Source organism: Robertmurraya sp. FSL R5-0851 (assembly GCF_038002965.1).
GTDB classification, from domain to species: Bacteria; Bacillota; Bacilli; order Bacillales; family Cytobacillaceae; genus Robertmurraya_A; species Robertmurraya_A beringensis.
This window is the reverse complement of the sequence record NZ_JBBOOE010000001.1, coordinates 1,668,416-1,899,101: the sequence shown is the minus strand read 5'-3', so window position 1 is coordinate 1,899,101 and position 230,686 is coordinate 1,668,416. Positions and strand designations below refer to the sequence as shown.

At 37.9% G+C, this 230,686-nt stretch carries 204 protein-coding genes, 1 tRNA gene, 3 pseudogenes and 1 riboswitch (2 of these 209 cut by a window edge); of the genes and pseudogenes, 40 read left to right on the top strand and 168 right to left on the bottom strand.

Annotation, left to right across the window (positions count from 1 at the left end; genetic code table 11):
- The 6 genes and pseudogenes from MKX65_RS09670 to MKX65_RS09645 all read right to left on the bottom strand — a co-directional run.
- A pseudogene (locus tag MKX65_RS09670) lies at positions 1–954 on the bottom strand (IS3 family transposase); it reaches 212 nt to the left of the window's first position.
- 125 nt (positions 955–1,079) lie between these two features.
- Positions 1,080–1,724, bottom strand: a complete 645-nt coding sequence (locus MKX65_RS09665; RefSeq protein ID WP_340903408.1) for a GntR family transcriptional regulator — start codon at positions 1,722–1,724, stop codon at positions 1,080–1,082.
- 117 nt (positions 1,725–1,841) lie between these two features.
- Positions 1,842–3,179, bottom strand: coding sequence for a (Fe-S)-binding protein (locus tag MKX65_RS09660; protein ID WP_340903407.1), 1,338 nt, complete (start codon positions 3,177–3,179; stop codon positions 1,842–1,844).
- 18 nt (positions 3,180–3,197) lie between these two features.
- A complete protein-coding gene (locus tag MKX65_RS09655) occupies positions 3,198–4,607 on the bottom strand; it encodes an FAD-binding oxidoreductase (RefSeq protein WP_340903405.1) in 1,410 nt (469 codons plus the stop codon).
- Positions 4,604–6,520: a sigma 54-interacting transcriptional regulator gene (locus MKX65_RS09650; protein WP_340903404.1), complete on the bottom strand. Its 1,917-nt coding sequence runs from the start codon at positions 6,518–6,520 to the stop codon at positions 4,604–4,606. Before MKX65_RS09650 ends, MKX65_RS09655 begins: the two co-directional genes overlap by 4 nt.
- 120 nt (positions 6,521–6,640) lie before the next feature.
- On the bottom strand, positions 6,641–7,810 hold the full coding sequence (locus MKX65_RS09645) for a pyridoxal-phosphate-dependent aminotransferase family protein (protein ID WP_340903403.1): 1,170 nt from the start codon (positions 7,808–7,810) through the stop codon (positions 6,641–6,643).
- Positions 7,811–8,077: 267 nt separating this feature from the next.
- On the opposite strand from MKX65_RS09645, the gene MKX65_RS09640 reads away from it, so the two are divergent.
- The 3 genes from MKX65_RS09640 (at position 8,078) to MKX65_RS09630 (ending at position 12,070) form a co-directional block, all read left to right on the top strand.
- Positions 8,078–9,196, top strand: a complete 1,119-nt coding sequence (locus MKX65_RS09640) for a CdaR family transcriptional regulator (protein WP_340903402.1) — start codon at positions 8,078–8,080, stop codon at positions 9,194–9,196.
- Between the two features lie 109 nt (positions 9,197–9,305).
- Positions 9,306–10,727, top strand: a complete 1,422-nt coding sequence (glcD, locus tag MKX65_RS09635) for a glycolate oxidase subunit GlcD (protein WP_445677911.1) — start codon at positions 9,306–9,308, stop codon at positions 10,725–10,727.
- Complete coding sequence (locus MKX65_RS09630) at positions 10,724–12,070, top strand: (Fe-S)-binding protein (RefSeq protein WP_340903400.1); 1,347 nt, start codon at positions 10,724–10,726, stop codon at positions 12,068–12,070. Before glcD ends, MKX65_RS09630 begins: the two co-directional genes overlap by 4 nt.
- A 95-nt stretch (positions 12,071–12,165) precedes the next feature.
- Here MKX65_RS09630 and MKX65_RS09625 read toward each other — a convergent pair whose 3' ends face one another.
- Positions 12,166–12,945: a fumarylacetoacetate hydrolase family protein gene (locus MKX65_RS09625; RefSeq protein WP_340903399.1), complete on the bottom strand. Its 780-nt coding sequence runs from the start codon at positions 12,943–12,945 to the stop codon at positions 12,166–12,168.
- A gap of 201 nt (positions 12,946–13,146) precedes the next feature.
- Between MKX65_RS09625 and yidA the strand changes: the two genes are divergently transcribed.
- Positions 13,147–13,953 carry a sugar-phosphatase gene (gene yidA / locus MKX65_RS09620; RefSeq protein WP_340906206.1) on the top strand — a complete coding sequence of 269 codons (807 nt, stop codon included), beginning with the start codon at positions 13,147–13,149 and terminating at the stop codon, positions 13,951–13,953.
- Positions 13,954–14,040: 87 nt separating this feature from the next.
- Here the strand turns inward: yidA and gerQ are convergent, their stop codons facing one another.
- The 6 genes from gerQ to MKX65_RS09590 form a co-directional block, all read right to left on the bottom strand.
- Positions 14,041–14,526, bottom strand: a complete 486-nt coding sequence (gene gerQ / locus MKX65_RS09615; RefSeq protein ID WP_340903398.1) for a spore coat protein GerQ — start codon at positions 14,524–14,526, stop codon at positions 14,041–14,043.
- Between the two features lie 21 nt (positions 14,527–14,547).
- Positions 14,548–15,024, bottom strand: a complete 477-nt coding sequence (locus tag MKX65_RS09610) for a cell wall hydrolase (protein WP_340903397.1) — start codon at positions 15,022–15,024, stop codon at positions 14,548–14,550.
- 215 nt (positions 15,025–15,239) lie between these two features.
- Positions 15,240–16,490 (bottom strand): ATP-binding protein, encoded by a 1,251-nt coding sequence (locus MKX65_RS09605; protein WP_340903396.1) that lies wholly within the window; start codon positions 16,488–16,490, stop codon positions 15,240–15,242.
- A gap of 186 nt (positions 16,491–16,676) precedes the next feature.
- Positions 16,677–17,594 (bottom strand): HPr(Ser) kinase/phosphatase, encoded by a 918-nt coding sequence (gene hprK, locus MKX65_RS09600; RefSeq protein ID WP_340903395.1) that lies wholly within the window; start codon positions 17,592–17,594, stop codon positions 16,677–16,679.
- A gap of 218 nt (positions 17,595–17,812) precedes the next feature.
- Positions 17,813–18,373: an HPP family protein gene (locus MKX65_RS09595; RefSeq protein ID WP_340903394.1), complete on the bottom strand. Its 561-nt coding sequence runs from the start codon at positions 18,371–18,373 to the stop codon at positions 17,813–17,815.
- 252 nt (positions 18,374–18,625) lie between these two features.
- The gene (locus tag MKX65_RS09590) at positions 18,626–19,504 is read right to left on the bottom strand and encodes an aldose 1-epimerase family protein (protein ID WP_340903393.1); all 879 of its coding nucleotides are present in this window, start codon (positions 19,502–19,504) and stop codon (positions 18,626–18,628) included.
- Positions 19,505–19,693: 189 nt separating this feature from the next.
- On the opposite strand from MKX65_RS09590, the gene MKX65_RS09585 reads away from it, so the two are divergent.
- Positions 19,694–20,320 (top strand): metal-dependent hydrolase, encoded by a 627-nt coding sequence (locus tag MKX65_RS09585; protein ID WP_160547937.1) that lies wholly within the window; start codon positions 19,694–19,696, stop codon positions 20,318–20,320.
- A 105-nt stretch (positions 20,321–20,425) separates the two neighbouring features.
- On the opposite strand, the gene MKX65_RS09580 is transcribed toward MKX65_RS09585, so the two are convergent.
- The 10 genes and pseudogenes from MKX65_RS09580 to MKX65_RS09535 all read right to left on the bottom strand — a co-directional run bounded on the left by MKX65_RS09580 (position 20,426) and on the right by MKX65_RS09535 (position 30,360).
- A complete protein-coding gene (locus tag MKX65_RS09580) occupies positions 20,426–21,343 on the bottom strand; it encodes an AraC family transcriptional regulator N-terminal domain-containing protein (protein WP_160547936.1) in 918 nt (305 codons plus the stop codon).
- 187 nt (positions 21,344–21,530) lie between these two features.
- Complete coding sequence (locus tag MKX65_RS09575) at positions 21,531–22,037, bottom strand: M15 family metallopeptidase (protein ID WP_340906204.1); 507 nt, start codon at positions 22,035–22,037, stop codon at positions 21,531–21,533.
- Positions 22,038–22,181: 144 nt separating this feature from the next.
- The gene (locus MKX65_RS09570; RefSeq protein ID WP_340906203.1) at positions 22,182–22,910 is read right to left on the bottom strand and encodes a carbohydrate-binding domain-containing protein; all 729 of its coding nucleotides are present in this window, start codon (positions 22,908–22,910) and stop codon (positions 22,182–22,184) included.
- Positions 22,896–23,963: pseudogene (locus MKX65_RS09565) on the bottom strand (carbohydrate-binding domain-containing protein); the annotation flags it as partial. The gene MKX65_RS09570 and the pseudogene MKX65_RS09565, both read right to left, overlap by 15 nt.
- Positions 23,964–24,128: 165 nt before the next feature.
- Positions 24,129–26,060: a fructose-1,6-bisphosphatase gene (gene fbp / locus MKX65_RS09560; protein WP_160547933.1), complete on the bottom strand. Its 1,932-nt coding sequence runs from the start codon at positions 26,058–26,060 to the stop codon at positions 24,129–24,131.
- Positions 26,061–26,203: 143 nt separating this feature from the next.
- A complete protein-coding gene (locus MKX65_RS09555) occupies positions 26,204–26,689 on the bottom strand; it encodes a nitroreductase family protein (RefSeq protein ID WP_160547932.1) in 486 nt (161 codons plus the stop codon).
- Between the two features lie 227 nt (positions 26,690–26,916).
- Positions 26,917–27,372, bottom strand: coding sequence for a MarR family transcriptional regulator (locus tag MKX65_RS09550; RefSeq protein WP_160547931.1), 456 nt, complete (start codon positions 27,370–27,372; stop codon positions 26,917–26,919).
- Positions 27,373–27,435: 63 nt separating this feature from the next.
- Positions 27,436–28,128, bottom strand: coding sequence for a serine/threonine protein kinase (locus MKX65_RS09545; protein ID WP_340903392.1), 693 nt, complete (start codon positions 28,126–28,128; stop codon positions 27,436–27,438).
- A 534-nt stretch (positions 28,129–28,662) separates the two neighbouring features.
- Positions 28,663–29,619 carry an ABC transporter substrate-binding protein gene (locus MKX65_RS09540; protein ID WP_160547929.1) on the bottom strand — a complete coding sequence of 319 codons (957 nt, stop codon included), beginning with the start codon at positions 29,617–29,619 and terminating at the stop codon, positions 28,663–28,665.
- A gap of 177 nt (positions 29,620–29,796) precedes the next feature.
- Entirely contained in the window at positions 29,797–30,360 is a 564-nt protein-coding gene (locus MKX65_RS09535) for a GNAT family N-acetyltransferase (protein ID WP_160547928.1), read from the bottom strand.
- Positions 30,361–30,641: 281 nt separating this feature from the next.
- Between MKX65_RS09535 and MKX65_RS09530 the strand changes: the two genes are divergently transcribed.
- On the top strand, positions 30,642–31,082 hold the full coding sequence (locus MKX65_RS09530; RefSeq protein WP_160547927.1) for a DUF5392 family protein: 441 nt from the start codon (positions 30,642–30,644) through the stop codon (positions 31,080–31,082).
- Between the two features lie 49 nt (positions 31,083–31,131).
- Here MKX65_RS09530 and MKX65_RS09525 read toward each other — a convergent pair whose 3' ends face one another.
- From MKX65_RS09525 to MKX65_RS09515, 3 genes are all read right to left on the bottom strand, one after another.
- Positions 31,132–32,916: an ABC transporter transmembrane domain-containing protein gene (locus MKX65_RS09525; protein ID WP_160547943.1), complete on the bottom strand. Its 1,785-nt coding sequence runs from the start codon at positions 32,914–32,916 to the stop codon at positions 31,132–31,134.
- A 22-nt stretch (positions 32,917–32,938) separates the two neighbouring features.
- Positions 32,939–34,702, bottom strand: a complete 1,764-nt coding sequence (locus MKX65_RS09520; RefSeq protein ID WP_340903390.1) for an ABC transporter ATP-binding protein — start codon at positions 34,700–34,702, stop codon at positions 32,939–32,941.
- Positions 34,703–34,799: 97 nt separating this feature from the next.
- The gene (locus MKX65_RS09515; protein WP_160547925.1) at positions 34,800–35,225 is read right to left on the bottom strand and encodes a MarR family winged helix-turn-helix transcriptional regulator; all 426 of its coding nucleotides are present in this window, start codon (positions 35,223–35,225) and stop codon (positions 34,800–34,802) included.
- Between the two features lie 518 nt (positions 35,226–35,743).
- On the opposite strand from MKX65_RS09515, the gene pdxR reads away from it, so the two are divergent.
- The gene (gene pdxR, locus MKX65_RS09510; RefSeq protein WP_340903389.1) at positions 35,744–37,183 is read left to right on the top strand and encodes a MocR-like pyridoxine biosynthesis transcription factor PdxR; all 1,440 of its coding nucleotides are present in this window, start codon (positions 35,744–35,746) and stop codon (positions 37,181–37,183) included.
- Positions 37,184–37,235: 52 nt separating this feature from the next.
- On the opposite strand, the gene MKX65_RS09505 is transcribed toward pdxR, so the two are convergent.
- From MKX65_RS09505 to MKX65_RS09350, 32 genes are all read right to left on the bottom strand, one after another.
- Positions 37,236–37,682: a YfmQ family protein gene (locus tag MKX65_RS09505; RefSeq protein WP_160547923.1), complete on the bottom strand. Its 447-nt coding sequence runs from the start codon at positions 37,680–37,682 to the stop codon at positions 37,236–37,238.
- Between the two features lie 285 nt (positions 37,683–37,967).
- Positions 37,968–39,056 (bottom strand): tartrate dehydrogenase, encoded by a 1,089-nt coding sequence (locus tag MKX65_RS09500; RefSeq protein ID WP_160547922.1) that lies wholly within the window; start codon positions 39,054–39,056, stop codon positions 37,968–37,970.
- 40 nt (positions 39,057–39,096) lie between these two features.
- A complete protein-coding gene (locus tag MKX65_RS09495; RefSeq protein WP_340903388.1) occupies positions 39,097–40,524 on the bottom strand; it encodes an aldehyde dehydrogenase family protein in 1,428 nt (475 codons plus the stop codon).
- 24 nt (positions 40,525–40,548) lie between these two features.
- The gene (locus MKX65_RS09490) at positions 40,549–41,508 is read right to left on the bottom strand and encodes a transketolase C-terminal domain-containing protein (RefSeq protein ID WP_160547920.1); all 960 of its coding nucleotides are present in this window, start codon (positions 41,506–41,508) and stop codon (positions 40,549–40,551) included.
- Complete coding sequence (locus MKX65_RS09485) at positions 41,508–42,362, bottom strand: 1-deoxy-D-xylulose-5-phosphate synthase N-terminal domain-containing protein (protein WP_160547919.1); 855 nt, start codon at positions 42,360–42,362, stop codon at positions 41,508–41,510. Before MKX65_RS09485 ends, MKX65_RS09490 begins: the two co-directional genes overlap by 1 nt.
- A gap of 115 nt (positions 42,363–42,477) precedes the next feature.
- Positions 42,478–43,752: a TRAP transporter large permease subunit gene (locus tag MKX65_RS09480; RefSeq protein WP_160547918.1), complete on the bottom strand. Its 1,275-nt coding sequence runs from the start codon at positions 43,750–43,752 to the stop codon at positions 42,478–42,480.
- 4 nt (positions 43,753–43,756) lie between these two features.
- Positions 43,757–44,248: a TRAP transporter small permease subunit gene (locus tag MKX65_RS09475; protein WP_160547917.1), complete on the bottom strand. Its 492-nt coding sequence runs from the start codon at positions 44,246–44,248 to the stop codon at positions 43,757–43,759.
- Between the two features lie 62 nt (positions 44,249–44,310).
- On the bottom strand, positions 44,311–45,330 hold the full coding sequence (dctP, locus tag MKX65_RS09470; protein ID WP_160547916.1) for a TRAP transporter substrate-binding protein DctP: 1,020 nt from the start codon (positions 45,328–45,330) through the stop codon (positions 44,311–44,313).
- A gap of 85 nt (positions 45,331–45,415) precedes the next feature.
- Positions 45,416–46,507 (bottom strand): NAD(P)-dependent alcohol dehydrogenase, encoded by a 1,092-nt coding sequence (locus MKX65_RS09465; protein ID WP_160547915.1) that lies wholly within the window; start codon positions 46,505–46,507, stop codon positions 45,416–45,418.
- Positions 46,508–46,556: 49 nt separating this feature from the next.
- Positions 46,557–47,588 (bottom strand): alcohol dehydrogenase catalytic domain-containing protein, encoded by a 1,032-nt coding sequence (locus MKX65_RS09460; protein ID WP_160547914.1) that lies wholly within the window; start codon positions 47,586–47,588, stop codon positions 46,557–46,559.
- Positions 47,589–47,884: 296 nt separating this feature from the next.
- Complete coding sequence (locus MKX65_RS09455; protein WP_160547913.1) at positions 47,885–48,883, bottom strand: substrate-binding domain-containing protein; 999 nt, start codon at positions 48,881–48,883, stop codon at positions 47,885–47,887.
- A 168-nt stretch (positions 48,884–49,051) separates the two neighbouring features.
- Positions 49,052–49,993, bottom strand: a complete 942-nt coding sequence (speB, locus tag MKX65_RS09450; RefSeq protein WP_160547912.1) for an agmatinase — start codon at positions 49,991–49,993, stop codon at positions 49,052–49,054.
- Between the two features lie 323 nt (positions 49,994–50,316).
- Positions 50,317–51,693, bottom strand: a complete 1,377-nt coding sequence (locus MKX65_RS09445; RefSeq protein WP_160547911.1) for an amino acid permease — start codon at positions 51,691–51,693, stop codon at positions 50,317–50,319.
- Between the two features lie 370 nt (positions 51,694–52,063).
- Positions 52,064–52,648 (bottom strand): TetR family transcriptional regulator, encoded by a 585-nt coding sequence (locus MKX65_RS09440; protein WP_160547910.1) that lies wholly within the window; start codon positions 52,646–52,648, stop codon positions 52,064–52,066.
- 65 nt (positions 52,649–52,713) lie between these two features.
- Complete coding sequence (gene ribD, locus MKX65_RS09435; RefSeq protein WP_160547909.1) at positions 52,714–53,805, bottom strand: bifunctional diaminohydroxyphosphoribosylaminopyrimidine deaminase/5-amino-6-(5-phosphoribosylamino)uracil reductase RibD; 1,092 nt, start codon at positions 53,803–53,805, stop codon at positions 52,714–52,716.
- Entirely contained in the window at positions 53,798–54,553 is a 756-nt protein-coding gene (locus MKX65_RS09430; RefSeq protein WP_160547908.1) for a GTP cyclohydrolase II RibA, read from the bottom strand. Before MKX65_RS09430 ends, ribD begins: the two co-directional genes overlap by 8 nt.
- Positions 54,554–54,586: 33 nt before the next feature.
- The gene (locus MKX65_RS09425; RefSeq protein ID WP_160547907.1) at positions 54,587–55,645 is read right to left on the bottom strand and encodes an LLM class flavin-dependent oxidoreductase; all 1,059 of its coding nucleotides are present in this window, start codon (positions 55,643–55,645) and stop codon (positions 54,587–54,589) included.
- Positions 55,646–55,862: 217 nt separating this feature from the next.
- Positions 55,863–57,041 (bottom strand): sulfite reductase subunit alpha, encoded by a 1,179-nt coding sequence (locus MKX65_RS09420; RefSeq protein WP_160547906.1) that lies wholly within the window; start codon positions 57,039–57,041, stop codon positions 55,863–55,865.
- 204 nt (positions 57,042–57,245) lie between these two features.
- Positions 57,246–58,871: a ribosomal protection-like ABC-F family protein gene (gene abc-f / locus MKX65_RS09415; RefSeq protein ID WP_160547905.1), complete on the bottom strand. Its 1,626-nt coding sequence runs from the start codon at positions 58,869–58,871 to the stop codon at positions 57,246–57,248.
- Positions 58,872–59,149: 278 nt separating this feature from the next.
- Positions 59,150–60,910, bottom strand: a complete 1,761-nt coding sequence (locus tag MKX65_RS09410; protein ID WP_160547904.1) for an alpha/beta hydrolase-fold protein — start codon at positions 60,908–60,910, stop codon at positions 59,150–59,152.
- Between the two features lie 69 nt (positions 60,911–60,979).
- A complete protein-coding gene (locus MKX65_RS09405) occupies positions 60,980–61,141 on the bottom strand; it encodes a hypothetical protein (protein WP_160547903.1) in 162 nt (53 codons plus the stop codon).
- A 103-nt stretch (positions 61,142–61,244) separates the two neighbouring features.
- Entirely contained in the window at positions 61,245–62,678 is a 1,434-nt protein-coding gene (locus tag MKX65_RS09400; RefSeq protein ID WP_340903385.1) for an aldehyde dehydrogenase family protein, read from the bottom strand.
- An 81-nt stretch (positions 62,679–62,759) separates the two neighbouring features.
- Entirely contained in the window at positions 62,760–64,526 is a 1,767-nt protein-coding gene (locus MKX65_RS09395; RefSeq protein WP_160547901.1) for a thiamine pyrophosphate-dependent enzyme, read from the bottom strand.
- Complete coding sequence (locus tag MKX65_RS09390) at positions 64,523–65,518, bottom strand: alcohol dehydrogenase catalytic domain-containing protein (RefSeq protein WP_160547900.1); 996 nt, start codon at positions 65,516–65,518, stop codon at positions 64,523–64,525. The genes MKX65_RS09395 and MKX65_RS09390 overlap by 4 nt, the downstream gene beginning before the upstream one ends.
- Positions 65,519–65,652: 134 nt before the next feature.
- Positions 65,653–66,504: a TIM barrel protein gene (locus tag MKX65_RS09385; RefSeq protein WP_160547899.1), complete on the bottom strand. Its 852-nt coding sequence runs from the start codon at positions 66,502–66,504 to the stop codon at positions 65,653–65,655.
- Positions 66,505–66,546: 42 nt separating this feature from the next.
- Positions 66,547–67,509 (bottom strand): hydroxymethylglutaryl-CoA lyase, encoded by a 963-nt coding sequence (locus tag MKX65_RS09380; protein ID WP_160547898.1) that lies wholly within the window; start codon positions 67,507–67,509, stop codon positions 66,547–66,549.
- Positions 67,510–67,860: 351 nt separating this feature from the next.
- On the bottom strand, positions 67,861–68,868 hold the full coding sequence (locus MKX65_RS09375; RefSeq protein ID WP_160547897.1) for a substrate-binding domain-containing protein: 1,008 nt from the start codon (positions 68,866–68,868) through the stop codon (positions 67,861–67,863).
- Positions 68,869–68,982: 114 nt separating this feature from the next.
- A complete protein-coding gene (locus tag MKX65_RS09370) occupies positions 68,983–70,260 on the bottom strand; it encodes a TRAP transporter large permease subunit (protein ID WP_160547896.1) in 1,278 nt (425 codons plus the stop codon).
- Between the two features lie 47 nt (positions 70,261–70,307).
- Positions 70,308–70,805 carry a TRAP transporter small permease gene (locus MKX65_RS09365; protein ID WP_340903382.1) on the bottom strand — a complete coding sequence of 166 codons (498 nt, stop codon included), beginning with the start codon at positions 70,803–70,805 and terminating at the stop codon, positions 70,308–70,310.
- Between the two features lie 112 nt (positions 70,806–70,917).
- Complete coding sequence (locus MKX65_RS09360) at positions 70,918–71,964, bottom strand: DctP family TRAP transporter solute-binding subunit (protein WP_160547895.1); 1,047 nt, start codon at positions 71,962–71,964, stop codon at positions 70,918–70,920.
- A 564-nt stretch (positions 71,965–72,528) separates the two neighbouring features.
- The gene (rhaD, locus tag MKX65_RS09355) at positions 72,529–73,365 is read right to left on the bottom strand and encodes a rhamnulose-1-phosphate aldolase (protein WP_160547894.1); all 837 of its coding nucleotides are present in this window, start codon (positions 73,363–73,365) and stop codon (positions 72,529–72,531) included.
- Between the two features lie 229 nt (positions 73,366–73,594).
- Positions 73,595–73,723 carry a hypothetical protein gene (locus MKX65_RS09350; protein WP_340903379.1) on the bottom strand — a complete coding sequence of 43 codons (129 nt, stop codon included), beginning with the start codon at positions 73,721–73,723 and terminating at the stop codon, positions 73,595–73,597.
- Positions 73,724–73,945: 222 nt separating this feature from the next.
- Here MKX65_RS09350 and MKX65_RS09345 point away from each other — a divergent pair, with 222 nt between their 5' ends.
- The gene (locus MKX65_RS09345; RefSeq protein WP_160547893.1) at positions 73,946–74,191 is read left to right on the top strand and encodes a YkuS family protein; all 246 of its coding nucleotides are present in this window, start codon (positions 73,946–73,948) and stop codon (positions 74,189–74,191) included.
- Between the two features lie 41 nt (positions 74,192–74,232).
- On the opposite strand, the gene MKX65_RS09340 is transcribed toward MKX65_RS09345, so the two are convergent.
- Positions 74,233–75,492: an erythromycin esterase family protein gene (locus MKX65_RS09340; RefSeq protein WP_340903378.1), complete on the bottom strand. Its 1,260-nt coding sequence runs from the start codon at positions 75,490–75,492 to the stop codon at positions 74,233–74,235.
- A gap of 127 nt (positions 75,493–75,619) precedes the next feature.
- Between MKX65_RS09340 and MKX65_RS09335 the strand changes: the two genes are divergently transcribed.
- The gene (locus MKX65_RS09335) at positions 75,620–75,805 is read left to right on the top strand and encodes a hypothetical protein (RefSeq protein WP_160547891.1); all 186 of its coding nucleotides are present in this window, start codon (positions 75,620–75,622) and stop codon (positions 75,803–75,805) included.
- Positions 75,806–75,839: 34 nt separating this feature from the next.
- Here the strand turns inward: MKX65_RS09335 and MKX65_RS09330 are convergent, their stop codons facing one another.
- Positions 75,840–76,025 carry a hypothetical protein gene (locus MKX65_RS09330; RefSeq protein WP_160547890.1) on the bottom strand — a complete coding sequence of 62 codons (186 nt, stop codon included), beginning with the start codon at positions 76,023–76,025 and terminating at the stop codon, positions 75,840–75,842.
- 87 nt (positions 76,026–76,112) lie between these two features.
- On the opposite strand from MKX65_RS09330, the gene MKX65_RS09325 reads away from it, so the two are divergent.
- Positions 76,113–76,283 (top strand): SE1832 family protein, encoded by a 171-nt coding sequence (locus tag MKX65_RS09325; RefSeq protein WP_340903376.1) that lies wholly within the window; start codon positions 76,113–76,115, stop codon positions 76,281–76,283.
- A 101-nt stretch (positions 76,284–76,384) separates the two neighbouring features.
- Here the strand turns inward: MKX65_RS09325 and MKX65_RS09320 are convergent, their stop codons facing one another.
- Positions 76,385–76,558: an asparagine synthase gene (locus MKX65_RS09320; RefSeq protein ID WP_160547889.1), complete on the bottom strand. Its 174-nt coding sequence runs from the start codon at positions 76,556–76,558 to the stop codon at positions 76,385–76,387.
- Positions 76,559–76,645: 87 nt separating this feature from the next.
- Positions 76,646–77,644, bottom strand: a complete 999-nt coding sequence (locus MKX65_RS09315) for a glycosyltransferase (protein ID WP_160547888.1) — start codon at positions 77,642–77,644, stop codon at positions 76,646–76,648.
- A 133-nt stretch (positions 77,645–77,777) separates the two neighbouring features.
- Between MKX65_RS09315 and MKX65_RS09310 the strand changes: the two genes are divergently transcribed.
- Positions 77,778–78,776, top strand: coding sequence for an LLM class flavin-dependent oxidoreductase (locus MKX65_RS09310; protein WP_340903375.1), 999 nt, complete (start codon positions 77,778–77,780; stop codon positions 78,774–78,776).
- A 51-nt stretch (positions 78,777–78,827) separates the two neighbouring features.
- Here the strand turns inward: MKX65_RS09310 and MKX65_RS09305 are convergent, their stop codons facing one another.
- The 6 genes from MKX65_RS09305 to MKX65_RS09280 form a co-directional block, all read right to left on the bottom strand.
- The gene (locus MKX65_RS09305; protein WP_340903374.1) at positions 78,828–78,938 is read right to left on the bottom strand and encodes an arginase family protein; all 111 of its coding nucleotides are present in this window, start codon (positions 78,936–78,938) and stop codon (positions 78,828–78,830) included.
- 24 nt (positions 78,939–78,962) lie between these two features.
- Complete coding sequence (gene hutU / locus MKX65_RS09300; RefSeq protein ID WP_340903373.1) at positions 78,963–80,633, bottom strand: urocanate hydratase; 1,671 nt, start codon at positions 80,631–80,633, stop codon at positions 78,963–78,965.
- A 55-nt stretch (positions 80,634–80,688) separates the two neighbouring features.
- Positions 80,689–82,179 (bottom strand): histidine ammonia-lyase, encoded by a 1,491-nt coding sequence (gene hutH, locus MKX65_RS09295; RefSeq protein WP_340903372.1) that lies wholly within the window; start codon positions 82,177–82,179, stop codon positions 80,689–80,691.
- A 225-nt stretch (positions 82,180–82,404) separates the two neighbouring features.
- Entirely contained in the window at positions 82,405–82,974 is a 570-nt protein-coding gene (cotJC, locus tag MKX65_RS09290) for a spore coat protein CotJC (protein WP_160547089.1), read from the bottom strand.
- A 15-nt stretch (positions 82,975–82,989) separates the two neighbouring features.
- Complete coding sequence (locus tag MKX65_RS09285) at positions 82,990–83,250, bottom strand: spore coat protein CotJB (protein WP_340903371.1); 261 nt, start codon at positions 83,248–83,250, stop codon at positions 82,990–82,992.
- On the bottom strand, positions 83,247–83,495 hold the full coding sequence (locus tag MKX65_RS09280; RefSeq protein WP_340903369.1) for a spore coat associated protein CotJA: 249 nt from the start codon (positions 83,493–83,495) through the stop codon (positions 83,247–83,249). The genes MKX65_RS09285 and MKX65_RS09280 overlap by 4 nt, the downstream gene beginning before the upstream one ends.
- A gap of 165 nt (positions 83,496–83,660) precedes the next feature.
- Between MKX65_RS09280 and MKX65_RS09275 the strand changes: the two genes are divergently transcribed.
- From MKX65_RS09275 to MKX65_RS09260, 4 genes are all read left to right on the top strand, one after another.
- Positions 83,661–84,149, top strand: a complete 489-nt coding sequence (locus MKX65_RS09275) for a hypothetical protein (protein ID WP_340903368.1) — start codon at positions 83,661–83,663, stop codon at positions 84,147–84,149.
- Positions 84,150–84,262: 113 nt separating this feature from the next.
- A complete protein-coding gene (locus MKX65_RS09270) occupies positions 84,263–85,702 on the top strand; it encodes a DDE-type integrase/transposase/recombinase (RefSeq protein WP_340903366.1) in 1,440 nt (479 codons plus the stop codon).
- A 406-nt stretch (positions 85,703–86,108) separates the two neighbouring features.
- Positions 86,109–87,548: a DDE-type integrase/transposase/recombinase gene (locus tag MKX65_RS09265; RefSeq protein ID WP_160549950.1), complete on the top strand. Its 1,440-nt coding sequence runs from the start codon at positions 86,109–86,111 to the stop codon at positions 87,546–87,548.
- Between the two features lie 53 nt (positions 87,549–87,601).
- Complete coding sequence (locus MKX65_RS09260) at positions 87,602–87,766, top strand: hypothetical protein (protein ID WP_340903365.1); 165 nt, start codon at positions 87,602–87,604, stop codon at positions 87,764–87,766.
- A gap of 133 nt (positions 87,767–87,899) precedes the next feature.
- On the opposite strand, the gene MKX65_RS09255 is transcribed toward MKX65_RS09260, so the two are convergent.
- Positions 87,900–89,423, bottom strand: coding sequence for an insertion element protein (locus MKX65_RS09255; protein ID WP_377057662.1), 1,524 nt, complete (start codon positions 89,421–89,423; stop codon positions 87,900–87,902).
- Positions 89,401–89,619 (bottom strand): hypothetical protein, encoded by a 219-nt coding sequence (locus MKX65_RS09250; protein ID WP_340906382.1) that lies wholly within the window; start codon positions 89,617–89,619, stop codon positions 89,401–89,403. The genes MKX65_RS09255 and MKX65_RS09250 overlap by 23 nt, the downstream gene beginning before the upstream one ends.
- A gap of 206 nt (positions 89,620–89,825) precedes the next feature.
- On the opposite strand from MKX65_RS09250, the gene MKX65_RS09245 reads away from it, so the two are divergent.
- The 3 genes from MKX65_RS09245 (at position 89,826) to MKX65_RS09235 (ending at position 91,711) form a co-directional block, all read left to right on the top strand.
- Complete coding sequence (locus MKX65_RS09245; protein WP_340903362.1) at positions 89,826–90,182, top strand: hypothetical protein; 357 nt, start codon at positions 89,826–89,828, stop codon at positions 90,180–90,182.
- A gap of 62 nt (positions 90,183–90,244) precedes the next feature.
- Entirely contained in the window at positions 90,245–90,385 is a 141-nt protein-coding gene (locus tag MKX65_RS09240) for a hypothetical protein (RefSeq protein WP_340903360.1), read from the top strand.
- Between the two features lie 348 nt (positions 90,386–90,733).
- The gene (locus tag MKX65_RS09235; protein WP_340903359.1) at positions 90,734–91,711 is read left to right on the top strand and encodes a DMT family transporter; all 978 of its coding nucleotides are present in this window, start codon (positions 90,734–90,736) and stop codon (positions 91,709–91,711) included.
- Between the two features lie 40 nt (positions 91,712–91,751).
- Here the strand turns inward: MKX65_RS09235 and MKX65_RS09230 are convergent, their stop codons facing one another.
- The 5 genes from MKX65_RS09230 to MKX65_RS09210 form a co-directional block, all read right to left on the bottom strand.
- Complete coding sequence (locus MKX65_RS09230) at positions 91,752–92,228, bottom strand: GNAT family N-acetyltransferase (protein WP_340903358.1); 477 nt, start codon at positions 92,226–92,228, stop codon at positions 91,752–91,754.
- Positions 92,228–92,872 carry a Type 1 glutamine amidotransferase-like domain-containing protein gene (locus MKX65_RS09225; protein WP_340903356.1) on the bottom strand — a complete coding sequence of 215 codons (645 nt, stop codon included), beginning with the start codon at positions 92,870–92,872 and terminating at the stop codon, positions 92,228–92,230. Before MKX65_RS09225 ends, MKX65_RS09230 begins: the two co-directional genes overlap by 1 nt.
- Positions 92,850–93,398, bottom strand: coding sequence for a DNA topology modulation protein FlaR (locus MKX65_RS09220; RefSeq protein ID WP_340903355.1), 549 nt, complete (start codon positions 93,396–93,398; stop codon positions 92,850–92,852). The genes MKX65_RS09225 and MKX65_RS09220 overlap by 23 nt, the downstream gene beginning before the upstream one ends.
- 164 nt (positions 93,399–93,562) lie before the next feature.
- Positions 93,563–94,087, bottom strand: coding sequence for a hypothetical protein (locus MKX65_RS09215; RefSeq protein ID WP_340903354.1), 525 nt, complete (start codon positions 94,085–94,087; stop codon positions 93,563–93,565).
- Positions 94,088–94,209: 122 nt separating this feature from the next.
- Positions 94,210–94,713, bottom strand: a complete 504-nt coding sequence (locus MKX65_RS09210; protein WP_340903353.1) for a GNAT family N-acetyltransferase — start codon at positions 94,711–94,713, stop codon at positions 94,210–94,212.
- 278 nt (positions 94,714–94,991) lie between these two features.
- Between MKX65_RS09210 and MKX65_RS09205 the strand changes: the two genes are divergently transcribed.
- On the top strand, positions 94,992–95,606 hold the full coding sequence (locus MKX65_RS09205; RefSeq protein ID WP_340903352.1) for an acetate uptake transporter: 615 nt from the start codon (positions 94,992–94,994) through the stop codon (positions 95,604–95,606).
- A 584-nt stretch (positions 95,607–96,190) separates the two neighbouring features.
- Complete coding sequence (locus MKX65_RS09200) at positions 96,191–97,858, top strand: ribonuclease J (RefSeq protein ID WP_340903351.1); 1,668 nt, start codon at positions 96,191–96,193, stop codon at positions 97,856–97,858.
- 54 nt (positions 97,859–97,912) lie between these two features.
- On the opposite strand, the gene MKX65_RS09195 is transcribed toward MKX65_RS09200, so the two are convergent.
- Positions 97,913–98,260: a DUF805 domain-containing protein gene (locus MKX65_RS09195; protein WP_160545442.1), complete on the bottom strand. Its 348-nt coding sequence runs from the start codon at positions 98,258–98,260 to the stop codon at positions 97,913–97,915.
- Between the two features lie 162 nt (positions 98,261–98,422).
- Between MKX65_RS09195 and MKX65_RS09190 the strand changes: the two genes are divergently transcribed.
- Complete coding sequence (locus tag MKX65_RS09190; RefSeq protein WP_340903350.1) at positions 98,423–98,740, top strand: hypothetical protein; 318 nt, start codon at positions 98,423–98,425, stop codon at positions 98,738–98,740.
- A gap of 76 nt (positions 98,741–98,816) precedes the next feature.
- On the opposite strand, the gene MKX65_RS09185 is transcribed toward MKX65_RS09190, so the two are convergent.
- Positions 98,817–100,247, bottom strand: coding sequence for a 6-phospho-beta-glucosidase (locus tag MKX65_RS09185; protein ID WP_160545444.1), 1,431 nt, complete (start codon positions 100,245–100,247; stop codon positions 98,817–98,819).
- A 229-nt stretch (positions 100,248–100,476) separates the two neighbouring features.
- On the opposite strand from MKX65_RS09185, the gene MKX65_RS09180 reads away from it, so the two are divergent.
- Entirely contained in the window at positions 100,477–101,355 is an 879-nt protein-coding gene (locus tag MKX65_RS09180) for an SIS domain-containing protein (RefSeq protein WP_160545445.1), read from the top strand.
- 53 nt (positions 101,356–101,408) lie between these two features.
- Here the strand turns inward: MKX65_RS09180 and ilvA are convergent, their stop codons facing one another.
- The 3 genes from ilvA to MKX65_RS09165 all read right to left on the bottom strand — a co-directional run bounded on the left by ilvA (position 101,409) and on the right by MKX65_RS09165 (position 105,644).
- Positions 101,409–102,578, bottom strand: a complete 1,170-nt coding sequence (gene ilvA / locus MKX65_RS09175) for a threonine ammonia-lyase (RefSeq protein WP_340906199.1) — start codon at positions 102,576–102,578, stop codon at positions 101,409–101,411.
- 638 nt (positions 102,579–103,216) lie between these two features.
- Positions 103,217–104,719, bottom strand: coding sequence for a malate:quinone oxidoreductase (locus tag MKX65_RS09170; RefSeq protein WP_340903347.1), 1,503 nt, complete (start codon positions 104,717–104,719; stop codon positions 103,217–103,219).
- A 364-nt stretch (positions 104,720–105,083) separates the two neighbouring features.
- Positions 105,084–105,644 (bottom strand): GNAT family N-acetyltransferase, encoded by a 561-nt coding sequence (locus MKX65_RS09165; protein ID WP_340903346.1) that lies wholly within the window; start codon positions 105,642–105,644, stop codon positions 105,084–105,086.
- A gap of 295 nt (positions 105,645–105,939) precedes the next feature.
- On the opposite strand from MKX65_RS09165, the gene MKX65_RS09160 reads away from it, so the two are divergent.
- Positions 105,940–106,314 carry a CBO0543 family protein gene (locus MKX65_RS09160; protein ID WP_340903345.1) on the top strand — a complete coding sequence of 125 codons (375 nt, stop codon included), beginning with the start codon at positions 105,940–105,942 and terminating at the stop codon, positions 106,312–106,314.
- 44 nt (positions 106,315–106,358) lie between these two features.
- Complete coding sequence (locus MKX65_RS09155; protein WP_160545448.1) at positions 106,359–106,694, top strand: DUF3889 domain-containing protein; 336 nt, start codon at positions 106,359–106,361, stop codon at positions 106,692–106,694.
- A 658-nt stretch (positions 106,695–107,352) separates the two neighbouring features.
- Here MKX65_RS09155 and MKX65_RS09150 read toward each other — a convergent pair.
- The 18 genes and pseudogenes from MKX65_RS09150 to MKX65_RS09065 all read right to left on the bottom strand — a co-directional run bounded on the left by MKX65_RS09150 (position 107,353) and on the right by MKX65_RS09065 (position 126,694).
- Positions 107,353–108,425: pseudogene (locus tag MKX65_RS09150) on the bottom strand (DUF3231 family protein).
- Positions 108,426–108,527: 102 nt separating this feature from the next.
- Complete coding sequence (locus MKX65_RS09145) at positions 108,528–109,325, bottom strand: ABC transporter ATP-binding protein (protein ID WP_340903344.1); 798 nt, start codon at positions 109,323–109,325, stop codon at positions 108,528–108,530.
- 118 nt (positions 109,326–109,443) lie between these two features.
- Positions 109,444–112,251, bottom strand: coding sequence for a M14 family metallopeptidase (locus tag MKX65_RS09140; protein WP_340903343.1), 2,808 nt, complete (start codon positions 112,249–112,251; stop codon positions 109,444–109,446).
- Between the two features lie 209 nt (positions 112,252–112,460).
- Positions 112,461–113,168 (bottom strand): response regulator, encoded by a 708-nt coding sequence (locus tag MKX65_RS09135; RefSeq protein ID WP_340903342.1) that lies wholly within the window; start codon positions 113,166–113,168, stop codon positions 112,461–112,463.
- Entirely contained in the window at positions 113,165–114,757 is a 1,593-nt protein-coding gene (locus tag MKX65_RS09130) for a sensor histidine kinase (protein ID WP_340903341.1), read from the bottom strand. Before MKX65_RS09130 ends, MKX65_RS09135 begins: the two co-directional genes overlap by 4 nt.
- Before the next feature lie 72 nt (positions 114,758–114,829).
- On the bottom strand, positions 114,830–116,356 hold the full coding sequence (locus MKX65_RS09125; protein WP_340903340.1) for a tripartite tricarboxylate transporter permease: 1,527 nt from the start codon (positions 116,354–116,356) through the stop codon (positions 114,830–114,832).
- A gap of 32 nt (positions 116,357–116,388) precedes the next feature.
- The gene (locus MKX65_RS09120; protein WP_340903339.1) at positions 116,389–116,841 is read right to left on the bottom strand and encodes a tripartite tricarboxylate transporter TctB family protein; all 453 of its coding nucleotides are present in this window, start codon (positions 116,839–116,841) and stop codon (positions 116,389–116,391) included.
- Between the two features lie 59 nt (positions 116,842–116,900).
- Positions 116,901–117,932, bottom strand: coding sequence for a tripartite tricarboxylate transporter substrate-binding protein (locus tag MKX65_RS09115; RefSeq protein WP_160545455.1), 1,032 nt, complete (start codon positions 117,930–117,932; stop codon positions 116,901–116,903).
- Between the two features lie 168 nt (positions 117,933–118,100).
- Positions 118,101–118,355, bottom strand: coding sequence for a hypothetical protein (locus tag MKX65_RS09110; RefSeq protein WP_160545456.1), 255 nt, complete (start codon positions 118,353–118,355; stop codon positions 118,101–118,103).
- 27 nt (positions 118,356–118,382) lie between these two features.
- Complete coding sequence (locus MKX65_RS09105; RefSeq protein WP_340903338.1) at positions 118,383–119,273, bottom strand: acyl-ACP desaturase; 891 nt, start codon at positions 119,271–119,273, stop codon at positions 118,383–118,385.
- Between the two features lie 209 nt (positions 119,274–119,482).
- A complete protein-coding gene (locus MKX65_RS09100) occupies positions 119,483–120,043 on the bottom strand; it encodes an SIS domain-containing protein (RefSeq protein ID WP_340903337.1) in 561 nt (186 codons plus the stop codon).
- A 12-nt stretch (positions 120,044–120,055) separates the two neighbouring features.
- On the bottom strand, positions 120,056–120,391 hold the full coding sequence (locus MKX65_RS27070; protein WP_445677910.1) for a hypothetical protein: 336 nt from the start codon (positions 120,389–120,391) through the stop codon (positions 120,056–120,058).
- Positions 120,392–120,593: 202 nt separating this feature from the next.
- Positions 120,594–121,349 (bottom strand): PfkB family carbohydrate kinase, encoded by a 756-nt coding sequence (locus MKX65_RS09090; protein WP_340903335.1) that lies wholly within the window; start codon positions 121,347–121,349, stop codon positions 120,594–120,596.
- 60 nt (positions 121,350–121,409) lie between these two features.
- Positions 121,410–122,138, bottom strand: coding sequence for a GntR family transcriptional regulator (locus MKX65_RS09085; RefSeq protein ID WP_160545460.1), 729 nt, complete (start codon positions 122,136–122,138; stop codon positions 121,410–121,412).
- A gap of 447 nt (positions 122,139–122,585) precedes the next feature.
- Positions 122,586–123,803, bottom strand: a complete 1,218-nt coding sequence (gene pobA / locus MKX65_RS09080; RefSeq protein WP_340903332.1) for a 4-hydroxybenzoate 3-monooxygenase — start codon at positions 123,801–123,803, stop codon at positions 122,586–122,588.
- A gap of 54 nt (positions 123,804–123,857) precedes the next feature.
- Entirely contained in the window at positions 123,858–124,709 is an 852-nt protein-coding gene (locus tag MKX65_RS09075; protein ID WP_340903330.1) for a DODA-type extradiol aromatic ring-opening family dioxygenase, read from the bottom strand.
- Positions 124,710–125,096: 387 nt separating this feature from the next.
- The gene (locus MKX65_RS09070; protein ID WP_340903327.1) at positions 125,097–126,374 is read right to left on the bottom strand and encodes an IS110 family transposase; all 1,278 of its coding nucleotides are present in this window, start codon (positions 126,372–126,374) and stop codon (positions 125,097–125,099) included.
- A 134-nt stretch (positions 126,375–126,508) separates the two neighbouring features.
- A complete protein-coding gene (locus MKX65_RS09065; protein WP_340903325.1) occupies positions 126,509–126,694 on the bottom strand; it encodes a 4-oxalocrotonate tautomerase in 186 nt (61 codons plus the stop codon).
- Between the two features lie 255 nt (positions 126,695–126,949).
- On the opposite strand from MKX65_RS09065, the gene MKX65_RS09060 reads away from it, so the two are divergent.
- Complete coding sequence (locus tag MKX65_RS09060; protein ID WP_340902990.1) at positions 126,950–128,449, top strand: transposase; 1,500 nt, start codon at positions 126,950–126,952, stop codon at positions 128,447–128,449.
- Positions 128,450–128,612: 163 nt separating this feature from the next.
- Here the strand turns inward: MKX65_RS09060 and MKX65_RS09055 are convergent, their stop codons facing one another.
- The 10 genes from MKX65_RS09055 to MKX65_RS09010 form a co-directional block, all read right to left on the bottom strand.
- Positions 128,613–129,401 (bottom strand): 2-keto-4-pentenoate hydratase, encoded by a 789-nt coding sequence (locus MKX65_RS09055; RefSeq protein WP_340903323.1) that lies wholly within the window; start codon positions 129,399–129,401, stop codon positions 128,613–128,615.
- Between the two features lie 12 nt (positions 129,402–129,413).
- A complete protein-coding gene (gene dmpG / locus MKX65_RS09050) occupies positions 129,414–130,439 on the bottom strand; it encodes a 4-hydroxy-2-oxovalerate aldolase (protein ID WP_340903322.1) in 1,026 nt (341 codons plus the stop codon).
- Between the two features lie 18 nt (positions 130,440–130,457).
- Positions 130,458–131,342: an acetaldehyde dehydrogenase (acetylating) gene (locus MKX65_RS09045; RefSeq protein ID WP_340903320.1), complete on the bottom strand. Its 885-nt coding sequence runs from the start codon at positions 131,340–131,342 to the stop codon at positions 130,458–130,460.
- Between the two features lie 18 nt (positions 131,343–131,360).
- Positions 131,361–132,146, bottom strand: a complete 786-nt coding sequence (locus MKX65_RS09040) for a 2-keto-4-pentenoate hydratase (RefSeq protein ID WP_340903319.1) — start codon at positions 132,144–132,146, stop codon at positions 131,361–131,363.
- Between the two features lie 18 nt (positions 132,147–132,164).
- On the bottom strand, positions 132,165–133,628 hold the full coding sequence (locus MKX65_RS09035) for an aldehyde dehydrogenase (protein WP_160545468.1): 1,464 nt from the start codon (positions 133,626–133,628) through the stop codon (positions 132,165–132,167).
- A 170-nt stretch (positions 133,629–133,798) separates the two neighbouring features.
- Complete coding sequence (locus MKX65_RS09030; RefSeq protein ID WP_340903317.1) at positions 133,799–134,323, bottom strand: 3-phenylpropionate/cinnamic acid dioxygenase subunit beta; 525 nt, start codon at positions 134,321–134,323, stop codon at positions 133,799–133,801.
- Entirely contained in the window at positions 134,320–135,669 is a 1,350-nt protein-coding gene (locus MKX65_RS09025) for an aromatic ring-hydroxylating oxygenase subunit alpha (RefSeq protein WP_340903315.1), read from the bottom strand. Before MKX65_RS09025 ends, MKX65_RS09030 begins: the two co-directional genes overlap by 4 nt.
- Positions 135,670–135,695: 26 nt before the next feature.
- On the bottom strand, positions 135,696–137,000 hold the full coding sequence (locus MKX65_RS09020) for a TRAP transporter large permease (protein WP_340903314.1): 1,305 nt from the start codon (positions 136,998–137,000) through the stop codon (positions 135,696–135,698).
- Positions 136,997–137,560 carry a TRAP transporter small permease gene (locus tag MKX65_RS09015; protein ID WP_340903311.1) on the bottom strand — a complete coding sequence of 188 codons (564 nt, stop codon included), beginning with the start codon at positions 137,558–137,560 and terminating at the stop codon, positions 136,997–136,999. The genes MKX65_RS09020 and MKX65_RS09015 overlap by 4 nt, the downstream gene beginning before the upstream one ends.
- A gap of 27 nt (positions 137,561–137,587) precedes the next feature.
- Positions 137,588–138,646, bottom strand: a complete 1,059-nt coding sequence (locus MKX65_RS09010) for a TRAP transporter substrate-binding protein (RefSeq protein ID WP_340903310.1) — start codon at positions 138,644–138,646, stop codon at positions 137,588–137,590.
- A gap of 298 nt (positions 138,647–138,944) precedes the next feature.
- Here MKX65_RS09010 and MKX65_RS09005 point away from each other — a divergent pair, with 298 nt between their 5' ends.
- A complete protein-coding gene (locus tag MKX65_RS09005) occupies positions 138,945–139,718 on the top strand; it encodes an IclR family transcriptional regulator (protein WP_340903308.1) in 774 nt (257 codons plus the stop codon).
- Positions 139,719–139,751: 33 nt separating this feature from the next.
- Positions 139,752–140,690, top strand: coding sequence for an amidohydrolase family protein (locus MKX65_RS09000; RefSeq protein WP_340903306.1), 939 nt, complete (start codon positions 139,752–139,754; stop codon positions 140,688–140,690).
- Between the two features lie 774 nt (positions 140,691–141,464).
- Here MKX65_RS09000 and MKX65_RS08995 read toward each other — a convergent pair.
- Positions 141,465–141,893 carry an RrF2 family transcriptional regulator gene (locus tag MKX65_RS08995; protein WP_340903304.1) on the bottom strand — a complete coding sequence of 143 codons (429 nt, stop codon included), beginning with the start codon at positions 141,891–141,893 and terminating at the stop codon, positions 141,465–141,467.
- A gap of 194 nt (positions 141,894–142,087) precedes the next feature.
- On the opposite strand from MKX65_RS08995, the gene hmpA reads away from it, so the two are divergent.
- The gene (gene hmpA, locus MKX65_RS08990; protein ID WP_340903302.1) at positions 142,088–143,326 is read left to right on the top strand and encodes an NO-inducible flavohemoprotein; all 1,239 of its coding nucleotides are present in this window, start codon (positions 142,088–142,090) and stop codon (positions 143,324–143,326) included.
- Between the two features lie 55 nt (positions 143,327–143,381).
- Here the strand turns inward: hmpA and MKX65_RS08985 are convergent, their stop codons facing one another.
- Positions 143,382–144,449, bottom strand: a complete 1,068-nt coding sequence (locus tag MKX65_RS08985) for an NAD(P)H-dependent flavin oxidoreductase (RefSeq protein ID WP_340906198.1) — start codon at positions 144,447–144,449, stop codon at positions 143,382–143,384.
- Positions 144,450–144,660: 211 nt separating this feature from the next.
- Here MKX65_RS08985 and brnQ point away from each other — a divergent pair, with 211 nt between their 5' ends.
- Positions 144,661–145,998, top strand: a complete 1,338-nt coding sequence (brnQ, locus tag MKX65_RS08980) for a branched-chain amino acid transport system II carrier protein (protein WP_340903301.1) — start codon at positions 144,661–144,663, stop codon at positions 145,996–145,998.
- 97 nt (positions 145,999–146,095) lie between these two features.
- On the opposite strand, the gene MKX65_RS08975 is transcribed toward brnQ, so the two are convergent.
- The 12 genes from MKX65_RS08975 to MKX65_RS08920 form a co-directional block, all read right to left on the bottom strand.
- Complete coding sequence (locus tag MKX65_RS08975) at positions 146,096–151,498, bottom strand: GH32 C-terminal domain-containing protein (protein WP_340903300.1); 5,403 nt, start codon at positions 151,496–151,498, stop codon at positions 146,096–146,098.
- A gap of 114 nt (positions 151,499–151,612) precedes the next feature.
- A complete protein-coding gene (locus tag MKX65_RS08970; protein ID WP_160545480.1) occupies positions 151,613–153,106 on the bottom strand; it encodes a GH32 C-terminal domain-containing protein in 1,494 nt (497 codons plus the stop codon).
- Between the two features lie 92 nt (positions 153,107–153,198).
- On the bottom strand, positions 153,199–154,806 hold the full coding sequence (locus MKX65_RS08965; RefSeq protein ID WP_160545712.1) for an extracellular solute-binding protein: 1,608 nt from the start codon (positions 154,804–154,806) through the stop codon (positions 153,199–153,201).
- Positions 154,807–154,865: 59 nt separating this feature from the next.
- On the bottom strand, positions 154,866–155,780 hold the full coding sequence (locus MKX65_RS08960) for a carbohydrate ABC transporter permease (RefSeq protein ID WP_160545481.1): 915 nt from the start codon (positions 155,778–155,780) through the stop codon (positions 154,866–154,868).
- Between the two features lie 12 nt (positions 155,781–155,792).
- Positions 155,793–156,749, bottom strand: coding sequence for an ABC transporter permease subunit (locus MKX65_RS08955; protein ID WP_160545482.1), 957 nt, complete (start codon positions 156,747–156,749; stop codon positions 155,793–155,795).
- A 202-nt stretch (positions 156,750–156,951) separates the two neighbouring features.
- Positions 156,952–157,926, bottom strand: a complete 975-nt coding sequence (locus MKX65_RS08950) for a LacI family DNA-binding transcriptional regulator (protein ID WP_340903298.1) — start codon at positions 157,924–157,926, stop codon at positions 156,952–156,954.
- 274 nt (positions 157,927–158,200) lie between these two features.
- The gene (locus MKX65_RS08945) at positions 158,201–159,376 is read right to left on the bottom strand and encodes an acetyl-CoA C-acetyltransferase (protein WP_340903297.1); all 1,176 of its coding nucleotides are present in this window, start codon (positions 159,374–159,376) and stop codon (positions 158,201–158,203) included.
- 44 nt (positions 159,377–159,420) lie between these two features.
- A complete protein-coding gene (locus MKX65_RS08940) occupies positions 159,421–161,124 on the bottom strand; it encodes an acyl-CoA dehydrogenase family protein (protein ID WP_160545485.1) in 1,704 nt (567 codons plus the stop codon).
- 4 nt (positions 161,125–161,128) lie between these two features.
- Entirely contained in the window at positions 161,129–161,548 is a 420-nt protein-coding gene (locus MKX65_RS08935; RefSeq protein ID WP_160545486.1) for a thioesterase family protein, read from the bottom strand.
- A gap of 14 nt (positions 161,549–161,562) precedes the next feature.
- Positions 161,563–163,131 (bottom strand): class I adenylate-forming enzyme family protein, encoded by a 1,569-nt coding sequence (locus MKX65_RS08930; protein ID WP_340903294.1) that lies wholly within the window; start codon positions 163,129–163,131, stop codon positions 161,563–161,565.
- 77 nt (positions 163,132–163,208) lie between these two features.
- Positions 163,209–163,988 carry an enoyl-CoA hydratase-related protein gene (locus MKX65_RS08925; RefSeq protein ID WP_160545488.1) on the bottom strand — a complete coding sequence of 260 codons (780 nt, stop codon included), beginning with the start codon at positions 163,986–163,988 and terminating at the stop codon, positions 163,209–163,211.
- 18 nt (positions 163,989–164,006) lie between these two features.
- Positions 164,007–164,861, bottom strand: a complete 855-nt coding sequence (locus tag MKX65_RS08920; RefSeq protein WP_160545489.1) for a 3-hydroxyacyl-CoA dehydrogenase NAD-binding domain-containing protein — start codon at positions 164,859–164,861, stop codon at positions 164,007–164,009.
- 387 nt (positions 164,862–165,248) lie between these two features.
- Here MKX65_RS08920 and MKX65_RS08915 point away from each other — a divergent pair, with 387 nt between their 5' ends.
- Positions 165,249–166,235: an alpha/beta hydrolase fold domain-containing protein gene (locus tag MKX65_RS08915; protein WP_160545490.1), complete on the top strand. Its 987-nt coding sequence runs from the start codon at positions 165,249–165,251 to the stop codon at positions 166,233–166,235.
- 61 nt (positions 166,236–166,296) lie between these two features.
- On the opposite strand, the gene MKX65_RS08910 is transcribed toward MKX65_RS08915, so the two are convergent.
- The 7 genes from MKX65_RS08910 to MKX65_RS08880 all read right to left on the bottom strand — a co-directional run bounded on the left by MKX65_RS08910 (position 166,297) and on the right by MKX65_RS08880 (position 174,322).
- Positions 166,297–168,528 (bottom strand): helix-turn-helix domain-containing protein, encoded by a 2,232-nt coding sequence (locus tag MKX65_RS08910; RefSeq protein WP_160545491.1) that lies wholly within the window; start codon positions 168,526–168,528, stop codon positions 166,297–166,299.
- A 173-nt stretch (positions 168,529–168,701) separates the two neighbouring features.
- Positions 168,702–169,430, bottom strand: coding sequence for an ATP-binding cassette domain-containing protein (locus MKX65_RS08905; RefSeq protein WP_160545492.1), 729 nt, complete (start codon positions 169,428–169,430; stop codon positions 168,702–168,704).
- Positions 169,430–170,197: an ATP-binding cassette domain-containing protein gene (locus MKX65_RS08900; RefSeq protein WP_160545493.1), complete on the bottom strand. Its 768-nt coding sequence runs from the start codon at positions 170,195–170,197 to the stop codon at positions 169,430–169,432. The genes MKX65_RS08905 and MKX65_RS08900 overlap by 1 nt, the downstream gene beginning before the upstream one ends.
- Before the next feature lie 6 nt (positions 170,198–170,203).
- The gene (locus tag MKX65_RS08895; RefSeq protein ID WP_340903287.1) at positions 170,204–171,241 is read right to left on the bottom strand and encodes a branched-chain amino acid ABC transporter permease; all 1,038 of its coding nucleotides are present in this window, start codon (positions 171,239–171,241) and stop codon (positions 170,204–170,206) included.
- 17 nt (positions 171,242–171,258) lie between these two features.
- Entirely contained in the window at positions 171,259–172,131 is an 873-nt protein-coding gene (locus MKX65_RS08890) for an ABC transporter permease subunit (protein ID WP_160545495.1), read from the bottom strand.
- A gap of 107 nt (positions 172,132–172,238) precedes the next feature.
- A complete protein-coding gene (locus MKX65_RS08885) occupies positions 172,239–173,411 on the bottom strand; it encodes an ABC transporter substrate-binding protein (RefSeq protein ID WP_340903286.1) in 1,173 nt (390 codons plus the stop codon).
- A gap of 557 nt (positions 173,412–173,968) precedes the next feature.
- Positions 173,969–174,322, bottom strand: a complete 354-nt coding sequence (locus MKX65_RS08880; RefSeq protein ID WP_160545497.1) for a hypothetical protein — start codon at positions 174,320–174,322, stop codon at positions 173,969–173,971.
- Positions 174,323–174,615: 293 nt separating this feature from the next.
- Here MKX65_RS08880 and sstT point away from each other — a divergent pair, with 293 nt between their 5' ends.
- Positions 174,616–175,866 carry a serine/threonine transporter SstT gene (sstT, locus tag MKX65_RS08875; RefSeq protein WP_340903285.1) on the top strand — a complete coding sequence of 417 codons (1,251 nt, stop codon included), beginning with the start codon at positions 174,616–174,618 and terminating at the stop codon, positions 175,864–175,866.
- Between the two features lie 183 nt (positions 175,867–176,049).
- On the opposite strand, the gene MKX65_RS08870 is transcribed toward sstT, so the two are convergent.
- Positions 176,050–177,354, bottom strand: coding sequence for an IS91 family transposase (locus tag MKX65_RS08870; RefSeq protein WP_083967595.1), 1,305 nt, complete (start codon positions 177,352–177,354; stop codon positions 176,050–176,052).
- Positions 177,355–178,009: 655 nt separating this feature from the next.
- On the opposite strand from MKX65_RS08870, the gene MKX65_RS08865 reads away from it, so the two are divergent.
- The gene (locus MKX65_RS08865) at positions 178,010–179,467 is read left to right on the top strand and encodes an aldehyde dehydrogenase family protein (RefSeq protein ID WP_340903282.1); all 1,458 of its coding nucleotides are present in this window, start codon (positions 178,010–178,012) and stop codon (positions 179,465–179,467) included.
- A 72-nt stretch (positions 179,468–179,539) separates the two neighbouring features.
- On the opposite strand, the gene MKX65_RS08860 is transcribed toward MKX65_RS08865, so the two are convergent.
- The 3 genes from MKX65_RS08860 to MKX65_RS08850 all read right to left on the bottom strand — a co-directional run bounded on the left by MKX65_RS08860 (position 179,540) and on the right by MKX65_RS08850 (position 183,129).
- On the bottom strand, positions 179,540–180,517 hold the full coding sequence (locus tag MKX65_RS08860) for an ABC transporter permease subunit (RefSeq protein ID WP_160545713.1): 978 nt from the start codon (positions 180,515–180,517) through the stop codon (positions 179,540–179,542).
- The gene (locus tag MKX65_RS08855; protein WP_340903281.1) at positions 180,517–182,070 is read right to left on the bottom strand and encodes a sugar ABC transporter ATP-binding protein; all 1,554 of its coding nucleotides are present in this window, start codon (positions 182,068–182,070) and stop codon (positions 180,517–180,519) included. Before MKX65_RS08855 ends, MKX65_RS08860 begins: the two co-directional genes overlap by 1 nt.
- An 87-nt stretch (positions 182,071–182,157) precedes the next feature.
- Positions 182,158–183,129: an ABC transporter substrate-binding protein gene (locus tag MKX65_RS08850; RefSeq protein WP_340903280.1), complete on the bottom strand. Its 972-nt coding sequence runs from the start codon at positions 183,127–183,129 to the stop codon at positions 182,158–182,160.
- A gap of 515 nt (positions 183,130–183,644) precedes the next feature.
- A riboswitch (glycine riboswitch) is annotated at positions 183,645–183,722 on the top strand.
- Between the two features lie 91 nt (positions 183,723–183,813).
- Between MKX65_RS08850 and MKX65_RS08845 the strand changes: the two genes are divergently transcribed.
- Both MKX65_RS08845 and MKX65_RS08840 read left to right on the top strand, forming a co-directional pair.
- Positions 183,814–184,089, top strand: a complete 276-nt coding sequence (locus tag MKX65_RS08845) for an ACT domain-containing protein (RefSeq protein WP_160545501.1) — start codon at positions 183,814–183,816, stop codon at positions 184,087–184,089.
- Positions 184,090–184,106: 17 nt separating this feature from the next.
- Complete coding sequence (locus tag MKX65_RS08840; protein WP_340903279.1) at positions 184,107–185,468, top strand: PFL family protein; 1,362 nt, start codon at positions 184,107–184,109, stop codon at positions 185,466–185,468.
- 109 nt (positions 185,469–185,577) lie between these two features.
- Here MKX65_RS08840 and MKX65_RS08835 read toward each other — a convergent pair whose 3' ends face one another.
- From MKX65_RS08835 to MKX65_RS08820, 4 genes are read right to left on the bottom strand one after another with little or no spacing between them, the layout of a single operon-like run.
- The gene (locus tag MKX65_RS08835) at positions 185,578–190,041 is read right to left on the bottom strand and encodes a hypothetical protein (protein WP_340903278.1); all 4,464 of its coding nucleotides are present in this window, start codon (positions 190,039–190,041) and stop codon (positions 185,578–185,580) included.
- A complete protein-coding gene (locus tag MKX65_RS08830; RefSeq protein ID WP_340903276.1) occupies positions 190,019–190,765 on the bottom strand; it encodes a DUF6063 family protein in 747 nt (248 codons plus the stop codon). Before MKX65_RS08830 ends, MKX65_RS08835 begins: the two co-directional genes overlap by 23 nt.
- Positions 190,762–192,276, bottom strand: a complete 1,515-nt coding sequence (locus tag MKX65_RS08825; protein ID WP_340903274.1) for a hypothetical protein — start codon at positions 192,274–192,276, stop codon at positions 190,762–190,764. The genes MKX65_RS08830 and MKX65_RS08825 overlap by 4 nt, the downstream gene beginning before the upstream one ends.
- Positions 192,267–193,340, bottom strand: coding sequence for a Wadjet anti-phage system protein JetD domain-containing protein (locus MKX65_RS08820; protein WP_340903273.1), 1,074 nt, complete (start codon positions 193,338–193,340; stop codon positions 192,267–192,269). Before MKX65_RS08820 ends, MKX65_RS08825 begins: the two co-directional genes overlap by 10 nt.
- Before the next feature lie 546 nt (positions 193,341–193,886).
- Here MKX65_RS08820 and MKX65_RS08815 point away from each other — a divergent pair.
- Positions 193,887–194,591: a toxin regulator gene (locus MKX65_RS08815; RefSeq protein WP_340903272.1), complete on the top strand. Its 705-nt coding sequence runs from the start codon at positions 193,887–193,889 to the stop codon at positions 194,589–194,591.
- Positions 194,592–195,335: 744 nt separating this feature from the next.
- Here the strand turns inward: MKX65_RS08815 and MKX65_RS08810 are convergent.
- Positions 195,336–195,432, bottom strand: a tRNA-Sec gene (locus tag MKX65_RS08810).
- Between the two features lie 118 nt (positions 195,433–195,550).
- A complete protein-coding gene (locus MKX65_RS08805; protein WP_160545507.1) occupies positions 195,551–196,357 on the bottom strand; it encodes a hypothetical protein in 807 nt (268 codons plus the stop codon).
- Between the two features lie 107 nt (positions 196,358–196,464).
- On the opposite strand from MKX65_RS08805, the gene MKX65_RS08800 reads away from it, so the two are divergent.
- Positions 196,465–196,890 (top strand): DUF2621 family protein, encoded by a 426-nt coding sequence (locus MKX65_RS08800; RefSeq protein ID WP_160545508.1) that lies wholly within the window; start codon positions 196,465–196,467, stop codon positions 196,888–196,890.
- Between the two features lie 74 nt (positions 196,891–196,964).
- On the opposite strand, the gene MKX65_RS08795 is transcribed toward MKX65_RS08800, so the two are convergent.
- From MKX65_RS08795 to MKX65_RS08785, 3 genes are all read right to left on the bottom strand, one after another.
- Positions 196,965–197,432 (bottom strand): CcdC family protein, encoded by a 468-nt coding sequence (locus MKX65_RS08795; RefSeq protein ID WP_340906197.1) that lies wholly within the window; start codon positions 197,430–197,432, stop codon positions 196,965–196,967.
- A 133-nt stretch (positions 197,433–197,565) separates the two neighbouring features.
- Positions 197,566–197,925 (bottom strand): response regulator, encoded by a 360-nt coding sequence (locus MKX65_RS08790; RefSeq protein ID WP_160545509.1) that lies wholly within the window; start codon positions 197,923–197,925, stop codon positions 197,566–197,568.
- Between the two features lie 166 nt (positions 197,926–198,091).
- On the bottom strand, positions 198,092–198,799 hold the full coding sequence (locus tag MKX65_RS08785) for a cytochrome c biogenesis protein CcdA (protein WP_160545510.1): 708 nt from the start codon (positions 198,797–198,799) through the stop codon (positions 198,092–198,094).
- Positions 198,800–199,076: 277 nt separating this feature from the next.
- On the opposite strand from MKX65_RS08785, the gene MKX65_RS08780 reads away from it, so the two are divergent.
- Positions 199,077–199,247 carry an aspartyl-phosphate phosphatase Spo0E family protein gene (locus tag MKX65_RS08780; RefSeq protein WP_119707638.1) on the top strand — a complete coding sequence of 57 codons (171 nt, stop codon included), beginning with the start codon at positions 199,077–199,079 and terminating at the stop codon, positions 199,245–199,247.
- A gap of 39 nt (positions 199,248–199,286) precedes the next feature.
- Here MKX65_RS08780 and MKX65_RS08775 read toward each other — a convergent pair whose 3' ends face one another.
- From MKX65_RS08775 to MKX65_RS08765, 3 genes are all read right to left on the bottom strand, one after another.
- Positions 199,287–201,077, bottom strand: coding sequence for an ABC transporter transmembrane domain-containing protein (locus tag MKX65_RS08775; RefSeq protein ID WP_160545511.1), 1,791 nt, complete (start codon positions 201,075–201,077; stop codon positions 199,287–199,289).
- Between the two features lie 3 nt (positions 201,078–201,080).
- The gene (locus MKX65_RS08770; protein ID WP_160545512.1) at positions 201,081–202,829 is read right to left on the bottom strand and encodes an ABC transporter transmembrane domain-containing protein; all 1,749 of its coding nucleotides are present in this window, start codon (positions 202,827–202,829) and stop codon (positions 201,081–201,083) included.
- 536 nt (positions 202,830–203,365) lie between these two features.
- Positions 203,366–203,530, bottom strand: a complete 165-nt coding sequence (locus tag MKX65_RS08765; protein ID WP_340903271.1) for a hypothetical protein — start codon at positions 203,528–203,530, stop codon at positions 203,366–203,368.
- A gap of 352 nt (positions 203,531–203,882) precedes the next feature.
- On the opposite strand from MKX65_RS08765, the gene MKX65_RS08760 reads away from it, so the two are divergent.
- Positions 203,883–205,238, top strand: coding sequence for a transposase (locus MKX65_RS08760; RefSeq protein ID WP_340903269.1), 1,356 nt, complete (start codon positions 203,883–203,885; stop codon positions 205,236–205,238).
- 410 nt (positions 205,239–205,648) lie between these two features.
- Here MKX65_RS08760 and MKX65_RS08755 read toward each other — a convergent pair whose 3' ends face one another.
- The 6 genes from MKX65_RS08755 to yneA all read right to left on the bottom strand — a co-directional run bounded on the left by MKX65_RS08755 (position 205,649) and on the right by yneA (position 210,072).
- Positions 205,649–205,864, bottom strand: coding sequence for a YneF family protein (locus MKX65_RS08755; protein WP_119707634.1), 216 nt, complete (start codon positions 205,862–205,864; stop codon positions 205,649–205,651).
- A gap of 87 nt (positions 205,865–205,951) precedes the next feature.
- Complete coding sequence (sirA, locus tag MKX65_RS08750; RefSeq protein ID WP_340903268.1) at positions 205,952–206,389, bottom strand: sporulation inhibitor of replication protein SirA; 438 nt, start codon at positions 206,387–206,389, stop codon at positions 205,952–205,954.
- Positions 206,390–206,560: 171 nt separating this feature from the next.
- Positions 206,561–208,561: a transketolase gene (gene tkt / locus MKX65_RS08745; protein WP_340903267.1), complete on the bottom strand. Its 2,001-nt coding sequence runs from the start codon at positions 208,559–208,561 to the stop codon at positions 206,561–206,563.
- A 159-nt stretch (positions 208,562–208,720) separates the two neighbouring features.
- A complete protein-coding gene (locus tag MKX65_RS08740) occupies positions 208,721–208,954 on the bottom strand; it encodes a DUF896 domain-containing protein (protein WP_160545516.1) in 234 nt (77 codons plus the stop codon).
- 114 nt (positions 208,955–209,068) lie between these two features.
- A complete protein-coding gene (locus tag MKX65_RS08735) occupies positions 209,069–209,749 on the bottom strand; it encodes a YneB family resolvase-like protein (protein WP_160545517.1) in 681 nt (226 codons plus the stop codon).
- An 8-nt stretch (positions 209,750–209,757) separates the two neighbouring features.
- Complete coding sequence (gene yneA / locus MKX65_RS08730) at positions 209,758–210,072, bottom strand: cell division suppressor protein YneA (RefSeq protein WP_160545518.1); 315 nt, start codon at positions 210,070–210,072, stop codon at positions 209,758–209,760.
- A 154-nt stretch (positions 210,073–210,226) separates the two neighbouring features.
- Here yneA and lexA point away from each other — a divergent pair, with 154 nt between their 5' ends.
- Positions 210,227–210,853 carry a transcriptional repressor LexA gene (lexA, locus tag MKX65_RS08725; protein WP_160545519.1) on the top strand — a complete coding sequence of 209 codons (627 nt, stop codon included), beginning with the start codon at positions 210,227–210,229 and terminating at the stop codon, positions 210,851–210,853.
- A 175-nt stretch (positions 210,854–211,028) separates the two neighbouring features.
- Here lexA and glnA read toward each other — a convergent pair whose 3' ends face one another.
- From glnA to miaA, 7 genes are all read right to left on the bottom strand, one after another.
- A complete protein-coding gene (gene glnA, locus MKX65_RS08720) occupies positions 211,029–212,363 on the bottom strand; it encodes a type I glutamate--ammonia ligase (RefSeq protein WP_340903266.1) in 1,335 nt (444 codons plus the stop codon).
- 35 nt (positions 212,364–212,398) lie between these two features.
- Entirely contained in the window at positions 212,399–212,806 is a 408-nt protein-coding gene (locus MKX65_RS08715; protein WP_066058366.1) for a MerR family transcriptional regulator, read from the bottom strand.
- 135 nt (positions 212,807–212,941) lie between these two features.
- Positions 212,942–214,213, bottom strand: a complete 1,272-nt coding sequence (locus MKX65_RS08710) for a methionine gamma-lyase family protein (RefSeq protein WP_340903265.1) — start codon at positions 214,211–214,213, stop codon at positions 212,942–212,944.
- Between the two features lie 13 nt (positions 214,214–214,226).
- Entirely contained in the window at positions 214,227–215,483 is a 1,257-nt protein-coding gene (hflX, locus tag MKX65_RS08705) for a GTPase HflX (protein WP_160545522.1), read from the bottom strand.
- Between the two features lie 103 nt (positions 215,484–215,586).
- Positions 215,587–216,528: a stage V sporulation protein K gene (spoVK, locus tag MKX65_RS08700; RefSeq protein ID WP_160545523.1), complete on the bottom strand. Its 942-nt coding sequence runs from the start codon at positions 216,526–216,528 to the stop codon at positions 215,587–215,589.
- Between the two features lie 203 nt (positions 216,529–216,731).
- A complete protein-coding gene (gene hfq, locus MKX65_RS08695) occupies positions 216,732–216,968 on the bottom strand; it encodes an RNA chaperone Hfq (RefSeq protein ID WP_160545524.1) in 237 nt (78 codons plus the stop codon).
- Positions 216,965–217,963 (bottom strand): tRNA (adenosine(37)-N6)-dimethylallyltransferase MiaA, encoded by a 999-nt coding sequence (gene miaA, locus MKX65_RS08690; RefSeq protein WP_340903264.1) that lies wholly within the window; start codon positions 217,961–217,963, stop codon positions 216,965–216,967. The genes hfq and miaA overlap by 4 nt, the downstream gene beginning before the upstream one ends.
- Before the next feature lie 259 nt (positions 217,964–218,222).
- On the opposite strand from miaA, the gene mreBH reads away from it, so the two are divergent.
- A complete protein-coding gene (gene mreBH, locus MKX65_RS08685; protein ID WP_340903263.1) occupies positions 218,223–219,230 on the top strand; it encodes a rod-share determining protein MreBH in 1,008 nt (335 codons plus the stop codon).
- Positions 219,231–219,285: 55 nt separating this feature from the next.
- On the opposite strand, the gene MKX65_RS08680 is transcribed toward mreBH, so the two are convergent.
- The 10 genes from MKX65_RS08680 to MKX65_RS08635 all read right to left on the bottom strand — a co-directional run.
- The gene (locus tag MKX65_RS08680) at positions 219,286–219,693 is read right to left on the bottom strand and encodes a hypothetical protein (RefSeq protein ID WP_160545527.1); all 408 of its coding nucleotides are present in this window, start codon (positions 219,691–219,693) and stop codon (positions 219,286–219,288) included.
- A gap of 116 nt (positions 219,694–219,809) precedes the next feature.
- On the bottom strand, positions 219,810–220,256 hold the full coding sequence (locus MKX65_RS08675; protein ID WP_340903261.1) for a hypothetical protein: 447 nt from the start codon (positions 220,254–220,256) through the stop codon (positions 219,810–219,812).
- A 149-nt stretch (positions 220,257–220,405) separates the two neighbouring features.
- A complete protein-coding gene (mutL, locus tag MKX65_RS08670) occupies positions 220,406–222,259 on the bottom strand; it encodes a DNA mismatch repair endonuclease MutL (protein WP_340903260.1) in 1,854 nt (617 codons plus the stop codon).
- A 21-nt stretch (positions 222,260–222,280) separates the two neighbouring features.
- Positions 222,281–224,875 (bottom strand): DNA mismatch repair protein MutS, encoded by a 2,595-nt coding sequence (gene mutS, locus MKX65_RS08665; protein ID WP_340903259.1) that lies wholly within the window; start codon positions 224,873–224,875, stop codon positions 222,281–222,283.
- 137 nt (positions 224,876–225,012) lie between these two features.
- Positions 225,013–225,552, bottom strand: coding sequence for an outer spore coat protein CotE (locus MKX65_RS08660; protein ID WP_340903258.1), 540 nt, complete (start codon positions 225,550–225,552; stop codon positions 225,013–225,015).
- Between the two features lie 223 nt (positions 225,553–225,775).
- Positions 225,776–226,210: a RicAFT regulatory complex protein RicA family protein gene (locus tag MKX65_RS08655; protein ID WP_160545532.1), complete on the bottom strand. Its 435-nt coding sequence runs from the start codon at positions 226,208–226,210 to the stop codon at positions 225,776–225,778.
- Positions 226,211–227,758 (bottom strand): tRNA (N6-isopentenyl adenosine(37)-C2)-methylthiotransferase MiaB, encoded by a 1,548-nt coding sequence (miaB, locus tag MKX65_RS08650; protein WP_340903257.1) that lies wholly within the window; start codon positions 227,756–227,758, stop codon positions 226,211–226,213.
- Between the two features lie 200 nt (positions 227,759–227,958).
- On the bottom strand, positions 227,959–229,074 hold the full coding sequence (locus MKX65_RS08645) for an IS4 family transposase (protein ID WP_101730630.1): 1,116 nt from the start codon (positions 229,072–229,074) through the stop codon (positions 227,959–227,961).
- Positions 229,075–229,468: 394 nt separating this feature from the next.
- Positions 229,469–230,335, bottom strand: coding sequence for a 2-oxoacid:ferredoxin oxidoreductase subunit beta (locus MKX65_RS08640; protein ID WP_340903256.1), 867 nt, complete (start codon positions 230,333–230,335; stop codon positions 229,469–229,471).
- Positions 230,336–230,338: 3 nt separating this feature from the next.
- Positions 230,339–230,686, bottom strand: the 3' end of a protein-coding gene (locus MKX65_RS08635; RefSeq protein ID WP_340903255.1) for a 2-oxoacid:acceptor oxidoreductase subunit alpha. Its footprint extends 1,383 nt past the window's final position; 348 of the gene's 1,731 nt are visible here — the last part of the coding sequence; its start codon lies off the right edge, out of view — the gene reads right to left on this strand; the stop codon is at positions 230,339–230,341.

Below are 230,686 nucleotides of genomic sequence, written 5' to 3'. Positions count from 1 at the left end.
ACATACTACCTACTAAATGATGTTCCTTCAAATAATTTTGAAAAGTATACGAAGTATACACACTCCCCTGATCGGAGTGTATAATAACTCCTTCTGGCTGATTGCGTTTATCCAAAGCATCCTGCAGTGTATCAATTACTAATGTCGTTTGTTGATGATTATAAATCTTATAAGCTACAATTTCATTATTATACAAATCCATAATCGTAGACAGATATAATGTTTCGCTGCCATACTGGATATACGTAATGTCCGTTACCCACTTCTCATTTGGTTTACTTGCACTAAAATCACGATTAAGAATATTAGGTACAATGACTTCACTTTCTCCCTGCGATTTCCACTTGCGTTTTGGTTTCACCTTACACTGCAAATGATGCTTCTGCATAATGTTTTGAACTGTGTTCCTATTAAGATGAATATGATGTTCTCGCTTTAGAATAGCTCTAATTTTCCTATGACCATTTCTATATTTAGTAGCCTTACAGATTTCAATAATTAAATCTTCATGTTCATTCCGATATTCACCAAACCCTTTAGTCCAACGATAATAGCTAGCACGTGGAATCCCTAAAACTTTTAAAATGGAAGTAACGGTATATTTTTCACGAAATTATTCAACCAATTGTACTACTAGCCCTTTATCGACTCCTTTCTCATCGCCATATACTTTTTTAGAATTTCATTCTCCATTTTTAGGTGAGTTAGTTGATTACTTATTCGCTCGTCCTTACTTAAAGAATCGGGCCCATGCCCAAATGTATATTGTTTACCAATTGGCTGATCAAACCGATACATTTCTCCATTCTTGTACCATCTCATCCAAGTTTCAATTTGAGTTTTATTTTTGATTTTGTATTTGTTCATAATTTCCCGTGTTGTTAATTTTCCTTCAAGCTTATCTCTTACTACCGCCCATTTAATCTCTTTTGTATATACAGTTTTTTTGCCCACGCAAAAACACCTCCGAATAATGTCACAATACTTATCTCAAGTATTGCCATTTTGGAGGTGTTTTATATTGTCTCACTATTTTAGGTTAGTCCAAACACTGGTGTGTTAAACGGTGCTTTTTTTATTTATTCAAAAACGGATTGTCCTCTAATCTGATCATTTTTAAGATGTTCCTCAATAACTTCCACAGCTCTTTCAACATCCCTAGATTTAATTGCATTATAAATTTCTAAATGTTCATGATAAATTTCTTTAGAGTATTGTGGTTTCTGGTTGATATTCGCTCTATAAATTAATAATAAAGATCTAACATGGTTTAATAGATGTGCCAGCTGGTAATTCGAACAGCTCATGATTAACAATTCATGAAATTGTGTATTCAACTCAAGGATTTTGAAGCTATCCCCTACTTCTATCGCATCGTTAGACTCCATTAACACTTCATAAACTTTCTCTAACTTTGCTTCAGTGATTTCCTCTACAATCATTCGAATCACTTCTTTCTCTAAAAGCAACCTACAATGAAAAAGTTCTAAAAAATCAGTTTTATTTAATTCGACAACTTTCATACTTGTATGATCTTGGACAATTAACCCTTCCGTTTGCAATTGTCGTAATGCTTCTCGCAATGGAGTTCGGCTAATGTTATATTGCTCAGCAAGCTTTGACATGACAATTTTCTCACCAGGCGAGATTTGACCCGTTAATATTAATTTTTTAAATTCTCTATATGCCTGTTGGTACAAGGGTTGAACAATGTTGATTTCCAATTTCTTTCCTCATTTCCCATGTATGATATTGCTCTATCTATTTTATAGAATATATAGATTTTTTAATATATGCAACTTAAAAGAAAATCCCCCTTTACATTAGGGGGAAAGATTGCTTTAATTATTAGTTTTCTCTGCACATTCAATGGATTCTAGTAAATAATCTACGATATGAAGAGGCCTGATGGTATCTTCTTTTTTGTCCTTGTAAATTCCCGATTTCATTTGTAAGTAACACCCTGGATTAGTCGTAATCAATACCGCAGGATTCGTTTGATTGACTTTCTCCATTTTTCTTACTAATATATCGCCTGCTAATTGAGGCTGCAGCAGGTTATAGATACCTGCAGATCCGCAACAATGCTTCGAACCAGGTAAATCAACATACTCTGATTCTGAAACGGATTTTAATAGTTTAGTAGGAGCATCCTTTACCTTCATAACATATTGCAGATGGCAGGAAGGCTGATAGGTTACTCGTTCACCTCTACCAACAGCCTTTGGCAGAGATCCTTTTTCTAAAATGACTTCGCTAATATCCCGAACCTTTCTTGAGAATTCTCGTGCACGTGGTAGCCATTCTGGATCATCTCGAAAGAGCTCCTCATATTCACGTAATGCTGCCCCACAGCCACCGGCATTTGACACAATATTTTCTGCACTTGATTTTTCAAATACTTCAATATTTTGTTTTGCTAGTTCAATGGCTTTCTTTCGATTTCCATTATGAATATGCAGAGCGCCACAGCAGGTTTGTTCAGAAGGAGTATGAATTTTAAAACCCGATTTTGAGAGGAGCTGAATCGAGTGTTCATTTGTTTCTCTAAACATCACATCCATAATACATCCACGGAACATTGCTACTTCCTTTGGGTTTTCAATTGTGACATTCACATTATCAGTCCAAACAGGCAATGGCTTTCTTTTACTAGGAGATAAAATTTCCGGCATAATCCTTTCCATATCTGAAAGCTGTGATGGAAAAAGATTAATTATTCCTAGCTTTCTTACGAGCGACTGAACTCCACTTTTTTGGTAGATCCATAACAAATGACCAATTTTATGAAGATGAGACTGATTGGGTAGTATTTTTTCATAGAAAAAAGATTTTACTTTTTTTACAATCGAAGATTCTTTATGTAAATCTTCCACTTTTACTTCGACTTTTTCTCTTGCTTCCTGTATTCTCTCTTTTGCAAGCATGACAATGTCAGGGACAGGTACATCGATTGGACATGCATCGACACAGGCTGAGCAAAGGAGACAGCGGTCTAGCTGATCTTTAATTTCATTATTTACGGGTATTTCTCCTAAAAGTAAGCTTCTTGCCATCAAGACGCGGCCCCTAGGACCATCGGCTTCTCTTCCAGTAATGTCAAGAGTTGGACAAACTTCACGGCATGCTCCGCATCTTACACAAGTCAGCATGGCTTCTTCTGTTGTCAACGCTTTCATAAAACCCTCCTAAAATTATTAGTTTGGCAAAGCCATCTTTCCTGGATTTAAAATATTATTAGGATCCATCGTTCTTTTTATTGCTCTCATCAATTCGAGTGCAGGTCCATGCTCCTTTTCCATATATTCTGCTCTAACAATTCCAACTCCGTGCTCAGCTGTTGTTGTTCCCTCCATCTCAATAGCCAAATGATGGATCTCATCTATCATTTTTTGAACATTTTCAACTTCAACCTTATTATTGAGTTTAATCACTGGACCTGTATGGAGATTTCCATCGCCCACATGGCCATAAATACCGCATATGATTCCGTATTTATCCGCAAGGTTATGAATACTCCTAAGCACTTCAGGCAGCTTCGAAATTGGAACACAAATATCTTCTCCTCCATACACTCTAAACCCACCTGGATTTAGTAGTCCAACCGCTGCACCTACAATTTGTCGTGCTTCCCAAAGCGCCTGACATTCATCAGGTTCATTGCTAAATTTCACATAGTGTGAGTATTCACTGACTACTTGACTCAGCCTCATTACCTGTGATGTCACTTCATCTTGACCTCCATCGACCTCAAAGATGAGTAATGCTTCATTATCATCTGGTAGTTGCAAGACGGGCTTCATCATATTCGCAGCTTTAATGCAATTGACATCCATTATTTCAATGGCAGATGGCTGTAAGCCTGAGCGAAACGTTGCATTTACAGCCATGCCCGCATCCTCTAGCTTCAAAAACGAGGCTAATACAATTCCTCTGGTTTCAGGCAAGGGAAGTATTTTCAAACGTAACTTTGTTACAATTCCTAGGGTACCTTCAGAGCCAATCATAAGGTGTGATAGATCAAATCCCGAAACCGATTTTAATGCTTTTGATTTTTCCCCGCCTGTAACAATCACATCTCCAGTAGGCAATACAACCTCTAACCCTAGTACGTATGTCCGGGTGACACCATATTTAACAGCCCTAAGCCCACTTGAATTATTTGAAACCATCCCACCAATTGTGCACATTTTCGCACTACCTGGATCTGGTGGAAAGCGTAAATTATATTTCTTGAGAGCGTTATTTAAATCCGCTTGTACAACACCAGGTTCAATAATTACTTGCATGTTTTGATGGTCAATTTCCAAGATTCGATTCATTTTGGAAAGGTCCATCACGATACCTCCCTTTACTGGAACAGCTCCTCCTGTTTGGCCGGTTCCCGCTCCTCTTGGATAAAGAGGGACTCTGAATTCGTTTGCCAATTTCACACATTCGCTAACTTCGTCTGTCGTTTGAGGAATCACGACTACTTCTGGTTCACTAGGATTTAACTGAGTAGCAAATGAGGCATCATATGAATAGGTCATTCTATCCGTTCTGCTAGTTAAAACACGGTTTGAATCAAAAATCTGTTTTAATCGCAAGATGATTATTTCATTCATTTTGTACCTCCTTCATTTGTGTTCGATAATTTTCTCCATAGTGTTGATCTTCCGATACCTAGAATTTTCGCTGCTTCCGTTTTGTTCCCATTTACCTGTTTTAAAACACCTAAGATGTATGCCTTTTCATTTTCAATTAATCCTTCTTGATCCTTAATAGTTTTTTCTGGACAGGGCATGTTCTCTTGTAACGAGTATTCAAAAGAGGCTCCTCCCGCCTCTAACACAGTTGCAGAGGATATAATATCTTCACTTGAAAGAATCATAGACCGTTCTACTATATTTCGTAATTCTCGAATATTGCCAGGCCAAGGGTAACTTTGTAGTAATTGAATGGCCTTCTCATCAAAGCCAATTGTATTCTTTTGAATAGTTATGTTTAATTCCTTAATAAAACTCTCACATAATAGAGGAATGTCTTTTTTTCTTTCTCGCAAAGGAGGAATCGAAATATTCAGAATGTTTATCCTGTAGTAAAGATCAGTTCTGAAGTTTCCCGATTTAACAAGTTCTTCTAAATTACGATTTGTCGCTGTGATTACTCGAACGTTTATTCGGATCACGCGGTCATCTCCAAGTCTTCTTACTTCTCCTTCTTGTAGAACTCTCAACAGTCTTGCTTGAAGCTGTTCTTCCATTTCTCCAATTTCATCAAGAAAAATCGTTCCATTATGGGCCATTTCAAAAAGCCCAGATTTCCCTCCCTTTTTCGCACCACTAAAGGCCCCTTCAACATAGCCAAATAACTCACTTTCTAATAGAGTCAATGGAATTGCAGCACAATTCACGGCAACAAACGGGCCGTCAGAACGAGTACTCTGGCTATGAATGATATGGGCAAACACTTCTTTTCCTACACCTGTTTCTCCCGAAAGCAGAATGGTAGAATCAGCCTTTGCATACTTGATAGCTTTTTCGACAGCTCCCTTATATTTTTCACTTTCACCTACCATTTGCTCGATTGAATATTTTGTGATATGTCCGTTATAGGAAAGCTTCTTTCTGATTTCGTGCTCTTTTTGCTGTAGCTTATTGATCTCCTGAAATGTACTTACAATCCCTAACACCTTCTCTCCCTGGTGAATTGGAATGTGATTGGCGATCACTTTCATACCATTAATCTCTTGGATACGATTAATTTCCTCTTTTCCAGACTCTAGAATCCTCGAAATAATAGAGTTCGATAAAAGGTCATCCATTTTTTTACCGATAATATTTTTATAAGGAGTATTCAGCATCTTTTCGAACGCTGGATTACAAACATTTATAACCCCATTATGATCTACTGATATGACTCCATCTGTAATAAAGTCAAGGATTGCCTGCAATTGCTTCGTACGGTTTATTTCTTTTTGTCTAACCTTCAATACGGACTCAGCCTCAGAAATAGCTTGGATTATTGACTCTACTCCTGACCTTATGATTATAGATTTGATTCCTCTTTTTTTGGTTAGTTGTACATAAGAATATCTACCAATTAAAACATCGATACCTTTTTCGATTAATTCATTGATCGCAAGCTCTGCTTCATTTAACGAGTGAACTGCAATTTTTTCTATTTTAGTTTTTAAAATAAGTTCTAAACTTTCCACATTTGTAAGTGTCTCTCTCGAATCAACAATACCTATCCGTTCCCCTATCTCTGATGCTTTCGTAAAAGCTCTTAGCATATCATAACCACTTATAGGAATAGAAACGACGGGAATTCGTACGTCTGACTGCGAGATATTCCATGCGGCTATCCCACGCGAAATGATAACCTCCGCGCCGCTATTTTCCGCCTGCTTCGCAGCATCTACTACTTGATTCATAGGTATATTTATAACAGGTATTTGAGCTCCTATCTTGAGGCAAGCTTCTTTTGAAATATCTGCCAAATCCTTAAAAGGAACAATAATCACAATTGAAGACATTTTTTTCCTCCCAGAATAGAAAAATGAGTATTTTACTCCCATTATACTATTAAAATATTAAATTATATATTTTCTCTAGGAGGTCCAACAGGTTAACAGATTTAGAGCCAAGATATCCAATTAACACCAAGGATTTTCCAGCCAGTATTTTTGTGCAGCGGAAACCCCTGCACCTAGCTGTACATTTACACCATGTCTTACTAAATTTAATTCTAATGAGGCAAACATTTTTAATATATCCGAAGCATCTGTATATCCCATGTGTCCAAGACGTAGTAATTTTCCTTTTAATTGCCCAAGTCCACCACCAATGGCAACATGAAGGTCTTCACGCATCTTTTTTCTAAATTGATCTGCATCCATGAAGTCAAAGACAACAGAGGTTAATGTAGGGCTTGCAATAGAATCTTCAACAAATAGTTTTAATCCTAATGCTCTAACTCCAGCACGGGTCATCTCTTTTAGGCAGGCATGGCGCTTGTATTCTGCTTCCATACCGCCTGATCTTTCAATCATTCGGCATGCCTCTAGTAGACCATTAACCAGTGCGATATTTGGTGTGTATGGAGTATGGCCAATAGGAAGCCATTTCTTATATTTCTTTAAATCAAAATAGTAAGAAGGACATTTATGTTTTTCTACAGCTGTCCATGCTTTCTCACTCAATGTTATTAATGCAATTCCTGGTGGAAGCATTAATGCTTTTTGGCCACCTGTTGCTACGATGTCAATTCCCCACTCATCCATATACAATGGTGTTCCTACAATGGAGCTTACGGCATCCACAACAAAAACTGCTTCTGTTTCTTTTACAACATTAGCAATCTCTTTAATTGGATTAATCGCTCCGGTTGACGTTTCACAATGAGTGGCAAAGACAGCCTTTACTTCTGAATTATTTTTCAACGCCTTTCTCACATCTTCTGGATTTACAATCTTTCCCCATTCAGTTTCAATCTTTATAACCTTAACCCCAATATGCTCAGCGATCTCCGTCAAATACTCCCCGAAATATCCAACCGAACAAATGATAATCGTATCAGATGGGCCGACTAGGTTTACCATCGACGTTTCAAGGGCAGATGCGCCGCTTGAAGTTAAGACATATACAGGGTTTTGCGTTTGAAAAATCATCTTTGCTGCATCGGTTGTTTCTTTAAGGATTTCCTGAAACTCTTCATTACGATAGTCCATCATTGGATGATCAAAGCTCCGTAACATAGCCCGTTGAATTTCTCTAGGTACCTGAACGGGACCTGGTAGTCTTAAATCCATTTTTTCAGAAAACATCTTTATTTCCCCCTATTAATCAAAATGGTATGCACTCTTTTCTTGTATGCAATTTTTGTGCCAATTCATTTTCTGTTTATATTTTCTATAAATCTTTCATTCTCACTTCATTAACATTTCAAAATGACACAATCGAACGTCACAAAACGTTTCATTATGAAACGAATTTGGATTTACAAATAATTCAGGTAAAAAATACTTTTCTTACACAAAGAAAACGTATTAGTATATGAATAGACAAGTAATATACATTTTGGAGAAGTGAATATGATACGACCTTCATTAGCAAAGAACATTATCTCTGAGGTAAAAAAGTTTCTAGAGGAAGATTTAATTGTAGTAGATATATATGGAACAATTATCGCAAGTACCGATGAATATCGCGTGGGTTCCTTTCATGAAGGGGCATTGATTTGCTATCGTGAACGAAAAAAAGTTATTATCACCGAACAAGATCAACTTCTATTAAAAGGTGTGAAAGCAGGTATTAACTTACCCGTCTTCTTTCAGAATCAAATCGTTGGGATTATCGGGATTACAGGCAACCCAAATCAAGTATCACAGTACGGAGAAATAATAAGAAAAATGACAGAATTACTCATCACAGAAAGCTACTATTCGGAGCAAATGGAATGGCAAGCCCGAGTTCTTGAGGCTTTTGTATTTGACTGGGTTCAAAAAAAAGAATGGTCTGGCACATTTCTTAACCAAGCTGAGTTACTAGGAATTGATTTACATATTAATCGACAAGTGATTATTGGTCATTATTTATCGGAGGGTCGAGAAATCATCCAAACAAATATTTGGAAGGATATTATGCCATCTTTTATGATGAATAGCGATGATGTATTTGTTAGATGGGGGAATGAACGTCTTGTTATATTACACGGAGTACATGGAATTGAAAAAAAACAACAAACATTGCAATTCACTGAGAAGTTAAAAAATTTTTTAAATGAACGGATAAACCTCAATATTTCTTTTGGAATTGGGGAAGTTGTTCCTCCTCAAGTTCTCTATCAATCATTCAAACATGCCGAAAGAGCTTTGACAGTAGCTAGACGAACGAGTTCTATTGTTTTCGACGATGATTTAAGACTAGAAATGTGTTTAGAGGATATTAAGAAAGAAACGAGAGTCGAATTCGTTAATCGGACGATTGCACCCATCTTGAATGAAACTGAATTGATTGATACATTAAAAACATTTCTAGGACAGAATCAATCATTTAAAGGAACTTCCGATGCACTGCATATCCATATTAACACTCTACACTACCGGTTGAAACGAATTGAACAACTGACAAATTTAAATCCACGAGATATTCACGATATGACTACTCTGTATCTCGCTCTGACATTTTTGGATGATTATCTAAAAAATTAAATAAAAATTACGTAAACTCTGTATGATTATCCATAGAAAATCATACAGAGTTTTTTTATGATTGGAGTATGCTTACAGAACTTATTATTCGCTACTAATACTAGGAAGGATGTTCGCATTGATAACAAATCAAATAAAGTCAAAACTTTTAAAGATAGTAGGTCCGGAAAATATTGATGATTCAAAGGTGGGGAGGCTTGTTTATTCCTATGATGCAACACCACAATTTCAGTCTCTTCCTGATCTAGTGATTGCTCCTAGAAACACAAGAGAGATATCTGAAATCGTTAAAATTTGTAATGAGCATAGCATCCCGATTGTCCCTAGAGGTTCTGGAACAAATCTCTGTGCAGGAACGTGTCCAACAGAAGGCGGCATTGTCCTTTTATTTAAGCATATGAATTCTATCATAGAAATCGATGAAGAAAACCTTACAGTAACGGTTCAACCAGGGGTAATTACTTTAGATATGATTCAAGCAGTTGAAGAAAAAGGGTTATTCTACCCCCCTGACCCAAGCTCTATGAAAATCTCAACCATTGGCGGAAATATTAATGAAAATTCCGGAGGCTTACGAGGGCTTAAGTACGGGGTCACACGCGATTATGTAATCGCTTTAGAAATCGTATTAGCTAACGGAGACATTATTCGCACGGGGGGCAAGCTTGCAAAGGATGTTGCTGGCTATGATTTTACTCGGCTACTTGTTGGTTCCGAAGGTACACTAGGTATTGTTACTGAGGCGACACTTAAACTCATCCCAATGCCTGAGGCTAAGATGACAATGCTTGCACTATATCAAGACCTTGACGCTGCAGCGAAAACGGTCTCCAAAATCATTGCCAATAAAATCATCCCTACCACCCTTGAATTTCTTGATCAACCAACACTAAAGGTTGTTGAAGCCCATGCGCAAATTGGCTTACCAACAGATGTAAAAGCTGTCCTTCTCATTGAACAAGATGGACCTATCGAAGTCGTAAAGCGCGATATGGATAGAATGGCAAATATATGTGAGCATGAGCAGGCAGTATCCGTAAAAATAGCACATTCCCAAGAAGAAGCCGAGAGTCTTAGAACGGCACGGCGTTCAGCGCTTTCTGCATTGGCCCAGTTAAAGCCAACAACCTACTTAGAGGACGCTACGGTTCCGCGTTCTGAAATAGCTAAAATGGTAAAATCTATTAACGATATAGCCAAAAAGTATAACCTAAATATATGTACATTTGGACATGCCGGTGATGGAAATTTACACCCAACCTGCTTAACCGATGTACGAAATCATGAAGAAATTGAACGTGTTGAAAAAGCCTTTGAAGAAATCTTCGAAAAAGCGATTGAACTTGGCGGGACAATTACAGGTGAACATGGTGTAGGAATGATGAAAGCGCCATATCTCGAATTGAAGCTCGGTGAAGCGGGGATTGCAGCTATGAAGGCAATCAAAGATTCTTTAGATCCAAATAATATAATGAATCCTGGAAAGGTCTTTGCAAAAGATACAAGGAAACGGGTGGTGGTTACGAAATGACAACGCTAAAGGAACGAGAGAATATCCAACAGCAATTTAAGGAACGTATGAATGAAGACGACCTTCTGAACTGTATGCGTTGCGGATTTTGTTTACCTACTTGTCCAACTTATATCGATTCAGGGTTTCAAGAATCCCATTCTCCAAGGGGCCGCTTAGCCGTCATGAAAGCAGTAGTGGATGGGATTATCGAGCCAGACGAGGATGTTGAACGTTCACTTAATATGTGCTTAGGTTGCAGAGCTTGTGAGCCAGTGTGTCCATCGGGAGTAAATTATGGTCATTTACTTGAGGAAGCTCGTGACATTATTAATCAAAACAAGAAACATTCTTTACCTGTAAGAACGGTTCGAAAGGCTGTATTTGAAGGTCTATTTCCCCATCAAAACCGCATTCGTACTTTAACAGGATTAATAGGTTTTTACCAACGCTCAGGTCTACAACGCATGGTTCGGACTAGTGGTATGATGAAACTTTTACCGGAAAGCTTGTCATCAATGGAAAGAGTTCTTCCAGAAATACCAACAATGAAGGAATTGAAAAATCGTCCTACCTCTCTTCAATCAGAAACGACTGTAAAAAAACGTGTTGCATTCTTCTCTGGGTGCCTAATGGATACGATGTTTATGAAAACAAATGATTCTACTATGAAGCTTTTACAGAGAGCAGGCTGCGATATTGTCATACCAACTGAACAGGCTTGCTGTGGTGCCTTACATGGCCATAGCGGAGAAAAGAACGCAGCAAAAGAGCTCGCAAAACGAAATATTAAGGCCTTTGAAGATCTTCAGGTGGATTACATCATTACAAATGCAGGTGGCTGTGGTGCGTTTTTAATAGATTATCATCACCTTCTAAAAGATGAGCCAGAATGGGCAGATCGCGCCATGCAGTTTTCAGAAAAATTAAAAGACATCTCTAGTATTTTAATTGATTTGCAGTTCCATAAAAGAAATTTACAACTACCAGCCCAAGTTATTACATACCAGGATTCATGTCACTTAAGGAATGTAATGAAAACGTCTTCCGAGCCTCGTACCCTATTAAAATCAATTAATAATGCAGAGTATCGTGAAATGAAGAACGCAGATCGATGCTGTGGTTCAGCTGGGATTTATAATATAGTAGAAACGGAAATGTCTATGAAAATACTAGACACAAAAATGAAATCAACAAAAGCAACGAATGCAACAACTATTGTCACCGCTAACCCAGGCTGCTTTCTGCAAATGAAGCTTGGCATTGAGCGAGAGGGTCTAACTAATCATGTACGTGTGGTACATATTGCAGACCTGCTGCTTGAAGCCGATCAATATTCTGACAAAAACCTAGTGGATTTATAAAGAAAAGAGAAAAACTAAACTGTGTTCGTCTGCTTGATCAAGGTAAACGAACACAGTTTTAGTTTTTTTAATTCATTCCGTTGTTAAATCCTACACTAGCGGAGATTTGATTTCACCTTCGAGGTTACAAATGTATTGCGGAGTATCCCAATCCCCTCGATACGGCATTCAATGAATTCTCCCTCGCCTATCAATTCTGCTCCAACAGGACTTCCTGTCAAGATTACGTCACCCGGTTTAAGAGTCATCACCTTTGAAAGATAGGAAACCATTTTTTGAATGGATATAATCATTAAACTGGTTGGGCTGTTTTGTTTTTCGATCCCGTTAACGCTTGCTTGAACATTAATATGAAATGGATTAAGCTCCGTTTCAATAACCGGTCCTAATGGAGTAAATGTATCAAAAGATTTACCTATGGTCCAGTGACCATCCTGATGGAAATACTGAGGGGCTGTAACGTCATTTCCAATGGTATAGCCGAATATGTAATCAAGAACCTCTGATTCCGAAACGTTTCTAGCCTCTCTTCCCATCACAACAGCTAATTCGGACTCAAATTTTACTTGGTCAATTCCTTCAGGTATAATAATTTTTTCTTCAGGTCCTATTACAGATGAGTTAGGCTTAAAGAAAAAAACAGGTATTTCAGGTAGTTCCTCTGGTAAGTCTTCCGCTTTAGCAACATAATTTGCACCAATCCCAATCACTTGATTTGGTTCTAACGGTGCCAGTAAATGAACTTCCTGCAGCGGAAATGTTAGACCTGTAAACTCCCAGTTTTCAAATATATTTCCCTTTATTTCATTGATAGAATCATCACTAATTACTCCTTTATAAATTTTAGAATCCACTGCAAATCGGGCAAATTTCATCATAATTCCTCCTTTGTTTATTAATATCAATATTCCATGTTGTTTGTTATTGCGAAACGATGTTTTATTTTATGTATAAAAAGAATACCATGTAACCATCGATTTCTGCAATAATATTCGCAAAATTAAAACAATTAGCTTCTCTCAAAAAAAATGTGCTACGATATGGTAAATACCTAATATTGGAGTGAATCAATGAACATGTATAAATTGCTTGCTATTGATATTGATGGAACCTTAATTAATGATCGTAAAGAGGTAACAAGAGAAGTAAATGAGGCAATCCAAGAAGCTAAACGAAGAGGAGTTAAAGTGGTCATTTGTACAGGAAGACCGATCGGAGGGGTTCATGAGTTCATTGAAGAGTTAGACCTACATGACCAATATGTGGTTACGTTTAATGGAGCATTAGTCCAACATTCAGAAACAAAAGAAGTCGCGTCAGAAATTTCTTTAACACATGAAGACTTAATGACTCTCTATGGAGTCAGCCAACAACTCCAGACATCCATGCATTTCTTTGATTCACAAAGAATTTATACTCCCAATAAGGACATTAGTCCATATACCGTTGTCGAATCATTTGTAAATGGTGTGCCTTTGCATTATAGAGAAATTGATGAAATACCCTCAGAGATCTTAATACCGAAAGTAATGTTTGTTGGAGAACCTGAACGCTTAGAGAAAACGATAGCTGCAATTCCAGCAACTCTTAAGGAACAATATACGATGGTGCGCAGTGCTCCCTTTTTTTATGAAATTTTACACCCAAGTGTCAGTAAAGGAAATGCTGTAAAACTTCTTGCTGAAAAATTAGGCATAGCTCGTGAAGAAGTCATCTGTATTGGTGATGGCGAGAATGATTTAACCATGATTGAGTATGCAGGTTGTGGCGTAGCTATGGGGAATGCCGAGGAAAGTGTCAAAGAAATCGCTCAATTTCATACACGTTCCAATAATGAACATGGAGTCGCATATGCGATTGAACAATTAATATTAAATACATAGCTAATAAAGGCACTATCCTTCTTTTGAAATAAAGCTCACAATGAAAACCCGCTTCACGAATAAGCGGGTTTTCATTGTTTTATAAACTCAGTCCGTAGACGTAAGACTCGCCTGGACATCTGGAGAGATTGTCGGATAAGGATAGTTAATCTCTTCATCAAATTCTACCCAGTCAAGATTTGCCATCATCAGGAGGTAGCGTTTGCCACTTGTAGGATCACTAATGATGATATGATCACGACCAGCTGTTTCTACTCGCCCGTGATAAACCATCGCGTTCCATTTGCTGTTACCTTGGTAAGTAAAGTAAAAAGTTCCGATTTTACCTTTGTTAAAGCGCAGGATATTTTCAATAAATGATTCTTCCACCGCTCCTGCTAAAAGTTGCTGTCCAGTCCCCATCGGAACTACCGGGACAGAATACGTAGGTCCAGAATGCATGCCTGGTGGGAAACCAGAAGGCATAGCCGCTGGAGCGCCAGCAGGTTGGGTGCCACTTTCCCTAGACATAGAAGATGGATAAAAACTAGAATAGTAGTTCATGGGATAATAATTAAAGTCTTGACAAGACATAAAAATCAACTCCTAAAAATTTTATCTATAAAATTCTGTGCAGTAGCCCGGTACAGCGACATAGAAGCAATGATTTTTGAACGCAAAATCGAACTTCGTCATAGGTGACCTAGGCATAGTAGCGCCACAAGGTGCTCGAAACTTTTTCCCTGGACTTGGGTTATAAAACCACAGATTCATTTTGGCACGAGGTTCCCTATGACCATGTAACAAATTCCTAGCTCTTTGGAGGTCTTCTTCGCTGGGACGTTGTGTATACAATGACCCATTTAAGACGGGTTCGAAATGAGGGACCCCAGTTCCAGGTATCGTTTGGTAAATGGCATGCCTAATATTGCGTAGGTTTTTGAAATCAGGAGCACAGTTAGCCTCTACACGATTGGCTACAACCGTTCCCACTTTGTTCATCCCTTGAACTCCTTCTCCTATCGCTTCAGCCAGCATGAGCCTTGCTAACTCCTCCACGTCACGTGCATTATGTTTTATTCGTCTGCCCATTTTCTCACCCCTTCGGCTTATACAGATAATTTATTAACCGAAGCTGAGTTTGGTAGCTTGCCTATATGCCTATATTTTAAAAATTAAACTTATCGATATAATCACTAACAAAATGGCCAAAAAAAAACCTTGAAATTAAGGTTTCTTTACGTACTTTGTCACTAGTTTTAAAGACTAACACAAAATGGAAGTTGTATGTCTGATTCATTCATATCCTAGTTAATCTGAGGTAAAAGAATAATAACTTCAGTACCCTTATCTTTTTCACTATTCACTTTTATTTTCCCTTTGAAAGAATGGATAATTTGAAAACTTACCATCATTCCTAATCCTGTTCCTTTTTCCTTTAAAGAATAAAACGGAGAGCCAAGTCTGTCTATTTGTTTTTTTGTCATGCCAATTCCTTGGTCCTTAATGATAATTTTTATGAATCCATCATCTGTTGCAGTACAACTAACCCAAACCCTTCCTCCAGTGGGCATAGACTCTACAGCATTTTTCAAAATATTAATTAACGACTGGTTCAATTTTTGGGGGTTAGCAAATATCCAACAGTTATCCTGAATATCCGTTCTAATCTCAACATTATGATTGAGGCTGTAACTTCGTATGATATTTACTACACGTTCTATCTGATAACCTACTTCGATTTTTGCGATGTTATTAATGGACGGTTTTCCAACGGATAAAAAATCTTCAATAATTTCATTTGCACGATCCAGTTCATCAATTGATATTTTTATATATTCTTTTTTTACTTTTGGCAAATCGGGTTCATTTAGAAGTTGTAAAAAACCACGTGTAACTTGCATTGGATTTCTGATTTCATGAGCGAAAACACTTGTTAACTCACTTATCACTCGTAATTTCTCCGTATTTTGAACCTCTAAACGAAGCTGGTGAATCTCCCTGATTTTTTCAATCAGAATGGTAAATAACCAAGTAACAACTACTGCTAAGAAAAGATGAACCATCTGTATTTTGAAAAAATCATAGGAAAAACCTCTCAAAATACAGAAAATAGTAAGGCCACTTAGACAGTAAAACAAGGAAAGACCCACCGCAATTTTTACCCTTTTATCTTTTTTCGAAAGTGAAAACGATCTTTGAAAAAACAATATAAAAGGTAGTGATGTTAATAAGACAAGAACCGTATTATAAAATCCTATACTAATTCCAAAGGATAGGCGAAAAAGGATGATTATTACAGACAAGAAGATCCCCGGCCAAAATCCACCATATAACGTGCCTAATAATAGAGGAATAATTCTTAACTCCAAACGAGAATTATCACCAAAATTCACTGGAAAGGACATGCAAAATATGATTGATATTCCCCATAAAATGGTCATAATGATGTTTTTATTTTTCTGGCTTTTTACCTTTTCTGTAATAAATGTATAGTAAATAAATATAGGGATAACCACTAGCGTCAGTTGAAACAAAAAATCTTTAATTATACTCATCTGTGTACCTTTCGTATGTATAAGCATTTTGAATTTGAGATATTTATATTATCTTTATCGACCTAATTTCACTAAAATATAGTACTTCTGTAAAATTATTTATTAAGTGAAGCAGTTACGTAAAATTCTTATACAAAAACTAAAAAGGACATTAATCTAATGATTAATGCCATTGATTGCTCAAGATTATATATCAGACTCTAACCGTTGCATAAACTCCTCCGCTGCACTGTAACCTTGCTGCTTCAGAAGCCAGTTATTTGCCGCTGCTTCAATTAAACCCGCCACATCGCGACCCGGTTGAAGCTGAATTTCTATATGGGGGATTTGTACTCCCATATATTCGGTATATTTGGCTTCGTGATCCAACTCATTATTGAGTGAATTTTTCTGCCATTTTGTCAATTCAATATCTAGCGCAATCCTCGTCTCATCCTGAAAAGCTTTTCGCCCATATAAGCGGACTACATTTAATAGGCCGATACTCCGAAGCGCTAGAAACTCCTTCGTTTTTCCATCATGGGTCCCGAGAATCGTTCGTGGACTAAGTTTTTTTAACACTACAATATCATCAGCCACAAGCCTGTGACCCCTACCTATCATCGTATGTGCCGTTTCGCTTTTACCGACACCTGAATTTCCCCGAAGTAAAATGCCCATCCCATATACATTGATACAAACCCCGTGTACAGCGATAGCAGGAGCTAATGTTTTTAGCATATAATCATCAAGGTTTGTAATAAATTCAGATGTAGGATGAGGCTCGTTTGTACACAACAATGGAATTCCCTCTTCTAGGCAATACTGAGTTAAATAAGTTAGCCCCTCCTGTCCAGCAGTAACGATAAAGCAAGGTGGATGGTATTTTACAATATTTCCTATACGCATCTGGCGTTCCTCTATACTCAATTTGTGTAAATATGTAATTTCTTTTCTACCAAGAATTTGAACACGTTCCGTTGGAAAAAAATCAAAGTGACCCACAAATTCCAAGCCTGGACGGTGAGATCTTGATTGTTTTATTTGTTGCTTTAACTTATTTTCCCCAGTAAGTACTTTTAATGAAAATTTCCGAACCAAATCTTCAACCGTTAAAATTTTCATATCTATCTCCCTCTCATTCCGTTCTATTTATACTATTGAGAAATGTATGTATGAAACACTAAAGTTATTTATATTGTGACAGAATATATAATATTATATCAATGTATAAATCCAAAGACTATCTTAAACACAAATGACACCTAATATTTGTCAAATAAAAAACCGTAGAAATAAATCTACGGATATACTTACTTTTTCAAGATAAATATGTTCTCTATTTACAGCCAATGTTTCGGGTATTGTCTCTTAGGAAATAGATTATTATATAGCATGGAAACAAACACTAGTAAAAAGATGCCTATGAATACGGGAATAAGATAGCCCCATCCGGTTTCAAAGTTAATCGCAACTAGAGCACTAGCTGCAGCGGGTGGGTGGATGGTTTTTGTAAGAGCCATTAAAATTAACACAATCACTAAGGTAATTATTATAATATACAGACTCTTCCCAAAAATACTCCAAATGAGAAGACCTGTTGCAGTGGAAAGGATGTAGCCCCCAATTACTTGCCTCGGTTGAGATAAAGGACCGTTATGCGCCGCAAATACTAAAATACTGCTCGCTCCTAAAGGACCTATTACCATAGAATAATTTGAGGAAAAAGCTAAAATACAAATGATACTAACAGCTAGAAAGACCCCTACAACACTTATGATAGAATCTATATAATCAAACTTAGCATCGTTTCTAGATTCACCTTTCATTTTATTAAAGTATACCAATAAACGATCAAACGATGGATTTTTTATATTGTCATTCGATTTTTCTAAAGTATTCATTGAATTCCCCTATACTATACTAATTATCTAATATTTTCTAATATAATTATGTTATATATCTTATAGGAATACTATGAATTTTTAAATAGTTTTTTTAAAAATTTAGATTTTATAATAAGGTGATTAAATTAAGCAAGTTCTCGGAACCCTTTTATGTTATATTCACACTAACACATCCATTAGAAAATGCTACATAATAAAACAGCAAAAGCACACGGTTTCTCCGTGTGCTTCTCATTTTTACTTATACTTTTATTTAAACTTGATATTGTACTCTGTCTGGAATGTTTCCCTAGGTTTAAGTGTATTCACGCCAAATTTCTCTTTAAAATCTCCTACCGTATCATAAGTATCAGCCACCCCGTACCATGGCTCAATGCAAACAAATGGAGCAATACTCCCATCTTCCTCTATATATTTCGACCATATTCCAACAAACGGGAAATTTTTAAACATAACTTCTACTCCATAACTGGATTTATTTGAAACCAATGTAATCTTATCGATATTGCTGTAAACGAGAGCATCATTCGCAAAAAGTGAATGTGTTAGTGGAAGCATTCCAATATCATCAACTTTCCCTTTCTCGTGAAGCAAAGAGTTCTGAAGCTCGTACTCCATTACACTCATATCTTCTGCAGGAGTAAAGTGTATATGGTAATCCTCAATGGTTTCACTTTCTAAAAGTGGAATCTTAAAAGCAGGATGAGCACCAATAGAAAAATGCATTTCCTTCTCATTTTCATTCACAATTTCCCAATGTACAATCAGTGAGTCTTCTTGAAGCATATACCGGATAATCGCTTTAAATTCATAAGGATACACATCACTAAAACGTCCAGCAGATTCAAAAACAAAAGCAGCATTAGTTGCTGTTTGCTCTAGTAATTTGAATTCAACATCACGCAAAAAACCATGTTGTGACATCTGATACGTTTGACCATCGATTTGATATTGATCATCTTTTAATCGCCCTACTATCGGAAACAATACTGGAGACACTCTTCCCCAATATTTGTTGTCCCCTGTCCACATATAATCTAGTCCATTTTTCTTGTGCTTAACTCTGCGTAATTCTGCTCCATGACTTTCTATATCTACCTGCAACCATTCATTTTCGACTGTAATCATATTTTCATTCCCTCTTCTTTCTGATCTGATATGTATAAATTCTATACTAAAAGACTCACTCACAAAAAGAAAGGCTTAGTATTTTGATACCAATAATCATTTTTCTTCTAAACAGAACAGATGTTTTGTAGTAGAATAAACAAAGTGTTTTGATTTACTACATAATAGATTCATAGAGGTGGAAAATAATTGAATGGTACATCACATGCAGCAGTAGGTGCAGCAACAGGATTTGTCGTTGCAAATTCATTACAAACATCACCAACAACAACACTTTTGTTAGTCGGTTTGGGAGGAATCTCAGGTTTAATCCCAGACCTAGATATTGACGGAAAGCTTCGTGGAAAAATAACCCTTTCACATAAAGTAATTCGGCTATCTGCTCTAATCATTGGAATAATGATGGTGATCTATAGTTTCTTTGAAAAATCAGAGATGGAAAGATGGCTAGGAGTAGGAATCGGTTTAATGATTATGTTAATCGCATCATTAATAAAGCAAAAGCATATGTTAACTATTACGGGAGTAGCTGTTTTAGTAGGTGGATTATCTGTAGAGGAGCTTTGGATCATTCTACTGGGGATTTATATTATGATAGCTTCTGTATCCTCGCATCGGAGCTATACCCATTCATTAGTAGGAATAGCGTTCTTTGGCTATATTGCTTTCCTTTTTGAATCCTCTCTTGGAATGGATGGTGTGTTCTATGCTTGTCTAGGCGGATATATTAGTCATTTGATTGGAGACCTAAAAATACTTCCATTCAATAAACGAGGAGTGAAGATATTTTTACCCCTATCATCTAAAGAAATTTAGTTTTTTGATCCAAACAAATAACACACCCTGGATCCTTATAACAGGGTGTGTTAACACATTAAAGGATTCTTATAACTGAGCTGTTCTTCTATTAAAATCAAGAACTTATGCGTGGATTCTCTGGTTATAGGTTTCTCTTAGACGCTTAATATCTTCCTTGGGTGGGAAGCCAAACATACGTGAATATTCACGACTGAATTGTGAAGGACTTTCGTATCCCACACGAAAAGCAACATCCGCGGCATCATTTGACTCTGATAACAACAATCGTCGAGCTTCCTGTAATCTTAGTTGCTTTTGGAATTGAATCGGACTCAAACCGGTTACTTCTTTAAAGAGTCTATGAAGGGAAGATACACTCATATTCGCTAATTCTGCAAGTTCCTCCACTCGAAGGGATCTTTCAAAGTTATTAAAGATTTCTTGAATAACATCCCTAATTTGATAAGTGGTGCTTCCCTCTATTGCCATTTGTTCTAGCATTCCCCCGTACGGCCCTTGAAGAACCTTATAAAGAATTTCCTTTGTAAAAAGAGGTGCAAGAACAGGAATATCTTTAGGATTATCTAGTAAACTAACTAGCCTGCGAACTGCATCTAAAAGAGATGTCTCAATTTTACTTACAAACATTCCCCGATTTACCTTTTTCTTCGGTTCGACGGTTGCCTTAAAGTCACTTAAGACCTCTAAGATTTGATTCGGTGTAAATTCAAGTTTTAGAGCTAAATAAGGAGAGTCCGTTGATGCTTTAATTACTTGCCCTGTGACCGGCAAGTTAACAGAGGCAACTAGGTAATCAGCAGGACTGTATTGAAAACGCTCTTCTGCCAGTAATACTTCCTTCTCCCCCTGAACGATCATACAAAAGGAGGGCTTGTAAACTCCATACCGAGGTTCCGTAACATCCGATTCTCTAATAAAAAATAACGACGGGATAGCGGTTGTGTGTACACCATTTTGCGTTGCATACCGTTTAATGAGTTTCGTCAGCTCGGACTGTTGTTGGTAAATTTGCTCAGACATTCATGATTCCCCTCATTCCTCATATCTTTGTAGTTTGATTGTAATGCATAGTGGTCAAATACGTAAATGGTTATGATAGGATTAGGCAATCATTTGCTATGAATAGGTCACTTTTTTTTCATTTTTTAAAACAACAAAATGATAAATAAAAACAAATATACCAGTTTTTCTCATTTCATATAATAGATTAATAGGCTGTCAATGCCTCTTCTGTTGGTCGTTCCCCTCTTTGTAATTCACTAAGACTTAGCCCAAAATCAAGTTGTAGGTGCGGATAATCTTCGAATCCCATCCAATCTCCTCCCCATTCAAACCCGAGTTCCTTAGCTCTCTCAACCACTTCCATCCAATCAGGAGATCCATTTCCATTCCCATCAAATTCCATATCCCAAATAACCTGACCTGCTTCGGTCTTTAGGGCAAAGTCCACTGCAAGTCCAAAATTATGAAGTGATTCTCCTCCTCTAGCATACGTAACAATGCTTCCTTCTGTTGTACGACCTTGCTCATATAGAATATTTTGTTCCTCTACACTACGAAAGCCATCTGTAATAACAACTGTAATTCCCTGATCGGCCATATTTTGAATGAGTTGATTGGTACGCTCCTCTACTACTGGATGAAGAGCGGTAGGCAACGGGACATCCTCTTTTTTAATATATTGGTAGTATATAATAGTTACTATAAGAATCATGCAAACGAACATCCAAAATCTTTTCATGGCTGCCTTTCCTTTCAAAAAGTAAATCATACAGTATATAGACGAACGAGTTTAAGAATAGTTTCATTTTTACATAGGGAATATAAATGATAAAAGAGGGTGAAGCACCCTCTTTTTTTACCCATTCAGCCTTGTCATCACATCTGAGATTGTAAAATCTACTACGAGTGTTCCACCACTATAATCACTGTCTGTGTATAAACCATTCGTTTCAGTTCCTGTAGAAGAACCTCCTGAATATAACGTATAGCTAGAATCTTTCGATAAGTCCGGTGAACTTATATAAAGTGACTGATATTCTTTTTCTGGTGCAAAAGTGGCGATCGTATTTCCTTCACTATCTTCTAAATGAACAAGCGTTCCTGCCGCCTGTGTTTCTGGGAATGTCATCATAATGGCATATTGTCCAGACATCTCGGAGCTAGTTTGTGTTTTCGTACTCCCAGCTGCAACTAGTACTCCTCCAGATATTTCAAATGTCTCCACATAGTCAATTTGACCATTTCCATCATCTGTTGGTCCATTCACAACGACTGTCCCATCCGTCATAACAAATGAACCGTTAGAATCCAGGCCATCACCCAGTGAATTTACAGATACATATCCTCCTGTAATCTGAATAAGATGATCCCCTGCTGCGCTTTCTTCTATGTTGTCACCTGAGGAATCCGCTCCGCCACCCACATTTAGTCCATCATCAGCAGAGGTAATGTCGATCGTACCACCTGCAATGGCCACAATTTTACTTTCGATTCCTTCATAAGTCTTGGTAATTGTAAGATTTCCACCCTTAGTTACTACCGATGAATCGGCGTGAATCCCATCATCTCCTGATGCAATTGTCATTTCCCCGGCTTCTAATAAAACACTATTGCTACTGTGAATGGCATCATCAAATGAATCAATTACAAATGTCCCTCCACCAATCGCAAGCTCCGTTGTCGCCTTCAGACCTTTTGCACTGCTTGTTTCTGTAAAGGTTGTGGAGTCCTCGGAGTGTCCTCCATTAGCATACTCATTTATTCCAATGGTTTCAGGACTTCCACCACCAGTTACAATGTCATAATCTCCGTCTAATACATACAGGGAAGTTTCAGCTTGTATACCATCATTGTCTGCTACAATGGTATATGTTCCACCTTCAAGGGCAATATTTCCTTTTTCAGCATTTTAATCATTAGTTGATTTGATTCCATCACCGCCTGCTGTAAGCGTTAAATTCCCATCCTGGACAGCTATTAGGTCTCGTCCAACAATAGCATCATCTTTAGCTGTTACTACAATATTTCCACCTGTAATTCTTAGCTCATCTTTTCCAATAATTCCATCATTAAAGTTACCCTCTACAGTAAGCTTTCCTTCACCATTAATGGTTAAATGATCTTTACTAAAAATGGCGGAATTGGGTTCCTCTTCTTCTTTATCATCATATACATACTGCGTTCCATCAGAAATGATATTCTCTGTCCCCTCCGGTAAGGATATCACTGTCTTTTCAGCATCCTTCACATAAATAGGAGCGGAAGTACTGCTATGAATGTCTACTCCATTTAAGACGAGTCGAACGGTACTTTTATCCTCCGCTTCTACAACGATTTGTCCATCATCTAATGTTCCACTTATAACATATACACCACCGGTACGGATATAAATAGTGCTTTCAGACACAACGACAGCTCCTGATCCTTCATAAGTGGCTGTCCCCTCATTCAATTGAATATACGTTGGATCCTCATTTTCCCACTCTGTATAAAGGTCATCATCGCTGTAGGTTGCAAGCTCACTTACAAACGTTTGAATATTTCCGTTACCAATTGTACTTAACGTGTCAATATTTACTCCAGAAGAGGTACTAGTTAAAATAACTGACTCCTCACTATTGCTGCATGCAACTAACATGCCAGCACATACTAATGGTGCCACCTACTTTGTAAATCTATTATTTTTTTTCATTATTCGGCTCCTTTTTTACTTGTTGAGCCTATTATGTTGTATTAACCTTAACAAAACCTTAAAGAGTACAAGTTCATGTAAAAAAAACAGGACAGTGAGCACTGTTCCTGCTTATTTCATATATCGGTATTCACGCAAACTATTTAAAATAGATATTTCCTGTAATAACTCTTCTCCAACATTTGTTTCTATAACCTTTTTTCTCTCTAGTTCTTTATCTACCAATCTTTTTACTGATAAAACATCTGTTCCATTACAAAGTACATCTTGTTTTGAATTAAATTGCTTGTGTGCAACAAGCTGCATACCGTAGGAATTATATAATAACGTGTAACCCGCTATCCCTGTTGTTGATTGATATGCTTTGGAGAATCCTCCATCGATGACAAGCATCTTACCGTTGGCTTTAATAGGATTTTCTCCTTCAATTTCTTTTACTGGTGTATGACCATTAATAATGTGACCTTGTTCTGGATTCAAATCAAACTCCTCTAAAATTCTACGGCAGAGGTCCTCGTTTTCCCGTAAATGGTAGTAAGGGTTCTTTTTCTCTTTATGGGTTTCCTTTTCTTTAATAAAGTAGCGCTCAAAGGTGGTCATGGCCCTTTTTCCAAAGAGAGAGGAATACTCTCCTGTCCATAAATACCAGACCATATCTGTCGCCAGGTCATCTGTCTTTTCAGGATGAGCAAAAGCATGACGTAAATAATGTTCAAATTTATCAAGTAATTCCCGACCGGCATAGGTTGTATTTTCAATCACCATTTTCTCCATATTTCCTTCTTCATCTAAAGGAATACAGCCATGGATTAATAAGTTTCCGTTATATCTCAAATAAAGACTGCCTTTTTTCATTAGAAAATTCATATGCCTTGCTAACTTTTCGGAATGCTGGACAGAAAATAGCAGTCTTTCAATCACTTGAGCTTCTTCCTCTAGTAATTGATCAGGTTGTTCTGGATTCACTGTAGCAAAGCAGCTGTTTTCCAGTTGGTATGTTTTCCCATTGATTGTAATTTCATTTTTGTCATAATCAATTTTCTCAAGCAGAAGTCTCTCTGCCATATTAAAGTTCGGGCGTCTCTTTATGATCGGCATCTCTAGTTTAAACTGAATCATGGAAATGGCTTGATGAATTTTTGTAATTTGTAGTCGTTCATGATCTGTCAGTTTCTTATCTGAATGCGCCTTTGGTCTAAAAGCGGGATTGTCATTATAGTATTTCTCAGCCAGATTAAGAAGCGGCCTAAGATTGATTCCATATACATCTTCAATAATATCCAAATTATCGTACCGGGCACAGATACGAATAATATTAGCGAGACAAACCTTTGAACCAGCAAATGCGCCTAGCCATAGAACATCATGATTTCCCCATTGAATATCAACAGAATGATAATTGATGAGAGTTTCCATAATTTTATCTGGTTCAGGTCCACGGTCATAAATATCCCCAACTACATGGAGATGGTCAACTACCAATCTTTGAGTTGTATAAGCTAGACCAGTAATGAGCTTTTCTGCCTGTCCTAAGGAAATAATTTGTTGAACAATCTTCGTATAATATTGTTCCTTATTGTTGGAATCATCTGCTTTATAAAGTAACTCTTCAATTATGTAAACAAACTGATTGGGCAATGCTTTACGTAATTTCGAGCGTGTATATTTAGAAGAAGCATATGATATGAGTTTTATCATACGATAGATGATGACTATATACCATTGGTTAACTTCTTGATCACTTATAAAAGTATTTTTTACTAACTGTAATTTTTCTTCTGGATAATAAATTAATGTAGCAAACTCATTCATCTCTTTTTCAGTTAAAACATCTTGAAACAGATCTTTTATTTTTTCCTTGACATTTCCCGATCCATTTCTTAACACATGTTGAAAAGCTTGATACTCCCCATGTAAATCACTGACAAAATGTTCTGTTCCCTTTGGAAGATTAAGGATCGCTTCAAGATTAATAATTTCCGTTACTACTTTTTCTTCACTATCATATTTTTGGGCCAGTAAATCTAGGTATTTTGGATTCAAGGTATGTATCCCCTTTCATTATTCAACATTATTTTACACTTTAATAGATTTAGAGGAAATACTATATTTTAAAGTCAACCGTATTCTTCAATAAAAAAGCAGTGACCTCCCTCTAGGAGACACCGCTTTCAAGTCACTATTTTTTATGGAAGATACTTCATTTTTTCCTGTATAGACGTTCTTTCTTTTGGTTGACTAATCTCTTCTGGATAACCAATCCCAAACACCCCAATCACATCGTACCCATCTGGAATGCCCATGATTTCACGATTTTTCGCTGCATTCCCCATGGAAGACCAGAAGGTTCCAACACCTTCTGCCCAAGCAGCTAAATTAACGTTTTGGACAAAACAAGCGGTGGCAAGAACATTTTCATACGTCTCTATTTCCGTTGATCCATGTTTGGATAGGATCGCTAGTACAACAGGTGCCTGACAAAAATTTGTTTTATGATTTAATTTTGTTCTTGTTTCTGGTCCAATCATATACACTTCCCATGGCTGGGTCATCTTATGATTAGGAGCCATCGTTCCAGCTTCTAACCATTTGTTGATTTGTTCTGGTTCAACCATGTCTGCTTTAAATTTTTTAATATTTCGTCTAGAATAAATATTTTCTAAAATGTTCAATTTAGTTTCCTCCCCTATGTTCTTTACATTTAACTTACACGTTTAAACTGACTAGTATAAAGCTCATAATAATATCCTTTGTTATCTACTAATTACGTAAATCCATAGATACTACAGGGACCCTAAATAAAGGTGACAATATGGTTGAGATTACTTAGTTTCTTTCTTATATTATATAGCGAACTTAACTAAGTTGCCGGCTATATAGCCCTGTAATAATGTTATTATCATTCTTTACAACGTGAACCATGTAGCTTGAGATTTGTTGTCATTTTCATCATAATTTCAACCAGCGTGTTCTGTTCCTCCTGGGTAAGCTGATTAAATGGACCAGCTATCATCTCCATTCGGGAATGTTTCATTTTAGAAATCATTTCTTTTCCAGCCTCAGTTAATTTTACGATGCGTGTTCTTGCATCATTTTTATCCGGTTCACGGTAAACTGTTCCAGCTAGCTCTAATCGATCAATCATTTGAGACATGGAACTTGAACGAACTTCTAGCCGTTCCGCAAGCTGACCAATTGTACATCCATTCTGTTTCGCTAGAAAACGTAAAATAAGCCATTGTGTCTTCGTAATCTCCGTTCCGTCTTGACTATTCCTTTGACTCCTCTTCATGTGTCGACCAATCGCTTGAACACAATCTACAAATTGCTCTAATTGTTTTTCCTGTGATTCCATTATTTAGTCACCTCACATTTATATAATATAGCGACCCTAAATAACTGTCAATTAAAACACTTGCTACACCTCCTCAGGTACACGAAAAGGACTTAACACTTTCGTCTTAAATATTTCCTTCATAAACTCTTCCATTGAAGATGATTGTCTATTGTTATAGCAACTTTGAATGGTTTCCAAAAGTAAAGACGGTACTGCTTTACCTTCAATCAAAGGATAGTATTCATCATGAGCTTTTTTCAGATCCTCCCATCGATGATCATTTCCTTTGTTCATATACTCAGACACATCAATGACTTTTGCTCGACCATTTTGAAGTAAAATATTTTTCAAATGAATATCACGAGGATTTAAATTATTTTTCCTAGCGTATTCTCTTGCCTTTTCAACATCTTGTATGACTTGTGATGGAATACGAATTCCCTGAATGAGACAATCATACAGTGTAATGCCAGATTCAAAGCTTAAGACTAAATATCGATCATTTGCGGCATAACATTTAGGAAAGTACGATGCCCCCGCTGAAACTTCATATACAGAAGCTTCGATTTGAATTTTTCCTTTTTTATCATCAGCAAACAGTTTAAATGCGTATGTTGGGTTATGAATATACTGAAATACCGCGGCATCTGTCCCCACTCCGATACATCGTAGATCCTTGGCGCTACCGTGAATGGTTACAGGTTTGTTCTCTCTATTTGAAGTTATCTTAATTTGTGACAACAATTGATCTACTATTAATAAATCTCTTTGCATTTTAATCCCCCATAAGTGTATGTCTTATTGTTTTTTAAATCATAACAAAACATTATGTCAGAAAAATGACGACACTATGAAGAAATCATGATAAAAGCGTGTGGACCTACCTATTACGGGTTCACTTTTGAAGTGTAAAAAGTGAAAAAACAGGAATTCATAGGCGGAGAATTTCCGGCTAATGTCTATTGAGGAGGCTTAGAAAGCAGATATAAGCGGAGATATTCCGACTAACTGCTCTGAATATGACAAAATCCAAAGATTTTGATAGTTTAACCGGAAAAACTCCCTTTATTTTTAGGGAAATATCGGTATTTCCCTAATTAACCGGAATTTCTCCGTTTATTTTTCATTTGCAATTTGTTGACGGGTTCTCCTTAAAGGTTCAATGCAATTGGTAAAGGCCCTAACTATAAAAGCAGGCCTAGAAAAACTCATTTTTATAAAACCGCTGTCATCTATGATAAAAGGGCTGTCAATTACTATTAATCTAATCCTAACAAAAAACCGGAACATTTGTCCCGGCTTTCCTCATTATTCTAGTGCTGCTTTTACTTCTTCCGTCATTGCTTGTGTAGAACTAATACCATTCCCAGCAATATACCAGTTAACTGCATCTAGGTATATAATCTTCCCATTTTTATAGGCGTTTGTTTTCATAACAAGTTCGTTTTCAATTGTTTCTTTCGCTCCTACTTCTCCACCGACAGCAGCAGAGCGGTCAATAACAAAAATAACATCTGGATTTTTCTCGAGAATGTATTCAAACGTTATACTTTGACCGTGCTGAGAAACCTCTATATTTTCATCTACTGCCTTAAAGCCAAACACATCATGAACGAAACCGTAACGTGAACCAGGTCCGTACGCACTTACTTTTCCTTCATTAGCTAGTAAAATCAGAGCTTTACTTTCAGACGCAGATGCTTCTTTATTTACCTCATCAATACTTGATTGTAGCTCTTCCATCTTAGATTTTAGTACAGCCTCTTTTTCAAACAGTTCAGCTAAAAGGTTGAAGTTTTCTTCTAGAGAAGGAATGTAATTCGCATAATCAACAGCAACAAATATGGTTGGGGCAATCTCAGCAAATTGATCATATAACTCAGCTTGTCTTCCTGAAATAAAAATCACATCTGGCTGTAATTCATGGATCGCTTCAAAGTCAGGTTCTTTTAAACTACCTACATTTGTATATTCTGAGCCTTTGTACTTTTCTAGACTTTCAGGTACAATCGCTTGCGGAAGTCCAGCTACTTCTACACCTAACGCATCTAATGCATCTAGTATTCCAAAGTCAAAAACAACTACTTTCTCAGGATTTTTCTCAAGTGTTACTTCACCGTATTCATGTGTGAACGTAACTTCCTTTGATTCTTCTACTGCTTCCGTGCTTCCGTTAGTGGTTGTACTCGCTTCCTCCTTACTTCCACAAGCCGCTAGTAGAAACAGCATGGTGAAAATAAGAGAAGATAAACCTAATTTTTTCATTTTTTCATATCTCCTTTTTATGTATTGATAATGATTATCATTTTCATATCCTTATGTTATATGGATACACAAATAATGTCAACAGTAATTGAGAATATTTTTCAACTAGATTGATATTTAAATAAAAAAATAGGACTACCTGGATGGCAGTCCACTCAACAAAGGTCGGATTAATCCTCATTCCAATTTAGAAAAATCCTCCCTTAACAATGAATACATATATAAATCATCAAATTTCCCGCGAGTATACTCATATTTTCTAAGTAAACCTTCTCTAATAAATCCCTGTTTCTCCACTAACCTTTGGGATGAAAGGTTAGGAGGTTCAATTAACGCTTCTATCCTTTGAAACCCAAATTGTTGAAAACCATAGGCAATGATTGTTTTTAATGCCTCTCCAGCTATTCCTTTTCCCCAGTAATCTCTGCTTAACTCAAATCCAATCTCTGTACGGAAATGTTGAGAAACAAAGTTATGAAAACCACAACTACCAATAACAATTCCCTCTTCTTTTAACGTAATTCCCCATCTTAATCCTTTATTGTTCTTTTCAAGGGATTGATACCATGATATCTCGTCCAATGCCTCGTTGATAGATTTAAAGGGTTCCAATCCATAATATTTCATTACTTCGTTATCAGAAAGATAGCTAAGTATATTACTAGCATCGTCTTTTGTAATTTTTCTCAAAACTAATCTATCCGTTTCAAGATTTGGAAATGTATGAATCTCTATAGACATCGTTCCCCCACCCTTCTCAGTTATTTCATTTCAATCATTATACCATTTTTATACAAAACTAATCACGTTTCCAAATTGACAGAAACACCAAATTTCCCTATAATAAAATTATTAATTTCATACTCCTAAAGGGGAGTAGCTTTAACAGCAAGGTCGTCATTACGGAGCATCTAGCTCTCGGCTTTGTTGGCAACTACTGTTGTTAGCAAGACCTTTACCAATTTATTTTGGTAAAGGTCTTTTTTGTTTTTATCCATTAAAAAAGGGAAAGGAAGAAAAAAATGAACCTTTTCACGAAGGATATGCCCAATTATATTAAAAAAGAAATCGAACTCATGCAGGAAAAACTTTCTCCATTAATGAAGAAAGTATCTAGATACGCTTTATGGACCATGCCCTTAATTTGGGTATCACTATTTAATCTTGGATATGTATTATTTTTCGGTGAGATTACTCAGGATACCCTTCCTACCATCCTTATCTACGCTGCAATCGGTGCACTCGGATTCGCTTTATTTCGGGAGCTAAGATTCCACCAAAAAGAAATTCAGAAGCAAAGTTCGGCATACATTATTGATCGAATTAAGAATAGTGAAGTCGCCACTGATTACCATAAGAAAGAATATATTAATCTTATAAAAGAACAGCCAAACGCTCGTGCGATCAATCATTTTATTCAATTTTTAATGGAAGAAAATCAGAGAAAGCATATGCTTCAATAAATAATAAACACCCTGGAGAAATGGATCTTCCAGGGTGTTTATTATATTATTATGATGCATCTTCAAACTGACTATTATATAAATCTGCATAAAATCCGTTTTTCAGAAGCAATTCTTGATGCTTCCCACTTTCGATAATATCTCCATCCTTCATTACTAGAATCAAGTCTGCATTTTTGATTGTCGAAAGTCTATGTGCAATAACAAATGAAGTTTTGCCCACTGTCAGCTTATCCATTGCCTCCTGAATCAATAATTCTGTACGAGTATCAACGGAACTTGTTGCTTCATCAAGGATTAGCAACGGAGCATCCTCCACCATGGCACGAGCGATGGTAATTAACTGTTTTTGCCCCGCTGAAAGATTGGCTTTATCGTCTAATACAGTGTCATACCCATGAGGAAGAGTTGTAATAAAATGATGTAAACCCACTGCTTTACAGGCTTCCTCTACCTGTTCATTTGAAACTCCTTTTCGAGAGTAAACAATATTTTCTCTTATCGTTCCTTCAAACAACCATGTATCTTGAAGTACCATACAGAATAGTTGATGAATATTTTGTCGTGTAAGATTACTTGTTGGAACACCGTCGATTAAAATTTCTCCACCATTCACTTCATAAAAACGCATCAATAGATTAATCAAAGTGGTCTTACCAGCACCTGTTGGGCCGACAATTGCCACTTTTTGTCCTGCCTTTGCCTTTGTGGAAAAATCCTTAATAACCATATTGTCTCGATTATATCCAAAGTTCACATGCTTAAACTCCACATCACCTTTTGCACTTTCGAGTCTGAGTGTTTTGCCACTTTCATTTGCCAGTTCTTCTTCTCCAAGAAATTCGAATACACGTTCACTCGCAGCGGTTGTGGACTGAAGATTTGTAGCTGCTTGTGCAAGCTGTGATAATGGCTGTGTAAAGAGACGAATGTAAATCATAAAGGCAACAATCACCCCAAATGAGATACTACCATTAACAGCAAGCACAGCTCCGACTAAACAAACCACCACATATCCGAAGTTACCAACAAACATCATGAGCGGCATCATTAGACCAGACATGAATTGAGATTTCCATGCACTATTGTATAGGCGTGTGTTAATTTCACGGAACGTTTCCTTTGCTTCTTTCTCTCCGTTATATACCTTCACAACATGATGTCCCGTATAAATCTCTTCAATATGACCATTCAATTTCCCTAGTTCTTTTTGCTGCTGGGCGAAGTATTTTTGAGATTTTGAAATGATGAACGTCATGAGTGCAAACCCTAAAATGGTAGAAAGTACAGCTGAAAGAGCCATAATCCAGTTCGTGTAAAACATCATGATCAGTGAGCCAACAAACATAGTAATAGCTGATACCAATGTACTTAAACTCTGATTCATCGTCTGTCCAATCATGTCAACATCATTTGTTACACGGCTAAGGACATCACCTGTACTTGTTGAGTCAAAATACTTGAGTGGTAATCGATTGATTTTCGTTGAAATCTCTGTACGTAATTTTTTGGACACTCTCTGTGTGACAGTGGCCATAATATACCCTTGGATGTAGTTAAAAATAAACCCTAACCCATATAGAAAAGCAAGAATCGTTGCGATTTTAACCACAGCATCAAGATCAATTTTGGTCATCAAGCCCTCTGTAATGAAATCGGTAATTTGACTAAGCAGTTCTGGTCCAACGATATTGAAAACTGACCCTAGCATAGCAAGGACTAAGGCAACAGTTATGATTGGTATATATGCTCTACAATACGATATGAGTTGCTTTAAGGAGGCCTTATTGATCCCATTTGAAGAGGGTGCTCCCCCGTGTTGAGGATGCTTCATTGCATTAGTTTTATGATTTTTCTTACCCAATTTCAAGCTCCTCCTTTGACAACTGAGAATACGCAATTTCTTGATATACCTCGCAATTGATCATAAGCTCTTGATGCGTTCCCATGCCGACGACTTCCCCATCGTCTAAAACAACAATTCGGTCTGCATCTTTAATCGTACCTATTCGTTGTGCAACGATGATCGTTGTGGCATCCTTAATTTCTTTTTTCAGTAACGAACGCAATATTCGATCTGTCTTATAATCTAATGCAGAAAATGAATCATCGAACAAATAAATTTCAGGTTGTTTGAAAATCGCGCGTGCGATAGACAATCTTTGTTTCTGTCCTCCAGAAATATTTGTACCACCTTGAGCAATCTCACCTTCGTACTGATTCTCCATTTTTTCAACAAACTCTGTTGCTTGTGCAATTTCTATCGCTTTTTTAATACTTGTTTCTTCTGATACGATGTCTATGTTGTGGCCGTATGCTACATTGGAAGACACGGTACCTCTGAATAAAACAGCTTTTTGAGATACATACCCTAGCTTATCGTGTAATGCTTCCTGAGAATAATTTTTTACGTTCACTCCATTAATGAAAATTTCTCCCTCCATAGCATCATAAAATCGTGGGATCAAATTTACTAATGAAGTTTTCCCACTACCGGTTGACCCAATAATTGCCACCGTTTCTCCTTTATGAGCTGAAAAACTGATGTTACGAAGAATATAGTCTTTTGCGTCTGGGTATTTAAAACTAACATTACGGAATTCAATTTCTCCGGAAAGACCTTCCTTTCCATCCGTCAAGTTTCCATCTATAATTTTTGCCTTTGTATTTAGTACTTCGTTAATACGTTTAGCAGAGACAGATGCCCGAGGAAGCATAATAAACACAAACGAAAGCATCATAAAGGCCATGATTACCTGCACTGCATATGACGAGAATACAACCATTTCTGAGAACAAGGATAATCGATCAGGTATGGCAGCCTGGTTGATTAAAAAGGCTCCAATCCAATAAATGACTAGACCGAGACCAGACATGATGAGTCCCATCGTTGGCATCAATATTGCCATCACTCGGCTTGTAAATAAATTCGTATTCGTGAGATCATTGTTCGCTTGTTCAAATTTCTCTTCCTGATAGGCTCCAGCGTTGTAGGCATGAACAACGCGAATCCCGGTCAAGTGTTCCCTTGTTACACGATTAAGGTTATCAGTTAAAGTCTGAATCACTTTAAATTTCGGCAAGGCGACAATAATTATGATTGAAAGCATCACTATAAGAAATAAAACGGCGAACCCTGTGGCAGCTGTCCACTCCCAGCTTTTACCCATAATTTTAAAAACAGCCCAAACCGCTAAAATTGGAGCTTTGACCAGTACTTGAAGTCCAGTAGCGATCAACAATTGAATTTGTGTAATATCGTTGGTTGATCGAGTGATCAAACTAGATGTAGAAAAACCATTGATTTCTTCCATCGAAAAAGACATGGTTTTTTCAAATACCATTCCTCGGAGACGAACAGAAAATCCCGCTGCAACTTTTGCGGCAAAAAAGCCAGTAATCATTGCCGCTATCATACTGCCCACTGCACAAAGAAGCATGTATCCCCCTTGAACGAGAACCTCACTCATTTTACTTCCTTCTGTCTGGACGAGCATGGTTATTTCATACATATAGTCAGGGAGCTTTAAATCAAGCCAAACCTGTGCAATAATAAACACCAAACTACACATAATTAATAACCAGTCTTTGCCCTGAAGATGCTTAAATATTTTTATCATTCATATACCCCCTAACAGTAGATCTCTCTATAAATCTAATAGTGTTAGATACTTTATTAATAAAAAGCAGACGAATACTTTGTGCCTGCATCATGTTTTACTCACTTTCAATAGTAATGTCGGTTATTCTTTTTAAGATACGAACAAATTCTTTCGCATCATGTTCTCCAAGCTTTTCAAGTGTTTGCTCAATCATCATTAACGCCTCTTTGCGTTCTTCCTCCATAAAGTGAGTTCCCTCTTCAGTAATGGTGACAATGACAATGCGTTTATCATTAGCGTCTCTGCTTCGCTGAATAAATCCCTTTTTGGACAAGCTATTCAGTGCCGATGCCACACGAGGAGTCGTAAGATATAATGCCTCACTCAGTTCACCTGAAGTAGCACTGCTCTTGGCAAACGTAAGGAATCCTAAAATTTTCTTCTCTCCATGTGAAATATCTTCTACTTTTTTCTGAAATGGCATCTTAGCTGTTCTCGTCATATTACGTAACAGTTCTTCCGCCAACTCTTTATAATCCATCGTAAGCTCCCTTCTAATTTATCTAACCCTATTAGATAAATTACTCCAGTTAGACCTCTATTGTCAAGTGAAATAGAAAAACCACCAAAAAGTCATTGGTAGTTCAGTATTAGTTTTTATAAAATTTACGTTTGCCACCATATATAGCCACCAAGGGCAATTAATGACAAGACAATAATAACTATATAGATAAGGGAGAGGTTTATAGTATTCCTCTTGACAGAACTCCTATAGTTTTCGTCGCTCTTCCCTGTTATTACTAACGTAAGTATGACCGAAATAATCAGGACAATAAATACTAAAATAATCAGAAATAACATCTTACACCTCTTGTTGACAAATTAATCAAAAATACTCTTATCTCAATTATACAGATCAACCCACTCATTTAACCCATCCAATTTTCCAAATTACTGGCCATCCAATCAGAAGAAACTTTGAAATAAAGGGTAAATATTTTCTTATTCTTCCTTCCTTCGATATAATAAAGTATCTTAAATTCAATGATGGTGAAGACAATGGAATGGAGACCAGACAAACAATTAGATATCCCTATTTATCAACAAATAGCTAATTATATTCAAAAGAGAATTGCCTACGGAGAGTATCCCCCTGGAACCATTCTGCCTTCTGAACGAAAGTTAGCAAAAGAATTAGAAGTGAATCGAGCGACTATTGTAACAGCCTATGATGTATTATATTCGAATGGCATGATTGAACGGATCAAAGGGAGTGGAACAAGGGTACACTCAGATGTTTGGGGGTTAACTCGATCACGGGTCCCAAATTGGGATCTCTATGTTGAACGCGGCTCTTTTTTACCTAATCTACCTTTGTTTCAACAGATCAGGGATGAAGTGTTAGAAAAAAATTTAATTAACTTTGCTAGCGGGGAATTAGCAAGTGATTTAATGCCGACCAAGATGTTCAAAGAAATCTTATCAAAGAATGATTTCCAACAATCATTAGGATATGACCATCCACAAGGAAACCTTGAGCTTCGCAATAGCTTGGTTGCTCATTTAAAAACACATAAACATATCGATTGCTCGAGTCAATCTATTCTTATTACGTCAGGAGCACAACAGGCATTGTATTTAGTTGCTCAATGTTTATTAGAAAAGGGAGATGCTATCGCGTATGAGGATCCTTCTTATGCCCACTCCCTCCCTATCTTTCGAACAATGGGGTTAAAAACCTTTAAACTTCCTGTCAATGAAGATGGGATGAATCCAGAGGATATTATAAAATTGCATCAAAAGCATAATATTAAAATGCTATTTTTAAATCCCATTTTTCAAAATCCAACTGGTACCATTCTGCCTATTGAAAAAAGAAAAAGAGTACTAGAAATTACAAATGAACTAGGGATTCCAGTGGTGGAGGACGATCCTTATAGTCTTATATCCTTTTCAGAAGAAATCGAAACCTCTTCCCTGAAGTCTATTGACGAAACAGGAAGTGTTTTATATATCAGTTCTTTTTCTAAGATTGCAGCTTCTGGATTAAGAATTGGTTGGATTATTGGTCCGGATAAAATTATTCAGCGTCTAGCAGATGCCAAACAACAGATTGATTTTGGACATAGTATTTTCCCACAATGGTTGGCAAGTGAATATATACAGTCACATTACTTTGATCAAAACCTAAAATCTTTAAAAGCACTACTAACAGAGAAAAGAAATATTCTTATTTCTTCCTTAAAAGAAGAGCTTACCAGCGAATTATCTTTCCATGTTCCTGAGGGTGGAATCCATATTTGGTGTAGCTTGCATGGAGATGTAAATGAATTTCATCTGCTTGAAGAATCGTTACGTAATGGGGTGGCTTTCGTTCCTGGTTCTCTTTTTGGATCAGAAAAAGGCTATATTCGGCTTACCTTTGGTCGAGTAGACTCCCATCTCATTTCTGAAGGGGTACAAAGATTAAAACGAGCGTTTGTAAAGCTAAAAAAATAATAAAAAAACGAAAGGCACCTACATTGGTGATTCCTTTCGTTTTTGTTAAAGATTAAATGACTCTCTCACCTTTTGCTATAAAGTACTCTTGTAAATTTTCTGAATGGATATTATATACTATTACCTTTTTCTTGAACTGTTTGACTACATCGATTGAGTTTCTTTCATTATATAGATATAGTCTTACATCGATGTTCCCCATTTTCGCGTCAATAATGATGTGTTTTCCATTCTTTTCTGGTGGTAAAAATGACTGTTCTGTTCCTGGATAAATATAATATTTCTCCATAAAGATCGCTTCATTAAAGTACTTAATAAATACCATCTTCTCTTCATGATCTAAAGAAAAATTATCTATAGTTACTGAAACCTTTTGATCATCAAGCTTCGCATGAGTTGCAAACTTACTCATAATCCATTCCACTGCTCCTAGTGGAAGAACGGTTGGTAATACTTTTACTAGACTTATAAGAATTAAAAACAAAATAGTCCAGACCATGCTTATCATCTCCATAGGTGGTTTAATATAATAATTGTATGTTGGTTTTTTATATTCGAATAATACCATACAATGCATGATTCTTACCCATCCTATTTCAATAAGATCACACCATCCACTTTCCTTAAATGGATTTTCTTCCTTTTTAAACAGAAAAAGGGGGTTGGTAATTCTTTAACTACCAACCCCCTTTAATTTACTTGTACTATTCTAAATTATCATCTACTTCAATAGAACTAAATTCGAGGTCTAACTATCACTTTTATCTGTTGTTTAGGTTATGTTTCATACTGATGTCCGTGATTTTATCATTTCCGTATATATTTCACCCACACTTGCCCCAACCTCTGAAGTAGAAGCATAACCACCCAAATCTGGAGTAAGTATTGAACCCTCTTCTAGTGTTTTCTCCATGGAATGGAGGATCTGCTTCCCAATATCCTCGAAACCAAAGAAGTCAAACATTTGACTGGCAGACCAAATAGCTGCTAGTGGGTTTGCCATGCCCTTTCCAGCAATATCTGGTGCTGATCCATGAATCGGTTCAAACATGGAAGGGTACTTTCTTTCTGGATTAATATTAGCTCCAGCCGCCAATCCTAATCCTCCTGCCAGTGCCGCTCCCAAATCGGTTAGTATATCACCGAATAAGTTCGAAGTTACTACTACTTCAAATCTCTTTGGATCCTTAATCATAAACATAGCTGCTGCATCCACTAAATAGGAGTAGGTTTGAACATTTGGGTATTCCTTACCCACTTCCTCAAACACTTGATCCCAGAATACCATTGAATAGTTCAGGGCATTTCCTTTACTAATACTAGTTAGAGTCTTTCCTTCTCTAGATGCTGTTTCAAATGCATAACGAATAATTCGCTCGGTACCTACTCTTGAAAAGACACCTGTCTGGAGAACCACTTCCTGAGGCTTTCCTTTGAAAAGCCAGTCTCCAGCTCCTGCATACTCTCCCTCACTATTCTCTCTGATGAAGAGCATATCAATCGTATCTTTACTTCCTCCTACTATGGGACAAGGTGCACCGTTTAAAAGAGTAATAGGGCGAATATTTACGTATTGATCAAACTCTTTACGGATTCTTAAAAGGAGATCCCAAAGTGAAATATGATCTGGAACACCTGGATAGCCAACTGCCCCAAGATAGATGGCATCAAAGCTTTTCAACTGTTCAATACCATCCTCATCCATCATCCTCCCATGCTTCAAATAATATTCGCATCCCCATGAGAAATGTGTAAATTGGAATTTCATTCGTCCGTCCAATTCAGCGATTCGAGTCATCAGCTTGATTCCTTCATTAATCACTTCGGGACCGATTCCATCACCTGGGATGACGGCAATCTTAAAGGTTTTCATTTTTAACCAACCCTTCTAAAATATTTATTTATAGATTATATTAATTTTCGAGGTTTACTACGACAGTTACTGTTTCAACAAGTTCCTGAATGGCGTAAGCTGGACCTTCCTTGCCATTCCCACTTTCTTTTACTCCACCATATGGCATCTGATCTGTCCGGAAACAGCAAGTATCGTTGATTACAACTCCACCAACTTCAAGAAGGTATGGAATTTTATAAGAAAGACTTAAATCAGATGTGTAAATACCAGCTTGAAGGCCATATTTTGAATCATTCACCAATTCAATCGCCTCTTCTAAGGTTTCGTACGTGGTCACAGTTACTACTGGAGCGAATGCTTCTTCGTCTGCCACTTTCATTCCCTTTTTTATATTTGTAATGACTGTCGGATAATAAATACTTCCCTCACGTTTTCCGCCTGTTAGTATTTCTGCACCAGCAGATGCAGCTTCCTCTACCCACTGCTCAATTCGCTTCGCTTCTTTTACACTTATCATCGGACCAACAACGGTTTCTGGGTCGAGAGGATCTCCTACCTTTAGGCGAGATACTTCGTTTAAAAATAGTTCAAGAAACTTTTCCTTTACTGAGTTTTGAACAAATATTCTCTGTACTGAAATACATATTTGTCCAGCATGTGCAAATGCCATCTTAGCAAGTTTTGCGGCTGCTTTCGAAATGTCCGCATCTCCATGAACGATCGTAGCAGAGTTTGACCCAAGCTCCAATGTCGCTTTTCTTAAACCAATCGTTTTTTGTATATGCTTTCCTACTGCTGGTGATCCAGTAAATGTATAATGAGAAATTCTTTCATCGTTTAAAAGCTGTTCCCCTACAGTTCCACCGCTTCCTATTACACAGTGTAAGTAACCTTTAGGAACACCGGCTTGTTCTAACAATTCACATAGTTTAATAGCAATGGTGGCTGTGTCGGATGCTGGTTTTAGAATCACTGGATTACCTGCTGCAAGTGCAGGTGCAACTTTATGAACTACTAAATTCAGTGGGAAATTAAACGGTGTAATCGCTGCGACTACTCCGACCGGTTTTTTAATTGTATAAAGAAAGCGGCCTTGTACATTGTAGTTCGGGATGATTTCACCCACTAGCTTTTTTGCTTCATCTGCAGCGATCTGTAGGGTAGAGGCTGAACGTCTCACTTCTGCCTTAGCATCAGTGATCGGCTTTCCCCCTTCCTTCGCAATAATCTCTGCTAAAGCATCAACATCCTGTAACAATAGTTCAGCCGTTTTCATCAATACTTGGTAGCGGAAATCGGCTGGAAACTGCGTATGTTTATGTGCATGGACCGCTGCTTCAACTGCCTGATTTATTCTCAATTCATCAGCTACACAAATTTCTGAAAAAAGCTCACCCGTGAATTTGTTATACACTTTGTGTGTGTTTGACGTTTCGATCCACTTTCCATCTATAAAAAGCTTTTCCGTTACGATACTCGTTTGCATCCTTTCCAGTCCCCTCTCATTTGTTTATTTTTGTTTCTTCTTCAATGCTTCTTTCACTGTTCTTACAATATGTCCTTCAGAAAGCCCATACTTTTCAAGCAAGTCGTCATTATTCGCAGATTCAGAGTTTACATCTCTTACACCTACACGTAACATCGGTACTGGACATTCTTCAACTAGTACCTCTGCCACTGCACTTCCTAATCCACCATAAATACTATGTTCCTCAGCGGTTACAATAACTCCTGTGCTTTTTGCTGCTTTAATAATTGCAGCAGTATCCAAAGGTTTGATCGTAGGCATATGAACAACCGCGACTGAAATCCCTTCTGTATCTAATTGTTCCGCAGCAGCTAATGAACGACATGTTTGTGTCCCCGTCGAAATAATCGTTACATCCTTTCCATCTTTTAAGGTAGCAGCTTTCCCGAATTCAAATTGATATTTACCATCAACAATTACAGGATACGGATCACGTGCGATTCGTATATAGACAGGCCCTTCGTACTTATGTGCAAACTCCATCATTTGCTTCATTTCTATGGCATCTGCAGGTGCAAGAACAACCATATTGGCAAGAGCGCGGAAGATCGCAATATCTTCAAGTGCCTGGTGTGTTTTTCCTGTAACACCAGTTAATAAACCGCTATAAGCACCAATCATTTTTACATCTAGCTTTGGCTGTGCAATTTGAACTTGTATTTGGTCAATTGCCCGTTTGGACAAAAAGGCAGCGAATGTACATGCCCATGGCTGTAAGCCCGTTGTCGCAAGGCCAGCAGCAACACTCATCATATTCTGTTCAGCAATTCCCATTTGTAGAAACTTCTTTGGATTGCCATTAGCCACTGTATCTAGTTTGGTAGAGTTCGCTAAGTCACCATCTATCGCATACACTCGACTGGATTCCAATGAAAATTTAAGCAGTGTATCGCCAAACACGTCTCTCATTGATACATTTTTTTGTGGAACTACACTTTTCATTACAATGCCCCCATTTCAAGTTCTTTTTTCGCCTGTTTTAGCTCAGCATCTGTCGGGATACGCGAATGCCATAGATATTGGTTTTCCATAAATGAAACACCCTTACCTTTTACTGTGTTAGCAATGATCATAACTGGTTTTGTCTTTACCTCTCTTGCTTCATTGAATGCTTTCTCTATTTCCTCTTGGTTATGTCCGTCAATTTCAATCACGTGCCAGCCAAAGGATTCCCATCTTTCTTTTGGGTCATGAATTGGACTCTTTCTAGACTTCTCTTCTCCACACCAACCAAATTGCTGCAACTTGTTATAATCAAGGATGCCAACTAAATTATCGAGTTCATATTTTGAAGCGATATCCGCAGCCTCCCATACTTGCCCTTCTTGAGATTCTCCATCTCCAATCATGCAGAACGTTCGGTACCTTTTACCTTGAAGCTTTGCCCCTAACGCAATTCCAACAGCCGCAGAGATTCCTTGACCTAAAGAACCAGTAGACATGTCAAGACCAGGTAGAGTGTTCATATCTGGATGAGCCTGTAGACGGGAATTTAATGAATCAAAGGTTTGGAGTTCCTCAACTGGTAAATAGCCTCTCAATGCTAAAACTGCATAGAGACCAATCGCTGAATGTCCTTTTGACAATACAAATCGATCTCTTTCCTCACTTTTTGGATCATCTGGATCGATATTCATTTCATGAAAATATAAATTGGTTAGAATATCGGTTGCTGACATTGGACCACCAATATGACCTGCACCTGCATGATGAACGGTCTCGATAATCAGTTTCCTAGCCTCAGATGCTTTCTCTTTTAGAAGCATTATTTTTTCCTTACTTAACGATGAATTCATAATAAAATCCTCCTTTAGTTCAAATGATTATATTTAGTTAAGCGCTTTACCAAATAGAGAAAAATAAACAAGATAAGAAGATGAACTTATCTTGCTTTTTAATCAAACAATCATGCTATTTTAATAAAGATGGCAGCCAAGTAGAAAGTGGCGGGAAGAAAGAAATCACTAGCACGTCTACGATTAATATAAAAATTAATGGAATGACTGCTTTGGCAATTCTTACAATCGATAACTTCGTTAGCTGTGATACCACAAATAAATCAATGCCAACCGGTGGTGTTACTAGGCCAATCGCTAAGTTACACACCATTATGACCCCAAAGTGAACAGGATCAATTCCTAAATTAACTGCAGTACCTAATAATAATGGCACAAATATTAGTATTGCTGCTCCACCCTCTAGGAACATCCCAGCCACAAATAAAATGATATTAACGATAATTAAGAAGATATATTTATTTGTTATGACATCAGATATAGAACTATAAATCATACCCGGTACACCATTCATTTCAATAAAGAACCCAAATAATCCAGCAGTCCCAATTACAATCATAATGACAGAACTGCTTATAGCGGATTTCTTTAATGTATCAGCCACTTGTTGTATGGTCAGATCTCGGTAAACAAAATACCCGACTACAAAAGAATATACAACCGCAACGACCGATGCTTCTGTTGGTGTGAATATTCCTGAATAGATTCCTCCTAAGACGATAATAGGCATTAACAAGGCTAAAATAGATTCCTTAAACGATTTAATTATATCCGGAAAAGTTTTACGTTCTTCTCCAACGTAACCTCTTCGCTTTGCAATTATTAAGGCACTTATCAGTAGAGAAAAAGTAATCAATAATCCTGGAAGAATTCCAGCTATGAAAAGATCGCCAATTGAAACCTCAGCTGCTACTCCATATAATATCATCGCGATACTCGGTGGAATAATAATACCTAGAGCACCAGCTACCGCCTGGTTGGCAGCTGCATATTCAATTTTATAACCTCTGGCTACCATGGCAGGAATCAGTATGGATCCAATAGCCGCCGTAGTTGCTGCTCCCGAACCAGAAATAGCTGCAAAAAACATGGATGTAACAATTGCCACCATGGCTAATCCACCGGTAAAATGGCCAACTAGTGAACTAGCGAAATTAACTAGTCTCTTTGACATACTCCCTGCACCCATTAAATTTCCAGCAAGAATAAAGAAAGGGATCGCCATCAAAGGAAAGGAATTCATAGAAACAAATATTCTTTGAGGAACAATCTCCAAAGGAAGGGTATCATGCATCCACACGCCTAATACAGTTGACAGACCCAAAGAAAACGCGATCGGTACGCTTAAAAATATGAAGACAAATAGAGACACAAAAAATACTGGTAACATCCCATCACTCCTTTCTTCCTAGAAACTGTTCTAAGATACATGTAATCGTATTTAATAGAAGCAGTAAGCCTCCAAGAGGTAAGGAAAGGTAAATAAAAAACATTGAAATTCCTGTTCCAGGGGCGATTTGATTTCCGAAACTTTGCGCTACTTTCCACCCATAGAACATTAAGACGATATAAAAGAAAGTCGATATGGAATGCACTAAGATAATTAGCCATTTTTTAGCTTTTCCTTTTAGAACTTCCGGAAGAATTTCCACGGATATTAACTCGTTATCTCTAAGAGCTAAGGAAGAGCCAATTAAAATCATTAAAATCATCAAGAATCGTGACAGTTCCTCTGACCAAGCCAGCGAGGAGCCTACTACGTATCTTGCAACTACTTGCCAGAAGATAATAATCGTCATAAATGCCAATATGCAGGCTAAGGCATAGCCAAAAAATTTGTTTAACTTATCGATGGTTCGAATATACATTCCACTTATGCTCTTCATTTTTTCAACTCCTTAAAGGGGAGGACAATATTTTCACCGTTCATATTGCCCTCAAGAGGATCTTAATACTTAAAATTCTTTACCTTTTCAATCATTTCCTCACCAATTTTAGGTGCCCATTTCTTATATACAGAATCGGTCTTTGCTTTAAACGATTCCTTATCAGGTTCTGTTAACTCCAAGCCCTGTTCTTTAAGGAAATCAGCTGCTGCATTAATTTTGTCATCGTTTGCTTGTCTTCCAATTGGTTCTGCATGCTCAGCTGCCTTAATAACAGCCTCTTGTTGCTCTGGTGTAAGACTATCAAACGTTTTCTTACTAATAGAAATCGGACCTGGAGAATAGCGGTCTCCTAATAAAGCGACATGGCTTTGAACTTCGAAGATCTTTGATGTTTGAATGGTTGCTAATGAGTTAGAATGACCATCAATAACCCCTTGTTGTAATCCGGTAAACACCTCAGTCCATGCCATTGGTGTAGCATCCGCTCCATATGCTTTCCATGCATCAATCTGCAACTCATTTTCCTGCACACGAACTTTTAAACCTTTTACGTCTTCCACACTATTAATAGGTTTATTTGAAGATGTTGCAACAAAACCATTTTCAACCCAACCAAGTACTTTTACATTTGTTTCTGTTTCAAATTTTTGAGCAAGTTCATCCCCTATTTCACCATCTAATACAGCTCGAGCGTGTTCAAGATTATCAAAAAGGAAAGGAAGATCAAACATATTAAATTCTGAAACCCAGTTACCCATTGGCCCAGCAGATTGAACAGCCATATCCAACGAGCCCATACCCATTAATTCAAACACTTCTCGTTCTCCACCAAGCGAGTTATTATAGTGAATTTTTACGGTTAATTGATCGTCGGTTAATTCTTCTAATTCATCTTTGAAAGCCTTTGCTGCCACATCGAACTTTGCGCCTTCTGGCTCAGGTATACTTAAATCCAATACGATTTGTTTTTTTTCTGAAGCATCAGCATTGGCAGACTGAGTTTCTGCCCCACCCCCACATCCTGCTAACGTCATTGCTAGTACAGCTGCCAGTGTAGTCCCTTTTACCAGTTTCTTCATTTCTATTTCCCCCTTTATTTTAATAAGTAATATTTATTGAAATTTTCTCTTCTCCCCTTGTGCCCACTATCTATTAGTTAAAAAATTAGTTTGGAAAAACAATTACCTTCAAGCTATTACTTCTATTCGCATAAGCTTGATACATTGCCTCGTTTATTTGTTCTAAAGAATATCGATCCGTAATAATGGGCTCGATTTGACTGCCTAAGTCTACCAATATATTAATGGCTAATGGATACGTGTTGGTATATCGGTACACAGAGAAAAGATCTATTTCCTTCTGCAGCATAAGTGTCACATTCAATGGGACTTCCTCTGTATTTGGAAAGCCTATTGTTACAACTGAACCACCTCGCTTGACCATCTCTATAGTAGATTGCAAGGCTCTTACATTACCAGAAGTTTCAAAGACTAGGTCAGCCCCTAACCCTGAGGTTACTTGCATTATCTCTTTAATTGTATCTGTACTTGATATATCAATGACTTGGGTAGCACCAAGCTTTTGAGCGGTCTCTAGTCGTAAGGGCTCCATATCCGTTACAATAATCTCTTTTGCACCATAAGCTTTAGCAGCTACTACCGTCATTAACCCAACGGGCCCCATTCCTGTAATGACTACAGTTGATCCGGGTTTTAACTTCCCTCTGTTGACTGCATGAATGGCTACCGAAAGAGGTTCTGCTAAGGACGCATGTTCAAATGAAAGTGACTCTGGAATAGGAAATAGAAATTCTTCAGGATGCTTTAAAAACTGAACAAATGCCCCTTTTACTGGTGGTGTAGATAAAAACTGTACATCCGGGCAGAGATTATACCTCCCCTCCTTACACCACGAACAAGACATGCAGGCAACACCTGGTTCAACCGCAACACGGTCGCCGACTTTAAACCGAGTCACTTTGTCTCCTGTTGCAACGACAATTCCAGCACATTCATGTCCTTGAATATGCGGATAGGTAACAAGTCTATTTCCAATCCTGCCGTGAGCATAGTAATGCACATCAGATCCGCAAATCCCTACAGCCATCACCTTGACAAGCACTTCTCTCCCAGAGACGGACGGAACATCCTCTTGTTCAATACTCACTTCCAATGGTTTTTGTAGATAAGCTACACTCATAATTTTAGGAATAGCCAAGTCTAGATTATCTGAAGACTCTACTTTTATACTAGACATCCCAACTCTCCTCCTTTATTCCATATTGAATCATAGGATTAATTGCCACTTAATCATGGCTTAGTAATACTTTTCCACATTGTTTATCCTCACATAATTGAAATGCCTCTTCCCATTCAGACAGTGGAAGCTTATGAGTAATAATTGGGGTTAAGTTGACCTTCCTCTGTTCTAAGATTTGGATGACACGATCCCACGTTTTCATCGAATGTGCGAGTGATCCGTATACCTTGATTTGCTTATAAAGAATTAAGTCAAAATCTAAAGTAATTTCTCTACCAGCTATGCCAACTTGTATATGTTTTCCTAACTTTTTTAGTGACTTCAAACAACTCTTTATGGATGGACCAGCACCAGCACACTCAACTGTTACATCTACTCCTAAACCCTTGGTTTCGTCCTCAATAATTTTGTCAAGATTCTGTTCATCAATATTGACGACGACATCAGCACCTAATTCTTTTGCAATCTTCAATCGCAATGCATCCGATGATGTACCTGCTACAATCACCTTGCACCCTTTAACTGCTAGAAGAGATAAGCAAATCAATCCTATTGGACCTGGGCCAGATAGTAAAACGGTATCACCCACTTGAATCGTAGTTAATTCTTCAATAGCCTGCACGGCACAAGCAAGTGGTTCAGACATCGCAGCTTCCACAAGACTCACATGGTCAGGTAACTTGTAAATCATATCTTCCCGAACAACTGCATATTTCGTGAAACTTCCGTCGACCCCATGTCCCATCCCTCTTCGATTGGAGCAAAACATATAATGGCCAGTTTTACAATAGTGACAATCTCCACAGGTTAAGGCAGTGGAACCAAGAACTGTGACTCGATCTCCAACCTTTACCTTGGTAATGTTGGTACCTACCTCGGAAACAATACCAGAGAACTCATGGCCCATAATGACAGGAGGATAGTTTTTAAACGTTTCATGGTAGATATGTAGATCCGTTCCACAAATTCCGGTGTATTTCACCTCTACTTTAACTTTATCTGCTTGACATGGTGGATCATCGATGTCTAATAAAGAAACATTACCTACGCCTGCTTTTACTTTTACTAATGCTTTCAAACTGATCGGCTCCTTTCTTTTCTTCCAGAAAGCGCTTACTCTAATTTTCAAAAAAAATACGTAATATGCTGATATGTATAGTTGCTAAATCAAGTGTGTTAAGCGCTTACTTTTAGAGTCAAAAATAATTCTTTTATTCTATTAGTTTATTAAGCTAACAAAGATACTCATTTTTAGTTAAGCGCTTTATCAAATTCTCGATGGTTAAATTGTATTCAATACTTTATAAAAAATCAACCGTTTTATTAAAAAATTTTGAATATTTTATACTATTATATTACTATACCATTAGCTTGCTACAATGGTGACGTTGAGTTTCTTTCTACAAGCGAAGGCAATAATGTTAAGCGCATTACCTCCTTTTTTTCCCCATTGATCATAGATATAATTAGATCCAAAACCTCTTTTCCCATGTTCTGAATGGGTTGTGCAATGGTAGTTAATGGTGGCTCCACAATAGTTGCAATAAGTGTATTATCAAACCCCATAATAGAAACATCATCAGGAACGCTTTTTCCAAGTTCTTTTACAGCCTGGATAGCACCGATCGCCAATAAATCATTGCAAGCAAAAATAGCCGTAGGAGCATCATCATCTGTAAGGTATTTAAGTGCCATTTTCTTACCTGGCTCCACATGGCTCGGACCATCAATATATTCAAAATTCCCCATAAACTTGATGTTTTTCTCTTCTAATGCTTGTTTAAACCCACGAAGTCTTTCCCTATTACTCCATACATCCCTAGCAATAACAGCAATCTTTTGATGCCCAAGCTTCATCAAATGAGAAGCTGCCAAATACCCCCCCATAAAATCGTCTAGGGCAACTGTATTGATTGAAAACATGGGGAAGTCTCTAGCAACAATGGCCACAGGCACGTGTTCCCTCACCATTTCTTCTACTTTTTCTAAGTTTTCAAAGCCCGACGCTAAAATAAATCCATCTACATTCTTTCTTTTAAGCAGATTAAGGTATTTATTTTCTTTTTCTGGCAAATAATCTGTACTACAGATCACTAAATTGTATCCAAACTCATGGGCACGGTCCTCTATACTTCGTGCAAGCTCAGAAAAAAATGGATTTGCTAAATCAGGAATAAGAAGTCCAATTGTTTTCGTTTGTTTCCCCATTAAAGCAGAAGCCATCATATTGGGTTGATAATCCAACCTCTTCATCACTTCTTCTACTTTTCTTTTTGTTTTTTCTCCTATTCTACCTGTATTGTTAATTACTTTAGAGACAGTTGCGATTGATACGTTTGCCTCCCTGGCAACATCATATATAGTTACTTTCATCGTTCCACTCCTAAATTTAAATCTGAGATGCACTAATTTATTTAGTTAAGCGCTTACTTAATTTTTATATAAATTAGCAATTATTGCAAGAGATTTTTTTATAAACAAGCAAATTATTATTTCAAACAACAAAAAAAGAGGAAGTACTTCAACTCCCTCTCTCACATTCTATTCCTTCTGCTCTTTTATCTTCAACGCAGCCAAACTAGCAAAATCATGCACAATAGTAGCTGCTAATAAAGCGGTGATTTGCGTTTGATCATACTGAGGCAGCACTTCTACTACATCAAATCCAATATAGTTGAATCCAGTAAGAGATCGAATCATTTGTAATGTTTCTCTACTACTGAACCCACCTACCTCTAACGTACCTGTCCCTGGGGCACAGGAGGGGTCAACAAAGTCGATATCAAAGGTTAAAAAGACGGGAGTATCACCAATGACATTTCGCATTTTTGTAAGCACGCTCTCAAATCCCATTTGTTCTAGATCGTGAGTAGTTATGACGTTATATCCTAATTCATAGCTCTCTTGAACGTCGCCAGGATGGTTGAGCGTACCTCTTATCCCGATTTGAAAGACCTTGGACGGATCAACCAAACCTTCCTCATGTGCACGTATAAAAGGAGAACCATGCCAATACTTTTCTTCGTAATACGTATCCCAAGTATCCGTGTGGGAATCAAAGTGAATCAACGCTACGGGTCCATGGACTTTTGCTGCGGCACGTAAACTTGCAAGAGTAATTGAATGATCTCCTCCTAGTCCAATAGGGATGATCCCCTTTTCCATAAGTCCTTTAACTGCTTCTTCCATAAGTTCGTAGCTTTTATGAATATTATGAGGGATGACAGAAACGTCTCCGATATCAATGGCATTTGTTTCATCAAAAGGATACACCTTGTGAATAGGATGGTACGGAAACAAAGTCATAGATGCTTGTCGAATAGCCTGAGGAGCAAAACGCGCTCCTACCCGAAAGGAAGCAGCTGTATCAAAAGGCATGCCAATTATGGCTAGTTTGGCATTCTCTCTTTGTTCTGGTAGTCTCACAAAAGATCCTGTTGTACAAAATTCAGGTTTGACCTCGGGCGATAATGGATATTTCATTTTTTATTTTCCTCCTGTAATTTATTTTGAATGGTTGAGTCACATTCAAAAATAAATCCATTGAAAGGAGTACTGGAATCAAAAAATGTAACATGTTCATTTTATCGCCTCAACTTTCTGTTAAATGTTATGAATGACTGTCATTCATTATTAATCCTAAAAAATAAAATAACACAAAATTATTTTAATAATCTGAATATAAGTGAAAAACAAAAAAAGATCAAGTGAATATCTCCATCTTTTTTCCAATTAGGAAGGGGGGTTGTTATTCCGTGTAGGTGCATGTTGTTCTTCTCGCACCCCTTCTATTTTTTATAAAAGACTTACATCTTTATTAACGTAGTTGGTTCAAGCTCTTCCATTTCATTAAATTCGATATTACTAATCTTTCTAGTAAACATTCTCGTAAGATATATTAGGTACAAAAGTCCGAAGGCAAGCCATGTGGCACCAAGAATAATAGAACTCTTTTCAAGGTTTAACCACAAAACAAAAATTGCTCCCGCACCTAGCAATGGCATAATGACATATGAAAACAAGCCCTTTAATGTTGTGTATTGTTTGTTTTTAAAGGCATAATGTGCAATGACTGATAAATTTACAAATGTAAAAGCAATTAATGCTCCAAAATTAATAAATGAAGCAGCCGTCGCCAGGCTGAAAAAGATCGCAGATAGAGAAGCAATTCCTACTATAATAATGTTTAAAGCTGGAGTCCTAAGCTTGGGATGTACATATCCAAAGATTCTCTCCGGTAGGATTTTATCTCTCCCCATAACATATAACAGTCTCGATACGCTCGCATGTGAAGCAATACCAGACGAAAGTGTGCCAGCTATTCCCCCAGCAATAAAGATAATCTGAAATATAGCTCCTCCGATTGAGGCAGCGATTTCTGGAGATGATGCTTCTAGGTCAGTAAAGTTTTGAGGATTAGGAAAAAGGAGCTGAATAAAATAGGAGGTGACAATAAACATCAATCCACCTAGTAACGCAGTAAGAAAAATGGCCTTTGGAATAGTCTTTTTTGGGTGTGGTGTCTCTTCTGCTAGCATTGCCACCGCATCAAATCCTAAGTATGAAAAACACATTAACGTCGCACCGGCTATTAGAAGTGATGAATCTAACCCTTGTTCAAAAAATGGCTGAATGGAGAATGCTTGTTCTACACCGCCGTCACTTAATAAATATTTAATAGCGACACCAATAAACAATAAAATAATCGTTCCTTGTAGAATAACTAAGAAAGTATTAAAATTTGCCGTTGAATTGATACTCATTAAGTTAAAGAAGGTCACCACAATAACAAATCCTGCCACCCATATCCACTCAGGTACCTCTGGAAAGATAGAAGATAAATAGATTTGAAAAATAAGGGCATTGACCATCGGTAAAAATAAATAGTCCATTAGCGCTGCCCATCCAACTAAAAATCCTAAATGTGGATTAATTGACTTTTGAGTGTACGTATAAGCAGATCCAGCGGTTGGATAAACTTGAATCATCTGTTTATAACTAAGTGCCGTTAACAACATTGCAACCAAGGCTAGGATATATGCTGTAGGAACATGACCTGCTGTAGCTTCGGAAGCAATACCAAAGGTATCGAAAACAACCATAGGTGTCATATACCCAATACCCATTAACACAATATGCGATAGCTTAAGTGACCTTCTTAATTCAATTCTTTCAGCCGGCATGTATCTTCCCCCAAACAGAATATTTTTTCAATATTTAGATAATTTTTTACATGTGCTCTTCTCTACATGTAAAAAATTAATAACCTCCCTTCTATTTACTAAAAATGACTGATCGTCATTCATATAACTGTAAATTCAGAAACCTTCCTTCTTAGTTAATATACTCATACTTTTCTATTCTTTCCACTTCCTCGTTAGATGATCTGACATAAATCGAACAGATATTTAATGAAATCGCTTTCAACTGAGACTATCTTATTTCATGATGGAAGAGAATGCAAGATATTTTTAAACAAGAATCTATTTTTTAAGGTAAATAAAAAACGACAAACACAGTGTGTTGTTTGTCGTTTTTGATAGAATCATTTTCTTATTTTATTGATAATGACCTCTCTAGGAATCGGAATAGTTCTTCTTTCGAGTCTTCTAATTCCATGTCTTGATCTTTAGCTATGTAAAAACGCTCAGCTGCATTTTCGACAAGATTAATAATCATTTTTGATGTCCACTCTACATGGAAATTACTAATAATTTCTTCATGTACGATCGCATTTTGTAAGATCTCCTCGAACCAATGATAATAAGGTGTATAAATCGTTTCCCAGGTTTCTAAAGAATACTCTAATGCAAGACCCGAATAGCAAAGAACAAGCACATCTTTGTATTCATCCGTTATACGATAGGTTTCGTCAATAAACACCTTTATTTTTTCCCAAAAAGTTGTCGTTTCTACTACTCTCTTTTTTATATTGCTGAGTGAATACATAAGTAAGTTTTCAGCAATGGCTGGAATTAGTGCATTTTTTGATCGAAAATAGAGATAAAAAGTCCCCTGTGCAACGCCAGCTTTCTTTACAATATCGGAAATAGATGTTTTGTCTAGACCTTTTTCAGAAATAACTTCAATGGCAGCTTGTAAAATTTTATCATATTTTTCATTGGTGTGACTCATCATTACCACCTCAAATGAATGAACTCCATTCATTTTACTATATTTCATGAGTTACGAGCAAATCAACCTCATTTATAAATTGGGTAACCAACAAATTTAAAATCTTTCCCAATTTGGGTAATCGATGCATCTGAAAGTTCCACAGCATCCTTCATTTTTTCTACACCGCTCCCTCCAAGAAACGATGGAGACATACTCCCACCGATTAACTTTGGAGCCATATAGAGAACAACTTTGTCTATCAGCTGATTTTCAAAGAAGGACGCATTAATTCCTCCTCCACCTTCAATTAGTAGAGAAGATACAAGCTTTTCACCTAATATACTTACCACTTCGGTAGGGTCTACTTGTTTTTTTCCAGATGTATGAAATACATTGATTCCCATACTCTCTAATGTTTGTTTCTTTTCTCTATCGTAGGTGTCACTAGTAAAAATCCATGTTTCTGCCTTTTTATCTGTTACAACCTTTGAATCAAGTGGAAGTTTTAAAGTTGAATCCATTATCACTCGAATTGGATTCCTTCCATTAGGAATACGAGCAGTTAATTCCGGATCATCCTTAATCACTGTATTTACTCCTACTAATATACCCATATTTTGATTTCTGAGATGGTGAACGTCTTCTCTAGCCTCTGCAGAAGTAATCCATTTGCTATCGGAAGTGTGTGTGGCGATCTTTCCATCAAGTGTAATACCTGATTTTAATGTGACAAACGGCTTTTTCTGAACAATAAATTTATTGAACACTTCGTTCATTCGTTGAGATTTTTCCATTCCTACCCCAACAACTACTTCAATACCCGCATCCTTAAGGATTTTTACACCGTTTCCTGAAACTACGGGGTTTGGATCGAGTGTCGCAATAACTACCTTCTTAATACCTGCTTCTACAATCGCTACTGCACAAGGACCCGTTCTCCCGTGATGAGAGCAAGGTTCAAGGGTTACATAGATGGTTCCCTCTCTCGCCTGATCACCAGCCATCCGTATGGCGTGAATTTCCGCATGTGGTTCGCCCGCTTTTAAATGCGCCCCAATTCCTACTACCCGATTATTATTGACGATTACAGACCCGACTAATGGATTTGGATCTGTCTGTCCTTTCATGGCTAAGGCATTATTCAATGCCAAGTCCATATAAAATTCATCATTAGTCATTTGGACAATTCCCTTCTTCTTCTAAATGGCCAGAACGTTTAATTTTTGTTTGAAGATAATTTTCATTGTATTCGGATATATCTCCCCATAATGGTTTTCTATCTGAGACTGTTAGCCCTGCATTTTTTAATGCCTCAAGCTTTTTTGGATTATTTGTCATAAGGGTAACTGGTTTTGAGCGAAGTGCCTTTAGTACTTGAATCGCATCTGAATAATTTCTAGAATCATCTACAAAACCTAGACTTTCGTTTGCATCGACTGTATCGTAGCCATTTTCCTGGAGAATATAGGCCATTGCTTTACTAAATAAACCAATCCCTCTCCCTTCATGATTAGCCAAGTAAAATAATGCACCTGTTCCATGGTCAACAATCATCTTCATCGATTGTTTTAATTGATATCCACAATCACATCTCTTACTTCCAAAAATATCACCTGTATGACAGATAGAATGCATTCGAATAATGGCATCTTCCCCATAAGAAAAATCTCCATATGCTAGAACGCTGGATTGTTGTAGTTCGGCTAAGTTAACAGAAGATAATTTGTTGATAATTTTTTCAAAGTCTTCTGTTACTTCATCACAATTTAACCAACAATACCATTGAAAAACAACTGTTTCACCGTAAAGGTTAACAGGTAGTTTAATTGGACCAACTAAATAGATGGCTCCTTTACCTGTTTTAATTAATTGAATTTTGTCTTCTAAAACAGAAAGAACTTTTGAATCAAATTTTGTCTGTGTCAAAAAGGTAACCTCTTTTCATTATTATTTTCACTTCTACTTACTTATTTCTCTCCTCACGATTGGAGCTATCTTTGTGGCTAATATCTCGATCCCTTCCGCTACTTTTTCGAACGGTAACCCACCAATATCAATTTGCGCTATAAAGCGCTGATGGCCAAAAAGCTCATGTTGACGGAGAATTTTCTCCACGATTTGTTGCGGACTACCCACAAAAAGGGCTGTGTCAGGATCTGTCAATTGATCAAATTCTTCTCTTGATAATTTTCCTGTTTTGCCTAATTGCTGATTGACATATGACTTGTATACAGAATAATAAGGGTAAAATTCATCTCTTGCTTTTTGGCTGGTACTTGCAAAATACCCATGGCCAGTAACTCCTACTCTTAGTTTATCCGATGAGTGTCCTGCCTTACTACCAGCTTGTCGGTACAAATCAACTAATGGCTTAAACCTCATCGAATCTCCACTTAAAATCGCTACAGCCATTCCAACCCCAAGCATACCTGCACGTTCAGCACTTTCTGGTGAACCACCAACACCAACCCAAATGGGTAGCTTATCTTGGAGCGGTCTTGGAGAAATTTCTGCGTTCCATAATGATGATCGAAATTGGCCTTTCCAAGTGATCTTCTCTTGTTGATTTAACTGTAAAAATAGATCCATATTTTCTAAAAATAAATCATTATATTCATTAATATCAAAACCAAAGAGTGGGAACGATTCTAAAAAAGCCCCTCGCCCAGCAATGATTTCTGCTCGTCCATTAGAAAGTAAATCCAATGTTGCAAAATCCTCAAACAAACGAACAGGGTCAACGGTACTTAGAACAGTAGTTGCACTCGTTAATTTGATATTTTTGGTTAGTTGAGCCATTGCTGATAGTACAACTGGCGTAGAAGATATTGCGTAATCTAAACGGTGATGCTCTCCAACCCCAAAGACATCAAGCCCTGCTTCATCAGCAAGCTTTGCTGCCTCGAGTATTTCCTTCAATCTTTTACCTGGACTAATCACTTTTCCTGTATGAGGATCTGGTATAATATCACCAAGCGTATATAGACCAATTTCAATTCCTGCGTTTTTCACCTGCATTACCATATTCTCCTCAATAATTATCACTTAGTTACTTTATGTAAGTAACTATAATGTCACTACAGAGTAGTGTCAAGTAAGTTTTTCTTTTAGAAAAGGACTGTGTATATTTTGATAATGTTACCCTAAAGATATTATTCCAATATTAGAGCTTTTGTCTCGTTTAAAAAATATATAAAAAAAGAGCTATTCGAATGTTCGAATAGCTCTCTTACTATTAGTATACATCACGCTGGTATCGACCCTGCTTTTTTAAATCATTTAAATAACTTTCAGCCTCTTCACGTGAAAGCGAACCTTCTGTTTCGATAATCGTGATCAGTGCTTCATGCACATCTTTAGCCATATAAGTCTTATCTCCACAAACGTAGAAATATCCACCTTTTTCTAGCCACTCATAAATTTCCTTACTGTTTTCAAGCATCTTGTGTTGGACATACACTTTTTGTTCTGAATCACGAGAGAACGCGGTCTCTAATTTTGTTAAAGAACCTTCCTTTACATAGCCCTCTAACTCTTCTTTGTATAAGAAATCTGTTTCCGCATGCTGATCTCCAAAGAACAACCAAGATCTACCTGCTGCTTTACCCACGGCACGTTCTTGAATGAATGAACGGAATGGGGCGATACCTGTTCCAGGTCCAACCATAATGATATCTGCTTCGTCAGATTCAGGAAGATTAAAATGCTTGTTTTGTTGAATAAATACAGGAATGCTATCGCCCTCTTCAAGACGTTCTGAACATTGTACTGAACATACTCCCTTACGATCACGTCCATGGGCTGTATATCGTACGGCACCAATGGTTAAATGTACTTGCCCAGGATGAGCAACAAAGCTGCTTGCGATAGAATACAGACGTGGTGGCAATTTTCTTAAAAGAGATACAATTTCTTGAGCTGATCCGGTCCATGGTCCAAAGTCATGCAACAAGTCAAGTAAATCACGACCATCCACATATTCCTTTAATTCAGCAATATTTTCGGCTGCTACTAGCCTTTTTAACTCCGTGTTCTCAGTTAGTTCAGCAGCTTGTTGTAAAATTTTCTTTGTTAATAACGTAATTTCAAAGTGAGTGGATAAAGCTGCTTTCAGTGGTAAAGTTGTACCAATCTTATCAACAATTACAGGCGTTTCTGCATCCCACTTCATTTCTTCAAGGATAGACGCAACTAAATCAGGATCATTTTGCGGAAAAATCCCAAGGCAATCTCCCGGTACGTATGAAAGGCCGGAATTTTCTAATGACAACTCTATATGTCTTGTTTCTTTATTAGAAGCAGGTCCATTTATATTAATATTTTTAAGAACCTTTGCTTGAAATGGATTTGTTCTAGAATAAGCCATAGTCTCTTCCTTTTTTTGTTCTGATATATTTTCTGCAGTTCGTTGCATGTTCGCCACCTCACAAATTTGTATAACAATAATATTATAACATTTTTCAACTTTTCAGAAACTTATTTTTTAGGCTTGGGTCATTTGTTATTTAAATCAGGATTATTGAATAACTTCATATGTATTGTAATATTTACACTATATCAATTACAAGTATGAAGGCACCGGAAAGAGCCTTACACAAAAGGCTCTCCGGCTTCACCACTATTTAAGCTCTTTTAATTTTCTTGTCAGTTCCTTAAATCTACAATCAAGTTCTTTATATGATTGATCTTTTGGAGTCATAAAGCTGAGTTTCCCTAGAACTTCTTGTCTCTCTGTTTCAAGCTTTAACTGCAATTCTTCTAAATCACTTGATTTTTGTGTAACCTCACTTAGTTGTTTTTGGATAGTCCTATTATCAAGAACAAGTTTTGTATTTGTCGTCTTATCCAAAAAATATCGGTCATGAGAAACAATGATTAACGTGCCATTATACTCTGCCAAAGTCCTTTCTAACTGCTCTCGGGAAGGTAAGTCAAGATGATTGGTAGGTTCATCCAATATGAGCACATCTTTTTCTTCTAAAATATATCTCATCAGTTTACACTTTACTCGTTCACCCATGCTCATATTTTGAAGCGGTTCCTTCCATTGAGAAGCTGTAAAACCTAAATGCTTCATAAGATTTTGAACTTTCCCTCTTGCCTTAAAGGTTTCTTTGTGAAAAAGGTCCCCCGGTGTTTTTTCCAATGGTAAATCAAATACTTCTTGTGTCAAATAACCAATGGTTGCTGTTGGAGAAATCCATACATCTCCATCTGACGGTTCCTGACCAAGTATGATTTTTATCAATGTTGTTTTACCACTTCCATTCGAACCAGTAATAGCGACCTTCTCACCGTGGAGAATGGTAAAATTAACGTTATTAAATAGCACTCGACCATCAAAATTCTTTGACAAATCCTTCACTTCTAGAAATCGTTTCCCCACCTTGTTATGATTTTCAATCGTAAAACGAACATCATACTCTGCTTCAACCCGCTCGACTTTCGCTTTTTCTAACTCTTTTTCAAGACGCTTTCGTTTAGACTGAACTTGAGCATCCATGCGTTTTGCTTTTACACGCCAGTATTCCTTCATTCCTTCTTTTTTGGTTGATTGAGCGTGACCTTTCTGAGACCAAGAAGTGAGCTCATTTATTTGAGCTTCAATACGTTCGACCATTTGTTGTTGCTTCTCATATTCTCGCTGCTGGGAATGTCTTTTCTGTTCACGAGCTAACATATAACTCGAGTAATTTCCATTATGTTCAAAAATTTTAGTCCCTTCAATAGACCAAATTTTTGTTACTACTTTATCTAAAAAATACCGATCATGGGAAACAAGAATAATCGATCCTTTATAAGCTTTTATTTGTTCAATCAATAGTTGTGAGCCTTGTTCATCTAAATGATTGGTAGGTTCATCCAATAACAAGAGATCAGATTGCTCTGAAAAGCCATGTGCTAATCGAAGTTTTAGCCTTTCTCCTCCACTTAAATTGGAAAAATCAATGTGTGTTGGCAATATCCATTTTTTATAAAACACCGGTGACTCTTCCTCCACAGAAAAGACTTCCGTATCCTGTTCGACTAACGACATTTTCACATTTTTTTCAACCCACTGAATATTTCCTTTAGTGGGAACTAACTGGTTGTATATAACATGAAGTAAGGTTGATTTCCCAGCTCCATTTTTTCCTATAATTCCTATGACATCTCCTTCATGAACATGAACATTTACATCTTTAAAAAGGGTTTCGTCATTTATTTCATAGCTAACATCTTTACATTTAAAAAGTTCTCTCATGATTTCAGCCCCTCGGTTTGCAGGGAGAACAAAAAATCCTCCCTGTTGGATAGGAAGGATTAGTCGTTTCATACCATAGTCAAATAAAGCTTTTCCGTAAAAAAGCTAAGAACCGTATAGATAATGGGCAGACTAATCCTATTTTTTGTGATTTGAAATATGAAATTTCAATCGTTTTAAAATAAGATTAGTTCTTCATCGTTCACCCATCATCCCTTTCTAGTTAGTAAAATTAGTATAACACAGCTCCCTCTATATGGTAAATAATTGTTCTGGACTTACTCCGTATAATGACGGTTTCCTTCTTCATCCATTTCCCAATGAGAGAACCAGTTTTCCCATAGTTCCCATACTTCTGACACAATGAAGTTATGGGCTCTATCTTTTGTCTGAGTATATTTGTACATCGGTGTTTCATTGTTATCGTACCAAGTGTATGTCGTATATCTGTCTTTTGTGGTAACAATAGCATCACTCAGCTCACCAAGTTCGTTTCTATCCAATTTCACAGTCGTATTTGTTTGTCCTTTTATCGTGTGGTCCCAGCTCCAAATATCATATTCACCAAAGAGCAGATAAAACGGTACTTTATCATTTTTCCCTTCAACAGGTCTTAAAAGCGGACCCGAAGTAGAACCAAAAGCAGTAAAGTATTCGGGCATGACGGCACTCGCATAGTTCGTGAACATGGAGCCAAGAGATTGACCAGTTAAATATCGCTTCCCAGGATCAATGTTGTAATCTTTGTCAATTTGCTTAACTATTTCCTCTAGGAAAACAAAATCATTTTGCTTATTAGGTGCGTAGTTAACATTCCATGTTACATCTGTTGATGAATTGTATTGTTCACTAGGCATAACAAGCATAAATCCGTGTTTGTCCGCTACCTCCCACCAATGGCTGGCGTCAAAGAATACTCGTGCCGTTTGCGTGTTTCCTGCAAGTACGAAAACTACCGGAATGTTTTCCTCAGGTGCAGAATCCGGGACATAAACTAAATACTCGCGAGTATATCCATCTAATTGCATTTCCTTGATCTCAACACCCATTTTTTCGTAATCAGGTCTTACACCTAGAACATTTCCGTTAACGGTTGTATTGTCATAGCGCGTATAGTAAGAAAGGAAATTATAAATTTTCTTCGTGAAACCCGTTTTATATACTCCGTTTCCGCCTTGATCAAGAACAGCCACTTTAGAGCGTACATCGCTATAAGAAGTGACAATACGATCAGAATCTTCTTTCTGTATATAAACGGTACTTCCCATCAATCCCTCTGTTGATCCTTTCTCTCCCGATGCAACTGTGTCATTAGCACCTTTCCAGTATTCGACTAAGTTTTCTACGGCACTTGGGTTATCATTTACCAACCAAGTAGGAACAGGAACCTCAGAGTAAGAAATCTCTCTATTTTCAGCAAAAGTTTTTTCTCCTGTCTTCTGAATAAATTCTGCATCAAGATCTTCTGTTTCTACAAAAACAGAGCTAATGACAAAGAGCGGATTTTGCATCGCCCAGGCTTGTAGAGCTGTTCCACCGTCACCATATCCGGCTAAATAAAAGACACCAAAAGTATTGTAATACTTCGTATCTTTTAATACTTTTACAGCTTCATTAATATAGGCAAGTTCTTCTTCCGCACTTCCCCAACCATTCACACCAGGCTCTAGTATGAATAATCCTTCTGATTTCTTATCCGCAATATCCAGCCATCCGCTTTTGTGAAGGAACTCTTCAGTCGTCATACCATCCGGAGCCGCTATGACCGTAAAATAATCTCGGACAGTCGTTTCTGGCGCTACATAGATTTTTACCGTACGCGTCTCATCCCCCACAGTAACATTTCGAGTAAAATACCCGTTTAATGGCAACTTGTTACCTAATGTAATATCAATAGCTGGTTTTTCCATTCCATCTAAGGAAGTTGCTTCTAGTTTAAAAGCATTTTTATTATTTATTGATGCAGCTGAAACTGGCATGACAAGGCTTAGTAGCATTAGTGAAATCACCATCAAAAACATGATTTTTTTACCATTCATCCTATTTCACTCCTAACATATGAGTCTCGTAGGAACCATACCTTTACTACATGGTTCCTACGAACTCAGTTAATATTTTTCTACCGTGAAGGTATAGGTACTTGTTGTTACTTTGTCAGGTGCTACGATGTCAATTTTAATAACGGTGCCGTCTTCAACAGAAACCTTATTAGCTGAACGGTAATCTACTTTTTTGCCATTAATTCTGATTGACTTTACTTTAGTAGACATGGTTGTAGGAATTACGGTGCATTTATAGATGAAAATAAAGAGGCTACTCAAAAGTCACAATTTATTGTTTCTACGAGTCTGCCTCTTTATCTATCTAACTATTTTATTTTTCTAGCTCTGGATCAAAAAATTCACCAAATAACTCCGCATCGGTAGGTTTATCTTCTGGAATTGGTTTCGACACCCATGTATAGTTCATATAATGTTTAAGATTCACATTCTCTGAGATGATGTTTCCTCCCCAAGTTCCACAACCAAGACTTGACGTCATTGGCATACCATTCGTAAATGAACCAGCGTTAGCTTTTGACTGGGGTTGGCGAACCATAATCCGACTCACTGGTGCCGCTAGCCCAAGACGGTGAATATGATCATCGTTAAACGAGTAAATACCACATGAATGACCTTTTCCTCCCACTTCATAAATGGCTCTCATCATATCAAGTGCATGTTCAAACTCACCTTCATATTTATACACCGCTAACAATGTGGTTAATTTTTCACCCGAGTAAGGGTATTCTTTTCCGATTTTATCGCCCTTTACAATGATGAATTTTCGATCTTCAGGAATCGAAAAACCCGCTTCCTTAGCTAGGAGTTGCGGAGCAACTGCGACCGTGTTAGGAAGACGATGCCCCTCTGCATCCCACATAACCGAACGAAGGCTAGCTTTTTCGTCATCATTCGCTAAATATCCTCCAACTTTCACCAATTCTTCTAGCACCGCTTCATATACCTTGTCACTAATAATTAAATTTCCATCTGCAGAACAACCAGAACCAAAGTCTGATGTTTTGCTGAGCATAGTGTTTAATGCCGCTTCTTTCACATCAGCTGTATCATCAATGATCATGGTAGAATTACCGGCTCCTACACCGTAGGCCGGTGTCCCTGAACTATACGCACTTTTGACCATATCTTTCCCACCCGTAGCAAGGACTAGATCTGACCTTGACATAAGTGCTTTTGTCATTGGGATATTAACTAATGTTAAACACTGTAGAAGATCAGCTGGTGCCCCTTCCCTTTCAAGCGCTTCCCTCATGAGCCTAACCGTTTCAAAAGTCGTTTTTTTCGAACGAGGATGCGGTGAAAAGATAACCGCATCTCGTGCCTTTATGGCATAAATAGCGGTACCTGCTGGAGTTAGATCAGGATTCGTTGTTGGCACAATCGAACCGATAATACCTACGGGCTTCGCATATTTCACAATTCCTTTTTCAGGTATTTCCTCAATAGCACCCACGCTTTTTTGGCGGAGGGCATCTCGCAAAATCCCTCGAATTTTCATTCGTTTCCCCATTCGACTTACACGGTCACCTAGCTTACTTTCCTCAATTCCCATATCAACTAATTCAGAAAAAGTTTTTTTATTGGATACTGCCCATGCGACTGCCTGGCATAAGCGATCCAGCTTTTCCTGACTATAAGACTCAATGATCTCCATTGCCTTTCTTGCTTTTTCAAACGCGAGATCTAATTCCTTTTGTTGGTCTTCCGTGAGTTCGGTTTGTTTTTTGACTGCATTGGTAGACAATAACATTACCTCCTACAAATTTGATAGCTTAGTAGATCGATCTTATTAATGTTAAATAGAATCATAGAACCCTTACTTTTATTAAACAGAAACGTGGTGGACACTTTTCCCAGGAGAATAGATATCCATGATGTTCCAATGTCCATCGGTAGGTACTGGGTTATTCAGCATCGCTACATCAATAACGACTGGCTTATTCGCTTTGATGGCTTTTTCTAAGGCTGGTTTGAATTCTCCTGCAGACTGAACCTTAATCCCTTCCACCCCGTAAGCTCTAGCAATTGCTGCATAATCTGGAGAGTAAGGTTCTCCATCCTTTTGGAAGACAGTCCCTAAGGTCGTACCAAAATGTGCTTTTTGCAGACCTGCGATCGTGCCAAATGCAAAATTATTCATAATGACCCAAACAACCGGGATGTTTTCCTCTGCTGCTGTTGCTAATACTGCTGGATTTTGACCAAAACCACCGTCACCCACTAATGAAACAACGACTCGATTAGGTGCCGCAATTTTTGCACCGAGTGCTGCTGGTGCTCCAAATCCCATCGTAGCATACCCTCCAGGTGTAAGAATGGACCCAGCCTCATAAATAGGAAACTGCTGTCCTACTCCATTTTTATTCCACCCAACATCCGTTGTAATAAGAGCATCTTTCGGGAGGACTTGACGTACTTCATCAACAATCCGTTGTGGCATCATTGGAAATGATTCATCTTCAATAAACTTTCGATTGCTTTCTTTAAATTCTTTTCGATTTTTCAAAATTTCTTCTTTTAATGTATCAAGAGAATCACGTTGTACCCCATACGGGAACATTTCTTCCGCCACTTTATTTAATACGGTTAAGGCCTGTTTTAGATCAGCGACTACACCAATTTCAACTGGGTAGTTCCTTCCAATTTCGCTCGGATCAATATCTATTTGTATTAATTTCGTTGGAGGGAAGTTGAACGTGTATTCTGGTTCCCATGAACTACTATCTGCCTCGGCAAAGCGAGTACCTAAACCTAAGACGTAATCTGCGGCCTTGCATTTGTCATTAATAAATTTAGTTCCCCAAAAACCTGTCATACCTAGAGTCAATGGATGATCATCAGAAACGGCACCTTTCCCCATTAAGGAATGGGCTACTGGCATATTCAATCGATCTACTAATTCTCTAAGCTGATCTGCTGCATCTGCTAATAAGATCCCTCCACCTACGTAAAAGATCGGATTTTTCGCTTCAGCTAGCGTTTGGATGATTTTCTTTGCTGTTTCGTTGTCAATTGACGGCTTATGAAGATTCTTTGCATTCAGCTTCTGTTTTTCAAAGTAAGAGGTTTCTAACTCTTTTGAAAAAATATCCATTGGAACGGAGATTAAGACTGGACCTGGATTTCCGCTTTCAGCTAGTTGAAAGGCTTTTTCTAAAATCTCTGGAAAGAGATGTGCACTATCGACTCTCCATGCTCTTTTAACAAAAGGACGATAGATTTCATATTGAGTGGCATCCCCATGTAAATTTACTTCTTGATGTGGATGCTTGCCGTAGTAATGAGTTGGCACATCGCCAGCAATAACAACCATTGGTATTGAATCCAAAGCAGCATTCGCCACTCCCGTTGCCGCGTTTGTAAGTCCTGGACCTAAGTGGCTTAAAAGAACGGCTGCTTTTTTCTTTACCCTCGCATAGCCATCAGCCATATGCGCGGCAATTTGCTCATGTCTCACATTCACAAACTTAATTTTGCTATTCTCCAAAGCAGAAAGTACGGCAATATTTGTGTGACCACAAAGTCCAAAAATATGTTCAATGCCTCTTTCTTCTAGATAATTTACCAATTGATAAGATATTAACTGTTTCATATATGGCCTCCTTTGAAATCTAATAATATTTTGCCGCACTGACCTGAGATGGCGTATATATATGCCTTTTTAAACTCTTTAAGAGGGAAAATATTAGAAATAATTGGCTTTACATCAAAATCATCATTAAGCAGATAGTCTACACACTTGGAAAAATCTTCCGGAAAATTATAAATAATAGATCCATGTATCGTAATTTCATTTCTTACAATCTGTACAATTGGCAGAGTTGCTTCTGGAGTTAAACCTATCAAAATAACGGATCCTCCTTGTTTAACCACTCCTACCGCTTGTTCAACAGCCTGTTTTACTCCAGCTGCTTCAATTACAACATCAAACTTTTCGTCCTTCACTTCATGTGCTAAAACAGTATGAACCCCAAAAGCGGCTTTTACTTTTTCTAGCTTTGACTGGTAAATATCTATCGCAGTAACCTTCGCACCAAGAAAGTTGGCTAAAGCGATTGAGAGCATTCCCTCCGTCCCGCACCCAATGACTCCTACCGTTGTACCTTTTGTAATAAAAGCTTTTTCAAAAGCATGAGTTATTACGGCAAACGGTTCAATTAATACTGCTTTTTCATCTTGTAATTCCTCAGGAATTGGAAGGACATACTTTGATGAAATGGTAATCTCTTCTGAAAAAATCCCATCCACATTGACCCCAAGAGATTCCTTAAAAGAACAAATATTTCGATACCCTCTTTGACAATTCTCACATTCGCCACAAAAAGTATTAGGTGTAACAACAACCTTTGTTCCAGTTTTAAGATCGACCTTTTCACCGACCTCAATAACTCTCCCGACTAACTCGTGACCAGGTCGAACCGGGTATTTTGCGTGACCAATCTTTCCCTTATAAACACCAATATCAGAACCACAGATTCCACCATAAATGAGTTTAATTCTAACTTCGTTTTCTTTAAGAGGGGATTCAACTGGAAATTCTTTTAGTTCTAGTTCCCCGGGGTTTTTCAAATGTAATCCCCACATAAAATAACCACCACCCAAAAAATCTTTTAGATCGATCCAAAATAAAGAAAGCGTTAACATAATAGTACCGTTTGTTACAATGAATAGCAATCAAATTTTAACTTTATAACTGAAAATATAAATTAATCAGAAAATTAAAGTCCGATTTTTTTGCGTAACGATTTCTCCTCGGTTGCATGAATAGAAAGAAAGTCTTTTGCAGTTTCCAAGCAGCGTCGCGCGTACTCTTCATAGCCTAGCTCTTTTACTCGTTTAATATTTGGCATTTCAATCGAGCATGGTGTATTCACTGGTATACTGTTTACGATACCAGCAATATCGACTCCCCCTTCGCCAACATAGAGACGTTCCTCCCTAAGGATCCGCTTCATTTCATCCACTGATGTTGGTGCTTGAGAAGGAGCATCGCATAGATGGAAGTAACGAAAGTAAGAACTAGGAATTTTTTGAAGGTCCTCCAGTTGATCTCCTGAACGGTGAAAATGGTGCGTATCGATCATAATTCCCGCGTTCGATCGATTTGCAGAATGAAGAATATTTAGCGTATCTGCAAGACTCCTGACACTTGCTATGGGTACAAATTCAAGTTCAACTGTTAGATCAAATTGCTTAGCAAGATCACATACCTCGCCAAATTTCTCAATCGCATAATTTCGGTTATCTGTCCAAATACTGCTTAGAACATGGCGTCCACCTAACTCTGCAGCAACTTCAAAAGCTGGCAAGTAGTTTAATGGATCCATTCCATCAAAAATTCTAGCTAACTCAATATCTAGTAACCTTAATCCTGTGTCTGCAAATGCAGCCTTTGTATCTCTCATCATTTGTTTATTATTTGCAAGGTCATAATTGGGCTCTCCGGGTAATCCCATATTAATAGGCCGAAGACTCACAAAATCATAACCCGTTCTTGAAGCAATATAAATCATTTCCGCTGGAGTGCAATTAAGTGCAGTAAGATGCGCAATTGAAAATGGTCTGGTCATCATTTCCCTCCCCAACATACAAGACTAATCTTATTTACTCAATTATTTTTCTAATTTTTGTTGACTTGTTACCTTTGTGTGTAAAAGAGCTGATGGACCCGCTTTCAACATATAACTCTCACTTCTGCAACCTAGCTTCTGTTTTACGTCTTTTGCAGTGTGGATAACCTTACTAAGATCCATCCCTGTTTCAACTCCCATTTCATGAAAAGCATAAACCAGATCTTCGGTCGCGACGTTTCCTGTTGCTCCAGGTAAATATGGACAACCTCCTAGTCCGGCTATCGAACTATCAAAATGAACAATTCCCTGTTGCAACGCACTAACCGCATTTGCAATGGCGAGACCTCTTGTATTATGAAGGTGCAAAGTAAATAAAATATCAGGAAAAGCATTACGTAAATGGCCAAGCATTTCATATACTTGCTTTGGATTTGCAGTACCAGTCGAATCCGCCAATGAAATTTCTTTCACACCCATAGATTCGTATTTATATACAATCTGATTTATTCTTTCTTGAGGAACTTTCCCCTCAAACGGGCATCCAAAGGCTACAGATATAGATCCTCCCACTTCTATACCCTTCTTCTGTGCTAATTCAATGATTGGATAAAAGCCATTCTGCGCTTCTTCCGTTATACAATTGGCATTAGAGATACTATGTGAGTCAGTGGCAGATAACATGAGCTTTATCTTTTTTATGCCTGCCTCAATGGCCCTTTCTGCTCCTTTAACGTTTGGTACCAATGCTCTAAATTTAATATTTTTCAAGGCATTACATGATCTAACAACCTCTGTCGCATCCTTTAATTGAGGTATTGCCTTTGGATGAACAAACGACGTAATCTCAATTGTAGTTACTCCTGTTTCTGCTAACGACCGAATGATTGATACTTTATCTTCTGTAGGAATCCATTGATCATTTATCGCTTGGAATCCGTCACGAGGAGCAACTTCGCAAATATACGCCCTTGAAGGTAGCGCGAATACTGTTGGATTGTTCATACATTCACTCCTTTGCCTAATAGTTATTACCGTACATAATCTGTAAATAAGTTATTATATCGATCTAATAAAATATTAAAAAAATATGTTAAGTTAGATCCCCACCTTTTAACCATAGTAATATCAATAAAGAAAGCGTTACCATAATAATACATGATTTCCGATTGTTTGAAAACACTTTTACTGAATTTTCCCAATAATTTAAAGTGAATTGGGTGTTGATGAAGTGTTTTAGCTTGATACATCTTCGGTAGATCGATCTAAAAAAATAATACTTATCACCTACAATTACAATTAAACTTACATATCAAACAGGGAGCGTAAAGGCTCCCTTTCATATTACAACATCAGTTACGAGGACTTTCTTACTACCAGTTCAGGCTGCAAGATAATTCGCTGGGTATCACGTTCTTGATTGACAATTCTTTGGTGAAGCAGAATCGCCGCCTGGGAGCCTATAAGTCTAGCATATGATGAAACGGTAGTTAATGGTGGGTTATATAATGGTGCCTCATTATTATTATCGAAACCAACAACAGCAAGATCTTGCCCTGGTTTTAATCCGGCATCATTTAAACCAAGCATGACACCATGTGCGACTAAGTCATTAAAACAGAAGACAGCCGTAGGTGGATTTGCCTGGAATAACACTTTACGAATTGCTCCCATTCCGCCTTCTCTCGTAACAGGACTTTCTACAATAAGTGTCTCATCGATGTCTAAACCTGCTTGTTTTAACGCACTACAATAACCACTTCGCCTTTCCTTCCAAGCGGTTGAATGGGAAGTTCCACCAAGAAATGCAATCCTTCTATGACCTCTATGAATTAAGTGATTTACAGCCATTTGAGCTCCCACTGCGTAGTCAATTCCTACATAATCACAGGAAACGTTTTCAATTTCTCGTACGGCTAAAACAAGTGGGATGTCGATCGCCTTCACCCGTTCTATACTATTTCCTGAGCTTTCTGAAACAGGACATAGAATGATTCCTCCAACCCGATGTTCGAGCATTCTAGAAATAAGCTGTTCCTGTTTCATATCCGAGTCAAAAGTAGTACCAAGAAATACAGTATAACCCGCTTCCTCTAATGAATGATGAACACCTCTAAGGAGTTCTGCGTAAAATGGATTCGCGATATCGGTTATTATTAATCCAACTGTCGAAGAAGACTGTGAACGCATATTGGCAGCAACTCTGTCATACACGTAGCCTAACTCATGCATTGAATTCAATACCTTCTGTTTGGTCTTTTCTGCAATTTTAGAACTGCCACGAACAATTAATGATGCAGTCGCTCGGGAAACGCCAGCATGATTTGCTACATCTTGCAGAGTTACTCTTTTTTTATGCGTCATCAATAATCACCAGCTCACCAAAAATAATTTAGTCTCTATTCTGTAACTTAAATACTACAATTAAATATTAATATACTATTACTATGTAGTATATAAGTATCAGTGTCAACTTTGTTATTCCATAAACTCAACTAAAAATAAAGACACTTGTGGTATATAAGTTAAAATAAGAAGTGTAATAACCATTGCAACGAAAAATGGCATAACCGCTTTCGCAAGTGATTCAATTGAAATCCCTGAAACACCAGACCCCACAAATAAATTTACTCCTAGCGGGGGAGTAATAAAGCCTATAGCCAAATTAACAACCATTATTAAACCAAAGTGAATAGGGTCTACTCCAATATTCATTGCTACAGGTAATAAAAGTGGAGTTAAAATAATAATAGCAGCAACCGTGTCCATAAAACATCCTACAATTAAAAGTAAAATATTAATTAACAGAAGAATAATAATCGGGTTACTAGAAATAGAAAGTAATCCTTCTGTAATTTGACTCGGAATTTGTTCGACCGTAAGTATTCGGCCGAATGCAGTTGCTGTTCCAACAATAAGCATAATCGTTGCTGTAGTAATACCACTATCGACCAGCATTCGAGGAATATCTTTAATTTTAAGTTCTCGATATAAGAATACACCAGCGATAAACCCGTATACCACGGCAACTCCAGCTGCTTCGGTAGGAGTAAATACCCCTCCATATATTCCCCCTAATATAATAATTGGGACTAAAAGTGCCCATTTTGCATCCCAAGTGGCTTTCAAGAAATCTTTAAAAGTGCTTTTTCCAATTCCTTTGTACCCTTGTTTTCGGGAATATATATACGTCCAAATCATTAAAGCGATACCTACTAATATTCCTGGTAGGATTCCAGAGATGAACAACTTCCCTATAGATTGACTTCCAACTACTCCGTACATAACCATTGGGATACTTGGAGGAATGATTACGCCTATAGAACCCGCCGCACAGACAACTGCTGTTGCAAATTTCTTATCGTATCCTTGTTTAATCATTGCGGGTATCATGATTCCTCCAACAGCAGCTACAGTAGCAGGACCTGACCCTGAAATGGCTGCAAAAAACATACAAGTAATAATTGCTGCAATGGCAATACCACCTGTTTTGTCTCCAACAATCGTATTAGCAACTTTAAATAATCTATCAGATAGCCCGCCCTTCCCCATAATCTCCCCAGCTAAAATAAAAAAGGGAACTGCCAATAGAGGGAATGAATCAATTGAAGTGATTAAACCCTGTGCTAAATATTCTAATGGCATAGAGCCCGTGTATAAAATGGTCACTAATGTTGATAATCCAATTGAAATTCCAATTGGCACGGTAAGTATTAAAAAAAGTGCAAGACTGCCAAATAAGACAAGTGCTGTCATCGTTTTCCCCTCCGTTTCATTACATTTTAAAAATAACAACAGAGCAGTTATTGCTGTGGAGCTTCTTTCCCAATAAGAATTTTTACCTGTTGGATAATTTGCTGAATCAAACGAATAGCTGTTAATCCCATTCCAATTGGTCCAGCTAAGTAAACAAAACCAACTGGCAAACTAAGGGCAGGTGACAATTGCCCCCATGTAAGAAGCTTCATTGTAATTTGGTATCCATAAATCAGGCCAAAAAGGGCAAATACCAAAAACAATAAATTCCCTACTATCCTCAAGGTCGCTTGTGATTTTCCTTTTAGGGCTAAATAAAGTACATCTACACTCATATGTTTTTGTTTTTTCACTCCATAGCTGATACCTAAGTACACTAACCAAATAAAGCAGTACCTAGCTAGTTCCTCTGACCAAGGTAATGAATTCTCTAGGACATATCTCATAAATACCTGAACAGCAATAACAACTACCATAACAAAAGAAAAAATGCCTATAAATAACTCTTCAAAATGCTCGTCAAGCCAATGCAACAATTTCATCATCCATTCACCTCTTTCTAAAGGTAGAATAATCTTTAAGTGATTTCATTTATTATGTATTACGAGAGATAAGATTAGAGCTTAAGGGGATTTCCCCCCTTAAGCTCGGTGTAGCTTATTTTTTCAAGTTATTTATTTCTGCTAATAATTCGTCTACAAATTCCTCTCCAATACTAGCAGAATACTTTTCATAAACTGGTTTAACCTTTTCAAGGAACGCTTCCTTTTCTTCGTCTGTAATATCAGTAACCGTCATACCATTTTCAGTTAGGAATTTATATCCATCTTCATCTTCTTTTTGGTTCAACTCTCTTTGATGATCTCGAGCTTCATCAGCGGCTTCTTGTACTGCCTTCTTTTCCTCATCACTTAATGTATTCCAGAAATCTTTACTAATTAAGAATGGGCTAGCATTATATACATGGCCGGTCTTTGATAAGTATTTTTGTACTTCATAAAATTTATTAGCTGTAACATTTCCTACTGGATTTTCTTGGCCATCGACTACCCCTTGCTGTAATCCTGCAAATAATTCTGTGAACGCCATTGGAGTTGGGTTAGCACCTAATTCAGACCAAATATCCATATGGAGATCATTTTCAAGAGTTCTAATCTTCAAACCTTTTACATCCTCTGGTGTTTTTACTTCCTTAACACCATTTGTTAAATGTCTAAAACCATTCTCCCAATAGTTTAACCCTATTACATTCTGACTCTCCAACTCTGCTAATAAATCAGACCCAATCTTTCCATCTAATACTTCATAGGCAACTTCAGAATTTGGAAATAAGAACGGTAAGTCAAATACATTAAACTTAGGAACAAACTGAGCGATTGGTCCAGTTGACATGGTAGTTCCTTGAATGGAACCAAATTGTAACGATTCAAATACCTCACGATCGCCACCTAGTTGACCATTTGGATATACTTCTACTTTTATGGATCCATTTGTTTTACTTTCTACTAATTCCCCAAACTTTACTAACCCTTTTGTAAGCGATCGATCTTCTGATGTTACAACTGCTAATTTCATTAATTTTTCACTGGTATTAGCATTTGAGTCGTTTGGTTCCTCATTTTTCTCATTATTTGTAGATTGTTGTGAACACGCACCTAGAATCATTAAACATAAGACTAATAATAAAGATAGAGCTCTTTTCATTTCTCATTCACTCCTTATTGATAGTTTTAGAAACTGAACATTAACATATCTTGAACCCACTTAAAAAGATAACGCTTTCAAAAATGTAATGAAGTAACTCAGACCCCTCTTTGTTTGTGTGAAAAATTTAGATAGTTTAGCCATTTAGAATGCGTTTTCATTAATGAGATCGATTTAATTAAATCTCATTTCAGCTGAATCTCCCCCTCTCTTACCTTCTTCATCTAACTTTTAGGATATAGTTAGAAAAAATTAAATCGATCTAATTTATATCCATAATTTCTCTGTGTTTATAGTATATAACAGATAAATTGAGTAAAACAACTATTTTTTAAAAGATTCTCAATTGTGTGTTAATTAAAGTTGCGCTAGTTCTTATTAAAATAAAGCATTATCAACCATTTTTTTACTTTCTTTTTGGATTCTAACACTAATTTGATTCATTACTGGACACTGGAAACATATCGTTAATTATTATATCGATCTAATTTAATTCCTATATACAAAATAAAAAAAAACCATTCGAAGGTTTCATCCTTACAAATGGTTCATAATTCTTTTCAGTTATTTATTAGCATTGGTTAGCTCCAATATCCCTTCTCTTGGAATGACCTTAAATGCATCAGCTAAACTTTGAAGTTGTTTATCAGAAATGGTTTGTTTCTTGCCGCCTTGTGAACAAACAATTGTGTATACCTCTGCTGCTTTTTCAGCGGTTTCGATTAATCCGAACGTTTCGTCTATTGTCGTTCCTGCTCCAAATACCCCGTGGTGAGGCCATAGTATAAGTCTTGTATGTTCCATTTTCACAGCTGTCTCTTCACCAATTGCATCTGTTCCTGGAACCATCCAAGGGATAATAGAAACACCATCTGGGAAAACAACGATACATTCTGTACACATTTCCCAAAGAGTTTTTGTAAAATCTTTTTCGTCGAGACTGTGTGTAAAAGTCATTGCTAGCAAATGAGTAGCATGGCAGTGCATGATTACTCGATGGTTTGGGTCTACAGCTAAGCGTTTCATATGGTTCATTAAGTGTGTAGGTAATTCACTCGTTGCTACGCCTCCATCTTCAAAGCCCCATAGAATGTCATAATTTCGGCCATCCTCGGTGATTCGGATCAGCCCAAGATTTACGGCTGGATCATTCGTTACGTTTTTAAAATATTTTCCTGAACCAGTTACAATAAAATATCGCCCAGCTAGAGAAGAAGCATTAAAATTCATTGGTATAGTACGGACCTTTTTATTTCCATCTAGATATGGATATACTTCTTCCATTGTTAATAAATAACTAATGTTACCACCATTTCTTTCATCCCAGCCTAGACGATATAAATTAGCTGTAGCATCTTTCATTTCCTTAACAAATTTAGATTGTAAAATATCTTTATTCATTATACTCACCTGATTCTTTGTTTTTGTTTTTGTTTGTTTATACCATTATAATACACTCAGACAAAAGATAAATCAACAAAACCAAACAATATATATTTGTTTATTTTTGTTTTGTTCATAATTCTGTCAAAAACCCATACAAAAACAATCAAGTAAGAATGTACGCACGGAGGTTAGAAAGCTAATGGAAGTGCCTCCTGCTGAATCAACAGGGACACTCCCACTCCGTTTAGTATTTTTTTAATTCCTTAACAATCTCATTAATACGTTTTTCCACTTCATAAAGGTTCTTCTGCATCCTTTCACGCCGACCAGACAAGACCTGCAATTCCTGTTTCAATTCTTCTGCTTTGCTCATGACTTTCCCCTCCAGATAATGATAGAACATGACCGTTTTATTATGTGATTAACCAAGAATCCTATTAATTTGATTTGTATTCTGCCAGATAGGAATTTGGACCAGCATGCTTATATACGGTTATATATTAAATGGTTTCATTAGCACACCCTTTCAATCACACAAAAGATGGAATTAAACCACATTCATTTGGGAAACTTAGAGTTGGAGGAGGTGGTACATATGCCAAGAGTTGGAGTTGAAGAATCATTATCGAATATCACGAGCGCCCTTCGTGAAAAAGGATACGATGTAATTGAACTAAAACAAGAATCTGATGTACAAGGCTGTGAATGCTGTGTAGTTACTGGGATTGACTCAAACGTAATGGGAATGTCTGATACTAGCATTCAAGGGCCAGTAATTGAAGCAAACGGTCTTTCTGCTGATGAGGTATGTCGTCAGGTTGAGCAAAGAATGGGAAAATAAGCAGAAAACAATAGAAATCGGTTGGGAAAACCCAACCGATTTCATATTTTAACAGCTTGTTTTGTAAATAATGGGGTTAAGGCTCTTGTTTCATCCACATGTATAAAACAATCGTACCGGTCTGAAACTCTAGTTGGAACATAATTCCCTAAATGCTCTACTTCAGGATTATATACTACCCCGATGGCACGATGGCCTATGACATCATTAAACAGCTCTCTGTTATGATCATCAAACAGAAAGTATTTATTAAAAGGACCAGCTTCATGGAGTAAATACTCCCAGCTTCCCATTCTGGCATTTGGAACAGGGAGCACCTCAACCGTTCCTCCCCACTCGCGTGCAGCAATTACCGTTCCACGATGTGTACCAAAACCAACTGAATATACACTATTTCCATGTTTCTCTCTTAACAATTGGCCAACATTTACTAATCCTTCCTCCGCCATATCTGTAGCACGTGCATCTCCTAAATGGGTATTATGCTCCCACACTACGCATTTCGCCTTTTTGGGGTGTGTTGCTATGATTTTTTCAAGTGCGGTTACCATATGACCATCTCGTATATTCCAGTCATCTGGTCCCCTTTTAGCCATGGCCCGATAATATCGCTCCGCATTTAACATCACCAAGCTGTTTATATCGATATTTAACCCTTGCTCATTACTCCCATCATATTTAAACTTATTTTGTTGAAGCGTTACTAAAACATTTAGCACTTCCTCTGTACAACCTTCACCATAAAATGCGGCAGACACCGCATAGTCTTCCGCTTTTCGGTTAAATGGTTCAAAGCATTCGAAAGCTTTTTTCGCTGGTTCCACTAGAGAAGGTGACACTTTTTCTAGCTGGAAAATGATCTCATCCATCGACTCCCAAAGACTGTACACATCAATTCCATAAAAACCAACTTGGGAATGAGTCCTTTCGTTATGCTGCTTTAACCAATTGATAAAATCCAAAACTTCTTCATTTGCCCACATCCATGTCGGCCAGCGGTTAAAATGAGAAAAAGCTTCTTTTACTTCACCATCACGATAGCCCTTTACATACTCATTGACCGTAAAACAAGACGGCCAATCTCCCTCGATAGCAACAAAGGAGAAGCCCTTTTCTACTATTAATTTCTTTGTGATTTCAGCTCGAATTTTATAAAATTCACTGGTACCATGGGTTGCCTCTCCTAATAAAACATAGTCTGCTTCCCCAGCTACCTCAATTATTTCGGATAAATCTTCATAGGTGTCAAAACGAACGGAATGATTTTGAATATCCTTAATTCTTTTGTCATTAATGCGCATATGTCCCCTCCTATTATAGCTTTATATTTTCCATACAAAGATGAATAAAGCATGGAAATTCCTGCAGAACACCTATCGCATAAACAAGAGAAAATTGTCAAAGCCTATAAAAAAGGAGATGATAAGGTTGAAAAAAAATAACGAATACTTAACCAATGCAGCCAGGCAAAACCAAGTGACCATCCAAAATGGCGGTGGTTTTCCTAATTTAAAAAATATTCCTGGCGATTCCGTTGATGAGCACAAAGATCAAGAATTAGCAAACCAAATCATTACGGGAGATGAAATTAAACAACAAAACGAAAACTTATAAAAAAGCACCCCATAAGGGTGCTTTAACGAAGAGGTCAGCCCATACCTGGCTGGTGGCTTTTTAATTGCTTGTTAATTAGATCATCTCTTTCCCCGCCATCTGCTAGTTCTTCTGAAAATTCATGGGTGTTTAAACTCTTCTGTCCCACAAGCTTTGATGTACGAATGGTTTTAGGAGAAAGATTATTGTTTGGTGCCGCTTGTTCATTCCAGTCACTCATTTTCATACCTCCTTACTATTTTGTACATTTTAGGTTTCTGCGCTACACTAAAACTATGCACGAAAAATTAGAAAGAGGTGTAAATTCATGACCAATCAAGAAATTGAACAAAAGATTTCAGAACTTAAAGTGGAATATGTACAAATTCAAAACGATATTGAAAAGCTTGAAACCTTTAATCAATCTGTTGAAAAACTTGAGGGAAGGCTACAGGAAATTGAGAAAGAATTAGCCTACTATCATTCGATGGAAAAATAAGAAAAAAGTGGCTCTTTTTAAAAGCCACTTTTTTAATTTACATAAAATTATTATTGTAAACATTTAAAAGAGAAAACGACAGCCTTCGCTGCCCGTTTCTTTTAACGACGGTGTTGCACTAAGTCAATGACCCCTAAAACGACATGTGCTAAGCCGAAACCAAAAACCGTATTTGCAACCATTTTGTTGGATCCACGTTTTTGTTTCAATGCATAACCAGTAGCAGTCACAGCAGAACCTAATGCAGTTGGAATTAATCCTTCGCGTATATTCATCGCTCAAATCCCTCCACACATCGTTATTGGGTGATGTTACACCCTCCTTATTGTTCACTTATCGGATAGGTTGTTATGCTAGCAACTTTATTTTATCCAACCCTCGAAAAATTTTTCATATCCTTTTTTCATTACAGTACTAGAGAATGCACTAAACGCATAGTCTCGATTGGCGCTTGATGTTTGGCTAGGAGAATGTAATGCCATATTTACCAGCTCAAACCAATTTTTCTCATTACCAGCAAAGGAATGTGGTGCACTAATATGGTTGTAGCAAGGATGTTCAGGCTTAACTACAATCTTTCCCATAGATAGTGCCTCGGTTAAAGGCATGGCAAATGTGTCAAACTTTGAACTGCTCCAGTACACTTTGGAAGAATTCATCAAAGTAAAAACTTCGTCTTGTGAAAGAGCAAATTGTAGTTTCACATTAGAAGGGATGTCATATTTTTTCATACTTTCCCTGTATCGCTCACCCCCAAAAACCATAAATACTTCCGTTTGAGGATTTTGCTTTGCATACTCAATTACTAGATCGGGACGCCTGTTTTCTTCATCTCTTCCAATCCACAGGAGTCGATTGTTTACTACTTGGGAGGGGTCATAATATTTGGTTGCCATCTCTTCATTAAAGCCAATGGGTATAACAGTCACATCGTGAACACCAAAGTTTCTCGCCATTTCCCCTTTTAAAAATTCTGTTTGAACGATGGCCTTGTCCACAATAGAGTAAAACGGCTTCATCATTTCATATCCTGTTAATGCTGGATCTGGGAAGCTATGTGGAAATAAAACACTATTCTTTAAAAACATATTTAAAAAAGTAAAACCAGAGACTGTATAAATCACATGGTCTATATTTTGGGAATAGATTTGGTCTAAGACGATATCATAATTGACAAGGTCTCCTTTTTCATGTTCATAACCTGGAAGCCAATCATATCCACTTACATGTCTTTCAGGAGAAATAAATACGATTTCTATCCCCAGTTCTCTTGAGATATCTTTTAAACGTTCAGCAAATATTCGAGGACCTTGTGCCTCACTAAACTGTATCTTTCTCATAACTAAACCGACTTTTGTCATTTATTCCAACCCCAATACATCATTCAATAAAATGATTTTAACATATTTATAAGGCAAATTATTTTGATAAGTATCAATTACTTGCTAAAATACAACTGTTCATTATTTAGGAAAACGAAAGAAGATGATAAGTATGATTGAAAATAAAAATATCCCTCTTTCTGTATTGGATTTAGTTCCCATTGTACAAGGAGGATCTGCATCACAAGCGTTGCGTAATTCAGCCGCTCTAGCTCAGCATGTCGAATCATTAGGTTACCATCGCTATTGGTTAGCAGAGCATCACAATATGCCAGGAATAGCTAGTGCAGCCACCTCAGTCGTTATCTCTCATGTGGCTGGTCATACGTCAAAAATCCGTGTTGGTTCAGGAGGAATTATGCTGCCTAACCATGCTCCTCTTGTTATCGCAGAACAGTTTGGCACACTTGAAGCATTGTTTCCTGGCCGAATTGATTTAGGACTTGGCCGTGCTCCTGGAACCGACCAAATCACGGCTCATGCATTAAGAAGAGAGAGAAGAAGTGATGGAAACGATTTTCCTGAGCAACTAGAGGAATTACAATCCTATTTCATACCGAGTGATGATAAAAGGGTCCGTGCCTTTCCTGGAGAAGGTCAAACGGTTCCTATTTGGCTTCTTGGGTCAAGCGGTTTTAGTGCGCAACTTGCCGGACAACTAGGGCTTCCTTTCGCCTTTGCTAGCCATTTTTCTCCTTTATACACTTTACCTGCTTTGCAATTATACCGCCAACATTTCCGTCCTTCTGAAGTGTTAGACAAACCATACGCAATGGTTGCGGCAAATGTCGTTGCGGCAGATACTGGTGAAGAAGCGAAAAAACTAGCAACCAGCATGCAGCAACAATTTCTTAATCTGATTAGAGGTAACCCTGGTCAGCTTCCACCACCTGTTGATAACATGGATGAGATTTGGAGTCCGTATGAAAAGCAAACACTCATTCAGCAGTTTGGTGAACCAATAGTCGGGGACCGTGACACGGTAAAAGCAAAGCTCGAGGACTTTTTACATGACACACAAGCAGACGAATTAATGATTCATACACAAATATTTGACCACGAAGCAAGACTGAACTCATACGAGATTGTCGCAGATGCTTTAAGAAAATAATAGAAAAGGAGTAGCTATTTGAAAAGCTACTCCTTTTCTATTATATAAACCTTACAAATACATAAACTTCAGCATTGTATAGGCAGCAAGTCTTGTTGTCATATCACGAATATCTTTAGATGGATCAACTTCAACAATATCCATTGCTTTCAAATCGTACATCGTAATCACCTTTCTCTGAAAATATCATTTTTTCTGACGGAGCATCGGAATATCCACGTCTTTTTCTTTTGCCACTTCTATAGCCTTTTCATATCCCGCGTCAGCATGGCGGACAATTCCCATACCAGGATCCGTCGTTAACACACGTTGTAGTCTTTCCTCTGCTAGTTCTGTCCCGTCAGCTACAACAACCATTCCGGCATGCAGAGAATAGCCCATGCCAACACCGCCTCCATGATGAACAGAAATCCAAGAACCGCCTGCAGCCACATTGATTAATGCATTTAAAATAGCCCAATCACCTACAGTATCACTTCCATCTTTCATTGCTTCTGTCTCTCTGTTTGGAGATGCCACTGAGCCGCAATCTAAATGATCACGCCCAATAACGATTGGTGCGTTTAGCTCTCTTTTCTTCACCAACTCATTAATCGCAAGGCCCATTTTCACTCGTTCACCATATCTTAACCAGCAAATACGAGACGGAAGGCCTTGGAAACTCACCTTTTCTTGAGCCATGGTAATCCATCTTTGCAATGGTTCATTTTCAGGAAAAAGCTCTCTGATTAACTGATCAGTACGGTAAATATCATTGGGGTCCCCTGATAAAGCTGCCCAGCGAAACGGACCTTTTCCTTCACAGAACAATGGTCGAATAAAAGCAGGTACAAAGCCTGGAAAATCAAATGCGTTTGGTTCCCCTTCATCAAACGCCACCTGTCGAATATTATTACCGTAGTCAAAAGTAATGGAGCCAACTCTTTGAAACTCAAGCATTGCTTGAACATGTGACATCATAGATTTTTTTGACAAACTAATATATTTACCAGGATCCGAATTTCGAAGTTTTTGAGCATTCTCTAATGAAAGACCACTAGGAATATAACCATTAAGCGGATCATGCGCGGATGTTTGATCGGTCACTATGTCTATAGGAATCTTCTTTTGTAACAGTTTGTGATGAACATCAGCAGCGTTACCAACGAGAGCAACGGAAAGTGGTAAGCCCTTTAACTTCGCCTCCAGTGCCCAGGCAATTGCCTCATCTATGGAGTGTGTAACTCGATCACAATATTTCGTTTTGATTCTTTTTTGTATCCGCTCTACGTCAACCTCAACCGCGATACAGACTCCTCGGTTCATCGTAACTGCCAAAGGCTGAGCGCCTCCCATTCCACCCAAACCTGCAGTTAAGGTGATGGTACCCTGTAAGGAACCACCAAAATGCTGCCTAGCTAACTCAGCAAACGTTTCATACGTACCTTGTAAAATCCCTTGCGTTCCAATGTAGATCCAACTACCTGCCGTCATTTGTCCATACATCATGAGTCCCTTTTGATCCAACTCGTGAAAATGTTCCCAGTTTGCCCACTTTGGAACAATGACGGAATTGGATAAAAGAACACGAGGTGCAGCCGCATGTGTTTTGAAAACGGCTACAGGTTTCCCGGATTGAATGAGCAACGTTTCATCGTTTTCAAGCCTTTTTAACGTTTCAACGATTGCGTCAAATGCCTCCCAATTTCGAGCAGCTTTTCCAATTCCACCATACACGACAAGCTCCTCCGGTTTCTCCGCCACATCAGGATCTAAATTATTACAAAGCATGCGAAGTGCCGCTTCCTGTTCCCAACCTTTGCACTCCATTTCATTTCCTCTTTTGGCTATAACTACACGATTTTGATTAGTATTCATTGAACATATCCTCCTTTTTTGACTCAGTGTGTGGTGGTTATTTTGGAATTATTGTTCATCTTATATCCCTTTTCTTCAACCAGGCAGCCATTTCCTCAATATCTTTTGAATACACTCGATCACTATCAATTGATGGGACGATTTTTCTTACTTCTTTATAAAAAGCTAGGGTGACTGGTGCCATTTTTTCAATCCCTCTGTATTGAACGGCCTGAAGGGCACATATGCATTCAATGGCTAGGACACGTCGCACATTTTGAATAATCATATAAGCGTGCCTTGAAGCGATAGTTCCCATACTTACGTGGTCTTCTTGATTGGCAGAGGATGGTATAGAGTCTACACTTGCTGGATGGGCTAGAGTTTTGTTTTCAGAAACGAGGGAAGCTGCACAATACTGCATAATCATTGCTCCAGACTGTAATCCAGGTTGAGGACTTAAAAACGGTGGAAGGTCATTTAATCCCGGGTTTACGAGCCGTTCAATTCGACGCTCTGAAATATTAGCGAGTTCAGCCATGGCAATTTTCATAAAATCCATAGCAAACGCGATTGGTTGACCGTGGAAATTCCCACCTGATATGACCATCTGACCACCATTAAAGATTAGCGGGTTATCGGTTGCTGCATTCATTTCAATTTCGAGCTTTTCCTTTACATAATCAAGCGCTTGTAACGTCGCACCATGTACCTGAGGAATGCATCGTAAAGAATACGCATCTTGAACTCTCTTTTCACCTTGATTTGTGATAAGCTTACTTTCTTTAAGTAGCTCACACATTCTTGCAGCAACTTCTGTTTGTTGCACATATCCACGAGCCTCATGAATAGCTGGATGAAAGGCATCAATGATTCCTTCTAAACCTTCAAACGTCATAGCTGCAATCATTTCACTTTGGTAAAACAATCTCATTGATTCAATCCAATTAATAACGCCCTGCGCTGTCATTGCTTGTGTTCCATTAATTAAGGCCAAACCCTCCTTTGCCTTTAAAGAAATAGGTTGAATTCCTTTTTCTTTTAGAACGAGGTTCGCTTCATATATTCCACCTTCAAAATGCACTTGTCCTTCACCAATAAGTACGAGTGCTAAATGTGATAAAGGAGCTAGGTCTCCTGATGCGCCCAACGAGCCTTGCTGGGGTACAACCGGATGGATTCGCTCATTTAATAGGGTTTGAAGCTGTTTAATGATCTCTACCCTTACTCCTGAAAATCCTTTGAGAAGAGCATTTAGACGGAGGAGCACCATTGCACGTGAGACAATTTCTGGAAATGGATCACCCACTCCACATGCGTGAGAGCGGATTAAATTTAACTGCAAATCATTCACATCTGTTTCCGCAATCATGACATCACTAAATTTCCCAAAGCCGGTAGTAATTCCATAGATCGTTTTCTTTCTTGATACAATTTCCTCGACAGAGTATCGAGATTCCTCAACTTTCCTCATACTTGCTTCTTCTATCTCTACCGTCGCAAAGCCATAGCAAACATCCTTTACTTGCGCAAGCGTTAAGGATTGACCTGTTAACACAACCTTCATGATGCTCCCTCCACCTTCACCTCTTTAAGTGACTAACATTCAAATAATATATTCTGAAAGTTTTTATAATTCTATTGTAAGTTGGTGTTTTTAGAAAGGTCAATAGAAAATTGGTAAATTTTAGTATATTAGAATGGTAGTTTACTACTCTGATAAAGGGACAGAGCATGAAAAAACAAGAGATGCCAGCTTTACTTTTCACCTGGAATCTCTTGTTTTATTATTTTAAAATATCTTTTTTCGATCTCTTTCTTCCTTCAATAGCTCAACAGCCTCACGAAATCTTTGCGAATGAATGACCTCCCTTTCCCTTAAAAAGCGGAGTGAATCATTTAAATCAGGATCATCTGACATATCTATAATCCATTGATACGTAGCTCTTGCCTTTTCTTCTGCTGCGATATCCTCGTAGAGATCGGCAATAGGATCACCCTTTGCTTGAATATACGAAGCAGTAAAAGGAACCCCAGCAGCATTATGATAAAAGATAGCCGAATCATGATTGGCGTAATGATCTGATATACCGGCAGCCTTTAATTGCTCGGGTGTCGCATCCTTTGTTAACTTATAAATCATCGTTGCAATCATTTCTAAGTGGGCAAATTCCTCTGTTCCTATGTCTGTTAACAGACCAACCACTTTATCTGGAATGGTATATCTTTGGTTTAAGTATCTTAACGCAGCAGCCAATTCCCCATCTGCTCCACCATATTGTTCGATCAAGAATTTTGCTAAGGTTGGATTACAGGTTGTTACTTTTACCGGATATTGCAGTTTCTTTTCGTAAATCCACATGTTTATCCTCCCTTTCTACACCTGCCACGGCCAAGGAGATGTTCCCCAACTCCAATTTGCATCAGTATAACTATTTCCATATTGAAGTAGTGGACCGAACTCTGCTTCAAACTGTTGTTTAAGCTGTTTACTGTATTGTGCGAATTGATTAAATTGCTGCATCGCTTGTTGATCGGTTTGATGAGTATCAAGGTATAACGTGAGTTCTACTAGAACAAAGTCGGCGGCTTGAATTTCCTCCATTAATTGGTAGTATCTTTCAGGCAACTGCTTCACTTCTCCTGCCCCCTTTTTGCTTCATAAGGGTTTTCATAATAATCGTAAAAAATAGGCCAAAGGGTGCCTTTTAATAGCGCTTCTTTTGGTGAAAATTGCTGAAGATTAGGGGGTTGAAATCCTACATATAGATTTGGAGGCGTTGAGTAAAACTTAACCCCAATCGGACGACAAGGATCAAATGGACTATGGTAGGGTTGGTACGTTTTCATGTGAGTAAATACTTGTTTCGGCTGGTTAGCCATAATTCCCACCTCTTTTTACCCAGTTTATAAAGTATACTCGAATACCGCTTGTCACTATGTCTAAAAAGTTCTTTCCATTCAAATCGTATGTTTTCTTATCTAGCTTCATATTTTTAACTGACAATCTCGAACAGAGGTGTGGTGCTAATGAGAAGTGAAAAAATAATGAAGACGAAAGATCATTTAATCGCAAGCCTGAGAGATAAGCAGAAAAGAGATGGTTCGTGGAAGTTTTGTTTTGAAGGTAGTTTAATGACAAATGCCTATATGATCATATTGTTACGGTCATTGGACATCCAATCAGAGGAGGCGCTTATAAAACGACTGGTGCATGAGATATGTAAAAAGCAAGAGAATAACGGCTCATGGAAACTTTATTATGATGAAAGATTTGGTAACTTATCTAATACAATCGAATGTTATTTTGCACTACTTTATTCTGGTTACTTACCAAAGGATTCGGATGTTCTGCAGAGGGCAAAATCATTTATTATCAAAAATGGTGGACTTCAAAAATCTGAGTGGTTAACAAAATCCATGTTAGCTATTACGGGGCAGATCCCCTGGCCAACCATTATTAAACTCATCCCTATAGAAATCATGCTTTTACCCCCTTGGTCGCCCACGTATTGTCAAAACTTTTATAGTAAATAGGTTATTAAATCCTATCTAAGAGGGCTTTATAAGCAAAAAAATTGCCACCCCCTGAATTCTAAGGATAATTGAGGTTACGACACTCTCAACAACCTAGAAAAGGAAGTGACAATTTGTACCCTCAAATTATAACCTATTTATTAACTTTTATAAACTATCAAGAACAACTCATTCGAACATTGCTTACTTTATTGATTGGTAAGAGTATGTTTGATAAGCCTACTGAACAGCCCGTAAATAAACCATATCGAAAACTTCAAGTGGACGACCTTCCGGTCATTGAAGTTCTGGAACAGCTTGATTATCGAGTTCTTCTTAGTGAATATCTAGAGAAGAACGGGAAACCACTTAAACCTGTTCAAAGGCGTAAGAATGCAAAAGTTTCCGTACCTAAAGCCATGAACTGTCCAAAGTGTGGTGCTCCATCGGATTATCTTTATGCCAACAATGGAGATAAAGGTCAGTATCAATGCAAGGTGTGTACAGAACTTTTCAGTGAAAAGAACCGTTACTCTAAGGAGGCCATCCTGAAGTGTCCTCATTGTTCCAAGACTCTCGAGAAAATAAAAGAAAGAAAAGATTTTCACGTGTTTAAGTGCAAGAACAATGACTGTTTTTATTATCAAAAGAAGCTCAATGGGATGACTTCAAAAGAAAAGAAAAGGTTCAAAAAGGACCCTCAAGCATTTAAATTGAGATACATTTTCCGTCAGTTTTATATCGATTTCCAGCCGTTATCCAAGGAATCACCAGAACTGCCGGCCGTGGACTTATCAAAGATTTATGCATCCCCACATACATTAGGATTGATCCTAACCTATCATGTAAACTATGGCCTTTCGGCCCGTAAAACAGCTGCGATTATGCAGGACGTACACGGAGTGATGATTTCACATCAGACTGTATTGAACTACGAAAATAGCGTAGCTTTATTACTTAAACCTTATGTGGATCACTATCCCTATGAACTTTCAGACCAATTCTGCGGTGATGAAACGTATATCAGAGTAAACGGTCGATGGCATTATTTATTTTTCTTTTTTGACGCCGTGAAAAAGATTATTCTTTCGTATCCGGTGTCGCCTAATCGAGACACAGCAACAGCCATTCGAGCAATTGATGAGGTCTTAATCAAGATGAAAGAGATTCCAGAAAATCTGACCTTTGTGGTAGACGGGAATCCAATCTATCTTTTAGCCCAACATTTCTTCGCTCAACATGGGATTTCATTCGATGTGAAGCAGGTCATTGGATTAACCAATGAGGACCCTGTTTCGACCGAATATAGACCACTGAAACAAATAATTGAGAGACTTAACCGCACCTTTAAGGGCAATTATCGCTCCACTCATGGATTCGGCTCTGAACATGGTTCCATTTCATACGTCACCTTATTTACGGCCTACTTTAACTTTTTGCGTCCGCATGCCGCCTTAGAAGGAAAAGTGCCCGTAGTGAATCCAGAACTCAAGGGGCTTCCAACAATGCCAGCACGTTGGACAAAGCTCATTGGATTAGCACAACAATGGATAGTAGAGCAAAGACAAGCCTAACTTTTTGTTTAGCTGAGCCCTTAAGCTAATTCAGCAATCGGCGGAGCGAACTCTTGACAAACCGAACTTGCCAATGGTTTAAAATGGAAACAACCAAGGGCTTATTTGGTATGCCTTCTTTTGTTCCCTTCGCCCTTGTTAAACAATCCTCAAACCATTGGCGTGTTTGTCAAGAGCGATTGCGGCGCATCTCCATCCAGTAAATAGGAGAGAAACTAACCCTTTAGGTAGTTTTCATAAATCTTTTGACACTACCGTCGCCCACGTATTGTCAAAACTTTTATAGTAAATAGGCTATAAAATACCTTGATAGAGGGCTTTTTGAGCAAAAAAATTGCCACCCCCTGAATTTTAGGAAATAGTGAGGTTACCACACCAAACACCAACCTAAAAAGGAAGTGACAAGTTGTACCCTCAAATTATAACCTATTTATTAACTTTTATTAAGTACCAAGAACAAATCATTCGAACATTGCTTACCCTACTTATCGGAAAAAACATGTTTGAAAAACCAACAGAGCAACCTGTGAATAAACCCTATCGAAAACTCCAGGTAGATGATCTTCCGATAATCGAACCACTGGAAAAACTTGATTACAAAACTCTTTTGAAGGAGTATTTCAACGAACACGGTAAGTCACTAAAACCTGTTCAAAGGCGATCTAATTCCAAGACTGTTGTACCTAAATCAATGAATTGTCCTAAGTGTGGTGCTCCGTCGGACTATCTTTATGCCAATAACGGAGATAAAGGTCAATTTCAGTGTAAGGTGTGTTCGTGTCTTTTCAGTGATAAAAATCGTTTTTCAAAAGAGGCCATTTTAAAGTGTCCTCATTGTTCAAAATCACTCGATAAAATTAAGGATAGAAAAGACTTTTTCGTCTACAAATGCAAAAACAACAACTGTTCTTTTTACCAAAGAAACCTTAAAGCGATGTCCTCCAAAGAGAAGACACGATTTAAGAAAGATCCTCAAGCATTTAAAATAAGATATATCTTTCGGCAGTTTCATATTGATTTTCTACCTTTGGCCAAGCAAACGCCTGAACTACCAGCAGTAGATTTGTCTAGGATTTATGCTTCACCACATACATTAGGTTTGATATTAACCTACCATGTTAACTACGGCCTTTCGGCCCGTAGGACAGCTGCCATTATGCAGGATGTTCATGGTGTGGCTATTTCCCACCAAACGATATTGAACTACGAAAATAGCGTGGCTCTTATGCTTAAGCCATATGTGGATTACTATCCGTATGAGCTTTCCGACCAATTCTGTGGTGACGAAACTTATATTCGAGTCGGTGGACGCTGGCATTATTTATTTTTCTTTTTTGATGCGGTTAAAAAGATCATTCTTTCCTATCCGGTGTCTCCTAATCGAGATACAGCGTCAGCCATTCGTGCGATAGATGAAGTGTTAGTAAAGATGAAGGAGATCCCGAAAGACCTAACTTTCGTAGTAGATGGAAATCCAATCTACCTACTAGCTCAACACTTTTTCGCACAACATGACATTTCGTTTGATGTGAAGCAAGTAATCGGGCTTACAAATGATGACCCAGTTTCAACTGAATATAGACCTTTAAAACAGGTAATCGAGAGACTGAATCGAACATTTAAAGGCAATTATCGCTCCACTCATGGCTTTGGCTCGCAACAAGGGTCGGTTTCTTTTGTCACCTTATTTGTGGCTTACTTTAACTTTTTAAGGCCGCACGCCACCTTGGAAGGTAAGGTACCTGTCGTGAACCCAGAATTATCAGGGCTTCCGACAATGCCAGCACGTTGGACAAAACTGATTGAGTTAGCACAAAACTGGATTATCGAGCAGCAAACCGCCTAACTTTTTGTTTAGCTGAGCCCCTTGGGCTATTCAGTAATCGGCGAAGCGAACTCTTGACAAACCGAATGGAGAAAAAGGTTAAAATTGGTAATGGTCAAGGGTTATTTGTCATGCCTACTTTTGTTCCCATCGCCCTTGATACTTTTATCGCAACCTTTTTCGACTGTTTGTCAAGAGCGATTGCGGGGCCTCACGTCCCCCCAATGGAAGTGATCTAATACTTTACATAGTTTTCATAGAACTTTTGACACTACCTATTTTTGCCTAATTGATTCTATACAATTTTCAATATTCTATAATTTTATTTTAACATAAAAATAAGATTCTCCTATTTTATATTGAAATAGAGAACTATCTAAGATAAATAATATCTTTCAAATCAAAGACTTTATTGGTTACACCCAATCTTTGTGCAGGAGTAAGTTCTTTACCATCGGCAGATTTATAAGTTTCACAAAAGTTGTAAAATGTTCTAAGAATGGTCAAGGCGTATTGAGCATACTTTGGATTGAAGTTGGCGTAAATATAACTCTTTCCATCGCCCCTTGCAGTCATTAACGGTCTTTCAAGGATAGATAATCTTCTACGAATTTGTTGGATAAAACTATTCGTGGCGTTATCATTCACATTGATTACTATTTTCGCTATGTCTTTCGGTTCAAGAGAAGATAAATCAGTTGTGCAATCCACTCTATGAAATCCTTTATCTCTTAATGCTAATGGGTGTGTAATCGGATTTTTAGCCCAAACATTATACGATTGTTTTGGTGTTTTAATTTCACTATGAAATTGATGCGTTTCAAATAGTTCTTTTAATGAAAGGTAAGCCAATTTTCGCAAGTTCTTCGTTTCATATCCTCGATGAAATCCCCAATCTAATAAATCGGATTTTGCATCGTCAAACTCTTCCAAGCATTGTTTTCTACTCTTGTTCTTATCAATTGAACACAGAAAGTGGTGAGCATCGTATGTTCTTACTTCCTTTGAGAACACTCTAAAAAACGCCGTTATGATTGAAGAATCATTATCGCTTATCATTCTCCATTCAGATGCCTTTACAAGCTGTTTAATGAGCCAATAATGGGCGATTGTCGTATAGGTAGGATTAACGTGAAGACCATCTACATACTGCATTCTTTTATTGAAATTATTTAGTTCAGCTCGATATTCGTGTGGCTGTTGTGTATCTTTCGGTGAAGGTTCTTGTGGGTAATAGGAAAAGTCCAAACGATTATTCTTCTTGCTAAAATCATTCAAATGGTCTTCTTTATATATGACAGTATCGTATTTTAAATCCTCTACTGTCATTTCCCAATCATAAGCAACATCAGACCGAAATACATATCGTGAGAGTGCATCTGCTGATACAACTACATATGTCTGTACTTGGCTGTCTTCTAAGCCAAAATACTTTTGACCGCCTTGCCCCTTTTTACGAACATTATTGAGGTTATAGTGCATTTTATCGGTATTTAGCCACATTTCTTTAAATGACATATTATCCAAAGGAGTTGTTTCATACTTCTCTAAAAATTCCAAACAACAACGGTATAGCCATTCTAATTTTTGGTAGTAAGTGCCGACTCCGATTTCTAAAATATCACAAGTACGACTGATTGGCATTTTGTTTAAAAGCAGTTTCGCAAACATTGGAAGAATATCATTTCTCTTTTGGCGATAAGTTGTGGATTGTCGCTTGTTTGGTAGAATGCTTGTCTTTTTCTTACAAACTTTGCATTGCCATCTTTGAGAATTATTCAATGTTTTGCCTTGCTTATAAAAACCATCAGGCTTGTCAAAAGGCGTTAAATGATTAGCGGTACAACCTTCTTTATGGAAAGTGTAATCAGGTTCAACATCTTGGGTTATTTCCACTTATTTCTGTAGTAATAGTTATAGCTAATGAAAAATTATTTTTTATGCCGTGTTCAAACGCATTGTTTACTGCTTCTCGAATAGAGTACATCATCAAATGTACATTTTCCGGTGCAAACTCTACTATAAATTCTTCCAATTCCTGTTCAAGGATTTCGTACTCTTTGTAGGATGAAATTCGTATTGATTTTTGCATGTTTTCTATTTCACTTCCCTATATACATACAATATAATACCTCCTTCTATTATGAACCAACAATAACCTTTGTTAGTCAATCTGTCTAAAAATATAAAGAAGAGAACTTCTATAATTAACTATTCCAATGAAGCCAAACAGCTTGGTCTATTTATAACAACACTGCATATAGTTTAATAGATATAGTGAGAAGGAGTTATTCATTTATGAAAAAATATATGTATATATTAAGTATAATTGCTCTCATAACACTTGTGGCTTATTTGGAATCTCCAAACTCTCCACTTGCTCATCCAAATGAGGGAACAAATATGTATTCTACAATTCCTTCCGTGGAGGATTCTGACTCCCCCGGAGCAACAGAAGCGAATTCTAATGTAGAGAACGCAGAGGAAGAGGCTGTTCTTACTTCTTTAGAGCTTAAACTAGAAAAAACCGAACTCGTGGATGGTTACATCATTGAAACTTATAGGGAATATGAGATCTATAATAATGAAGCTGGCGAAGTAATTGAATCTGTAGCTACAGAGCATTATGAGTACTTAAAGTATTTAGATGAATAACTTCAAAAGTCATGTATCTAAACATACCTAATCACTCACCCTACTAATGGGAGGTGAAGAAGATGGCAGATGAAAGACCAATCGAATATAGTGGAAAAGCTCTTGACCAAAGAAACACATTAACCGGACCAGATCAGGGGAAAAATGGCTTTCCAAAAGCACCGAAGAATGTCCCCATACGCAATAATCAAAAACAAAACTAACAAAGAGCAACGGGAAAAGACTGTTTAATGCAGTCTTTTTCTGTTAGCTTCTTTGACACCCATTCTTGTCTTATACTGAAGATTTTCTACCTTCTCTTCATAGTCCCTGTCTACTCCTCATTGGTAGGGTATGTAGCTTGTAAAAAGTCAATCGACTTCACAATCATTGTTTTAATATGCCAACATTCACATCATCAAGTTTATTGAGGTTCGTGCATGTTCCCCCCTTCTTTTAAACATTTACCTCTAATTATTAGGAAAAGTGAATTCTCCAAAAATTTGGAATGTTATGGTATTATATAAGAATTATATATTATAATGTGTATATGTTTGAGGGGATGTGCTCATATGAAAGAAATTACCTTAGGAATATTAGCTTCTTTGTTTTTTGCTGTTACCTTTATTTTGAATCGTTCCATGGAGCTATCAGGAGGTAGCTGGCTATGGAGTTCCTCTTTAAGATACATTTTTATGGTACCCTTTTTATTAATCATCGTCATGTATAGAAGGAACCTAAAACAGATGTGGAAAGAAATGCTTTCCAATCCAATTCCTTGGATTTTATGGAGCTTTGTAGGATTTGTTTTGTTTTATGCCCCTATAACCTTTGCTGCTGCATTCGGACCAGGCTGGCTCGTCGCTGGTACTTGGCCTCTTACCATTGTGGCAGGTGTACTTCTTGGACCCCTTTTTTATAAGACAGTGGAATCAAACAGTGGGCCGAGCAAGGTTCGACAGCAAATACCAATCCAAGCCTTATTCATTTCGTTTTTCATTCTAATAGGTGTGGTACTGATTCAATGGCAGCACGCTCAAAGTTTAACCTTCGAAATGGTGATAGCCAGCACTTTTCCTGTCCTCGTGGCAGCTTTTTGCTACCCACTGGGAAATAGAAAAATGATGGAGATTTGTGGGGGGAAATTGGATACGTTTCAGAGGGTATTTGGTATGACCCTTGCAAGTCTTCCATTTTGGCTGTTACTCGCTGGAATTGGTTATGTTCAGGTTGGTCCGCCTTCGACAGAGCAAATCACCCAGTCATTCATAGTCGCGATCTCCTCAGGAGTGATTGCCACTACATTATTCTTCATCGCTACAGATCGTGTGAGGGATAACCAAGAGAAACTCGCAGCTGTTGAAGCAACACAGTCTACCCAAGTCATTTTTGTTATTGTAGGGGAAGTCCTTCTTCTAGCCACTCCATTACCGAGTACACTCGCAACCATAGGACTATTTATTGTTATGTTCGGTATGCTATTGCATAGTTTTTCATCGAAAAAAGGAGAAAAATCTAATATAAGTGTTAAAAAAGAGACATTTTCTTAAAGAAACTCAGCTTAAACAACCAATTCAGCCAGGTAGAAACCTACCTGGCAATCTTTTTTTCAAAACATGTAAGTGACAACTGCTCATTTACTTGTACCACCTTTTTAACCGTGAACCCCCTTTTTAAGTAAAAGTCGACAGCTGGTTTATTTTTTGACCCAGTAGATACAAGGAGCTTTTCGATGCCCACCACTTGCTCTTCAATAAAGTCTAAAAGTTGATTGGCAATCCCTTTTCGAAAATGATTGGGGTTTACGGTCAGCCTGTGTATATCCAAAGTCTTTCCTTCCTGTTTAAAAGATATAGCACCACAAAGCTCATTCTCTTCAAAGTAACCAAAAAATTTCTCTCCACATTTTTGAAGCGTTTCCACCGTGTCCTTAAGAGGAGGGATGTCATAAAAGTTGATCAACTTTGCCTCCACCATATAGGCGGGGATTTGTAACTTGAGTATAATTTCAGCTACTTCTTTGTCTCTTACATTCAAAGATCTTATCTGTGATCCTCTTGATTCCACTATATTGTTTCTCCTTTTACACCTATTTCAACAATGTCACCATACTTTTCCACTACCCCGTCAGTAACAATTATTCCACTTCCATCCAAACAAGCATAAATCTTTTTTCCAGCAAGACTCGAATAGTCTTTAAATTGGGCTAGTTGAGATTGATGATTGCCCCAATGTGGCATAAACTCAAACGGTACCAATTGCAAGGCTCGTAAATCTTCCAATCCAACAGCATTGTTATCAATATAATCTGCCATGTGAATTGAGCCACTCATCATGATAGCGCCGGCACTCACTCCTATCAGTGGTTTCCCAGCTTCCACCATCCTTCGAATAACTTCAATCATCCCACGCGACTTTAGGCGTTCTAGGAACAAAAAGGTATTTCCGCCCGACAAGTAAACTCCGTCACAGCGTAACAACTCATCCATACGACGCTCATCGTATTCCTCATCCACATCAAAATAGACAAAGCTGTGGATTCCAATGGATGAAAAGAAAGGCTTGCTTTTGTTAAAGTAGATACGATCACTATCCGTTTGAGAAGGAATGTAACCTAAAGTGAATGACTTCCCACCCAATAGTTCTCTCAGACGAGATGCTAATAATGGATGGAGTTGATTGATATCACTAAGTAATACTAACCTTTTCATCCTCCACCACCTCATCTTCCTTCTGTCTCAAATATGTTTCTAACTCATGGTCGTCACGAATGATAATGACTTTATCATCGAATTCTTTTAACAGCTCGATAATCTCTCGTTTACTTACTTTTTCAAAATATGTATTCCAACGAAACATTCGCATAAACATAGAAAAAGTAGACTTGTAATTGCTTTTTTCTAGACCTAGTTGTTGGAGAAAGTATCTCTTTATGATTCTGTACGTTCGCTTAGAAAAGCGAGTATCTAAAAATATTATAAGGTCCGCATTGACAAAACTCTCCGTCACCCACTGATAATGGACCCCTTCGTTGATCCACGCGTCACTATTTACAATATTTCTTAAAAAGGCATCTCTTTCCTTTTCTGATCTTCTTATATCCCCTGTTTGGAACCTTTTCCATACGACATTATCTAATTCATAATGCGGAATGTTTAAATCTTTTGAAAGTCTTTTAGCAAGAAATGTTTTTCCACTCCCGACAGAACCGACTATATGTATTTTCTTAACCTGCATGTGAATCACTCCGCTGTCCCTTTGTCAAAAACTACTGATCTTAGTCACATTATAATACGAAAAGATGATGGTTAATAGATAAAAAGATTTCGATACAGCTTTCCATTTATCAATTAATAAAGAAGAGATAATGCGCTTACATCATCTCTTCTAGTCTATTATTATTACCTGACGGTTTGGTTCGTTAGCGTAATCGAAAACCCTTCATACCCATTAGCGGCGATCTCCTCACATTTTTTTCGGTAGGCACCAACCCCACCTAAATAAATCAAGAATCCACGTGGTTTTCCAGGTATGTTAGCTCCTGTGTACCAGGAGTCTGTTTTTGTAAAGAGCGTTGCTTCTGCTACCTCGCGGCAATGCTTGCTCCATGCCTCTTCAGCCTCAACCGCTGCTTCAATCGTTTCAACACCTTGCTTCTCAAAGTGCTCGATGCAGTCACCGATCCATTCTACATGCTGCTCAATCGATACAGGCATATTACTCAACACAGACGGACTTTCAGGACCGGTAATCATAAAGAAGTTAGGAAAACCTGCGTTAGCTACTCCTAAATAGGTTTGAGTAGAAGCCCCTCCATTCCATTTTTCCTTTAAGGAAATACCGTCCTTTCCACGAATGTCAATCTTGAGAAGAGGTCCAGTCATCCCATCGTAAGGCGGGATATCTCGAAGTCCATGTCCATTCATTATATAGCTCTTCCGAAAACGTATAATTATTGTAAATGCTCTCGGAATCACAGCGAGCACCAGGATAGCACCGCTCACATGCAGTGGGAAAATTATTTCGAACGGTTATTCTTTCATAAATTTTATTTGAAGTATAGCGCCTTTAAATCTTCTCCAATATAAGTATTGCCTATTTTCATGGCGCGAGGATCACTTCCAATCATCTTAAAACCAATAGATTCATACAAATTTTTAGCAGCTATATTATTAGATGAAACTGTTAAATAAACTTGCTCCACTCCACCGATTTCTTTTGCCTTCTCTATCGCAGCATTCATTAATTGTTTCCCTACTCCATGCCTCCTTACTTGAGGAGTGACATACATGGCAAAAATATCAGAGCGATGCTTAAGTTTCCGTTTGATTTCAGTAACAAGGGTAACTACACCAACAAGTTTGTCTTCTTCAAAAGCACCAAATGTATATGCATTGACTGCACGAAGTCTAGAAGCATGAACTTCTAAGGAGTACTCCAATTCCTCTTCCACACTCGAGCTAAACGCCTCTGGGTGATTTTGTAGTGCTTCTATTCTTTTTTCTTTGTATTCTTCTGCATCGTTTTCATTAAGTAAGCGAATCTTAATCATTTCTCATCTCCCTCACCTTTTTGTTATCACTCATATTATACATAGAAATAAATGTTTGCGATATGAGATATGAAGTTTCTACTATTGCTGACTAAAGAGAAGAAATTATAGCAAAAATAATGAAATGGTGGGGGAACGAAAAAAAGGTTCCTCCACCATGTTTTTACTTGTAAGTCAAGCTGAAAACTTCGCTTACATCTATTTTTTTTGATTGAAGTGTTTCATAATCTTTTGTATCTTATGTAAGTATGTTTGTAAATTAGGAGGAACATTTCAACATGAATCAAAATCAAACACAAAAAATCCAAGTTGTTACAGCTGATCCCTCTGCCCTAGGTTTGTTTGGACTAGCTATGGTAACCTTGGTTGCTTCATCACAAAAGCTTGGCTGGACAGACGGAGTATCCTTCGTTCTACCTTGGGCCATTTTCCTTGGTGGTTTTGCACAACTATTCGCCGCAATCAATGATGCGAAACATAATAATACATTCGGCACAACTGCGTTCGGTGCATTTGCCCTTTTCTGGTTCGGTGTAGGTGCCTCATGGTTAATCAACCTTGGTGTTTTTGGAGAAAATGCGGCACTTGCTGTTGATCCAAAGCAATTAGGAATTGCATTTATTGGCTATTTATTGTTTAGCGTATACATGACGATTGGTGCGATGGAAACACATAAAGTATTATTTATTATCTTTGTTCTTATTGATTTTTTATTTATCGGTCTTTCATTATCGACTCTCGGTGTGGCACCTGAATTTTTCCATGAAGTAGCTGCGATCTCTGAATTACTAATTGCCATTATGTCTTTTTATGGATCAGCCGCAGCTGTATTAAACAATCATTTCGGAAAAGTGTTCATTCCAGTCGGAAAACCATTTGGGATTTTCAAATAATTTTAACGTAAGGGAAGTAGTGACCACACTGCTTCCCTTTCATTCCTGCAACTTGGATCAAAAGGGCCCGCACTTTTCAGTTGAGGGATCCTCTTAAGCATCCGAGTTGATTAATAGACGGAAAAATTCCGCTTAATTTGAAAATTCGATAAAAAATAGCCGATATAGACGGAGAAATTCCGCCTATTGATTCAAAAAAGGTGAAAATGGGCAGATTTTCCTTGCTTAAACGGAAAATCTCCCCTTATTCACCCCCTAAACGGGCTTCATTCTGCATCTAACCGGAAAACCTCCGCTTATTTCTTTTGCTGGTTACTCGAATAAGGAAAAGTTTCTTATTTAAATGAGTTTTTTATACCAATTACGATGCCAAGACGACTGTCATTTCGGCACGTATTATAAGAAAAGCACCTCAAAACGGTATCCTATACAAATAAACCTTCTTCTATCATTTTATCCCTCAAATATCACTTAGTTATGTAAGAGGTCCTCATTCACATACTTCCCTTTGAATAGTAATAATAACCCACCTATATATGGGAACACTATTCCTAAACTATACATTGGTAAAAGGAGGTTTTCATATGAATCAAAATAGATTATCCATTTTTGCTCTTGGTGGAGTAAATGAAATTGGTAAGAATATGTATGTCGTTCAATATGGAGATGACATGATTGTCATTGATTGTGGAGGAAAATTCCCTGATGAAACCTTATTAGGAATTGATTTAATCATCCCTGACATTACTTATTTAGAGGAAAACAGAGACAAAATCCGTGCCTTGATCGTTACACACGGACATGAAGATCATATTGGTGGAATTCCTTATTTTCTTAAAAAACTGAATGTTCCTATTTACGCAACCCGTTTTACGTTGGGGTTAATTGAATTGAAGTTAGACGAACACCGCTTAACTGGTGATACCCAACTTGTCGAGGTTCACGCAGAATCAAATCTTACTTTTGGAAAAGTCGGAGTTTCCTTTTTTAGAGTTAGTCATAGTATTCCAGATTGCCTTGGAATTGTTTTGCACACTCCTGAGGGCAATGTGGTACATACCGGTGATTTTAAATTCGATTTAACTCCGGCTAACCACCAGCATTCTGACATACACAAAATGGCCGAAATCGGTAAAAAAGGTGTACTCGCTTTAATTTCCGAAAGTACAAATGCTGAAAGAAAAGGATTAACTCCTTCAGAAGAAATGGTAGGAAATCATATGGATGAGGCTTTTCTGCGTGCAGATGGAAAGATCTTCGTCTCCACCTTCGCATCCAATGTAAATCGTGTTCAACAAGTGGTAGATGCAGCTATTAAAACGAACCGCAAACTTGCATTAATTGGACGTAGCATGGTGAATGTTGTGCAGGTGGCAATGGAACGAGGATATGTAACTATTCCTGAGGGGATGATCATTGATGCTAGATCGGCAAACGAATTGGCGCCAGAAAAAGTAGCTGTTCTTTGTACCGGTAGCCAAGGTGAACCAATGGCTGCCCTCTCCAGATTATCTACTGGGAATTATCGAGATATGGTGATCTATCCTGGAGATACAGTCATATTAGCCGCTTCTCCAATTCCTGGAAACGAAAAGGATGTCTCGCGAATTATTGATAATCTATTCCAACTCGGAGCAAAGGTGATTTATGGATCTGGAAGCACAACCGGAATGCATGTGTCAGGACATGGATATCAAGAGGATCTTAAACTCATGCTTACCTTAATGAAGCCTACTTATTTTATCCCTATCCATGGGGAATACCGCATGCTTCACCATCACCGATTATTAGCCGAGTCCGTTGGTGTAGAAAAAGGAAACAGTTTTATTATAAAAAATGGTGATGTTGTTGATATTGAGAATGGAGTTGCAGTTCAAACACGTAGCATACCAAACGGGGATACGTATGTTGATGGAGTAAGTGTGGGAGATGTAGGAGAAATTGTCCTTAGAGACCGAAGACAGCTGTCTGAAGATGGAATGGTCGTTATTGTCATTACCCTAAGTAAAGCAGATCGAAAAATCATCCAAGGTCCTGACACCATCACCAGAGGTTTTGTATATGTTAAGGATTCCGAAGATTTAATTAGAGAAATCAATCGTTTGACCAAAAAAACGATTAATGATTTACAAGCAGAAAACGTTCGACAGTGGAATGTTATGAAACAAAACATCAAAAAATCAGTTGGCCATTACTTGTTTACTCAAACAAAGAGAAAACCGATGATTTTACCGGTTATTATTGAAATTTAAATACCTTGGAAAAACAATAAGTAACCACCTATTCAATATAGGTGGTTACTCTTGTTAGTAGCCCTTTGGATTGGGTCCATATTTATTTTCACCTGGCTGGCTGTCAAAAACTGCAAATACTAGAAGTACAATTAATCCGATTACAGGAATAAAGGAGAGCAGCATCCACCACCCTGTCCTTCCTATATCATGCAGGCGGCGTACACTAACAGCTAGTGACGGTAGCAAAACAGCTAATCCGTATATCCCGGAAAGAATTCCTCCCAGACCGAGCATCATTTCAATCATTGAGAACAACATGGTAAAGAGAAAATTAAATAGGAAAAACATCCAGTACTCTTTTCTCCTAGCTCTTCCTTGAAATCCAACGTAATTTTTTAAAACTTTCATATACCATTGCATTTTATTACCCTCCAGAAGTGTGCTAAACAGGTATAGATTATATTGCACAATCCTTATTAGAGTTATTCACCATGTATTTTCTGGAATGTTAGACAATTCAAAAACCTTCTTCCACAAATATGAATATATATATCCTAAGGGGAAATTTAGGGAGGGTTGAAGGTGAATATTCGGTATTTAGGCGCTCTAGGCTTCGGAATAGGCGGATTAATTGTTGGACTGTCAGGTGACTATTTCATCTTTGCGATCTTTTTTATGGGGTTGATCGGTAGTGCTATTCTAAGTATTCCCACTCGGAGTATGAAATTTACGATTTTTACTACCTTAATAGGAATCTTTGGTTTTGTTATTGGATTCACCAATATTTTCAGACCCATTTACGAGAATATCCCACCTGCTTTTATTACTCTGACCGCTGCTGCTGTTGCTGGAATCATATTAGGTCACGCCGCCCTTTTATCTAGAAAAGTTCAAAAATAATGTAGGGAATATATACATTGCTATCATAACTAAAAAACTGACTTTGGTATCAAACCAAAAGTCAGTTTTTCCTTTTTTATAGCTCTTCACCATTTGTAGCAATAACATTTTTATACCAGTCAAAAGACTTTTTCTTGGATCTTGCTAACGTTCCGTTACCTTCGTTGTCTTTGTCAACGTAGATAAAACCGTAGCGCTTTTTCATTTCACCTGTTGTAAAAGATACACAATCAATACAGCCCCATGGAGTGTAACCCATTAACTCAACTCCATCTAGTGTGATGGCTTTCTCCATTTCTTGAATATGTGTGCGTAGGTAGTCAATACGATAGTCATCATTGACACTTCCATCTTCTTCCTTCACATCAACAGCACCGAAGCCATTTTCAACGATAAATAATGGAAGTTCATATCTTTCCCATAATTGATTTAGAGAATATCTTAAACCAACTGGGTCAATTTGCCAGCCCCAATCGGATGCTTTAACGAATGGGTTTTTAACACTTGAGCTAGAGCCCACCACTTCATTTTCATCTACCTGATTTACACCGCTTTTTACTGCATCAGACATATAGTAACTGAATCCGATATAATCCACTGTTCCTTCGGCAAGAATTTGTGCATCCTCAGGCTCCATTTTAATGTTATAACCTTTTCTTTCCCACTCTTTTAGGGCATAGGCACCGTAATGTCCTCTTGCATGTACATCCGCAAAGAACCAACGGTCATGCATCGATTCAACTTGCAGCATCATATCGTCAGGATGACATGAAAATGGGTAAATAGGTACGAACGAAACCATACACCCAATTTGGAAGTCAGGGTTAATCTTGTGTCCTTCTTTCACCACTAGTGCACTTGCAACAAGCTCGTGGTGAACCGCTTGGTACATGACTTCCTCTCTGTTTTCGCCTTCCTTGTATTGAACACCAGAGCAGGTCCAAACAAATAGAGGATTGGCTGTATTTTTTTGGTTATTGATTTCGTTAAAAGTCATCCAGTATTTCACTTTGTTTTTGTAACGTTCCATGACCGTTTTCGAATAGTGTACAAAGAATTCAATCACTTTACGGTTACGCCAACCACCGTATTCCTTCACTAAATGATAAGGCATTTCAAAGTGACTTAATGTAATGACAGGTTCAATTCCGTGCTTTAATAGCTCATCAAACATATCATCATAAAATTGTAAGCCTTCCTCATTTGGCTCCACTTCGTCACCCTTTGGAAAAATACGTGTCCAAGCAATACTTGTACGGAAGCATTTGAAGCCCATTTCTGCAAATAAAGCAATATCTTCTTTATAATTGCCGTGGAAATCAATGGCTTCATGGTTAGGATAAAACTTTCCTTCTAAAACTCCATCCGTAATTTGTCTTGGGACACCGTGTGCTCCAGCAGTCATCACGTCAGCCACACTCGGGCCTTTTCCACCTTTATTCCATCCACCTTCTACTTGATGGGCTGCAACTGCTCCGCCCCATAAAAAGTTCTCTTGAAATGCCATGATCTGTTCCTCCGTTTTCTATTAAAAATCACTTCGCTTATCATGCCCGAAACTAAACAGCCTATAAGCTCTATGTTTATTTCATTCTCTAACTTATAGTGATATAGTATAGGAAGAATATTTGGAGTAAAAGACTTTCCAAGCAGATTAGAATGGCATTCTATTTTTTTCTACCTTTTTTAATCAAATAATGAAATGCCTTTTTAAAAAGGAGTAAAGTAATCACATTATGATCATCTCAAATAAGCTTGAATCAATGGACACTTTATCAAAGTCCGAAGAAATACTTGCCACATACATATTAAAAGAAAAAGAAAATATCCAGCACTTGTCAACGAAGGATTTAGCTCAAGCTACCTTCACTTCCCCTTCCACTGTTGTTCGCTTGTCACAAAAATTAGGTTTTAGTGGCTGGAATGAGTTAAAAGAGAAATACATTGAGGAGATCCACTATTTAAACCAGCATTTTTCAAATATTGATCCCAATTTCCCTTTTGAACCAGAAGATAGCTTAATGAGCATCGCTTCAAAAATTGGCCATTTAGCAACTGAAACGGTTGAAGATACATTGGCACTTTTAAAAAATGAGGAATTAAGAAAAGCGACGGAGCTACTAGCTAAGGCTGATACCATTAATATATATGGAATAAGCAATTCACTTTTAATGGCGTTTGATTTCAAGCACAAAATGCTGCGTATTAATCGTCATGTGGAAATAATGAATGTTCCTGAAGAACAAATTTTTGTTGCAAACAATTCTACCACTAAAAACACAGCGATTTTAATCTCGTATTCTGGTGAATCGGACGAGGTTATAAAAATTGCCAAGGTATTGAGGGACAGAAAAACACCTATTATTTCTTTAACAAGTCTTAGCGAAAACAGTTTAAAAAACTATTCAGATTGTATGTTATACATTTCTACTCGTGAAAAAATGTATTCAAAAATTGGTTACTATTCAACCAACAACTCTATTCACTTGATTTTGGATATCCTTTATTCTTGTATTTTCAAAATGAACTATCACGAAAATCTAGAATACAAAACGAAGATTGCCAAGGATACAGAAGAAAGAGTGGTAAGCAGTATCGTTTTAGAAGAAAATTAAAAAGCCTGCTTTAGCGAACATCCGTTAAAGCAGGCCCCTATTTACAAAGTAACTTATGATTCCATCGTTACTTGAATCTCTTTCTCTTTTAAAACACCAAACAGCTCTGCGATATGCTCATTGTTTTTTGTTTCAACCGATAAATCGAGTTGTGCATAGCCAGGATAAATATTCTTCCCCATATGATGAAGATGAACATCTTGAATATTGGCGTCTAATTCCGTTATTGAGCTGACCACCCGTTGAAGCTCTCCAGGTTTATCCTTTAAGATAATAGAAAAGTTCGCAAACCTTCCTGACTCAACAAGTCCCCGTTCAATAATCCTAGATATAAAATGAACGTTGACGTTACCTCCACTTAAAACAGCAGCTACTTTTTTATTGGTTATACTTATTTTTTTATATATTAATGCCGCAAGTGAACTAGCCCCTGACCCCTCAACTAGTAATTTATTTCTTTCTAAAAGTAAGAGCATCGTACGTGCAATTTCCATTTCGTCTACACACACAATATCATCGACATATTTCTTCACAATTTCAAAATTTTTTGCACCCGGTTTTTGTACAGCAATACCATCTGCCATAGTTGGTGCAGATTTTAGGGCAACAGGCTTCTGTTCCAATAAAGATTGCTTCATACTAGGACATGCTATGGTTTGAACACCATATACAGCAATATTAGGATTTTTTTCCTTCACAGCCATAGCGACACCAGCAATCAGCCCCCCACCGCCAACTGGACAAATAACCGCCTCTACTTCAGAAAGCTGATCAAGAATCTCTAGCCCCACTGTTCCTTGACCTGTGATAACTGACTCATCATCAAAGGCGTGAATGAATGTCGCACCTCTTTTTTCGTTCAGCTCTAAAGCGTAAGCAAGGGCTTCATCAAACACATTTCCCTCTAATATTACCTCAGCGCCGTATTGCCTTGTTGCAAGCACTTTGCTGAGCGGTGCACCCTTTGGCATGACAATCGTACATGGAATCCCAAGCATTTGACTAGAATAGGCAACACCCTGAGCGTGGTTACCAGCAGATGCAGCTACCACTCCTTTTTTTAATTCCTCTTCTGATAAAGAAATGAGCTTATTATAAGAGCCCCTTACCTTAAAGGATCCTGTCTTTTGAAGATTCTCTAACTTTAAATACACTTCATTTTGAGCAAGTTCACTAAACGTTTTGGAGTAATCCAAAGGAGTTTCATGCACAATGCCCTTCATCTTCTCTCGGGCAATAATGATGTTATCTAGGTTCACTGTAACTCCTCCTAGTTCCTATTATTTAGTAGTAGGATGTACATCATTATTGGAAATATGTAGTGACTGCAGCGCATCAAAATTCCATCACATATTCTTATAAGAAAGTATTAGATTATATTATAATTAATTTATTTTTCACTAAAATTAGTCTATAATATAGGGAGATCATCCATATATTAAAAATAAGCATGTGCTATAAACACACGCTTACCTTTAACAATGCATAATCGCAGAATGTGCGATTGGCAATCAACAATACGGTTTCTTTACAAAGTAAAGCCCACCTGTTCCGGCCAAAGATACAGGGTGGGTTTTACTTTTTTATTTTTTCAATTAAAAGTACGATTAGAGTTACCAATGCGATAACGAACATTGCTGAATCTAAATCCACGCTTGTCACCTCCCATAAGGAAGGCTCAACCGCCCCACCCTGCAACTATGCTATTGTCTATTCTATTATACCATACCGAACATACGTTTTCTTCCTGTGTTGTTAAATTTTTGTAGGTCCATTTATTCAATTAAATAAAGAAACGCTACGTGCGATTAATTAAAAAGAACCTCTAATCAAAATAGATTAGAGATTCAGTATAGATTTATTAACTAAAAACTGGTTCTTTCTCAGTTAGACCCAGTGTTTCTGCAGTTGAATGATGAATTCTTCTTAATAGGTCTGGGTTTTCCATTAGTGACAGACCATAAGAAGGGATCATTTCTTTGATTTTTGGTTCCCATTCATTTATATGTTGTGGGAAGCATTTTTTCATGATCTCTAACATGACGTGAACGGCCGTTGAAGCACCAGGTGAAGCTCCAAGTAATGCTGCAATAGAGCCATCTTCTGCAGTAATCACTTCTGTACCAAATTGGAGCGTTCCTTTGCCTCCAACTTCTGTGTCCTTTATTACTTGTACACGCTGGCCTGCAACTACCAAGTCCCAATCTTCACTCTTGGCATTTGGAATAAACTCACGTAACTCTTCCATACGTTGTTCCTTTGATAACATTACTTGCTGAATCAGGTACTTTGTCAAAGACATTTCTTTTGCCCCTGCAGCCAACATCGTTAAGAGATTATCCGGCTTAACAGAAGTGACTAAATCAAATACAGAACCTGTTTTTAAAAACTTAGGTGAGAAGCCAGCAAACGGTCCAAATAATAGAGATTTTTTATTGTCAATAAACCTTGTATCTAAGTGCGGTACAGACATTGGCGGAGCCCCAACCTTCGCTTTTCCGTACACTTTTGCATGATGTTGCTCTACAACAGCTGGATTATTACAGACCATAAAAATTCCACTTACAGGAAAACCTCCAATATGTTTTCCTTCTGGAATACCGGATTTCTGAAGTAAATGCAGGCTTCCTCCTCCGCCCCCAATAAAGACGAATTTGGCTGTATGATGTTCAACCATGCCACTTTCGAGATTGCGGACTTTTAACTTCCACAATCCATCGTTCGTACGTTTTATATCAAGTACACTATGGTTATGGTTTAATTGCACATCTTTACTCTCTAAATGGGCAAACAGCATGCGTGTTAACGCTCCAAAGTTAACATCGGTACCAGAGTCAATCTTTGTAGCGGCTATAGGCTCATCGGTTGAGCGATCTTGCATGATTAGAGGAATCCATTCCATTAGTTTTTTTGGATCCTCAGAAAACTCCATTCCTTGGAATAATGGATTATTTATCAGCGCTTCAAATCGCTTTTTTAAAAACTCTATATTTTGTTCTCCTTGCACTAAACTCATATGAGGTAGTGGCATGATAAAATCCTGTGGATTATGTATCAGCCTGTTTTTTACAAGATAAGACCAAAACTGCATAGAAATCTGAAACTGCTCATTAATCTTTATGGCTTTACTAATATCTACAGATCCATCCGGCTTTTCAACCGTATAGTTTAGCTCACAAAGGGCGGCATGTCCTGTACCCGCATTATTCCATTCATTTGAGCTTTCCTCTCCAGTTTTCGAGAGCTTTTCAAACACTGTAATTTTCCATTCTGGTACTAATTCTTTCAGAAGTGTTCCCAATGTAGCGCTCATGATTCCGGCACCAATTAAGAAAACGTCTGATGTAGTTTCTCTTTTTCTCATTTTTACCTTCCTTATCTATATCCTAAATTCACAGAAAGGATGTGAGCGCTACTTATGAACACACCTAGTCTGATTAATTATTAATCCTATTATAGTCTATTATAATGAATTATAGATTAAAATATCTAGTATTATCTGATAATTATAAATTATTTCAGGCAAAAAAAATGAAAACACCTACGCCTAAAGCCTTTTATTACGCAAAAATCCAGCTTAATTTTGCATCTTTCAATATAGTTAATTCGCATACTTATACAGGAAAGAAATCGTTAATGTTTGAACATATCATTATTTCAAGATACTGGTTAATTTATATGATTTTTTATCTTTCTCAAAAAATTTGTTTAAAGCTAAGTAAAACCCCCTAATCTTCTTTTTTCCCTCCACCACGAAACGATAGCCGATGAAAGGTATTGATATACGTAAACAGTTCTTCCCCAGTTACTATTCTTGAGTCACCATTGAGTGGAGCATACATGGCGTGGTATGTTTCCGGCACCCAGATGTAATGATGGACATACTCTGTGAGGAAAAAGCCGCATGATTGCCAAAAGTGGATCCTTCTTCTATTAGCTGGTGTAGCCTCTGATTCTGCTTCAATAATTAATTTCTCATACCCCTCAGCAGCTGTTTTCGCACGTAGGTAATCGACAAAGTGTTTACCAAACCCATTACCTCTTTCTTTTTTAGATACAGTTAGATAATCGATGATCATCACCTTATCAGATAATAACTTCCCTGTAAGTGCCATAGAAACCGCTCTTGACTCGTTGTACCCTACATGAAGCTCGGCAATTCCTTGTGCAAACATATTTCTAATAATATGAACCGGTTTGGCTCCCTTTTCTCCGAATGCCTCCGAATAAAGAGGCCTTGCGTCCTGCCAAAGTTCATCGTCCCACGTACCAACAGTTCTAATTCTCATATGGATGATTCCCACCTAACTTAATTTTCCATTGTAAATACCCATACATAATTTACTACAGGATGAAAAAAAATATATTATTACTTCTTTCGGGAGTTGTTAGGATATGGCATTTAAGAATGGGCTCGATTAATCAGAAAAAGCTTATAACGAGTTCACTGAGATTAGTTCTTTATTTGCAAAAATAGTATCGGAAGAATTTGTCTCTACTTGGCAATGGTGGTTAGGTATCGCCCTATTTATTATTCCATGGATTGCTTGGTTTGCTTTCAGGAAGAAAGATAGTAGTGGCCGCTTGCTTTTAGGTGGTTTGTTGACGATCATATTGTCACTAACAATTGACCTTGCTGCTTTATCTTTAGGCCTCTGGTCGTATCCAATGGTCATCCTCCCTTTAGCACCTTTTTTATTCTTGCCCTACCACTTTTCTTTAGCACCTGTTGGGGTTATGTTTGCACTACAAATCAAACCAAAAATGAATCCACTATTAAAGGGAGCTCTTTTCTCAGCCCTTGCTGCTTTTGGAGGAATGAATTTCTTTAATGCTATTGATTTTTATAACCCTAAAAATTGGTCCACTTTGTATGATTTTATTATTTTTTTAACACTTTACTATACTGCTTATTGGCTTACAAAGATGGAAAGCTATAATACATTAGATAATGAATAAAAATTTCACCATATCGTAAAAAGACTAAAAAAGAGGTTTTGATCATGAACTTTATACTATCCATTCAGTTGCTATTCGGCTTATTCTTGTTTGGAGAATATCCTTCTGAAACTAATGAGGTGGCATTAGCACAACAACAAGCTCCTCCTTATGCTAAATGGGGTCAGGTAGCCATGAAGAAGACAAAAGAAAAATATCCTCAAGCTAATATTATTGATTATCTTCACATCGGCAGAGAAAAGGGACCTAAATACTCAACAGAAAAATTCAAACTTTGGTTAAAAACAGACAATAAAGAATTCGGTGTGTTTGTTGATATTACCTTTGATAATAAAACCGAACAAATTAAAGATATAAAATATAGGGAAACAACTAGATAACAGTGACTATGCCCAACGATTTATTGTTGGGCTCTTTAGTATTTTATAATCCGAAGTGTCTATCATAAAAAAATATATTAGACGAAATAAGAAAGTATATATAGTTTTCCTTGAGAAAAAATAAGTCTAACTTTAATAAGGAGTATATAAAATGCAGAAAATTATTGAGAATTTAGATTTTGGAGCAAAGGGCTTATGGTTTCCTGTAATTATAAGCATTTCATTGGAGATATTCTCAGTTATACCTTTATACCCACCTCACTTTCCATTCTTTACTTAAATTACCTAACAAAGAAAAATAAATGGAAATTGACGATTGGTTTTACTTTTCTATCACTCTTAATAGAATTTGGGATGATCCATTCTGGATATATGAAATACAAAGGATGGCATTGGTCTATTTCCATTTTCGTTTTCCTTCTAACTTTCGGTTTTTTATTACCCAAGCATATATCGATTATTAGGAATGATGGCAAGTAATGTCATTACTAGTAAAAAAAGGGGACATCTATCTTGTTACTATTTCTCTTACATGATGATCAACCAATCCCCTTTTTTTTTTAATAAATAGATGAATAGTTAGTATTCTAAAATCCTTCATATCTTACACTAATGCTTCTATAAAAAAAGGCATTAATCCTCTTGGACCAATACCCCTTCAATTTGAATTTAACGTTTCATCCTGTCCGTAACTTTTTCCTATTTTATTGAGATTATCTCTATCAACAGCTTTTGGGGGTAGTTCCATCCATCCCTTTTCAATCATGATTCTTGCAGCACTTTCTACAAATGTTGAAATTTTCATTAAAGATTTTGTATAAAGAAGCCCTACGTCATGTCTGCCATTAACGGCTACCGAATTTCCAAATGCTCTCATTTTCATTGAAAACATATCCATCTTGTGAAATAACATTAGCTTATCTGAAAAAGGAGAGAATGTAGATGTTGTCACTAAATGATCTAGGAAAGAAGGTGAAGGTAAATTTTCATGATGTAACATTTTCATATAGCTCTCAATATTGTTTGTCGTCATGTCTCTACCTTTTTGAAACAATTCACGAATTTTTTCGTCTTTTACTACTTGTGCAAATGCTGCAATCAATGCCTTACTGGTTACATTATTTTCAATATTATCGTAAAAATGGGTGATTTCTAATGCGTGTAAAGGTCGTACATGTCCTAAGTAGCCGTTTAAAAAATCCTTATGCGCAAATTCAACTTTTTCAGGTACGGGATTAAGGGTGGCTTAAAAATAAATCCTTTATTCATTAGTACTTCTTTGATTTGGTTCATAAAATCGATTGTTGCTTTCAACGAGTAAGTAAAAAACTCATTAACATCGTCTCTATAAACAAGTGGGATGGCAACATTATATATACTCATCCCTGCTTTTGCAGCATATTTCAAATAATGAACATAAAATTCATCTTCAAATAATCTTGGAGCCCCCAAATTCACATCTTCTTTGCTAAACCCAATAGGCAACGGAAAGCCTTCTTTATCTAAAATCTCTTTACTTGCTCTCATAAAATCTTCACACAAGTTTAGTGCATTCTCTAATAAGACTTTAATATCTTTGTCGTCAACATGTTGGAGATAATAGCTTATTATGCATTTTGACATACTGTTACCAGAATATGTTGCCCAAAGTTTCCCCATTTCTGCAGATGTTAATTTTTCCTTTGCACTCGTTTTAGTTGACCCCAATTTAATCGGCTTAATCGTCTTCAAGGTAAGAGCTCCTTCACACACATTTTTTTTAGTTTTTTCTACCATTTGAATTTTATTCCTAACTAAGTGGTAATAAAAAAGAGCCTGTCTAGTTATGACGGCTCAGAATAATTTTTCACTTGTTATACGTTTAGAAACCAATGGTCTACCGTTCTTCCAAAACACTTCTACATCCAAACTAAGAAACTGAGACAATTTAGAACTTGAAATCATTTCATTCGTATCTCCTGCTGAAAAAACAGTCCCTTCTTTTAATAGCAATGTTTTATTAAATGCAGGCAAAATTTCTTCAATATGGTGAGTGACATAAACCATCGTTGGTGCATTTTCTTTTTTAGCAATTTCCTCAATTGTTTCTAAAAATTCTTCTCTTGCAATGAAGTCTAAGCCATTCGTAGGTTCATCCAGGATTAATAGAGACGGATTTGACATTAAAGAACGTGCGATAAGAACTCTTTGCTTTTCACCTTGTGAGAGATTCTCATAGTTACGATTCGCATAATGGATGCAACCAAGCTCCTTTAATAAAGTGATGGCTTTTTCTCTAATTTCATCTGATGGTGTTTCGTAAAGACCAATAGAGGCATACGCACCACTTAATACGACTTCAAAGGCATTATCCCCAGGATGGAATTTTTGTTGTAAAGAAGAAGATACAAAACCAATATGCCTTCGTAGTTCACCACCAATAGGATCTCTCCCGAATTCTCTTCCTAGCACGCTGACTTTCCCTTTTGTTGGATAATAATAACCATTTATTATATTAAGCAATGCGGTTTTTCCAGCTCCATTTAACCCAAATAAAACCCAGTTCTCCCCTTCATGAATGTTCCAATTTATATGCTGTAATATCCATTTTTCCCCTCTAATAAACGAAACATCTTTCATATGTAATACCATCTTGTTTCTCCCTTCACTTACTCAATTACCGTTATATTATCACATTATTAGAAATTTTCATTAATTAATAAATAGGAAGGTTCTCAACCTTAGATTGAGAACCTTCCTGTTTATGTTTCTATTCTCTATCTCTTCCTTTTTCAAAGAAGGACGGTTCAACTTGTTTGTTCTTCTTAGTAACTTTATCCTTCACAGAGCCTTTACCCTTCTTCGCAACCTCGGATCCAACCGAAGCAAAAATGCTGTTAGCTAAGAGACGGAAGCTATGCTGTGTATGTGCTCTAAAAGCTAAATCATTTGCAAATAAGGTGATGTTCGTGTCTTCAAGATTTTGTGTAAAGGCAAGTGTTTGCCCCCTTGCCTCTTCATGTCCTGGCCACCAGCCAGCAACGTAGAAATCATCACTGCTACTTACAGTTGCAAGTACCTCTGCCTCTTTAGGAACGGAAGTAATCCACGCTCCATTGGTTGTATATAGTAGCTCATCGGACTGATAACCAGAAGTTAATAGATGATCATTTACTTTTGCTTTTAACAGTCCTTCGTGACCTGCACTTGTGTAATCCCACTCATAGCCTGATAGCAAACCGCTATTTTTCACCGCATTGAGCGCATTAATACCCATACCAACATACGCTTTCCCTGCAAGGCTATTAGCATTAAAGGCACCACTATCACTTACAATTACATCTGCTTCCGCTTGACTAACTAGTTCAAATCCTAATTCCTTCAATGAGAAGATTAATTGGGATGACCCTGTAACAGCCACTTTAGGAAGTGTTAATTTTTCTGTTTTTACATTTTGAGTCGTACCAACTGGTGAAGCTTCGTAGTAATAGTCAGCATATCCAGCTAAATCTTTTGTGCTCACAATATAATCGCCTTTATTCACCTTGCCCTTTGTTTCCATTGCTTTTTCTACGACTTTACCGTCTCTTAATAGCTCATTTATTAGTTTCACAGTATCATTATTCGTGTTTGATAATACTTGCTTTGGTGTTTTACCAACCACTTCACCTGTTGGTAATGTAAGATTTTCTACTTCTGTCGTTTTGTTTTCAAAAGCATTGGACACTCGAACTTCATTAATATCAAACCCTCTTAAAGCCGGGAAGTTTACAACGATTGGATCGTACATCGCTCCCCAGTCCGATACATCATCACCTTTATAAAGCATCGCATTGGCCAATCCACGTTTTGCTTGGTCCATTGGAACGACAAACGTTCCTTTTGGATAAGTAACACCATTTACTTCTGTATTTGTTGTCGTTTGTTCGACCTTTACACCGTTACGAAGTAAATACTCTACCATTTTCGTTGCTTCCAAAGTATTTTTTTGCCCTGCAATATCAACTGGGATTACATAATATTCTGGGAAAAAGTTAACATTATCTCCTCTTACACGACCTATAGATTCTCCGTTAGCATTGACAAAGTATTCATCCACAGCACGATTGTCTTCCCCATTTACACCACGCTTAAAAATTTCAAGCTGGTTTTTGTACAATTCATCTTTGTTTTCAGTAACATAAAGCGTTGCTCCAAGACCTGTCCCATACATCGCATCATATCCATTTTGACTTAATGCTGGGGTTTCAATAGTGTGGCCAAGTGAACCGTGTAGCATCGCATACATCGCAGTATAGGCTGGAGTCATATCGTCCCAACCATCACCGTAGTCTAGAGCTGGAATTTCATAAGAGTTATATGCAGAATTACTAATCCCTGCTTTCCCCATCGCGTGGGCTTGCTCAATCATATTGCCGTAAAGTAAATCATACTCAAAGTTCGGGTTATGTGGAGGAGTAGTTGGTTCAATTAAGAAGCCACTTACATATCCATGCATATCAAGGAATGAAAGTGGAGTCCACTTCGCAATCTCTTGTGTTACTTCCTGTGTTTCGATTTGAGTTTGATAGTGATTATCACGGTTCAAGTCAAGTCCATTAGCGTTAGCTCTTGTGTTAAGAACTCTGCCATCAGGGTTATTTGTAAACATATAAAGGAAGATAACATCATCAAGAACCTCATCCACATTCAAAGTCACAGGTTGTTCCAGATCGTCAACAACCGTATTAAAAGTGACTTCCTCTTCAAGGGCAAATTTCTTAAATAACTCAACCTGTGCATCCACACCCTCCACTTCATCAGGGTGAATATTGTTTATCCACACAGGAACTTGATAGTCTCCCATTGTTCCATTTTCAAGCTTTTCTAATAATGAATCAGGATTTTCTAAGGCCGTAGGTAAAGTTTCGTTTAAATACTTATCAACTGCGGCTTGATCTCTTGCTAAAATAACAAAATGAAGGTCACGACCTTGTACGGTTTTACCTAAACTTTGGTATTCAAGATAACGGTCATTTGCTGCATTTGCTTCCTCAAATACTTGGTCAATAGTTGGCTTTAATTCTTCATAGAAATGAAATTGATCATATACATTTAGTTTGACGGTTTTAGCGGCCTTTGTTTGGCTAGCAGGATTTATTAACGCTAACTCATATTCTCCAATAAATTGTTGATATTGCGTACGAATCGTACGGTTCGAGAGATTGTCTCTATTATAAAGAAGACCAAACTCTAATGTTGCCTTGATGGTTGTTGTGCCATCAACAAAATGTGGCTCTTCGATCACCTTAATAAAAGGATCTTCATTATAAGTTGTCCCACTTGTCCACTTTTTCCATTCAGAGAGGCTCTTCCCTCCAAATTGAAACTCTAGTTGACTTAAATCAACATTCTCTCCAAAATCCGCTTGAACTTCTACTGTTCTAACCTCTGTGAGTGAGAATAAAGACCTAGTAGTCTCTAACTCTATCACATCGTAGGCTTCGACTGTTTCAGTAGCCAGAACAGGAAAAGCAGCCTGTGTGAATAGGGCTAAAACTAGTAAGAATCCTAGTAAAGCCGTAAATCGCTTCTTCATAAAATCATCCCTTCTATGTATATAATAGACTACCAAGTTAACATAACAGAATATTCGGATAACAAACAGGGAATTTAGTTCGATATACGAAGGAAATTGTTCGACAAATTCCGCTATTCACCATGGATATATTATTAAACTACTAGTCCATAAGTCTCTCCTGCCCATAAATAAACTCTTCCCATTTTAGGAAGAGGGTTCATATCAATCTATCTCTCTACAATATACACTCGTTCAGGACGACCCACTGTTCCGTAGGCTAAATCAGCTTCAATTCTTTCTACTGATACTAGATGCTCTAAATAACGGCGGGCTGTGGTTCTACTAACTCCAATTTCTTTTGCCACGCTTTCTGCTGTTAGTCCCACTCCTACTTTTCCTAATACTTCAAGTACTTTTTCAAGGGTTAATGGGTCGATTCCCTTTGGCAAATACGAGCGATCATTGTTACTTGTTACTTCTACTTCTTTCCGTAATAGACTGTCAACCTCCTGCTGTGTAATAAGCGTATTTTCTTTTCCTAACAAAAGTAGTTTATTGTGGAAATCTTGATATCGTTGCAACGCCTGTTTAAAACGATCAAAGACGACAGGTTTAATCATATAATCGAACACACCAATACTAATTGCCTCTTGCACTTTATCTAACTCTTTTGTCGCGGTAATCATGATCACATCTGTGTGCTTTTCAAGCTGTTTCGTTTCTTTCAGCAAGTCCAATCCATTCATATCTGGAAAATAAACATCTAACAGGAGTAAATCTGGCTTCAAAATATCAATCAATGTTCTCGCTTCTATATAACTTGCAGCAATCCCTACGACCTGAAACCCTTGAATTTGTTCTATATACCGCTGCTGTATCTCAGCAATTCTACGATCATCTTCGACAATTAACACTTCGATCTCACGGTTCCTCATTTCTCACTCCCCCTGTTTTTCGGTATCGCAACGGTAAAAATCGTACCCTCTCCTATTTGAGATGAATAAGTAATGGTTCCACCAAGTGCTTCCATTTCCCTATGAATGAGACTAAGACCGATACCCGCATTACTCTTTTTGTTCTTGGTTGAATACCCTTCACGAAAAATCAAATCACTTTTGCTGCTTTCAATACCATTTCCGTTGTCTTCGACTTCAATAATTAGATCTTTCCCAAGATCGGTTAGAAACAGGGTTACATTTTTTTCTCCTTTTTCATTATCCCTTACTGCTTCAAAAGCATTGTTGATTAAGTTCCCAATAATCGTAACTAGCGAATCTCGATTCATCTCAACAGGAATATCTTTAAAGCTACTTTCTCTATCAACAAGGAAATTCACTTTCCATTCACTCGCCAAGCTTGTTTTCCCAAGGATAAATCCAGCAAGTATAGGGTCAGGAATTTCTTTCATCAGAAATTGAACGAACCCTTGAGCAACATCTACTTCATGTGAAATAAAATCAATTGCTTCCTTATATGACCCTAACTGTATTAGCCCTAACAAAGTATAAAGACGGTTCGAGTACTCATGTGTTTGTGCTCGTAATCCCTCTGCATAAGCCTTTACATGGGATAATTCCTGTAGTAAATGTGCTAGTTCAGACTTGTTCCGCAAACTAGCAACCGCTCCAATAACGTTCCCTTTTTTATTATGAATAGGAATTCGATTTGCCAAATAGACCGAATCAAATATCATCATTTCCTGATCATATTCCGCCTTCCCTGTCTGAACCACACTTAGAAGCTTTGTGTTCTCTAACACCTCTTCAATTCTCTTCCCCCGAAGTAAGACCTCATTGGGTACTCGTAAAATTTTATGAGCGGTTTCATTTACAACTGTGATCCTGCCATCTGTACCTATTGCTATAATTCCTTCATGAATTGATTCTAAAATGGCATGTTTCTCCTGATACATCCAGGCGATTTCTTTTGGTTCTAATCCAAACATAGCTTTTTTAATATTTAAAGAGATTAAAAGAGCCGCTAGTAGTCCCCCTATTAATATCAGAAAGGTAACCACAAATATTTTTTTCTGTATTTTTGCCACCTTCAACTCTATATCCGTCTGGAGATACCCAACTGATACTACACCAATGACTTCTCCATTATGAAAAATAGGAGTTTTTCCCCTGAGTGAAGGTCCTAATGTCCCCGTTGACTCTGAGATAATTGATTCCCCTTTAAAAACACGGCTATTATCTCCTCCAACCATTTTCTGCCCTAAACGAATAGGGTTCGGATGGGAATATCTAATTTCATCTAAGTTCCCAATTACAATAAATTCTGCCACCACTTGCTTTCGGATTTTTTCTGCAATGGGCTGTATAATAGTAGCCGGATCTTTTGTCTCAAAGGCTTCTTGAATTTCTGGTATATTTGCAACAGTTTGAGCCACTGATAACGCTTTAGAGCCCATTTCATTTTTCAGATTTGATTCCATGATTTGTTTAAAGGTGTACCCAAATATGCCTCCAATCACAACTATGACAATAAAAATTCCGAGCATTAACTTTGTATGTAAACGCATCCAAACACCTCTATTCTCATTATAGTAAAAAAACTCCTTATGAAAAGGAGTTTTCGAACTATTTCAAATAAATTATCCTTCCACGTTAATAATAACTTCTTTCCCTCTTCTTTTCATTAGGAAAGGAATGATTAGCCAAAGGAGTGTAATGAGTAGAAAAGCTAGGGAAACCGGCCTTGTCAAAAATACACTGAAATCTCCATTAGAAATCGTTAGTGCTCTTCGAAGGTTATTTTCAACCATCGGTCCTAATACCAACCCTAGTACTATGGGTGCGATCGGATAATCATTCTTGCTTAAAAAGTATCCAAGAATCCCACAACCTAGTAACAACAATAAATCATATGTGGAAACTTGAACCGCATACACACCAAAAATGGAGATAGCGATAATAATAGGAATTAAGAATTGCTTAGGTGTTTGAATTATTTTCGCAAACACTTTTACCAATGGAAGATTTAAAACTAAAAGCATGATATTCCCGATAAACATACTAGCAATCAGTCCCCAGGCTACCTGTGGGTGATCTTCAAACAATAACGGCCCTGGTTGGACGTTATACATCATCAGTGCACCCATTAATATCGCTGTGGTGCCTGAACCTGGAATACCAAGCGTTAATAACGGAATCATTGCACCACCCGATGCTGCATTATTTGCAGACTCCGGCGCTGCAACCCCTGCAATGGATCCGGTACCGAATTTGGAAGGGTTCTTAGAAATCTTTTTTTCTAGAATATAAGAAAAGAAGGAAGCGAGTGTCGCACCAGCACCTGGTAATATTCCTACAAAAAAACCTAGTATCGAACCTCTAGCAATCGGTCCAGCAGATTCCTTGAATTCATCCTTGGAAGGAAGTAAATTATTAATTTTTGCAATATTTACCTCATCTTCTTCTTTTTCTAAGATGGTCTTGAAAACTTCACCAAGAGCAAACAATCCAACTGCTATCGTTAAAAATTCAATTCCCTGGTAGAGCCAAGGAACATCAAACGTAAATCTAGCAATACCTGAGACACTATCAATACCAATCGTCCCAAGCAGTAACCCGCAAATGGTCATAATCAATGCCTTCGTAACAGATTTTCCTGCTAAACCACTAACAGCCCCTAGACCTAATAACATGAGAGAAAAATATTCTGCAGGACCGAACTTGAGAGCAACTGCTGACAATGGTTTGGCCAACATAATGAGTGCAACAAGAGTCACGATACCAGCAACAAAAGAACCGATCGCTGCAATCGATAACGCACTTCCCGCCCTCCCCTTTTTCGCCATTTGATACCCATCCAAGGTTGTCACAACCGATGATGATTCCCCTGGTGTATTTAATAGAATGGAAGTGGTTGAACCACCATACATCGCTCCATAATATACCCCAGCAAGCAGAATGATTGCACTTGTAGCTGCTTGCTCCGGAGGAAGTCCACCCGTAATGGATGCAGTGACTGGAATCAGCAGTGCTACCCCACTCATCGGACCAATGCCAGGCAGCACACCAACAGCTGTACCGATTAACACTCCAACAAAAGCAAACGCGATATTATACCAGATTAGCGCCGTTCCGAAACCTTGAAATAAATAATCAAGTGTGTCCATACTTCCCTTCTCCTCTCTACAACCCTTTCAAGCTAAAACCAAATTGGCCAGCCAGGAAGAGTTCCCTTTAACACTTGTACATATGAAAAATACACAACGCCTGAAAAACAAGCAGAAATGATGAGGGACTTCACCCATTTTGTACGTTCCATTGTCTGAAAACAAACAAATAAAAAGATAAAAGTGGTAATGACGTACCCAATGGTTTCTAATGTCAAAATATAAAAAAGAGTAGCAACAAAGATGATAAGAAATGGCTTGTATTGGAGTTTCTCCTTTTCACCGTGATGACCCATCTTCACAAAAGTTTCGTAAAATAAACGAATACTTAAAAGGACAAGTAAGGCACCGAGAATGGAAGGGAAAATATCTGGCCCTACAGAACTTCCATACGAAGTGCTAGCGAGATTTCGGCTACCGATAATAAACAAAACTCCAATTGCGAGAAACAGCACAGATGCAATACGATCGAACTTAATATCCATTTGTACTCCCCTTTCAAAAAAAATTAGGGGGAGAAGGACAACTCCTCCCCTAAATCCATTTATTTCTCCATGCCTAAAGCCGTTAACAATTGTTGAACCTGTGTTTCCTGTTCTTCTAAGAACTTTGTAAAATCTGAGGTGTTTTTATATTCCATTTCCCAGCCTTGTGTTTCTACTTCCTTCTCCCACTCTGGAGAATTTACAAGTTTTTCTAAAGTTGACTCCCAATACGCTTTTGCTTCCTCTGACATCTTTTCAGGACCAAATACCCCACGCCAAATAGTAAACTCAGCTTCGACTCCTTGTTCAATCGCTGTCGGCACATCCTTGAAATCACCGCCAATACGCTCGGTTGAAGTAACAGCTAACACTCGAACATCACCTGATCTTAAAAATTCCTTCACACTAGAAGCGTCCGTCCCAATTACATCTGCATTTCCACCAAGCAATGCCGTGATCGCTTCTCCCCCGCCATCATAGGACACGTACTTTACTTTTGTCGGATCCACACCATATTTATAAGCGGGAAGAATAGAAATTAAGTGATCCATGGAGCCTGGTGCAGAACCGCCTGCAAATGTTAGTTTACTAGGATCCTTTTTTACCTCTTCCAAAACGGATGTTAAGTCTGTAAACTTTGAATCTGCTTTTACAACAATCGCTCCATAATCCTTCGTTAATTGTGCGAGAGGTGTTGTATTTTTGTAACCGAATGGACTATTTCCTTCTTTTTTCAAATTATTAATAATAATCGGTGGAGAATTAACAAATAGCATGTCATTATTTTCAACTTGTTGGGTAGCGTATTCAGCCATAAAAACAGCACCGCCTCCACCCGGCTTATTTTCTACCGTTAACGGTTGTTCGACAATCTTTGTCGCTGCTAACACCTTCGTTAACGAGCGGGCCGTTAAGTCCCATCCACCACCTGCTCCTGATGGTGCTACTACTGAAATAGCTTTTGTAGGGTACCCTGAGCTCTTTTCCTTATTGTCAGATCCTGCTGTTTGTTCACCACTACTGCATGCACCAAGGCTTAGCGCTAATACTCCTGCACAAAAACAAGCTGATATTTTTTTAAAAGAAAACATTTTGAATCCCCCTTTGTAAGCGTTTTCTTAATTTTACAAAACTTTTGAACATTTTTTGAATTATACATTTAAACAACATTAAAAACTTATTAATCATTTTGTTCATTTTGTTCACGAGGAAAAACAACACAAAAAAACCAGTTTCGTCATGGAAACTGGTTAGGTTTATTACACTTCTACCGTAAGAATTTCTTCTATTTCTTCTTGAATTTCTTTACTTACGGATAACAAACGTTTTTTTCTTAATTCTAGATCCGTTTCTTTATCAATAAATTGATTGGTATGTTGGTCAAAGCAAGGGAAGCAGATTGAATAGAAGGTTTTTTTCTCCTTCTTTAGAAACTCAAACTCCCAAGTTTCTAACTCTAAATAACTAACTCTGTTATTTGTTTCTTTTTTACATATCTCGCATTGTGTTGTCATTATTTTATCCTTCCTTACCTCTTGCTATTATTTTTTCGCTAATTGACGTTCTTTAATTCGCTTTAATCGCCCATGATATTTCATAATATTTGCTTGGGATTGTTTCGCTTCTTCCGTAGTAGGCTGAAGGTTTTCAATATCCCAATACGTTACAACCACATCTAAGACTTGATCAAAATATTGTAATGGACCATAATTCGCTTCTAGCGCGATTGTTTTCATTCTCTCATTAAAATCTGGCATAACGGCACCTGGCATAGAGAAATTGATAATGACATCTTCGAAAAATACAAGGAAATTAGGATCAAGTTCCAGATGTGCTTTCACCGTATCACGATAGAACGCATAATGAAGAGCTTCGTCTTTCGCTAATCTTCTTAGCAAGGTTGCCAAATCTTTATCGTGAGGACTAGCAATTTTTGCGACATTATTATAAAACACTAGAGTAGCTAACTCTTGCAGAGAAGTATAAGCCATCGTTGCTAATGGGTTAGTGAAGTCAGGGAACCAACCACTTTCAACCATTCGCTTTCTTAGTTCATGTAATCGTTTCGGATCCACGTTACGAGTCACCAATAAATAGGTTTCGAGTAAACTAGAGTGTTGGTCTTCTTCTGCCGTCCATGTGCGAACGAAATCATTAATTACTTCCATAGAGTTTTTAAAAGTATAATCCAGATGAGATGTATACCAAGGCAAATTCACTTCAGTAAGCAATGCTGTCTCAATCGCCACAATAACTGCTTCTGGTAGAGTCACTTGGCTTTTATCCCAAGGCACTCTCTTAAAGGACATTGCCTTGTCCCACGGAATAAACTCATGGTAACTCCAGTCAATATTAGCCGATCGTTCCTTATGTAACTGATATAATTCTTTAATTTTTGGTTCTAAGCGTGTATCCAAATCTGAATTTAACATCGATTAACCCCTTACATTATTTACTTTGTAGCTTTAATAAGTGATTTTAACAGAATTTTTCGATAAGATAAAGAGATATGAAAAATAAAAAACTGTAGACACAAAGGGATGTCTACAGTTTTTGGAAAATTAGAAAGGAACTTTTTTATAGTATCTTCTTGTCGTGAGAGGATGGTTTCTGACTTCTTCCAAATGACAGCTTATTCTTTCTAGTAAAGTTGCCAACACAATTGGCGATACAAACGGTCTAAATGGCTCTGATATTCCATCGAGTGGATAATCAACTCCTGTCTCTTATACATTAGCCGAAAGGCAATGAGGAAAGATTGAAGATAGAATGATTCACAAGATGTGTCATCCTCTGCAAAGTTAACAAACGAATAATCTGTCACTTCAGTAAGTGCTGTATTCGCATGACCTACCAAGCAAATAGTGGTGGCACCCTTTTCCTTACAAAAATTTGCCACTTCCACCGTTTCTTTCATTGTTCCTGATAAAGACGGAAGAATAACTAAAGATTGTTCGCCTAAATGCTGGTGATTCGTAACCATTAATTCAGAGGATATTTCTGTAAAAGCCGGTAAGGTTGAGCGATTCTTTAAGATATGTTCTGCCGCATACATTATGATAGCGGCTCCACCTGTACCAACAAAAAATACATTTTTTATTCCTTTTGTGACTACTTCATCTATCACTACGTCTAATTCATCTTTTAAACCGATCGCCCCATTTTGAATTCGTAGAAATCTATCTCTGTCAAAGTTAAACATGTTTTCCACCCCTTAGTACTCCATTTTGCGGTAATATCTTCTTAGCTCTAGAGGATGGTTTCTTTCCCTTTCCAAATACACACTAATCTGACCAGTTAATGCCCAGTTTACATTGACAGCAAAAAACTTTCGAAACTTTTCACTAATTCCTTCTAACGGATAATCCTTTGTATCAATGATAAATAACTCTTTTGTTATTTTTTCAGCAAATCTTTCTACTCGATCTACCAACGGCCTTGTTTCATCTTCCCCTTTAAACAAGATGACACTTGTATCTTCCTCCACGAGCTCCAATGTTCCGTGGAAAAACTCTGCTGCATGAATCGATTTTGATTTAATCCATTGCATTTCTTCTAAGATACACATAGCGTAGGAGTAAGTATTGCCCCAAAGATTCCCTGCTCCGACTAACATATGGTATTGGGTATCTTTGTGCTTAATGGCAAATTGCTCTGCACGAGGATCAAATTCTTCAACAGCTTGAACGATTCCTTGTGGGAGAAGTGCTAATTCTTTTGTAAATTGTTCATAGTCAGGAAATTCTCCATGATTATGAATAAACCGAGCAGTAAGTAGCTGGAGGTGAACCTTTTAAGTACTCAAGGATAAAAGCCGTGAAAAAAGAATCTCCTGGGCCAAGAGTATCCACTGGTTTGACATAATGGGGCTTCTGTTCAAAAAAGTTTGTCCCGTTAAACACCATTGCTCCTCTAGAACCCATCGTCCCAATAGCCATCGAACTTCCTAAAGAACACACGAGTGTTAACAAGTCTTTTATTTCATTTGTTTGTAATTGACCACACGAGAGAAGGCTAATATCTACATGAGGGCAAATCTCATTTAAAACGCTTTCATTATAATCAGTCGAAAAATCGAAAGATACTCGAATACCAGTTTCCTTTAACTTGTGTAGTTCTCCCTCCATTCCGCTATAAATGCTGCTATGAGCCAATTCAAATGTTTGGATATAATTCAAATCTTCTTGTGTGAGAATGATAGGATGAGAATTTTGCACACCTCCATCATTCCCTCCGATAAATACTCTGTCCCCGTCGACAAGATCGACCGCAGCAAAGCCATTTTCCCCAGAATGCTGTCGGCAATGAGAAATATCGATTTCCAAATCATTAAGCGTGTGAATAATATGATTTGCAGCTTTGTCATCTCCAAAAACACCTAGATAAGATGCCTCTACTCCAAGTTGCTTAGCATAAACGCTAAAGTTAAGTGCATTTCCTCCTGGATACATGATTCTCTTATACATATACTTATCCACTACATTATCTCCAACCCCAATGACTCTCATTACTTTCCCTCCCCTTGTCTTTTAATGGTATATACCATTTTTATTAACCTGAAATGAATCTCATTTCAGATGTAACTCGGAATAAAATCTAACAATGTCACTTCTAGTTAGTGATGTTGAAAATTCAATTGATTGGCCTTTGTCATCGTAGGCAACAGCTTCACGTAACACACATGGACTCTCGGATCGAATTCTAAGTAATTTACTATCACTTTCTTCTGCTAGTTTCACCTTCATATATTCTTTGGCCTTTACTAGCGTAATACCATATTCACTTTCTAACATTTGATAAAGCGAATGATTGTTTGTAATTCGGAGATCAATGCCTGGACAGAATTTATAGGGAATAAAGGATTCTTCAATAGAAATGGGGATTCCATTCACATTCCGCAAACGCTTAATGATCACAATTTCTTCACCTACTGAAATATGTAGCTTATTAGCTATACCTGGTTTTACAGGACTTCTTTTAATAGAAAGTACTTGAGTACTTGGTGTTAACCCCCTGCCCAACATCGTTCTTGTAAAGCTATTAAAAGTAATAAAATCCATTTCAATTTTATAATTAGAAATAAAGGTTCCCGCACCAACTCTTCGTTCCACTACTCCTTCTCTTTCTAAAATGGAAAGCGTATGTCTTGCTGTCATCCGACTGATCCCATATTGTTCAGCCAACTCCCTCTCGGATGGGAGCTTATCTCCATGCTTTAGTTTCCCGCTTTCAATATCATCAATGATTTTATCTTTTAATTGTTGATAAAAAGGTGTTTCTTCTTCCCCTTTATACATTCCCTCACCTGCTTCAAATGGTTAAAATACTTTGAAAAATATATTTACATTATATAGGAAAATTCAATGCTCTGTCCTTAGCTTTTCAAAAGTCAATTTGGTATATACCATTTAAAGTAAGTAGGAAATACAAGCTCTGTAGAAGAAGTAATGCATATTAATTGGTAGGATTCGATTGTAGGATTTCTTTGAAAGCGATTACACTCTTGTTAAATTTAGAATAGTTCAAATATTCAGTGTTGTCAACAAAACCATAGAATCTTTTTTGATTTTTCCATCAACAATTTCCAACATTATTTTTAAAACGAACTCAAAACTCATTTTTTTTGCATAACAGAAAAGGCGTGATCAATAGAATCACGACCTAAAAAATGATTGCCTAACAACCACATTATTATTTTCCATCTCCTAATTTAATTTCCTCTTCATCCCATTAATTTTATTAGATTAGTTTAAAATTTGCTGGTTGAATTCCAATCCTTTAAACTCCATTGGCAAACCAACATAATTTTCGGCCAAACTTCTTGCAGCCGCCTTGGAAGATGTAACATAGTCAAGCTCAGCGATTTGAATTCCATATTCGTACGGTGTCTGTTCAACATTTCTATGAAGCATCGTTGTCATCCACCAGGAGAATCGCTGGGCTTTCCATACTCTTTGCAAACAAATAGAAGAGTAACGTTCCAAAGTTTCTTCGTTTCCTGCATGATAAAACTCACTGATTCCTTTTGCTAATACTTGAATATCAGCCACGGCTAGATTCAGCCCCTTCGCACCAGTTGGCGGTACAATATGTGCGGAATCACCAGCTAGAAATAATCTTCCATACTGCATCGTTTCACAAACAAAGCTTCTCATTGCAACAATATTTTTCTGAATAATCGGTCCATCAATCATTTTCCATCCATCTGAAGTATCCACCCTTGCATGTAGCTCGGACCAAATTCTGTCATCTGACCAATTCGCAATATCGTCTTTTGGATCAACTTGAAGGTAGTGGCGTTGAATCTTAGGGGTACGAGTACTTAATAGTGCAAAGCCTCGGTCGTGGTGAACATAGATAAGTTCTGGATGTACTGGTGGAGTTTCGGTAAGAATTCCTAGCCAACCAAAGGGATAGATTTTTTGTTTTTCCACTCTTTCTTCTTTTGGTATCGCTTGGCGGCTTGGTCCATGAAACCCATCACAGCCTGCAATGAAATCGCATTCAATTTGTTCTACCTCAGTCCCATTTTCCTGTATGAAGCTAATAGTTGGAGAGTTCGTCTCAACATTGTGGAATTGAACATCTTTTACGTTAAAGTAGATCTTTCCACCAGCCTTTAGGCGAGCTTCAAGCAAGTCCTTAATCACCTCATGTTGAGGATAAAGCATAATTTTCTTTCCATCGGTCAATTCATTCATATCAATTCTATGTCTGCGGCCATTAAACTGAAGTTCAATTCCATGGTGAATATGTCCTTCTCTCATCATCCTACTTCCAATTCCTGTACTATTAAGCAAATCAACTGTACCTTGCTCGAGCACTCCTGCACGAATCGTCCCCTCAATTTCTTCCTTCGATCGATTTTCAAGAATAATCGAGTCAATTCCTTGAAGATGCAGGAGATGGGACAGCATTAATCCAGCTGGCCCCGCTCCAATGATACCTACTTTCGTTCGCATAAAATCACCTTCCTTTTGTTGTTAACGCTTACACAACTACTAATTAAAAGACATTTATTTCTTTACCGCTTTACTATCTTCCATTGCTTCCAAGCCTACGACCTTTTTGGAATCAAAGGTTAATAATACGTTCCAACTTCCAGACGATTGCCCATCTGCTAAGTATGCAACCTCATCATCCTTTTGAAGCATGCTAAACAACATAGCTAGATGGCGTCCGCCAGACTCAACCCTAGCCATCCTTGCATATTCAGGTAACATTTCGTAAGCAGATTGATAGTCTTTGCTCATTACGAACTCGATGAATTGCTTATCTAGAGAGTGTTCCGCAACGGTTGGCTTATTATGTCGGCCGCGCACTAAATTATGAGATAAAGCGCCACTCGATACAAAAACGACCTTTTTTTCGGTTGCATGCAAGACTTTAGCAATCTCTTGACCCCATTTATATGTTTCTTCGATACTAGCAGCAAGAGTAACTGATAAATTAATGATAGGAATATCTTCTTTCGGTACAAGATACCTTAGTGGGACAACTGTTCCGTAATCCCAAATATAATAGGGATCATTTACTCCTTGTACTTGTAAACCAGCATTCACTCCAGCTTTCACAAGCTGGTTTGCCAAATCAGCATCTCCTGGATAATAATATGGAATATCCTTAATTAGATCGGGAGCTTCATAGGCTGTTAAAATCCCTTTATGCTCAGGTGTGCAATCTACATAATGGAAGAAAGTAGATGGCCAATGGCAGGATACTAACACAATGACATCGGGAGCAATTCTTTCAATATCTTTTGCCACCTCTTTTAATCCTTCTACCATATTTCTTTGAAAATCCGGTACTGCTTCCTCATGGCAGATACTTGGAACATGTGGAACTAATGTACATAACTCAATAGTCATAGTGAACCTCCCTCTATAAATGTTGATCTATCAACGGTTTACCCCGTTGGTGGGGTGTCAAAAAAATATTTTTCGACACGTTCCCTAACAATATTTTTATATTATGTTAATCTATCCCAACACATGGGTACGCTACGCGGTCACTACTGGATAATAGTGGTAAGTAGTGTTGGAGAATTATGTGATGCACAATGGATCTCTGCGTAGCTTATGATGACGTACCCTCCCATGTCTCTGGGCATCAATGTGCCTACATTCCTTCGTTCGGTCTAGTCATAAGGCAGAGGCTAGCGAAGCTCCTATAGGGACTCAAGGTCGAATGGAAAAAATATTGCCAGCTTCTCCGTGTCATCCTGTTGTCTAGGTCTGTTAAGGGGATGTAGAACTTTACATAGCCTCTGCGAGACTAGGAATATCCTTCATCATTCGCTGAGCGTCAAACGCTTTGTGCTTTGTACATATTCCATGTAACACTTTTAATAGTTTTCCGCATAGTACCACGATAGATTGCTTCTTGCGTAACGGATTATCCTTACGGCTTGTGTAATACTCATGTAGTTTTCTAAAGGCTTCATTATGGCGAATCATCGGCATCATTACCCGGAAAAGGAGGGCGCGAAGCCTTCTTCTGCCTCTTTTGGAAATGCGTTTTTGTCCTTTATGCTGCCCAGAGGAATTTTCACGTAATGTTAGTCCCGCAAGTTTAATGATTTGGCGTGGATCTCTATAGTGTGAAAAGCTACCGATTTCAGCTAATAAATCGACAATTGTGATATCTCCAAGTGCTTGAACCGTTGAGAGCCATTCGTACTCTACGGATGTTTGTGTAAGTTCAACTAAGTGCTGTGTAATACTTTCAATATCTTGTTCCAACTGGTGGTAACGGCGAACGAGTGTGGCGATTTCAATACGGGCCATCTCACGTCCCTCTGTTACTCCTATGGAGTTAGCAGCGACTTCAATGAGACGCATTGCTTTCGGTCTCTGGGGGGATTTGAGTCCCTCAACCTGACGATAAAGAGTTAAAACTTCATCGGGTTGTTTCTGATGAAGATCACTTGGAAATGGGGTACATTCAAGTACAGCCATAGCCATTTTTCCGAATGACGGAAACACCTGGGTAAACTCAGGAAAATAGCGATCTAACCAGCGAATCATCATATTTTTGACAGCTCCAAGTTCCTCTGTCAACTTACTTCTAAAGGTTGCGCCCACACGGAGTTCGGCTTCCATGTCTTTCAATATACGTGGATAACTGAAGCGTCCATCTTTTATAAGACGAGCGATTACTAGCGCATCTTTACGATCATGTTTGGTTGGTAGATTGTCGTCTAACTCTTTTGATCGCTTGACGTGCATAGGGTTGGCCATAACTAGGGGGATGCCTCGTTCTTCTAGAAAATAGGCTAAATTGAGCCAGTAATGGCCAGTAGGTTCAATCCCGACGATAACTTCCGTTTTCTCTTGTTCTTTCATTTCACTTAGAACACATTGATAGAAAAGCTCAAACCCATCTCGAGATTGAGAAACAGAGAATGACTTTCGGAGCACCCGTCCACGATCATCCACAAAGCATGCGTAATGTGTACGTTTGGCAATGTCGATTCCAACAACAAGTGTTTTTTCGGTGACTTGATTTATCTTCTGGTTTTGTTTAAAATTCATATGGAGTCCTCCTTGGTTTACTAAGTTAGGGGTCATTTCGGTACACGATTTGACACCCCGTATCATACCAAGAGGGCTCTTTTTTGTTCAAGTCCCCGAAAATCCTTCTAACAGGAATGCTCCTATTATAGTCTTTACGATTTTGACTTTGGCACTCCTGCTACTCCCCAATGAGTTTTCGGAATCTCTGTGACTAATACTCGAATACTCTCTTTTGGAGCGTCCAATGTTTCAGCAACCGCATTTGTAATATTCTGAATCACTTCCGCAATTTTCTCCTCTGGTCTGCCTTCCATCATTTGAACTTGAATGATTGGCATAAGATGCCTCCTTTCTCATATATAGACTCTCGGCATTCGCCGAGTTAGATGGTACAAGGATTTTCTTGTACCATTTTTATTTGATTCCTCCTACTTTTAGTAGGGGGATGTTTCACGTTTTATAAGAAGAATTGGAAATTCCTCAGTGAAATTTTGTTGATTTTTTTGTCGAAAATACTTGACTTTTTGAAAACACCACAATAATCGCCGGCGAAGGGATTTATTTCCTTATAAACCGTGAATTGGGGTGTTGAGGTGAAGCCAACTGTCGTTAGTCATGAAGATTACCAAAACTTCGTTTTAGAACAATTAAGAAAGCATTACTCTGGTAACGTCCTTACTATTGTAAATAATGATTGGCCCATTATTTACAAGTTATGGATCACTGACCTTTCTCAGATTACCTCGTGGCTTCGGAGCTCTTATTCGAATAAAGGTCCGGAGCCTCGTGATCCGTCTTCTATGATGCGCTCTTACCTTTTGCTTCTTTTGGCTAAACCAACTCTCAGTATTACTGAATGGGTTGATGAATTGTATCGAGTGCCTTTCTATGCCATCATGAGTGGCTTTGAACCGGGGAAAGTTCCTGGTATAGGGACTTTCTACGATTTTTTCCACCGTTTATGGGGAAGGGATAACGCTAATATAAAACCCAATATCAAACCGAAACGCCAAAAAAAGAAAAAGAAGAAACCCAAGAAAGGCGAAAAAGCGTCCCCATCAAGTCCAGGTATAGTTAGAAAGTTAATCGATCGTTTTTTTCGTTATGATGCTAAGAAAAAAGTGCTGCCAAGCGATCGATTATTTGAATTATTTCAATCTCAATTTCTCCATGTATCAGCGAACCTAGGCTTACTCGGAGACTTGGACGCTCTAGGGGTTGTCGGAGACGGTACCCCGATTGAAACGGCTAGATTTCCAAGAAGCAAGCGTACTTGTGAATGCAGTGCCCAAGGACTAACGAATTGTAACCATCCTCGTCATTATTCCCAACCTGACATCGACTCAGGGTGGGACAGTTCACGGGAACGCTACTTCAACGGATACCATCTCTACATGTTATCCACTAGCGACAGTCGATACGACCTACCCTTGTATCCAAGACTTCAACCAGCTTCCCGGCATGATTCTGTCAGTCTTGTTGCCAGTTCTATTGAATTTTCGCAACGCACTACCTTGGGCACAATTGGTAAGATTCTCTTGGATGCTGCTCATGATGCGGAACCTATTTATGAATTGCTAGATCATTATAATATCGAGCCTTTCATTGATCTGAATGTTCGAACCAAGAAAAATTTCAGCACTGAAAGCGATATACAAATATCTCCCGAAGGGACACCAATTTGTTCTGCAGGGTTAAAAATGAAGCCCAATGGTTTTGATAAATCCAAAAACCGGCAGAAATGGAGATGTCCACTCGCATGCGGCACAAAAATTACTTGTGAGAATCCCTGTTCTAAAGCTAAATACGGTCGAACATTTCATACATTCCGGAAGGACAACCTTCGGTTGTTTACTAAGACTCCGAGAACGTCTGAAAAGTGGAAGCTAACTTATAAGCGTCGTACATCTGTAGAACGGTCGAACAAACGTGAAAAGGTTGATTATCATTTAGAATTAGGTCGTCATCGTTCCACGAAAATGTGGTACATTCGGACTTATGCCATTATGATGTGCCAACATATTGATGCTTGGTACGACGTTAAAAAAGAAAAGCTGAATCTCGAAAATGTCATTTTTAAAAAGTCTGCTTAATCATTTTTAAAAATTTTATAAGCAAGGCTTATTTGGTATGCATTTTTTTGAAAAAGGAAATGAAAAAAAGGAATTTTCATCGAATCGAAGCTAATTTCCAGTTATTTTTTTACAAATCCCATAAAAATGACTTAGTTATTCCGAGAGTCTATATATGTTATAACTAATCTGTCACCACGAAAGATACTTCACCTAATCCATCGAACCGACCAGTGACAACATCTCCTTTTTCTAGCAAAATAGCACTGGTTATCGCTCCAGATAAAATCACATCGCCCTTGCGAACCTTTTCGCCTTTACGTGAAAGCATATTAGCTAGCATCGCAATCGCTTCCGCTGGGTGTCCAAGTACAGCCGCTCCTGCACCTAGTTCCTTTATTTCACCATTAATAGAAAGTGTCACTCCTACTAAATCAAGATCAAATTTGTCCGGCTTATGAAAAGATGTTCCGAAAACGACTCTAGATGTGGAAGCATTATCAGCAATGACATCTGGTAAAGTAAATTGAAAATTAACATACCGACTGTCAATCAGTTCAAGAGCTGGAATAACATATTCTGTTTTTGACAACACATCTGCTGCTGTCACGTTTGGTCCTTCAATGTCTTCTCCAATTACAAAAGCAATCTCTGCTTCTACTTTTGGGTGAATCATGTCCTGTAGATGAACCTTTCCACCATTTTCAATCAACATATAATCAAACACATATCCATAGATGGGCTCATTTACATTCATTTGCTGCATTTTTGCTTTGCTAGTTAAACCCATTTTAGGTCCGACAATTCTTCTCCCTTCTTCTAGCTTAATATTGACGAGCTCCTGTTGGACGAGATATCCTTCTTCCACGGAAAGATCCGGTTTGATATTCTCTGTTACTTTTACGACCTCGCGTTTCTCTTCTTCACCAGCAATCAAATATTTAGCAATCTCTTTATATTCCACTGTCGCCATCACATTTCCTCCTTATAATCCCGCCGTTTGTAGTTTTTTGGCAAGTTCTGCCGCTACATCAAGAATCATATCCTCCTGACCGCCAACCACTTTCATTTTTCCAAGCTCAACGAGAATATCACGGGAATCAATTCCAAATTTTCTGGCTGCTGCTTGTGCGTGTAATAGAAAGCTAGAGTAGACGCCCGCATACCCCAGCACCAAACCGTCTTTTGTGATTTCTTGTGGTTTTTCTAAGATAGGAGCAACGATTTCCTCCGCTACATCCATCATTTTGTAAAGATCTACTCCTGTTTGAATTCCTAAGCGGTCAAGCACTGCTACGAGTACTTCAGTCTGAGTATTTCCTGCACCAGCACCAAGACAGCGAATACTTCCATCAATCCGTCTGGCACCTTCTTCAATCGCGGTAATACTGTTTGCCACTGCTAATGATAAGTTGTTATGGGCATGAAACCCAATATCAATCGAAAGACTTTGTCTAAGCGCACGGATTCGCTCCTTCACTTCATGTGGTAAAAGAGCTCCTGCAGAATCAACCACATACACACTATCCGCACCGTAACTTTCCATAAGCTTCGCTTGCTCTACTAACTTTTCCGTTGGAGCCATATGAGACATCATTAAGAAGCCTACCGTTTCAAGACCTAAGTCTTTTGCAAGAGCAATATGCTGTGGGGCCACGTCGGCCTCTGTCACATGAGTCGCCACCCTCACCATCTTGGCACCAAGCTGTGCCGCATGCTTTAATTCTTGCTTCGTTCCAATTCCGGGAATAAGGAGAACAGAGATTTTAGCCTGCTTTACTGTTGCCGCTGCCGCTTCAATTAATTCCATTTCATTCGTTCGAGAAAATCCATATTGCAATGAGGATCCACCTAAACCATCTCCGTGTGAAACTTCAATATAAGGAACATTTGCTTCGTCTAACCCCTTTGCCACTTGAGTGACCTGTTCCACTGTGAATTGATGCCTAATGGCATGACTACCATCCCTTAATGCAACCTCTGTCAGTATTACATCACGTTTTTCTTCCATTTTAGCTCCTCCTTTCTCTTATACAATGGCTTGTGAAATTTTACGTTTTGCCCATTCTTCCGCAACTTTCACAGCAGCTGCCGTCATAATATCAAGATTTCCAGAATACTTCGGCAAATAATCTCCTGCGCCTTCTACCTCAATAAATACAGTCACATGGTTTCCGTTGAAGATGGGTTCCTGTCTTAACTTATACCCAGGTACATATTCTTGCACTTGTTTTTCCATTTCTTTAATGGAACGAGTAATCCCAACTTCATCCACGTGATCCCCTTTTACTAAAACATGGATAGTGTCTCTCATCATGATCGGAGGCTCGGCTGGATTCAGGATAATGATTGCTTTTCCTACTCTGGCACCACCAATTTTTTCAATTCCACGAGCGGTCGTTTCTGTGAACTCATCAATATTTGCCCTTGTTCCCGGACCCGCACTTTTACTAGAAATGGTTGCAACAATTTCCGCATATTCCACTGGTTGGACAGCGTGTATCGCATGAACCATTGGAATCGTCGCCTGGCCCCCACACGTAATCAGATTAATATTATCTGCGTCTACATGCTCTTTTATATTTACAGGCGGGACAACAAGTGGCCCAACCGCTGCTGGTGTTAAATCAAGAACCTGTTTTCCTGCCTCTCGCAAAAGCTTTGCATGCCTTATATGTGCTTTCGCTGACGTTGCATCAAACACAATATCTGCGAGTTCCGGACGTTCTAAGAATCCTTTTAATCCACTATCAATCGTTTCATATCCAAGCTCTCTCGCTTTTTTTAACCCGTCAGAATTAGGATCAATTCCAATTACCGTCGTTAACTCTAGAACCTCTGACCGCCCAAGCTTCACCATGAGATCTGTACCAATATTCCCTGATCCAAGAATGGCCACCTTCACTTTGCCCATAACACCCATCCTTTCCTATTAAAAATGAACTTTTACTTCCCCAAGATGTGCAAATCTAGCAGAGAATGAATCTCCAGCTTTCGCATCTGCAGCTGCCGATAGTGCGCCAGATAAAATGATTTCTCCTGCTTTAAGAGGAATTCCAAATTCAGATAATTTATTTGCTAGCCAAGCAACACATGTAGCTGGGTTTCCAAGAGCAGCAGCTCCCACTCCGGTATTGACGATTTCATTGTTTCTCGAAAGCACCATGCCAAGCAATTCTAGATTGATTTCGTCCACCTTGGCTTTTCTGTCTCCAAGTACGTAGAAACCGGAAGAGGCATTATCTGCAATCGTATCAGGAAGCTTAATCTTCCAATCCTTCACTCTACTATCTACAATTTCAAGTGCGGGGACAATATAATCTGTTGCTTGTAGGACATCGAGCGTCGTAATATTTGGCCCTATTAAGTCCTTTTTTAGAACAAAGGCGAGTTCAGCTTCGACCTTTGGTTGCAAGACTTTCTCGATCGAAATCGTACCCCCATTTGTTACTTCCATACTGTCTAGCAAATGACCATAGTCTGGTTCATCCACCCCGAGAAGCTTTTGCATAGCAAGTGAGGTAAGTCCGATTTTCTTCCCAATAATTTTCTGTCCTTGTTCCACTTTCATTTGAATGTTTTCTAGTTGAATATGATAAGCTTCCGTTACTGATAGATTTGGATCTAAAATCGTAAGCGGATTGGTTCCAACTCCCGTTTTTTCCGCATCAGATAAAAGGGCAGCATATTCTTTGATTTTATTGGTTACAATAGACATTTCCTTCCCCCACCTTTCCTATAGTTTGATCGTAATATTAGACAATTCAGAGTAGAAATCAAGGCTATGCATTCCTCCGGTTCTACCAATTCCACTATTTTTCATTCCACCAAATGGGGTTCTTAGATCTCTCAGGAACCATGTGTTTACCCAAATAATACCCGCTTCAATTTCGTGTGCCACTCGGTGTGCACGTCGCAGATCATTTGTCCAGATCGTTGCACTTAACCCGTAATGTGTATCATTTGCCTGCATGATCACTTCTTCTTCCATATCAAATGGCATAACCGTTACAACAGGTCCAAATATTTCTTCACGAACACAACGAGAAGTGCGATCAAGACCTGTGATAATTGTTGGTTCAAGGAAATAACCTTTTTCTATTCCTTCTGGTCGCTTTCCACCGGTGAGAATATTCGCGCCATCATTACGAGCAATCTCTATATAGCTATTTACTCTCTCGTAGTGCTCCTTGCTAACTAACGCACCTACATTGGTCGCTTCGGCAAGAGGATCACCCACTCTTAATTCTCTTACTTTTTCAGCGAATTTATTGATAAATTCATTGTAAATTGGTCTTTCAACATAAATGCGAGATCCGCAAAGGCACACTTCCCCTTGATTGATGAAGCTAGATTTAATCGTTGTTTCAATCACTTCATCAAGATCAGAATCAGCAAAAATGATATTTGGATTTTTACCGCCTAACTCATAAGACAGCTTTTTCAACGAGTCAGCTGCAGCTTTCATAATACTAGCCCCAGTACTTGGTTCTCCTATGAAGGAAATGGCATCAATATCTGGATGTTCAGAGATTGCTCCACCTGCAGAATTTGGACCAAACCCGTGTACTAGATTTACGACTCCATCTGGAACGCCTGCCTCTTTACAAATCTCCATAAGTACCGTTGCTGTCATCGGAGTCCATTCTGCTGGTTTAATAACCGCCGTGTTCCCCATACCAAGGCAAGGAGCCAGTTTCCAGGTGAGAAGTAATAATGGTAGATTCCATGGCTTAATAATTCCAACAACCCCTACTGGTCGACGGTAGGCATAATGAATCGCTTGATCATCCTGTTGGTATGCATCTGTTCCAACAGACGTAATATAATCAGCGAAAAAGTGAAAATTATACGCTGCACGCGGAACATCGATTTTGTTTGCTAAGGAAAATGGCTTCCCTGTGTCCAATGATTCGAGCATCGCCAATTCTTCTTGCCTTTCAAGAATCAAATCACCAATGCGGCGAAGGATTTTGGAGCGTTCAACCAGGGTCATCTTTTTCCATGGTCCATTCAATGCTCTTCTTGCTGCACGAACGGCAAAGTCTACCTCCTCTTTTCCTCCTTCTGCCACTGTGCCTAATACTTCTTCTGTTGCTGGATTGATATTTTCAAAGGTTTTATGATTTTGTGATTCAACAAATTGACCATTAATAAAATGTAAGCAATTGATCGCTTTCACTTTCGTTTCTACCTGCATGCTGTATGTCCTCCTAATAATAAATTATTTTTTATTAACTACATGGTAACGCTTACTATCAGCACCAACAACGCCCTTGTTGCTCTATACGCAACAATCTTTATTTTTTTGAAAATTTAATTAAAATACCTCCTTTTTATCAGGAGGCAGTGTATTAGTTACTACTATTTTTATAGAAACATACTCATATTCATCGTCGTGATTACCGATTGATCTGGGAAAATCGTACGTGAGGAGATTTTCCACACACCATTTACTTTTCGAATGATATCATTTCGCTCCCCAAACATTTGTTCAATATCGGTCGTAGAGGCTCTGCTTCTCATAAATAAGAAATAGCTTCTTACCTTGAACTCATCTTCCTTTTCCGTTCCCTCTACAGTTACATTAGTAATAAAATGCCGCTGCCTAGTTGCCGGGTTTTCTACCCAAGCAGATTTTGTATACAAGCGATTGGCTCTAGTAGTTAGAGAGACTTTCGTTTCTTCAAAGAAAGCCATATCTTTAGAAATATCATCCACCCCTACACCTTCTACCGTTTCTCTCAATGGCATTCTGTATACGAGGTCATCCGTGAGTAATTCCAACCATTCCTTGTACTTACGATTGTCGAGGAAATACGCTTCTCTATTTAGTAATGTCGTGATCTCAAGATGGAGCTCGGGTGTCACCTTTCTCTGAATATCTAGATTCATTGCTTAACCTCCTCCTTAAAGAGCCCCTTGGAGATCAGTTCGAGCCATTGTTCGTGCATCCGTCTTGATAAAGCATCTATATACGTCGTTGGATAAGCAGTCCCCGGTCCAGGGAAATTCTCATCCGGTTCCACGTGCGAGTACCCCATTAAATAATTACTCACACTATTGTAGTTCAGTTCTTTGTCTCTCATCATTAAGCCTTTACTTACTTCAACAATTCGGGCCCATGTTTCGGTATCATCTTGTTCTAGTGTTCCACTTGGACCGAATGAACCTAGATACCCTCGATAGGCAGCTTCCTTATATTCCTCTGGTGCTGCCTTATCAATTAAAAACCAGCACCAAACCTCAACCTTTTCTGGCCCAAGCGGTCTCCACATTCGAAAGTTCAAGTAATTATGTAAGTGCCCTTCCGTTCCGTGAATGGGACTTACAAACGATAGGTTGGGATAAACTCCCCCCACGAAAACAGTGACTTTTGATTGAACCTCTAGTTGTTCAGGAGTTAAATGCTTTTCAAACAATGGCCACATAGATTCGGGCATTCCTTGGAACGGTACTCTTGCTTTTCCTGTCTTCGAGGTGATCACATTAATACCATGAGCATTTTTCATCACCACTTGATGTCCATAGCCAGCATATAGAGGGTCTTCCGGACTAATTCCCATTTCAACCGTAGAGCGGTGAGTCGTTTGCACATGATACGGATCAGCAGCAAAGTTTTCTGCAGTCGCCTTCCAATTCGCTTTCGCTACCCAGCGCTGTGGGAGACCTCGCACTTCCATCCCGCCACTTCTTCCAAGAAGAATATCTAAGTACCACTTCATCTCCCCAAGATAATCCTCTAAAGGTTCTGAATTTTTATCAAGATTTCCAAAGATCATTCCTTGATACATTTCAACTTGAGGGATCGGTCTTAACCCCCACTCTGATTTATCCATTTCTTCTCCATACACTTTGTTTCCGGCTACAATCCCTACTAATTCACCGTTCAAATTATAACTCCACCCATGGTAGGGACATGTGAAGGTTTTTTTATTTCCACGATCAGCGGTACATAGCTGTGTTCCTCGATGGGTACATGAATTTAAAAATGCTTTAATATCACCTTCTCGGGTTCTAACTAAGAGTACCGGATCATTGACCATCCAGCGTGTCACATAACTCCCTGGTTCTTTGATTTCCGATTCATGGCCAAGAAACTGCCAGGAATGCCCATAAATTTTTTCAATTTCAAGCTCAAAGATATCTGGATCCGTTAACACCCATTGTGGAAGCAGGCCTTCCTCCATTTTTTCTTTTAATAAGTGAAATGCTTTTTCATCTAATGTTTTCTTGATCATCTGGATTAACTCCTCCTTTAGACTCCCTATTCAATCAGTCCTGGTAAATAGGTGACGATTTCTGGGAAGATAATTAGAACAATGGTAAATGCAACCATGGTAACAATTGCTGGGATAACTCCTTTGAAAATTTGTTGAATGGGGACATCTTTTACCACTCCACTAATAATGTAAACGCTTAACCCAAGAGGAGGTGTAAGAACTCCAATATTAAGCACCATTACCATAATGATTCCGAACCATAATCCATCAAATCCTAATTGAGTAATCAATGGATAAACAATAGGAAGAGTGAGGACCATGATGGCAATTCCCTCTAAAAACATTCCTAAAATAAAGTAGACTACAAGAATCATTGCCATGATGAGATAAGGAGAAACGTCTAGTGATCCAACAGTTGTTGTTAAATACATCGGAATTTGGCTTAACGCTAAGAACTTTCCGAATAACGATGCTCCGATCAGAATTAAAAACAGCATAACCGTCAATCGGATCGATTCATCTAAGGATGAAATGAGCCCTTTAAAACTCAATCGTTTTGTTAATAGAGTTAGGAAAAAGGCACCAATGGCTCCAATTCCACCAGCCTCACTTGGAGTGAAAACACCAAAGTAAATTCCCCCGATACTAATCGCAAATATCAAAAGAAAAGGCCAAACACTTTTTAAAGAGGAGAATTTCTCCTCGATGGTCGCCTTCTCCATTTTAGTTGGGGCAATAGAAGGGTCTAAACGGACTTGAATGTTGATCATCAGCATAAAAAGAAGAGTCATGATGATCCCCGGTACTAATCCCCCAATTAATAGAGGACCGATTGGTTCAGACGTTAATGCTCCATATAATATTAAGATAACACTAGGAGGAATTAATATCCCCAGAGTGCCACCTGCTGCAACTGCTGCCGTAGAAAAGGTCGTCCGGTAATTGTATTCTTTCATTTCAGGAATCGTGATCTTCGCCAAAGTAGCTGTCGTTGCATTGGAAGAGCCAGATATCGCTGCAAAAATGGAGGCTGCACCGACTGTTGCAATCGCAAGACCACCACGAAAATGGCCAATCCACTTATCAACCGCATTAAACAGATCCTTCCCTAGACCTGTGTTAGACATAAACATTCCCATTAATATAAATAGTGGAATAACACTTAACCCATAGTTATTAGAAGTACCAAAAGCAGAGGACCCAAGCTGTGACAATCCGACCTGCCAGTCAGAAAGCCAAGATACACCTAAAAACCCTACTAAAAATAAAGAAAGTCCTACAGAAACCCTTAATAAGATGAGAACCAAGAGTAACACAATTCCTAGTACCCCTATCATTTCTGGACTCATTTCTTCACCACCCTTAGGAAGGATTTTAACGAATCGACTAGATACGTTAATGTAAAACAAACCGCACCAACTATCGCAAGTGTAACGAACAAATAAAGAGGTAGTCCAAGATCTCCGCTTAATTCATTTCCGAAATAAATCCTCTTCGTATATTCGAATAATTGCCAAGAAGTTAGGGACATTAGGATAAATAATATGAGGGAAGTAAAGGCATAAAGTGCGTGTTGGACCTTAACAGGCATCATATTCGTTAAAAAGTCAATTTCAATATGGTCTTTTTTGAGTTGTGCTGAACCAAGGCTAAAGAAAATGATTATGGCTAGCGCCAATCCAGTTAGTTCGTACGTTCCTGTAATTGGCTTATTAAAAAAATATCGACCGAACACATCTGCCGTCGTAAGAAACATTAATAGAAACAAAATGATACTTGAAACTTTATGAAGAACATTATTTAAAGTAGAAACAACTTTCTCGAATGGATGAATAACTTTTTCTAAAAAGGAAACTTCGTCAAGAGCCGAAGCTCTCAACGAAACATCCTTTCTTACTTCTTGTTCCATTACCTACACCTCCAAATTGGAAGACTATCATTCTTCAATAAGCTTTACTGTTTCATCGTAAATCTTCTGACCATCTACCCCTTTTGATTTCATATCAGATAACCATTTTTCCTTTACATCCTCAGAGTTATCCTTAAATTTTTGAAGTTCACTCTCTTCCAGACTAATAAATTCTACACCTGCATCTTTCGCTTCTGTTTCCGCTAAGCCCTTTTGATAATCAAACGCTGCCCCTGCCATTTTCGCCATTGGCTCACCAAGCAGTTCTTCTTCAATGAGCTTTTGATCTTCTGGAGAAATCTTATTCCAGCTATCTTTGTTCATAGCAACGTAGAAAATACTAGTGTTGAAGTTTCCTAATGTAACGTAATCAACCAAATCGGTTAGGTTAAAATCTTTAATAGCTGCAACAGGTAAGACTCCCCCATCAATCACACCCTTTTGAAGTGCATCATAAATTTCTGGTGCTGGTAAGGAAACGGGAGTTGCTCCCCATGACTTAATCATTTCACCTGCTTCAACAGACGGAGTTCGAAGCTTTAAACCTTTCACGTCCTCAAAGCTTCTGACTGCTTTTCCTTTTGTGATAATCGCGTACGGATCAGCTGCGTGAACCCATAACAACTTTAAATCGTCATATTCCTTTTGGATTTCAGGGAACGTATCATAAAGCTTTTGAGCAACAGCACTTAACTCTTCTCCCGTCCCGTTTGCAAGGAATGGAAGTTGAAGAACTGAGTGGGTTGGAAACTTTCCAGCATTATACCCATGTAACCCCCAACCCGCATCCATGATTCCAGTTGTAATATTGTCTAACGTATCCTTAGGACCACCAAGAGCTCCACCCGGATAGATTTGAAATTTCACTCGACCATCGGTAAGCTTTTCTACTTCTTCACTGAACGGTTTCATTGCCTTCGAATCTTGTACATGGTCAGGAGAGTTCATGTGCCCCATCTTAAAGGTAATTGATTTTGTATCCGAAGCAGCTTCGTCTCCCCCAGAGCTTTTCGAACAAGCTGACACAAATACTAGTAAAATCAAGGTTAACATAGTAAAACTAAGCTTCATCCCTCTTTTCAACATCTTACATCCCCCTCTTCGCTTGGTTAAAACGCTTACATTTTGTTGTTTAGAAAAATCTTTTCTCTTAAGTTGGAAAGGATTCTCCTAAAATTTATCAATCTTCACATTTTTTATCTTACCACTACTTTTTACGCTATCAACATTAAAGTTGCTCTATGCGCAACAAAACTCAAAAAAATTATTTTATTTTAAACTTTATAAATATTCACTTTATTTATTTGAATTTATTTGCTATATTCTCCACTATAGAGAAACAAACTGCGTTCTGTTTCAAATGATGAAAAAAGGAGGATACTAGATGGTTACGGAAAAACAGGAAGACCAGCATTTATCATCTGTAAAAAATGCTTTGCGAATATTACGAAGCTTTACGATGGAAGAGCCTGAAAAGAAGATTAGCGATTTATCTACTACTCTTGGTATTAATAAAAGCACGGTGAGCAGGACCATGGCCACGTTAGCTTCTGAGGGATTTGTCTATAAAGATCCAGAGTCAAGAAAGTATCGACTCGGCCTATCCATCCTTTCCTTAAGCGGAATCGTTAATAGTCATATGGACATTTATAAAGAATCACAGTCCGTACTAAACCGTCTGGTAGAAAGTATAGGTGAAACCGCCCATATTTCTGTACTCGATAGTGATGAAGTCATCTATCTTCAAAAGGTCGATTGCCACCACCCTGTTCGTGTATTAACGAATGTTGGAAAAAGAAATCCTCCTTATTGCACGAGCTCAGGCAAGGTGTTATTAGCCTACGCGGATGATCAACTAGTCGATAGAGTCATTGAAAAAGGCTTAACAAGATATACGAAAAACACCATTACCGATCCTAGTAAACTTCGAGCCCATTTAAAACAAATAAAAGAAAACGGTTACACTTTTAGCAGTGAAGAAATTCTCGAAGGGGTAAACTCGATCGCTGCACCTGTCTATGATTATCGTGGAAAGGTCATCGCAGCACTAGCAGTTGTAGGACCAAAACAAAGGATTCAAGCAAATAAAGTTCCAGGCTACACAAAGAAAGTGATTCAAGCCGCCACGGAAATATCAAACCGTATGGGTTATTGGTAAAATTCTATTAAAATAATAAAGGAGAATCTCAATATGCATGATTTTCACACTCATTTTATCCCACATGATGTTCTTGCTTGGTTAAAAGACAATAAAAATATTGTCAATGCAAAATGGATTAAGAAGGAAGAAAATAAAGATGATTTTTTAGTTGTTAATGAAAAATGGGGCTTTGAATTAAAACCATCGTTTATTGACGCAGACTTATATCTTCAAAACCAAAAAGAAGCTGGTGTTTCTCACTCCTTGATTTCACCTATACCACAGCTTTTTATGTATGACTTCCCACATGACATCACCACAGACATTTCCCAAGTATATAATCAATCTTTATCACAATTCGTTACACAATCGAAAGGACACTTATCCGCTCTTGGCACCGTTCCTCTTAGCCATCCTGAGCGAGCTGCACAAATTTTACATGATGCAATGAATCTAGGACTTAAAGGGGCAATCATTGGAACGTCAGCAGCTGGAAAAATGCTTTCAGACGACTTTTTCATTCCATTTTTTAAAGAAGCAAACCGGTTGAAAGCGATTCTCTTCATCCATCCATTGCTAAGCGAAGATCCACGATTAAAAAAATGGATGATGCCCAATCTCATTGGCGTCCCATGGGAAACAACCGTTTGTGCAACTGATATTCTATTAAGTGGTATGATCGACAAATATCCTAACATAAAAATTTTATTTGCTCATGGAGGAGGGTTTCTTCCATATCAAATCGGCAGACTTGATAAAGGATATGAACAATGGGGAGCAGTGTCTTCCAACCTTCAAGGAAAGCCATCAGAGTACTTAAAACGATTCTGGTATGATACCGTCTTATGGAATCCAGCAAGCATTGATTTTCTAGTGGAAACAGTTGGTGAAGATCGAGTCGTACCAGGTTCTGATTTTCCTTTCGATCTTTGTGTGTGGCCGCCAGAGTCTTCAATTACTACAAAAGGAAAACAATCTTTACTAGATTAAAAAAACCGCCACACAGAAAGTAAGGGGTCCGTTTTCTGGTGCTATCCTATTAAAAGACACAAGAAAAGACGTATGAATACGTCTTTTCTTTATTTAGTACCAATTTACTTGACTAAATAGGCTGGTCAATAAAAACCTGCTGATTACCAAATATAGGTCAAGAGGGTCTGCACTTATCGGTTGGGGATCAGGATAAACAACCGAACTGATAAATAGACGGAGAATTTCCGTTTAATTAGTCATTGGATATTAAAACAAGCTAAAATAAACGGAGACATTCCGCCTATTGGGTCAAAAAAGGTGAAAATGTGGTGTTTTGCTTTGCATAACCGGAAAATCTCCGCTTAAATACCCCGAAACGAGCTTCATTCTGTATTTAACCGGAAAGTCTCCGCTTGTTTTCGTTTTCTCGTTACTGAATTAAGGACATAACATCTTATTTAAAAGGGAGTGAGTTTTATCTCAAAAATTCAAGAGAACCTCATTTTGATACATTAACCGTATCGCAAATAACTGAGGTTATTCACTTAGGAGCTCATAAACTTCAGTGTCCAATTTAATAGCTAAGTCTTTATTATACGTTTTCTCAAAAGCTAATCAAGGAAACCATCGTTTCTCCCTGCAAAGAAGAAATCAGGTCAGCCGTCAACTTGTCTGCACTTCCCAATATTTAGTGGAATGCATGAACTAAGTTAGCTTTTCTAGATGTAATTTGCGAGAATTTTTTCTAGATTAAATAATAAAAGGTTGCCAGAGCAACCTTTTTTACTTTCATTAAAATAGCGTCTTTAATTCTTCCCTATTTTGCAGCAAATCTTCTAATGTATATCCGTCTAAAACTTTCATATAGGAGTTTAGTGCCTCATTCAATACAAATTTCAATTTACAAGCCGGACTTAATTTGCAAGTGTTTCTCGTCTCGTCAAAGCATTCAACCAAATTAATAGGGCTCTCTGTATGACGAACAATCGCACCAATATTGATTTGAGTTGGCTCTTTTGCTAGCTTAATACCTCCATTTCTTCCCCTAACGGTTTCAATCATCCCGAGCTTTCCTAATTCATACACCACTTTACTTAAATGGTTATTAGAGATGTTATAAAAACTTGAAATTTCTTTAATATTTGATTTTACACCGTTCGTCTGCATTCCCAAATAGATCAGTACACGTAATGTATAGTCTGTATATGTGGTTAATTGCATAGTAATCACCCTTGTTCTCAATTACATTTCAGTAATTTAAATATAACATAAAGCATCTTTTCACATCATAAATGTGAACATTCTGTTAAACATGTATTTAAAATATTGCTTTAATTAATCACCAAAGTCTAAAATAAACATGTATTTAAAATATATCTTTAACACCGTGAGAATATTATTAAGGGGAGATTAGCATGACAACAGCCACAAGTCCATTAGATACGAAAACGATTGAAATTATTAAATCTACTGTTCCTGTCCTAGCACAACATGGAGAAGCCATTACTAAGAGATTCTACGAAATGATGTTTACAAACCATCCCGAGTTGTTAAATATCTTCAACCATGCCAATCAAAAACAAGGAAGACAGCCTAAAGCATTGGCGAATACGGTCTATGCTGCCGCTGCTTATATTGATAATTTAGAAGCCATTCTACCAGTTGTTAGACAAATTGCCCATAAACATAGAAGTTTACAAGTCAAAGCTGAGCATTATCCAATCGTCGGTAAACATTTATTATTGGCAATAAAAGATGTACTTGGCGATGCTGCGACCGATGACATTATTGATGCTTGGGGGAAAGCGTATGGAGTCATTGCTGATGTATTTATTCAAGTAGAGAAAGAAATGTATGAGGAAACAGTATCTCAATCTGGTGGCTGGAATGATTTCAGAGACTTCACTGTTGCTAAAAAAGTAAAAGAAAGTGAAGTAATTACCTCTTTCTACTTACAGCCGAAAGATGGTAAGGGAATTCCTACTTTTACTCCTGGCCAGTATATTAGCATTCGTGTAAAAATTGCCGGAGAAGAGTACACTCATATTCGCCAGTATAGCTTATCTGATAGCCCTGAAAAAGAGTACTACCGTATTAGTGTAAAAAAAGAAACCTCTTCTTCTGAACATATCCCAAACGGGAAAGTATCTACTTACTTACACGATACCATCCAAGAAGGAGATACTCTAGAAGTGACAGCCCCTGCCGGTGACTTTGTTCTAGATGTAGAATCTACCGAACCTGTTGTATTCTTGAGCGGTGGTGTTGGTATAACACCGATGATCAGTATGCTAAATACGATTGCTACTCAACAACCAAATCGAAAAGTCACATTTATTCACGCCGCAATTAACGGAACGACCCATGCTATGCATGAGCATGTTAAAGAACTTTCTAATCAATCGGAGAATATCGAGTATTATCTTTGCTATGAAAAGCCAACCGAAAAGGATTTATTAAATAAAGAGTATACTAAAGAAGGATATATGGATCTGCCATGGATTGATTCCATCGTTAAAGATAAAAACGCTTCTTTCTACTTCTGTGGTCCGATTCCATTCATGAAAACAGTAAATAACACATTAAAAGAGTTAGGTATTTCTTCTGATAAGATTCATTTTGAATTCTTCGGTCCTGCTGATCAGTTAAATTAAGTGTTAAGTGAAAAAGCCATTCTAGCTGATATATAGCTAAATGGCTTTTTCACACTCAAAATTCTTTCAACAATTGATCGACCTGAGAAACAATACCATTGATGAGTTCATGAACAGTTTGCCGTTGACTCATCCTAACCCCTTGACCCGACCAAAGAGACATAAACTCAGGATTATTTTGTCTTGCAGCTTCTTTTCTAATAGGACTAGTTAAGTAATGTTGGATGGGATAAGCTGCTATTAAGTGTTCACTGTGCTTCAGCCCTTTCATAAACTGGTTATTAATTCCTCTAGCAGGTTTTCCTGAAAATACGGTAGTTAACATCGTCTCGTCTTCGGTTGCTTGTAGAATAGCATTTTTGTGCTCTTCATGTGCTCCACTCTCTATCGTAGTGAGGAAAGCTGTCCCCATTTGAACTGCTTTTGAGCCTAAAAACATAGAAGCTATCAAACCTCTACCATCCATCACTCCGCCGGAAGCAATGACGGGAATACTGACACGATCCACAACCTGAGGCACTAAAGCCATTAAGCCTATTAGACTTTCTTGCGTATCTTTTATAAAAGTTCCCCGATGCCCCCCAGCTTCACTTCCTTGAACTACAACAGCATCCATCCCCATATTTTCATTGATTACAGCTTCATTCACAGTTGTAGCTGTTCCAATGACAATGATCTTATGTTTCTTTAATTCTCTTATTACATCCTCTGATGGGATACCAAAAGTAAAAGAGCACACAGGCACCTTTTCTTCAATGATTATTTTTACTTTTTCTTCAAATGTAGAGCCGTTTTCGTATGTAGGTAATTCACCTTTTATCCCTAATGTGTTTCTAAGAGGTTGTAAGAGTTCGTTTGCTTCATTAATACCTTCTTCTGATATCTCGGGTTGTTCTGGTATAAATAAGTTAACCCCAAATGTTCTGGTAGTTAAAGATTTTATTTCCCTTATCTGAAGACGTAATTCATCGGGCTGCATATATCCAGCACCAATCATCCCTAAGGCCCCTGCGTTTGACACCGTAGAGACAAACCTGGAAGTCGTAACACCACCTGCCATAGGTGCTTGAATGATCGGATAATCCAATCCTAGTAGTTCCGTTAATTTATTTTGATACCACATCAATATCACCCTTCCATCCACTTTGACAATTTCTTTTATTTCCTCTTTAAATTCGTTACAATATCTCACTTTCCTTCAGGCAAGGATAGTTTATTGAATAGCCAGATTGACAATATAACAATAAATCTATATATTCGAATTTATTGTGACTACTAAAATATGTTTGTAATATAGTAGTTTAATCAAAAAAACATCTAGAAGGAGTTTCAACATGCAACAGAAAATACCGTTTTCCACTTATGCATTGATCGGTACAATGCTATTCGGTCTTTACTTTGGTGCAGGAAATTTAATTTTTCCTATCCAATTAGGCCAACTTGCAGGTACAAACTTTTGGCCAGCACTTATTGGATTTTTAGTCACAGCCATTGGCCTCCCCTTTTTAGGTATTCTTGCAATTGGATTATCAGGAAGTACAGGCCTTCGTGATTTAGCAAGTCGGGTGCATCCACTTTTTGGTGTCGTATTTGCGATGGCCCTTTACTTAACGATTGGACCGTTCTTCGCGATCCCACGAACGGCAACAGTACCATTCGTTGTTGGCTTCGAACCGTATATCAATCCAGATTCAGCAAGTTTATGGCTCGGACTATTTAGCCTTGTATTTTTTGCCATTGTTTATTATTTCTCTTTAAACCCAGCAAAGATTATGGACTACGTTGGAAAGTATTTAACACCGGCCTTTTTACTATTTTTATTTATTTTAATTGTGACTGCGATTTTGAAGCCGATGGGTAACTTTGGTGAACCAACTGGTGAGTATAAAAACTTAGCCTTTATGACTGGCTTTAAAGAAGGCTATAACACGATGGATGCCCTTGCCTCCCTTGCCTTCGGAATTGTTGTTATCAACGCGATTAAGAGTCAGGGAATTACCGAAACGAAAGCCATTGCTAAAGCGACTTGGCAGTCAGGTGTATTTGCGATGGGACTTATGACGCTCATTTATGGTCTTATTACGTTTATGGGTGCATCTAGTATAACCGCAGTTGGAACGTTTACGAATGGCGGGGAGATATTTGCTGCCGTTTCTCAGCATTACTTCGGATCATTCGGTAATATTTTATTAGCGATTATTATTGTTCTCGCTTGTTTAAAAACGAGTATTGGACTTATTACGGCGTGTAGTGAATTTTTCCATAATGTATTTCCAAAAGTAAGTTACCGTTGGTTTGTGCTTATGTTATGTATCGTTTCTTTTGCCATTGCTAATTTCGGTTTGAACAATATCATTTTGTTTTCTATCCCAGTATTAATGTTCCTATATCCGTTAGCGATTGTTCTAATTTTATTGGCTTTATTTTCACCGCTATTTAAAGGCAAACAAAGCGTTTTCGCTGCTTCGATGCTACTCACATTCTTTGTCAGTATCATTGATGGGTATAGCACATTAGCAACTTATTTACCTGGAGCGACTGTAGGATTGTTTGAGAGTGTTAAAACTTTTTATGTGAATTATTTACCACTATATCAAATTGGCCTTGGGTGGATGCTGCCCGCTTTTATTGGCGTGATCATTGGGTTGATTTGGCCGAGTAAAACGAAATAGAGAGCAATAGAAAGGAGGAAGTTCCAACGAACTTCCTCCTTTCTATCTATTTAGAGCGAAATCTTATTATACTGAGCTCTGGTGGCCATAAAAACCACTACTTCCCCTCCAGCTCCACTGGAACATTCACATCATCTAGATTAATATGCCCCCATCCTCCTGTATGTTTATCAACAACTTGAATATACAGCTTTCTACCGATAAACTCTGAAGCGTCCCATCTAACTCTTCTGTAGGCTTCGCCGTTATGGCCAGTTGCTTTCATTAATATTTCGTTCGTTTCTGCGTCAACAAGTGCTACATATAGAAGCTGTTCATCTGCTCCACCTGAAGTTAAGAAGTCAATTTGACCATCTCCTCCGAGGACAAAGTCTGCAGATTTCAACACACCCGTTGCCGCATCTCCCCCGTGATCAGGATGAAATCCCCATAGATGAAATTTATTGGGGTCAGTCGAAGTTGTTGCCTGACCGAAAGGACCCCCCCATCCCCAATCGTTCTTATTGGTCACATGGTCATTTGTAAAAGTATTTCCTTCTACAATCGTCCATCCGGTTAAATCTCCTGTTTGAAAGTCATGATTCATTAATTCGCCATGTGGAATTTCCTCTTTAGGGGTATCATCCCCATAATACGCTTGTACGACTGTGTCACTATAGGCAGATCCCATCTCATATACTTTCATTGAGACAATATTTGCCTTTCCGTTCTTACTCCAAAGTTCAAGTCCTAATGCATCCGCTTTTGTTGGGTAGGCTCTTGTGGTAATGCTTTTTTGCCCATTCGCATACGTTTCAATCATCGATCGGTCTAGGAAAATATGAAGCTTCACATTTTCTCCTTCTGTGGAAAGAGTTCCAGAACTGCTAGTTTTCGCAACATCAGGGTCTACACTCATTTTGCTAGCGTCTACTCCAAATTGCTCGTTTGTTTCGTCAAAATAGAGGTTGACTTCTTCTGATGAATCTCCTGATTGACGAACTTTAATACCATATTTCTCATCCGATTTTGCTTTAATTTCAAGGATGATTTCTAACATATCTCCTTTCACTTTCTCAAGCTTCTTATTTGCCTTTGATAGACTCGAATTTCTAATATTAATCAGTTGTTTGCCTCGGAGAGTTTCTAATTCTTTAATCGGCTCAACACCAAGCTCTCCATTCTTTAATAGAGACAATTCTAATGGTAAACCAGCGTTATGTGCCCAACCTGCATCATAATGCTCCTGGTCCGTTCTTCGGTCTTGAGCAATACTAAATAGGATCGAACGTCCTTTATCATCAATCATTCCACTTGGTCCAGTAAAATGAACACCGTAATCAAATAGTTTCGGCTCCTCATGGTCTGGGATAAATTTATTCTTTTCTTTATCCCATGAGCCCACCCAATGGAACACGTATTTTACATTATGTTCACTATAGCTCTTAAACCAAGGATTGATAAAAAACGCATACTTTTGTTCTCCGTTTGCATCCTTCCCAATAGGTAAAAACACTGGTAATTCCCATACATCTCCAGTTTTTGGATAGGCTTTGGAATTCCCTGTAAAGAATGGACCGTTATACTCCCAATTTTCCAGGTCTTTTGAAGTGTAAAGGAGTGCGGATCCACCAACATTCTCAATACCCGAACCAACAATTTGATACCAAGTATCACCATCTTGCCAGACAAATGGATCACGGAACTGACCATACATTACCTTCCCTTCCTCTGCTGGAAGATCAGGTGCTTGAACTGTAACCGGATGTTCTAACATATCCCACATCTTCAGCATTGGATCTTGGACATCCATCGGTTTCGCCAAACCTGTCATTTGGTTCGGTGTTTTACTGTCATCTCCCGCTGTAAAAAATAACACCGGCTCTCCATTTTCATCAAAGCTTGCAGAGCCAGACCATACTCCGTCTGGTGACACACCTGATGGAGCTAACGCAACTGGCGCATCTTCCCAATGAACCATATCATCACTTACCGCGTGACCCCAATGGATTTGATGCCAATAAGGTCCTTGAGGATTATGCTGATAGAAGAGATGATATTTTCCGTTATAATAAAACGGCGCATGAGGTTCATTCATCCAGTGACCTGGTGAGAGAAAATGATATTGTGGGCGATAGCGATCCCCATCATACACACTGCGGTCAAAAGATAAATCCGGAAGAGGTAACTGTTCATTTTCATGGCTTGTAATCACTTGTTGATAGTGGCTTTTAATCTCCTCTTCAGATAATGCTTTATTGTAGATTTTCAGATCATCAATCATCCCGTTAAACATATTTGCTGTAAACGAGCTTAATACGGCGGCTGAATTATGCTTACCAATTAAAAGATTATTCTCGGTCGCTGTAATCGTGGCATTTCTAGGAGTATCTACTTCCCCAACCAGGTCACCATTTAAAAATAACTTCATCTTTTTTTCATCTTGGTCAAAAGTGGCTACAATATAGGACCACTGATCTTTTTCAAGCGGTTTGTCTTCTTTTGCCCACACTTCTTTCCATTCGCCATTCATCCCGGCTTGGAATGACCATTTTCCATGTCGACCCATTCCTAAAATATAGCCTTCGCCTTGAGCTTTATTGTGCTGATTAACAATCGCTGACAGCTGACCAAGATCTCCCCATTCATACGATCGTGGTGCTACCCATGCTTCTATTGTCAATGCATCACTTGGCTGTGCTGCCTTTTTAATAGGTTGATTGATATAAGTGGAATAGCCATCAAATAGAAGTGCCTGACCCACGACCCCTTTTCTCCAAAGCGGATCGGTAGAAGGCTTATACTTTGCTTCATTAAAAACATATTCTACCTTTAGCTGTTCGTTTTTGACTGATTCAAGAGCGGTATGGCCCTTTTGTTCATCAAAACTCCAGTGACTTAACATCCCGCGACCTTTCACTTGAAAATCATCCACATTCAGATGTCCAAACCCTCCTATATGTTGATCGACCACTTTGATATATACTTTTTCACCTACATATTCCGAAGCCTTCCAGGTAACACGTTTATATGACTCTGATTCAGGTCCTGTTGCTTTGAACAACTCTTTTCCATCGGAAGCACGAACCAAGGCAACATATAAATCGTACTTTTTCTCCCCATCCATCTCATCTCCCCCTCCTACTAGGAAAGAGACGTCACCATTTCCTGATAGTTCAAAGATATTAGAAGTGAGGGTTCCAGTTCTTTGATCCGCTCCATTGGGATCCGCACCGTTAAAGCCCCATAGATGATACTTCCCTTGATGTTCAAACGGAATTTGTGTATCCCAATAAGTGGCTTGGTCAGTTACCGTTCCATTGAATGCATTTCCTTCTGCTGTCCATCCAGTTAAATCTCCTGTTTCAAAGCCAGGGTTAATGAGATCATCTTGCTTTCCTACGTCTTCGTTAAAAACATGAAAATCATCCACATTGATATGACCAAAACCACCAGAATGATAATCTACTACTTTTATAAAGAGTGCTTCTCCCAAGTACTCGGAAGCATCCCACTTGACTCGCCGGTATTTTTCTGTATTTGCTCCTGTCGCCTTCATCAGCTCTTCACCGGTTGAAGCATTTACTAGTGCTACATACAGGGTATTTAGGTCCTGACCTCCACCTACTAAAAAGTCAATAACTCCATTTCCTTCCAGCACAAAATTGCTAGACTTCATTACACCGGTTCGTAAATCTGATTTATCATCACTCTTCGCTCCGAGGAATCCCCATGAATGATAGATACCTTCATGCTCAAATGGCCCACCCCAAAAGCTTTTCACATCGGAGACAGGTGCCCTAAACGCCGAGCCCGTTGTTGTCCAGCCAGTTAAATCACCTGTTTCAAAATTAGGATTTTCAATCGTATTTGGAAGGTTTTCTACATCCACGTCTTCTACAAATTTCGTAAATGATGCTTCTTTTAATGGATAGAAGGATAAGGAACGTAATGATACCTCTCCGTCTTTTGCATATAATTCAATTTTTTTGCTTGTTTCACTCGGGAAGATTTGATTCGTAAACACGGCGGTTCCTTCTTCTGCAAACACCTCAACCGAAGAACGGTCAACTAACAGTTTTACGTGTAAGATTCCATCATTTACTGTTAGATTCGTATACTGAATGGAAGGAAAATCCTTATGAAAATCGGTCTCTCCTGATTGTGTCCGGTTTACTGATAATTTTCCGTCTGCCACTTGATAGGAAATGGTAGTTCCTTCATTGTCCCCTTTACGTACTTGAAATCCAAACTCAGATGCTGATGTTTCATTCAGGTTAAACTCAGCTTCAAGCTCAAACATATCAGCGGTTACATTTTCTAATACATTTATAGTTGAAAATTTTTGATTCGCGATTTTCACTTCATTCGCTGTATCTCGTAAACTAATTAATTCCTTGACTGGTTGCTGCTTTAATCTAACCCCTTCATTTGTTTCCACTAATGAAAGCTCACGCGGCACAGTTGTGGCACCTCTCCAGGTGGAAGTTGGAATTTGCCCTGCGTATTGTGCAGGATTATTCATCCAGCCTAACCAGATTCTTCGACCATCTTCTGGCTGCTCAACAGTGTTACTCCATGTAACTGCTGCGTAAAAATCGGCCCCGTAATCTGCCCAATTTAATGGTTTGGAGTTGTCATCTGGAGTAAATGTTGTACCATTAAATTCCCCCACATAATAGTGCATCCCTGTTCCACCCGTTGGTGTTGGATTTATACTTACCGTTAGCACCCATTTCGAACCTGTTTGGTTTCCATTCGTATCATACAGGGGCAACTCGAATAAATCTGGACATTCCCAAAGACCAAGTTCTGCTGCTTTAGGATCTGAAAATTCGCTTACCTTTTTCCAGTCTAATAGATTAGTTGATGAGTAAATATCGATGCGCTTTCCACTAGTGATGACAAACATCCATTGCTTCGTTTGTTCATGCCAAAATACCTTTGGATCTCGGAACACACCTGATCCTCCATTACTTGCTTTTAACTCATTCGGCATGGAGATGATTGGATTTTGTTCAAGCGTGGACCATGTTCTTCCGCTATCTCCACTATAAGAAACACTCACATGTTGATTATCGCCGCCAAGTTCACTCGTATATAGAGCAACCATGGGTGGATTTTCTTTTGTTCCTAAACCAGATGTATTTTCATAATCCACCACCGCACTCCCAGACCATGCAAACCCATTTTCATCTGGATAAACCGATATTGGATAGTGCTCCCAGTTTACGAGATCTTTACTAATTGCATGACCCCAATACATCGGCCCCCATACTTTATCAGTAGGATTATGCTGATAAAACAAATGATACTCCCCATTGTAATAAACCATACCATTAGGATCGTTCATCCAATTTTTCTCTGGAGTAAAATGATACCCTGGACGGTAGATTTCATCTTTCACTACTGGTAGGGAAGCTGAGTGAACAGGCACTGAAAATGGTATAAATGATTGATACATAAGTACTAAAATTAAAAGCACTGAGAAAACCTTTTTCCACTTTAGTTTTCTAATCATGACATCACCTTTTTAGAAAAGTATTTTCACTTTCTGTCCATCCGTGGTGTCTTCAACTGGTTGCAAGAAAAAGGGGAGAGAAGCAGCATTGCTTTAATCTCCCGATTTCTTAAATTATCGCCAAGTAGATTTTAATGTATAAAACTCTAGCGATTGTAAAATTACATCTCCCTCTTTTACATACAGTTCTATTTCCTTATGTTCTTCGCTTGGAAAAATTAAATCTGTGATAACCACTTGTCCTTGATTTCCAAACACCTCTACTGACGACTGATCTACAAAGATGTGTAAAGTAATTTTGTTGTTTTCAGGTACAAGTTTACTTTCGTGTTTGCCAGCGAAAGCGTTATGAAAAGCAGCCTCTCCTGAATGGCTTCGATCCACAAAAACCCTTTGATTTTTCACATCGTATCCGACAATCGTTTCTTCATTTGCTCCCTTACATACCTTGAATCCAAATTCTGTTGCCTTTGTCAGTTCAAATTCTGCAATGATTTCAAATGTATTACTTTTTACATTTTCTAAGAGATTTGCCCCTGGCTTTACCTCTTCCTTTTGAAAAGATTTATGGTCCACCCGTAAACATTGCATTTCCTGTACAGGTTTCTGAACAAGTCGAATTCCTTCTTCTGTTGATTGTAATTCTACTACTCTTGGAAGTGTCAACGCACTGCGCCATTCCTTAGTTGGAGTGACATTTGCATAACGCCAATTGCTCATCCAGCCAATATATATTCTTCTACCATCTTTGTTGGGAACATCTGACCAGCTAACACCCGCATAGTTATCACGGCCATGGTCAATCCACAAGACCGTTTCTGGAGAGTTATCATTCACAAAGGTCTTTCCATCAAACTCCCCTGTAAAATATTGTGTTCGAGAACCTTCTGGTAAGCTGGGATCATCACCAATACTAACGAATAACACCCACTTTTTCTGATTTGGATCCTTATCAACAGGCAATTCAAAAAGATCAGGACACTCCCAAACTCCCTGGTGAGAGCCCTCTTCTTCTCCAAATTCACTAGCAAACTCCCAAGATGTTATATTTCTAGAAGTATATATTCGGATCGATTGTCCAGATGCAACGACCATAACCCATCGGTTCGTTTCACCATGCCAGAATACCTTCGGATCTCGGAAATCGGAAATATATTCTTCCTGAAGGACTGGATTGCCCACATACTTTATCCAGGTTCGACCATGATCCTTACTATAGGCAAGACTCTGCCTTTGTCTCGCACGATTGGTTTCTGGGTATGTGTCCGCGTGAGTAAATATCGCTACTAACCCTGATTTCCCCTCAAAAAAACCACTTGAATCGTTCCAATCAACGATTGCGCTACCCGAAAAAATCATCCCATGCTCATCCGGAGCCAGACCAATCGGCAGATGTTCCCAAGACACGAGATCTTTACTAACTGCATGCCCCCAATGCATGGGTCCCCATGTCGTTCCATGTGGATGGTATTGATAAAACAAATGATACTCTCCTTCATAAAACACCATGCCATTCGGATCGTTCATCCAATTCTTCTCGGGTGAGAAGTGATATTGTGGACGATATTTCTCTGTATAATACTGTTGCTTTTCTAAGACGTTATTCATAGTATTGGCCTGCCTCTCATTCGAAATCTTTCAGTTCAATCTTTGGTATGAATTGAAAAGCCAGACGAAAACACTGTCTGGCTTTATATGGCTTATTGCTTGTTATAGCGATCCAGACCCGTCTGGTACACTTCCATTAATTGATCAAGTCCCATATCTTTTAATTGCTGTACATAGTCATCCCATTCATCCTCAATGCCACCATCAACTAACCACTGAGCCTCTTTTTGTTTTACAAATGTTTTAATTTCTGGCTCAATGGTGTTAATGACTTCAAGCTCCTCTGGACTAAAGAAGATAGACGGGTAATTCTCTGATACCATATGCGGTCTATAATACTCATCAAGAATTTCTAGCCTTTCCTTCGCTCTTGGCTCCATATCTACCACACTACCGAAGTGTTCCTTTAAAACGACAAATGGACCACCTGGTGCCACTTTCTGACGCAGCTCACCCATCGCTACTCCCTCTGGAAGCTCTTTATTTACTAACATTCCATTTGCATCTTCTTCATATATCTCGCCAATCGGACCCCAGTTGATTTGTGCAGACATTTTCGGTTCATACAATTCATCAACCCAACGCATCGTCACTTCAGGATTCTTATTGGCAGATGTAATCACAAATGCATCCCTTCCATACTCAGAATAGTTGGATCGGCCAATGACAATATTCCCGTCTTTCCCTTTTAATGGTGGTAACACAACATAGTCATCTACTCGATCCGTTCCCACTACTTCCGTACTCTCCCACCAAATGAATGACCCTAGAGTTGGATCTTCTGTTTTTCCTTTAGCAAATATTTGTTCTGTCTTTTGCGTCACTACTTCAGAATCAATTAATCCTTCTTTGACCCATCCATTATAGTAATTGATCGCCTCTTTAAATTCCGGCTGAACAGCAGCGTATATCACTTTTCCATTTCTTACAACACGATGGTCCGCTTCAAAAGGTGAATCTGGTAATCCAAATAAACCAATCAAGTCTCCTTCATTCCCACACCAGCCGTTATACCAGAAAGTCAAACCAATTTCATCTTGCTTTCCGTTTCCATTTGGATCCTTTTCCTTAAAAGCTTTTAACACATCATGGTATTCTTCAAGAGTGGTAGGCATATCGAGGCCTAGTTTATCTAGCCATACTTTATTTATAAACATTATATTAGGCATACCAATTAGATCCATTTCCTCTGCACGAGGCAAGGAATAAATATGTCCATCAGGAGCAGTAACCACTTTTTTCAAGTCTGGTCTTTGCTCAAATAGTTTCTTTAAATTTGGTGCATATTTATCTATTAAATCCTCTAATGGGATAATCGTACCGTTTTGACCATATTGTACAAGGTCATGATCACTAAATCCTGATGAGTAGAACGCATCTGGCAGGTCACCACTTGCCAGCATTAAATTTTTCTTTTCCTGATAACCATCGCCAGGGATATTATTCCATTTAATTTTGACGTTTGTTGCTTCTTGAAGTCGATCAAAAATGACCATTTCGGAATAGTCAGGTGCTAATGCTGCCTTTGATGAAACGATGTTTAGCGTTACTTGTTTGTCAACAATAGGTAAACCTGTTTTGTTAAAGGCAACTTTTTCTGCACTATCAGAGCTAGCTGAATCATTGTTTGTGCAACCCGTCAACGCAAGTGTCGCTGTTAGTCCTAATACCAAAATCGTTGACGCTTTACTCTTCTTCATTCTTTTTCTCATTGATTTAAGCATTTCTTTTCCCCCTCATTTTTGATCATTTTTTTGTATTAACCTTTAATTCCGCCAATCATTACACCCTTTACAAAATACTTTTGAACAAAAGGATAGACGATTAGTAACGGAACAGAAGCAACAATTATGACACCATACTTGATTAACTCAGAAACTCTTTGCTTCGCAGCTAATGACTCTAGGTCGCTTATCATCATGGTAGACGCCTCATTTTGAATTAATATATTTCGTAAAATGAGCTGCAGTGGATATAAGTTTTCGTTATTCAAGTAGATGAGTGCATCAAAGTAGGAGTTCCAGTGTCCGACCGCGTAAAATAACACCATGACAGCAACAATCGGTTTGGACAAAGGTAAGACTATTTTCCAAAAAAACTTCGCGTCGGAACATCCATCCATTTTGGCAGCCTCTAAAAGTTCATTGGGTATGGAACTCTCGAAATATGTTTTTGCTACAATCACATTCCACACAGCTACTGCCTTTGGTAAAATAAGTGCCCACATGGTGTTCAACAGTCCTAAATTTTTTACAACTAAATACGTTGGAATTAATCCACCTGAGAAAAACATCGTCATTAGGAACAAGAACATGATCACATTTCTTCCATATAAATCCTTTCTTGATAAAGCATAAGCAGCCATTAATGTGAACGATACATTTACAATCGTCCCAACCACTGTATAAATGAGAGAGTTTTTATACCCCAACCAAATCTTGCTATCTCTGAAAATTCGTTCGTATCCTTCAAAAGTGATTTCCTTTGGTAGCAACCACACCTTACCTTCGTAAATCATATTAGGATCACTAAAGGAAGCAATAACAATAAAGTACAAAGGATAAATAACTAATATCACAATGAGCGCCACTAGGAACACGTTAATGGCATCAAACACTCGATCTTCCTTCGATCTTCTAGTAATCTTTTTATTCTTTAATGTTAGTAAACTCATCTTTGGCACCCCCTACCATAATCCTGTACCTGATAATCTCTTTGCGAACTTGTTTACAGCTACTAGTAAAATCAAATTAATCACTGCATTAAATAAGCCAACCGCAGCAGCAAAGCTATATTGAGCTTGCTGTAAACCCATTTTGTATACATAAGTAGGAATGATTTCTGCCGACGGCTGATTCATCGGTGTCTGCAATAAGTAAGCCTTTTCAAAACCAATGTTCATAATGCTTCCCACTGACAAGATTAATAAAATAACTGCAGTAGGCATGATAGCTGGTATATCCACATGGAAGATTCGCTGCCACTTATTTGCACCGTCCATAACCGCTGCTTCATGTAACTCAGGACTTACTCCTGCAAGAGCTGCTAGATAGATGATGGCAGCCCAGCCTGTCTCCTGCCATACTCCAGATGCAATATATAATGGTTTAAACCATTCAGGTTTTGCCATAAAGGAGATAGGATCTCCACCGAACATTAGGATCATATTATTGATCAATCCGTTATTGGAAAAGAACACATATATCATACCGGCTAAAACAACAACGGAAATAAAATGCGGTGCATAAACGACTGTTTGGACAAACCGTTTCGATTTCTCACTTCTCATTTGGTTTAACATAAGAGCGAGGAAAATCGGAAGAGGAAATCCAACGACTAGTTGTGTAACACTCAGTCCAAGAGTATTTTTTATCAAAGACCAAAATTGGTAGGAATCAAAAAACCTCTCAAAATGTTTAAATCCAACCCATGGACTTCCCATAATCCCTTTTGTAGCCACAAAATCTTTAAATGCAATCAACACTCCATACATAGGTACATAATGGAAAACTATAAAATAGATTAATGCGGGTAAAAGAAATAAATAAAGCTGATAATTTGTTAAGATTTTTTTGAGCTTCAATCCTTTTTTCACTGTGGTAGTTGAGTTGATTACTGGATCTGCCTTTCTAGCTATTTCCATGCTATCCCCCACTTATATGTGTTTTTTTGAGATGAATCTCTCCGTTGAAACGTTTCCAATCTGTTTTAAAATTTTTTATGCATCTCATAATTATTTTTGAAACGTTTCAATTTGTTAGTAAAGTAATCCCCAACCCCTTTAAGCTTAATAGGGAGTTGAGTACAACCTTTTTGAAACGTTTCATTCTAAAGACTAAAAAAACTTACGTTGTTTCTCCTTCTCTATACATAACCGGAACTCGATAAATATCTTGGTCTAACGTTTCTCCTTCAATCTTTCTTAATAGGAGCTCCACAGACATCCTTGCCATTTCTTCGACTGGTTGCCGTATCGTTGATAAAAATGGACGAAACAGCTTATTATCTTGAATGCCGTCATAACCGATCACTTTTACATCCTTAGGAATAAGAATTCCCTTTTGTTTTGCTTTATCTATATATTTAGCTGCAAGCAGATCAGTATTGGCAAAAATGCCATTTACATCTTCGTGTTCTTTTTTGCTAAAGAAATCATAAAAGAAGGTGTCATCATCATAAACAGCATCGTGCTCTTCGTAAGTCACGTATTCAATTCCTTGTGCCTCCGCTTCATCCATAAATCCTTTCTTGCGAAGCAAAACTTCACTATATACAGAACTAGTAATTCCAAGATAGGCAACCTTGGTTACCCCCGCCTTTACAAGCTCCTTTACGGCCATTCGACCACCGGTATAGTTATCTGAAGTGACACATGTAATCTTTTTCCCGAAATGTCGGTCCAAGCTGATGATCGGAATATCCGTACTCACACTATCTTCAATCTCATTGTAGGTAATCCCTATAATGCCAGCTACTTTGTTTTGATTAAGCATATCAAGATAGTAGATTTCTTTATCCGGTCTCCCCCCGCTATTACAAAGCATTAACTTATATCCTTCTTTATCGAGTGCATCTTCAATGTAATAAGCGAACTCTGAAAAAAACGGATGCCATATACTTGGGAGCAATAACGCCACCATCGTTGATTTTTGCATCTTAAAGTTTCGTGCTACTTCATTTGGTATGTAGTTCAATTTTTTAATAGCTGCATTTACTTTTTCCCTTGTTTCAGGCTTTACAGTGGGATTCTTATTTATGACACGTGAAACAGTGCCAACCCCAACTCCTGCTAAGTCTGCAACATCTTTTATACTTGGCACTAATAATACCCCCAAAACAATTAAAGCGTTTTCATAAATTCATCATAACATCTTAATTGAAACGTTTCAACGGTTTTTTAAAAAGAATTTTCAAAATAAAAAAGAAGACACCGCCTCTCTGCATAGCCATTATTTTCAGCAACAAACTCCACAGGAAGCCGCTTCCATATTGCAGCTAATTAATTTTTTTATTCCCTTTTCTATGTATAAAAATAATCGCACTAGTGAAAGCTCACCGTGCGATTACATTTACTTCTTTTCAGATTAAATATTTTTATAACCTCTCCCAAATCGTAGCGATTCCTTGTCCCCCACCTATGCAGACAGCAGATGCACCATATTTTCCACCACGTCTTTGTAACTCATAAGCTAGAGAAAGAGTAATTCTCGTCCCACTTGCCGCTAGTGGGTGTCCTAGAGCAATCGCACCACCATTTACGTTTCCAATTTCAGGATCAAACCCCAGCTCTTTTTGACAAGCAAGATACTGTGCCGAGAATGCCTCATTAATTTCGATTAAGTCCAAATCCTTCAGTGTAAGGTTTGCTTTTTGCAATGCACTTTGAATCGCCGGAACCGGTCCAATCCCCATATATTTTGGGTCAACTCCCACCACTGCCCACGATACTAGTCTTGCGATTGGCTTTAATCCTTTTTCAGCGGCAAACCCACTAGAAGTGATAATAACTGATGCTGCCCCATCGACCATCCCACTTGCATTTCCCGGAGTAACAATTCCATTCTCTCTAAAACGAGGCTTTAACTTCGCAAGCTTCTCCAGGCTGGTTTTTCGGACATGTTCATCCTGATTAACGATTTTACTTGCTTTCCTTTCTTTTACTTCAACTGGAACAATTTCCTCTGCCATATATCCCCTTTCTATTGCGGCTAGAGCCCGTTCATGACTGGTAAGTGCATGAATGTCAGCCTCATGACGAGAAATGCCATATTTTTCGGCTAAATTTTCTGCTGTATCAGCCATCGTGCAGTCACCGACGGTATCGTATAATCCGTCCCATACCCAGTCTTCAATAGCAGGTCCACCAAGCGGACTACCCCACCTCATCCCTGGAATAACATGAGGAACATTACTCATACTTTCTGTTCCACCAGCAAGTACCGCATTTGCTTCACTCGTCAAAATATACCTTGCTGCTGTGATAATTGCTTCAACACCGCTACCGCATAAGCGATTGATTGTTAAAGCTGGAACATCTACAGGTAGACCAGCCTTTAAACCAATATGACGAGCTAAAATATGTGCATCCTTACTTGATTGTTGAACATTTGCAAAGACGACGTGATTAATATCTTCGGGATTAATATTCGCTTTTAGAATCGCTCCTCGTGCAGCTTCCACCCCTAAATCGGTAGCTGAAATCCCTCTAAAGGTACCTGAAATTTCTGTAAATGCCGTTCGTGCCCCATCCACCAAAACAATATTGCTCATGTTTCCCCCACTCCTTATAAAACGCTCAGATGAAAGCGATCAAATTAACAATAATAACGTTCTTTCTCTAATACAACATCAGCAATTCTTCGTTTGATTAACACATTATTTTCTGAACTGCTCATAATCAATCGACTAGCAAATCGTGAGAAGATTTCTTCATCACCAAAATGGTTAATCATGTTTAATGCCCTGAGTGCAATCTGTTGTGAAGCTTCATGAGTATATACTTTAGTACAATCAAGCTTCTGCCTGTTTTTTTCCTCCCCCCATCTCATGATTAATTTTTCCGTTCTTAAAATAGCGCTTTCAATAGCGTAAATAGTAATAACCATATCAGCAAGTAATGCGGCAATTTCTTGCTCTATTTGAAAATTACTAAGGCTATTCTTATTTATAGACTGAATAGCAGCATGAAATAATTTTTTTATTAGTTGAAGAATCTGTCTTTCATGTTGAAGTAACCCATTTTTCCACTCTTCGCCTTCAGATAAATCTGCATGGTTTTTAAAGACAGTGGTGGCAATGAGTAGTCTATTAATTTCATTTGTTCCCTCAAAGATTCGATTAATTCTAGAATCACGATACAGGGTTTCAATTTCATACTCTCTCATATAACCGTAACCACCGTGAATTTGAACCGCTTCATCAACAATTTCATCTAAAGCTTCTGTAGACATGACTTTATTAATGGAACACTCTACTGCATAAGGTGCAATTGTAGTAGCAAAATCATCCCCAGTTTTTTTCATATAATCGAAGCCTTCTTCCATCATTCCCGCTGTTCTATAGATAGCACTTTCATTGACATAAGTTTTAATTACCATATCAGCCACTTTATTCTTAATTAGATTAAAGGAAGAAAGACACTGACCAAATTGCATTCGTTGGTTGGCATATTTTACTCCCAGTTCAATAGCTCGTTTAGCTGTACCGAGTGATGTTGCAGAAATCTTATGACGGCCAATGTTCAATACATTAAAAGCAATTTTATGTCCCCTACCTACTTCTCCAATAACATTTTCTATAGGAACCCGTACATTTTCTAAAATAAGTGATCGAGTAGAAGACCCTTTAAGCCCCATCTTCTTTTCTTCTGCACTTGTAGACACACCTTTAAAGCTCTTTTCAACAATAAAGGCGGTAAACTGTGTCCCATCCACTTTCGCATACACGATAAAAATATCAGCGAACGCAGAATTTGTAATCCATTGTTTTTCCCCATTTAATACATAATAATTTCCGCACTTAGATAAGACGGCTATTGTTTTCACACTCATTGCATCTGTTCCTGAAGATGGTTCTGTCAAAGCATATGCAGCAATTTTTTCTCCACTCAAGATTTCTGGAAGATACGTATCTTTTTGGGTATTCGTTCCAAAATAAGCAATAGGTAATGCTCCAATCCCGGTTTGACCCCCAAAAGTAATAGCAAACGAACGACCAAGTGCCATCTTTTCAGAAATAATGGTTGCACTAACCTTCCCTAATCCAAGACCACCATCCTCTTCAGGGATATCTGCACGTATAAGACCTAGTTCACCAGTTTTTTTCATTAATGAAACGGTTTCCTCAAACTCCTGATTTTCAATTTTTTCTAACTTTGGATAAACCTCGTTCATCACAAATTTACTTGCCAAATCTGCTATCATTTGATGTTCATCATGAAAGTCCTCTGGTGTAAGAATGTCCCCTAGTAATCTACCAGTATATAAAAATGGATGATTTTGCCTTTTTTCAATAAGCATGTAACTATCCCTCCATTGCTTTGACTTGAGATTCCATCTTTTCACGAATATAGTCTGGGATAGTTTGGGCTTTTGGTTTACCAGCAAAAGAGGCCCATGCACGGACTCCATAACCTTCGGCAACGATTTGGCCTTCTTTTATAAAAACATGCTTAATTTTAAAGACTTTGTTATGCAACTCTTCTATTGAGCTTTGTACAACAATATGGTCTTCAAACACGAGGGGGCTCTTGAATGCACAATTCGCCTCTAACAGAGGTACCCCAATTTGCTGTTCTGCAAAAAGCTTTGAAGAAGGATAACCTATTTTTGTAAAAAAAGCATGTGTTGCTTCATCCATCCATTTAAAGAAATTTGGATAATAAACGATACCTGCCGCGTCCGTATCTCCCCACCGTACTTGAAAATGATATTCCGATTTCATTTTTCTTACCTCCTTTAACTTTGAATAGTAGAATTAGTATTACTTATTTCTTCGCGAAGCCTTATTTTTTGAATTTTCCCACTTGCTGTTACCGGGAATTTACTTGTGAAAGTTACTTTTTGAGGGACCTTATATAAGGCAATATGGTTCTTTATATAATTGATGATTTCTTCCTCTGTACACTCTTCGCCACTTTTCAATTGAACAACCGCACACACTAACTCTCCTAGGGTCTCATCAGGCAAACCTACTACAGCAGACTCTACTATTTTGGGATGCCTTGCGAGTACAGACTCAATTTCTTGTGGATAAATATTAAGTCCACCCCGAATAATCATTTCTTTTTTTCTACCGACAAATGTTAAATAGCCTTGATCATTAAGAGTGCCAAGGTCACCAGTATAGTACCAATTCTCATGATCGATCACTGCTGCTGTATGCTCTGGCATTTTATAATATCCCCTCATTGTGCCAAAACTCTTAATCGCGATTTCCCCTTTTTCTCCAGGAGCTAACGCGTTACGATTACTATCAACAATTTTTAACTCTACTCCAGGAATTGGCTTTCCTAGGGTTTCTGTAATATTCTTTTCGTTATCATCGTAAGGAGTCATTGTAACGGTAACCGTCTCAGTAATTCCAAATGATTGGCAAAGGTTAATTCCCATGCGATACCGAATTTCTTTCACCTTTGATGGCGGAATCGGGGATGCTCCTACAACACCAGTTCGTAGCGTAGACAAATTATATTGATCGAAGTTTTCCACTTCTAGTAGTTTAATAAACATGGTAGGTACGCCATTTAAAATCGTTACTTTTTCCTGTTCAATTAAACGTAGCATTTCAGTTGGTTGGAACTTCTCCAATAACACGATACGAGAACCTGTGAAGGCAGCGCAAAACAAATTAACTGCCATACCAAATATATGAAATAAAGGAGCAGGAAGAATTAGTACATCTTTTTCAGAAAAAAAGAGTTCCACACCCATTGTATTAGCAGATTGTACGACACTACGATGAGTAACCATGACGCCTTTTGGAACACCCGTCGTACCAGAGGTATATAAAATGCAAAATACGTCCTGATCTACATCTATTGGTACTTCGTCCAGATAGACAGATTCCTCGTCCATGATTTCGTGAAAGGATAAGAGTCCTTCCCAACAAAAACGGACAGTAATAACCTCTTCTACTAAAAACAGTACCTCTTTCAACCCAAAATTATGGTTAAATTCTTCAGAGACAATAATTACTTTTGGCTCAGAATTGGTTAGTATATGGTTCACTTCATGAGCTTTATATTTAGGATTAAACGGGACAAGGATAGCACCAATTTTTGCTACAGCAAAAAAAATAACAACTGTTTCGTACCAATTGGGTAAGGATACTGCAACTCGGTCCCCCTTATTTATCCCTCGTTTCGTTAAAGCCACTGCGAATTTATCAACATCACTTTTTAACTGTGAGTAAGTAACTGCTCTTTTCAAATCAAATAATGCTTCATTTTGACCATAATTTTTTGATGAAGACTCCAAAATTCCATATACCGAAAATAGATTTCGATCTTTTCCCACTCTTTTCATCACCCCTCGAAAAAAACATTTTTATTTAATGAAGTACCCATATTGTTTATGGATACTTCATTTGATAAAAACTTTCCCTACTTTCCTGCAAAAATTGGTTTTCTCTTTTCTATAAATGCTTGTAACCCTTCCTTTCGATCCTCTGTAGAGAAGGCGTTTGCAAAACAAGCACTTTCAATAATTAAGCCAGATTCTAGATCCGTGTTCCCTCCAGTATTAACGGCTAATTTTAACATTTGTAGAGCCACTGGTGGTTTTTGGGCTAACTTTAGAGCCCATTCCTGTGCTGTATCAAGTAAATCTTCAAGAGGGACTACTTTGTTAACCATATTTAATTCTAAGGCACGGTAGGCATCAAACATCTCGCCAAAGTAAAGAAGTTCCTTCGCTACTCCCTGGCCAACCATTTTTTGCAAACGCTGTGTGCCGCCCCCGCCAGGTATAATACCAAGTCCTACTTCAGGGAATGCAAACTTAGCTTTACTTGAACTAATCCGTAAATCGCAAGCAAGTGCTAGTTCTAATCCCCCACCAAGAGCTAGACCATTTATTGCTGCAATAACAGGCTTTGTTAAATTTTCAACTTTTGAAAAAACCGTTCTTGAAATTTTGTTCATCTTATTAATTCCAACAAGTCCAAGGTTAGCCATTTCATTGATATCAGCACCTGCAACAAATGCTTTTTCTCCACTTCCAGTAAGGATAATTGCCCGCACCTCATCATTTGCCTCAAGCTCACCAAATATAGTATTTAATTCTTGAAAAACTTTTGTATTCAAGGGATTTACAGGTGGGCGGTTAATTGTAACAACAGCCACATTTTTGTTAATCTCACATAATAAAAATTCATAACTCATTCGCTTTTCCTCCAATCATTATTCATATTCGTAAAATCCTGCACCTGTTTTCTTCCCATATCTTCCTGCTCGAATAACTTCCTTTAAAAGAAGTGGCGGTGCATAAAAGTTGTTATTAAACTCTTTTTTAAAATACTCCATTACATGGTAACCAATATCTACTCCAGCAAAATCTTGAAGCTCAAAAGGGCCCATTGGGTAATTCAATCCCAGTTTCACTGCTTTATCAATATCTTCATAAGAGGCCACTCCCTCTTGAACTAGTTTGATCGCTTCGATAAACTGTGGAAGCATAATACGATTAACAATAAATCCTGGTGAGTCTTTTTTAACTTCAACTGGTTCTTTTGCTAGCTTTATAGATAGCGCTTTCAATTCTTCTACCGTTTCATCACTAGTCTTATATCCACGTACCACTTCTACTAGCTTCATGATTTGTGCAGGATTAAAAAAATGCATTCCTGCTACTCGTTCAGGACGAGTGGTTGCCGAAGCAATCTCAGTGATTGACATAGAGGATGTGTTTGTCGCGATAATGACACCTTCACGGACAATCTGATCGAGGCTTGAGAATACTTCCTTTTTTAATGTTAAATCCTCGATAACCGCTTCAATTACGATATCAACATCCCTCAAATCCTCTAATTGAGTGGTTGTTTGTATACGACTTAATGCTTCTTGTTTCTGTTCTTCTGTTAATTTTCCTCTTGAAACACTTTTATCCATAAACTTACTCATTCGATTTAAAGCGTTTTCTAAAAATTGCTCCTCAATATCTCTTAATACAACATTGAATCCATTAATTGCAGCTAGGTTTGCAATACCCGTCCCCATGGATCCAGCTCCTACAACACCGATTGTTTGAGTGGTCATTGTCGCAACTCCTTTTTTGAATTTTTAATAATTTCTGTAAATTCATTATAACTAATAATGAATGTTTCCTTGTACCTACACTATGTAGGAAAATACTTATGATTTTTCGTCGTATTATAGTAAAGAAATTATCTTCTTATAAGACTTATAGATTTTTTTTGGTGTAACCCGTAATACTATAATGTCAACTATCAATTTATACGAAAAACTACTTTTTTTTCCCTCTTTAATGAGCTTATTTTTCAAGATAAATACACTTATATTTAGCATAAAGTTCCTAATCCTATAACGATCTACAATTTCTTCATAAGGAAAGGAGAATGTTATTAAATTCACCAAAATCGAAAGCGTTTTAATGATAGATTTAATAACTAGGGGGTATTACTAATGAAATTTAAGAAAAGGACCTTTTTCATTACGGTTTTATTAACACTTCTTCTTTCTACTTCAGTTATTGCAGGTGCCTTAAACAGCACCAGTAAACAGCTAGAGGTACCCATTCAAAAATTATCTGTTAGCTTGATTTCTGATGTTGTTTATTCTCAACCATCTATTTTTGGATATCCAAACTATCCATTAAAAATGGATATTTTAAAACCTAATAGTAAAGATCTACTCCCAGCAGTTGTATTTATTACTGGTGGAGGGTTTATGGCAGCTAACAAAGACAACTATTTGCAGCAAAGAATGGATATTTCTGAAGCAGGTTATGTTGTAACTAGTATTGAATATAGGGTAACTCCTCAGAGTACTTTCCCAGCACCACTCGAAGATGTTAAGTCTGCTATTCGCTATTTACGTGCCAACTCTGCAAAGTATGGAATCGATCCTAATCAAATTGCTGTCATGGGTTCTTCTGCGGGAGGATATCTTGCTGCATTAGCAGGTACAACAAATAATATAAAAGAGTATGACAAGGGTGATTTCCTCGATGTAAGCAGTAAAGTCAATGCCGTTATAGATTTGTACGGACTTTCAGATTTAACAAAAGTAGGGGAAGGTTATTCGAAAGAAGTGCAAGAAATTCATAAGTCTCCTTCAGCACCTGAAGCTATGTGGGTTAATGGGGCAGCAGTATTTGGACCGGGCGGTTCCATTCTTGACCATCCTGACAAGGCTGCAAAAGCAAATCCAATTACTTATGTAACAAATGATGACCCTCCTTTCCTGCTAATGCATGGCGATCAAGACACGCTAGTTTCACCGAATCAAACACAAATTCTCCATGAAGCATTAATAAATAAAGGGGTAGATTCAACTCGTTATGTTGTAAAGGGTGCTGGTCACGGTGGAGATGTTTGGGCTCAGCCAAAAATTGTTAATCTTATCATTGACTTTTTAGATTCACATTTAAAGGGAAAAGAAAATAAATAATTAGAAAAATGGCCAAAAATCTTATTTAAAGATAATTGGCCATTTTTTAAGATTGCTACTTTCATCTTAATAAGAGGTTTCTCTCTATTTCTTGGCCGTACATATCATGAAGTTTTAAAGCTAGCATTAAATTAAATCTCACTTCTGCATCACTTAACTGAACATCTAATAGAGATTCTATTCTTTCAAGGCGATATAGCAAAGAACTTCTATGTATATAAAGCTCTTCAGCTGTATTTTTAACATTCCCATTATTTTGTAGAAACGTATGAAGAGTATTGCAAAGATCGGTATTTTTCCCTTCTGAATAAGATAGAAGCCGTCCAAGTTGATTACTTACAAACAGGGCAACTTCCATGGAGTAGTTTAAGTGATGAAGGATCGCATATGAACCAAGTTCATCAAATAGCATATAACCTTTTTGACGTAAGCGACTATTGACAATATTTAGTGCCTGAATGGCTTGCTGATAACTTAAAAAGTAGTCTTGTATGTTACTAGTCATTCCTCCAATCCCCATAAACACTTTGCACCTTATATTGGTTTCCCCCACCCACTTGTTGATCTTCGTATAAAGTAATTGCCAATATTTTTTCGATTGTGTCCCTTCATTTTCACATGGAATTATTAACACATTTTTCTCCTCATGGGTTGCCGTTATGATGGCATAATCTTTTTCTGGTAAATGTGATTTAATATAATCCCATATAAGGTTCCTTTTTGACTGTTGTTCAAAAAGATTGGATCCTTTTACTTCATCTTCATCCAAAATGATAGACAAAACACATAGTTGATGGCTTTGAAATAGGTCCCATTGAAAAACATTTGCAAACTGTAAAATTCCCTCTTTATCTTCTACTTGTTTAGATAATAATTTACTAATAAAACTATCTTTTGTCTGTTCTTTTGCATCTAGTATGATTTTTTGCTTAATAAATTGGAGTGAATATATATTACGAGCAAGTTCAATTGTTAAACGATCGATCTCATCCATTTCTTGGCCCATTCTGCGTACGGCAAGATATCCTAGTAAACTTCCTCCCCCATGTACCATCAAGAACGAAAAAAAGGCGGAGGGATCACCTGAATCCTTAATTAAAAAGTAGTCTGGACTCTTTAATTTTCCCTTTTCTCTTTGTACAATTTCGGTAAGTTGATCGAGAAGCTGACCCTGATTGACTCTATTATTCATATGGACTGAAATTGGCTGCAAAAAACGGTCAAATAAAATCACTGGATTTTGAAATAGATTCGAAAGCATCGAGGTAATGCCATCAAAACCATCCACTTCTATTGTTTCTTTTACAAGCGCTTGTTGGAAATCTAAAAGAAATTGGAGGCGATTTTTATGCTCCTTCTCACTGTTAAATAGTCGTGCATTTTCTAACATGGTCGCTACATGATTAGACAATAGCTCTAATAGTCTCAAGTCATTTTCTGTAAATACATCTTCATTATTGTTCTCGATATGCAATACGCCAATTGTACGTAATTCTATGATTAAAGGGATGGTTAGTTGAGTGCCTCCTGGCTTCTCGAGAAATGGAAAATATTTATTCAGCTTATAATTATCTTCAATCATAATTGAATCAGGATGTTGTTTCTCTCCATAGGAAGGCGGTTGGAATATAAAACAATTTTCCTTTTCGTCATATAAATAAATACAAGCCAAATCAGCATTTGTTCCTTTTCCAGCCCTTAATGTTAACTCTTCAATGTGCTTTTCAATAGGAGCATTAAGAGAAAGGTTTTTGCCAATCCATTCAATCCCTTCGATCTTTTTTAACTGTGATTTCTTTTCTCTAGCCATTTCCATTGCCACAGCAATATCTTTACCGAATTCTTCAAAAGGAGCCTCCATTTCTAATAGTGGAACATAATTTAGGAATCCAATGATACAAAAACCTAAATCGGAATCGCTTTCATATAAAGGAACAGTAAACCATGTTTTTATTTTTGCCTCTTTAAGTACTCTAGATAAATTACAGGTTTCAGGAGGATCAGCGTTTTCATTCGTTAGGCTTTGTCGGAGAAGTCTGCTGGAGCAATATTTTTGTTCAAGGGGAAAATAGTTGGTGAGTTCTGGTACGTTTCCACTCCAAGCTTTAGTCACGAAGTTTCCTGTTTGATTTAAGATAACCCCTACAAAATCACAATAAAGTTCACTTTGAAACGAAGCTGTCAAATATTGTAGTACTTCCTCTTCCGTATCAAACTTTACTAGTTGTCTGGCAGTTGATCGTAAATGATTTTCTAATTTTTTCATAAGGTGATCTTTTACTGTATTTGGCATAGCTCATTCCCCTCGTTTTTGAATTTGATTTTTGAAAACAAAAAATATTCAAAATTTACTAACTAAAAATACTATACTCTTTTTTTAGTAAACAGTAAAATCCCATAGATTACTCTTTGGGATTAATAGCTGAAACTTTTCTATATATTTATTTATCTACTATTTGTCGTTTTTTATGCTCCAGCTGATTTAATGCCAAGATAAGCTGAGATCACCTGAGGATTAGAGCTTATTTCGTCTCTTGTTCCATTTATAATCATTCTTCCCTGATCAATGACATAGGCTTGATCACACACTTTAAGTGCAGCTTTCACATTCTGTTCTACTAATATGACCATTGTTCCTAAATCCTCTTTAATGATCATTAATGTATCAAGTATTTCATTTACTATTTTCGGTGCAAGCCCCATGGAAGGTTCATCTAGAAGGATGATTTTAGGATTTGACATCAAACCCCTACCAATGGCTAACATTTGCTGTTCTCCACCACTTAAATTTCCACCAAGGTTTTTCAAATGTTTCTTTAATCCAGGGAACATATCAAGTATTTTCGTTAAATTTTCTTCTGCTAGCTTCTTCTCCTTATAATATTTTGAAAAGATTCCAAGCAATAAATTTTCCTTTACAGTTAGGTTAGTAAAGATTTGTCTGCCTTCCGGAACGAGACTTAAGCCTTTTTCAACTACCTTATTAGCTGGATAGCCGCTTATAACTTCATTCTCAAGAGTAATCGTTCCAGATGTTGGCCGATAAAGTCCAGCAAGCGTATTTAACAGCGTACTTTTCCCAGCACCGTTTGCACCGATGATTGAGACAATTTGTCCTTTTTCCACCTGAAAATAGATCTCATGGAGAATTTTTATTTTCCCAATATGGGTACTTACGCCATCAACCTTTAGCATTAGACAACCTCCTCTCCTAGATAGGCAGCAATTACCTTTGCATTTTGTTGTATTTCGTCAGGAGTTCCTTCCGCAATCTTCTTTCCAAAGTCAAGGACAATTATACGATCTGCAAGCTCCATCACCGTCGCCATTTTATGTTCAACAAATAAAAAGGAACTACCTTCTGATTTTAATTTTTTAATATAATCTGCCATTCTATTGGTTTCGTAATCATTCAAACCTGCCATTGGTTCATCTAACATAATTAAATCTGGTTTATAAACAATCGCTCTTGCAAACTCCAACTGCTTTTGAAGGCCATATGATAACTGGCCTGCCTGTTCGAACATTAATTCTTCTAGGCCAACTAAATGAATTGCATCTAACGCTAGGTCATAGGCAATTCTTTCATCCTTTAAAATCCTTGGGAGTCGGAAGGCAGCATTCACCACATTGGTTTTCAACTTGACATGAGCACCCATCATTACATTTTCAAGGACAGTCAAGTTGTGAAATATTTGTAAATTCTGGAATGTCCTAGATATCCCTAAGTGAGCTAGTTGGGGAATCTTTTGTCCTGTTAATTTATTACCTTTGAAGTATACTTCTCCATTTGTCGGAGAAAGAAAACAAGAAATCATATTAAATAAAGTTGTTTTGCCTGCACCGTTTGGTCCAATGACTGCTACGATTTCTCCAGCCCCTACATCATAACTGATATCAGAGACCGCTGTAACTCCACCAAATCGTTTTGTTAATCCCCTTACTTCAAGTAGTTTTGACATGACCTATTAAACTCCTTTTTGAGAAATCATATCTTTATGAGCCTTTACACTTACTTTCTTTTTGGGCTTAATCTTTTGAATCGGTTTTGAAATAACATGTATCAGCCCTTTTGGTAAGAACATCATAATCAAAATAATAATTAATCCGTAAACAACAATCTCCACTTCTCCACTAATACCAAAATAAGTGTGTCCTACAAAGCGAATGATCTCATTCAAAAACATAATAACTGTTGTTCCTAGAATCGCACCCCAAACGGAGCTTGCCCCTCCAACCATTACCATAATTAAAAACAAGATTGATTTTGTTATATAAAATGTAGGTGGAGCAACAAAGGTAATATAGTGAGCATACATACTTCCTGCTAGCGATGCAAAAGCAGCACTTAATGCAAAAATAGCAACTTTATAATTCTCCACTTTCACTCCAAGTGTCTCTGTTGCTATTTCGCTATCATGAATGCTTCTTAACACTCTCCCTACATGAGAGCGGACGATATTTAGTGATAATAATAGAACAAGAACAGCAGCCGTCCAAACAAAGAAGTAGAAAAATAATTTATCTGTAAGCGGTACTCCAAATAAAGACAAGGAGGGTATCCCTATTAAACCTGCGGCTCCACCTGTTAACTGATTAAGACCTAAAATTAAAATATAAAATATGATGTTAATTCCAAGTGTTGCAAGAGCTAAAAAATGACCTTTCAATTTTAAAATAGGTATTCCAATTATATAAGCGATAAAAAAAGTAGTAACCATTCCTATAGTAAGTGCTATCCAGGGTGAAAGCTCAAAACTAGTAGTTAACACACCCGACGTGTAAGCTCCTATTCCAAAGAAAGCTGCATGCCCGAGGGATATTTGTCCTGCATAACCAATTAACAGACATAAACCTAGAGAGACGATTGAATAGATTCCTATTAAGATTAAAATGGTAAAAATATACGGAGATTTTACTACGAGAGGTAAAATCAAAATAAGTCCCACTAAAAATAGGATAGGTTTCAATCGATTTCCATACAAGATTTTTTCCAGCTTCGACATCTATATTCCCCCCCCTACTAAACTCTCTCACCTGAAGCTCTTGCAAATATTCCATTCGGTTTAAAAAATAAAACAAGGATCAGTACGAGAAATGTTATCGCATCACTATAAAACGTGGAGATAAAACCTCCAGAAAAAGTTTCCAACAAACCGACAATTAAAGCGCCTGCTACTGCCCCTGGAATACTATGCATACCTCCAATGACCATCCCAACAAATCCTTTTACACCAATTAGAAATCCCATTTCATACGTTGCGTCAGTAATAGGGGTAATCAAAATTCCAGCAATAGCTCCTAATGCGGCAGCCAAAGTGAAAGCCAAGGCTGACATGGTACTTGTATTGATCCCCATAAGTTTCGCGGCACGTTGATTCTTTTCACATGCTCGTAATGCAGAACCGATATAGGTTTTTTCAAAGAATACGTATAGCACAGCTAACAGGATTAACAAAACGATGAAAATAAAAATACTTTGAGGGTTAATAACTGCACCCATAAAATGAATGGGTTCCATTTTAATTAAGGGAGCAAGTTGCTTCGGATTGGTCCCCCATATAATTAATCCCATCCCCTTTAAGAAGGTGGAAACTCCTATTGTAATAATGATTAAGATAATGACTGTAGTATTTCTAGCATGTCGAATAGCCGTACGTTCTACTATTAACCCTATGGTAGCTGAGATAAGAATAGCTAAAATAATAGATGCAGATATTGGTAGTCCTGCATTCGCAAAAGTAATACAAGTCAGCGCACCAATCATCGCAAATTCACCCTGGGCAAAGTTTAATATGCCGGTAATGTTATAGATAGTCACAAAACCGATGGCTAATAAAGCATAGATACTTCCAACTGTTAGCCCCGTTACGATATATTGCATGAGTAATTCCATGGAGGTACTCCTTTCTTAATACCAATGGCAGAGCCTATGTTTCTGCCATTGGTCCTTTTTATTCTTACCATCTAGATACTCTTAAAAACACAACGATGGAACTAATTCTACTCATAATACTTCCATTCATTATTCTCAATACCAAGAACTGAGAATCCATCTTCGTAAGGTCCTACATAATCCGATTGTAATTCGAAGGAACCCGTTAACCCAGAATACTTATTGACTTCTGTCTTTAAGTAATTATGAATATCTTCAGAGGTGGTATTTCCTGCTTTAATCGCCTCAATTAGTAGATGGAACCCATCCGCTGCATGTGCGGTAAAATTATCAGGATCACTATTAAACATTGCACGATAATCTTCACGGAACTTTTCTAATCTGTCTTTTTGCTCTCCATTTGGTAATTGATCAACAACACTTAATTTACTGCCAATTACGTAGATATTTTCATTATTATCTTTCACTTGGTCTAAGAACCCTTTATTAGCAGATGCAGAAGATTGAATCATAGGAATATCAAACCCGAGTGCTTTAAAATTACGTGCTACGATTCCAGCACCTGGTGTTCTTGACCAAACGATTACTGCCTCTGGATTCTCTTTCCGAATATTTGTTAATTGAACCGTCATATCCGTAGCAGTTGCATCAAATTCCTCATGTGCCACGATTTTTATGTCATTTTCTTTTGCTACCTTTTCAAAGGAAGGGAGACCTTCTACTCCAAACCCATCACGAGCATTAATCCAGGCTACTTTTGAAATATTATTTTCTTTTAAGAATTCAATTATTAAGTTAGCATTCGTTAAGTTACTTGGTGCCATTTGATAAATATCCTTCGCTTCAGGATTAACAGGAGCCACAGTCATTAATGGTATTCCCTCGCTAGAGATTTTGGGTAAGATTGCCATTGAGGTACTAGCTTGAGTGGCACCAACAACCGCAACTACCCCTTCTGAAATTAATTTGTCTGCAGCAATCACAGCTTTTGTATCGTCCGTTTCATAGTCTTGCATAATAATTTCAATTTTCTTTCCATTTATAGATCCTTCTTCATCTAATTGTTGCTGGATGAGCTTCACATAATTCGCCTGAGTTTTTCCTAAAGTAGAAGCAGGACCGGTTTCGGCAAAAATAGCTCCAATTTTTATAACCTCTTTATCACCGTCACCATCATTTTTATCATTACTACTAGAAGTTTCCGTGTTACAAGCAGACAAAGCTATGACTAAAATTAACATCAAACTAAACGAACAAATAGATTTCCAAAACTTTTTCATTTTAAGTCCCCCTTTTAACCATGTTTAATTGCAACATTCGCATCTTCTAAACCCTGAAAGTAAAAATTAGTTCGTAACAATTTGTGTCATTAAATAATAAAAATAAACCTTTCACCTCCACTAAAAAACCTATTGTATCCGCTTTCAAAACATAAGAGATAAATAACCAAGAAGCTTTTTAGAATGGAGTCAAAATAAGCGGAGAAATAATATTCAAGAATGTTCAGAAATATCTGTAATTAGATTATAATTGATGGGTATTTTTAAAAATACCTACACCATATACTAAAAAACAAGATCATTTTCGTCATTTTTGTGGAGAAACTATGATTTATAAACTTTTTATAGTAGTAGAATTCTGAAACTCTCCTAATATTAATAATTTGACTTAAAGAACTTCGATCCAGTTTCTTTCATAAAAAATAAGAAAGCAGGGGACTATACATCAAGCCCCCTGCTCCTCACATATTCAAATATACAAAATAATGCCCCTGCCAAGGAATTTCATTTTAACACATACTTCGGGTTAACCAAACACTTTCACATTTTTTCTCAGATTATTTAAAAGACCTATTGAACTGAAAAGAATCGCTAAAATTCTTAAGTGTGTACAGTCTAGCCGTCAATATAAACAAATCATTATAGTTATGTTGGACATATTCATCAATAGTGGTGAGTCCTTTTTGAAAACTATCAACTAAATAGTAAGTGTACTTTTCATCCCATTCAAACTGATTGATTCGATGAAGTTCATCCGCAATAATCTTAAACTTATATTCGCTAATAAATAGTTTTACTTGGTATATTTTATCTGACTCGACCATGAAACTGTTTTTATGTTTTTCAACAAATTGAATAAAACCCTTTATAGCATCAGCAAGTAAAAGTGCCTTCTGCATCTCATGATTCATACACTTCATCTCCTTAGAAATACTATTAAGAAAAGTGTATGAGCGGAAACGTTCTTGTAACACAGATAATCATCACTTATTATCCTCAAGTTAGTATTTATATAATTTTCTGAACATTTAATTTTTCTTCATTGCCCTAATATAGGTAAATTGAACAAAAATTCAAATATTTCAATATAATAATTTATTTCACAATTTATAATATTCGTGTTAAACTATCTGATATTAACGTAGCAAAGCAAAATAGCTTTGTTTTCAGTCTTTATTTTTAATTTATAAAATTGGAGGGTAAAATGAAAAATCTATTTCTTAAGTGGAATGAAGTGAGCCTTGTTAAACGTATCCTCGTAGGCATGATTATCGGAATCATCTTTGCTTTAGCGATTCCGGATGCAACAAAATGGGTATCTATTTTCGGTTCATTATTCGTAGGAGCACTAAAGGCTGTTGCCCCAGTGTTAGTTCTTTTCCTAGTTATGCACGCCATTTCTAAGCACAGAACTGGTCAACAAACCAATATGAAATCTATTATCGGGTTATATGCAGCCAGTACCTTTTTAGCAGGACTTGTTGCGGTTGTGGCAAGCTTTATCTTCCCGGTTAGTTTAACTCTTACATCCGGAGCTGATGACCTAACTCCTCCTGGAGGAATTGTTGAAGTCCTTAGAACATTATTATTTAATATTGTTGATAATCCAGTAAATGCTCTAATCAATGCAAATTATATTGGTATTCTCACTTGGGCTATCCTTCTTGGAATCGCCCTTCGCAGTGCTAATGACTCAACTAAAAACCTGTTAGAAAGCTTTTCAAATGCGATTTCTCAACTTGTTAAATGGGTAATCAGCTTAGCACCAATTGGAATTATGGGTCTTGTGTATGATGCAATCGTAACAAACGGATTATCTGCATTATTAGACTATGGAAAACTACTTCTTGTACTAGTAGGTTGTATGTTCTTTGTTGCTCTTGTGGTGAATCCAATCATCGTTTATGTAAACATTCGTACAAACCCTTATCCATTAGTATTTAAATGCTTAAAAGAAAGTGGAATTACGGCCTTCTTTACTCGTAGTTCAGCAGCAAATATTCCAGTTAATATGACATTATGCGAAAAACTAGATCTAGATAAGGACACCTATTCTGTCTCTATCCCTCTAGGGGCAACGATTAACATGGCTGGTGCAGCGATTACGATTTCTGTTCTGACTCTAGCAGCTGTTCACACCCTAGGTATTCAAGTTGATATTGGTACTGCCCTAATCCTTAGTGTTTTAGCAGCTGTCTCTGCTGCGGGTGCCTCAGGTGTTGCTGGTGGTTCACTCCTGCTTATTCCTTTAGCTTGTAGCTTATTTGGAATTTCTAATGATGTGGCCATGCAAGTAGTTGCAGTTGGTTTCATCATCGGTGTGGTACAGGACTCTTGTGAAACGGCTCTTAATTCATCATCTGACGTACTTTATACAGCTACTGCTGAATACGCAAAGAAGCGTAAAGAAGGTAAAGCAGTTAAGATTAGTGCTTCTAAGAAAAACCGGGCATAGCCCGGTCCTTTTCATGGTTAGAGAATATCCGATAATTTGTACTCTATGCCATGTACCCCTTTATAATACTCAGGATACATTTCACCCCCACATTTTTCACATGCAAACATAGGAGGAGTTGTCGGATCTCCATCATCCATTAAATCGAAATCCCTTACCACGTTAATAGGAATCTCTTCTTTCTCATGACACGCCAAACAAACATAGTTGACGCTCTGTTGCTTGGACTGGTTTAGGCTTATGTTTTTCTTCTTTTTCTTTCCCTTTTTGCGGGTTTTTGATACCGGTGAGATCGTTAATCATCCTTTCTAAATAAGCTCTTGTAGTTTTGCATAAGGCTACCTTTATTTCTAATTTACCATTTTCAAGGCAGACTTCTCCCTTGTATTCATAGTAACATTCACACCTCTGACAAACGAGAGGGTCTTTCTTGCCACTGGCTACTATTCTTTCACGCCACGTCTGGCGACGTAAGGTTTTCTTAACTTTTACAACCCAACGTCTTGCTTTTTGTTGCCAAGTACTCAACACTTTTTTACACAAGTTTTTTGATCTTCTAGAATACATACCGTAATGCCGAATAGTTTTAAATTGCTCGTCTGGGATATGGCGAATTAAACGTGAAATAAATTCTTCGACACTTACGGTTTCGGATTTGTCTTTTCCGTCAGTTTTATCCTTATATTTGAACGTAACGAATTGCCCATCATATGCCTCAATCCGATTGATTCCAATCGCTGGTCGACGAATATAACGGCCAATATAACGAAGTTGTTCTTTTATTTTTCCCCTCTGTTTAGGTGCATACACATAGAAGCCTTCGCCATTATTGGTGAACGCCTTTTGAAGTCTTGGTTGGATTCTTTTCTTTTCTCTTGGTGAAACTCCGTTTCTAATTAATTTTAATACGACCGTTTGCCATTGTTTACGAAGCATCGTAAATGGCAAGAAATCATACTGCTTCCATTCTCCTTTTTCTGTTAATCCACCCATTGTAACTAACATATGTACGTGAGGATTGAAGTTGACCCTTGAACCAAAAGTGTGGAGTCCAGCAATAATCCCAGGTGTTACCTTTGCTTTCTTTTTGAAAAAGTCAGTAAGTAGTCTTGCAGAAGCATCCATTAAATCTTTTAATAGATGTCGGTGAAGGAGAAATACATCTCTTAGTCCTTCATCAATCGTAAAAATTACGTGCCGATGATTAACCTGAAGAACATCTTCAGTAAGTAACCTACTCCATTCTTCACTTTCTCCAACAGAGCACGTGGTACAAAATCGACCTTTACATCGGTAAGGAACCTTTCGCACATCATGACAACCTTCACACACAAATAACTTAAATCCATTTTTGATATCCCCACAATCTCGAAATTTCTCAACCTCCTTAATTACGATAGGGCGGATTTTAGCACCGTGTTTTCTTTTGAAAGCTTCCCAATGTTGGTGTTTATCAAAAAATATTCTTCTCAATATATTGGTCTCCATAAAATGAAAATACCACAGCTTAAATGACTGTGGTAGACCCAAATTTTTATACTTTCTTATCTTTAAATAAATACTAACCCCCATTCATTTAGCTGAATGGGGGTTGTTTTTTACCTGATTTACCTTTTCTTTATGATATTCAAATTTTTCTATTAGCTTACTTCTCAAGTCATCATCCAAACAGCTTTCCACTAATAAAAAATGATAATTCATTCGAAAATTGTGCCAACTATACAGTATCTTAGATATTAACGTCATATGTACCGCTCCTATCCTAGATTAACGTGTTGGACTTTACCCGAATCTAATGAATCTTAAACACAACAATCATTACTTTGAAATGAATTTAATAACACCAATAATACCTATCCATATCGGAAGACTAATCACCATAGCCCACGTAAATCCTTTAGCAAAATTCCCTTCATGTTCTTCCATTGTCATCACATCCACTTTTTTATTCTTTATGACCAAAATAGTGGATGATTAAACAAAGTGATGTCCAAGACTTCATCCAAAAAATTTTTAAATCGTTTAATATATAGCAACAACCTTCTTTTCAACATCAGAAGAATCTAATATACTCACATTAATAATCGAATTCCTATTACAAAAATCATTGTAAGCGTTATCAAATGGTGAGAGGAGACTAAACATGCAATCAACACAGGTATTAAACAAGAGTTATATTAACGGCGAATGGACGGAAGGAAAAAGTGAACGAACCTATGATATTTTAAATCCATATGATCATTCTGCGATTACCTCAGTACATCTTGCTACCAAAGAACAGCTAACTGAAGCATTCAATCATGCCCAAAGAGCTCAAAAAGAATGGGCCAAGTCTACCGTTGAAGATAGAAGAGCGGTTCTACATAAGGCTGCAGAATATTTAACTATGAATCGTGAAGAAATAGTTTCTATCATCGTACGAGAAACGGGTGGCACTTTTTTAAAGGCCAATGTGGAGTTACATCTTACCCTAGAATTTTTAGAGGAATCCATAAAATATGCTGATGAAATTTATAAATTAAAAGAAGTACCTGGATCACCTGAGAAATTACATCATATTTACCGTCTCCCACTGGGAGTTATTTCTTCTATTTCACCTTTTAATTTTCCAATGAATCTGTCTATGAGAACGATTGCTCCAGCAATTGCTTTAGGAAATAGCGTTGTTCATAAGCCAGATATCCAAGTGGGACTTTCAGGCGGGATCATCATTGCAAAAGCATTTGAATATGCCGGGCTGCCAAAAGGTGTTTTAAATGTGATTTTGTCTGATATTGAAGAAATTGGAGATGAGATGTTAACCAACCCTCAATCCAAGCTAATAAGCTTTACTGGCTCTTCTGCTGTCGGAAGACGTATTGGTGCCATCGCAGGACAAAATTTAAAACGTGTAGCTCTTGAATTAGGTGGAAACAGTCCATTTGTTGTCCTGTCAGATGCCGATGTCGAACAAGCTGTGAATGCTGCTATCTTTGGAAAGTTTATTCACCAAGGACAAATTTGTATGATTATTAACCGAATCATTGTTCATAAAGATAAATATGATGAGTTTGTTGATAAATTTGTAGCTAGAGCGAGAGAACTTCCGTTTGGAGATCCAAGTGATCCAAAGACAGTTATTGGGCCATTGGTTAACGAGCGCCAATTGGAAAAAGCCCTTCAATACATTGAAGAAGCGAAACTTGAAGGAGCAACTGTTGCTTTAGAAGGGAAACGAGTGGGTAACGTCCTTACTCCATTTGTTTTCACGAATGTCAATAATTCTAGTAAATTGGCACAAACCGAGTTATTTGCTCCTATTGCTACTATTATTAAGGCACAAACAGATAGTGAGGCCATTGAAATCGCTAACGATACTGATTATGGACTAAGTTCAGCCATATTTACAAAGGACTTAGCCCGGGGAGAAGAATTAGCCCTCCAAATTGATAGCGGGATGACACATATTAATGACCAAACCGTAAATGATGCTCCAAATATTCCATTCGGAGGAAATAAAGCTAGTGGATTAGGTCGATTCGGAAATCCATGGGTGGTCGAAGAATTCACAGTAACGAAATGGGTATCTATTCAAACAACAAACAGACAGTATCCATTCTAAATATTAATCAAAACTTGAAAGCACATGAGAATACAATTCGCTCTCATGTGCTTTCAAATTTCCACTTTTCTATTAATTTTTACTGCGCATTCGATCAAGCAGAACAGCAATGACAATGACTATCCCTTTTACGACTTGTTGCCAATAATAATCTACGTTAAGCAAGGTCATCCCATTTGTTAGTACAGCCACAATTAACACGCCAATGATGGTTCCTTGTATTCTTCCTCGTCCTCCTACAAAACTAGTACCACCAAGAACGACTGCTGCAATCGCATCCAGTTCAAACGCGATACCCACCATCGGCTGTCCAGAGAATAAGCGCCCTGCCATCACCACTCCACTAATACCTGCAAGCAAACCACTGATCGAGTAGACATTAATTAATGTACGATTCACTTTAATTCCGGTTAGATGGGCAGCCTCTTCGTTGCCGCCAATCGCATAGACATGGCGTCCAAACATCGTGTATTTCAATACGACAAACATGATGAGATAAACTATGGCCATGATATAGATCGGAGTAGGTATTCCAAATATTTCACCCGCTCCAATAAACTTGAACTTCTCTGATGCTAAAACTACGGGATAACCACCTGTAATGACATAAGCCAATCCTCTTAAATAGGTCATACTACCAAGTGTGACGATAAACGCCGGAAGCTTGGGTACTGCTGTTAAATAACCGTTAATCGCCCCAGCCACATATCCAACACCAGCTCCAGCTAACATCGCTAAACCAACAGGAGCACCAGCATTTGAAAGTAAAACAGATATAACACCGCTTAAAGCGAGAGTCGAACCAACTGATAAATCTATCCCACCTGTTAGAATCACTACCGTCATTCCAGCAGCCAGGATTGCTGTAATCGAGCTTTGCTTCAATACGTTTAATATATTACTTGAATCTGTGAAATTTGGTGCTATTACACTCATAACTACGATTAACAAAGCAAGAATGATTAACATGCCCAGCTGATTAAATATTTGTTTGGAACGATCCTTGAACGTAACTACTGTTGGATTAGTAGATTGTACATTTATATTCATCATTTAACCTCTCCTGTAGCATAGTACATGATTTTTTCCTGTGTTGCTTCCTCATGAGACAGTTCAACTTTTAATTTACCTTCGTGCATTACTAATATGCGATCACTCACTCCAAGAATTTCGGGTAATTCAGAAGAAATCATCAATACAGCAAGCCCTTTCTCAGCTAGTTGATTAATAATTTTATGAATCTCTGTTTTCGCACCTATATCTACCCCACGTGTTGGCTCGTCGAGTAACAATACTTTTGGACCAATAGAAAGCCATTTTGCAATAACGACTTTTTGCTGATTTCCACCGCTAAGGCCCATTACGTTATGTTCTTTAGATGCCGTTCTGACTCCAAGTTCCTCAATATAACGATCCGCTTCACGGTTGATTTTCTTGTACTGCAAGAACTTAAATTTACGGTACATAGGAAACTGTACCATCATGATATTTTCTTTAACAGATAGATTGGGTAATAAACCCTGTTCTTTCCTGCTTTCAGGTACATGGGCTATTCCTAGCTTTATTGCATCAATTGGATTTTTTATTTGAACCAAGTTACCTTCTATGATGATTTCGCCCTCAGACAATTCTGATAATCCAAAGATGGTTCTTACAAGCTCTGTTCGACCAGCTCCAACAAGTCCTGCTAAACCAACAATTTCCCCAGGATAAATTTTCAAAGAGACATTTTTCACGATCTTTTTGTCTGAGACACCTTTCAACTCGAGTACTGGTTGATTCTTCGTTCCTATATTATTTTCCTTTCTCTCTCTTACAAACAGCTCATTTAATTCTCGTCCTACCATAAGTTTTACTAGGTGCGTAGGATTTGTTTCAGATATTGGACCGCTTGTGACCAATCGACCGTCTCGAAGTACGGTAAAACGATTGGAAATTTTAAAAATTTCATCCATTCGGTGGGAAATATAAACAATCGCAACACCTTTTCTTTTTAATTCATCTATGATTGTAAAAAGCTTCTCTATTTCTTTGTCTGTTAAAGAGGCGGTTGGTTCATCCATGATTAATATTTCTGAGTTAAGTGATAGTGCACGAGCTATTTCTACCATTTGTTGTTGAGCGACACTTAATGAACTAACATCTGCTCGAGGATCCAATGTAGAACCAATCGATGTTAAAATTTTCTCTGCCTTCTCATAAATATCATTCCAGCTGATTAAACCCATTCTATTTTTCTTTAAACTGGTACCCATTAATATATTTTCTCCAATCGATAAGTTGGGAGATAAGCTTATCTCTTGATGAATCACACTAATGCCTTTACTTCTAGCATCCATGGGATGATTCCACCGCACTTCTTCACCTTTATAGACGATCGATCCACCATCCGGCTGGTACACACCTGCCATTATTTTCATTAAAGTAGATTTCCCTGCACCATTCTCACCCATTAATGCATGAACTTCCCCTTTAAAAAGATCAATTTCAACATTATGTAACACCTTCACACCAGAAAACTGCTTTGATACGTCCTTCATACTCATAATAGGTTGTATATTTATAGATTGATGCTTCGTTTGTTGCTCTTTCGTTACATTCATTCCTGCCCCTCCTTACTTTACATTTGGTGTAAACATAGTGCTCGATATTGAGCACTATGTTTATCTTTTCATTCCGAGGGGTATGGATTACCACCCACTATATGAATCAACATTTTCTTGAGTAATGAATTCAGTAGGGATAAGAACTTCTGAGTCAACTTTCTCTCCATCTATTATTTTTAATGCTAAAGCTACACCATCAATTACCATTTGATTAGGGAACTGTGCTGAAGTTCCGGCAAAGCTACCACCTTTATTTAGTGCATCAACAGCAGCTGGAGCACCATCAACACTTACGAGGAAGAACTCATCTTCTCTACCAGCTTGTTCTTGAGCAATTTGTACTCCAACCGCTTCTTCGTCGTTGATCGTGAAAACGGCATCAATTTTCTTATTTGCAGATAATATTCCTTCCATTACAGTTAGCGCCTTCTCACGGTTACCTTCACCGTTTTGGTTAGCAACCACTTTAATGTCAGGATATTTGCTTATCACTTCATTAAAGCCCTTAATTCGGTCTGTAACCGCTGATACAGGAGGTCCATCAATAATGACAATATTTCCTTTTTCATTCAATTGCTCTACTAGGTACTCAGCAGCTAATCTCCCCGCTTGAACATTATCTGACATCACCACTGTATCGATTCCACCTTCTGCAAAACCGTCAAGAGCAACAACCGGAATTCCTGCTGCTTTTGCTTGACTAACTGCACCTGCAATTCCAGCTGAATCAAATGGACTTAATAAAATAAGATCCACTTTCTTTGTAATAAAGTCTTCAATTTGAGCCGTTTGCTTTGCCAGATCATGATCGGCACTCACTGTAATGACTTCAGCATCATACTTAGCAGCAACTTCTTCAGCTCCTTTGGACATGGCTACGAAGAATGGATTCCCCAAAGTTGGAACCGTCAACCCGATCTTCAGTTGCTTTTCTTTATCTTCAGTATTATTTTCATCCGTAGCATTCGTAGAAGAACTCTCTCCACTGCTACAAGCATTTAATAAAGTTAAAAGTAATACGAATAATATAATGTGAAATCTCTTCATAATTTTCATGGTATCAAAACCTCCAAATAATAATTTCCTAGAATAATAGTCGTTTTTTTAAAATACTTGAAAAAAAGTCTGTTTTGCCATACCATAAAAATGAGTTCTAAAATTCTATATAATTTTAGGCATACTCAAATAGAGGTATGATTTAGGGGTTTTTTCCATTTGGCCGTGGGTCCCCCTGAATCGTACTTTTTTCTTGCTTTTTTCTGTAAAGTAAAATAAAAATTCACTATCTAATAGATTTTCCTTTATTATGTATAAGCCTCACCTCCAAAAATAGAGCGCTTTCATAAATCATTTGCATTCATTCATAAACGTGGATGTTTTTGATCGTTTATGCTCATTTTTGATTATATGTTCTTTTTTACCATTTTTCAATAACAATTTTCAGAAAAGTCAAAATTGATATAGTCTTTTTTTATTTTTCTCAAATTTTAATTGACTGAATTATTATTTATTGATAATATCTAACTTAATTCAATACAGCCGCCATGATGGTAGTGGATCAAACTATTACCGGAGCAGCTTCTGGAGAGACCGTATGCATACGGCGCCGAAGGATTCACAATCTCAGGCAAAAGGACAGAAGAGAATGTTTGCATAATAATATTTTTGCACACTCTTCTTACCCGAGATTGGAGATACTCCAATCTTTTTTTATTTCAAAAAAATAATGAGGTGGAACAAATGGAAAGAAGACGTGCAGTGGTAAGTGTGATCGGAAAGGACAAGGTTGGCATTATTTCTAAAGTAACAACGATTCTTGCTGATAATAACATGAATATTTTGGATATCAGCCAAACTATTTTACAAGACTTTTTTACGATGATGATGATTATTGATGTGACCGGTAACGAAAATTTGTCACAACTCCGTGACCAACTGGATTTAGTTGGGGAGGAAATGGACTTAAAAATAAACATTCAGCTTGAAGAGATTTTTCAAGCGATGCACAGAATTTAGTTAGGTGGGGACAGACTATGACAATTGCAATGGATGAAATCCTTCAAACTATACGAATGGTTCAGATGGAAAACCTAGATATTCGAACCGTAACAATGGGAATCAGTCTCCGTGATTGTGCGGATTCCGATTTCCATAAAATGCAGCAAAATGTATTTCATAAAATTACTACTTATGCTAAGGATTTAACGAAAGTAGCAGTAGAAACAGAAAAAGAATTTGGCGTGCCGATTATTAATAAGCGTATATCTATTACGCCCATTGCTGAAATCCTAGGAAACGCAACCGTTGAACAAACGGTAGAGCTTGCAAAAACACTTGATCTAGCGGCAAAGCAATTAGGTGTGGATTTTATCGGAGGATTCTCTGCCCTAGTTCACAAAGGTTTTTCTAAAGGTGATGAGACCTTACTTAAAGCCTTGCCAGAAGCACTTAGTGTAACAGAAAGAGTTTGCGCCTCTGTTTCAGTGGCGACTACTCGTACCGGTATTAATATGGATGCGGTTAAGCAATTAGGTTTTGTTATCAAAGAAGCAGCCGAGCGGACAAAGGATCAAAATGGAATTGCTTGTGCTAAGCTCGTTGTGTTTTGTAATCCTGTTGAAGATAATCCATTTATGGCTGGAGCTTTTCATGGAGCTGGAGAAGGCGAAGCGGTTATTAACGTTGGTGTTAGTGGCCCTGGTGTCGTATTGAACGCGTTAAAAAAACACCCACATGCTGACCTTGGAGAAGTATCTGATATTATCAAAAAAACAGCGTTCAAAATTACACGTGCAGGTGAGCTTATTGGTAGAGTGGTAGCCGAGAGGCTCGATATTCCGTTTGGGATTATGGACCTCTCTTTGGCTCCTACCAATGCCATTAATGATAGTGTTGCAGAAATCTTAGAGGAAATTGGCCTTGAGCGCGTGGGTACTCATGGAACAATCGCAGCCTTGGCCCTCATGAATGACGCGGTGAAAAAAGGTGGAGCCATGGCCAGTTCTTATGTTGGTGGATTAAGTGGAGCTTTTATTCCGGTCAGTGAAGATAATGGAATGATTCGAGGAATTATCGACGGTGCTTTAAGTTTATCAAAACTTGAAGCAATGACATGCGTCTGTTCAGTTGGACTTGATATGATTGCTATAACAGGAGATGTTACGCCTGCTACCCTATCCGCAATGATTGCAGATGAAGCAGCTATCGGAATGATAAACAAAAAAACAACAGCAGTAAGGGTCATCCCTGTACCTGGAAAGCAAGAAGGAGAAATGGTTGAATTTGGAGGACTACTTGGGAGAGCACCCGTTATGGGGGTAAATCCATTCAGCTCACAGAATATGATTAATCGCGGCGGAAGAATTCCCGCACCCCTACAAGCACTGATTAATTAATTTTAGAATTAAGAAAAAAACAGTGTTTTCAAATTTTCCATACGTCGAGATTCTCTACTAGAAAAAATCCCACCTTCCTATATAGAAGGTGGATTTTTTCATTATGTTCCTATTGAAGGACTTCTTCTCCTTGAAATATCCGATAGGCTGGAACGATGGTGTCGGAGACTATTTCTTTTCCTTTTTCACGAATGAAGTCCAGTTTATAGTAGGAGTCAAATCGTTGGCTGATTTCTGTTTTCACGAGCTCGGGCGGAGTGACAACGATAAATTGGAACTTTAACTTATCGGCAACTGCAAAGATTGGGTCAAGGACATGTGTGGATGCAGCTTGTCCGAACGGATTATCGCAGACTAAAGGAACCCAGCTTTGATCGGTTTCGCTTTTAACTGATAATAACATCATCATCATCACCATGCGAGCTGATAACTTTTGTCCACCACTGCCATCCGATTTTGTCTTAGAACCTTGATTAATGGTCTGCCAAGTGGAGTAATGCTCTCTTTGCGGTTTCCCATACATAAAGGCATTATCCGTTCTCATATTATAGACAAGTAGCTCAGGATATCGATTTCTCAGTGATACAAACAAAATTTGCTCGTCACTAATAAGCTGTTTAATTTCCTGGTCTAATAATCGATTATGATCATCAATCATATCAAATTGCTTTGTAATTTTATTTATCGCTGAAACAAAGTGCTGCTTTAATAACGGTTCAATATCTTCCGCCTTTTTAGGCAGGATGTCTTCTTTTAATTGGACGAGAGGGAAAGATCCTCGTTCATTTTTCAACTTCATTTTCACAATCATGGAACGAATGGCTTCTGAAATACTCATCACTTTCATACTAGCACGGCTAGCCCAGAAGTTTTGAGCCTTTTCTGCCCTTTCTTTGTCTCGTTCTAATTGTTCTAAACCACTTTGTGAGAATCGCTTCATATTTTTCACAATGCTTTGAATATGCGAGTAATGCCTTGTATCCATATGGTCTAATGTCGTTAACACTTCATTCTTAAAACGAATCTCCCAATCTTTTCCTTCAATTGCAAGCTTTAAGTTACGCAAGGATTGATCAATTTTTGCATGCTTTTCTTGTCCTTCTTCTAAAATCTCTTGATGTTTTTCGCACCAGGATAAGATACATGCTTTCCCTTGAGTCTTAATTAACTCTAGCTCATGTTCGGTAAAGACTGCTGCATCTTCCTTTAAGATCACGGATAGAGTTAACAAGTCCCCTTCATAACTAGCAATATTGGTTTCTGTTTCTTTCTGACGTTTTTCCGTCTTCTTTACTTCATCCTTCGTTATCTTCGTTTGGTCTTTTATTTCTACTTCCTTTACTTCTAAGTCAAGATCTGCCCATTCTTCAGGCTGTCTTTCATGCTTAGCTATCTTTTTTCCAGTCTTTTCACGCTGTTCAGTCGCATGCTGCAACGATGTTTCAGCCACCGTTACAGCCGTTCCTTGTTCACGTTCTTCCTTTTCCGCAGCCTTTGCTTCCTTCTGTGCCGTTTGCAGCATATTTTCTAAGATACTAATAGGTTCGTCAGGTGCAGAGGCCTTTTCCCACTCCTCATTTGCTGCTTTGAGTTTTTTCTCTAATTTTGTTTGCTGCTTTTGTTCGGTTTCTTTCTTTGCTTGAATAACGAGCAACTCTCTAGCTTGTTCTTCCTTTGATTTTTGAAGCTGTTTCAACTCTTCCATTCTCCCATTTATCTCTTCTAATAAATGAGTGGATAGGCGTGGAACTTCTTCACTTTGGTCGACTTTTTCATCAGGTGGAAAAGCTGCTCCTTCCATAAAGAACGCAATCTCCTTTATATTCTGTTCGGTTGTCAGCTTCCATTCTACATACGTATGATTCCACTTGGTTTGCAGCTCCACAATCTGTTGGTGCTCTTTTCCTAATTCTTGTTGCTGTAGGACCAAGGCTTCCTTTAGTTTCTCTTTTTCTTCTTTCACCCGTTTATTTTCTTGATGAAGTGTTTTTTCTTTTTCAAACTCCTCTAATGTTTCCACATCTTTTGTAAGCTTTTCTATTTTTCGCTTTGTGTGTTCCAATTGCTCTTTTAACTGAAGCTGAAATTCCTTTTCCTTTTCTTGTTGAATGATGATTTCCTGCAAATTAGCTTTCTTAGTAAGAAGAGCGTTCTGTTCCTGATTAAGTTTTTTTACGATATCACTAGATAATTCGCCTGATAAAAACCGATCGATTTCTTTTAACATACGACGTAAGGAGTTTTCTGTTTTTTCAATCTCAATCAGTGTATCTTTCTTTTCTTCTATTTGTTTAGCCATACTAATTTTCCAGTGGGTGAATTGATTCTTATCCGATAACAACTCTTTTTCGGTTCCGTTAATGATGACAAAGGAAGATGGGTGATTGTCGCTGTTCATTTCCTCACGCATGAAAATCGGAACCGGACTTTTAAACATTCTTCCTGATAGAACCTGCTGATTAATTTTTTGCCACTGATGCTGACTTACGACTAAACCGTACGGAAGGAGCGGATATGTTAAGCAATAATTCGCCATATCTTCTGCACGTAATGATTGAAGAAACTGTGTACCATAAAACACATCAATGCCTGTCTTCTCGTCGATCCATTCTTTTAATTCTTTTACATCTTTATTAGCAATCCAAAACCCCTCATCATTTAAGGAATGATCAAGCTGCGTTTCCCAAAGTTCTTTTTTAATTTGTTCCCCTTGTTGTCTGTTACCCGCCAGAAGTTCTTCTATCTGTAACGCATACTTTGATAAAAGAGAGTGAGTAAACGGTGCTGTGACATCATCTAATAAACCATGAAGCTTATCTAATAGTTTTGATTCTCTTTGCTCTTGCTCGTTATTTGCTACCTTTAATTCCGTGCACTTTTCTTCTGAAAACTGAATGGATTGGACGAGCGTACCATGGGAAGAGGCAAGTGAATTTTGCTTTTCACTAGATTCTTTATCTTTTGCTTGTATCTCTTCTAAGCTCGTGTTTTTGTCCTCAATTTGTTTTGAGAAAGACTCGATCAAGCCCTTTAAGTCATACGTTAAGCGGTCACCAAATTCTTTGATGAGTGCCTCATCTTTTGATTCAAAAGCATGTATTTGTGTATAAAGAAAATCCATTTCCGTACTAATTTGCGCGATTTCTTTTGTCTTCTGCTTATCCTGTTGCGAGAGCTCCGTTTCTTTTTTCTTTAAGAACTTCTGATAGCCCAAGTACTGCCTTACACCTTCTTGTATGGTTAGATAAGAATGCTCCCATTGTTGTGCTACTTCTTTTTTGATTTCATCCATTCTTTGATTCACTTGCTCTAAGCCACTATTTTGCTCTAAGATGGCAATCTGCTGTGACAGGGAACGAATCGTTTGTTCGTTCTCACTCCACTCTTTCAATAATAACTGAAAGACGAGCTGTTCTTTTCGTTCCAGTTTCTCTTTCACTATTTCTTGAGAGGAGGTGTGTTTTTTTCTTTCTTCTACTAATTTCTTATCCCACGCCATTACCTCTCGATGAGCTTTTGCATACTCCAAATTATCTTTTTGATAGCGTAGGTCTTCTTGCTTGAGTGTTAACTTCTCTAGGTCTTTTTCTAAAGTAAGTAACATTTCCGTTTCTGTTGTCTTCAAAAGTTCTAATGCACCAAGAAGTTGTCTTCCGACCTTGATACTTTCCTGAACAATTTCTTTATGTTCGACCCCTTTAGCTAAATGCTCTTCAAAGGGAACAATATCTTCTAAAAATTCTTTATGGGCTTGCTCTCTTTTTAAAAGAACAGGCAGATCCTTGGCAATACTAGCCTGACTCTTAAAAATCTCGACCAGATCATTCTTTTGGTGTTCCGTTCGATGCAAGACTTGACTAACGGTAGGAATAATTCGTTTTTGGAAAAGGGAATGATCATCTTCAGCTCCCTCAAAATATTTTCCTACTCCACCTTCATCCTTGTTGATATCCTTCATAATGTCCCAATCTTTACGGTTAATTCCGTATGTATCAAGGATGCGATAGTGCTTCTTTATATCTTTATAAACGTCATATCCATTCCATTTCAGATAATCTTTCAAACTTTCACTGTCAGCAACCTCGTCATTTTCATAAAGTGGAATATGCTCAACGGCGGCCTCTTCTTTCCGTTCAAATTCTCTCGTGTAAAATGTAATATTAGGGAGAATCTTTGCTTCCTGCTCTAAAGATTTACTTTCATTTCCACCTTCTTCACTCATCGAAATTCTCTGTTCAGCAGAGAACATTCCTCCAGTGATTAGATGTCTGCGATCGGCACCGTCTAGTTCCCATTGAATGAGAACATGAAAGGTATAAGGAATAAACTGCTCTTTATTATTAAAGAAAAATTGCTGATAATAACGATTGTTTTGTTTTCCCCAAGATGTTCCAGGTTTGAGAATTTGGAAGACCGTTTGCAGAAACACCCCTTTTCCGCCCCCGTTCATCATAGCGATGAGACCATTAGTTGACGTTTCTTCATTATGGAAGTTAAAGGTCGTATCTTTATATTGCTTTTGCATGCCATCATATTTCAGGCCAACAATTCTAATTCGATGGATTTTCGGCATGCTCATTCTCCTCTGATGTCATTAATTTTTTTAAAACTTCGTAACGGTCATAATCATGATACAAGTATTCAATTCTCTCAAATAGCTCCTGTTTTGGAATCACCTTTGGAATATCATCCCGATCCAGAATGACGATTAACCCTTCTGTCTCTAATAACCGCATAGCGCTGGCAATTAATCCGATTCTCGTTCTTCTATTGCCTTTTTTCAATCCATAATCCTCGGTGTCGACCTCCATGTATTTCCATGTAGTCACCATTTCCTTCATATCCAGTCGTTCTTCTTCTCCGAAATTAGGTTTCACTTTAAGAATCTTCTCCCAATTCATCATCAAGTCATTAACATACCGTTCTAAGGCATAGTAGCTAATGCCTTCCCGTTTCGTTCGAATTTTTGCCGCCTGGTTGCGGTCTATCGATGCTAAGAATGACATGATGATCACGCTGATCAGGTGAAAATGTTTTTTCGTTTCGATCTGGCGATGCTTCTCTTTCATATGAGTGAAATTCGTTGCAAACACCGAGCCAGTTGGCTGAACGACTAAATGGATGCGTTTGGGCGATTCAATGATATACGTACCTGATTCGTCTGCTAATAATAAAACCGTCTGTCTGACTTCCGGGTCAAAGAAGGTTTGGAAGTGTTCACTATTTTCTTCGATGACTTTATCTTTTAATAACGTAAAATAGACCGCTGACGCTTTTTTGATCGTTTCAGCATTCATCGTTTCTCCTCCTCTATACATAATTTAAAAGGGGTGATTTTTGTTTGGTACCAAACGATAGGGTCGGCTTCAGGATCAAACATGGTAAAGATTTTTGATCCTTCAAACACTTGAAATTGTGGATATTCTTTCATTAATTTATGGAGAAGAATTTCTCTTTCATCGCTCAGTGTTTCTTCCTTCCGGTGCAGCACTTGAACCTTTAACGGCTTTTTATCAAACATCATCCATAAATCAATCGTTTCAGATTCCTCGAACCACAAATCCTGCACTTCTAATGGCATGGTTGCAAGATCGGATAATGAAAACTCTCTATTTGTTTGTAAAAATTGAAACACATAACTCCACGCACTTATTACCGAATCCCAGTTCGTCACCCGTGGACGAGTTTCGTTTTCTTCTGCTTCTTCTATCACTTCAACATCCGATAATTGTTGTTCATCAAATTCTTGTTCTCCCCAAATCCAATCAAGAGGCAAAATAAACTCATTTCTCGGTGAAAATAACGAAGAGATTACGTTTTCAATGGCTTTAAAATCCTGAACGCCTTCTTTAAATAACCAATTTTCATACACATGCTCGCGAAAGGAAACCATGCTCTTTTCCCAAAACAATGACGGATTTTCTGCTTTTAATTTTAGTTCATACGATATATTTTGAATAACGAGCTTTGCAAAACGATCATGCAATTGCCTTGTATGACCTATTTTTTCTTGAAGAAGAATCAATTCCCTCTGAATATAATCATCTGCTTCATTTCTACGTTTCGTTTTTTCTATCATACTAGTAATCGTACGAAAGTGATTTTTTTCCTCTTCAAATTGCTTTTCTATTTCCACACGATTGTCTGCTCTTTGCCTTTCCTCTTCAACCAATAAAATTTTGGGATTGTTGATCATTTCCTTTTGGAAGGTGAATTCATTTGCCATTAAGCGGTTTACTCGTGAAATGAGGTGATCGAGGTTTCGAGTAGCTTTTCTAAAATTACCGTTTTTTATCAACTGCATACTATAGAGCTGTTCAATCGTTATCGAGAATTCCTCAGCCATTTCTCGGCTCATAAATATCATTTCCTGAGCGACATCTGTTAATTTATAGACAATTGAGCCGCCTATTTCTAGATTCGTATATAATTCATCCATTGTGACGTATCGGAAAGTTTGCGTTTCCCAAGATTGCCTTATTTCGTCGTAATATAAGGCTTCAAATGGTCTACTATATTCCTCTTTCCCCTGATATAAAAGACCACTCGTGATTCGTTCAATGTGTTTGTCATCTGCTAAAAGTCTCATTTGTTTAATCGAATCTTCGACCATATACTTGATATCTGATTTGCTTCGATGATCATCATCATTTAGTTCTCTATAAAAAATGGTGAGGAGCACTTGCATGAGGATGGTTTGGATATGAGGTTTCAATTCCCCTACTTCCATTCCTCTCCCAAGCTCAAATAGAGGATTTAATCGCTGCATTCGCTGGGCGAAGCCTTCCCATGATTCGTTCACATCCATCTCCTCCATGTTTCGATTGTTAACACTTCTTGCGGGATCCGCTTATTTTCCTGCCACAATTCTAGCAATAATGCTTGTTCCTCTTCAGTGAACCATTGGAAAAAGGAATCGCGGTATTTGCTATTTTGCGTCTGACCAGATTTCTGGTCATTTCTTTGTTCTGTACATTCAAGCATTTTCCGATAGATCTTTAAGGCAGGCTGAATACAGCATTCAGGATACTTTTCAATAAGCCGAACCAAGATTCCATATCCTGAGGCATCTAGATCTCCTGCGTAATAGAACAGATAGGATTTGGGCGGAAACATTCGAAAGAAAAAGGAAAAACTACGTTCAATTTTTGTCCCTTCCCCATAAATAATTAGTTCAGGTTCATAATCCAGTACGTTGTCCTCCAATAATTTAATGGAAGTATGAAAGAAAGATAGATTCTCAACAATTAGAACCCTCTGAATATCTTTTATTTCTTTTCCTTGTTTCATCCAAAATACAAAAGGCTCCCCGTAGCTCACCATTTTCAGTTGCTCTTCTGACACTCCAATTCTAGCTAAAAAGCCTTTGCCTTCGGGGAAACTGTCACCATCTAATAAAAATTTTTCATAACCAAACAGTTCCAAGCTTCTTTCTTCAAATGAAACGATTTCCCGTTCCTGATTGCTTTGGAGAAAAGTATAAACATTATGGATTCGTTTCCATTCCTCAACCGTTTGCCATTCAGGATGACGTTCATAATAAGAAAAATCAAACTGATCACTTAACTTCATCATCTCCAAACGATCCCACTTGGTAGACTGAACTTTGATATTCACCCAGTAATATAAGGGGAGCGCCGGTGTTCTTCCGTTATATTGATTATTTTGAATAGGAATCAATTGTCCTTCTGCTTGCAATGTTTCAATGGAATGATAAAACAACGAATAACCATCCATCTCAAAATAATCCTCCATCAGCTTACGCAACTGAAACTCTAAATCGTTAATATTAATCTTCTTTTTTTGTTTAGGGTGTTGAATATCTCCAATAAAACCTCTCACCCGTGTTTCAATGATATCTATAGTAATCACCTACTTACTTTACTTCGTGTCAAAGTCCTACTGTTATCCTATTTGGACATCCTTTTATTATAAACTAGTTGGTCTGTTGTTTGTAAGTGAATTGTTGGTTAAAAAAAAAGGACATGGTTGATTTTAGAAAACATGTCCTTAAGCTATTAGTTTACATATAAAACGAGAACATTTATTTAATTGACCGATAATGTGACAAATCAACCAGCTTGATTTCTGTTTCGGAAGGAATAATCTGTTAAGCATTCTTTTTATTCACATTCAAGATGTGAATAAGGTATTCATTCCTCATCCGGTGTTCAGCAATAGATCCCATCAGTCAAAACTTTATTAAATAACAGTGCATAACCAGCTAATCTCACGACATCACTAGCGTATAATTATTTAATAAATACCGTAGATACCGGTCCTAATCTACTAGTAGAAAAACTGTTCAATTCCAATGATTCGGTTCCTAAAATTGTCAATTTCTTTTAAGTTAGACCATATTACCCAGTCCTTTTTTCATGTATAATTAACCTATCAAAATAGAAAAGAGGAAGTATATTGGAAAAAGTATTAGTTTTTTTTAAAAAAAGATGGAAATATGTATTAACTGGATTAGTTGCTTTTGCTATTGGAGCGTCCGCCGGGCCATCGCAAGAGCAACTGGATAAGGTACAAGGCAAAGTTAATTCTTTGAATAAAAAACTATTAGTAAAAGAGGAAACAGTAGCAAGTTTAGAAGTTACTAACAAAGAATTACAAGCGAAGGTAGATGAAGCTGCTCCTTGGTTTCAAATGAAAGACGACGAGCGTAAACAAAAAGAAGCGGAAGCTAAGGCAGCCGAAGAAAAACGCTTAGCAGAAGAAAAGGCAAAGGCTGAGGCTGAGGCGGCAGCTAAAGCAAAGGCTGAAGCAGATGCAGCAGCTAGGGCTGAAGCAGAAGCAAAGAAAGGCTATGATACAGGGATTACCTATGACCAGTTGGCAAGAACACCAGATGATTTCATTACTCAAAAAGTTAAATTTCGTGGAAAAGTAGTTCAAGTAATGGAAGGCGATGGCACGACTCAAATAAGATTGGCTGTTAATGAAAATTACGACACCATTCTTTTTGCAGAATTTGATTCTTCTGTTGTTTCATCCAGAGTCTTGGAAGATGACATTATAACGATCATGGGTTTGTCTAGTGGTTTAATCACTTACGAATCTACAATGGGCGGCCAAATATCAATACCAGGTGTTTTAGTTGATAAAATAGAACAGTAAATGTATTTTTTTTCATTAGTATAAGAACATTAGCAATGTTTTTAGGTGGCCGATCAATTAACCGGTCTACCAGCGGGTAATCTTTGGAATGTAGAATCCGGAGATTACTTTTTTATTTCTAATCTTCTTTCTAATGTAAGTTAACCATGCTAACAAGATAAACCACCAGTAACCATTGTACCTATATCGATATTAGCTACGTCTCACACCGATATAGGTGTGGACTGACCGATTACCCTCTCTATCACACTCTTAAGCTATACTATAAAACATTGAAATCATACGTATATTTCCCCAAAAACACATACTATATAATTGTATTTAGGTCATTTGTTATAAAAATTTATCAATTAAGTTAAACCACGAAAAGCATTAAAATAATTATATCCTACATACTATAGGCTACGAGGAAATATATTATACCTAAGATTTTGGCTACTCCTATTTTTCACTAGAATAAGGTAACTTAAGCAAAGCACCTTCATTGGTTATTCTTACTGACATTCTGTTTGCTTGTAATATATGAACCTTTGAACATTACAAAAAAGTTATATGTTTTCCTAAAATAACAACCTATAAAAAAATCCACTATTCCTTTTAAAGAATTAGCGGATTATGCACCCTATTAACATAATTCGGTCACACTAGGTCTATGTAGTTTACCGAAAAAATGCAAGTGACTTTTTTGAAGACATATCATCGTTAACCAGAAACTGATTAAAACATTTCATAACTTTAGCTTTTTGGCGGGACTGCCTGGGAATCGAACCCAGCTATCCTGGCACGCAGGACACAAGCGGTTTTGAAGACCGTGGAGGACACCAGTACCCCAATCAGCCCCGTAAGAAGAACCGTGTTCAAAGTTGTTTATTTATAGACAACAGTTTAAGACACGGTTTCTATTATGGAGCACTTAACTCTATTTTTCAAGTAGTTTATCCTAATATACCACGTGCAAACTACCTTTCTGTTAGTGCTAATTCAAAAGCAAGTCGATTATGGATATTATCCCAATCTGCATTAGTGTTGTTTATAATCAATGATCTTATCGGTACACCTCGGAGAAACTCGTTCTCAGACTGCTTCCTCTCTTCCAAGAAATGCAGAACTCCACTTACCCCTGACAGTCCCCTTTCTTTCCCATACTCCTGACCTGTGTAATACCAGGTTATAAAATCAAACCATTCCACAGGACGTTCCTGCCGAATTTTCTCTAGGTTTTCTGCTACATTATCCTGTTCAAAATAAACGATTACTGGATCGAGCTCCGTAATTACATTGGTTATCTGATTTAAGAAATTGAAAATAATCTCTTTTGAACAATTATGTTTTGCTAGTAAAAACGTAAAAGGATTTTGTAAATAACAGCATTCTAGTATGTACTCATGTGCTCCTGATTTTGCTTTTTCAACAAATTCCTTCCACTTTTCCAAAGCAACCTCTACGTAATCTTCTACTGGAAGCTCATATACATCGAACGCTTTTAATCTCTCAAATAACTCTGGATCTTTTTCATACAAACTCGCGTACGAAATGTAATATCTCTCGCCTTTTCGAGTTGCCATCCCCCGTACCGAAGGACACTCTTGTTCAACCACATTCAATTGCTCCTCAGTTAGACAAGCGACAGACTCATGATCAGCCGGATGTTCTCGATTACCCTCCAAATATAGTTTTGCATTATCTCCTAATCTATTTGCTAACCATTTGGCACTGGTCGTTTTTCCTGAACCAGGGACTCCTTCGAATATATATAGTTTCGTCATACTGTTCTCCTTCTCCCATTTTTAAATCGCTTTTAAAACGTTTGCTTGTCTCCCTGCTAGAAGTTTGGCTATAATAATAGTATTAATCATGTTTTGTAGGTGAGTTTATGTTAAGTGGATGGTTTTCAATATTTATTATTTTTTGGGTGTTAATACTAGTCGGTTCGTTTGCAATCGGTGGATTTTTTATGTTTCGTAAGTTTTTAAAAAGAATGCCTCTTGAAGACGGCAAGTCTGTCCTCGATTGGGAAGAGCACTTTGTGAATGAGACTCGTGATCTTTGGCAACAGCCGGAAAAGGATCTTCTTGAAGATCTTGTGAGCCCTGTACCAGAACTTTTTCGCGATGTGGCTCGACAAAAAATCGCTGGAAAAATTGGTGAGCTAGCCGTAGAGGAAAAACGTCCGTCGATTACCGAAGAGCTCGTGATTCGAGGATATATTTTAGCCACTCCAAAACGGGACCATAAATTTTTGAAAAAGAAGCTTGCTGAAAACAAAATAGACATGTCACCCTATCAACACTTATTTTAAAAGACTGCTTTACATGAAGCGGTCTTTTATTTTTTAAAAAACGCCAAATCCATTATGATTTGACGTTCAAAACCTCATAATTTTGTCAGTTTTTCCTGGAATCTTCTAAATTGAAGATACATAGCAATTCTCCACGGAAGGATCATGGAAAAAGCTAATATAAAGAACATTCCGCTTAGTTCCCCATAGTCAATTGAAGAGCTTAATAGTAACTTTAGAATGATTCGTAACACGAGGAGTCCGAACAAAATAAACACAAAAGCACGTGAACGTTTTAGGTATATTTCATTCTCACGTATCTCAAACTTTGAAGTTTTTATTAACAAAATAGAAAAGACTAGTCCAACAGCCATCGCTTCAAACAATTCTAAATATGTCACTCGAAACATCGGAACAACAAACATTAGTGCACCTGTACTCATAAACACAGGTGGTAGTATAATTTTCCTTGCAGTGGCAGGTTTTTTCGCCGCTTTCATACGGACGAACATGGCCAAAATCGCCATTCCAATGGCCCCTATTGAAGAAGCAATAACAACCATGTTGTTCATATACTTTCATTCCAATCTAAGAAATATATTTTCCCTATAATTATAGCGGATACACTTCCAATATTATAATATTTTTTAAAATAAAGAATGCTGACTATCAACGACTAGTCAGCATCTATTATATTTAGGTTAAAACACGATTCACGGCTTCAATTACCCTTCCTTCATCAAAGGGTTTTACAATGAAGTCTTTAGCTCCGGCTTCAATCGCTTCTACGACCATACGCTGTTGGCCCATTGCAGAACACATGATCACTTTTGCTTGTGGGTAGTTCTGTCTAATTTCTTTCATGGCCTCTAAGCCACTCATCTCAGGCATTGTAATGTCCATTGTAACCAAATCTGGTTGTCGCTCATGAAAAAGAGCGATTGCTTCTCTGCCATTTTCAGCCTCTCCCACGATCTCGTGGTTATTTCGAATTAGAATGTCTGAAAGGGTCATTCTCATAAATTTTGCATCATCTACGATTAATATTTTTGCCATCGCTGGTACCCCCTCAACACTACAACAGAATCATATCTCTAAAATACATATTTAAATATAACGAAAATTACATTCAATGACAAAAAGAATATTTCGACTATTTTTGACAGTTGTATCAAAATGACTTAAGACTATTTTCCTATATTATAACAGAAAGATAGCTAAATCAAAAGCCTGTAAAACCACCAAACATATTGGTAAAAATGATAATAATCTTTGTCATCCAATCAAAAAATAGGACAATTCCCATTACTATCATAATATAGCCACCAATTTTCATTATTAAAACATTGTGGCGCTTGATCCATTGTAATTTCCCTATAAAGAAAGATAGGATAAAAAATGGAATGGCAAAACCAAGTATATAAGCAACCATGTATACCATACCTGAACCAGGATTTGTCGCAGCTAGGGCAATTACTGACATTAAGATAGGACCCGTACAAGGTGTCCAGCCAGCCGCAAAAGCAATTCCTATTAAAACCGAACCAAAATATCCTGACGGACGGTGTTTAAACTCATATCTTTTTTCCCTCATCAACGAATCCGGTTTCAGAATACCAACGACCACGAAACCAAAAAAGACGATCACAATGGCGCCTAATTGACGAATGAGATCCTGATAGCCAGCAAAAATTTCACCAATAAAGGAGCTTCCAAAGCCGATCGCAATAAAGATAATGGAAAATCCAACTAAGAAAAACAAGGTATGTAATAAGCTGCGTCTTTGTAGCATGGCATTATCCGTCTTCAGTTCTCCTACTGACATACCAGTAATATACGAGAGGAACGCAGGATATAAAGGAAGACAGCAAGGAGAAATAAAGCTCAAAAAGCCGGCTCCAAGTGCAATTAATACGTTTACATCGGTCAAATGTAACCACTCCTAAAAAAATCATTCTTATTAATTTTATCAAAAGATAAATAGAAAAGATAATAATTAATATTTGAACATTCTGTGACAGCAACAAAAATCGGGCAAGCTCCAGACTCCATATAACTGTATGTAAGAACCCTGAAAAAATGTTAATCACCAAACAAAATTGTCTATTTCTAGATTTTTTCTTTTGAAATTCTCCTATTTCTTGGGTATACTATGTATATAGTTTCACGAAAGATTTTGGATATTATTTGGAAGGGACTAAACAGAATTGTCAAAACAGGAATTTTTAGCACTCATTGAAAAGAAACGAGCGGAGCTAATCGAGATCGCTATGATCAGTGGACTGAATTCTTCTACTGCCCTTCATTACAGTCAGGAATTGGACAATCTTTTAAATGAATATAACCGTATCTTTTTAAAAAAGGTTCCCACCTATTAAAAACAGCTTGAGCCGAAAGCAACTCAAGCTGTTTATTTTTTAGCTGACAACATCCTCTATTCTATCGGCTAAATTATTTTGGAGAAGATACATCTTATAGTACAAACCTCTTAGTGATAGCAGTTCCTGATGACTACCCCTCTCGACGATTTCCCCTTGATGCAACACTAAGATCAGTTCGGCATCTTGAATGGTCGACAATCGGTGGGCAATGGCAATCGTTGTTCGACCTTTTCGCATACGTGAAAGCGCCTCTTGAATCGCTTCTTCAGTCTCTGTATCAATATTGGCGGTTGCTTCGTCCAAAATTAATATTTTTGGACTAGCTGCTACCGTCCGAGCAAAGGCAATCAGTTGCCGTTGCCCACTTGATAGCGTAGACCCTCTCTCCACCATTTGATGCTCGTATCCTCCCTCAAGCTTCTCAATAAATGGATGTGCTTGAACAAACTTCGCAGCTGCTTCTACCTCTTCCATGCTCATCTTCTCATTATGCAAACGAATATTGTCTGCGACGGTTCCAAAAAACAAGAAAGGATCTTGAAGAACCAGACCCATCTTTGTCCGAAGTTCTTTTTCGGGATATTCTTTAATGGAATGCCCATCCACTAAAATTTCTCCTCTTTCAAATTCATAAAATCTCATCATTAAATTAATAATCGAGCTCTTGCCACTTCCGGTGTGACCAACCAGGGCGACTGTTTCACCTGGTTTTGCAGTGAAGGAAATATTTTTTAATACATCTCTTTTCCCATCATATGAAAAACTGACATCACGAAATTCTATTTCGCCTTCTTGAATCCTATTGGCTGTTTCTTTTTGTGAAGGTGATACCTCCTGTTCATCAAGAACATTGAATACCCTAGAAGCTGCGACAATTGCTTGTTGGTATAAAGATAAGCGCATCATCATATTGTTCACCGGCTCAAAGAATCGATCTAGATAGTTAACAAACGCATACAACACTCCGATTTGGATAGGACTTTCAAATGACGAAACACCAAAATAGCTAAGAACGATAATCAAGGCTCCCACATAAACCAGGTCAATCGCAGGACGCAAAAGCAAACCATCTACTTTTATATTCCTCATACCGGCAGTATAATGCTTCTCATTGGTCACTCCAAATTCTTCACGCATTCTTTTTTCCTGACGAAATACTTGAATGATTCCCATCCCTTGAATCGATTCACTAAGCTTTGCATTCAGCTGGCTTAGTCGCTCCCTCATATCATGGTAAAATTTCGAGCTTAGTTTTCGGTACAAGTTCATAATAAAAAAAATCACTGGTAGAATGACTAAACAAAACAATGCTAGTTTAACATCCAAAATAAACATTGCGATAAAAATACCCGTAATGAGGAACCCGCTTTGGATAAACGTTACTAACACCGTCACAAACATATCTTTAATCGCTTCGGTATCATTCGTCACTCTTGATACAATGCTTCCAGCAGGTGTTTTGTCAAAAAATTTCAATCCAAGTGATTGAACCTTTGAGAAGACATCAATACGAATCTCTTGAATAATTTTCAAGGCAATTTCTTGGAATTTTAAGAGCTGAAAATAGGAGATAATGACGTTTAAAATTTGAATACCTAAATACGCGGCACCTAGCATGAATAACGGTTCAAACGAAAGATTTCTAGGCTTTAAGTAATCATCTATAAATACTTTGACTAAAATGGGTCCAAGTATATCACCAACTGTTGTAAGAATTAGGAGACAAAAAGCCAACCCTATCGTTTTCGAGTGAGGCTTCGCATAGGCTAGGAGCCGAACTAATACTTTCCACTGTTGTTTCCCTTCTGATAATTGCTGATTTTCCATCATTTATCCTCCATGCTCCACAAGATCTTCCAGCTGTTGCCTTAGGTACATTTCCTTGTACCATCCCTCTTGATCCATTAACGTATCATGTGTACCCGATTGCGCGATCTGTCCATTATCAATGACTATAATAAGATCAGCATGCTGAATGGCACTTAGTCGGTGAGAGGTAATGATTGTTGTTTTCCCCTCTCGGTTTTCTTTAAGTGATGTTAAAATCGCCTCTTCTGTTTTAGCATCGACCGCTGAAAGAGAATCATCTAGAATGAGCACTTCCGGATTTAATAATAGAGCACGAGCAATGGAAATACGCTGTTTTTGCCCACCAGATAACGAAACGCCTCGTTCTCCGACGACCGTATCATACCCATCAGTAAACTGAGTTATATCATCATGAATATTAGCTATTTTCGCTGCCTCGTGGATCTCTTCTTTTTCACATAGAGACTTGGCGAAAGAGATATTTTCACCGATCGTAGCAGAAAATAGGAAATGGTCCTGTGGAACATAGCCGACTGCCTCTCTTAATTTGTCGATTTTATATCGTGTAATGTGCTGACCACCGAATATGATTTGACCATCGGTAACATCATATTCCCTGATCAATAGCTTTAATAATGTCGTCTTCCCGGCACCTGTTTTCCCTACAATTCCAAGTGTTTGTCCCCTTTTCAACTCAAAATGAATATCATGTAGGATGGGTTCTGCTTCGTTCGGATAAGTAAATTGCTGAATCTCATATTGAATATCTCCGCTTGGAGTCACATTTAACGCTGCTTCTTCATCGACAATATCCGCTTTTTCATTTAATAGTGAGATAACGCGATCATAAGAAGCTCTACCTCTTTCAACGATATTAAACAACCACCCGAAGGCAAGCATAGGCCAAATTAATAAGCCTAAATAGGTTGTAAAAGAAACCAACTGTCCAATCGTTAACTCACCATTTATTACATATCTAGCACCAAATGTAAGAGAAAGAAAAAATGAAATTCCTACAATAATAGAAATCGTCGGATCAAACAAGGAGTCCACCCGTGCAACGGAAATATTTTTATCTACTACATCATTGGATTGCTTTCGAAAATCTTCTATATCTTCTTTTTCCTGACCAAAGGTTTTTATCACTTTTATTCCTGTGATACTTTCCTGTGTTTTATCGTTTAACGATGAAAAGGCCTCCTGCGCGAGATGAAAACGCCTGTGTAGTAACGTTCCGTACCAACTGGTTAAAATCGCCATAAACGGCATCGGAATCAAGCTAATTAACGTAAGCTTCCAGCTGATGGTAAAAGCCATGGCAAGAATGACAAAGCCACCTGTAGAAAGGGAATCGACAAAGGTGAGTACCCCTACACCTGCCGTCTGCTGTATCGCTTGAATATCATTGGTCGCATGTGCCATCAAGTCTCCCGTTCTTCTTCTTTGGTAAAAGGATTGTGACATTGAAGTAAAATGATGAAACAATCGATTTCGTAATTGCATGGAGAGCTTAACTGCTGAACCAAAAATCATGATTCTCCAATAATACCTAAGTATGTACATCATTAGAGCAGCCCCTACAAGTAGGAGCAAATATGTCCCTAATATCTTCATCGTTAAGGACCCTTGCTCAATATGATCGACTACAAGCCCAATCACTTTTGGAGGAACAAGCTGCAAAAATGCAACAATTAACAACAGAAGAACCCCAGTAATATATGCTTTTTTCTCCTGCTTGAAAAACCACATCAAATCAATAAAAACTTTCATTCCCCACAACCCCCAACCCTAAAAAACAATTCCTGTAACTAGAATAGTTTACCAAATCTTGTGAAAATAAGGAAGATACTTGCAGTGTTTTGGTATTGTAGTTTAATGAATGGGTGAAGTATTGGTATTTCAACTTCATAATTTAGTTCCTTCGTCCCACTAATTCCTGGAAATCATAGGCTTTAAAATCAAATTTAGTTCCCTCATTCCACTAATTCCTGGAATTCATAGGTCTTAAAATCAAATTTAGTTCCCTCATTCCACTAAATACTGGAATTCATAGGTCTTAAAATCAAATTTAGTTCCCTCATTCCACTAAATACTGGAATTCATAGGTCTCAAAATCAAATTTAGTTCCCTCATTCCACTAATTCCTGGAATTCATAGGTCTTAAAATCAAATTTAGTTCCCTCATTCCACTAATTCTTGGAATTCATAGGTCTTAAAATCAAATTTAGTTCCCTCTTTCCACTAAATACTGGTAACCATAGGCGCTAAATTAGTCCTTCACAATAAAAAACGCCATGATGGCGTTTTCATTGCGTACTATTATTGTTTTTATCGTCACCCTTACCTGGATGAACGGCCTGGTAAATAGCATTTGAAAATTGGTCGACTTCTTCCATCGTTCCACCATGCATCTGGTTGTCTGCACCTAGCTTACTTTTATCCCCTTTAACTGGGTTATGAATGCGTACCATATTTCCCACCTCCTCCTCTATAGGATGGACATTTCCCATCATACTTATCAATATTTAGATAGTGATGGACGAAATCACAATGTCCTGTATAATAGATGAGATAATAATTACAGGGTGAGTGTGATTAGGTGGTTAATGCAATAGGATATGTCACGTTTTTAACATATGAACTAAATCAAAAATTTTCTATTCGAAAGAACCATAATGTAATTAAACTACATAGCTGAATGAATTTCATAATTATGAGCCCTACGGGCTCAAGGTTTTTTAGATACTAAAAAAGGAGTACCTCCCCAAATGTCGAAATGAGTAAGTGACCAAACCAACTCTAACGACTGGAGGAAGACTCCCTATGCCTATTATAAGACAAGGAAGCCTATTTAGCATTCAAGATTTATTCGATCTAGAACCTACCCAACGATATAATGCCATTTTCTCAACTATTGACATGGACACTGCTGTTTTTGCCGTCTCAAAAAAATCCTGGTTAGGTGCTCCAACAGAGTTGAATTACTCTGCGATGATCTATTCTTTGGTGGCTAGATTTATCGAGCGTATTCCTACAATCAAGGATCTTATTAAAAGACTTAAACATGATTTTATCTTTCGTCTTGAATGCGGATTTTTAGTTTCGGATCAGATTCCTTCTGAAGCTTCATATTCCCGTTTAATTGAGAAGCTATCAGAAACAAACGCCATTGAGAAAACTAAGGAATCCATTCTTCTTCATGCCATTGAAGAAGGTTTTGTTAATGATGAAAACATAGCGATTGATGCCACACATTTTGAAGCAAGGGATCATGCACCTGCCCAAGAAAAAAAACCAAAACCAGAACCGAAAAAGCGTGGCCGTAAAAAGAAAGAAGAAAAAGAACAATTTGATCAACAAAAACTCGAAGAACAGCTGAATATGACTCTTTACGAAAAGCCTATTTCCGCCCAACTTGATGTTTCCCTAGAAGAGCTCCGCTCAGAAATGCCTGTAGAACCCGCATGGGGGATTAAGAAAAACAGCGAAGGAAAAAACGAGTTCTGGTATGGATACAAAGCCCACCTTGCGGTTGGCTCGAAGAGTCAATATATTCTTCAATCCATTATGAGTTCTGGTAACTTGAATGATGGCAAGGCTGCGATACCTCTTTTAAAGGGTATTCAACAACTTCCGCTTTCTATTCAGTATGGCTCCATGGATGCAGGCTATGATTTTGTTCCAATCTATCAACAACTTTTTCGGATGGATGCTCACTCCATTATCGCTTATAACAAACGTGGTGAAGGTGAAATAGTTGGTTATGATCAACATTTCGCTCCTACTTGCGTCAGAGAGCACTCGTACCGCTATGATAGCTATGACAAGACATATAAATCTTTAAAATTTGTTCGGCCAAAAGAGTGTAAAGATTGTCCTTTAGCAAAAGACTCGTTATGTCAAAAAGTCTATAAAGTCAGAATCGAAACAGACCTCAGAAAATACACAGCACCAGCACGAGGTTCAGAAAAATGGAAAACCCTTTTCGCAGAAAGAACAGCTGTTGAACGGGTAAATGCGTATTTGAAAGAATTTTTCCAATTAGGTAATGTCCGTCATCGAAAGGGAAAAAAAGCAAAACTTCATTTTGATTTTGTCACACTTGTTTACAATGCTTCAAAATTAGCTGTAGACCGTATTAGAAAACAAATGGAAATCCAACAAAAACAAGTAGCTTAATTTTAAAAAAGTACAATTTCTCATTAGGGATTTTCTCGACTTTTTTAAAAGAAGGCAATTATGAAATTGATTCAGCTACAAAGAAATTGCTGATCAATATAATAGACCCGCATATGAGGTTACATGTAAATATAGTGTCTACCTACCTGCACATTATGAATGTAAATCATTAGAGGACTATACAGGTAGAGTCTATCCCTTCTTAGAGCATTTTCTTAAAAACATTATTCGAACTGAAGTCCATAGCTTAACTTATAAAGAACCTCCGATAAGGAAGAGGCGAAAAAAGGAAAAAAATTCAGCAGAATAAAAAAACACCTTTTCTGTTTGTTTGTGCAGAAAAGGTGGTCTTTATTTGGGATTGAGTCAATCAAAACATAAGCCTATGTACAGGGCTTGTCCGTGACAAATTACTTGCCCGTTTGCTTGTTCATTGCTGACATCATTTGATTGATTTTCTTCTGAGATGGTTTCATTCCCATTTGCATCATCATCATTTTTAGCATTTGTTCATTGATTGGTGGGTTTTTCTTTAAGTAGCTCATCATGTAACGGCGAGCAATGAAAAAACCTAGTGCAACACCTGCTGCTAAAGCAAGTACGCCTACTAGAATATGCGTCCACATACTAAACTTCCTCCTTCATGTTGTCTATCATACAGTGTACTAAACCAAATGCTATTATACAATATTTGCTGTGCAATTTCTCCTATTTTAAATTAACTTTCTTTCCTTAATTGGTCTGAGCCACCCGTAACGCTCATGTCCGAGGTCAATTGCCAAAAATGAGCTTTCACTTTTACGTAAAACTTCGAAGAAAAGTGTCTCCGCATCGTAACTACCAAATGCATGAATAGTAATATGCTTTTCGAATATCTCTAGTTTGGCAGAGCTTACATGTCCATTTTGAATATAGTATATCCCCTGTTTGTGTTCAAAATCCTGATTTTTTCCTAGTTGTTGAAGAATATATTGTTGAAGGCGAAGTGTCGATAGAGGTTTTGTAATAAACTGGATTTGTTTTTTTAATATATTTTTCAGTTCACCGAAGGATTCATTATACTCAGCAAACAGATCAAAGAACATCTTTTCTCTACCAAAATAATGAGAGGCAAATTCATCATCGATTAAATACAACTGATATGTTCTCACCAAGCTCCTCCTCGTCTGACCAAATAATGTTATTTCTCTCTATTATAAAGAAGTAGAAATAGAACGTTTGTCTTACGTCGTCAAAAACTTCCACTATTTTTGTCGGAAAAAGTCGTAGATCTTGATGCATGAAAAAAAGGCTGTTCTATTTCTAGAACAACCTTTTCAAACTTATAATAGAGCCTTAACTCTAGCAACTACATTTTCTACTGTAAATCCGTATTCTGCCATGATTTTTTCACCAGGAGCAGAAGCACCGAATGTATCAATTCCTAATACTTCCCCTTCATCTCCTGCATAACGATGCCATCCTAGAGATGATCCCATTTCAATAGCTAAACGCTTCTTAACAGTTGGAGGAATAACACTTTGCTTATATTCACGAGATTGCTTTTCGAAGCGATCCCATGAAGGCATACTTACTACTGAAGCTGAAATTCCTTCTGCATCAAGTGCTTTTTGTGCTTCAACAGCTAAACCTACTTCTGAACCAGCAGCAAGCAATAATACATCTGCTTGTTCTTTAGATGCTGGTGAAATAACATAAGCACCTTTCTTAACGCCTTCATATGCATTTTTATCTGTGTCTTTAATGGTAGGTAAATCCTGTCTTGTTAACACTAAAGCTGTTGGAAGATCAGTTGATTCAAGTGCAAGCTTCCAAGCTGCTGCTGTTTCATTACCATCAGCCGGACGAATAACACCTAAGTTTGGCATTGCACGTAATGCAGCAAGCTGTTCAACTGGCTCATGTGTTGGTCCATCTTCCCCAACTGCAATTGAGTCATGAGTGAACACATACGTTACAGGAAGACCCATTAATGCAGCTAATCTAATAGCTGGACGTAAGTAGTCAGAGAATACAAAGAAAGTTCCTCCAAATACCTTTACTCCACCATGTAGAGCCATACCATTTAACGCAGCACCCATCGCAAATTCACGAACGCCAAACCAAATGTTCTTACCTTCAAACGATTCAGGAGTAAAATCACCTACACCTTTAATCATTGTTTTGTTAGAACCAGCAAGGTCAGCTGAACCCCCGATAAATGAAGGCGTGTTCTTAGCGATTGCATTAAGAGCTTCACCTGATGATGCACGGCTAGCAAGTGCTTTTCCTTCAGGATATACAGGAAGATCCTTGTCCCAACCTTCTGGAAGCTCACCTTTAATAGCAGCTGATAACTGTTGAGCAAGCTCTGGGTAGTCATTTTTATAAGAAGCGAACATGTCGTTCCACTCGTTTTCTTTCTTTACACCAGTTTCCACAATGTATTTATTAAATGTATCATATACTTCTGTGGGAACATGGAAATCTTCTTCAAACGTCCATTGGTAAGCTTCTTTCGTTAGCTTTAATTCATTTGCTCCAAGTGGGGCACCATGAACATCTGATTTACCAGATTTGTTTGGTGAACCATAACCGATTACAGTTTTTACTTCAATTAGTGTAGGACGGTGTTGATCACCTTGAGCATCTTCAATTGCTTTTGCAATTTCCTCAAGGTTATTTCCATCCTCTACACGAATGTATTGCCATCCATATGAATCAAAACGTTTTTCAACACTTTCAGAGAATGAACGGTCTAAGTCACCATCAAGAGAGATATCATTTGAATCATATAATACAACTAGACGACCAAGTTTTAAATGTCCTGCAAGTGAAGCAGCTTCAGCAGAAACACCTTCCATTAAGTCTCCGTCACCACAAATGCTATATGTATAATGATCTACTACATTGTAGTTACCTTTGTTATAAGTAGCAGCTAAATGTCTTTCAGCCATCGCCATACCAACTGCCATTGCAATTCCTTGCCCTAGTGGTCCAGTGGTTGCATCTATACCTGGTGTATGTCCAAATTCAGGATGACCTGGAGTTTTACTTCCCCATTGACGGAAGCTCTTAAGATCATCCATCGTTACGTCATAGCCTGATAAGTGAAGAAGACTATACAGCAATGCAGAACCATGCCCTGCAGATAAAACAAAACGATCACGGTTAAACCACTCTGGGTTTTTAGGATTATGATTCATAAAGCGCGACCATAATGTATAAGCCATTGGAGCAGCACCCATCGGCATACCCGGATGACCGGAATTAGCTTTTTCAATCGCATCAATTGATAAAGTACGTATTGCGTTTATTGCTAGTACATCATTTTGTTCAAACATTTTTTCAACCCTTCCTATTCTTTATCTAATAATCCCACTTTTTAATATTATATCTGCTCTACTATTTATACAACAGATTGGCTAAATAAATTTTGAAAAAAACACATATTTTATAATTTTCTGTGTATTCTATCATTTCCTGGTGAATAAATTTAGAAATTAATGTAGTTTTTTGCTATTTTTTAGTTTCTTAAGCTTTTCAGGTGTTACATCCTCGCCCAAAGGATCAATAATTTTTACACCTTCGAGCGTTCCTAGCATAGATGATCGAAATATTTGTAAATATTCACTACGAAGCTTTGACTGCTCCTTTGCTTCCGCTTCTGTTAACCCTTCAGCTTTTGCTTTTTTTGCTAGTTCATTAATTCTAGCGATTCTTTCCTTCGGTAGCATCTCTTTGCTCCTTCACTTTTAGTTTTACCAATAGAAATCATGTTACTAAAAGATATAGTCTTTGACAAGGAAGAAGCGTAAAGAGGTACGAATAACAAAAAATGCCAACAATTTTTATGACTTGTTAGCATTTGGTGAGATATTTTTTAGATGTTTTTCCTCTTCTATGTATTCAAGATATCTTCGATTTACTGTAGCTTTTGAGATTTCATAGCCGAAACCTCTTAAAGTTGCAGCGATTTCCGAAAATGTTAAATCATTGTCTCGTAACCGTACAATCTCTGTTATCGGTACTTCAATACGCTCTCTCCCTGCATGAACACCGTTATTTTTCAGATTTTTCTCTGGTCTGTAACCGTTTTGAACAGCTCGGTTCATTCCTCTTTTAATTTTACTATTATGAAGCTTTCGCTGATATTCCTCTACCATACTTACAATTTGCAATACCATAGAATCCGATTCAGATAATTGTAACTCACCGTTATGTGAGACACTGAAAAGTTTGATGTTATCCTTTAGTATACAATGAAGCAAAGCGATTTTGGCATTTCCTCTACCAAGTCTCGTTTCATCTTGAATAAGGACTGCATCTACTTTCTCATTCTTTAATCGTGAAAGTAGGAGCAAAATACCCTCTCTGTCAAAGTCATAACCACTTGCCTGTTCCTTTATCACTTCAACAACTTCCATGTCGTGTTGTTTTGACAGCTTCAATAACTCTTCTTCCTGTCTTTTTAGAGAAGAGTACTGTGATTCTTTTTCAGTACTTACTCTACAATAGATAATTGCCTTCATATTTCCTCCTAATTCGAAGCAAGCTCTCTAACAGCGGAATCGTTTAATTCTACAGGTATATAGATTTCATCACCTACTAACAATACGTTCCCATTAATATCATTAATTTCTTCTACCCAGGATACAAACTCTGTTTCAGACAAAGCATGCTTATCAGCGTAGTTTTGACAAAGGTCCCAAAGAGTTTCTCCTTCATTAATCGTTACAGACATATATTTTTCCTCAACTGATTCACCACTAGAAATTACTAAAATAATCGACGCTAGGATAGATAAGATAACTAGAATAATAGCATATGAATATTTGTTCCATAAAGTTTTCATGTAAAACACCTCTATTAGAATGTATGTTCGTATTTATGTTATTATTATAGACCGAACATTTGTTTTGTGTCAACAATTATTCGAACTTATGTTTGTATGCACTGGTAGAACATGCTATAATATAGTCAAGATTAACCAATGAGGGGCGGTAAGTATGACAAAACTATCAAAACGTCAGGTCGATATACTAGAATATATAAAAGAAGAAGTTAAGCAAAAGGGCTATCCGCCTTCCGTTCGTGAAATTGGGGAAGCGGTTGGTTTAGCTTCAAGCTCAACCGTACACGGCCATTTAGCTAGACTTGAAAGCAAAGGGTATATTCGAAGAGATCCAACAAAGCCAAGAGCTATTGAGATTCTGGATCTTGATGAGGTGGTAAGCAATATACCAAAATATAATATCGTTAACGTTCCTGTAGTCGGAAAAGTAACAGCTGGTATACCTATAACTGCTATTGAAAATGTTGAAGAGTATTTTCCTCTCCCGGAACGCCTTGCCCCCGCGGATGAACAAGTATTTATGCTTGAGGTTATGGGAGACAGTATGATTGAAGCTGGAATCCTTGATGGAGATTACGTGATCGTGAAGCAGCAGCAAACAGCGAATAACGGAGACATCGTTGTTGCCATGACCGAGGAAGATGAGGCGACAGTTAAGAGATTCTTCAAAGAAAAAGATTATGTTCGTTTACAGCCGGAGAACTCTTCTCTAACACCAATTATCCTACGAAATGTGTCTATCCTAGGAAAAGTTATCGGAGTATATCGTCATATTCATTAATAAAGGAAAGCAAGCATCAATAAATGCTTGCTTTCTTTTTTTACATACAATGGATCAAAGCTCTTTCTTCGACTGAACATTGAGATTATTATTCATAAACGCCACCTCACCATTTACATTCAATCATACAAAGAACCCTCAACACCAGAAAGTGTTGAGGGTTTCTTTATAAGGATTAATACATTGACATGTATTGCTCACGCTCCCATGGATGTACTTGTGTACGGAACATATCCCACTCGATCTCTTTTGCTTCCACGAAGTGTTCGAAGATATGCTCTCCAAGAGCGGTAATCATTGTTTCGTCTGATTTTAAGTTATCTAAAGCAGCAGCAAGTGTAGCTGGTAGATCTTCGATACCAACAGCTTGACGCTCTTCTTTGTTCATAACGTAGATGTTACGGTCAACTGGAGCTGGCGGTGTTAAAGAGTTCTTCACTCCGTCAAGACCAGCAGCAAGTAATACAGCCATTGCTAAGTAAGGGTTAGCAGCAGGGTCAACGCTACGTACTTCTACACGAGTGGAAATTCCACGAGATGCAGGGATACGGATTAGCGGTGAACGGTTTCTAGCAGACCATGCAACGTAGCAAGGTGCTTCGTAACCAGGTACTAAACGCTTATAAGAGTTTACAGTTGGGTTCGTTACAGCTGTAAAGTTAGGAGCGTGCTTAATGATACCAGCGATGAACTGACGAGCAGTGTCGCTTAGTTCTAGGTTTCCAGTTGGATCAAAGAATGCGTTCTTGCCTTCTTTGAATAATGAAACGTTACAGTGCATTCCAGAACCGTTTACTCCGAATAATGGCTTCGGCATGAATGTTGCATGTAGACCGTGCTTACGTGCAATTGTTTTAACAACAAGCTTGAACGTTTGGATTTGGTCACAAGCGCTTAATGCATCAGCATATTTGAAGTCGATTTCGTGTTGTCCTGGAGCAACCTCATGGTGTGATGCTTCAATTTCAAAGCCCATTTCTTCAAGCTCTAACACGATATCACGACGGCAGTTTTCACCAAGGTCCGTTGGAGCAAGGTCGAAATATCCACCGTTGTCGTTTAATTCAAGTGTAGGTTCTCCAGCTTGGTCAAGCTTGAATAAGAAAAATTCTGGCTCAGGTCCAAGATTGAAATCAGAAAATCCTAAGTCTTGCATTTCTTTAATAATTCTTCTTAAGTTGTTACGTGGGTCACCTGCAAATGGAGTTCCATCTGGATTGTAGATGTCACAGATTAAACGTGCCACTTTACCTTTTTCAGCTGTCCAAGGGAAAACCACCCATGTGTCTAAGTCTGGATATAAGTACATGTCTGACTCTTCAATACGAACAAAACCTTCGATAGAAGAACCGTCAAACATCATTTTGTTGTCTAAAGCTTTTTCAAGCTGACTGATAGGAATCTCCACGTTTTTGATAGTTCCTAAGATGTCAGTGAATTGCAAACGAATAAACTTTACATTTTGTTCTTCTGCCATTCTTGTAATATCATCTCTTGTAAACTTAGCCATTTTGTTTCCTCCCTTGAATAGTAAATCTCTTTTTATTAGTGGAAAAAGCGTGACATATCACCTTGGCGCAATGACGAACGATTAAAGCGGCCAGCATGCATAAGCTCTGAGCGCAACATTTTTCGTAACTCATCATCGGACAGATCACGTCTTGCTTTCTCTGCTTCCTTCACCATTTCTTCTGAAAGCACCTGTTGCTCTTTCACAGAAAAAATTTGCTTAATTCCTGCAAGATTCACACCTTGCTCGATCAGATCTTTTATTTCTAAAAGTTGATCAATGTCATTCAAAGAAAACATTCTTCTGTTTCCCTCTGTTCTAGCCGGAGAGATCAATTGGTGCTCTTCATAATATCGAATTTGTCTTGCAGATAGTTCTGTAAGCTGCATCACAATTCCAATTGGAAATAATGGCATGGAACGACGGATATCACTTCCGCTCATTTGTAGTCCCTCCATTTCTCTCTTTCATATTTTCATTATATGAAATGTCAGTTTTTCTGTCAACATAATGTTAGTTTATATAACATGGAATTTTTGTAGAAAAAGAGAAATATTAAAATACCCTACATAATCTACTTAGTTGAGACTAATTAGTTGTTTTTCTGCTAATCGGTTCAACGCAATCAGTATGGCCAATTTCACATGAGAATAAGTTAGTCCCCCTTGTACATAAGCAACGTACGGTGGTCGAATCGGTCCATCGGCGCTCAGTTCAATGCTCGCTCCTTGAATAAATGTTCCCGCAGCCATAATCACATCATCTTCATAACCAGGCATATAAGCCGGGTATGCCGTTACATGTGAATTAATAGGAGAAGCAAATTGAATAGCTTGACAAAAGGCAATCATTTTCTCTTTGTCATCAAACTGAACCGATTGAATTAAATCTGTCCGTTCTGCGTCCCAGGACGGATTTGTGTTCATTCCTAATCTATCAAGAATAGCTGATGTAAAAACCGCACCCTTTAATGCTTGTCCAACCACATGCGGAGCTAAAAAGAAACCTTGGTACATTTCTTGAAGGCTATAAAGAGAGGCACCCGCTTCTGCTCCGATACCTGGTGAGGTCATCCTATAGGCGCATGCTTCTACATATTTTTCTTTTCCAACGATATACCCACCGGTTTTGGCAAGTCCCCCACCAGGGTTCTTAATTAAGGAGCCTGCCATTAAGTCAGCTCCTACATGACAAGGCTCCATTAACTCCACAAATTCACCATAACAATTATCAACAAATACGACAACATCTTCTTTTATATTTTTAACAAATTCAATCATTTCTCTAATTTGATCAATGGTAAAAGAAGGTCGATTTGCATACCCTTTAGAACGCTGAATACCGATCATTTTTGTATTTGGTTTGATCATGGTTTTTACATATTCGTAATTGACCTGTCCATCCTCTTTTAAGTCCACACTTTGATAGGATATCCCAAATTCCTTTAATGAACCTACACCATTCCCACGAATCCCTACTATTTCCTCCAATGTATCATACGGTTTTCCCGTTATGTACAAGAGCTCATCTCCTGGTCTTAACACACCAAATAAAGCGATGGAAATGGCATGCGTCCCGGAGATGATTTGCGGACGAACAAGCCCTGCTTCTCCACCAAACACATCGGCATAAATTTTCTCTAAAGTATCTCTACCAATATCATCATAGCCATACCCTGTTGAAGGGATAAAGTGTGAATCACTTACTTGATGACGTTGATAGCTTTCTAAAACGCGAAACTGATTCGCTTCCACCGTCAGGTCAATTTGTTGATGCTTCATAAAAATTTGCTCTTCGACCTGCCGAACAATCGGCTTTAATGCTTCCCCAAATGTGAAATGCTGATACATGATGTTCTCCTAACTAAATGCTGTATTGATTTATTTGTCCTAATATTTGGTGATCATTGAGTACATATCCTTTGCATAGATACATATCCTTTTCTTCTTCGAATGCTAGCTCCCTTAGTATCGTATCATTTTTTAATTGAGCTAACAGCTTTCCTTCTGTGGAAGGAACCTCAACTTGGTAAAATTTCATTTCTGAAATAATCACCTGTTCCATTTTTTGCTTTAATAAAAAGCGATCTTCTTCACTAAATGCAGAAATCTGCAAAGTTTCCGTTTTGGCAGTTGGAACAAAGTCAGGATTTTTCATATCTCTCTTATTATAAACGGTCAATTGTGGGATTTGCTGAATATCTAAATCCTCGAGTAACTTATGTACGGTTTGTTCATGCTGATATGAGTCCGCACTCGACATATCCACGACGTGTAAAAGAAGATCTGCTTCTCGTACTTCCTCCAAGGTAGAACGAAAGGCAGCAACCAAAGTTGTTGGAAGGTCTTGAATAAATCCAACCGTGTCTGTTAGTAATGTACTAAAACCGCTTGGAAGAATCATTTTTCTCGTCATAGGGTCAAGTGTGGCAAACAGCTGATTTTCCTCGAACGAATCTGCTTCCGTTAAGCGATTGAAAATTGTCGATTTCCCCGCATTCGTATATCCAACAAGCGCCACTTGAAAGGCTTTATTCTTTTTCCGACGCTCACGATATCGATCACGATGCTGCACGATTACTGCGAGCTGGGCTTTAATATCGTCAATTCGTCTTCGAATATGTCTTCGGTCGGTCTCAAGCTGGGTTTCCCCCGGACCTCTCGTCCCTATTCCAGCACCCAGTCGAGAAAGCTGTGTTCCTTGCCCACCCAATCTGGGAAGTAGATATTGAAGCTGGGCCAATTCGACTTGAAGCTTCCCTTCTTTCGAACGTGCACGTTGGGCAAAAATATCCAAAATCAACTGCGTTCGATCAATAATTCTCGCAGAGATGTCTTTTGATAGATTTCGTACCTGACTCGGCGAAAGCTCATCATTAAATATGATAATATTTGCTTCTGTTTCCTCCTCTAACGCTCTTAACTCTTCAACTTTCCCTTTACCTATGTATGTAGATGGATGGATTCTGTCTCTCTTTTGAGATAATGTTGCTTGTACTGTACCTTTCGCGGTCTCCGTTAAAGAAGCGAGTTCCTCCATCGAATAGTGAAATCTTTCGTCATCCTCAATCGTTTGACAACCAACGAGAATCACCTTTTCATATTCATGCTTTTGATCCAAGAAATCACCTCATTATCCTTTTTTCATATCATACCAAATAATTGTTTTTAATACTAATTTGCTAATAACAAATAAAGCAGGCTACTTGTAGCCTGCCCCCTTTTTACTCATCTTCTTCAAATATAAGATCATTGCTTCGTATGGTCATTAAATCATGCCGATCGAAGTTGTTTATCATTAACAACCTCATTGCCTGGGCACGAATCGATTTTTCAAGTACATTTCTTACGTATCGTCCATTCGAGAAACCAGCTGGACTAAACGCAGATTTCACCCAAATGAGATGTTCTCGAAGCTTTCTTTCTGCTTCATGGCTCAAGGTGTATTCCTTTTCCTTCAGCATTCTTTGCCCAATTTCCATAAGTTGCTCAATGCTGTAATCCGGAAAATCGATAACAAGCGGAAATCGAGAATGCAATCCAGGATTGAGTGTGAGAAACTCATCCATTTCTCTCGAATACCCTGCCAAAATTAAAATGAATTCATGTTGCTTATCCTCCATATGTTTGACGAGTGTATCAATGGCTTCTTTACCAAAGTCTTTCTCCCCACCCCTACCAAGAGAGTAGGCTTCATCAACAAAAAGAATCCCTCCGAGAGCCTTCTTTACGAGATCTCTTGTTTTTTGGGCAGTATGTCCGATGTATTCACCGACTAGATCAGCCCGTTCCGCTTCAATTAAATGACCTTTCGTTAGGACATTCATTCGTAGAAATAACTTCCCAATCAACCTAGCAACCGTCGTTTTCCCTGTTCCAGGATTGCCTTTAAACATCATATGGAGCGCTTGTTTTCCTGCTTTTAATCCAGCAGCTTCTCTTTTTTTGTTCACATATATCCATGCGTAAATTTCCTTTATCATTCGCTTCATTTCTTCCATTCCAACAAGCGCACCAAGTTCTTCCTCAATCTCCTTTAATGCTGCATGCTCAGGGGGAATGGCCTTTGGAGCCACATATGGTTCGGTAACAGTGGGTTTTCGTTTCTGTGAATTTAAGACAATGCTGATTTGTCCATTGTTTTTCATTCGAATTGGTTGGTCCAAAGCTTTCACCTCACATAATAAAACAGTATACGCGCTTGGTGCATGATTTGTGACAAATGCCTATAATCAGCTATATTCATGGTCTCAAAGTAGTCATGCTTTTCCCATTATTTAAGCGATTACTCTATATGTATTCAAAAATATTTATTTTAGAAATCAAAGACCCGCTTCCGTGAAGAAAGCGGGTCTTGAATGAAGTTCCATTATTGATTTTGACCATCTAAATCAATTTGCACATTACGCAATGGAGAGAATGTGGAAATGGCATGCTTATATACAAGCTGTTGCTTCCCTTCACATTCAAATAGAATCGTAAAGTTATCAAAGCCTTTAATTGTTCCTCTTAATTGGAAGCCATTCAACAAAAACACCGTACAATTTGTACTGTCTTTGCGAAGTTGATTTAAAAATTGATCCTGGATATTAATGGCTTGCTTCATAATAAATCCTCCTCTTTTATCTCTATTTCATATGTATTCGATTTTATTTTTAGCTTTCCTTCAATATACGTAGAAATTTCCTTAATTTTTTTTCGAATCTGTTGCTCATTTGTCACATGTGTCATATCAAACCAAGTAACATCCATTTTATTTCTGAACCATGTGAGCTGACGTTTTGCATATCGTCGAGAGTTCTGCTTTAATTGTTCGATCGTTGATTCAAGCGATTGTTCTTTTGAAAAATAATGAAACCATTCCTTATAACCAATGGCTTGTAAAGCCTGTGTATGCATAAGCCCTTTGTCATACAATTTTCTCACTTCTTCTTCTAAACCTTCAGTTATCATTTCATCAACTCTTGCATTAATACGATCGTACAGACGCTCACGTTCCATGGTTAACCCAATGATGGAAATATCATACAACGGTTCAATCACTTGCTCCGATTGTATTTCTGTTAATGTTTGCCCTGTTGTTAAATAAACCTCTAATGCACGGATGACACGACGTACGTTATTTGGATGTATACGCCTAGCACTTATTGGATCTACTTCAGACAACTTCTTATGAAGAACTTCCACCCCATCTGTCTTCACTTGCTCTTCCAGCTTTTGTCTCAGTTCCTCATTATTGGGAGCATCAGAAAATTGGTAGTCATAGATGGCTGATTGAATGTACAACCCCGTTCCACCAACAATCATTGGTAGCTTTCCTCGATTGGTGATTTCCGTAATTTTCAGTCGTACAAGCTCTTGAAACTCCGCTACTGAAAACGTCTCTTCTGGATCCTTAATATCAATGAGATGATGAGTAATTCCTTCCATTTCTTCTTGCTTAATCTTGGCTGTTCCTATATTCATTTCTTTATATATTTGCATTGAGTCGCCACTAATTATTTCACCATTAAACCGCTTAGCTAATTCAATGCTCGTCTTCGTTTTCCCAACGGCTGTTGGTCCAATGAGGACGACGACTTTTTCCTTCTCCTGTTTCATGTTGACACTGCCTTTACAAATTTCTTTAGATGCTTTGTAGTATAACATGTAACTCCATTAACATAAAACTAGAAGCAGGTTAGCCTCTATGCATTATAACCAGATTTCAACCCGTTATACCTTTGTCATACACTTCCATTTCTTTCTTTTTTCATTACAATTATATAACGATTCGATAACAATCGACAGAGAACCCCCAAATTCGTGCTACTTTATATGAAGAGTGTAAAGAGACTTAAAATGAATTGGTGGGATAGATATGTTTGGAACGTTAGAGATTGGAATTGATTTAGGTACAGCAAACGTACTTGTATATAGTAAAAATAAAGGAATTGTCTTTAATGAGCCTTCTGTTGTCGCTCTAGATACTACAACGAATAAAGTCGTTGCGGTGGGACTAGAAGCAAAAGCAATGATTGGAAAAACTCCTGGTAAAATTACAGCGATTCGTCCTCTAAAAAACGGAGTGATTGCCGATTATGATATCACTTCGGAATTATTAAAGTACATTATTACAAAAGCATCAACCAGAATGGGGTTAACGATTCGAAAACCGAATGTGGTCATTTGTACACCAGCTGGCTCTACGAGTGTGGACAAGAGAGCCATCCAGGATGCCGCAAGAAACGCAGGTGCCAAAAAGGTCTTTCTTATTGAAGAACCAGTGGCCGCAGCGATCGGAGCCGGACTTCCCGTGGACGAACCTGTAGCCAATGTGGTAGTAGATATTGGCGGAGGTTCTACTGAAGTTGCGATCATATCATTCGGAGGCGTCGTTGCCTGCCACTCTATTCGCATTGGTGGCGATCATTTGGATGACGATATTATTCAGTATGTAAGAAAAGAATACAATGTTCTAATTGGAGAGCCCACTGCCGAGCAAATTAAGATGGAAATCGGTTATGCCCTAGTGGACCATGAAAAAGAAGTGCTTGAAGTTCGAGGAAGAGACCTGCTAACCGGTTTACCAAAAACGATCGAACTACATTCCTACGAAGTTCGTGATGCTATTAAAGAATCACTACTTCATATACTAGAAGCAGTTCGTGCTACGTTAGAAGACAGTCCAGCCGAGTTAAGCGGTGATATTGTAGACCGAGGAGTCATTTTAACTGGTGGTGGATCTTTATTAAAAGGCATGGAGCAGTGGCTAAGCGAGCAAATCTTCGTTCCCGTTCATTTAGCAAATGAACCCTTAGAATCAGTAGCCATCGGTACGGGTAGGGCACTTGATTTTCTTCACAAGTTACCTTCTGTTGCAAGGTAAGATACCCACAATCTTCGAAAAAGTCCCACGGTCTACCCGTTGGGACTTTTTCGTTTCAATAATACCATCTACCTTTATTATCAAAAAGGGCTCCACCGAGCAACCCCGCACCAAATCCTAGTAACCCTGCACCGAGCGGACTAATTCCTCCGCCATATCCCACTCCAGGACCACCGCCATAACCTAAGCCGAATCCCCCTCCAAACCCAGGAGTAAATCCAGGTCCTCCATAAGGAGAAGGGTATCCATAGCCTGAATGACCAAACTTGGGTGCTCCATAGCCAAAAAAGGGACTATATTTTGAACCTCCAACACCGACCGTACTTGGTACCTGGTCTTCAAATCCATAGTATTTAGCATCAGGATAACCAAAACTATCAAATTGGGAAAACGGGTTGTAGTTTGGATATCCACCAAGATTCCCCATACCGAAAGGGAAAGGTCTTCTCATTCCTCGTTTCAATTGGCATTCCCCTTTTTTCTAGGTTGTATACAAAATACTATATGTACTTATCCTAAAAACGGGTATATATCACGGATAAATAGGCTCATAAAAAAAGCCCCCAAAGAAAAGGAGCTCTACTCAATATGCTTTCTTCTCAATCTGTTAAAATAAATAAATATAGGTAGAGGAATGACGATAAATCCTAAGCTTTTAATCATTTGATTTTTGGCATTTTCTCTAATTCTTGCTTTTTCATCTTCTACCAACTGTTCATAATCAGCTCGTAGCTCTTCCTCGCTAATTTGCGTGTTTCCTCCTACCTTTTCACTCTCACGCATCATCTCGTAATCGGAAAAACTTTGATAATACCCTGATGGACTCACTAAGTCAGCAGTAACCATAAATATGGAAATCCCACCACCGATGACCATCATTAATGTCGCGAATAATACTAAATATGTGTATAAGTGCCGTATCATGGTTTCATCATCCTCCTTGTTTTTGTTTTTCGCAATATAAGCAATGGCAAAAATAACGATTACAGCAGGAAGAATTGTCGTTAGCAAACCAAAAACAAACATTGATCCTCCCCCTTTCTACCTTCAATATATAGGATTAATGATGCGCATGCTATACAATTTGTTCGACACTTTTCTCGATTTTACCCTTTTTGTGTAAAATTACTCTAATAATAAAAAAAAGAAGAACTGGATTCTATTGAATCCAGTTCTTACATTACACGTTTAAACATTTTTTCCATCTCATAGGTAGAATAATGAATAATAATTGGCCTTCCATGCGGACAGGTAAACGGATCTGAAGTAGACCGCAACTCATCTAAAAGTGCCTGTATTTCATCCTGCCGCAAATGATGGTTTGCTTTTATGGATGCCTTACAGCTCATCATAATTGCCGCTTCTTCACGAAGTTTATGAATATCGACCTTTTTCATTTGTAGAAGCTGCTCGATCATTTCCTCCATAAGTTCTTTCTCTTCCCCTTTCGGAAGCCACTGTGGATGTGAGCGAAGAATAAAGCTGTTGTGACCAAACGGCTCTAAAAACACACCCACTTTCTCTAACTCGTGTTGATGTTCTAGAATCTTTAACGCTTCGTCAGAAGAATACTCAAGCGTTATCGGCACAAGTAACTCTTGAAGCTCATTTTGAACATCTCCCACCTTTTCACGGAAGTACTCATATTTAATTCTTTCCTGTGCCGCATGCTGATCAATAATATAAAGCCCTTTTTCATTTTGAGCTAGAATATACGTCCCATGCATTTGACCGATTGGATAAAATGGAGGAACTCTCATTTTGGTCTCTTGTAGATGATCCCTTTCATCTACAATTTCTTCTATCTCAATCTCCGCAACCGTTTCCGTCCTAACCGGTGCCAAGGTTTCTTCTTTAACAATGCTAACAGGCCTTTGAATCACTTCGACTCTTTCCGTTGTAATAGGTTCTCTTAAAATGGACTCTGTAAAAACGGTTCTCTCAACAGGGAGCTCTTTTTCCACCACATGATCCAGCTCGAAAAAGGTTTGCTCTGATTGTGGCTTTTCTTTTTTCTCCTGTTGAATAAAACCGGATGGAATCAGCTCTTGGCTTTTAAATACCTTTTTAATGGCATCTGTGACGAGTTGGTTTAACTCTTGTTCCTTACTTAAACGGACCTCCATCTTAGACGGATGCACATTTACGTCTACTAAAATAGGATCCATTTCGACTGACAATAAGACAATCGGATAACGACCAATGGGTAATAAGGTATGATAACCTTCCTGCACCGCTTTTACGAGGGGATAGTTTTTAATAAATCGTCCATTAATCATGGTAGAAATATAGTTCCTTGACGCTCTCGTAATCTCAGGAAGAGCGATCCAACCTTTTACCTGATAATCTAGTGAAGTAGCTGAAATAGGTACCATTTTCTTCACGATGTTTACTCCATAAATGGCAGCTAATACTTGCCGGACATCACCGTTTCCCGTAGTGTGAAGGAGCTTTCGATCATTATGAATCAGGCGAAACGAAATTTCAGGATGGCTGAGCGCAAGACGGTTCATAATATCCGTAATATTCCCAAGCTCTGTGTGAACGGTCTTCAAATATTTCAAGCGGGCAGGCGTGTTGAAGAATAGGTCCGTAACAATAATATCGGTTCCTTTTCTGGCAGCCGCTGCCTCATGAACCTGCAAAACTCCGCCCTCAAACACGACTCTTGAACCCACATCACCGGTTGATGTTTTCATTTCAAAATGACTTACCGAAGCGATACTGGGCAATGCTTCTCCACGAAACCCTAGTGTTCGGATTCGAAACAAGTCATCATCATTTTTTATTTTACTAGTAGCGTGACGCTGAAACGCCATTAGCACATCCTCTTCCGAAATACCGTCACCGTTGTCGAGTATTCTGATCTTACCTAATCCCGCTTCCTCAACCTCTACTTCAATGACAGTACTACCTGCATCAATTGCATTTTCTACCAGTTCCTTTACAACAGATGCCGGTCGTTCAACCACTTCTCCGGCAGCAATTTTATTCGATAGTCGGTCATCTAATTGAATGATTTTCCCCATCGTCTCACCTCCCTGAGATGTTTAGCTCTTTGCTTGCTTATGAAGATCAAATAAAATATTAAAGGCCTGCATAGGAGTCATTTCTAATATATTTAGTGATTTCAAAGACTCTAGTGTCTTCTTTTCCTTTGATGATAGGTTTGCTTTTACTTCCACCTTTGGTTCAGCAAAAAAGGACAGTTGTGCATCTTCTGACACCTTATTCGGTACTACTTTCTTTTCTTCTTTGGAACTGGTGTTGTCACCTGACTCTAATGCTTGTAAAATTTCATTCGCTCGAGCAATCAGTTCCTTTGGCAGCTCCGCTAGCTCTGCCACGTGAATTCCATAGCTCTTATCAGCTGCTCCTTCTTTGATTTTATGAAGGAACACCACTTTACCATTTTGTTCAATCGCGCTTACATGGACGTTATTTAACATCGAAAGCTGCTCTCCCAGAACGGTTAATTCATGGTAATGAGTTGAGAATAATGTTTTCGCCTCAATTCGTTCATGAATATATTCAATGATTGACTGCGCTAACGCCATTCCGTCATAAGTTGAAGTTCCTCTCCCGATTTCATCAAATAGAATTAAGCTATTTCTGGTGGCATTTACAATGGCATTTTTTGCTTCAAGCATTTCCACCATAAAGGTACTTTGTCCAGAAATTAAATCATCTGCTGCTCCAATTCTCGTAAACACTTGGTCAAAGATTGGGAGTTTGGCCTCATCTGCTGGTACATAACAGCCAATTTGTGCAAGGATTGAGGTAAGGGCAACTTGTCTCATGTACGTACTTTTCCCTGACATATTGGGTCCAGTAATTAACAGAATCTCTCGCTCATCCCCCATATGGCAGTCATTTGGTACGTATTCCTGAGCATTCATAACTTTTTCAACTACTGGATGACGACCATTTTTTATTACCAATCGTCTGTCAGTCGTAAAGCTTGGCTTCGTGTAATGACGTGCTTCACTAATTTCAGCAAAGCATTGTAAAACGTCTAGCTCACTTACGACCTTAGCTAATCTCTGTATCTGCGGAATATATTCCTTTACGTACTCACGAATAGTTGTAAATAACTCATACTCAAGCTCTGTGCTTTTTTCTTCCGCTTCTAAAATCAATGTCTCTTTTTCTTTTAAATCCGGAGTTATAAACCGTTCAGCGTTTGCTAGAGTTTGCTTTCTTTCGTACTGACCTTCTTTTAATAAGGAAAGATTCGCGCGAGTCACTTCAATATAATAACCAAACACACGGTTGTATCCGATTTTTAGCGATTTGATTCCCGTTTTTTCACGCTCTTCTTTTTCAAGCTCAGCAATCCACTGCTTTCCATTACGACTTGCATAACGATAGCGATCAAGTTCTTCGTTATATCCATCGGAAATGATATTTCCCTCTTTAATAGAGAGAGGTGGATTATCAACAATTGCTCTTTCTAATAAGTCGGTTATTTCCTCGCATGGTTCAAGCTTGTCGGCTAATTGTTTTGTTGCTTCATTTGGTAAATTCTCTACCATACTTTTCAACAATGGAATTTGCAGAAGGGATTTCTTTAACTGAATGAGATCTCTTGCATTCACATTGCCAAATGCAATTCGTCCTGCAAGACGCTCTAAGTCATACACTTCCGTTAACTTTTCACGGATTTCTTGGCGTTCAAAGTAGCAGCTAAAAAGAGTATCTACAACAGAATGGCGAAGTTCAATTTGTTGCTGATTGATAAGAGGACGATCTACCCATGACTTGAGCATTCTGCTTCCCATTGCTGTTTTTGTTTCATCCAATAGCCAAAGAAGAGAGCCTTTTTTCCCTTTCGAGCGAATCGTTTCTGTTAACTCGAGATTACGTTTTGAGTAATAATCTATTTTCATATACTGATCTACTGTATAAAAACGAACGGCTTGAAGGTGATCCAGCGATCTTTTTTGTGTTCGATATAAGTAATTAAATAATCTTGCGGCCGTCTGCTTAATCTCAACATTGGTTAAGTGTGACAAAAGAGCTTCAAAAGATACATAACTTTGAATATCTTCTTCCATTGAAAGGGTCACTTGACCTCGCTCACGAATTTTCTTCTGTAGCTCGTCCGTATGCGAAGCAGAGATGACCACCTCACGTGCACCAGAAGTTGCAAGTTCATTTAAAACTTCATCCATGCTCTTTGTAATCGTTACTTGAGATTCCCCTGTAGTCAAATCACTCACCGCAAACCCATACTGATCATCGGCGAACCGAGAGATGGATGCTAAATAATTGTTTTCTCTTTCGTTCAGTCCTTTTCCTTCCATCATCGTTCCAGGTGTGATTAACTGAACTACTTCTCTCCGAACCACACCTTTTGCCTGCTTCGGATCTTCTGTTTGTTCGCAAATTGCGACTTTAAAGCCTTTTTCAATTAACTGTTCAATATATTGAGGAGCAGCATGGTAAGGAACCCCACACATTGGGATACGGTCTTCTGAACCACCATCTCTGCTAGTTAGTGTAATTTCTAATACTTGCGACGCCTTCACGGCATCATCAAAAAACATCTCATAAAAATCCCCAAGACGAAAAAATAAAAAGGCATCCTGATACTCTGCCTTTACCTTTAAATATTGCTGTATCATCGGCGTATATGTAGCCATACAATCCTCCAAAACACTAATTCTTTCTTTCATTCCGTTCATTATTATAACATAAAGAAAGAAGGGAAAGGTTTTTTGAAAGCTGTAAATATCAGCCACAAAGAAAAACTAGGAAGTGAAACCTTCCTAGTTCACCATTACTCTTCTTCGTCACAGATTAGGAAATCTGGATTTAAATCTTCAAACTCTTCGTCTTCGACATCTAATCCCCAGTCGTCGTCGCAGTCACAATCATCGTAAACTGCTACACAAACCACTGTTTCTCCAATTACTTCAACAAGAAACTCTCTTTCTGCATGAACGATAATTGCATTACCGTTTGGTGAGATAACAGCTTCTATGCAGTTTGGCTGCTGAACGACACGAGCAATAACATCGTTGTCATCATGGCAATCTGGATCGCGGTACTTTAACTTAATGACGTCAACATAGTCAACTCGTGCAGTTACTACTTCAGTTCTTGTATTATCATTATAGGAGTACCAAACGTTAGTGTCATAGTAGCCGTGAATTTCGACTTTTTTTCCAACCTTTTTAGCTTCATACGTATGATTGATAATCCAGCAACCAAGGATGCTAGTCGGTTGGTGATCCGGGCGAATCGTATCGTTAGACTGTGTAAACTTACGTCCTTTCGCTACGACCGCTTTTGTAATAATCTCTCTGTAATCTGCCATTGCGAGCGAACCCTCCTCATTCATTTTCACTTCATCCTATGCGGGACATTAGACTAGTGTGATAATATTTTTCATGTTTGTATTTCCTTCGGCATTCGGTGGCGGATATAGTGCATTCTATGCGAATACCTAGGAAAGGTGAGAAATTATATGGGAGAATGGGAATGATTTTGATGCATAGAAAAAACCCCCGTTTCCACGAGGGTCTTTCCATTCTCACATCTTAGTGATGTGAACAGCTTTGATTTTTATTATTAACCTCTGCACCTGTTTCTCCACTTAGGACATTTCCACCCGTTGATAAGATGACTTCATCTGTTACTTTGTTGGAGATGGTGTTAGCCACCAATTGTAGTAATTCATTTACGTCTATTTGTGATTGCTTAAATTCCTGTACGACAGGGATAGAATCTAGCTCCTCTTCAATAGAAGCAATTTTATCTTCTGTTTTCTTTAGAGCTTCTGCTTTTCCATAGTGTTGTAAATTAACGGCTTGCTTTTGCAACCCTTTTATTTGCGAAATAAGTGAACTTACTTTTTCATTACTATGAATTTGCGCTTCCGCTTTCTTGAAAAAATCTACTTCTTCCGTGCTCGCAATCATGGAAGCTAGTTCTTTTGCACGCGCTATAATATCGTCTTTTGTGTACTTTTCCATTTATTTCACCTCTACACTTTGAGTTTCTTCCACCATTTCCCCGTTTAATGACCATGTTTTTGCTTCTGTGATTTTTACTTTTACAAGCTTACCGATTGCCGTTTTTGGCCCAACAAAGTTTACTAACTTGCTTTTGCGTGTGTAACCAGCAAGAACATCAGGGTTATTTTTACTTTCCCCTTCAACTAATACTTCCACTACTTCCCCTTGATACTTCTTCATCGCTTCTGCAGACATTTCATTTACCAAAGCGTTTAATCGCTGTAGACGTTCCTTCTTCACTTCCATTGGAACGTTATCCTGTATTTTAGCCGCTGGCGTCCCTTCACGTGGAGAATAGATGAATGTATATGCAGATTCATATCCAACTTCACGATATAAGGAAAGTGTTTCTTCGAATTGTTCTTCCGTTTCATTCGGATACCCTACTATGATATCTGTAGTGAAAGAAGCATTAGGAATAGCTGCTTTAATTTTACGAACAAGCTCAAGGTATTGTTCTCTTGTATACTTACGAGCCATGATTTTTAGTACTTCTGTAGAACCAGACTGAACTGGAAGGTGAATATGCTCAACTAAGTTACCACCCTTAGCAAGAACATCAATTAAGTGATCGTCAAAATCACGCGGATGACTCGTTGTAAAACGGATACGTGGAATATCAATCTTTCGGATTTCATCCATTAAGTCACCTAAACCATACTTCATGTCTTCAAAGTCTTTTCCGTAAGCATTAACGTTTTGTCCAAGAAGAGTAATTTCCTGATATCCTTGCGCTGCTAGCTGACGAACTTCTTGAATGATATCGTCAGGACGACGACTGCGCTCTTTTCCGCGAGTAAATGGAACGATACAATACGTACAGAACTTATCACAGCCGTACATAATATTTACCCATGCTTTAATATTTCCACGACGGATCTTCGGAAGGTTCTCAATAACATCTCCTTCTTTAGACCACACTTCTACAACCATTTCCTTGGACATGTATGCTTCGTGCAGGATGTTTGGTAAACGGTGAATATTATGCGTTCCAAAGATCATATCCACTTGATGGTATGTTTTAAGAATTTTATTAACAACCGATTCCTCTTGAGACATACAGCCACAAACTCCGATTAATACATCTGGGTTTTGCTGCTTCAAATGTTTAAGATGACCTAGCTCACCAAACACTTTGTTTTCAGCATTCTCACGGATCGCACAAGTATTTAATAAAATAACATTTGCATCATCAACAGAGTCTGTCGGCTCATAACCTAGCCCCATGAAAATACCAGCCATTACTTCTGTATCATGCTCATTCATTTGACAGCCGTACGTACGAATATAAAACTTACGACCTTGTCCCATCCCTTTAAATTCTTCAGGAAGTGAGAAATCCTTATGGTACTTTACTTCTTCTTTCCCACGCTTTTTCGCGTCTTTTAGCGATGGTGGAGTATATACTGTTTCAAAATATTTACTGTAATCCTTACCGGATTTTTTGTCCGAAGAATTACCTTCCTGCACTGCTTGTTGGCTTTCTAATCGTTGCTTTTCGTTCATAAATGTTTCTCCTTTCACTGCAATAATCAAACATTTAAACATACAACCAAACTCACAAGTGTTGCATAAATAATTTCGTAATTTTCAGTTTAATTATATTCTCTATTTAGAGCCAAAAAAGTAAATACCCAACAAAGGTGGCTCCATCCATTTGGAAATTTATTTACAATTAGACCTGTGTGACGACGACAACTTTCTTATCAAGGAATGGCTTTTCCTTCAATTTTTCGGAGCCAAATATGGGCTGGTTTCCAAAGGGCAGCCCGTAGATAACGGCTAATTTTTAAGGTTTTTCGCTTACTATTTGTCTCAAGTTGAACAAGAACATGTAGGCAAAAAACGATAAGTGCGATAAACACTTGATTTTGAATGGCCCATTCGCTTTGTCCGTAGAACTTTTTGATGCTAAGGTGCTGTTTGATCCATTTAAAAAACAACTCAATGGCCCACCTTGATTTATACATCTCTGAAATTTCTTCAGCGTTCAAATCAAAGCGATTGGTGATTAAATGGAGTTCATTTCCTTTGGAATCAAGCACTTTTAGAAGGCGAAAGTAATTTTCAGCACGGTTTTGGGTTGTACCAATCAGGACCATTTGATCTGATAAAACAGCGGAATCCTCGGGTAGTTTAAAATCATAAACCTCCCGTATAACGGCGTTTTTTCTTAGCCTTGATAGAAAAAAGTAACCATCATCTGTCATGCGATCAAAGCGCTCGTAGTCTAGATAGCCACGGTCAAACACATACATGCATTCCTTGTCATCGACCATGATTTCAAGTTGACCACGATCATGTTCGTTTGCCGTTGTTATGACTGCTTTTTCGGGATAGGACGCACCTTTTTCCATAAACACAAGGCGTAGATGCAACTTCACACCGGCTTTTGTCTTACGGAACTTTGCCCATTTATGATTGGTCAAATTAAGTGGCAATGTGCTTGAATCAATGATTTTTAACGGCATGACCAGTTTCGTATAGTGTGTCTTGGCATGAATTTGTACGACCAAATCAAGGAAAAGCCTTTGAAATAGATCTGGGTTCATGCCATTTAATCGCCGTGACAGCTGAGAAATACTGATCGAATCAAGGTCAATCCCTTTTTGAAGTTGGTCATCGAATAGACAATCACCTAGCGCATGCAGGCTTTCGATTTCTTCTAGCTGGGCAAAAAGTAGTAATTTTAGGAAAGACTCTGTCGTTAATTTTTTCGTATAGTAATCTAATTTCATCGTTTTCACCTGTTCTTCAAATAATTGAATATTAATTGGTGAAAACCATTGTCCAAATGAAGTTTTTCGTGTAATCTTGTCCATGAGATGTGTCCTTTTTAGTGGATTTGGACGGGTTACCACCTGACTTATCCATTATAAAGGACTTTTTCTTTGCACAATATAATAAAGTTGAACATTTTGAGTATTTTTAATAGTGAAATTAAATTAATGCAACACTAGTGAACCAAACTAAAATAATATTATTTTCGTATAGTTAGTACTTTGATAGTAGAATGAATCACATTAGTTAAGTATAAATGCTTGAACAACTGAACACAATATAAAAAACTTAACCAATCGATAGCGGTTTCATTCATTACAGCAAATAATTTTACTCCTTATCACGTTCATTGAAAGTGATAGTTATCACAAGTATTTAGAAATATACTCATAGAGAAACCCCGAGATGTACTCGGGGTTTCTTGTTCGTTCTAGCTTACATAAACTCGGAAACTAATTTATTAAAATGAGCTTCATCTAATTGAAGATCATGCTGAGATAACGGGGTTTCAGAGTAACCGTTTATTAGTTCCTGGTAAGATTTACGTTCTGTATCTTGATAAATCAAGCCTGTTACTAATCCGTTATGCTGCATTAGAGTTTGCATCGCCATTTCACGATTAGATGAATCATAGCCTTCCACATCAGCAAGCTTTGTTAGGTTTTCCTTAAACCAGTCGTATGTGTTGATTTTATTGTATGTTACACATGGACTGAACACGTTGATTAAAGAGAAACCTTTATGCTTGATACCAGCTTCAATAATCGCTGTTAAGTCTTTTAAGTCTGTAGAGAAGCTTTGTGCCACAAACGTTGCACCAGCAGTTAATGCCATTTCCATTGGAGAAATCGGCTGTTCGATTGATCCTTGTGGCGTAGACTTCGTTTTGAAGCCTGCTGCCGATCTCGGGGATGTTTGGCCCTTTGTTAAACCATAAATTTGGTTATCCATTACGATGTAAGTGATATCGATGTTTCGACGGATAGAGTGAATGGTATGACCCATTCCGATCGCGAAACCATCTCCATCTCCCCCAGATGCAATAACTGTTAAATCACGATTCGCCATTTTTACTCCTTGGGCAATCGGTAAAGAACGTCCGTGAATGGAATGGAATCCGTAAGAGTTAATATATCCTGAAATACGTCCAGAGCAACCGATACCAGAAATAACCGCTAAATTATCTGGCTCTAACCCTACATTCGCAGCAGCACGTTGAATTGCCGCTTGAACAGAGAAATCGCCGCAGCCTGGACACCAGTTAGGCTTCACGTTGTTTCGAAAATCTTTAAACGTCGCCATAATTTAGAACAACTCCTTGATCTTTGAATGGATTTCATGTGGTAGGAATGGATTTCCGTCATACTTTAAATGCTTTACTACTTTCTCAGCATGTCCTACATTCATCTTAAGGATGTTTGCTAACTGTCCAGTTGCGTTATTTTCAACAACTACAACCTTTTTAGCTGATTTGACTAGTGGAAGCATTTCGTCAGTAGGGAACGGATGAATCAAACGTACATGCGCATGATTCACTTTCACTCCATCCTTCTCAAGGCGTGTCATTGCTTCTTCAATTGCTCCTCTAGTTGAGTTAAAACCAACAACTAGTACATCCGCATCCTCATGTGGAGCATGAACGTGAATTGGTGT

Excerpts from the sequence above, each read along its gene's own strand:
- MKX65_RS09605 (WP_340903396.1), bottom strand. The coding sequence starts at position 16,490 with ATGAGTATAATTAAAGATTTTTTGTTTCAACTGACGCTAGTGGTTATC.
- MKX65_RS08970 (WP_160545480.1), bottom strand. The coding sequence starts at position 153,106 with ATGAATAACGTCTTAGAAAAGCAACAGTATTATACAGAGAAATATCGT.
- MKX65_RS09130 (WP_340903341.1), bottom strand. The coding sequence starts at position 114,757 with ATGCGTTTACATACAAAGTTAATGCTCGGAATTTTTATTGTCATAGTT.
- MKX65_RS09195 (WP_160545442.1), bottom strand. The coding sequence starts at position 98,260 with ATGCAATGGTATATGAAAGTTTTAAAAAATTACGTTGGATTTCAAGGA.
- MKX65_RS09420 (WP_160547906.1), bottom strand. The coding sequence starts at position 57,041 with ATGCAACGAACTGCAGAAAATATATCAGAACAAAAAAAGGAAGAGACT.
- MKX65_RS08885 (WP_340903286.1), bottom strand. The coding sequence starts at position 173,411 with ATGAAAAAGTTTTGGAAATCTATTTGTTCGTTTAGTTTGATGTTAATT.
- hprK (WP_340903395.1), bottom strand. The coding sequence starts at position 17,594 with ATGAAAATTTTAACGGTTGAAGATTTGGTTCGGAAATTTTCATTAAAA.
- MKX65_RS09630 (WP_340903400.1), top strand. The coding sequence starts at position 10,724 with ATGACAACGCTAAAGGAACGAGAGAATATCCAACAGCAATTTAAGGAA.
- MKX65_RS09280 (WP_340903369.1), bottom strand. The coding sequence starts at position 83,495 with ATGGCTAACCAGCCGAAACAAGTATTTACTCACATGAAAACGTACCAA.
- MKX65_RS09170 (WP_340903347.1), bottom strand. The coding sequence starts at position 104,719 with ATGAGAAAAAGAGAAACTACATCAGACGTTTTCTTAATTGGTGCCGGA.
- MKX65_RS09405 (WP_160547903.1), bottom strand. The coding sequence starts at position 61,141 with ATGTCTACTAAAGTAAAGTCAATCAGAATTAATGGCAAAAAAGTAGAT.
- MKX65_RS09000 (WP_340903306.1), top strand. The coding sequence starts at position 139,752 with ATGCATGATTTTCACACTCATTTTATCCCACATGATGTTCTTGCTTGG.
- cotJC (WP_160547089.1), bottom strand. The coding sequence starts at position 82,974 with ATGTGGATTTACGAAAAGAAACTGCAATATCCGGTAAAAGTAACAACC.
- MKX65_RS08845 (WP_160545501.1), top strand. The coding sequence starts at position 183,814 with ATGGAAAGAAGACGTGCAGTGGTAAGTGTGATCGGAAAGGACAAGGTT.
- MKX65_RS09025 (WP_340903315.1), bottom strand. The coding sequence starts at position 135,669 with ATGATCAAGAAAACATTAGATGAAAAAGCATTTCACTTATTAAAAGAA.
- mreBH (WP_340903263.1), top strand. The coding sequence starts at position 218,223 with ATGTTTGGAACGTTAGAGATTGGAATTGATTTAGGTACAGCAAACGTA.
- pdxR (WP_340903389.1), top strand. The coding sequence starts at position 35,744 with ATGGAATGGAGACCAGACAAACAATTAGATATCCCTATTTATCAACAA.
- MKX65_RS09075 (WP_340903330.1), bottom strand. The coding sequence starts at position 124,709 with ATGACTATTGAGTTATGTACATTAGTTCCACATGTTCCAAGTATCTGC.
- speB (WP_160547912.1), bottom strand. The coding sequence starts at position 49,993 with ATGAAATATCCATTATCGCCCGAGGTCAAACCTGAATTTTGTACAACA.
- MKX65_RS09020 (WP_340903314.1), bottom strand. The coding sequence starts at position 137,000 with ATGAGTCCAGAAATGATAGGGGTACTAGGAATTGTGTTACTCTTGGTT.
- MKX65_RS08825 (WP_340903274.1), bottom strand. The coding sequence starts at position 192,276 with ATGGATGTGAACGAATCATGGGAAGGCTTCGCCCAGCGAATGCAGCGA.
- MKX65_RS08985 (WP_340906198.1), bottom strand. The coding sequence starts at position 144,449 with ATGTGGTATCAAAATAAATTAACGGAACTACTAGGATTGGATTATCCG.
- MKX65_RS09375 (WP_160547897.1), bottom strand. The coding sequence starts at position 68,868 with ATGACGCATAAAAAAAGAGTAACTCTGCAAGATGTAGCAAATCATGCT.
- MKX65_RS09545 (WP_340903392.1), bottom strand. The coding sequence starts at position 28,128 with ATGCAAAGAGATTTATTAATAGTAGATCAATTGTTGTCACAAATTAAG.
- MKX65_RS08870 (WP_083967595.1), bottom strand. The coding sequence starts at position 177,354 with ATGGAGACCAATATATTGAGAAGAATATTTTTTGATAAACACCAACAT.
- MKX65_RS09525 (WP_160547943.1), bottom strand. The coding sequence starts at position 32,916 with ATGAAGCATCCTCAACACGGGGGAGCACCCTCTTCAAATGGGATCAAT.
- brnQ (WP_340903301.1), top strand. The coding sequence starts at position 144,661 with ATGCAACAGAAAATACCGTTTTCCACTTATGCATTGATCGGTACAATG.
- MKX65_RS09660 (WP_340903407.1), bottom strand. The coding sequence starts at position 3,179 with ATGAAAGCGTTGACAACAGAAGAAGCCATGCTGACTTGTGTAAGATGC.
- MKX65_RS08930 (WP_340903294.1), bottom strand. The coding sequence starts at position 163,131 with ATGAAAAGAGTGGGAAAAGATCGAAATCTATTTTCGGTATATGGAATT.
- MKX65_RS09655 (WP_340903405.1), bottom strand. The coding sequence starts at position 4,607 with ATGAATGAAATAATCATCTTGCGATTAAAACAGATTTTTGATTCAAAC.
- MKX65_RS08775 (WP_160545511.1), bottom strand. The coding sequence starts at position 201,077 with ATGGAAAATCAGCAATTATCAGAAGGGAAACAACAGTGGAAAGTATTA.
- MKX65_RS09210 (WP_340903353.1), bottom strand. The coding sequence starts at position 94,713 with ATGATTAAGATTCGCTTACTTAATGAAAACGATGCAGAAGAATACAAA.
- MKX65_RS08855 (WP_340903281.1), bottom strand. The coding sequence starts at position 182,070 with ATGAATGTAACGAAAGAGCAACAAACGAAGCATCAATCTATAAATATA.
- MKX65_RS09135 (WP_340903342.1), bottom strand. The coding sequence starts at position 113,168 with ATGAGGAACCGTGAGATCGAAGTGTTAATTGTCGAAGATGATCGTAGA.
- MKX65_RS09010 (WP_340903310.1), bottom strand. The coding sequence starts at position 138,646 with ATGTTGAAAAGAGGGATGAAGCTTAGTTTTACTATGTTAACCTTGATT.
- MKX65_RS09200 (WP_340903351.1), top strand. The coding sequence starts at position 96,191 with ATGAATCAAAATAGATTATCCATTTTTGCTCTTGGTGGAGTAAATGAA.
- dctP (WP_160547916.1), bottom strand. The coding sequence starts at position 45,330 with ATGAAGAAACTGGTAAAAGGGACTACACTGGCAGCTGTACTAGCAATG.
- MKX65_RS08805 (WP_160545507.1), bottom strand. The coding sequence starts at position 196,357 with ATGACGAAACTATATATATTCGAAGGAGTCCCTGGTTCAGGAAAAACG.
- lexA (WP_160545519.1), top strand. The coding sequence starts at position 210,227 with ATGACAAAACTATCAAAACGTCAGGTCGATATACTAGAATATATAAAA.
- MKX65_RS08795 (WP_340906197.1), bottom strand. The coding sequence starts at position 197,432 with ATGGTTGTTATTGCTTCTTCAATAGGGGCCATTGGAATGGCGATTTTG.
- MKX65_RS09475 (WP_160547917.1), bottom strand. The coding sequence starts at position 44,248 with ATGAAGAGCATAAGTGGAATGTATATTCGAACCATCGATAAGTTAAAC.
- MKX65_RS08890 (WP_160545495.1), bottom strand. The coding sequence starts at position 172,131 with ATGGAATTACTCATGCAATATATCGTAACGGGGCTAACAGTTGGAAGT.
- MKX65_RS08880 (WP_160545497.1), bottom strand. The coding sequence starts at position 174,322 with ATGAATCATGAGATGCAGAAGGCACTTTTACTTGCTGATGCTATAAAG.
- hutH (WP_340903372.1), bottom strand. The coding sequence starts at position 82,179 with ATGAAGGTTGTGTTAACAGGTCAATCCTTAACGCTTGCGCAAGTAAAG.
- MKX65_RS09030 (WP_340903317.1), bottom strand. The coding sequence starts at position 134,323 with ATGAATCTAGATATTCAGAGAAAGGTGACACCCGAGCTCCATCTTGAG.
- hmpA (WP_340903302.1), top strand. The coding sequence starts at position 142,088 with ATGACAACAGCCACAAGTCCATTAGATACGAAAACGATTGAAATTATT.
- MKX65_RS08800 (WP_160545508.1), top strand. The coding sequence starts at position 196,465 with ATGTTAAGTGGATGGTTTTCAATATTTATTATTTTTTGGGTGTTAATA.
- pobA (WP_340903332.1), bottom strand. The coding sequence starts at position 123,803 with ATGCGAACGAAAGTAGGTATCATTGGAGCGGGGCCAGCTGGATTAATG.
- MKX65_RS09045 (WP_340903320.1), bottom strand. The coding sequence starts at position 131,342 with ATGGGCAAAGTGAAGGTGGCCATTCTTGGATCAGGGAATATTGGTACA.
- MKX65_RS08975 (WP_340903300.1), bottom strand. The coding sequence starts at position 151,498 with ATGATTAGAAAACTAAAGTGGAAAAAGGTTTTCTCAGTGCTTTTAATT.
- MKX65_RS09360 (WP_160547895.1), bottom strand. The coding sequence starts at position 71,964 with ATGAAAAGAGCTCTATCTTTATTATTAGTCTTATGTTTAATGATTCTA.
- MKX65_RS09395 (WP_160547901.1), bottom strand. The coding sequence starts at position 64,526 with ATGAAACAGTTAATATCTTATCAATTGGTAAATTATCTAGAAGAAAGA.
- glcD (WP_445677911.1), top strand. The coding sequence starts at position 9,306 with ATGTTCGCATTGATAACAAATCAAATAAAGTCAAAACTTTTAAAGATA.
- MKX65_RS09275 (WP_340903368.1), top strand. The coding sequence starts at position 83,661 with ATGAAGACGAAAGATCATTTAATCGCAAGCCTGAGAGATAAGCAGAAA.
- MKX65_RS09520 (WP_340903390.1), bottom strand. The coding sequence starts at position 34,702 with ATGATAAAAATATTTAAGCATCTTCAGGGCAAAGACTGGTTATTAATT.
- MKX65_RS09535 (WP_160547928.1), bottom strand. The coding sequence starts at position 30,360 with ATGTCTATAGAGATTCATACATTTCCAAATCTTGAAACGGATAGATTA.
- MKX65_RS09315 (WP_160547888.1), bottom strand. The coding sequence starts at position 77,644 with ATGACAAAAGTCGGTTTAGTTATGAGAAAGATACAGTTTAGTGAGGCA.
- MKX65_RS09410 (WP_160547904.1), bottom strand. The coding sequence starts at position 60,910 with ATGAATGGTAAAAAAATCATGTTTTTGATGGTGATTTCACTAATGCTA.
- MKX65_RS09180 (WP_160545445.1), top strand. The coding sequence starts at position 100,477 with ATGATCATCTCAAATAAGCTTGAATCAATGGACACTTTATCAAAGTCC.
- MKX65_RS09500 (WP_160547922.1), bottom strand. The coding sequence starts at position 39,056 with ATGAAAACCTTTAAGATTGCCGTCATCCCAGGTGATGGAATCGGTCCC.
- MKX65_RS08960 (WP_160545481.1), bottom strand. The coding sequence starts at position 155,780 with ATGAGTTTACTAACATTAAAGAATAAAAAGATTACTAGAAGATCGAAG.
- MKX65_RS08740 (WP_160545516.1), bottom strand. The coding sequence starts at position 208,954 with ATGCTACCGAAGGAAAGAATCGCTAGAATTAATGAACTAGCAAAAAAA.
- MKX65_RS09530 (WP_160547927.1), top strand. The coding sequence starts at position 30,642 with ATGAACCTTTTCACGAAGGATATGCCCAATTATATTAAAAAAGAAATC.
- mutL (WP_340903260.1), bottom strand. The coding sequence starts at position 222,259 with ATGGGGAAAATCATTCAATTAGATGACCGACTATCGAATAAAATTGCT.
- MKX65_RS09345 (WP_160547893.1), top strand. The coding sequence starts at position 73,946 with ATGCCAAGAGTTGGAGTTGAAGAATCATTATCGAATATCACGAGCGCC.
- MKX65_RS09110 (WP_160545456.1), bottom strand. The coding sequence starts at position 118,355 with ATGACAACACAATGCGAGATATGTAAAAAAGAAACAAATAACAGAGTT.
- MKX65_RS09055 (WP_340903323.1), bottom strand. The coding sequence starts at position 129,401 with ATGGCGACAGTGGAATATAAAGAGATTGCTAAATATTTGATTGCTGGT.
- MKX65_RS09390 (WP_160547900.1), bottom strand. The coding sequence starts at position 65,518 with ATGTGGGGATTACATTTGAAAAACCCCGGGGAACTAGAACTAAAAGAA.
- MKX65_RS09125 (WP_340903340.1), bottom strand. The coding sequence starts at position 116,356 with ATGGACACACTTGATTATTTATTTCAAGGTTTCGGAACGGCGCTAATC.
- MKX65_RS09225 (WP_340903356.1), bottom strand. The coding sequence starts at position 92,872 with ATGAAAAGGTTAGTATTACTTAGTGATATCAATCAACTCCATCCATTA.
- MKX65_RS08840 (WP_340903279.1), top strand. The coding sequence starts at position 184,107 with ATGACAATTGCAATGGATGAAATCCTTCAAACTATACGAATGGTTCAG.
- MKX65_RS09365 (WP_340903382.1), bottom strand. The coding sequence starts at position 70,805 with ATGATGAAATTGTTGCATTGGCTTGACGAGCATTTTGAAGAGTTATTT.
- MKX65_RS08945 (WP_340903297.1), bottom strand. The coding sequence starts at position 159,376 with ATGAGCAATATTGTTTTGGTGGATGGGGCACGAACGGCATTTACAGAA.
- MKX65_RS09065 (WP_340903325.1), bottom strand. The coding sequence starts at position 126,694 with ATGCCAATCATTCAAGTTCAAATGATGGAAGGCAGACCAGAGGAGAAA.
- miaB (WP_340903257.1), bottom strand. The coding sequence starts at position 227,758 with ATGAACGAAAAGCAACGATTAGAAAGCCAACAAGCAGTGCAGGAAGGT.
- MKX65_RS09550 (WP_160547931.1), bottom strand. The coding sequence starts at position 27,372 with ATGGAATCACAGGAAAAACAATTAGAGCAATTTGTAGATTGTGTTCAA.
- MKX65_RS08710 (WP_340903265.1), bottom strand. The coding sequence starts at position 214,213 with ATGTATCAGCATTTCACATTTGGGGAAGCATTAAAGCCGATTGTTCGG.
- MKX65_RS09240 (WP_340903360.1), top strand. The coding sequence starts at position 90,245 with ATGGCAGATGAAAGACCAATCGAATATAGTGGAAAAGCTCTTGACCAA.
- MKX65_RS09305 (WP_340903374.1), bottom strand. The coding sequence starts at position 78,938 with ATGTACGATTTGAAAGCAATGGATATTGTTGAAGTTGATCCATCTAAA.
- MKX65_RS09220 (WP_340903355.1), bottom strand. The coding sequence starts at position 93,398 with ATGCAGGTTAAGAAAATACATATAGTCGGTTCTGTCGGGAGTGGAAAA.
- MKX65_RS08835 (WP_340903278.1), bottom strand. The coding sequence starts at position 190,041 with ATGCCGAAAATCCATCGAATTAGAATTGTTGGCCTGAAATATGATGGC.
- abc-f (WP_160547905.1), bottom strand. The coding sequence starts at position 58,871 with ATGAGAGAACTTTTTAAATGTAAAGATGTTAGCTATGAAATAAATGAC.
- MKX65_RS09185 (WP_160545444.1), bottom strand. The coding sequence starts at position 100,247 with ATGGCATTTCAAGAGAACTTTTTATGGGGCGGAGCAGTTGCAGCCCAT.
- miaA (WP_340903264.1), bottom strand. The coding sequence starts at position 217,963 with ATGAAACAGGAGAAGGAAAAAGTCGTCGTCCTCATTGGACCAACAGCC.
- MKX65_RS09310 (WP_340903375.1), top strand. The coding sequence starts at position 77,778 with ATGATTGAAAATAAAAATATCCCTCTTTCTGTATTGGATTTAGTTCCC.
- MKX65_RS09140 (WP_340903343.1), bottom strand. The coding sequence starts at position 112,251 with ATGAAGAAGCGATTTACGGCTTTACTAGGATTCTTACTAGTTTTAGCC.
- MKX65_RS09505 (WP_160547923.1), bottom strand. The coding sequence starts at position 37,682 with ATGGTCTGGACTATTTTGTTTTTAATTCTTATAAGTCTAGTAAAAGTA.
- MKX65_RS09595 (WP_340903394.1), bottom strand. The coding sequence starts at position 18,373 with ATGAATACTTTAGAAAAATCGAATGACAATATAAAAAATCCATCGTTT.
- MKX65_RS09625 (WP_340903399.1), bottom strand. The coding sequence starts at position 12,945 with ATGAAATTTGCCCGATTTGCAGTGGATTCTAAAATTTATAAAGGAGTA.
- MKX65_RS08910 (WP_160545491.1), bottom strand. The coding sequence starts at position 168,528 with ATGCCAAATACAGTAAAAGATCACCTTATGAAAAAATTAGAAAATCAT.
- MKX65_RS09480 (WP_160547918.1), bottom strand. The coding sequence starts at position 43,752 with ATGTTACCAGTATTTTTTGTGTCTCTATTTGTCTTCATATTTTTAAGC.
- MKX65_RS09115 (WP_160545455.1), bottom strand. The coding sequence starts at position 117,932 with ATGTTTTCTTTTAAAAAAATATCAGCTTGTTTTTGTGCAGGAGTATTA.
- MKX65_RS08765 (WP_340903271.1), bottom strand. The coding sequence starts at position 203,530 with ATGGTACGCATTCATAACCCAGTTAAAGGGGATAAAAGTAAGCTAGGT.
- MKX65_RS08645 (WP_101730630.1), bottom strand. The coding sequence starts at position 229,074 with ATGGACAAGATTACACGAAAAACTTCATTTGGACAATGGTTTTCACCA.
- MKX65_RS09035 (WP_160545468.1), bottom strand. The coding sequence starts at position 133,628 with ATGCAGGTAGAAACGAAAGTGAAAGCGATCAATTGCTTACATTTTATT.
- hutU (WP_340903373.1), bottom strand. The coding sequence starts at position 80,633 with ATGAATACTAATCAAAATCGTGTAGTTATAGCCAAAAGAGGAAATGAA.
- mutS (WP_340903259.1), bottom strand. The coding sequence starts at position 224,875 with ATGGCTACATATACGCCGATGATACAGCAATATTTAAAGGTAAAGGCA.
- MKX65_RS27070 (WP_445677910.1), bottom strand. The coding sequence starts at position 120,391 with ATGCAATGGATTAAATCAAAATCGATTCATGCAGCAGAGTTTTTCCAC.
- MKX65_RS09005 (WP_340903308.1), top strand. The coding sequence starts at position 138,945 with ATGGTTACGGAAAAACAGGAAGACCAGCATTTATCATCTGTAAAAAAT.
- MKX65_RS08955 (WP_160545482.1), bottom strand. The coding sequence starts at position 156,749 with ATGGAAATAGCTAGAAAGGCAGATCCAGTAATCAACTCAACTACCACA.
- MKX65_RS09070 (WP_340903327.1), bottom strand. The coding sequence starts at position 126,374 with ATGAATTTTAAACAAAACCAGAAGATAAATCAAGTCACCGAAAAAACA.
- MKX65_RS09490 (WP_160547920.1), bottom strand. The coding sequence starts at position 41,508 with ATGAAAAGTGTAGTTCCACAAAAAAATGTATCAATGAGAGACGTGTTT.
- MKX65_RS08905 (WP_160545492.1), bottom strand. The coding sequence starts at position 169,430 with ATGCTAAAGGTTGATGGCGTAAGTACCCATATTGGGAAAATAAAAATT.
- MKX65_RS09320 (WP_160547889.1), bottom strand. The coding sequence starts at position 76,558 with ATGAATATACGCGAAGGATTAATTCCAACTGCATTAGGTTCTGCTGTG.
- ribD (WP_160547909.1), bottom strand. The coding sequence starts at position 53,805 with ATGACTAATGATGAATTTTATATGGACTTGGCATTGAATAATGCCTTA.
- MKX65_RS09645 (WP_340903403.1), bottom strand. The coding sequence starts at position 7,810 with ATGTTTTCTGAAAAAATGGATTTAAGACTACCAGGTCCCGTTCAGGTA.
- MKX65_RS09580 (WP_160547936.1), bottom strand. The coding sequence starts at position 21,343 with ATGTCTGAGCAAATTTACCAACAACAGTCCGAGCTGACGAAACTCATT.
- MKX65_RS09250 (WP_340906382.1), bottom strand. The coding sequence starts at position 89,619 with ATGCAAAAATCAATACGAATTTCATCCTACAAAGAGTACGAAATCCTT.
- MKX65_RS08830 (WP_340903276.1), bottom strand. The coding sequence starts at position 190,765 with ATGAATGCTGAAACGATCAAAAAAGCGTCAGCGGTCTATTTTACGTTA.
- MKX65_RS09245 (WP_340903362.1), top strand. The coding sequence starts at position 89,826 with ATGAAAAAATATATGTATATATTAAGTATAATTGCTCTCATAACACTT.
- MKX65_RS09145 (WP_340903344.1), bottom strand. The coding sequence starts at position 109,325 with ATGGTATTACATATGAAAGATGTTTCGTTTATTAGAGGGGAAAAATGG.
- MKX65_RS09340 (WP_340903378.1), bottom strand. The coding sequence starts at position 75,492 with ATGCGCATTAATGACAAAAGAATTAAGGATATTCAAAATCATTCCGTT.
- MKX65_RS09215 (WP_340903354.1), bottom strand. The coding sequence starts at position 94,087 with ATGAATGGACATGGACTTCGAGATATCCCGCCTTACGATGGGATGACT.
- MKX65_RS08640 (WP_340903256.1), bottom strand. The coding sequence starts at position 230,335 with ATGGCGACGTTTAAAGATTTTCGAAACAACGTGAAGCCTAACTGGTGT.
- MKX65_RS08895 (WP_340903287.1), bottom strand. The coding sequence starts at position 171,241 with ATGTCGAAGCTGGAAAAAATCTTGTATGGAAATCGATTGAAACCTATC.
- MKX65_RS08755 (WP_119707634.1), bottom strand. The coding sequence starts at position 205,864 with ATGTGGACGCATATTCTAGTAGGCGTACTTGCTTTAGCAGCAGGTGTT.
- MKX65_RS08865 (WP_340903282.1), top strand. The coding sequence starts at position 178,010 with ATGCAATCAACACAGGTATTAAACAAGAGTTATATTAACGGCGAATGG.
- MKX65_RS09445 (WP_160547911.1), bottom strand. The coding sequence starts at position 51,693 with ATGCCGGCTGAAAGAATTGAATTAAGAAGGTCACTTAAGCTATCGCAT.
- MKX65_RS08790 (WP_160545509.1), bottom strand. The coding sequence starts at position 197,925 with ATGGCAAAAATATTAATCGTAGATGATGCAAAATTTATGAGAATGACC.
- MKX65_RS09385 (WP_160547899.1), bottom strand. The coding sequence starts at position 66,504 with ATGACCAGACCATTTTCAATTGCGCATCTTACTGCACTTAATTGCACT.
- MKX65_RS08735 (WP_160545517.1), bottom strand. The coding sequence starts at position 209,749 with ATGAAGGCAATTATCTATTGTAGAGTAAGTACTGAAAAAGAATCACAG.
- MKX65_RS09540 (WP_160547929.1), bottom strand. The coding sequence starts at position 29,619 with ATGAAAAAATTAGGTTTATCTTCTCTTATTTTCACCATGCTGTTTCTA.
- MKX65_RS08850 (WP_340903280.1), bottom strand. The coding sequence starts at position 183,129 with ATGAAAATTATGAAGAGATTTCACATTATATTATTCGTATTACTTTTA.
- ilvA (WP_340906199.1), bottom strand. The coding sequence starts at position 102,578 with ATGAAGGGCATTGTGCATGAAACTCCTTTGGATTACTCCAAAACGTTT.
- MKX65_RS09120 (WP_340903339.1), bottom strand. The coding sequence starts at position 116,841 with ATGGATATTAAGTTCGATCGTATTGCATCTGTGCTGTTTCTCGCAATT.
- MKX65_RS09370 (WP_160547896.1), bottom strand. The coding sequence starts at position 70,260 with ATGACAGCACTTGTCTTATTTGGCAGTCTTGCACTTTTTTTAATACTT.
- MKX65_RS09040 (WP_340903319.1), bottom strand. The coding sequence starts at position 132,146 with ATGTCTATTGTAACCAATAAAATCAAAGAATATGCTGCCCTTTTATCT.
- MKX65_RS09350 (WP_340903379.1), bottom strand. The coding sequence starts at position 73,723 with ATGAGCAAAGCAGAAGAATTGAAACAGGAATTGCAGGTCTTGTCTGGT.
- MKX65_RS09495 (WP_340903388.1), bottom strand. The coding sequence starts at position 40,524 with ATGCAAACGAGTATCGTAACGGAAAAGCTTTTTATAGATGGAAAGTGG.
- MKX65_RS09575 (WP_340906204.1), bottom strand. The coding sequence starts at position 22,037 with ATGATTCTTATAGTAACTATTATATACTACCAATATATTAAAAAAGAG.
- MKX65_RS09325 (WP_340903376.1), top strand. The coding sequence starts at position 76,113 with ATGACCAATCAAGAAATTGAACAAAAGATTTCAGAACTTAAAGTGGAA.
- MKX65_RS09380 (WP_160547898.1), bottom strand. The coding sequence starts at position 67,509 with ATGAACAATCCAACAGTATTCGCGCTACCTTCAAGGGCGTATATTTGC.
- MKX65_RS08770 (WP_160545512.1), bottom strand. The coding sequence starts at position 202,829 with ATGAAAGTTTTTATTGATTTGATGTGGTTTTTCAAGCAGGAGAAAAAA.
- MKX65_RS09105 (WP_340903338.1), bottom strand. The coding sequence starts at position 119,273 with ATGTTAAATTCAGATTTGGATACACGCTTAGAACCAAAAATTAAAGAA.
- MKX65_RS08655 (WP_160545532.1), bottom strand. The coding sequence starts at position 226,210 with ATGGAAAAGTACACAAAAGACGATATTATAGCGCGTGCAAAAGAACTA.
- MKX65_RS09640 (WP_340903402.1), top strand. The coding sequence starts at position 8,078 with ATGATACGACCTTCATTAGCAAAGAACATTATCTCTGAGGTAAAAAAG.
- MKX65_RS08995 (WP_340903304.1), bottom strand. The coding sequence starts at position 141,893 with ATGCAATTAACCACATATACAGACTATACATTACGTGTACTGATCTAT.
- rhaD (WP_160547894.1), bottom strand. The coding sequence starts at position 73,365 with ATGAATAAAGATATTTTACAATCTAAATTTGTTAAGGAAATGAAAGAT.
- MKX65_RS08860 (WP_160545713.1), bottom strand. The coding sequence starts at position 180,517 with ATGAATATAAATGTACAATCTACTAATCCAACAGTAGTTACGTTCAAG.
- MKX65_RS09205 (WP_340903352.1), top strand. The coding sequence starts at position 94,992 with ATGAATCAAAATCAAACACAAAAAATCCAAGTTGTTACAGCTGATCCC.
- MKX65_RS09485 (WP_160547919.1), bottom strand. The coding sequence starts at position 42,362 with ATGAATTCATCGTTAAGTAAGGAAAAAATAATGCTTCTAAAAGAGAAA.
- MKX65_RS08915 (WP_160545490.1), top strand. The coding sequence starts at position 165,249 with ATGAAATTTAAGAAAAGGACCTTTTTCATTACGGTTTTATTAACACTT.
- MKX65_RS09155 (WP_160545448.1), top strand. The coding sequence starts at position 106,359 with ATGAACTTTATACTATCCATTCAGTTGCTATTCGGCTTATTCTTGTTT.
- glnA (WP_340903266.1), bottom strand. The coding sequence starts at position 212,363 with ATGGCTAAGTTTACAAGAGATGATATTACAAGAATGGCAGAAGAACAA.
- MKX65_RS09515 (WP_160547925.1), bottom strand. The coding sequence starts at position 35,225 with ATGGATTATAAAGAGTTGGCGGAAGAACTGTTACGTAATATGACGAGA.
- MKX65_RS08965 (WP_160545712.1), bottom strand. The coding sequence starts at position 154,806 with ATGAAGAAGAGTAAAGCGTCAACGATTTTGGTATTAGGACTAACAGCG.
- MKX65_RS09085 (WP_160545460.1), bottom strand. The coding sequence starts at position 122,138 with ATGTATAAAGGGGAAGAAGAAACACCTTTTTATCAACAATTAAAAGAT.
- MKX65_RS08675 (WP_340903261.1), bottom strand. The coding sequence starts at position 220,256 with ATGTTTGTTTTTGGTTTGCTAACGACAATTCTTCCTGCTGTAATCGTT.
- MKX65_RS09610 (WP_340903397.1), bottom strand. The coding sequence starts at position 15,024 with ATGGGCAGACGAATAAAACATAATGCACGTGACGTGGAGGAGTTAGCA.
- MKX65_RS09090 (WP_340903335.1), bottom strand. The coding sequence starts at position 121,349 with ATGAGAGTCATTGGGGTTGGAGATAATGTAGTGGATAAGTATATGTAT.
- yidA (WP_340906206.1), top strand. The coding sequence starts at position 13,147 with ATGTATAAATTGCTTGCTATTGATATTGATGGAACCTTAATTAATGAT.
- MKX65_RS08920 (WP_160545489.1), bottom strand. The coding sequence starts at position 164,861 with ATGACCACTCAAACAATCGGTGTTGTAGGAGCTGGATCCATGGGGACG.
- MKX65_RS09100 (WP_340903337.1), bottom strand. The coding sequence starts at position 120,043 with ATGTTTAACTTTGACAGAGATAGATTTCTACGAATTCAAAATGGGGCG.
- MKX65_RS09015 (WP_340903311.1), bottom strand. The coding sequence starts at position 137,560 with ATGGAACAAGAAGTAAGAAAGGATGTTTCGTTGAGAGCTTCGGCTCTT.
- MKX65_RS09425 (WP_160547907.1), bottom strand. The coding sequence starts at position 55,645 with ATGCAGGTGAAAAACGCAGGAATTGAAATTGGTCTATATACGCTTGGT.
- gerQ (WP_340903398.1), bottom strand. The coding sequence starts at position 14,526 with ATGTCTTGTCAAGACTTTAATTATTATCCCATGAACTACTATTCTAGT.
- MKX65_RS08715 (WP_066058366.1), bottom strand. The coding sequence starts at position 212,806 with ATGAGCGGAAGTGATATCCGTCGTTCCATGCCATTATTTCCAATTGGA.
- MKX65_RS09590 (WP_340903393.1), bottom strand. The coding sequence starts at position 19,504 with ATGATTACAGTCGAAAATGAATGGTTGCAGGTAGATATAGAAAGTCAT.
- hfq (WP_160545524.1), bottom strand. The coding sequence starts at position 216,968 with ATGAAGCAAGCCATTAATATCCAGGATCAATTTTTAAATCAACTTCGC.
- MKX65_RS08760 (WP_340903269.1), top strand. The coding sequence starts at position 203,883 with ATGCCTATTATAAGACAAGGAAGCCTATTTAGCATTCAAGATTTATTC.
- yneA (WP_160545518.1), bottom strand. The coding sequence starts at position 210,072 with ATGAAAACTTTATGGAACAAATATTCATATGCTATTATTCTAGTTATC.
- MKX65_RS09465 (WP_160547915.1), bottom strand. The coding sequence starts at position 46,507 with ATGTCTAGTATAAAAGTAGAGTCTTCAGATAATCTAGACTTGGCTATT.
- MKX65_RS09165 (WP_340903346.1), bottom strand. The coding sequence starts at position 105,644 with ATGAGAATTAGAACTGTTGGTACGTGGGACGATGAACTTTGGCAGGAC.
- MKX65_RS09455 (WP_160547913.1), bottom strand. The coding sequence starts at position 48,883 with ATGAAAGTAACTATATATGATGTTGCCAGGGAGGCAAACGTATCAATC.
- MKX65_RS08660 (WP_340903258.1), bottom strand. The coding sequence starts at position 225,552 with ATGGCAGATTACAGAGAGATTATTACAAAAGCGGTCGTAGCGAAAGGA.
- MKX65_RS09650 (WP_340903404.1), bottom strand. The coding sequence starts at position 6,520 with ATGTCTTCAATTGTGATTATTGTTCCTTTTAAGGATTTGGCAGATATT.
- MKX65_RS08925 (WP_160545488.1), bottom strand. The coding sequence starts at position 163,988 with ATGAGTTATGAATTTTTATTATGTGAGATTAACAAAAATGTGGCTGTT.
- sstT (WP_340903285.1), top strand. The coding sequence starts at position 174,616 with ATGAAAAATCTATTTCTTAAGTGGAATGAAGTGAGCCTTGTTAAACGT.
- MKX65_RS09570 (WP_340906203.1), bottom strand. The coding sequence starts at position 22,910 with ATGACAATTGCATCAGGAGATGATGGGATTCACGCCGATTCATCGGTA.
- MKX65_RS08940 (WP_160545485.1), bottom strand. The coding sequence starts at position 161,124 with ATGCTTATTGAAAAAAGGCAAAATCATCCATTTTTATATACTGGTAGA.
- dmpG (WP_340903322.1), bottom strand. The coding sequence starts at position 130,439 with ATGGAAGAAAAACGTGATGTAATACTGACAGAGGTTGCATTAAGGGAT.
- MKX65_RS09330 (WP_160547890.1), bottom strand. The coding sequence starts at position 76,025 with ATGAGTGACTGGAATGAACAAGCGGCACCAAACAATAATCTTTCTCCT.
- tkt (WP_340903267.1), bottom strand. The coding sequence starts at position 208,561 with ATGTTTGAACAAAATGATGTACTAGCAATAAACGCAATACGTACTTTA.
- MKX65_RS09235 (WP_340903359.1), top strand. The coding sequence starts at position 90,734 with ATGAAAGAAATTACCTTAGGAATATTAGCTTCTTTGTTTTTTGCTGTT.
- MKX65_RS08900 (WP_160545493.1), bottom strand. The coding sequence starts at position 170,197 with ATGTCAAAACTACTTGAAGTAAGGGGATTAACAAAACGATTTGGTGGA.
- MKX65_RS09440 (WP_160547910.1), bottom strand. The coding sequence starts at position 52,648 with ATGATGAGTCACACCAATGAAAAATATGATAAAATTTTACAAGCTGCC.
- MKX65_RS08935 (WP_160545486.1), bottom strand. The coding sequence starts at position 161,548 with ATGAAATCGGAATATCATTTTCAAGTACGGTGGGGAGATACGGACGCG.